This is a genomic window from Deinococcus sp. JMULE3, from assembly GCF_013337115.1.
Classification (GTDB): Bacteria; Deinococcota; Deinococci; order Deinococcales; family Deinococcaceae; genus Deinococcus.
This window is the reverse complement of the sequence record NZ_SGWE01000005.1, coordinates 80,001-310,686: the sequence shown is the minus strand read 5'-3', so window position 1 is coordinate 310,686 and position 230,686 is coordinate 80,001. Positions and strand designations below refer to the sequence as shown.

Annotated in this window: 184 protein-coding genes, 2 pseudogenes and 2 CRISPR repeat arrays (2 of these 188 only partly in view); of the genes and pseudogenes, 95 read left to right on the top strand and 91 right to left on the bottom strand. The window is 69.9% G+C overall.

The genetic code is table 11. The annotated features are described in order from the left end of the window. The 4 genes and pseudogenes from EXW95_RS20185 to EXW95_RS20170 all read right to left on the bottom strand — a co-directional run. Positions 1–1,037, bottom strand: partial view of a tubulin-like doman-containing protein gene (locus tag EXW95_RS20185; RefSeq protein WP_174369290.1) — the 5' end (the start) only. It extends 2,152 nt beyond the left edge of the window; 1,037 of the gene's 3,189 nt are visible here — the first part of the coding sequence; its start codon is at positions 1,035–1,037; the stop codon falls past the left edge of the window. Next, positions 1,034–2,209: a hypothetical protein gene (locus EXW95_RS20180; protein ID WP_174369289.1), complete on the bottom strand. Its 1,176-nt coding sequence runs from the start codon at positions 2,207–2,209 to the stop codon at positions 1,034–1,036. Before EXW95_RS20180 ends, EXW95_RS20185 begins: the two co-directional genes overlap by 4 nt. Before the next feature lie 353 nt (positions 2,210–2,562). Then, positions 2,563–3,207 carry a hypothetical protein gene (locus EXW95_RS20175; protein WP_174369288.1) on the bottom strand — a complete coding sequence of 215 codons (645 nt, stop codon included), beginning with the start codon at positions 3,205–3,207 and terminating at the stop codon, positions 2,563–2,565. Between the two features lie 432 nt (positions 3,208–3,639). Next, positions 3,640–4,376, bottom strand: a pseudogene (locus EXW95_RS20170) (transposase); the annotation flags it as partial. 116 nt (positions 4,377–4,492) lie between these two features. Between EXW95_RS20170 and EXW95_RS20165 the strand changes: the two are divergent. The 5 genes from EXW95_RS20165 to EXW95_RS20145 all read left to right on the top strand — a co-directional run bounded on the left by EXW95_RS20165 (position 4,493) and on the right by EXW95_RS20145 (position 10,451). Next, positions 4,493–5,494 (top strand): LacI family DNA-binding transcriptional regulator, encoded by a 1,002-nt coding sequence (locus tag EXW95_RS20165; protein ID WP_174369287.1) that lies wholly within the window; start codon positions 4,493–4,495, stop codon positions 5,492–5,494. Between the two features lie 100 nt (positions 5,495–5,594). Next, positions 5,595–6,521: a carbohydrate ABC transporter permease gene (locus EXW95_RS20160; RefSeq protein ID WP_174369286.1), complete on the top strand. Its 927-nt coding sequence runs from the start codon at positions 5,595–5,597 to the stop codon at positions 6,519–6,521. Positions 6,522–6,579: 58 nt separating this feature from the next. After that, positions 6,580–7,512: a carbohydrate ABC transporter permease gene (locus tag EXW95_RS20155; protein WP_174369285.1), complete on the top strand. Its 933-nt coding sequence runs from the start codon at positions 6,580–6,582 to the stop codon at positions 7,510–7,512. A 110-nt stretch (positions 7,513–7,622) separates the two neighbouring features. Then, a complete protein-coding gene (locus EXW95_RS20150; RefSeq protein WP_254606119.1) occupies positions 7,623–8,960 on the top strand; it encodes a sugar ABC transporter substrate-binding protein in 1,338 nt (445 codons plus the stop codon). Between the two features lie 153 nt (positions 8,961–9,113). After that, a complete protein-coding gene (locus EXW95_RS20145) occupies positions 9,114–10,451 on the top strand; it encodes an alpha-glucosidase/alpha-galactosidase (protein ID WP_174369284.1) in 1,338 nt (445 codons plus the stop codon). A 162-nt stretch (positions 10,452–10,613) separates the two neighbouring features. Here EXW95_RS20145 and EXW95_RS20140 read toward each other — a convergent pair whose 3' ends face one another. Together EXW95_RS20140 and EXW95_RS20135 are read right to left on the bottom strand one after the other, a co-directional pair. Further along, on the bottom strand, positions 10,614–12,491 hold the full coding sequence (locus EXW95_RS20140) for an AAA family ATPase (protein ID WP_174369283.1): 1,878 nt from the start codon (positions 12,489–12,491) through the stop codon (positions 10,614–10,616). Beyond that, positions 12,488–13,810 (bottom strand): hypothetical protein, encoded by a 1,323-nt coding sequence (locus tag EXW95_RS20135; protein WP_174369282.1) that lies wholly within the window; start codon positions 13,808–13,810, stop codon positions 12,488–12,490. Before EXW95_RS20135 ends, EXW95_RS20140 begins: the two co-directional genes overlap by 4 nt. 182 nt (positions 13,811–13,992) lie before the next feature. Between EXW95_RS20135 and EXW95_RS20130 the strand changes: the two genes are divergently transcribed. Continuing rightward, positions 13,993–14,604 (top strand): hypothetical protein, encoded by a 612-nt coding sequence (locus tag EXW95_RS20130; RefSeq protein ID WP_174369281.1) that lies wholly within the window; start codon positions 13,993–13,995, stop codon positions 14,602–14,604. Between the two features lie 491 nt (positions 14,605–15,095). Here the strand turns inward: EXW95_RS20130 and EXW95_RS20125 are convergent, their stop codons facing one another. The 4 genes from EXW95_RS20125 to EXW95_RS20110 form a co-directional block, all read right to left on the bottom strand. Then, positions 15,096–16,232, bottom strand: coding sequence for a VanW family protein (locus EXW95_RS20125; protein WP_174369280.1), 1,137 nt, complete (start codon positions 16,230–16,232; stop codon positions 15,096–15,098). A gap of 90 nt (positions 16,233–16,322) precedes the next feature. Then, positions 16,323–16,802: a fasciclin domain-containing protein gene (locus tag EXW95_RS20120; RefSeq protein ID WP_174369279.1), complete on the bottom strand. Its 480-nt coding sequence runs from the start codon at positions 16,800–16,802 to the stop codon at positions 16,323–16,325. 520 nt (positions 16,803–17,322) lie between these two features. Beyond that, positions 17,323–18,543: a VWA domain-containing protein gene (locus EXW95_RS20115; protein ID WP_174369278.1), complete on the bottom strand. Its 1,221-nt coding sequence runs from the start codon at positions 18,541–18,543 to the stop codon at positions 17,323–17,325. A 554-nt stretch (positions 18,544–19,097) separates the two neighbouring features. Further along, positions 19,098–19,838, bottom strand: coding sequence for a MerR family transcriptional regulator (locus tag EXW95_RS20110; RefSeq protein WP_174369277.1), 741 nt, complete (start codon positions 19,836–19,838; stop codon positions 19,098–19,100). A 152-nt stretch (positions 19,839–19,990) separates the two neighbouring features. Here EXW95_RS20110 and EXW95_RS20105 point away from each other — a divergent pair, with 152 nt between their 5' ends. The 10 genes from EXW95_RS20105 to EXW95_RS20060 all read left to right on the top strand — a co-directional run bounded on the left by EXW95_RS20105 (position 19,991) and on the right by EXW95_RS20060 (position 29,383). After that, the gene (locus EXW95_RS20105; RefSeq protein WP_174369276.1) at positions 19,991–21,004 is read left to right on the top strand and encodes a LacI family DNA-binding transcriptional regulator; all 1,014 of its coding nucleotides are present in this window, start codon (positions 19,991–19,993) and stop codon (positions 21,002–21,004) included. Between the two features lie 102 nt (positions 21,005–21,106). After that, positions 21,107–22,060, top strand: coding sequence for a sugar ABC transporter permease (locus EXW95_RS20100; protein ID WP_217449544.1), 954 nt, complete (start codon positions 21,107–21,109; stop codon positions 22,058–22,060). 76 nt (positions 22,061–22,136) lie between these two features. Further along, a complete protein-coding gene (locus EXW95_RS20095) occupies positions 22,137–22,991 on the top strand; it encodes a carbohydrate ABC transporter permease (protein ID WP_174369275.1) in 855 nt (284 codons plus the stop codon). A gap of 70 nt (positions 22,992–23,061) precedes the next feature. Beyond that, positions 23,062–24,606 carry an extracellular solute-binding protein gene (locus EXW95_RS20090; protein ID WP_174369274.1) on the top strand — a complete coding sequence of 515 codons (1,545 nt, stop codon included), beginning with the start codon at positions 23,062–23,064 and terminating at the stop codon, positions 24,604–24,606. Beyond that, positions 24,603–25,412 (top strand): 5-deoxy-glucuronate isomerase, encoded by an 810-nt coding sequence (gene iolB, locus EXW95_RS20085; RefSeq protein ID WP_174369273.1) that lies wholly within the window; start codon positions 24,603–24,605, stop codon positions 25,410–25,412. The genes EXW95_RS20090 and iolB overlap by 4 nt, the downstream gene beginning before the upstream one ends. Beyond that, positions 25,409–26,191, top strand: coding sequence for a 2-dehydro-3-deoxy-D-gluconate 5-dehydrogenase KduD (gene kduD, locus EXW95_RS20080; RefSeq protein WP_371810202.1), 783 nt, complete (start codon positions 25,409–25,411; stop codon positions 26,189–26,191). The genes iolB and kduD overlap by 4 nt, the downstream gene beginning before the upstream one ends. Beyond that, the gene (locus tag EXW95_RS20075) at positions 26,181–26,846 is read left to right on the top strand and encodes a bifunctional 4-hydroxy-2-oxoglutarate aldolase/2-dehydro-3-deoxy-phosphogluconate aldolase (RefSeq protein WP_254606118.1); all 666 of its coding nucleotides are present in this window, start codon (positions 26,181–26,183) and stop codon (positions 26,844–26,846) included. The genes kduD and EXW95_RS20075 overlap by 11 nt, the downstream gene beginning before the upstream one ends. Then, positions 26,843–27,823, top strand: coding sequence for a sugar kinase (locus tag EXW95_RS20070; RefSeq protein ID WP_371810201.1), 981 nt, complete (start codon positions 26,843–26,845; stop codon positions 27,821–27,823). Before EXW95_RS20075 ends, EXW95_RS20070 begins: the two co-directional genes overlap by 4 nt. After that, a complete protein-coding gene (locus EXW95_RS20065; RefSeq protein ID WP_174369271.1) occupies positions 27,820–28,167 on the top strand; it encodes a cupin domain-containing protein in 348 nt (115 codons plus the stop codon). Before EXW95_RS20070 ends, EXW95_RS20065 begins: the two co-directional genes overlap by 4 nt. A gap of 34 nt (positions 28,168–28,201) precedes the next feature. Further along, complete coding sequence (locus tag EXW95_RS20060; RefSeq protein ID WP_174369270.1) at positions 28,202–29,383, top strand: oligogalacturonate lyase family protein; 1,182 nt, start codon at positions 28,202–28,204, stop codon at positions 29,381–29,383. Positions 29,384–29,407: 24 nt separating this feature from the next. Here EXW95_RS20060 and EXW95_RS20055 read toward each other — a convergent pair whose 3' ends face one another. Both EXW95_RS20055 and EXW95_RS20050 read right to left on the bottom strand, forming a co-directional pair. After that, the gene (locus EXW95_RS20055; protein ID WP_174369269.1) at positions 29,408–29,671 is read right to left on the bottom strand and encodes a hypothetical protein; all 264 of its coding nucleotides are present in this window, start codon (positions 29,669–29,671) and stop codon (positions 29,408–29,410) included. Positions 29,672–29,894: 223 nt separating this feature from the next. Beyond that, positions 29,895–31,778: an alpha/beta fold hydrolase gene (locus EXW95_RS20050; RefSeq protein WP_174369268.1), complete on the bottom strand. Its 1,884-nt coding sequence runs from the start codon at positions 31,776–31,778 to the stop codon at positions 29,895–29,897. 233 nt (positions 31,779–32,011) lie between these two features. Between EXW95_RS20050 and EXW95_RS21475 the strand changes: the two genes are divergently transcribed. From EXW95_RS21475 to EXW95_RS19995, 11 genes are all read left to right on the top strand, one after another. Continuing rightward, entirely contained in the window at positions 32,012–33,259 is a 1,248-nt protein-coding gene (locus EXW95_RS21475; protein ID WP_371810200.1) for a sensor histidine kinase, read from the top strand. Continuing rightward, positions 33,256–33,969, top strand: coding sequence for a response regulator transcription factor (locus tag EXW95_RS20040; RefSeq protein ID WP_217449543.1), 714 nt, complete (start codon positions 33,256–33,258; stop codon positions 33,967–33,969). Before EXW95_RS21475 ends, EXW95_RS20040 begins: the two co-directional genes overlap by 4 nt. 74 nt (positions 33,970–34,043) lie before the next feature. Further along, the gene (locus EXW95_RS20035; protein WP_174369267.1) at positions 34,044–34,379 is read left to right on the top strand and encodes a chemotaxis protein CheW; all 336 of its coding nucleotides are present in this window, start codon (positions 34,044–34,046) and stop codon (positions 34,377–34,379) included. After that, positions 34,376–35,542, top strand: coding sequence for a CheR family methyltransferase (locus tag EXW95_RS20030; protein ID WP_174369266.1), 1,167 nt, complete (start codon positions 34,376–34,378; stop codon positions 35,540–35,542). Before EXW95_RS20035 ends, EXW95_RS20030 begins: the two co-directional genes overlap by 4 nt. Beyond that, positions 35,539–36,027, top strand: coding sequence for a chemotaxis protein CheW (locus tag EXW95_RS20025; protein WP_174369265.1), 489 nt, complete (start codon positions 35,539–35,541; stop codon positions 36,025–36,027). Before EXW95_RS20030 ends, EXW95_RS20025 begins: the two co-directional genes overlap by 4 nt. Positions 36,028–36,121: 94 nt before the next feature. After that, complete coding sequence (locus tag EXW95_RS20020; protein ID WP_174369264.1) at positions 36,122–37,921, top strand: methyl-accepting chemotaxis protein; 1,800 nt, start codon at positions 36,122–36,124, stop codon at positions 37,919–37,921. Next, on the top strand, positions 37,899–39,788 hold the full coding sequence (locus EXW95_RS20015; RefSeq protein WP_174369263.1) for a response regulator: 1,890 nt from the start codon (positions 37,899–37,901) through the stop codon (positions 39,786–39,788). Before EXW95_RS20020 ends, EXW95_RS20015 begins: the two co-directional genes overlap by 23 nt. A 67-nt stretch (positions 39,789–39,855) precedes the next feature. Continuing rightward, the gene (locus tag EXW95_RS21470; protein WP_174369262.1) at positions 39,856–40,668 is read left to right on the top strand and encodes a chemotaxis protein CheB; all 813 of its coding nucleotides are present in this window, start codon (positions 39,856–39,858) and stop codon (positions 40,666–40,668) included. Then, positions 40,665–41,546, top strand: coding sequence for an Hpt domain-containing protein (locus EXW95_RS20005; RefSeq protein ID WP_174369261.1), 882 nt, complete (start codon positions 40,665–40,667; stop codon positions 41,544–41,546). Before EXW95_RS21470 ends, EXW95_RS20005 begins: the two co-directional genes overlap by 4 nt. Further along, positions 41,543–42,463 (top strand): diguanylate cyclase, encoded by a 921-nt coding sequence (locus tag EXW95_RS20000; RefSeq protein WP_174369260.1) that lies wholly within the window; start codon positions 41,543–41,545, stop codon positions 42,461–42,463. The genes EXW95_RS20005 and EXW95_RS20000 overlap by 4 nt, the downstream gene beginning before the upstream one ends. Positions 42,464–42,550: 87 nt before the next feature. Next, positions 42,551–43,537, top strand: coding sequence for a hypothetical protein (locus tag EXW95_RS19995; RefSeq protein WP_174369259.1), 987 nt, complete (start codon positions 42,551–42,553; stop codon positions 43,535–43,537). A gap of 111 nt (positions 43,538–43,648) precedes the next feature. Here EXW95_RS19995 and EXW95_RS21465 read toward each other — a convergent pair whose 3' ends face one another. The 8 genes from EXW95_RS21465 to EXW95_RS19955 all read right to left on the bottom strand — a co-directional run bounded on the left by EXW95_RS21465 (position 43,649) and on the right by EXW95_RS19955 (position 53,211). Further along, entirely contained in the window at positions 43,649–44,845 is a 1,197-nt protein-coding gene (locus EXW95_RS21465) for a S41 family peptidase (protein ID WP_174369258.1), read from the bottom strand. 242 nt (positions 44,846–45,087) lie between these two features. Beyond that, the gene (locus EXW95_RS19985; protein WP_174369257.1) at positions 45,088–45,711 is read right to left on the bottom strand and encodes a hypothetical protein; all 624 of its coding nucleotides are present in this window, start codon (positions 45,709–45,711) and stop codon (positions 45,088–45,090) included. A gap of 289 nt (positions 45,712–46,000) precedes the next feature. Next, positions 46,001–46,612, bottom strand: coding sequence for a hypothetical protein (locus tag EXW95_RS19980; RefSeq protein ID WP_174369256.1), 612 nt, complete (start codon positions 46,610–46,612; stop codon positions 46,001–46,003). A gap of 22 nt (positions 46,613–46,634) precedes the next feature. After that, complete coding sequence (locus EXW95_RS19975; protein ID WP_174369255.1) at positions 46,635–48,206, bottom strand: hypothetical protein; 1,572 nt, start codon at positions 48,204–48,206, stop codon at positions 46,635–46,637. 873 nt (positions 48,207–49,079) lie between these two features. Next, positions 49,080–50,285, bottom strand: coding sequence for a hypothetical protein (locus EXW95_RS19970; protein WP_174369254.1), 1,206 nt, complete (start codon positions 50,283–50,285; stop codon positions 49,080–49,082). 43 nt (positions 50,286–50,328) lie between these two features. Beyond that, a complete protein-coding gene (locus EXW95_RS19965; protein WP_174369253.1) occupies positions 50,329–51,378 on the bottom strand; it encodes a radical SAM protein in 1,050 nt (349 codons plus the stop codon). A gap of 8 nt (positions 51,379–51,386) precedes the next feature. After that, entirely contained in the window at positions 51,387–51,701 is a 315-nt protein-coding gene (locus EXW95_RS19960) for a hypothetical protein (protein WP_174369252.1), read from the bottom strand. 94 nt (positions 51,702–51,795) lie between these two features. Further along, a complete protein-coding gene (locus EXW95_RS19955; protein ID WP_174369251.1) occupies positions 51,796–53,211 on the bottom strand; it encodes a heme peroxidase family protein in 1,416 nt (471 codons plus the stop codon). Between the two features lie 417 nt (positions 53,212–53,628). Here EXW95_RS19955 and EXW95_RS21460 point away from each other — a divergent pair, with 417 nt between their 5' ends. After that, the gene (locus EXW95_RS21460) at positions 53,629–55,524 is read left to right on the top strand and encodes a BTAD domain-containing putative transcriptional regulator (protein ID WP_174369250.1); all 1,896 of its coding nucleotides are present in this window, start codon (positions 53,629–53,631) and stop codon (positions 55,522–55,524) included. A 187-nt stretch (positions 55,525–55,711) separates the two neighbouring features. Further along, complete coding sequence (locus tag EXW95_RS19945; protein WP_174369249.1) at positions 55,712–57,892, top strand: DEAD/DEAH box helicase; 2,181 nt, start codon at positions 55,712–55,714, stop codon at positions 57,890–57,892. Between the two features lie 206 nt (positions 57,893–58,098). On the opposite strand, the gene cas6 is transcribed toward EXW95_RS19945, so the two are convergent. The 4 genes from cas6 to cas1 all read right to left on the bottom strand — a co-directional run bounded on the left by cas6 (position 58,099) and on the right by cas1 (position 61,513). Then, a complete protein-coding gene (cas6, locus tag EXW95_RS19940) occupies positions 58,099–58,905 on the bottom strand; it encodes a CRISPR system precrRNA processing endoribonuclease RAMP protein Cas6 (RefSeq protein WP_174369248.1) in 807 nt (268 codons plus the stop codon). Beyond that, complete coding sequence (locus EXW95_RS19935; protein WP_174369247.1) at positions 58,905–60,191, bottom strand: hypothetical protein; 1,287 nt, start codon at positions 60,189–60,191, stop codon at positions 58,905–58,907. The genes cas6 and EXW95_RS19935 overlap by 1 nt, the downstream gene beginning before the upstream one ends. Before the next feature lie 120 nt (positions 60,192–60,311). After that, positions 60,312–60,620 (bottom strand): CRISPR-associated endonuclease Cas2, encoded by a 309-nt coding sequence (gene cas2, locus EXW95_RS19930; RefSeq protein ID WP_174369246.1) that lies wholly within the window; start codon positions 60,618–60,620, stop codon positions 60,312–60,314. Continuing rightward, complete coding sequence (gene cas1, locus EXW95_RS19925) at positions 60,593–61,513, bottom strand: CRISPR-associated endonuclease Cas1 (RefSeq protein ID WP_174369245.1); 921 nt, start codon at positions 61,511–61,513, stop codon at positions 60,593–60,595. The genes cas2 and cas1 overlap by 28 nt, the downstream gene beginning before the upstream one ends. A gap of 44 nt (positions 61,514–61,557) precedes the next feature. Then, positions 61,558–62,314: a CRISPR direct-repeat array (repeat unit 35 nt; unit sequence GTTTCAATCCCTTATCAGGGAAGTGCTTCTGAGAC). A 263-nt stretch (positions 62,315–62,577) separates the two neighbouring features. Between cas1 and EXW95_RS21205 the strand changes: the two genes are divergently transcribed. Then, a complete protein-coding gene (locus EXW95_RS21205) occupies positions 62,578–64,299 on the top strand; it encodes a nuclease-related domain-containing DEAD/DEAH box helicase (protein WP_174369244.1) in 1,722 nt (573 codons plus the stop codon). Between the two features lie 57 nt (positions 64,300–64,356). On the opposite strand, the gene EXW95_RS19915 is transcribed toward EXW95_RS21205, so the two are convergent. The 12 genes from EXW95_RS19915 to EXW95_RS19860 all read right to left on the bottom strand — a co-directional run bounded on the left by EXW95_RS19915 (position 64,357) and on the right by EXW95_RS19860 (position 82,789). Next, a complete protein-coding gene (locus EXW95_RS19915; RefSeq protein ID WP_174369243.1) occupies positions 64,357–65,553 on the bottom strand; it encodes a hypothetical protein in 1,197 nt (398 codons plus the stop codon). Next, positions 65,554–66,891, bottom strand: a complete 1,338-nt coding sequence (csm5, locus tag EXW95_RS19910) for a type III-A CRISPR-associated RAMP protein Csm5 (RefSeq protein ID WP_174369242.1) — start codon at positions 66,889–66,891, stop codon at positions 65,554–65,556. It abuts the gene before it with no gap. Beyond that, entirely contained in the window at positions 66,888–67,985 is a 1,098-nt protein-coding gene (locus tag EXW95_RS21455) for a hypothetical protein (protein ID WP_174369241.1), read from the bottom strand. The genes csm5 and EXW95_RS21455 overlap by 4 nt, the downstream gene beginning before the upstream one ends. A gap of 8 nt (positions 67,986–67,993) precedes the next feature. Then, positions 67,994–68,839 carry a type III-A CRISPR-associated RAMP protein Csm3 gene (gene csm3, locus EXW95_RS19900; protein ID WP_174369240.1) on the bottom strand — a complete coding sequence of 282 codons (846 nt, stop codon included), beginning with the start codon at positions 68,837–68,839 and terminating at the stop codon, positions 67,994–67,996. Positions 68,840–68,841: 2 nt separating this feature from the next. Continuing rightward, a complete protein-coding gene (csm2, locus tag EXW95_RS19895; RefSeq protein ID WP_174369239.1) occupies positions 68,842–69,297 on the bottom strand; it encodes a type III-A CRISPR-associated protein Csm2 in 456 nt (151 codons plus the stop codon). A gap of 1 nt (position 69,298) precedes the next feature. Continuing rightward, the gene (locus tag EXW95_RS19890) at positions 69,299–71,329 is read right to left on the bottom strand and encodes a hypothetical protein (RefSeq protein WP_174369238.1); all 2,031 of its coding nucleotides are present in this window, start codon (positions 71,327–71,329) and stop codon (positions 69,299–69,301) included. 347 nt (positions 71,330–71,676) lie between these two features. Then, a CRISPR array of direct repeats spans positions 71,677–73,223; the repeat unit is 35 nt; unit sequence GTCTCAGAAGCACTTCCCTGGTAAGGGATTGAAAC. Positions 73,224–73,269: 46 nt separating this feature from the next. After that, positions 73,270–75,033 carry a Zn-binding domain-containing protein gene (locus EXW95_RS21450; RefSeq protein WP_174369237.1) on the bottom strand — a complete coding sequence of 588 codons (1,764 nt, stop codon included), beginning with the start codon at positions 75,031–75,033 and terminating at the stop codon, positions 73,270–73,272. Next, entirely contained in the window at positions 75,000–78,746 is a 3,747-nt protein-coding gene (locus EXW95_RS19880) for a DEAD/DEAH box helicase (protein WP_174369236.1), read from the bottom strand. The genes EXW95_RS21450 and EXW95_RS19880 overlap by 34 nt, the downstream gene beginning before the upstream one ends. Then, a complete protein-coding gene (locus tag EXW95_RS19875; protein ID WP_174369235.1) occupies positions 78,743–79,972 on the bottom strand; it encodes a hypothetical protein in 1,230 nt (409 codons plus the stop codon). Before EXW95_RS19875 ends, EXW95_RS19880 begins: the two co-directional genes overlap by 4 nt. Continuing rightward, entirely contained in the window at positions 79,969–81,639 is a 1,671-nt protein-coding gene (locus tag EXW95_RS19870) for a hypothetical protein (RefSeq protein WP_174369234.1), read from the bottom strand. Before EXW95_RS19870 ends, EXW95_RS19875 begins: the two co-directional genes overlap by 4 nt. A gap of 38 nt (positions 81,640–81,677) precedes the next feature. Next, positions 81,678–81,935 carry a hypothetical protein gene (locus EXW95_RS19865; RefSeq protein ID WP_174369233.1) on the bottom strand — a complete coding sequence of 86 codons (258 nt, stop codon included), beginning with the start codon at positions 81,933–81,935 and terminating at the stop codon, positions 81,678–81,680. Then, positions 81,932–82,789, bottom strand: a complete 858-nt coding sequence (locus tag EXW95_RS19860; RefSeq protein ID WP_371810199.1) for a hypothetical protein — start codon at positions 82,787–82,789, stop codon at positions 81,932–81,934. The genes EXW95_RS19865 and EXW95_RS19860 overlap by 4 nt, the downstream gene beginning before the upstream one ends. Before the next feature lie 85 nt (positions 82,790–82,874). Here EXW95_RS19860 and EXW95_RS19855 point away from each other — a divergent pair, with 85 nt between their 5' ends. After that, positions 82,875–84,026, top strand: a complete 1,152-nt coding sequence (locus tag EXW95_RS19855) for a hypothetical protein (protein ID WP_174369232.1) — start codon at positions 82,875–82,877, stop codon at positions 84,024–84,026. Positions 84,027–84,093: 67 nt separating this feature from the next. On the opposite strand, the gene EXW95_RS19850 is transcribed toward EXW95_RS19855, so the two are convergent. After that, on the bottom strand, positions 84,094–85,452 hold the full coding sequence (locus EXW95_RS19850) for a hypothetical protein (protein ID WP_174369231.1): 1,359 nt from the start codon (positions 85,450–85,452) through the stop codon (positions 84,094–84,096). 519 nt (positions 85,453–85,971) lie between these two features. Here EXW95_RS19850 and EXW95_RS19845 point away from each other — a divergent pair. Beyond that, entirely contained in the window at positions 85,972–89,619 is a 3,648-nt protein-coding gene (locus EXW95_RS19845; RefSeq protein ID WP_217449542.1) for a DUF4157 domain-containing protein, read from the top strand. A gap of 19 nt (positions 89,620–89,638) precedes the next feature. Further along, positions 89,639–90,169 (top strand): hypothetical protein, encoded by a 531-nt coding sequence (locus EXW95_RS19840; protein ID WP_174369230.1) that lies wholly within the window; start codon positions 89,639–89,641, stop codon positions 90,167–90,169. A gap of 231 nt (positions 90,170–90,400) precedes the next feature. On the opposite strand, the pseudogene EXW95_RS19835 reads toward EXW95_RS19840, so the two are convergent. Then, a pseudogene (locus EXW95_RS19835) lies at positions 90,401–90,634 on the bottom strand (transposase family protein); the annotation flags it as partial. A gap of 829 nt (positions 90,635–91,463) precedes the next feature. On the opposite strand from EXW95_RS19835, the gene EXW95_RS19830 reads away from it, so the two are divergent. The 3 genes from EXW95_RS19830 (at position 91,464) to EXW95_RS19820 (ending at position 97,707) form a co-directional block, all read left to right on the top strand. Further along, positions 91,464–94,211, top strand: a complete 2,748-nt coding sequence (locus EXW95_RS19830; protein WP_174369228.1) for an McrB family protein — start codon at positions 91,464–91,466, stop codon at positions 94,209–94,211. A 31-nt stretch (positions 94,212–94,242) separates the two neighbouring features. Then, positions 94,243–95,847, top strand: coding sequence for a DUF2357 domain-containing protein (locus EXW95_RS19825; protein ID WP_174369227.1), 1,605 nt, complete (start codon positions 94,243–94,245; stop codon positions 95,845–95,847). Positions 95,848–96,885: 1,038 nt separating this feature from the next. Continuing rightward, the gene (locus EXW95_RS19820) at positions 96,886–97,707 is read left to right on the top strand and encodes a hypothetical protein (protein WP_174369226.1); all 822 of its coding nucleotides are present in this window, start codon (positions 96,886–96,888) and stop codon (positions 97,705–97,707) included. Between the two features lie 143 nt (positions 97,708–97,850). Here the strand turns inward: EXW95_RS19820 and EXW95_RS19815 are convergent, their stop codons facing one another. Next, positions 97,851–99,266, bottom strand: a complete 1,416-nt coding sequence (locus EXW95_RS19815; RefSeq protein ID WP_174369225.1) for a replication initiator protein A — start codon at positions 99,264–99,266, stop codon at positions 97,851–97,853. Positions 99,267–100,329: 1,063 nt separating this feature from the next. Between EXW95_RS19815 and EXW95_RS19810 the strand changes: the two genes are divergently transcribed. Genes EXW95_RS19810 through EXW95_RS19795 form a run of 4 tightly spaced genes read left to right on the top strand, consistent with a single transcriptional unit; the run spans position 100,330 to position 102,579 of the window. Further along, the gene (locus EXW95_RS19810) at positions 100,330–101,202 is read left to right on the top strand and encodes a C2 family cysteine protease (protein WP_174369224.1); all 873 of its coding nucleotides are present in this window, start codon (positions 100,330–100,332) and stop codon (positions 101,200–101,202) included. Beyond that, positions 101,169–101,384 carry a hypothetical protein gene (locus EXW95_RS19805; protein ID WP_174369223.1) on the top strand — a complete coding sequence of 72 codons (216 nt, stop codon included), beginning with the start codon at positions 101,169–101,171 and terminating at the stop codon, positions 101,382–101,384. The genes EXW95_RS19810 and EXW95_RS19805 overlap by 34 nt, the downstream gene beginning before the upstream one ends. A gap of 50 nt (positions 101,385–101,434) precedes the next feature. Continuing rightward, complete coding sequence (locus tag EXW95_RS19800; RefSeq protein WP_174366294.1) at positions 101,435–101,704, top strand: transposase; 270 nt, start codon at positions 101,435–101,437, stop codon at positions 101,702–101,704. Next, the gene (locus tag EXW95_RS19795; RefSeq protein WP_174366293.1) at positions 101,701–102,579 is read left to right on the top strand and encodes an IS3 family transposase; all 879 of its coding nucleotides are present in this window, start codon (positions 101,701–101,703) and stop codon (positions 102,577–102,579) included. The genes EXW95_RS19800 and EXW95_RS19795 overlap by 4 nt, the downstream gene beginning before the upstream one ends. Positions 102,580–102,621: 42 nt before the next feature. Here the strand turns inward: EXW95_RS19795 and EXW95_RS19790 are convergent, their stop codons facing one another. The 4 genes from EXW95_RS19790 to EXW95_RS19775 all read right to left on the bottom strand — a co-directional run bounded on the left by EXW95_RS19790 (position 102,622) and on the right by EXW95_RS19775 (position 106,574). Continuing rightward, a complete protein-coding gene (locus EXW95_RS19790) occupies positions 102,622–103,623 on the bottom strand; it encodes a tetratricopeptide repeat protein (protein ID WP_174369222.1) in 1,002 nt (333 codons plus the stop codon). A 12-nt stretch (positions 103,624–103,635) separates the two neighbouring features. Then, positions 103,636–104,316, bottom strand: a complete 681-nt coding sequence (locus tag EXW95_RS19785) for a hypothetical protein (protein WP_174369221.1) — start codon at positions 104,314–104,316, stop codon at positions 103,636–103,638. Positions 104,317–104,703: 387 nt separating this feature from the next. Continuing rightward, positions 104,704–106,320 (bottom strand): ISL3 family transposase, encoded by a 1,617-nt coding sequence (locus tag EXW95_RS19780; RefSeq protein WP_174369220.1) that lies wholly within the window; start codon positions 106,318–106,320, stop codon positions 104,704–104,706. Then, positions 106,272–106,574 carry a hypothetical protein gene (locus EXW95_RS19775; protein WP_174369219.1) on the bottom strand — a complete coding sequence of 101 codons (303 nt, stop codon included), beginning with the start codon at positions 106,572–106,574 and terminating at the stop codon, positions 106,272–106,274. Before EXW95_RS19775 ends, EXW95_RS19780 begins: the two co-directional genes overlap by 49 nt. Positions 106,575–106,616: 42 nt before the next feature. Here EXW95_RS19775 and EXW95_RS20390 point away from each other — a divergent pair, with 42 nt between their 5' ends. Next, the gene (locus EXW95_RS20390; RefSeq protein WP_217449541.1) at positions 106,617–107,300 is read left to right on the top strand and encodes a hypothetical protein; all 684 of its coding nucleotides are present in this window, start codon (positions 106,617–106,619) and stop codon (positions 107,298–107,300) included. Between the two features lie 21 nt (positions 107,301–107,321). Here the strand turns inward: EXW95_RS20390 and EXW95_RS19765 are convergent, their stop codons facing one another. The 4 genes from EXW95_RS19765 to EXW95_RS19750 form a co-directional block, all read right to left on the bottom strand. Next, on the bottom strand, positions 107,322–108,167 hold the full coding sequence (locus EXW95_RS19765; RefSeq protein WP_174369218.1) for a transposase: 846 nt from the start codon (positions 108,165–108,167) through the stop codon (positions 107,322–107,324). Between the two features lie 119 nt (positions 108,168–108,286). After that, positions 108,287–109,393, bottom strand: a complete 1,107-nt coding sequence (locus EXW95_RS19760) for a hypothetical protein (protein WP_174369217.1) — start codon at positions 109,391–109,393, stop codon at positions 108,287–108,289. 18 nt (positions 109,394–109,411) lie between these two features. After that, a complete protein-coding gene (locus tag EXW95_RS19755) occupies positions 109,412–109,723 on the bottom strand; it encodes a hypothetical protein (protein ID WP_174369216.1) in 312 nt (103 codons plus the stop codon). Between the two features lie 432 nt (positions 109,724–110,155). Then, positions 110,156–110,479, bottom strand: coding sequence for a hypothetical protein (locus EXW95_RS19750; RefSeq protein WP_174369215.1), 324 nt, complete (start codon positions 110,477–110,479; stop codon positions 110,156–110,158). Positions 110,480–110,562: 83 nt separating this feature from the next. Between EXW95_RS19750 and EXW95_RS19745 the strand changes: the two genes are divergently transcribed. Then, positions 110,563–111,018 (top strand): hypothetical protein, encoded by a 456-nt coding sequence (locus EXW95_RS19745; RefSeq protein WP_174369214.1) that lies wholly within the window; start codon positions 110,563–110,565, stop codon positions 111,016–111,018. Between the two features lie 301 nt (positions 111,019–111,319). Here the strand turns inward: EXW95_RS19745 and EXW95_RS19740 are convergent, their stop codons facing one another. Together EXW95_RS19740 and EXW95_RS19735 are read right to left on the bottom strand one after the other, a co-directional pair. Continuing rightward, a complete protein-coding gene (locus EXW95_RS19740) occupies positions 111,320–116,314 on the bottom strand; it encodes a DUF5724 domain-containing protein (RefSeq protein WP_174369213.1) in 4,995 nt (1,664 codons plus the stop codon). Between the two features lie 2 nt (positions 116,315–116,316). Further along, complete coding sequence (locus EXW95_RS19735) at positions 116,317–116,721, bottom strand: hypothetical protein (protein WP_254606117.1); 405 nt, start codon at positions 116,719–116,721, stop codon at positions 116,317–116,319. Positions 116,722–116,911: 190 nt separating this feature from the next. Here EXW95_RS19735 and EXW95_RS19730 point away from each other — a divergent pair, with 190 nt between their 5' ends. Together EXW95_RS19730 and EXW95_RS19725 are read left to right on the top strand one after the other, a co-directional pair. Then, positions 116,912–117,940: a PHB depolymerase family esterase gene (locus tag EXW95_RS19730; RefSeq protein ID WP_174369212.1), complete on the top strand. Its 1,029-nt coding sequence runs from the start codon at positions 116,912–116,914 to the stop codon at positions 117,938–117,940. 36 nt (positions 117,941–117,976) lie between these two features. After that, entirely contained in the window at positions 117,977–118,867 is an 891-nt protein-coding gene (locus tag EXW95_RS19725) for a carbohydrate kinase family protein (protein WP_174369211.1), read from the top strand. A gap of 135 nt (positions 118,868–119,002) precedes the next feature. Here EXW95_RS19725 and EXW95_RS19720 read toward each other — a convergent pair whose 3' ends face one another. Then, positions 119,003–119,998 (bottom strand): LacI family DNA-binding transcriptional regulator, encoded by a 996-nt coding sequence (locus EXW95_RS19720; protein WP_174369210.1) that lies wholly within the window; start codon positions 119,996–119,998, stop codon positions 119,003–119,005. Between the two features lie 294 nt (positions 119,999–120,292). Between EXW95_RS19720 and EXW95_RS19715 the strand changes: the two genes are divergently transcribed. The 9 genes from EXW95_RS19715 to EXW95_RS19675 all read left to right on the top strand — a co-directional run bounded on the left by EXW95_RS19715 (position 120,293) and on the right by EXW95_RS19675 (position 129,547). Continuing rightward, positions 120,293–121,057, top strand: a complete 765-nt coding sequence (locus EXW95_RS19715; RefSeq protein WP_174369209.1) for an ATP-binding cassette domain-containing protein — start codon at positions 120,293–120,295, stop codon at positions 121,055–121,057. A gap of 69 nt (positions 121,058–121,126) precedes the next feature. After that, the gene (locus tag EXW95_RS19710; RefSeq protein WP_174369208.1) at positions 121,127–122,071 is read left to right on the top strand and encodes an ABC transporter permease; all 945 of its coding nucleotides are present in this window, start codon (positions 121,127–121,129) and stop codon (positions 122,069–122,071) included. A 72-nt stretch (positions 122,072–122,143) separates the two neighbouring features. Continuing rightward, positions 122,144–123,118 carry an ABC transporter substrate-binding protein gene (locus EXW95_RS19705; RefSeq protein WP_174369207.1) on the top strand — a complete coding sequence of 325 codons (975 nt, stop codon included), beginning with the start codon at positions 122,144–122,146 and terminating at the stop codon, positions 123,116–123,118. Positions 123,119–123,181: 63 nt separating this feature from the next. After that, positions 123,182–124,534, top strand: a complete 1,353-nt coding sequence (locus tag EXW95_RS19700) for a glycoside hydrolase family 125 protein (RefSeq protein WP_254606116.1) — start codon at positions 123,182–123,184, stop codon at positions 124,532–124,534. Beyond that, the gene (locus EXW95_RS19695; RefSeq protein WP_174369206.1) at positions 124,531–127,737 is read left to right on the top strand and encodes a glycoside hydrolase family 38 C-terminal domain-containing protein; all 3,207 of its coding nucleotides are present in this window, start codon (positions 124,531–124,533) and stop codon (positions 127,735–127,737) included. Before EXW95_RS19700 ends, EXW95_RS19695 begins: the two co-directional genes overlap by 4 nt. Continuing rightward, a complete protein-coding gene (locus EXW95_RS19690) occupies positions 127,734–128,393 on the top strand; it encodes an ROK family protein (protein WP_174369205.1) in 660 nt (219 codons plus the stop codon). The genes EXW95_RS19695 and EXW95_RS19690 overlap by 4 nt, the downstream gene beginning before the upstream one ends. Positions 128,394–128,456: 63 nt before the next feature. After that, positions 128,457–128,615, top strand: coding sequence for a hypothetical protein (locus EXW95_RS19685; RefSeq protein WP_174369204.1), 159 nt, complete (start codon positions 128,457–128,459; stop codon positions 128,613–128,615). A 150-nt stretch (positions 128,616–128,765) separates the two neighbouring features. After that, positions 128,766–128,990: a hypothetical protein gene (locus EXW95_RS19680; protein WP_174369203.1), complete on the top strand. Its 225-nt coding sequence runs from the start codon at positions 128,766–128,768 to the stop codon at positions 128,988–128,990. Positions 128,991–129,244: 254 nt separating this feature from the next. Beyond that, complete coding sequence (locus EXW95_RS19675) at positions 129,245–129,547, top strand: hypothetical protein (protein WP_174369202.1); 303 nt, start codon at positions 129,245–129,247, stop codon at positions 129,545–129,547. A gap of 299 nt (positions 129,548–129,846) precedes the next feature. On the opposite strand, the gene EXW95_RS19670 is transcribed toward EXW95_RS19675, so the two are convergent. From EXW95_RS19670 to EXW95_RS19640, 7 genes are all read right to left on the bottom strand, one after another. After that, complete coding sequence (locus EXW95_RS19670; RefSeq protein WP_254606170.1) at positions 129,847–130,074, bottom strand: hypothetical protein; 228 nt, start codon at positions 130,072–130,074, stop codon at positions 129,847–129,849. Between the two features lie 265 nt (positions 130,075–130,339). Beyond that, positions 130,340–131,107 carry a 2,3-dihydro-2,3-dihydroxybenzoate dehydrogenase gene (dhbA, locus tag EXW95_RS19665; protein ID WP_174369200.1) on the bottom strand — a complete coding sequence of 256 codons (768 nt, stop codon included), beginning with the start codon at positions 131,105–131,107 and terminating at the stop codon, positions 130,340–130,342. Further along, complete coding sequence (locus tag EXW95_RS20875) at positions 131,104–132,369, bottom strand: condensation domain-containing protein (RefSeq protein WP_174369199.1); 1,266 nt, start codon at positions 132,367–132,369, stop codon at positions 131,104–131,106. Before EXW95_RS20875 ends, dhbA begins: the two co-directional genes overlap by 4 nt. After that, positions 132,366–133,244, bottom strand: coding sequence for an isochorismatase family protein (locus EXW95_RS19655; protein WP_174369198.1), 879 nt, complete (start codon positions 133,242–133,244; stop codon positions 132,366–132,368). Before EXW95_RS19655 ends, EXW95_RS20875 begins: the two co-directional genes overlap by 4 nt. Next, a complete protein-coding gene (locus EXW95_RS19650) occupies positions 133,241–135,043 on the bottom strand; it encodes an AMP-binding protein (protein ID WP_174369197.1) in 1,803 nt (600 codons plus the stop codon). Before EXW95_RS19650 ends, EXW95_RS19655 begins: the two co-directional genes overlap by 4 nt. Continuing rightward, entirely contained in the window at positions 135,040–136,188 is a 1,149-nt protein-coding gene (locus tag EXW95_RS19645; protein ID WP_174369196.1) for an isochorismate synthase MenF, read from the bottom strand. The genes EXW95_RS19650 and EXW95_RS19645 overlap by 4 nt, the downstream gene beginning before the upstream one ends. Then, on the bottom strand, positions 136,185–136,814 hold the full coding sequence (locus EXW95_RS19640) for a hypothetical protein (RefSeq protein WP_174369195.1): 630 nt from the start codon (positions 136,812–136,814) through the stop codon (positions 136,185–136,187). Before EXW95_RS19640 ends, EXW95_RS19645 begins: the two co-directional genes overlap by 4 nt. Before the next feature lie 216 nt (positions 136,815–137,030). On the opposite strand from EXW95_RS19640, the gene EXW95_RS19635 reads away from it, so the two are divergent. From EXW95_RS19635 to EXW95_RS19615, 5 genes are all read left to right on the top strand, one after another. Further along, positions 137,031–137,336 carry a hypothetical protein gene (locus EXW95_RS19635; RefSeq protein WP_119672535.1) on the top strand — a complete coding sequence of 102 codons (306 nt, stop codon included), beginning with the start codon at positions 137,031–137,033 and terminating at the stop codon, positions 137,334–137,336. A 193-nt stretch (positions 137,337–137,529) separates the two neighbouring features. Next, the gene (locus EXW95_RS19630) at positions 137,530–138,477 is read left to right on the top strand and encodes an SIP domain-containing protein (RefSeq protein WP_174369194.1); all 948 of its coding nucleotides are present in this window, start codon (positions 137,530–137,532) and stop codon (positions 138,475–138,477) included. A 22-nt stretch (positions 138,478–138,499) separates the two neighbouring features. Then, a complete protein-coding gene (locus tag EXW95_RS19625; RefSeq protein ID WP_174369193.1) occupies positions 138,500–139,402 on the top strand; it encodes a hemin ABC transporter substrate-binding protein in 903 nt (300 codons plus the stop codon). Further along, the gene (locus EXW95_RS19620; protein WP_174369192.1) at positions 139,381–140,442 is read left to right on the top strand and encodes an iron ABC transporter permease; all 1,062 of its coding nucleotides are present in this window, start codon (positions 139,381–139,383) and stop codon (positions 140,440–140,442) included. Before EXW95_RS19625 ends, EXW95_RS19620 begins: the two co-directional genes overlap by 22 nt. Further along, on the top strand, positions 140,439–141,221 hold the full coding sequence (locus EXW95_RS19615) for a heme ABC transporter ATP-binding protein (RefSeq protein ID WP_371810198.1): 783 nt from the start codon (positions 140,439–140,441) through the stop codon (positions 141,219–141,221). Before EXW95_RS19620 ends, EXW95_RS19615 begins: the two co-directional genes overlap by 4 nt. A gap of 94 nt (positions 141,222–141,315) precedes the next feature. Here EXW95_RS19615 and EXW95_RS19610 read toward each other — a convergent pair whose 3' ends face one another. Further along, the gene (locus EXW95_RS19610; protein WP_174369191.1) at positions 141,316–142,764 is read right to left on the bottom strand and encodes an NAD-dependent succinate-semialdehyde dehydrogenase; all 1,449 of its coding nucleotides are present in this window, start codon (positions 142,762–142,764) and stop codon (positions 141,316–141,318) included. 853 nt (positions 142,765–143,617) lie between these two features. Here EXW95_RS19610 and EXW95_RS19605 point away from each other — a divergent pair. The 3 genes from EXW95_RS19605 to EXW95_RS19595 are packed head-to-tail and all read left to right on the top strand — an operon-like array spanning position 143,618 to position 145,937. After that, positions 143,618–143,917 carry a hypothetical protein gene (locus EXW95_RS19605; RefSeq protein WP_174369190.1) on the top strand — a complete coding sequence of 100 codons (300 nt, stop codon included), beginning with the start codon at positions 143,618–143,620 and terminating at the stop codon, positions 143,915–143,917. Between the two features lie 30 nt (positions 143,918–143,947). Beyond that, the gene (locus EXW95_RS19600) at positions 143,948–145,372 is read left to right on the top strand and encodes a replication initiator protein A (RefSeq protein WP_371810197.1); all 1,425 of its coding nucleotides are present in this window, start codon (positions 143,948–143,950) and stop codon (positions 145,370–145,372) included. Positions 145,373–145,430: 58 nt separating this feature from the next. Continuing rightward, positions 145,431–145,937: a hypothetical protein gene (locus EXW95_RS19595; protein WP_174369188.1), complete on the top strand. Its 507-nt coding sequence runs from the start codon at positions 145,431–145,433 to the stop codon at positions 145,935–145,937. A gap of 32 nt (positions 145,938–145,969) precedes the next feature. Here the strand turns inward: EXW95_RS19595 and EXW95_RS19590 are convergent, their stop codons facing one another. The 5 genes from EXW95_RS19590 to EXW95_RS19570 all read right to left on the bottom strand — a co-directional run bounded on the left by EXW95_RS19590 (position 145,970) and on the right by EXW95_RS19570 (position 149,995). Then, positions 145,970–146,701 (bottom strand): cytochrome c biogenesis CcdA family protein, encoded by a 732-nt coding sequence (locus tag EXW95_RS19590; protein ID WP_174369187.1) that lies wholly within the window; start codon positions 146,699–146,701, stop codon positions 145,970–145,972. A 3-nt stretch (positions 146,702–146,704) separates the two neighbouring features. Beyond that, complete coding sequence (locus EXW95_RS19585; protein ID WP_174369186.1) at positions 146,705–147,094, bottom strand: thioredoxin family protein; 390 nt, start codon at positions 147,092–147,094, stop codon at positions 146,705–146,707. Positions 147,095–147,240: 146 nt separating this feature from the next. Beyond that, on the bottom strand, positions 147,241–148,515 hold the full coding sequence (locus tag EXW95_RS19580; RefSeq protein ID WP_174369185.1) for a sodium:proton antiporter: 1,275 nt from the start codon (positions 148,513–148,515) through the stop codon (positions 147,241–147,243). Then, entirely contained in the window at positions 148,512–149,837 is a 1,326-nt protein-coding gene (locus EXW95_RS19575; RefSeq protein WP_174369184.1) for an SLC13 family permease, read from the bottom strand. Before EXW95_RS19575 ends, EXW95_RS19580 begins: the two co-directional genes overlap by 4 nt. Further along, a complete protein-coding gene (locus EXW95_RS19570; protein ID WP_174369183.1) occupies positions 149,837–149,995 on the bottom strand; it encodes a hypothetical protein in 159 nt (52 codons plus the stop codon). Before EXW95_RS19570 ends, EXW95_RS19575 begins: the two co-directional genes overlap by 1 nt. 434 nt (positions 149,996–150,429) lie before the next feature. On the opposite strand from EXW95_RS19570, the gene EXW95_RS19565 reads away from it, so the two are divergent. After that, positions 150,430–151,542, top strand: coding sequence for a hypothetical protein (locus EXW95_RS19565; RefSeq protein ID WP_174369182.1), 1,113 nt, complete (start codon positions 150,430–150,432; stop codon positions 151,540–151,542). Positions 151,543–151,577: 35 nt separating this feature from the next. On the opposite strand, the gene EXW95_RS19560 is transcribed toward EXW95_RS19565, so the two are convergent. Next, positions 151,578–152,867, bottom strand: coding sequence for a DUF2254 domain-containing protein (locus EXW95_RS19560; protein ID WP_174369181.1), 1,290 nt, complete (start codon positions 152,865–152,867; stop codon positions 151,578–151,580). Continuing rightward, entirely contained in the window at positions 152,864–153,805 is a 942-nt protein-coding gene (locus EXW95_RS19555) for a mechanosensitive ion channel family protein (protein WP_174369180.1), read from the bottom strand. The genes EXW95_RS19560 and EXW95_RS19555 overlap by 4 nt, the downstream gene beginning before the upstream one ends. Positions 153,806–153,940: 135 nt before the next feature. Between EXW95_RS19555 and EXW95_RS19550 the strand changes: the two genes are divergently transcribed. The 3 genes from EXW95_RS19550 to EXW95_RS19540 are packed head-to-tail and all read left to right on the top strand — an operon-like array spanning position 153,941 to position 156,494. Continuing rightward, a complete protein-coding gene (locus tag EXW95_RS19550) occupies positions 153,941–154,855 on the top strand; it encodes a metal ABC transporter substrate-binding protein (protein WP_174369179.1) in 915 nt (304 codons plus the stop codon). Beyond that, entirely contained in the window at positions 154,852–155,619 is a 768-nt protein-coding gene (locus tag EXW95_RS19545) for a metal ABC transporter ATP-binding protein (protein ID WP_174369178.1), read from the top strand. The genes EXW95_RS19550 and EXW95_RS19545 overlap by 4 nt, the downstream gene beginning before the upstream one ends. Continuing rightward, a complete protein-coding gene (locus EXW95_RS19540; RefSeq protein WP_174369177.1) occupies positions 155,619–156,494 on the top strand; it encodes a metal ABC transporter permease in 876 nt (291 codons plus the stop codon). Before EXW95_RS19545 ends, EXW95_RS19540 begins: the two co-directional genes overlap by 1 nt. Positions 156,495–156,850: 356 nt before the next feature. On the opposite strand, the gene EXW95_RS19535 is transcribed toward EXW95_RS19540, so the two are convergent. Further along, on the bottom strand, positions 156,851–157,372 hold the full coding sequence (locus tag EXW95_RS19535) for a hypothetical protein (protein ID WP_174369176.1): 522 nt from the start codon (positions 157,370–157,372) through the stop codon (positions 156,851–156,853). Positions 157,373–157,435: 63 nt separating this feature from the next. On the opposite strand from EXW95_RS19535, the gene EXW95_RS21445 reads away from it, so the two are divergent. Next, positions 157,436–158,137: a response regulator transcription factor gene (locus tag EXW95_RS21445; protein WP_174369175.1), complete on the top strand. Its 702-nt coding sequence runs from the start codon at positions 157,436–157,438 to the stop codon at positions 158,135–158,137. Here the strand turns inward: EXW95_RS21445 and EXW95_RS19525 are convergent. Continuing rightward, positions 158,039–159,346, bottom strand: a complete 1,308-nt coding sequence (locus tag EXW95_RS19525) for an RNA-guided endonuclease TnpB family protein (protein ID WP_174369174.1) — start codon at positions 159,344–159,346, stop codon at positions 158,039–158,041. The two genes, EXW95_RS21445 and EXW95_RS19525, sit on opposite strands and share 99 nt — an antisense overlap. A 103-nt stretch (positions 159,347–159,449) precedes the next feature. Here EXW95_RS19525 and EXW95_RS19520 point away from each other — a divergent pair, with 103 nt between their 5' ends. Then, positions 159,450–159,542: a winged helix-turn-helix domain-containing protein gene (locus EXW95_RS19520; RefSeq protein ID WP_174369173.1), complete on the top strand. Its 93-nt coding sequence runs from the start codon at positions 159,450–159,452 to the stop codon at positions 159,540–159,542. 22 nt (positions 159,543–159,564) lie between these two features. Continuing rightward, the gene (locus EXW95_RS19515; protein WP_174369172.1) at positions 159,565–161,031 is read left to right on the top strand and encodes a HAMP domain-containing sensor histidine kinase; all 1,467 of its coding nucleotides are present in this window, start codon (positions 159,565–159,567) and stop codon (positions 161,029–161,031) included. Between the two features lie 15 nt (positions 161,032–161,046). Here the strand turns inward: EXW95_RS19515 and nagA are convergent, their stop codons facing one another. Together nagA and EXW95_RS19505 are read right to left on the bottom strand one after the other, a co-directional pair. Then, positions 161,047–162,216, bottom strand: a complete 1,170-nt coding sequence (gene nagA / locus EXW95_RS19510; RefSeq protein ID WP_371810196.1) for an N-acetylglucosamine-6-phosphate deacetylase — start codon at positions 162,214–162,216, stop codon at positions 161,047–161,049. A 321-nt stretch (positions 162,217–162,537) separates the two neighbouring features. Then, the gene (locus tag EXW95_RS19505; RefSeq protein WP_254606115.1) at positions 162,538–164,643 is read right to left on the bottom strand and encodes a glycosyl hydrolase family 18 protein; all 2,106 of its coding nucleotides are present in this window, start codon (positions 164,641–164,643) and stop codon (positions 162,538–162,540) included. Positions 164,644–165,029: 386 nt separating this feature from the next. Between EXW95_RS19505 and EXW95_RS19500 the strand changes: the two genes are divergently transcribed. The 8 genes from EXW95_RS19500 (at position 165,030) to EXW95_RS20385 (ending at position 172,741) form a co-directional block, all read left to right on the top strand. Beyond that, positions 165,030–165,887, top strand: a complete 858-nt coding sequence (locus EXW95_RS19500) for a MurR/RpiR family transcriptional regulator (RefSeq protein WP_174369171.1) — start codon at positions 165,030–165,032, stop codon at positions 165,885–165,887. Between the two features lie 29 nt (positions 165,888–165,916). Then, positions 165,917–167,167, top strand: coding sequence for a sugar ABC transporter substrate-binding protein (locus EXW95_RS19495; RefSeq protein WP_174369170.1), 1,251 nt, complete (start codon positions 165,917–165,919; stop codon positions 167,165–167,167). A gap of 80 nt (positions 167,168–167,247) precedes the next feature. Continuing rightward, positions 167,248–168,147 (top strand): carbohydrate ABC transporter permease, encoded by a 900-nt coding sequence (locus EXW95_RS19490; protein WP_174369169.1) that lies wholly within the window; start codon positions 167,248–167,250, stop codon positions 168,145–168,147. A gap of 58 nt (positions 168,148–168,205) precedes the next feature. Continuing rightward, on the top strand, positions 168,206–169,021 hold the full coding sequence (locus tag EXW95_RS19485) for a carbohydrate ABC transporter permease (RefSeq protein ID WP_174369168.1): 816 nt from the start codon (positions 168,206–168,208) through the stop codon (positions 169,019–169,021). Further along, complete coding sequence (locus EXW95_RS19480; protein WP_254606114.1) at positions 169,018–170,052, top strand: SIS domain-containing protein; 1,035 nt, start codon at positions 169,018–169,020, stop codon at positions 170,050–170,052. The genes EXW95_RS19485 and EXW95_RS19480 overlap by 4 nt, the downstream gene beginning before the upstream one ends. After that, positions 170,049–171,512, top strand: coding sequence for a beta-N-acetylhexosaminidase (gene nagZ / locus EXW95_RS19475; protein WP_174369167.1), 1,464 nt, complete (start codon positions 170,049–170,051; stop codon positions 171,510–171,512). The genes EXW95_RS19480 and nagZ overlap by 4 nt, the downstream gene beginning before the upstream one ends. A 15-nt stretch (positions 171,513–171,527) precedes the next feature. Then, positions 171,528–171,998 carry a cellulase family glycosylhydrolase gene (locus tag EXW95_RS19470; RefSeq protein ID WP_174369317.1) on the top strand — a complete coding sequence of 157 codons (471 nt, stop codon included), beginning with the start codon at positions 171,528–171,530 and terminating at the stop codon, positions 171,996–171,998. 245 nt (positions 171,999–172,243) lie between these two features. After that, positions 172,244–172,741, top strand: coding sequence for a DNA-binding transcriptional regulator (locus EXW95_RS20385; protein ID WP_217449540.1), 498 nt, complete (start codon positions 172,244–172,246; stop codon positions 172,739–172,741). 175 nt (positions 172,742–172,916) lie between these two features. Here EXW95_RS20385 and EXW95_RS19460 read toward each other — a convergent pair whose 3' ends face one another. The 3 genes from EXW95_RS19460 to EXW95_RS19450 are packed head-to-tail and all read right to left on the bottom strand — an operon-like array spanning position 172,917 to position 177,366. Further along, entirely contained in the window at positions 172,917–173,762 is an 846-nt protein-coding gene (locus EXW95_RS19460; RefSeq protein ID WP_371810195.1) for an ROK family protein, read from the bottom strand. An 11-nt stretch (positions 173,763–173,773) separates the two neighbouring features. Beyond that, entirely contained in the window at positions 173,774–174,766 is a 993-nt protein-coding gene (locus EXW95_RS19455; protein ID WP_174369165.1) for a cellulase family glycosylhydrolase, read from the bottom strand. Beyond that, positions 174,763–177,366 carry a glycoside hydrolase family 2 protein gene (locus EXW95_RS19450; protein WP_174369164.1) on the bottom strand — a complete coding sequence of 868 codons (2,604 nt, stop codon included), beginning with the start codon at positions 177,364–177,366 and terminating at the stop codon, positions 174,763–174,765. The genes EXW95_RS19455 and EXW95_RS19450 overlap by 4 nt, the downstream gene beginning before the upstream one ends. A 193-nt stretch (positions 177,367–177,559) precedes the next feature. Here EXW95_RS19450 and EXW95_RS19445 point away from each other — a divergent pair, with 193 nt between their 5' ends. The 6 genes from EXW95_RS19445 to EXW95_RS19420 all read left to right on the top strand — a co-directional run bounded on the left by EXW95_RS19445 (position 177,560) and on the right by EXW95_RS19420 (position 185,255). Beyond that, a complete protein-coding gene (locus EXW95_RS19445; protein WP_174369163.1) occupies positions 177,560–178,558 on the top strand; it encodes a LacI family DNA-binding transcriptional regulator in 999 nt (332 codons plus the stop codon). Between the two features lie 197 nt (positions 178,559–178,755). Next, on the top strand, positions 178,756–179,985 hold the full coding sequence (locus EXW95_RS19440) for an extracellular solute-binding protein (RefSeq protein ID WP_174369162.1): 1,230 nt from the start codon (positions 178,756–178,758) through the stop codon (positions 179,983–179,985). A 55-nt stretch (positions 179,986–180,040) separates the two neighbouring features. After that, on the top strand, positions 180,041–181,000 hold the full coding sequence (locus EXW95_RS19435) for a carbohydrate ABC transporter permease (protein WP_174369161.1): 960 nt from the start codon (positions 180,041–180,043) through the stop codon (positions 180,998–181,000). A 159-nt stretch (positions 181,001–181,159) separates the two neighbouring features. Next, entirely contained in the window at positions 181,160–182,059 is a 900-nt protein-coding gene (locus EXW95_RS19430) for a carbohydrate ABC transporter permease (RefSeq protein ID WP_174369160.1), read from the top strand. After that, the gene (locus EXW95_RS19425; protein WP_174369159.1) at positions 182,059–183,849 is read left to right on the top strand and encodes a DUF5060 domain-containing protein; all 1,791 of its coding nucleotides are present in this window, start codon (positions 182,059–182,061) and stop codon (positions 183,847–183,849) included. The genes EXW95_RS19430 and EXW95_RS19425 overlap by 1 nt, the downstream gene beginning before the upstream one ends. Beyond that, positions 183,846–185,255, top strand: coding sequence for a sialate O-acetylesterase (locus EXW95_RS19420; RefSeq protein ID WP_174369158.1), 1,410 nt, complete (start codon positions 183,846–183,848; stop codon positions 185,253–185,255). The genes EXW95_RS19425 and EXW95_RS19420 overlap by 4 nt, the downstream gene beginning before the upstream one ends. Positions 185,256–185,581: 326 nt before the next feature. Here EXW95_RS19420 and EXW95_RS19415 read toward each other — a convergent pair whose 3' ends face one another. Continuing rightward, positions 185,582–186,403 carry an alpha/beta fold hydrolase gene (locus tag EXW95_RS19415; RefSeq protein ID WP_174369157.1) on the bottom strand — a complete coding sequence of 274 codons (822 nt, stop codon included), beginning with the start codon at positions 186,401–186,403 and terminating at the stop codon, positions 185,582–185,584. A gap of 251 nt (positions 186,404–186,654) precedes the next feature. On the opposite strand from EXW95_RS19415, the gene EXW95_RS19410 reads away from it, so the two are divergent. After that, on the top strand, positions 186,655–189,282 hold the full coding sequence (locus EXW95_RS19410; RefSeq protein WP_174369156.1) for an AAA family ATPase: 2,628 nt from the start codon (positions 186,655–186,657) through the stop codon (positions 189,280–189,282). Positions 189,283–189,726: 444 nt separating this feature from the next. Here EXW95_RS19410 and EXW95_RS19405 read toward each other — a convergent pair whose 3' ends face one another. The 6 genes from EXW95_RS19405 to EXW95_RS19380 form a co-directional block, all read right to left on the bottom strand. Further along, positions 189,727–192,567 carry an EAL domain-containing protein gene (locus EXW95_RS19405; RefSeq protein ID WP_174369155.1) on the bottom strand — a complete coding sequence of 947 codons (2,841 nt, stop codon included), beginning with the start codon at positions 192,565–192,567 and terminating at the stop codon, positions 189,727–189,729. 174 nt (positions 192,568–192,741) lie between these two features. Next, the gene (locus tag EXW95_RS19400) at positions 192,742–193,674 is read right to left on the bottom strand and encodes a ParB/RepB/Spo0J family partition protein (protein WP_174369154.1); all 933 of its coding nucleotides are present in this window, start codon (positions 193,672–193,674) and stop codon (positions 192,742–192,744) included. Further along, the gene (locus tag EXW95_RS19395; protein WP_174369153.1) at positions 193,671–194,441 is read right to left on the bottom strand and encodes a type II toxin-antitoxin system prevent-host-death family antitoxin; all 771 of its coding nucleotides are present in this window, start codon (positions 194,439–194,441) and stop codon (positions 193,671–193,673) included. Before EXW95_RS19395 ends, EXW95_RS19400 begins: the two co-directional genes overlap by 4 nt. Positions 194,442–195,012: 571 nt before the next feature. Next, a complete protein-coding gene (locus EXW95_RS19390; protein ID WP_174369152.1) occupies positions 195,013–197,136 on the bottom strand; it encodes a xanthine dehydrogenase family protein molybdopterin-binding subunit in 2,124 nt (707 codons plus the stop codon). After that, on the bottom strand, positions 197,133–198,149 hold the full coding sequence (locus tag EXW95_RS19385) for a xanthine dehydrogenase family protein subunit M (RefSeq protein ID WP_174369151.1): 1,017 nt from the start codon (positions 198,147–198,149) through the stop codon (positions 197,133–197,135). The genes EXW95_RS19390 and EXW95_RS19385 overlap by 4 nt, the downstream gene beginning before the upstream one ends. Then, positions 198,146–198,691 (bottom strand): 2Fe-2S iron-sulfur cluster-binding protein, encoded by a 546-nt coding sequence (locus EXW95_RS19380; protein ID WP_174369150.1) that lies wholly within the window; start codon positions 198,689–198,691, stop codon positions 198,146–198,148. The genes EXW95_RS19385 and EXW95_RS19380 overlap by 4 nt, the downstream gene beginning before the upstream one ends. A gap of 351 nt (positions 198,692–199,042) precedes the next feature. Between EXW95_RS19380 and EXW95_RS19375 the strand changes: the two genes are divergently transcribed. Further along, positions 199,043–201,574: an ExeM/NucH family extracellular endonuclease gene (locus EXW95_RS19375; RefSeq protein ID WP_174369149.1), complete on the top strand. Its 2,532-nt coding sequence runs from the start codon at positions 199,043–199,045 to the stop codon at positions 201,572–201,574. An 85-nt stretch (positions 201,575–201,659) separates the two neighbouring features. Here the strand turns inward: EXW95_RS19375 and EXW95_RS19370 are convergent, their stop codons facing one another. The 6 genes from EXW95_RS19370 to EXW95_RS19345 are packed head-to-tail and all read right to left on the bottom strand — an operon-like array spanning position 201,660 to position 207,360. Further along, a complete protein-coding gene (locus EXW95_RS19370) occupies positions 201,660–202,511 on the bottom strand; it encodes an ABC transporter ATP-binding protein (RefSeq protein WP_174369148.1) in 852 nt (283 codons plus the stop codon). Then, on the bottom strand, positions 202,508–203,521 hold the full coding sequence (locus tag EXW95_RS19365) for a FecCD family ABC transporter permease (RefSeq protein WP_371810194.1): 1,014 nt from the start codon (positions 203,519–203,521) through the stop codon (positions 202,508–202,510). Before EXW95_RS19365 ends, EXW95_RS19370 begins: the two co-directional genes overlap by 4 nt. After that, entirely contained in the window at positions 203,518–204,489 is a 972-nt protein-coding gene (locus tag EXW95_RS19360) for an ABC transporter substrate-binding protein (protein ID WP_174369147.1), read from the bottom strand. Before EXW95_RS19360 ends, EXW95_RS19365 begins: the two co-directional genes overlap by 4 nt. Positions 204,490–204,504: 15 nt before the next feature. Further along, a complete protein-coding gene (locus tag EXW95_RS19355) occupies positions 204,505–205,509 on the bottom strand; it encodes an iron ABC transporter permease (protein ID WP_174369071.1) in 1,005 nt (334 codons plus the stop codon). Further along, the gene (locus tag EXW95_RS19350) at positions 205,490–206,407 is read right to left on the bottom strand and encodes a sucrase ferredoxin (protein ID WP_174369146.1); all 918 of its coding nucleotides are present in this window, start codon (positions 206,405–206,407) and stop codon (positions 205,490–205,492) included. Before EXW95_RS19350 ends, EXW95_RS19355 begins: the two co-directional genes overlap by 20 nt. Beyond that, a complete protein-coding gene (locus tag EXW95_RS19345) occupies positions 206,404–207,360 on the bottom strand; it encodes an ABC transporter substrate-binding protein (RefSeq protein WP_174369145.1) in 957 nt (318 codons plus the stop codon). Before EXW95_RS19345 ends, EXW95_RS19350 begins: the two co-directional genes overlap by 4 nt. A 220-nt stretch (positions 207,361–207,580) precedes the next feature. On the opposite strand from EXW95_RS19345, the gene EXW95_RS19340 reads away from it, so the two are divergent. Further along, entirely contained in the window at positions 207,581–207,724 is a 144-nt protein-coding gene (locus EXW95_RS19340; protein ID WP_174369144.1) for a hypothetical protein, read from the top strand. Positions 207,725–207,994: 270 nt separating this feature from the next. Here the strand turns inward: EXW95_RS19340 and EXW95_RS19335 are convergent, their stop codons facing one another. The 5 genes from EXW95_RS19335 to EXW95_RS19315 all read right to left on the bottom strand — a co-directional run bounded on the left by EXW95_RS19335 (position 207,995) and on the right by EXW95_RS19315 (position 215,746). After that, on the bottom strand, positions 207,995–208,945 hold the full coding sequence (locus EXW95_RS19335) for a WYL domain-containing protein (protein WP_174369143.1): 951 nt from the start codon (positions 208,943–208,945) through the stop codon (positions 207,995–207,997). Between the two features lies 1 nt (position 208,946). After that, entirely contained in the window at positions 208,947–209,369 is a 423-nt protein-coding gene (locus tag EXW95_RS19330) for a hypothetical protein (protein WP_174369142.1), read from the bottom strand. Then, positions 209,366–212,614: a UvrD-helicase domain-containing protein gene (locus EXW95_RS19325; protein ID WP_174369141.1), complete on the bottom strand. Its 3,249-nt coding sequence runs from the start codon at positions 212,612–212,614 to the stop codon at positions 209,366–209,368. Before EXW95_RS19325 ends, EXW95_RS19330 begins: the two co-directional genes overlap by 4 nt. Continuing rightward, positions 212,611–215,301, bottom strand: coding sequence for a PD-(D/E)XK nuclease family protein (locus EXW95_RS21440; RefSeq protein ID WP_174369140.1), 2,691 nt, complete (start codon positions 215,299–215,301; stop codon positions 212,611–212,613). Before EXW95_RS21440 ends, EXW95_RS19325 begins: the two co-directional genes overlap by 4 nt. A gap of 184 nt (positions 215,302–215,485) precedes the next feature. Continuing rightward, entirely contained in the window at positions 215,486–215,746 is a 261-nt protein-coding gene (locus tag EXW95_RS19315) for a hypothetical protein (RefSeq protein WP_174369139.1), read from the bottom strand. Positions 215,747–216,017: 271 nt separating this feature from the next. Between EXW95_RS19315 and EXW95_RS19310 the strand changes: the two genes are divergently transcribed. After that, on the top strand, positions 216,018–218,696 hold the full coding sequence (locus EXW95_RS19310) for a DEAD/DEAH box helicase (RefSeq protein WP_174369138.1): 2,679 nt from the start codon (positions 216,018–216,020) through the stop codon (positions 218,694–218,696). A gap of 47 nt (positions 218,697–218,743) precedes the next feature. Here the strand turns inward: EXW95_RS19310 and EXW95_RS19305 are convergent, their stop codons facing one another. After that, entirely contained in the window at positions 218,744–223,885 is a 5,142-nt protein-coding gene (locus tag EXW95_RS19305) for an AAA domain-containing protein (protein ID WP_174369137.1), read from the bottom strand. 225 nt (positions 223,886–224,110) lie between these two features. Between EXW95_RS19305 and EXW95_RS19300 the strand changes: the two genes are divergently transcribed. The 9 genes from EXW95_RS19300 to EXW95_RS19260 all read left to right on the top strand — a co-directional run. Next, on the top strand, positions 224,111–225,118 hold the full coding sequence (locus EXW95_RS19300; protein WP_174369136.1) for a hypothetical protein: 1,008 nt from the start codon (positions 224,111–224,113) through the stop codon (positions 225,116–225,118). Between the two features lie 75 nt (positions 225,119–225,193). Then, complete coding sequence (locus EXW95_RS19295; RefSeq protein WP_174369135.1) at positions 225,194–225,568, top strand: hypothetical protein; 375 nt, start codon at positions 225,194–225,196, stop codon at positions 225,566–225,568. Between the two features lie 434 nt (positions 225,569–226,002). Next, positions 226,003–226,671 carry a hypothetical protein gene (locus EXW95_RS19290; RefSeq protein ID WP_174369134.1) on the top strand — a complete coding sequence of 223 codons (669 nt, stop codon included), beginning with the start codon at positions 226,003–226,005 and terminating at the stop codon, positions 226,669–226,671. Next, the gene (locus EXW95_RS19285; protein WP_174369133.1) at positions 226,631–227,392 is read left to right on the top strand and encodes a class I SAM-dependent methyltransferase; all 762 of its coding nucleotides are present in this window, start codon (positions 226,631–226,633) and stop codon (positions 227,390–227,392) included. Before EXW95_RS19290 ends, EXW95_RS19285 begins: the two co-directional genes overlap by 41 nt. Next, positions 227,389–227,961 carry an isoprenylcysteine carboxylmethyltransferase family protein gene (locus tag EXW95_RS19280; protein WP_174369132.1) on the top strand — a complete coding sequence of 191 codons (573 nt, stop codon included), beginning with the start codon at positions 227,389–227,391 and terminating at the stop codon, positions 227,959–227,961. Before EXW95_RS19285 ends, EXW95_RS19280 begins: the two co-directional genes overlap by 4 nt. Continuing rightward, positions 227,958–228,725 (top strand): iron-containing redox enzyme family protein, encoded by a 768-nt coding sequence (locus EXW95_RS19275; RefSeq protein ID WP_174369131.1) that lies wholly within the window; start codon positions 227,958–227,960, stop codon positions 228,723–228,725. Before EXW95_RS19280 ends, EXW95_RS19275 begins: the two co-directional genes overlap by 4 nt. Next, positions 228,712–229,353, top strand: a complete 642-nt coding sequence (locus tag EXW95_RS19270; protein WP_174369130.1) for a hypothetical protein — start codon at positions 228,712–228,714, stop codon at positions 229,351–229,353. The genes EXW95_RS19275 and EXW95_RS19270 overlap by 14 nt, the downstream gene beginning before the upstream one ends. After that, positions 229,353–229,832, top strand: coding sequence for a hypothetical protein (locus EXW95_RS19265; protein ID WP_174369129.1), 480 nt, complete (start codon positions 229,353–229,355; stop codon positions 229,830–229,832). The genes EXW95_RS19270 and EXW95_RS19265 overlap by 1 nt, the downstream gene beginning before the upstream one ends. Further along, positions 229,807–230,686: the 5' portion of a class I SAM-dependent methyltransferase gene (locus tag EXW95_RS19260; RefSeq protein WP_174369128.1), read on the top strand. The gene runs 32 nt beyond the window's last position; only the first 880 of its 912 coding nucleotides appear in the window; its start codon is at positions 229,807–229,809; its stop codon lies off the right edge, out of view. Before EXW95_RS19265 ends, EXW95_RS19260 begins: the two co-directional genes overlap by 26 nt.

Below are 230,686 nucleotides of genomic sequence, written 5' to 3'. Positions count from 1 at the left end.
TTCTTCGCGGCGGCCTCGGTGATCTGATCGGCGGGGAACTCCGCGACGGACAGGCCGAAGGTGCTGAAGACGTGCGCCTGGTGATCCCGGTCGGGCATGGGCGCGTCCACGGCGAGACTGAACGGATCGGCTTCCGGGGACACGACATTCATGTAGATCCGGTCGGCGATGAGTTCGTTGAGTTCCGTCTCCCCTGTCTTCGTGGGCGAGCTGGGTGCCACGAGGTATGGCAGGTCGTACGGCTGGGTGGTCATGTTCGCCACCGTGCCGTCCGCGTACGTGATGGGCGGCAGGGTGTCCGGCGTGCCCTGGTGGTAGTGGTTGAGTTCCACGAGGGCGGTGTAGGCGTTCTTCTTCAGACGCTCGGCGTTCGAGGCGATCGCGGAAGTGAGGTTCGGGTGCGGCAGGGAGAAGATGCCGATGATCTTCTCGGTTTCGCGCAGCGGCAGGGATTTGACGAAGTATCCGAAGTCCGGCAGGAGGCCGCTGCCCGTTCCGCCGCAGAGGGTCCCCACGATGAAGACGCGGATCTCGCCGCCCGCCGCGAACGTGATGGTGGGGTTCGAGCCGTCAGGCAGCGCGCCTCGCTGTTCCTGCGCTCCACTCGACTGCAGGTCACGCAGGTTGGTGATCCGGGATAGCAGCGCCCGGCGGATCGTCGTGTAGTTGGGATCCATCATGAAGGTCAGGCGTCCGACCATGCGGATGTTGCCGGCGCCCCCCTCGGTGTCCTTCAGGCGCCGGAGGGTGGTCATGTCCGCCCATTTCTCCAGGTGGATCTTCCGGTGCGCGCCGGGGTCGGAGAGGATCTGGCCGTACGTCTTGCCGTCGAGTGCGATCGGGAAGAAGTCGCCCCTGGGGCTCAGGATCGGCGCGGGTTCGTTGGTATTCGTCTCGATCGCCATGAACTGCACCCAGGGGGCGCGGTCGGCGGAGCCGTACTTCCAGGTGAGGCGGCGGATGAGGTTGTTGGCGACGCGGGTGCCGGTGCTGCCCAGGCCGATGACGAGGGTCTTGGTGACTTCGGTGTTGCTCATGGTTGCTCCTCTGGGCGCAGGGCCAGGGTCAGGGTGGTCTGGTAGGGACGGGGCGGCAGGTTGGGTTTGCTGGGGGCGCGGCCCTTGAGGTTCAGGGTGTACTCGGCGTCCCGGTCGGCGGGGATGGGGGCGGGCGCGTCGCCTTCGACGGTGACGTCGAGGTCCGGCGTGACCTTGAGTCCGGTGCCGGAACGGGAGACGGTGAGGAACTTGATGGCGGGAAGGCCCGCGCCGAGCGTGACGTACTGGGCGCTGCTGGGCGGGATGGGGTAGCCGGGGCCGACGACAGTGCAGATGACGTCGCCGTCCTTGCTGTCCTTGAGGGGGAAGGCGCGGCCCGCGACGTGCAGGGTGAGGGGGTCGCGCCGCGACGGGCGGGTCGTCGCGCCTTTTCCGCGCCGGGCCAGGATCAGGCCGGCGAGGGCGGCGGCCGCGGCGACGCCGAGGAGGATCGGCAGCCAGGGAATGCGCCGCGCCGGTTGAGGCGTGGGCGCGTCGGTCTGCTGGGTGAGGAGTTCAGTGCGGGGGCGGCTGAGCGCCGCGCCGCTGAACTCGCGCGGCGTGAGGATCACGGCGTCCAGGGTGCGGTTGCCTTCCCCGAACGGCAGGGAGAGGGTGGCGCCGGTGGTGTTGGTGCGCACGCGGGTCCAGCGGGTCAGGGCCGACACGTAGTCCGGGTCGTTTTCCCCGATCGTGCGTTCCCCGGCGCGACCGGCGGAACTGGCGGCGGTGTTGGTGAGCAGCACGAGGACCGTGTCCTTCTGCCCCTCGAAGCGCTGGGCCAGTTCGGTGATGACCGCCTCGGTGTCGTGGCCGCCTTCGCTGCCAGCCTGGGCGGTGCGGGGCCAGAGGTTCTGGAAGTTGGCGCGCAGGGCCGCGCGGTCGCGGGTGATCTTGAGTGGATTGAGGGACTCGCCCGCGTGCGGCCAGAGGCGCTGTTCCCAGGCGTAGGAGCTGAGCTGGTCGCCGTCCACGAGGTGCTGCTGGGCGAGGTCGGACGCGATGACGCGCGCGGCCTCGGCCATGCGGGGGTCACGGGCGAAGTGGCCGGTGCTGAAGGCGACGGCAAGGTGGATGTGCTGCCCGTCGAGGTTTCCACCTGCGGCGGAGACGGCCGTGTCGATCTCGCGGTAGAGACGTTCGGCCTGTTCGTTGAGGAGGGCGGCGTTCACGGTGGGTGTGGCGCCTTGCGCGGAACCGAGGAGGAGCAGAGGCGGAAGGAGGTATCTAGTATTCATCTCAGCGTGTCCTCATGAAGTGAGCCGGAGTGTGCTGCGCGCCATCATAGGCAGCTGTCCAGGTGCAGTCAGGCGCACATGTGGCACCGCAGGGGGGGCGATACCCCCACCCTGTCGAAAATGTCTCAATCGGTTCAGAAGGGGGAGGCCTCACAGCAGAATTCAGGAGTATCGAAGGGAGCTTTCAATACTCCTGAACGAGCAGAGCGAGCATCTGAAAAAGACAGCGGCTGGAAGTGGAATTGGAGGGCGTGGTTGTCGCCCCAGGGTGGAACTGGAAACCACTGTCAGCGGTCGTCGTGGTCCTGCCAGACCGGGTGGCGCCCGCCTGGCACCCTGGCCACGCCAGGGTCCTGCGCGGCGCACCGCGCCCTCATCACCGCCACGTACGGCACGCTCCGCTCACCGGTGATCGACATCAACATGGTCGACGCCTCCGAGAACCGGCCCAGAGAGCGGGTGAGTTCAGCACGGAACAGCTGATCGTTGACCGTGACAGGCGTGAAATCACTCAGTTCCTCGATCAGGGCGCGGTATCGGCCAGTCACCGGTGGCGCGCAGCTCCCAGGCGGCCGGTCACGGAAGGCGTCGTTATACCGCTGCCATGCCCAGACCTTCAGGTCGAATCCCCGAGCGTCGTCGGCCAGTCCGGCGTCGATCGCTCCCAGGTAGTCGTCGGCGTTGAGGCGGTGAACCTCGGGCGGGAAGGGGCGATCCGGGTCGAACGGGAGTTCGTCGGCGTCCTCCAGCCAGTAGTAGCCTCCGCAGGTAGAGCAGCGGGTGACCCAGGTGAAGATCGGGGTCATGGGGGCGAGGTTCACGCCGTCCGTCCATACCGTCACTCCGAAGGTGTTCCAGGACAGGAACAGGCGGTAATGGGCGGGGGCGGCGCAGTGCGTGCAGGCGATATAGACGGGCGGTCCGGGCAGCATGAGGTCCCTCCTGTACGGTTCACATGAACACAAGGGCACGTCAGGTAATGACGCACTTGACCGCTGGCCTGCGCGCCCGGTAGGGTTCGTCTTCCCGCGTCATCCCGCCGCCAGGCCACACCGCGCCGCCCCGTCCCGAGTGTTCTCGTCCGACCCGGAGGTCCCTGCCGGTGTCCACTGAACGCATGACGATCACCCACGCCCTGAGTGAAGAACTGTTGCGCGGTAACGAGGCGCGGCCTCAGAAGCGTCGTCCGAGTCGCCCAAAATTACCGCTTCCTTGACTGAGTACAATATTGGGCGGTTCTAGCTGTCATTGACGGCCTTTTCCTAAATTTGACCCACCACTACGCAACAGGTCTTGAGCACAAACTCCTCGAAAAACGCGCCAGCAAACTCATCGACGAGACTGATCTGTCAAGAGTGCAGTACTCAGATCCTGCACCTGGATAGATGGACTGAATAGCCGTGCTGGCGCAGCAATTCCTCGTGTCGCTGGACCTCGATCATCAGCCGCACAACGACCAGTGCAGGCAGTGCGATCTGCGCCGCCAGCCTGGCATCCTCTTCCAGCGTTTTTCCTCCTCCGGCGCACAGCACGGTCAGCGTGAACGCCGCACACACCAGGAACACCCAGCGATCCAGCCCCTGAGCGGTATGAAGAGCGAACTGGTTCAACCCGAACTGATGCTTGGATTCCTTGAAGAAGGATTCGATCGCCCACCGACGTTTTCCCTCTCTGGCGACACCGAGAAGAAGGTCCGGTCGCCCCGGTCAAATCGGGCCAACGTCACGACCTCCCACGGCCAGTTGTGGAGCGACAGCCAGCTGCCGTGCTCGCAGTCACTCACGGTCACTCGACCTGAGTGATCGGTGCGCCGATTCGACCGAACACCCACGACGAACTCGGACCCCTCATCCCGCACGCCCTGCAGGAACGTCGCGGACTCGAACCCGCTGTCCGCCAGCACGCACACGTCGAATCGCCGCCGGATCGGCTGTGGAACGGTGGCGAGGAGATCCAAGGCGAGCCACGCGCGATACCCGACCGGAAACTTGAGTGTGCCGTACACGACATACAGGACCACGAGGTGAATGCCGTGGACGCCGCCCTGCACGCGAACAGCGGGAAGCTTCTGGCCGGTCTTGGGGATGCTGGTGAGGTCGACTTTTCGGGGGGCAGATCAAATTGACAGGAGCGAAATCTTATGTTAGATTTTTTTAACGTTCAAATCAGTCGGGAGATCTGCTCCCGTCCATTCCTTTTACCTGCCGGAGAACCCCCATGTCCCAGGCCACCCTGAAAGACGTCGCTGCGCACGCCGGCGTATCTCACCAGACCGTCTCCAACGTCCTGAACGACCACCCGCACGTCAGGCCCGCCACCCGCCAGCGCGTCCTGAAGGCCGTGGCCGAACTGGACTACCACCCCAATGTGGCCGCCAAGGCGTTGCGGGAGGCGCGCATCACCGCGCTGTGCTGCGCCTTCTACAACCACGACGCCGACCAGATTGCCGACCCCTACCGCAACCTGATCCAGTCGTCCTTCGTGGCTGAGGCCGACCTGCGCGGCTACACCATGAACGTGGCCTTCCTGCTCGGAGAGCAGCCGGAGACCTTCGACCGGTTGCGCCAGCGCTTCCTGCAGCGCCAGATGGGCGGCTCGGTGATCGTGGGCCAGAACATGACGGCGCAGCAGTGGCGCACCACCCGCGAGTGGGGCATGAGCAGCGTCATGTTCGATCAGCATTTCGACGACACCCTCGTGAACACCGTGTTCGCCGACTACCGGGGCGGCATGCGTGAACTGGTCGCCCACCACGCCGCGCAGGGCCGCCGTGATCTGGCACTGATCATCCCACTGGCGGACCCCGGCAGTTCCGGCGTGGAACGCCACGAGCAGTTTCTGGCGTCCGTGCAGGAACTGGGCCTTCGGGGCCGCGTGGTGAACGGCGACTGGTCGTTCGACAGCGGCGAACGGGCCGCCCGCACGCTGCTTCAGGGTGACGCCCCGGACGCGATCCTGGCCGGAAACGACCGCATGGCGGCCGGGGCGCTGCTGGCCGCACATCAGCTGGGTATTGACGTGCCGGGTACGCTGGCGATCAGTGGCTTCGACGATTTCGAGTTCACGCTGTACACCACGCCCCGCCTGACCACGGTGCGCGTACCGCATGAGGCCATGGCGCGCGCCGCCGTGCAGGACCTGCTGAACCTGATCGAGACCGGTGAGGATCAGCCCGCCCGGTGCTTCCCGACCGAATTGGTCGTGCGGGACTCCAGCTGACACTCTCCCCGGACAGGACGTGTCTGCGCCTCCGTCCGCCCGGAACAGCACCGGGCTCCCTCCAGACCCGGCACCCGGACCCCCCACCACAGGAGAACGTATGACCACCGGTACCCATGAAGCTCCACACGCCGCTCAGGCTGCAGCCCGCCGTCACCGGAACCGCTCTCAGGCACTGGTGGGGTACCTGTTCATCCTGCCGGCCCTGATCGGGTTCGCCGTGTTCTACCTCTACCCGGCGCTACGCGGCCTGCAGATCAGTTTCACGGACTGGAACCTGCTGAGCGCCCCGAACAACGTGGGACTGGCGAACTACGATCAGGCCCTCCGTGACCCGCAGTTCTGGCGGTCGCTGGGCATCACCCTGAAGTACGTCGCGTGGAACATTCCGCTGCAGACGCTGCTGGCCATTGTGCTGGCCGTGGCGATGGACCGCCTGGTGAAAAGCATGTTCGTCAAGGGCCTGCTGATCGTGCCTTACCTGCTGTCGAACGTGCTGGTCGGCCTGATCTTCCTGTGGATGCTCGACCCGCTGCTGGGCATCGTGAATCAGTGGCTGGCGGCCACGCCGCTGGGCAAGCAGGCGTTCTTCACGGGGGCGGATCAGGCCATTCCGACAATTGCCATGGTGAACATCTGGAAGCACGTGGGGTTCAACGCGCTGCTGTTCTACGCGGGCTTGCAGGCCATTCCGCGCTCGGTGTACGAGGCCGCCGCGATCGACGGGGCCAGTGAGGGCCGCACGTTCTGGCGGATCACGCTGCCGCTGCTGCGCCCGGTGACGGTGTTCGTGCTGGTCACGTCGGTGATCGGGTCGTTCCAGATTTTCGATACGGTGGCCGTGACCACGCAGGGCGGCCCGGTCGATTCGACCAAGGTGCTGGTGTACTACATCTACCAGAACGCTTTTTCCTTCTTCAAGATGGGCTACGCGACCGCCATGAGCATGCTGCTGTTCGCGCTGCTGGTGTTCTTCACGCTGATGCAGATGCGCCTGCTGCGGGCCAACGAATCCGACCTGGACTGACCTGCGCCGCCCACCAGGCTGGCCGCGTCGACCGCCTCCCACGTCAAGGAGTTCTGAAATGACCACGGTTCCCCCCGCTTCCGCTTCCGCTCTTCCTGCTCCCGCGCGCCGCCGCACGCGGCTCACGCCGGGCCGCGCACTGGCCTGGGTGTCCCTGGCGGTCATGATCGTGATCTCCGTGTTCCCAATATTTATCGTTCTAAAAACGGCGCTGACCACCAATCAGGCCCTGTTCGGCGAGGCCAGCACGCTCTGGCCCGCCCAGCCCACCCTGATCAACTTCCAGCGCGTCCTGGGCCTGCTGAGCCCCGAAGCCGCGCAGGCCGCCGGCGGGTCCGGCAGCTCCATCAGCTTCGCGCGGGCCATGCAGAACAGCGCCGTCTTCACCTTCATCATCGTGATCGGCCAGACGTTCTTCTCGGCCATGGCCGCCTACGCCTTCGCCCGCCTGAAATTCCCCGGCCGGGACGCCATCTTCACCCTGTTCCTGATCGCGCTGATGATCCCAGCCATCGTGCTGTCCATCCCCAACTTCGTGACCATCAAGAACCTGGGCCTGCTGAACACCATGCCCGGCATGGTCGCGCCCTTCGTCCTGATGTCGCCGTTCGCCGTGTTCTTCCTGCGGCAGTTCTTCCTGTCCCTGCCCCGCGAGACCGAGGAAGCCGCCTACCTGGACGGCGCCGGCCCCCTCACCATCTTCTGGCGCATCACGCTCCCCATGAGCCAGGGACCGCTGATCACGCTGGGCATCCTGACCACCATCGGCATGTGGAACGAGTTCTTCTGGCCCTTCCTGATCGCCCGTGACGAGGCCGCGTACACGCTGCCGGTAGCGCTGCAGGTCTTCAAAACCCAGACGCCACAGGGCGCGCCCGACTGGACCGGACTGATGGCTGGAACCTTCGTCGCCATCATTCCCGTGTTCCTGCTGCTGATCGTACTGGGCCGCCGGGTCGTGGAATCGCTGGCCTTCAGCGGCGCCAAGTGACCATGCGCCGCCGCACCCGCGCTCCACCCGCTCCCTGCGGTCCCTTCCCGTAGCAGCCCCTTCCGGTAGCAGCCCTGTCCCGCCGCCCTCACTTTCCGCAGGAGACCACCATGAAGAACCTGAACAAGACGCTCAGCCTGACCGCCGCCCTGACCGTGATCGCCGGTCCCCTCGCCAGCAGCGCGCAGGCTGCCACCACCCTGCAGTACTGGCTGTGGGACAGCAACCAGCAGCCCGCCTACCAGCAGTGCGCCGCCGCCTTCACGAAAGCCAACCCGGACGTGAGCATCAAGATCAGCCAGAAAGGCTGGGACGACTACTGGCAGGCCATCACGACCGGCATGGTCTCCGGTACCGCGCCGGACGTGTTCACCAACCACCTCGCGTTCTACCCGCAGTTCGCCGCGAACAACCAACTCGTGGACCTCGCCCCGCTGATCGCGCGGGACAAGGTCGCCACCGACATCTACTACCCCGGCCTGAAAGACCTGTGGGGCCGCGGCGGCAAGCAGTACGGCCTGCCCAAGGACTTCGACACGGTCGCGATCTTCTACAACACCGACCTGCTGAAGAAAGCCGGCATGAAACCCAGTGACCTGAGCAACCTCACCTGGAACCCCAAAGACGGCGGCACCTACCAGAAAGCCATCGCGCGCCTGACGGTCGACCGGGACGGGAACAACGGCCTGTCAGGCAAGTTCAACCGCAAGGCCGTCACGCAGTACGGCTACCAGACGAACTACGACGCGAACTTCAACGGGCAGACCCAGTGGTCGTTCCTGGCGGCCACGCTCGGCTGGAGCGCCACCGCAGGCCCGTTCAGCAACTCGTACAACTACAGTGACCCCCGCTTCGCACAGACCATCCAGTGGCTGGCCGACCTGAACCTGAAGTACGGGTACATTCCCAGCTTCCAGGAAAGCGGCGCGGCCGGCACGTCCGGCGACACCCTGTTCCGCGCCGGGAAGGCCGCCATGGTCACCAACGGCTCGTGGATGATCGGCGACTACACCAGCAAACTGCCGTTCAAGGTCGGGATCGCACCCTTGCCCAAGGGACCCAACGGCAAACGCATGAGCATGTTCAACGGTCTGGCCGACTCGATCTGGGTAGGCAGCAAGAACCAGGACGCCGCGTGGAAATGGGTGAAGTTCCTGGGCAGCCGCTCCTGCCAGGACCTCGTGGGCCGCAGCGGCGTGGTCCTGCCCGCCATTCCCGCCTCGACGAACCTGGCCCTGGCCGCCTTCAAACAGCGCGGCGTGGACGTGTCGGTCTTCACCGCACAGGCGAAACTCAAGGGCGGCACCTTCTACTTCCCGATTTCCGATAAGGGCAGCGAGGTGAACTCGGTCATGAGCAGCGCCCTGCAGGGTGTCTTCGGCGGTAAAAGCAAGGCTGCGGACATCGTGAAAACAGCCAACGACAAGGTGAACAGCCTGCTGAAGTGATCCGCCCTGCAGGCCCATCCGTTCCAGCACGATATTGAACGTTCCAATACTGTGCCAGAGGCCCTTGGAACATCAGATCACGCACGGCGGCCAGAGCTCCCTGGCCGCCCACATCCAAGCCACCCATCCCCTTACCCACGCCCGAGGTCACCCATGAACGCACCCCGAATCGCCCTGATCGGCGCCGGCTCCACCGTCTTCGCCAAGAACCTGCTGGGCGACATCCTCAGCTTCCCGGAACTGGCCGGCGCGGACATCCGCCTGTTCGACATCAACCAGCCCCGCCTGGACGTGACCGAACAGGTCGCCCACCGCGTGGCCAGCGCCGTCGGCGCGCGCCCCACCGTGACGGCCACCACCGACCGCCACCGCGCGCTGGACGGCGCTGACTTCGTGATCAACATGATCCAGGTCGGCGGGTACGAACCCGCCACCGTCACCGACTTCGAGGTGCCCCGGCAGTACGGCCTGCAGCAGACCATCGCCGACACCCTGGGCATCGGCGGCATCATGCGCGGCATCCGAACAGTTCCCGTCCTGGCCGACATGAGCCGCGACATGGAACGCCTGTGCCCCGACACGCTGCACATGAACTACGTCAATCCCATGGCCATGAATGTCTGGGGACTGGCACGTCTGAGCCCCCGCATCCGTACGGTCGGCCTGTGCCACAGCGTGCAGCACACCGCATCGGAACTCGCAGACGACCTCGGCATTCCCGTCGAGGAGATCGACTACCTGTGCGCCGGCATCAACCACATGGCCTTCTACCTGAAATTCGAGCATCAGGGTCAGGACCTGTACCCGCGCCTGATGGAACTGGCCCGCACCGGCCAGGTGCCCCCCGCGAACCGCGTGCGTTACGAGATGCTGCGCCGCCTGGGGTACTTCGTGACCGAGAGTAGCGAACACTTCAGCGAGTACGTCCCGTACTTCATCAAGAACGGCCGCGACGACCTGATCGAGAAATTCAACGTGCCGCTCGACGAGTACCCGCGCCGCTGTGTCAGCCAGATCGGCGGCTGGGAGGACCTGCGCGTCAAACTTCAGGACCCCACCGAACCACTGGAAGTCAAACGCAGCGTCGAGTACGGTTCGCTGATCATCCACTCCATCGTGACCGGGCAACCACGCGTGGTGTACGGCAACGTCATGAACTCCCCCGCGACCGGCAGCGGCAAACTGATCAGCAACCTTCCCGACGAGTGCAGCGTGGAAGTCCCCTGTCTCGTGGACCGCCAGGGCATCCAGCCCACCCGCATCGGCCACATCCCGGCGCAACTGGCGGGTCTGATGCAGACGAACATCAACGTGCAGGCCCTGACCGTCGAGGCGCTCGTCACCGGCAACCGCGAGCACATCTACCACGCCGCCATGCTCGACCCGCACACCAGCGCCGAACTGGACCTCGACCAGATCTGGAACCTCGTGGACGACCTGCTGGAACGGCACGGCGACTTCATTCCGCAGGCACTCCAGGCCGCCGACTGAACCGGACGAGCGCCCGCCTCATCAGCAGATCGGGACCGCCGCCGTGAAGGCAGTTTCCGGGATGACTCCCGCCGCGCGTGAAAGGCCAGGCGGGCGTCATCCATCCAGCTGGCAGGGAGCAGACCAGGCCGGTGGTGGAGTTTCTGGCCCGCGACAGGCCGGTCAATCGAGCCAGGAGGCGCACCGCCTCAGAAGTGCGGCCGTGCGGGGCAGCGTCCCGGCGAGCGGCTCGGCCACCAGCTCGGCCTGCTCATTCGTGAGGTCGTCGAGTTGCCCGTCGAGCGCCGCGCTGATCGCGGAGTCGAGGTCCATCCGGGCATCCAGGTTGCCCAGAATGTCGCTCACGAGCGCCGTCCCGATCGGTTGATGGGCGCGCAGTCCGCCGGGCTGGCCGGGCCGACCGATGACCCGGTAGATGTGGTCGAGGGCGGCGGCGTAGGTGGGGAAGCGCCGCGTGAGGAACTCCGGTTCGTGCGTGGGTGCCCGGAGTGGCAGGAGCGTGAAGCGGCGGCGCAGGGCGGCACTCAGGCGGTGCAGGCGGTCCTGATCGGCGTCGTTCATGGTGCCCATCAGGATGAAATCGGCGGGCAGGTGCACGTCTGCTGGCGCCCCGTCGGCCTGGGTGACGAGCGGCAGATGTGAGCGGTAGGCAGGGTCGAGCAGCGTGAGCAGCTGACCGAACGCCTCGTCCTGCGGGGCGCGGTTGAATTCGTCGATGATCAGTGCGTGCGGGCGGCCCGCCGTGGCCATGGACTGGCGGTGCCGCTCCGCGGCGCGGGTCACCACGCCGGGCGTGAACGCGTAGCGCAGCGTGTCGCCCGGCTGGACGCGCAGACCGCCGAGGACGTCGCTGGCTGTCCAGCGGGCGTCGGCGGTGATCAGCGTGTAGTTGCCCGGGCCGCACAGGGCCTCGGCGAGGCAGGTGGCCAGGAGGGTCTTGCCCACCCCTGGGGGGCCGGTCAGCAGCAGGGGGCGGGCGCGTTCCAGGGTGCGCCGCGCGATGAGCAGGACGTCGGGATCCACGGCCACCCTGTCGGGCAGCGTCGCCCAGGGGTCCGGCGCCGGACGTGGCGGGTAGGCGGTGTCGGCCGCGGCGTCCGGCGTGAGGGGGGCCTGCGCTGGGACAGGGTCCAGGTCAGCCTGCTCGGCGGTGGGTTCAGGCGGGGCGGCCGCGGGTGGTTCGGGTGGCCGGGTGGGTGTCGGGGCCGCGGGGCTGGGAGCGGACGCGGGCGTGGTCTGGGTGGCCGGCCGTGCGGGCGCGGGCGGCTGCGTGATGCGCTTCAGGTCGTGCCCACTGGCGGCGCTGGGCGCCGCGGGCGGGCACCCGTCGATCACGCCGTACGGGCCTGGGGAGGGCACGCTCAGGGCGTACTGCGTGGCCGTCACGAGGTCGGACGCGGCCAGGGTCGGGGCGGGCGGGAGCCCTTCGGCGTAGGCGGCGCGGCGGGTGACGGTGACGTGTTCCGCGCCGGTCACCTCGAGGTCATGCACGGTCACGGCGCGGACGCGGTGCAGGCGGTGGTCCCGCAGGCGCGTCACGACCTCGGCGGTGATGGCCCGGACCGTTTCACCGCCTGGAATCACCCGGTACGCGCGGACGTCCGTGGCCTGCGGCGCGAACGCGAGACGCAGTTCCTGCCGGCACGCGGCCACGACGGCACGCGGAACGGCGGCGTAGAGCGGGAGGGGGTCACCGCTGAGGTCACTCAGGAGACTGACCTGCCGGAGTTTCACGTCTCCGCGGGGCGCTTCGGCGGTCAGGTCGCAGGCGAGCAGGTTGAGTTGCGCGGCGCGGCGCGCGGCGTCGTGCGTGGCCGCGTCGGGCCACGCGAAGTCCGGCTGGACCGTGAGGGTACGCTGGGCGCGGCCCGGTGTGGGCAGCGGGATCGGCGCGGCGTGGAGGTTCCCGTGGGCGTCGCGGGTCCAGTCGCCCGGGCCGCCCTGCGCGGCCCGCTCGAGGTCTTTGCGGGTGGGTTCCGGGAGGTGGGCGAGGGTGTCGGCCGGAATGCGGAACTGCGCGAACACGTGGGTCAGGGTCATGGGGTTCCTCGGAGGTGCTGCAGCAGGGTGGCGGCGAAGGCAGCCGGGGGCGTCAGTGGGTGGGCGTTGAGGCGCAGGAGGTGGGCGCGGCCGCCGGGCATGGCGGTCCGCTGGTCGGGCGCGCCGCGCGGGTCGGGCCAGGCGACGATGCCGAGCGCGGCGTGCGTGGCGCCCATGTAGGTGAGGAGTTGCGTGTTGAGTTCCCGCTGCTGTGGCGTCCCGAGGCGGGTCAGGTCGCGGTACTTGACGTCCAGCACGGCGGCGTGGTCACCGGTCTCGATCAGGAGGTCCGGCGTGAACTGCTGGTGTGCGGCGCCGACACCGCGAAAGCCGAGCTTCGGGTTGAGGGTGACCTGGACGTCAGGGCCGCGGAACACGCCGGTCCAGCGGCCCTGACTGTCGGCCGTGAAGGTGCCGTGGACGGCGCCGGTGGCGCGCAGGACCTGCACCTGCACCCAGCGTTCGTACAGGTCCGGCATGACGGTCGCGCCGGTCGGTCGACCCGTGGCGCGGCGGACCGTGGTGGTCAGCTGCTGCGCCGCCGCCTCCGCCGCCAGGGAGATGGCGTCCCGCGCGGTGCGGGTACGGGTGCGGGCAGGATCGTCTGGAATGCCCGCCAGGGCCCGGCGGGCGGCCGCCGTCACCGGGGCGTGACCGGCGCGCTGGGCCGCGCCGAGCAGGGCGGTCCACAGCGCCCGCAGGGCAGTGGCGCCCTGAGGCGGCGCGCCGGGCGTTAGGTCACGGGCGACGTGCTCGCCGGGCGCGCCGCGACCCCAGTGCTCGAAGGTCGCGGGCCAGTCGACGCGGTCCGGGACGGCCCCGCCGCGCACGACGCGCGCGCGGGACGTGCTGGAGGACCGGGGTTGCCGTGACCAGCGGCGCGTGAGCTGGGCGGCGTCCTGCGCGGCCCGTTCGAGTTCGGCGTGGCCAGGCAGGACACTCAGGCCCTCGGTGGAGACCTGCAGGGCCTGCGGGAACGTCAGGGTGTGGTCCAGGTCGCGCAGGTCGTCGGCCATGCGGGCCAGGGCCGCGAAGGCCCGGTCCGGGTCCGGGTGGAGTTTCCTGGGGTACGCGAAGGTGGTCGTGGTGTGCCCGGCGGCGTCCGTGAATTCCAGTCGGCCCACCCAGTCGTGCAGGTGCACGGCGAGGTGGTCGGTTGAGCCGTCCACGATGTGCGGCGTGTGGTTGACGTTCGCGGTGTAGGGGACCCGGACTCCGTTGACGCGCAGGTCCGTACCGGCGGGCACGTGAATGACGGTGCCTTCCGGCACGTCCCGGTCCACGGGATCCGGAGCGTTCAGGGAGGGGGCGGCCGTCATGTGCGCAGCGTAGCGGAGACGCGCGTCATCGGATGACGCGCTTGACAGCTGGCCCACGCGCCCGGTAGGGTTCGTCTTCCCGCGTCATCCCGCCGCCGTGCCACCTGTGCCACCTCACCGCGCCGCCCCGTCCCGAGTGTTCTCGTCCGACCCGGAGGTCCCTGCCTGTGTCCACTGAACGCATGACGATCACCCGCGCCCTGAGTGAGCTCAAACTCCTCGAGAAGCGCGCCAACAAACTCATCGACGAGACCACCTTCGTCACCTTCACCGTGGGCGGCGCCCCACCCCGCGAGGCCCGCAGTACCGCCGAGTTCACGGAGCGTGTCCTGGCGCGGCGTCAGAGTGTCGCCGACCTCCTGCGTCGCCGCTCGGCCATCAAGGCGGCCGTCGTCGCCAGCAACGCCCGCACCACCGTGGACGTCGCCGGTCAGATGTACACCGTCGCGGCCGCCATCGAACGCAAGGCCAGCGTCGCGTTCGATCAGCGCCTGATCGCGCGGCTGCGCAGCGACCTCGCGGGCGCGCAGCGGCAGGTCGAGCTCACGAACGAACGCGCCGAGGACCGCCTCGACCAGCAGGCGCAGGCGCTGCTCGGGAAGGAAGGCTCGCGCGGCGCGGAGTACGAGGCGCTGCACCGCTCGTTCATGGACCGCAACGCCGCGCGGCTACTCGATCCGCTGGACGCGCAGGCAGACATCGACCGGCTGTCGGATCAGGTAGACGCGTTCCTGGCGGAGGTGGATCAGGCGCTGAGTGTCAGCAACGCCGTGACGGTGATCGAGGTGCCCTGAGGGCCTGGGGCTGGCCGTTCGAACGCGCGCGTCGTGACCGCCCCGGCCACAGGGTCATGTGGCCACTTCCTGACTTCCGAAACTGGATGTCTCCTGCGCGGCCCCCCCGCGATTCTGCGGGGGACACGCCGCTGAAGGCTCAAGTCTGACGGTTCAGGTCGCAGGATTCACGTTCCTCAAGCCTCTTTCCCTGAACGCTCAACGTTCACCGCTTACGGCTCGATCAAATCCTGGACGCAGGGCACTCCCGGACCCGGTCACTCCGGCGCGCGGCCCCCAGGCTGAACGGTCAGCCCAGCAGACACCTCCCCCACCGTGACGGCTGGGGGAGGTGTCTGCTGTCATACGGGATTCAAGTGATTCCAGATCATTCGGAGTCGCCCGGTGGCCCCCTCACCCTTCCGTCGCTTCGCTCCTCCCTCCCTCTCCCACAGGGGGAGAGGGGGCAATGGAACGCGATCACGGTGCAAGCAAGTCAATTTAATCCCGTATCAGAGGCGGGGGTCTTGTGGTGGAACGGCGATCACGCCGCCCCAGGGGCGGTAGGCGCTGCGGAAGCGGTCTGTGCGGACGGTGCCGGAGGGGAACGTCACGGTCCGCTTCACTTCGGTCACGCCGCCTGTGGCGGGCATGTCGATGCGGCGCGTCTCGCCCGGGGCGAGGTCGGTCGCGCGGACGAATGCCGGGCCGGGCGGCACCTGAAGGCGCTTCAGTGGGCCGCCCTCGACGCGGACGGTGCGCCCGTCGGGTCGTCCGAACAGGTCGGCGTGCAGTGTCTGCCCGGACGTCCAGCGGAACTGCACGAGCAGCGGTCCGGCGGTGTCGTTGCGGACGCGCAGGTTCTTCGATCCGGCGTACACGGCCGCGTCGAGGCCGGGCTGGCCGTAGTAGGCGACCTGCACGGAATGCGCGTGCCGTTCGGGGATGGGCAGTCCGGCGCGCAGGGCCGCCCGGAAGAGGGTCGTGCTGACCTGGCAGATGCCGCCGCCGTCTTCCAGGCGCAGCGTGCCGCCCGCGAGGACGTAACCGGGGCGGAAGCCGCGCGTGGCACTGACCGGGCCGGTCAGGGCGTTGAAGTCGAGCGTCCCGCCGGGCGCGGTCCACGTGCCGTGCAGGCGGTCGGCCCCGACGCGGATGTTGTGCACGCGGAAGTCCGGGCTGCCCGCGAAGCTGGACTGGCCGCCGCCCAGGTGCGTGAGCCGCTGCCCGGCTGCCCAGCGGACGCTGCGGGTGGGGGCCGTGAGCTGCACGGGCAGGGCCGCCCGGCCCCCGGAGGTCAGTGCGGCGGTCAGGGCGGCCTGGGCGGCGGCGGGAGTGACGGTCCAGCCGGTGCGGGCGGCGCCCACCCAGCGGCCGGATTCGAGGCGGAACCGGATGTCCTGCGGCGCGCGGTTCACGGCGCGCGCGAGCTCGGCGCCGGCGCGGCGCAGTTCAGCGGTGCGCGCGGCGGCGGGTCGGCCGGGCAGGTCGTCCGGGAGGGTGACGGTGCGGGCGTGATGGTCGGTGACGCGCTGCACCTGCCCCTGAACGAGGCGCGGTTCGGGCACGCTCCAGCGGACCTGGACGGTCAGGGCGCCTGCGCTGGACACGGCGAGGAGGGGCAGCAGGGCCCAGATTCGGCAGTTCATGATCACTCCAGGGAACTGCCCCGACCTCGCCGGGTTCCGGGAGGGACGGGGCAGGGCGGCCTCAGGGGCGGGTCGCTGACCGGGGGGACGTCACTGGGGCATCAGGACGGTGTCGATCACGTGAATCACGCCGTTGCTGGCGCCGATGTCCGTGCGGGTGACCCGGGCGTCGTTGATCCGCACGCCGTTCGACGTGGAGATGGACACGGCGCTCCCCTCAGCGGTCGTGGCGCTGCTGAGCTTGGTCACCTGGGCGCTGGTGACGCGACCCGGTACGACGTGGTAGAGCAGCACGGCGCGCAGTTTCTCGCGGTCGTTCAGCAGGGCCTGCAGGTCCGCCTGGGGAATCTTGGCGAAGGCGGCGTTGGTCGGAGCGAACACCGTGTACGGCCCGGCGCCGTTCAGCGTGTCGACCAGTCCGGCGGCCTGCACGGCGCTGAGCAGCGTGCTGAAGTTGGGGTCGTTCGCGACGATCGCGGCGATCGTGCGGCCACCGGGCACCATGCTGCCCCCGCCTGCGAACACGGTCGTCGAACACATCAGGGCCGTCATGATCAGCGTACGCTTCATATTCATCCTCCGGTGCATCACAGTATTTGCTCGAACCGTTTTGATTCGAACCGGACATCAGATTAGAATTTGCGCGCTTCTCTTGGTCGTGCCCGGCGATACAGTTATTGTTTCCCCCAGTGAATCTTTGAGTGACCGCCTACTTTGATCAATTCTCACGCCTCACATCGTGAAGGCTCATCCTCTCATGATTCAGGTGCAGACGACGTCATGCACGCGCGGCTGCCCCCCGTGGCGCGTCCATGCGGAGCCACTGGTGTCGACGCGCCGCCCAGTCGGGTTCGGGCACCCCGCGACTCTTGGGTGCGGCGGGCCATCCTCTCGATGCCACTGTCCGGACGGAGGCGCGGCGCCGCGCCGAGAACGCCTGACACGGATTCCGTTTGTTTCGCCAACAATCCGGAACTTCACCGGATCGCCGGCTCCACGTCCGGAACCCGCATTCCTCTGTCTCGCACCGGTTTCCAGGAGGATGGAAGGGCCAACGACCCACGCCCTTCCATCCTCCTGAATGCTGCTGTCACTTGCTGCGGCGGGTGTTGTAGGACTGGCTGCGGGCGCGTTTCTGCGCGAGCTGGACGTTCTGCGCGAAGTCCTGGTCGAGGGAGGTCAGGGCGCCGATCTCGCCGTGCAGGCCCTGAATGCCGAGGGCATGCAGGCGGCGGACCTCGCGGCTGAGGCGTTCGCGGGATATCTCGGGTGCCCCGGCGGCGGCGTGCGCGACGGCTTCCTCGCGGGCGCGGGCGGCGCGCAGGCGTTCGGTCAGGAGGCGCACGTCGGGGTTCTCGGCGGGTTCGGGGGACCCGGCGGGCTGGACAGGGAGGTTCAGCTGGGCGCGCTGGACGTGCCGTTGCCCGCTGCGGTCGGTCCAGGCGAGGCGGATGCGGGTGATGCCGACGTCGCTCGCCTCGGGCTGGGCGGGGACGTGCACGGTGAAGATCAGGTCGGTGGGGCGGTCCTGGATGAGGTTGGGGAGTTTGGCGCGGCCGGTGTCGGTGCGGGGCAGGTCGTTCAGGAGTTCGTGGCGGCGGCTGCCGAGGGCGGGGTTGGGTTCGATGCCCAGGGAGACGGTGTGGCCGCTCGTGCGGCTGAGGCCCTGGAGTTCTTGCTCGAAGTAGCGGGGCAGGTCGGCCGGGTTCTCGATGTGTTCGAAGTTGCCGTCGCCGGCGTCGGCGACGGCCTGCATGAGGTGATCGTCGTAGTGTTCGCCCAGGCCGATGGTGCTGGTGCTGACGCCCAGGGCGGTGAGGCCGCGGACGTGGTTGGAGATGACGCTGGGGTTGGTTTCCCCGACGTTGGCGCCGCCGTCGCTCAGGAGCAGCACGCGGTTGAGGGCAGCCGGGTCGAGGTGCTGGGCGCAGAGGGTGGCCCCTTCGAGCCAGCCGGCGTGCAGGGCGGTCATGCCGCCGCAGGTGACGGTGTCGATCAGGGCGCTCAGGGCGTCCGGGTCGGTGGCGGGCTGCGGGGGGATGACGGTGGTGACGGTGTCGTCGAAGGTGACGAGGCTGACATGGTCGGTGGGGCGCAGCTGGCGCACGGCGGTCTGCGCGGCGAGGCGGGCCATGTGGAGGGGCTGGCCGCTCATGCTGCCGCTGCGGTCGAGGACCAAGGCGAGGTTGAGGCGTGGGGGCGTCTGGGTGCGGGCCGCCTGGGTGGGGGGCGTGAGGCGGGCGTGGATGACGAGTTCGGTGTCCTGTCCGGCGGTGAGGGTGGGGATCAGGGGGCGCAGTTCGATGTGCATGGGTGACCTCGTGGTGGGACGCGTGGGGGGTAGTGGTGGGTGGACGCTTCACTCTACATCAACAACTTCAGTTGTCAACAATTCAGAGTGTCAGCATGGATCGAGGAACGAGCGCGGCGAGATGCCAGCCCGGAACACCCCCAGCCTCACACGCACCCACGACAACCACTGACGCGGCACAGCGGGCCACACCGAATGATGTTCACGCGGCGGTTACGGCCGACCTGAGAGAACGCCCCGCAGGCCAGCCCCTGCCACGGGAGGACACCCTGACCAACCCGGCACGCCACCGACCCCCCCCGCACGGTGCGCCGCGCCACGCGCCTCACGCGGTACGTGCGGCTCGCGCTGCCCTGGGCGCGACCACCAGCCTGGCCGCCACACCACAGGACACCCTGGTGTACACCACCCGGATCGGTGCGACCCTCGACCCCGGCGCCACCTCCGACATGGCCTCGGGCAGCGCGGTCGAGAACATCGACGAGACCCTGGTCACCTACGACCGACGCCTCAATCGCACCGAACCCCCTCCCCCGTCCCGCTCGTCCCCTGGATCAGGTGCCCGAGTCCTCCAGCACGTCACGCACCCGGCGCAGCAGGTCCGCCCAGCGGGCCTCGCTGTGGGGCGCGCGGAAGTCGGCGGACACCTGCACCTCCAGGCCCGGCGCGACTTCCACGCGGCGCCACACCTGTCCCGGCCGCGTTGAGGCGTGATCGGACGCGCGTGGCAGGATGCCCCTCATACCCCACCGGGAGGGTGCCGGACTGGGCAGGGCCGGGCTGGGGAGGACCCGGCTGGGCGTCTCCGGCACGGCGCGCGCCAGCCGCTCGGCGGGGCGACGCAGGCCGTCCAGGTACGCGACGGCCGGGTTGGTCGGCAACTTCATGTTGCCCAGCAGCAGGAGCCCGGGGCTATCCGTCAGGGATGCATCGGATCGCTCGGGCGGGGCGGAGGGGTTCTCGCCGGTCACGCCGGTGAGCGCGAGGTCGGCGAGTTCTTCCTCGCTGCGGCCAAGCAGGGCGCCGACGAGCGCCTTGCCGCTCAGACCGTCGGCCATCAGGCGCCGCAGGGCGAGCAGGCCCAGCAGGTGCGCGCGGCCGTAGCGGGCCTCACGGCCCTCGCGGGTGGGGGCGGGCAGCAGGCCGACGGTCGTGTAGTGCCGTACCAGCCGTGGGTTCATCTCGTCTTTCAGGCGGGCGGCGCGGTCCCCGGGCAGCAGCTGTGCCAGCAGCCGGTTCGCTTCGCTGACCAGCGCGTCGATGCCGCCACTCCACCGCTCTTCTATTCCCAGCACCGCTTCAGGGTACCCCGGCAGCGGGTGGGGCGCTTCGCGGCCGGACCAGCGGGGGCCGGGTGGATTGACGGGGCCAGGCGGGAGGTGTACTGTCAGGGTAATCGTTAACCCACTCATCGGCGGGACAGCCGCGTCCCGCCCCAGGAGCCCCCATGTCCGCACCCGTCACCATCGCCGACGTGGCGCGCCTCGCCGGCGTGTCCACCGTCACGGTGTCCAAGACCCTGAACAACACCGGCCGCATCAGCGAGGAAACCCGCGCCCGCGTCCTGCGCGCCGCCCAGGACCTCGGCTACGTCGCCAACCCCGCCGCCCGGCGGCTGCGCGGCGCCCGCACCAACCTCGTCGGGATGGTCATCCCGGAACTCGTCAGCCCGTACTTCGCCGAGGTCGCCCGCGCCGCCGCCGAGGCCGCCAGCAGCGCCGGACTCGACCTGGGCGTCTTCACCACCAGCCGCGACCCCGTCCGTGAACGCGAACGTGTCGCGGCCCTCAGCGGCGGACTGGCCGACGGCCTGATCCTGGTCGTCCCGACCGACGATCCCACGCACCTCGCGGCGCTGGAACGCAGCCGCACCCCCATCGTGCTCATCAGCCACTTCGGGATTCCCACCGACCTCCCGAACGTCCGCGCCGACTCGTACCACGGCGCGCGCGCCGCCACCACGCACCTGCTCGACCTCGGGCACCGCCGCGTGGGCTTCATCGCGGGCGCCGCCGAGTCCAGTCAGGCCCACGAACGACTGCGCGCCTACCGCGACGCCATGGAGGAACGCGGCCTGCTCGACCCGGACCTGATCCGCCCCGGGAACTTCACGCAGCGGCGCGGCTTCGAGGCGGCCCGCGAACTGCTGGACCTGCCCAGTCCCCCCACCGCGATCTTCGCCGCGAGCGACGCGACCGCCTTCGGCGCGATGGACGCCGTCAAGGACCGCGGCCTGCGCGTCCCGGCCGACATCAGCGTGGTGGGCTTCGACGACATCGCCGCCGCCAGCCAGAGCCACCCGGCCCTGACCACCGTCCGCCACCCCATCCACGACATGAGCGACAGCGCCCTGCGCCTGCTCGCCGGCGCACTGGCGGGCGAAGCGGTGCGCGGCACGGTGCTCGACTACCCCAGCGAACTGGTCGTCCGGGAGACGACCGCCCCGCCCCGAAGTTCCTGACGCCCACCCGCCCCAGCCCGAACTCGCCCGCCTGAACCCAGACCGCCCCCGCCGGAGCCCACCGCGCCCCGGCGACGGTGACCCATGCCCGCAGGAGGCCCCATGACCGACGTGCTCCGCTCCAGTCCGACCGCCGCCCAGCGCGGCCCCCGCCAGCGCCTGCTGGCCCGCCTGTGGCGCCACCGGGGCCTGTACCTGATGCTGCTGCCGGGCCTGCTGTGGTTCGCGCTGTTCCGCTACTGGCCGCTGTGGAACGCGCAGATCGCCTTCAAGGACTTCCAGCCGGTACAGGGCGTCCTGCACAGCCCCTGGGTGGGCCTGAGCAACTTCACGCAGTTCTTCCAGTCGTACTACTTCACGCAGCTCATGACCAACACCCTGGTGATCAGCTTCGCGAAACTGCTGATCGGGCTGCCCCCGGCCATCATCCTGGCGCTCGCCATCCACGAGAGCAGCCGCAAGGGCCTGGCGCGCGTCACCCAGACCGTCACGTACCTCCCGCACTTCCTGTCGTGGGTGATCGTGTTCGGCATCCTGCTCGCCATGCTCTCGCCCGGCAGCGGCCTGGTCAACAAGGCCCTCGTCGCGGCCGGTGGCGACCCCGTGTCGTTCCTGACCGATCCCGGCGCGTTCCGCGCGGTCGTGATCTTCAGCGACATCTGGAAGGAGACCGGCTGGAGCGCGATCCTGTTCCTCGCCGCGCTGATCGGCATCAGCCCCTCGCTGTACGAGGCGGCCGAGGTGGACGGCGCCACCCGCTGGCAGCGCATCCGGCACATCTCGCTGCCCGGCATGCTCGACGTGATCGTCCTCGTGACCCTGCTGCGCCTGGGGCACATCCTGGACGCCGGGTTCTACCAGATCTACGTCCTGTACTCGCTGCCGGTGTACTCGGTCGCGGACGTGATCGACACCTGGGTGTACCGCCAGGGCATCCAGAACTTCCAGTTCTCCCTGGCGACCGCCGTGGGCCTGTTCAAGGGACTGATCGGCCTGCTGATGATCGTCGTCGCCAACCGCGTCGCCCGCCGCTTCGCCGGTCAGGGCCTGTACTAAACCTGCGCCGCGCCCGCACCCCACCTGAACCGCGCCTGCACCGCAACTGCACTGCACCTGACCGGAGGAGACCCGCATGACCCGAACCCGCCACGACCGCACCTTCGACCGGAGCGTGAACGCCTTCCTGATCGCCGTGCTGCTCATCACCCTGATCCCCCTGATCTACGTGCTGGCGGTGAGCATCACCCCGCTGGGCCGCACGCCGAGCCTGCTGCCGACCGCCGCGTCCCTGGCGGCCTACGCGGAACTCCTGAAACAACCCGCGCTGATCCGCGCGCTGGGCAACAGCGTCTTCCTGACCCTCAGCGGCGTGCTGATCAGCATGATCCTGACCGTCTGCACCGCGTACCCGCTGTCCCGCCCCGACCTGCCGGGCCGCAAGTTCCTGACCGGCGTGATCCTGTTCACGTTCCTGTTCAACGCCGGGCTGATCCCGCTGTACCTCGTGATCCGCGACCTGCACCTCCTGAACACGTACTGGGCGCTGCTGCTGCACGGCGCGGTCAGCGTGTACAACCTGCTCGTCATGAAGAACTTCTTCCAGAACCTCCCCGAGAGCCTGGAGGAAGCTGCGAAGATTGACGGCGCGACCGACCTGCAGGTCCTGTGGCACATCGTGCTGCCGCTGTCCAAACCGATCCTGCTGACCATCGGGCTGTTCTACGCCGTCACGCAGTGGAACTCCTTCTTCGAACCCGTGCTGTACCTGTCCGACGCGCGGATGATGCCGCTCCCGGTGGTGCTGCGCGACATCCTGACCGGCCTGAACTCCGCCGAGTACGTCGAGTCCGCCGCGACCACCACCGCCCCACCTGACGCCCTGAAGATGGCGGCCGTCGTCCTGACCACCATTCCCATGCTGCTCGTGTACCCGTGGATTCAGCGGTACTTCACGTCCGGCACGCTGTCCGGCGGCGTGAAGGGCTGAGCACCCCCGCAGCCCAGACCTGCATCGCCCACCCACCCAGACCGTCCACCCCCACACCGGAGGTTCCACCATGACGCACCCCCGCACCACCGCCCGCACCCTGGCCCTCGTGACGCTCAGCGCCCTGCTCGGCGCGCACGCGCAGAAAGCGACCGACCTGTCGGTGGCGCTGTACGCCGCGAACCCCGAGGCGCCCGCCCCCACCGCCGGGTGGGACACCGGCGAGGTCATCCGCGCCCGCACCGGCGTGAACCTCAAGTTCACCATGCTCCCCACCGGCGCGGACGGCGACAACAAACTCGGATCGCTGGCCGCCGCGAACGACCTGCCGGACCTGTTCGAGATCCGCAACCGCAACCTCTTCTACCAGCTGATCCGCCAGGGACAGGTCGCGCCCGTGTCCAGCCTGCTGGCCCAGATGCCGCAGCGCACCAAAGCCCGCTACGGGAACGCCATGCGCAACGGCCTGGTGAACGAGAACGGGCAGATGTACGGCCTGCAGGAACCCGCCACGCTCAGCCGCCAGTACGGGATCATGATCCGGCAGGACTGGCTGGAGAAACTGAACCTGAAAGCCCCCACCACCCTCGACGAGTTCCTGAACGTCGCCCGCGCCTTCACCGAACGCGACCCGGACGGCAACGGCCGCAAGGACACCTTCGGCTACTGCGGCGTGATCGACTTCGACACCGCGGGCATCCTGCCCGGCCTGGGCCTGGGCAATCACTTCCAGTGGGTGTACGGCGCGTACGGCGTGCCCGGCACCTGGAACTACCGCGCGGGCGCCGCGTTCGCCGCGAACGTCCGCAACCCCAACTACCGCAAGGCCACCGAGTACGTCCGCAGACTCGTGGACGCCAAGGTGATGGACCCCGACTGGGCCACCATGAAACGCAGCGACCTGCGCAACCGCTGGCAGCAGGGCAAGTGCGGCCTGTTCTTCGAGAGTGTCGGCGGTCTGATCGCCGGGTTCAAGAACTTCGAGGCGAACAACCCCAAGGGTGACCTGCGCTTCGTGCCCGTCCCGAAAGGCCCGGCCGGGAGCCGCTCCATGGGCACCTTCGCGAACGCCGGGACGCTGCTGGTCGTGTCGAAGAAAGCCATGGACGCCGGGAAAGGCCCCGCCATCGCGAAATTCCTGGAATGGGCGAACAGCGGCGAGGGGTACTACCAGCTGGCCTTCGGGAAGAAAGGCGCGGACTACACCCTGGTCGGTGGGATTCCGACCGTCACGACCACCAACGTGAACGGCCGCCTGACGAACACGCAGCTGCGCTTCCTGGCGCTGAACGGGCAGGCGGCGGAACTCAAGGGCCGCTACGGCACCCTGAAGTTCGGGGACGGCCGCTCCGTGAACGTCTACAACCTGCTGATGGACACGCGCCGCACGAACAACTGGATCGACCGCAGCGGCGACCTCGTCGTGCCCGCCGCGCCCAACCAGGCCGACATCGACCGCTACATTTCCGAATCGCTCGTGCAGTTCGTCCTCGGACAGCGGCCCCTGAACGACGACAGCTGGAAGGCCTTCACGGACGGCCTGAACGGCCTGAACTTCGCCGGGTACGAGAAGAACGCCTACGCGGCCCTGAAAGCCGGGGGGTTCGTCAAGTGAGCGCCACCAGCCCGCACTTCCACACCATCCCGTCGGCCCCTGGCCTGCAGCCCCTGCAGGACGACTCCTGCACGCTGCTGGACTTCGCTAAGCTCAACCTGACCGCCGGGCAGAGCGTCAGCGGCGAATCCGGCGACCGCGAGCACCTCCTCGTCGCCCTGAGCGGCCGCGCCCACGTGCAGGTCGGCGACCACACCTTCGACTCGGTCGGGGGGCGCGCCAGCGTCTTCACCGGCCTCCCGCACAGCGTCTACATCCCACGCGGGCACACCTGGACCGTCACCGCCCACACCGACTTCCAGGGCGCCCTGCCGTCCGCGCCCAGCGACCTCGACACCGCCCCCTACGAGATCCGCCCCGACCAGGTCAACACCGGCCAGTGGGGCACCCTCAACTACGCCCGGCAGTTCCGCGAGATTCTCGTCGCCCCGAACGGCCTGCCCGCCAGTCGCCTGATCGTCGGGGAGACCCTCACGCCCAGCGGCCACTGGAGCACCTACCCCCCCCACCGCCACGAGGAGAACGCGGGCAGCGAGAAGTTCCACGAGGAGATGTACTACTTCCGCGTGTCCAGCCCCGAAGGGTGGGGCCTGACCCGCCACTACTCCCCGGAACGCGGGTACGACGATACACACACCGTCCGTGACGACACGCTGCTGGCCATCCCGCACGGGTACCACACGTACGTCAGCGCCCCCGGCTACGCCGGGTACTACCTGTGGTTCCTCGCCGGGGACGGCCGCACGCAGGGCGTGAAACTCGACCCGGACGTCGGCTGGGTGCAGAAGACCGTGGGGATGCTGTGAGCACGGTGCCTATGAGCACCAACCCCTTCGACCTGAGTGGCCGCGTGGCGCTGGTGACGGGCGGCGGCGTGGGCATCGGGCAGGCGCTGGCCGTGGCGCTCGCGCAGGCCGGAGCGGACGTCGCCATCAACACCCACACCCACCACGACGGCACGACCGGCACGCAGGTCCAGGCCGCCGGGCGACGCTTCGCCGCGTTTCAGGCCGACCTCAGCACCCAGAGCAGCAGCGACCTGAACACCCTGCTGGACCGCGTGGAAACGCAACTCGGGCCGGTGGACATCCTGGTGAACAACGCCGGGATCATCCGCCGCGACGACGCCCGCACCTTCAGCGACACCGACTGGGACGACGTGATCGCCCTGAACCAGACCGCCGTGTGGCGCCTGTGCCGCGCCGCCGGGGCCCGCATGCTGGAACGCGGGCACGGGAAGATCATCAACGTCGCCTCACTGCTGGCCTTCCAGGGCGGCATCCGCGTCCCCGCGTACGCCGCGAGCAAGCACGCCGTGGCGGGCCTCACGAAGGCCCTCGCGAACGAGTGGGCCTCGGGCGGCGTGAACGTGAACGCCCTCGCACCCGGCTACATCGCGACCGACAATACGGCCGCGCTGCGCGCCGACCCGGACCGCAGCCGCGCCATCCTGGACCGCATTCCCGCCGGACGCTGGGGCCGCCCCGAGGACCTTGCGCAGCCCGCCGTGTTCCTCGCGTCGCCCGCCAGCGACTACGTGAACGGGCACGTGCTGGTCGTGGACGGAGGCTGGCTTGCCCGCTGACGCGACACGGCCCGCGCAGCCCGACACGCTGACGGAGACGCTGCGCGCGGCGGGCGTGGTGGGCGTGCTGCGCGCCCCAGATGCGGAGGCCGCGGTGCACGCGGCCCGCGCCGCCGCGCGCGGCGGCCTGCGCGTGCTGGAACTGACCTTCACGACGCCCGGCGTCACCGACGCCCTGCGCACCCTGCGGGCCGAGCTGAGCGGCGTGACCGTCGGCGTCGGCACGGTCCTGACCGCCGCGCAGGGCCGCGAGGCTGTTGACGCCGGAGCGGCGTTCCTCGTCAGTCCCCATCTGGACGACGACCTGTTGCGGGAGGCGCAGACCCTGGGCGTGCCGTACCTGCCGGGCGTGCTGACGCCCAGCGAGGCCGTGCGGGCCGGGCAACTGGGCGCACGGGTGCTGAAGGTGTTCCCGGCGGCCAGCGCGGGCGGTCCCGGCTTCATCCGCGACCTGCGCGGCCCGCTGCCGGACCTGCAGGTCATGGCGACGGGGGGCGTGCGCCCGCACGAGGTGCCCGCCTACCGCGACGCCGGGGCGCTCGCCGTGGGTCTGGGCGGGCACCTGTTCCCCGCCCGGGCCGTGCAGGACGGCAACTGGGACGCCGTGGAGGCCGCCACCCGCGCCGCCCTGCGCGAGGCAGGGCTGCCGCTGTGATTGGTGCTGCGACGGACACTGCGACCCACCCGGAACGGTCCCTGGACCTGATCGCACTCGGGGAGTGCATGGTCGAACTGCGCGCCGACGGCCCGCTTGGGGACGCCCCGCACCTGACCCGCGCCTGCGGCGGGGACACCCTCAACGCGCTGGTGAGTGCCGCCCGGCTCGGGAGCCGCTGTGGGTTCATCAGCCGCGTCGGGAACGACCCGTTCGGCCACGGACTGCGGCGCGCGTGGCAGGCCGAGGGGATCGACGTGACGCACGCGCCGCTGGTGGACGGCGAGAACGGCGTGTACTTCATCTCACTGCACGCGGACGGCGAGCGCGAGTTCACGTACCGCCGCGCGGACAGCGCCGCTACTCAGCTGAGCCCGGCGGACGTGGACGCCACGTACGTCGCCGCCAGCGGGACGCTGCTGCTGTCGGGGATCACGCAGGCGATCAGCGGTTCGGCGCAGGCTGCCACCCGGCACGCCGCGCAGCTTGCCCGCCAGTGCGGCACGCGCGTCGCGTTCGACCCGAACCACCGACCGCGCCTGTGGGCCGCGCGTGGGGGCCTGGACGCGGCCCGCGCCGCCCTGCACGAGGTGCTGCCCTGCGTGGACCTGCTGCTGCCGAGCTTCCCGGCGGACGCCGCACTGCTGGAGCACATCCCATCGGATGCGCCCGGCACCGCAAGGGCTTTTGCGGCGCTGGGCGTGACCGTGGCTCTCAAGGACGGCCCGCACGGCGCGTGGCTGTGCGAGCCCGGCGGCGAGCCCCTGCATGTGCCCGCCCCGCCCGTCGCGGACGTGCTGGATACCACGGGTGCCGGGGACGCCTGGAACGGCGCGTTCCTGCACGCCCTGACCCGCGCCCAGCCGCCAGAACAGGCCGCCCGCACGGCGCACGCCAGTGCCGCGCACGTCATCCGCCACCGGGGCGCCCTGCCGCCCCCCCTTCCTCTCACGCCCCGCCACCCGGAGACTGCATGACCGATACCGCCCCCACCCCGCCCGCCCTGACCCTGGGCGCCGACTGGTCCCCCGCCGAACCCGGCGTGACCCGCAAACTCGTCGCGCGCGGGCAGCAACTCATGGCCATGCAGGTCCGCTTCGAGCGCGGCGCGCGCGGGTACCGCCACGAGCACCCGCACGAGCAACTGACCCTGGTCCTGTCCGGCACCTTCGAGTTCGTGCTGGGCGACACCCGCCACACCCTGCGCGCCGGGGACAGCCTCAGCATTCCCGGCGGCGTGCCGCACGAGGCGCTCGCCGTCAGCGCCGGGGAACTGCTCGACATGTTCACCCCGGTCCGCGAGGACCTCGTCGGCCCCTGACCCCACCCCCCCACTCCTGCACCCGAGGCTTCCCGTGCCCAAAGGCCAGCTCCGCTTCCTGACGCCCCACACCTTCACCGACCCGGACACCGGCGCGGCCGTCACGCGCCTCACGCCGCCCGACGTCACCTGCCACCGCACGTACTTCTACCAGCGCTGCTTCACGCAGTCGGGCGACCGGCTGCTGTTCGGCGGCCTGTTCGACGGCGACTGGAACCTCTACCTGCTGGACCTGAGCAGCGGGGAGGCCCGGCAGCTGACCGAGGGCAGCGGCGACAACACCTTCGGCGCGTTCCTGAGCCCCGACGACCGCGCCGCGTACTACGTCAAGGGCGGGCGCGAACTGCGCCGCGTGCACCTGGACTCCCTGCGCGAGGACGTCGTGTACACCGTCCCGGACGGCCAGCGCGGCTACGGCACCTGGGTGGCGAACAGCGCGGGCACGCACATGGTCGGCATCGAGGTCGCCGAGGGGGACCTGCTGCCGCTCGACACCTGGGCAGGCTTCCGCGATACCTTCTTCCGGAACCCCCGCTGCCGCCTGATCGTCATCGACCTGCGCAGCGGGCACGCGCAGGTCATCCATCAGGAGGCCCGCTGGCTGGGTCACCCCATGTACCGGCCCGACCCACCCGGCGGCGGCCCGGCGGGCGGGCGCGCCCCCACCGTCGCGTACTGCCACGAGGGACCGCACGACCTCGTGCAGCGGCGCATGTGGCTGATCGACGAGGACGGGCGGAACCCGCGCGCCGTGCGCCCGCACGTACCCGGCGAGTCCTGCACGCACGAATTCTGGGTCCCCGACGGCTCCCGGCTGATCTACGTGCTGTACCGCGCCGGGCAGCGCGAGCGGCTGATCTGCGCCGCCGACCCCGACACCCTGACGAACGAGACGCTGATGCCCATGCCGCCCTGCTCGCACCTGATGAGCAACGCGGACGGCTCCCTGCTTGTCGGGGACGGCAGCGGCCCCCCCGAGGACGTCGCCGACGCGGCCGCGCACCAGTTCGACCCGGACCCGTTCCTGCACCTGTTCGACCTGCGCGCCCGCACCAGCCGTCCCCTGGCGGGCCACCACTCGTCGTGGCGGGTCCACCTGGGCAGCCGGCAGGTCACGCACCCCCACCCGTCCTTCACGCCGGACGAGCAGGCCGTGCTGTTTACCAGCGACATGCACGGCGAACCCGCGCTGTACCTCGCCCGCATCGGTCCCTGAACGCCGCGGGCGAGGTGGATCAGGTCAGTGCCGCGTCCGGTCCGCGTGCCGGTCCCGCAGCGCGCAGCCTTCGGCGGTCCACACGCCGAGCAGGGGCGTGCGGGCCGTTTCGGGCAGGTGCGGCAGCAGGTCGTGTTCGGTCAGGTGCAGCAGGTACGCCAGGGCGTCACGGGCGGCCTGCGGCCCCTGCGCGAGCGCCTCGGGCGTCACGGTGACCATCCCGGCCCGGCGGCGTCCGTACGTGACGCGGACGTGGAACGTCAGCCCCGGGGCGGGTTCGGTGGTCATGAAGCAGGTGAGCGTGCAGCCGGGCCGTGTGGGTCGCGGGGCGCGGCGCAGGCAGGTCCGCCCGAGCTGGAGGTGCTGTTCGGGGGACGGAAGCGGTGGGTGCGCGGGGACGGTCATGCGGGGCTCCAGGGGTCGTCGAGTGCCCCCCACCGTCGGGCAGGGGGCAGGAGGGACTCAGGGCTGGCGGGGCGTCAGGACAGGTTCGACAGGGCAGGTTCGGGGGTCAGCGGCAGTCGCGGACGTTCAGGCGGGCCTGGGCGGGGTCGGCGCTGCGGGTCAGGAACGCGCGGGTGTTGTCCGTGAGGATCTGCCGGGCGCCGAGGCTGGCGGCCTGCAGGTCCTGCTCGCGCAGCGCCAGGGCGCTGAGGTCCGGCTGGGCGACGCACAGCGCGCCGCGCTGCACCTTCAGGGTCTTGCCCGGGGCAGTCGGGACCGGGACGGTGCTGGCCTCGCCGGGCAGCGGCAGGGCCGCGCAGTCGCTCTTCTTCGCGGTGGGCAGGTTGCCGGTCAGGAAGTACTCGGTGATGGGCGTGTCCACGCAGGCGGTGCCGTAGGGGAACGCGGCGTGCTGCGGTTCGTCGTCGATGAAGATCATCTTCGCGCCGGGCGTGCTGTTCAGGGCATTCAGGGCGCCTTCCTGCGCGGTGGCGGGGTCGAGTTCGTTCTGGAGCATCAGCAGGGGCGGCATGTTCGCGGGAATGGCGGGCTGAGCGACGCTGGGGCCGCCCTTCCACTGGTAGCAGGCGTTGGCGACCGACGCCCCGCCGAGCAGCGGGTACGCCCGGGCTTCCTGCTCGTCGCGGGCGCGGACGGCCTTCAGGTCGGCACTCCAGGGCGTGTCGTTGCAGGTGACGGCGGTGAACACCGAGGAGGACGCGTCGAGTTCCACCGGGGCGGGGGCCGCGCCGCGCAGGTCCTCGCGCACCTGGATGAGGTTCAGGGCGACGCCGAGCGCTTCCTCGTTCCCGGCCTCGTCCGGCAGGTACGTCTGCTGCGCGGCGAGGGCGCTCAGCTCGTCCGGGCCTGCCTGCGGGTTGGCCTGGATCAGGGCGCTGACGGTCACGGCGGCGCGCAGGATCACGCCGATCAGGGGCAGGTCGTCGCGGCCGTACATGAACTGCGCGATGTACCGGCTGGTGATGGCGCGCAGGTCGGCGTCCAGGCCGTTCTGCGCGGCGTACACGGCCGCGCCGGACTGACCCAGCCCGAAGTACGCGTGCTGCCGCGCCAGGTACGGGGCGACCGAGTCGCGGAAGTCCCGTTCGAAGGCCATGGGCTGGTACCCGAAGGTCTCCTCGAAGGGCGCGTTGAAGGAGGTGTTCCCGTCGAGCAGCATGCGGCCGGTGTGCTGCGGGAACAGCTTGGCGTACCAGGAGCCGAGCCAGGTGCCGTAGGAGTACCCGATGTAGTTCAGTTTCTGGTCGCCCATCAGTTGCCGCGCGAGGTTCAGGTCGCGGGCGGTGGCGTCGGTGTTGATGAAGGGGGTCAGGGGGTTCTTCTGGCAGGCCAGCGCGACGAGTTTGCCCTCGCGGAGCATGGCCTGGACGTTCTTCTCGCTGCGGTCGGTGGCGGGGGGGCGGATGGGGTCGCTCAGTTCGTTCGTGCCGCAGTTCAGGCGGCTGCTGGCGCCCACGCCGCGCGGGGAGAAGCCGATCAGGTCGAACTGCTCGGTCATGGTCTTCAGGTTCGCGGCGGCCGGGGTCTTCACGCCGCCCCTGGACCACAGGTACCCGTAGATGGGCGCGAACGCCAGGCCGTCCCCGCCGGGACCGCCGGGGTTGAAGAAGATCGCGCCCTGGCGCTTGGCGCTGTCGGCGGCGGCGAAGCGGATCAGGGACACGCTGGCCTTCCCGGCGGCGGGGCGGTTCCAGTCCAGGGGGACGCTCAGGTCGGCGCAGCTCAGGCGCGCGCTGATCTGCGTGAACAGGCGGCTCTGGTCACTGCCGAGGATGGTGGGGTCGCACGCGGCCCAGGTCAGCGTCTGCCCGGTGAAGGGTTTCAGGGCGTCCGCTTCGGGGGTCTGGGGGGGCTTGCAGGCGACGAGGCTGGTGGTCAGGGCGAGCAGCGCGGCGGCGCCGGTGGCCGCGCGGGCGGGTCGGGTGGTCATGGGGGTCTCCTCGGAGTTGGGCTGGTGTGGGGGCAGTGGGCGGGCAGTGGGGGCGGTGTGCAGGCGCGGCGCCGTCCGGGACCGCGCTTCACATGTTCATCAGACTGTTCTCACGGTACGCAGCCATGCGGGCGGCTGGCATCCGCGTGAAGAGGTAGGGCGGGTATCACTTTCGACATACGCCCTGTGGCCCGCGCGCCCGCCCCGCCCTGGGCACTAGACTGCCCAGTCGTGTGCCGCTCCGCCCCTCACCGCCGATGCTGAGTGCGTTCCTGCGCCGCAGCGACGTGCGGGCGTTCCTGCGCCGCCCGCGCGTGACGCCCGTCGTGGTGTTCGCCGCTCTGGGCATCCTGACGACGTTCCTGCGCAGCCTCGTGATCAACCCCGGCGAGGACCCGACCCTGCCCCTCCAGAGTCCGGCCAGTGTGGCCGCGCGCGCGGCGCTGGCGGCGGCGTGGTTCGCCCTGACGCTGTGGGCGGTCCGGCCGGGCACGCGGGGCCGACTGGAGACGGCCGCGCTGTGGGCGGCGGCGGCCGCCGTGACCGTGCTGGTCGTGTGGGCGGACCGTCCGGCGGCCGCGCTGCTGGTCACGCCGGTCGTCGCGCGCTACTGGCTGAGCCTGAAGGGCACCCTGGCGCTGTTCGCGGCGCTGTTCGTGGCGAGCATCGTGATCTACCTGCTGATCCCGCCACTGGCGACGCTGGGCAGCCCCGAGGAGTGGCTGGGCCTGCTGGGCCTGGTCGTGCTGACGCTGACGCAGGGGGGCTTCACGTACGCCGCGTTCGAGTTCATGCTGCGCCACGAGGACCAGCAGGTCACGCTGCGCCGCGCGTACCGCGAGCTGCGCGGGCTGCGGGCGGTGGAACTCCAGCACGCGGCGCTGCAGGAACGCACGCACCTGTCGCGTGAACTGCACGACACGCTCGGCCATCAGCTGACCGCGCTGCGGCTCGAGGCGCAGCGCGTCCGGAAACTGCAGCAGCGCGACCCGCTCGACCCGCGCATCCAGGCGGCGCTGGACAACGTCATGGCGCGCAGCGGCGAGGCGCTCGGGGGCCTGCAGCAGGTCGTGTCCACCCTGAAACCCCCGGACCTGGACGGCTCGCTGGGCGAGGCGCTGCGCGACCTCACCCGCACCTGGCCCGGCGAGGCGCACCTGCGCACGGACGGCGTGCGCGGCGAGTGGCCCTCGGCGCACAACCTCACGGTGTACCGGGCGCTGCAGGAGGCCCTCACGAACGCGCACAAGCACGCTCCGGACTGCCCGGTCACGGCCCGGCTCACGCAGGGGGACCACATCGAACTGACCGTGAGCAACCCGCGCCTGCCGGGCCTGCCGCCCGGGCCGCCGTCAGGCCGCGCGGGGCTGAGTGGCCTGCGCGCCCGCGCGGAGGAACTCGGCGGGACGCTGCGCGTCCGGGACGGCGCGGACACCTTCGAACTGACCCTGACGCTCCCGCTGCCCGGTGACCCCGCGTGACGCCGCTGCGGGTGCTGATCGTGGACGACCAGCCGCTCGTGCGGCAGGGACTGGCGTCGCTGCTGGACCTCGAGGACGACGTGCAGGTGGTCGCGCAGGCCGAGCACGGCGCCCGCGCGCTGGAACTCGCGCAGGCGCTGAACCCGGACGTGATCCTGATGGACGTCCGCATGCCGGTCATGGACGGCGTGAGCGCCACCGCCGAACTGCGCCGCCGGGGCGGGCCGCCCGTGGTGCTGCTCACGACCTTCGAGGAGGTCGAGGACATGACCGGCGGCCTGAATGCCGGGGCGCGCGGGTACCTGTTCAAGAGCGCCGAGATCGAGGAGATCCTCAGCGCGCTGCAGCGCGTCCACCGGGGCGAGCAGGTCATCCACCCGCGCGTGGCGCAGCTGCTCGCGCAGCACCTCACGCGGACGCCGCCAGCGGCGCGGAGCTTCCATCCGCAGCGCAGCGGCGTGAGCAGTGAGACCGACGGGGGCCGGTTCAGCCGCCCGCGCGAGAGCGTGCTGACCGAGCGGGAGGTGCAGGTCGTGCGCGCCCTGGCCGCCGGGCACCCCAACAAGCGCATCGCCAGCCAGATGGGCATCAGCGAGGGCACCGTGAAGGTGCACGTCAGTAGCATCCTGGGGAAACTGAACGCCGGGAACCGCACCGAGGCGGTGCGCCGCGCCACCGACCTCGGCCTGCTCGGCGACGCGTTCCGCTGAGTACCGACCGGGAGGTCCGGGCGAATGGGAGGTTTTCGCGCGGCCCCACCCGGACGCGGGGGTAAGCTGGGCAGGTGACCACCGTGACCCCGGCGCCCCAGGCCCTGCTGCTGCGGGTCGGCGAGGCGCGGTTCCTGCTGCCGCTGGACCGGGTGGAGCGCCTGTACCCGATGGTGCACCTGCCACCCGGACCGCCGCGGGTGCACCTGCGCGGCGAGACGCTGCCGGTCCACGACCCGCGCGCCGCGTGGGGACAGCCGCCCGGCGTGCCGCACGCCTCTCAGCGGCTGGTGCTCGTGCGGTCCCCCGAGCGGGAGGCGTGGTGGGTGGACGAGGCCGGGCCGGTCGTGGACGTCACGCCTCACGGACCGGCGGTGCTGGACGGTCAGGTGGTGAGCGTCCTGTGGTGAAGTTCGACGAGCTGCTCGAACGCACGGCGGGCCTGCGCTGGAACGCGCCGCTGGAGCGGCTGGCCGGGACGCGCCTGCAGCGGCTGGCGGCGCCGCACGGGTCGCTGGCGGACCTGGCGCGGCTGGCGGAGGCCCGCGCGGACGTCGCGGCGGACGTCGCGGCGGCGTTCACGGTCGGCGAGACGTGGTTCCACCGCTTCGGGGAGCAGCTGGACGCCGCGGCGCTGGCCCTGCGCGCCCTGGACCGCCCGGCGCGCCTGTGGAGTGCCGGGTGTTCCACGGGCGAGGAGGCGTACGCGCTGCTCGGCGCGTGCCTGCGCGCCGGAGTGGACGCGCGGGTGCTCGGCACGGACCTGAACCCGGACTCGGTGGCGGCCGCGGCGGGGGGCGTGTACCCGCTGCGGGCGTTGCGGGACGCGCCGCCGGACCGGGTGTCGCGGGTGTTCACGCTGGACGGGCAGGCGAACGTCCGGCCGGAGGTGCGGGCGCGGGCGCAGTTCCGGGTGCAGAACCTGCTGCGGCCCGCACTGGACGCCGGGTTCGACGTGATCGCCTGCCGGAACGTGCTGATCTACTTCACGCCCGGCGCGGCGCAGCAGGTCTGCGAGCACCTGATCGCGGCCCTGGCCCCGGGGGGCCTGCTGCTGCTCGCGCCGAGCGACCCGCGCCCGCCGGTCACGGAGACCCTGGAGCAGGTGCGCGTGGGCGGGACGGTACTGCTGCGCCGCCCGGCGGACTGGCGGCCCGACGTGGTTGCCGGATCTGGCGCGGCCCGCCCGGCCCCCAGCGGCCCAGGTCCGGGGTCATCCGCGTGGACGCCGAACAGCGCACGCCAGACCACCGCTGGCCCGACCACCGCTGATCCGAACGCCGCTGGACCGGACACGGCACGCCGCACCGGGGCGCCCGGCGTCGCGACAGACCCCGGCGCACCGGATCTGGCGCGGGCGCGGCAGCGGGCGTTCGTGTCCCCGCACGACCCGGCGGCGCAGCTGGACCTCGCCGCGGCGTTCCTGCAGGCGCGGCAGGGCGCGCGGGCCGCCGCGACCCTGCGCGGCGCCGAGGCGCTCATCGCGGCGCGCGGGGACTCCTGGGAGGCGGCGCACCTGCGGGCGCGGGCCGCGCAGCTCCGCCACGCGCTCGGCGCGGACGGTGCTCAGTGAGCCGCCTGGAGGAGCGGGCCGCCACGCTCGCCACGCCGCTGCGCCCGCAACGGCCCGACGTGGACGCCGTGCTCGTCACGGTGCGCGGGGAGACGTTCGCCGCGCCGCTGCGGCAACTGCGGGCGGTCCTCCCGGCGGCCATCACGCCGCTCCCCCTGAGCGCTCCGCACGTCGCGGGCGTGCAGACGGTGCGGGGCAGTCTGGTGGGCGTGGTGCGGGCCGACGCGCTGCTGACCGGTCAGCCCGGCGGGGCGCCCGGCCCGCTCGCGCGGGTGCTGCTGGCCGCCACTCAGCCCGAACCGTGCGGCGTCCTGGTGGACGCCGTCGGGGACCTCGTGTGGGTGGGTGAGCCGGTCGCGCCCGCCACGTTCGGGACGCCCGGCGTGCGGGGCCGCACCGGGAGCGGCGTGGCCTGCCTGGACCTCGACGCACTCGTGCGGCACCTGCCGCCGGCGTGGCCCGCGCGGCCACCGGACTCCGGATGACGACCCCGTCTTCCCTGACCGCTGTGCCCAACCTGACCGCTGTGCCCATCCTGACCACCGTTCCTCTCTTGACCGTCTGCCCCCTGGAGTGCCCATGCCGATCCGCCTGAAACTCGCCGGTGTTCTCCTGCTGCTGCTGCTGCCCCTGCTGGTCACGGGCGTGATCTCCGTCCAGGCGCTCGACGCGGCCGCCAGGACGAGCGCCGACCTGAACCGCGGCCTGACGCAGGCCCGCACGCTGACCAACCTGCGGGCCGCCACGAACCGCGTGACGCTGCTGAGCGCCGAGGCGCTGCTCGTGCCCGGCGGCGCGTGGCTGGACGTGCAGGACGCCCGCAACGACGCCCTGCAGGAACTCGCGGCGCTGCCCGACAGCGCCCGCCTGACCGCCGTGCGGCAGGACTGGACGGCCTTCGACCGGGAACTGAGCCTGATCCTGGACACCTCGGCGCCGCGCGCCGCGACGCTGCGGCGCTTCGAGCGGAACTTCGAACCGGCCCGGCAGCAGTTCGGGCGGTCCGTGAACAGCTACCTCGACGCGCAGGAGGCCGCGCTGGGCGCCGAGCAGGTGGCCCTGGCGGCGGACCTGCGGCGCGCCCACACGACCGTCCTGCTGACCGGACTGGTCGGGGGTCTGCTGGCCGTGCTGGCCGCGTGGTGGATCGTGCGGCGGCTGGTGCACGCCGTCGAGACGGTGGAACGCTCGGTGGGTCGCCTCGCGGACGGGTACCTGGACGACGTGCCGGGCGGGGACAGCCGCGACGAGGTGGGCCGCATGCTGCGCGCCCTGGGGCGACTGGTGGCGCACGAGCGGCAACTGGTCGGGACCATGGACCTGCTCAGCCGGGGCGAGCCGCAACCGGACCTGCCCCTGCGGCACGACGGGGACACCCTGAGTCTCGCCGTGCAGAACCTCAACCGGCACGCGCAGGAGACGGCGTCCGCCGCGCTGGCCGTCGCGGGCGGCAACCTCGCGCAGGAGGTGCCGCTGCGCTCGGACCGCGACGCGCTGGGCGGGGCGCTGCGGGACATGATCGCGCAGCTGCGCGCCTTCGCGCTGCAGAGTCAGGACGCCAGCGCGCAGCTGAGCCTCGCCAGTCAGAGCCTCGTGGCGGCCACCGCGCAGCAGAGCACCAGCGTGCACCAGCAGTCCGCCGCGATCGCCGAGACGACCGCCGCCGTCGAGGAGGTCCGCACGACCAGCCGTCACGCCGTGGACCTCGCCGGGCGCGTGTCCCGGCAGGCGGACGCCGCGCGGGTCGTGGCCGAGCAGGGCGTGCAGGCCACCCGCGACGCCGGGCAGGGCATGCACGCCCTGCAGGGCCGCGTGGACGACATCGCGCAGAACATGCTGCACCTCTCGCGGCACTCGCGGCAGATCAGCGAGATCGTCGAGACGGTCAGTGAACTGGCCGACCAGTCGAACCTGCTCGCGCTGAACGCCGCCATCGAGGCCAACCGCGCCGGGGAGCACGGGCGGGGCTTCGCGGTGGTCGCGCAGGAGATCCGCACGCTGGCCGAGCAGTCCAAGGAGGCCGCCGGGCAGATCCGCCGCACGCTGGAGGACGCGCAGCACGCCACGAACGCCGCCGTGCTCGCCACCGAGGAGGGCAGCAAGCAGGCGCAGGTGGGCACGGCCCTGATCGACCGGGCCGGGCAGACCATCGGGGAGCTCGCGCGGGTGAACGACGACGCGGCCCGCATGGCCTCACAGATCGCCGAGGCGGTCGAGCAGCACGCGCTGAGCATGGAGCAGATCGCGGTCGCCATGAACGACATCAACGAGGCGACCGCGCAGCACCTGAACGTCACGCAGGACAACCAGCAGATCGCCCGGCGCCTGCAGGCCCTCGTGACCGACCTGAACGGGCATGCCGGACGCTACCGCACCTGACCTCGCCCGGGCGCTGCGCGACGAACTGCGCGCCGCGCAGCCGGACCTCGCGGCGGGGGGCGCGGCGGCGGCCCGCGCGCTGCACTCCCTGCACGCCGCCGCCGCGGTCGCCGGGGACGAGGCGCTGCGCGGCGCCCTGCGGACCGCGCAGGCCCTGCACGACACCGCGCCCGGCCCGGAGACGCTGCAGGCCGAGTTGCGGCGGCTGGGCCTGCTGCCCCCGGAGACGCAGCCTGCCGACACGCCCGGTCCACAGAAGTCCGATTCAGACACGCCCAAACCAGACAGTCCCAGTCCAGACAGTTCCAGTCCTGACGCCGCCCCTGGCCTGCACAGCCCGGACCCCCCGGCGACCGTGCGGGTGGACGTGCGCAAACTCGACGCGCTGCTGGCGCTGGCGGGGGAACTCACGAGCGCGCGGCTGCAGCTGAACGAACGGCTGGGCCGCGCCCGCAGCGGCGAGGGCGGCGCGTGGCGGGACGTGCGCGCGGCGCAGCAGACCCTGGCGACCCTGACCGACGACCTGGCGCGCGAGGTGCTCGCCGCGCGGCTCGAACCGGCGCGGCCGTTCCTGCAGTCCTTCGAGCGGGCCGCGCGCGACGCCGCCCGGCAGGCCGGGAAACGCGCGCGGCTGCACGTGGACGCGGCGGACGCGGAACTCGACCGGCACGCCATGGACCGCCTGCGCAGCCCGCTGCTGCACCTGATCCGCAACGCTGTCGATCACGGCATCGACCTGCCGGGCGCGCGCGCGGCGCGCGGCGTGGACGACACGGGCACCGTCACCCTGTCCGCGTACAGCGCCGCCGGGCAGGTCACCGTGACCGTCCACGACGACGGGCCCGGCGTGGACTACGCCGAGATCGCCCGCGCCGCGGGCCGCCCGTACGCGCGGGGCGACGCGGCGCTGGACGCCGAACTGACCGAGCTGCTGTTCACGCCGGGCTTCACGTCCCGGCAGGAGGTCACGGACCTGTCGGGGCGCGGCGTGGGGCTGGACGTGGTCCGCACGCAGGCGCGCGCGCTGGGCGGCGACGTCTCGCTGCGCAGCGGGCCGCGCGGCACGACCGTCACGGTGCAGTTTCCGCTGACGCTCGCCACGACCCGCGTGGCGGTGGTGCGCGCCTCCGGGCAGCTGCTGGGCGTCCCGGTGCGCTGGGTGGACCGCGCCGGGCGCGCCCAGGTGCACCCGCACGAGGGCCGCCCCGCCGTGCGGATCGGGGGGCGGGTCGTGCCCGCCGCGTCGCTGGCGGGCGCGCTGAACCTCGGGGCGTCACGGGACGGCGCGTACCTGCTCGTCCGGCAGGGCGAGGCGCACCTGGCGCTGCTGGTGGACGCCCTGGTGGGCGAGGAGGAACTCGTGATCAAGCCGCTGGCGTTCCCCCTGGCGGGCGCCCCGCACCTGGAGGGCGCCGCGCAGCTGCCCGACGGGCAGATCGTGCCGGTCCTGAACGTCCGCGCGCTGCGCCCGCCCGCCGTGAGCGCCGAGGCGGCCCCGCTGCGCGCCCCGCGGGTGCTGCTGGCCGAGGACACGGCGGTCACGCGGCAGCTGCTGCGCGGCATCCTGAGCGGCGCGGGCTTCGAGGTGACGGCCGTGGAGAACGGCGCGCTCGCGTGGGAGGCGGCGCTGCGCGGCGCGCCGGACCTGCTGCTGACCGACGTGGAGATGCCGCAGCTGGGCGGCCTGGACCTGACGCGGCAGGTGCGGGCGCATCCGCAGCTGCAGCACCTGCCGGTGGTGCTGCTCACGTCCCTGGCCCGCCCGGAGGACCGCGAGCAGGGCGCCGAGGCGGGCGCGGACGCGTACCTCGTCAAGGGTGAATTCGACGAGGCGGCGCTGCTCGCCACGCTGAGGCGGCTGCTGTGACGCTCGTGGCGCTGCTTGCCCCGGCGGACCTCGGGCTGGCGCGGGTCCTGCCGTCCCCGCGGCGGCTGTGCACGTCGCAGGCGGCGGCCCTGGCGGAACTGCGCCGCGCGCCGCCCGGCGCGACGCTGCTCGTCGTGAATCCCCCCCCGACCTGGACTGGGCGGCGCTGCGCGAGACGCTGCGGCCCCTGCGAACCCGCCTGATCGTCACCGGGGCGCGGCCCCCACCGCCGGGCGTGCGGTACGCGGCGACGCTGGAGGGCGCGCTGCCGCTGCTGCCGCCCCGCGCCGCGCTGCCCACGGCCCCCTCCGACGGACCGGCCCCGGCCGAGACGCCCGCCGTGACCCTGACGCTGATCGGCGCGAGTACCGGCGGGCCGCGCGTCCTGCAGGAACTGCTGAGCGGCTGGCAGCCGCGCGGGGCGGTCGTGATCGCGCAGCACCTCTCCGAGGGGTTCAGTGACAACCTCACGCAGTGGCTCGGGACGCTCACGCCGGCCCCGGTGCTGAGCCCCACGCCGGGCGAGACGCTGCGCCCCGGAACGATCACGGTCGTCTCGGGCACGCACGTCACGCTGCAGGGGGACACGCTGAGCCTGCAGCCGGGCCAGCCGGGCCGCGAGTACCTGCCGTCCATCGACCGACTGTTCCTCTCGGCGCTGTCCTGGCGCGGCGCGCTGAACGCCATGCTGCTCAGCGGCATGGGGGACGACGGGGCCGCCGGGCTGGCCGCGCTGCACGCCGCCGGGGCGCGCAGCGCCGTGCAGGACCCGGCCAGCGCCACCGTGCCGTCCATGCCCGCGCAGGCCCTGACGCGCGTGAATCCGGGCGTGCTGGCCGCCCCGCGCGGCCTGCGGGCCTTCCTGGAGCGGCACGCGTGACCGGCGACGCGCACGACTTCGTCCCGCTGTTCGCCGAGGAGGCCCGCGCGCAGCTCGACACGCTCGACGCGGCCCTGCACCACCTGGAGGACCACGCGGGCGAACCGGCACCCGGCAGCGGCGAGGGCGCGGCCATCCGCGCGGCGTTCCAGGCGGCGCATTCCATCAAGGGCGGCGCGGCCATGCTCGACCTGCGGGGCGTGCAGCTGCTCATGAGCGCGCTGGAGGACCTGCTCGCGCACCTGCGCGCGGGCCGCGCCGCGCCGCCCGGCTGGCTGAGCGCCGCCTTCCACGCCCGCGACCGCCTGATCCGGCAGCTTGAAGACCTCTCCCCCGGCGCGCCCGCCCACCCCGACGACGAAACGGCCGCGCAGGCGCTGCGGGACCTCCTCGGTGTCCCCGGCAGCCCGGCCCCACGGGGCGCCCAGCACCCGCAGGCCGGACACGGCGCCGCGCCGGACCAACCGGCCCGCAGCGCCGATCAGCCCAGCGCCGATCAGCCCAGCGCCGATCAGCCCAGCGCCGATCAGCCCAGCACGCCCGCCCCTGCCCCGCCACGCGCGGTCGTGATGGACGTCAGTGCCCTGAGCCGCGACGCCCTCGCCGCGCACCTGCGGCGCCTGGGGTACGACGTCCACACCCACGCGCAGGTCCCCGCACCCGTCCCGGCGACCCTGGTGCTGCTCTCGGCCACGTTCCTGAACGCCGCGCTGCGCGCCGGGTGGCCCCCCGGCACCCTGCACGTCCTCAGCGAGGACCCGGACGCCCGCGCCGACGCCCGCGCGCGGGGCCTGCACGCCAGCGGCCGCCCCACGCACGACGCCCCCACCTCCACCCTGCCCGGCCATTGGACGCCGACCCCCACGGACCCCCAATGAATATCCTCGTCATCGACGACAGCGCCCTGATCCGCGCGATCCTCACCCGCACCCTCTCCCCCATCGGCGCCGTGCACGCCCCCGGCGACCTGCAGGGCGCCCGCGACCTCCTGGGCTTCCGCAGCGGCGCGTGCGACATGGACGTCGTCCTGCTGGACCTGGAAATGCCGGAACTGGACGGCCTGAGCTTCCTGCGGGACCTGCGCGCCCAGCCGCACCTCGCGGACCTGAGCGTCATCATGGTCACCAGCACCCAGGAAACCGAACGGCTCGACGACGCGTTCGCGGCGGGCGCCAACGACTACGTCACCAAACCCGCCCACGACAACGTCCTGCGCGCCCGCACCCTGAACGCCGCCCGGCTGACCCGCGCGCTGCGCGCCGCGAAGGACCGCGAACGTGACCTCGCGGCCGCGAACGCCCAGCTCGCGCACCTGTCCCTGACCGACGCGCTGACCGGACTCGCCAACCGCCGCGCCTTCGACACGCAGTACGAGCAGGCACTCGCCCTCGCGCAGCGCAGCGCGCGGCCCACCACGCTGATCATGGCCGACATCGACCACTTCAAACGCTACAACGACGCCCTCGGACACCCCGCCGGGGACGAGTGCCTGCGCCGCGTGGCGGACGTCCTGCGCGCGAGCTGCCAGCGCCGCACCGACCTCGCCTCCCGCTACGGCGGCGAGGAATTCGCGCTGCTGCTCCTCGACACCGACCCGCGCGGCGCGCACGAGGTCGCCGGGCGCATCCACGCGGCCCTCGAGGCGGCCGCCATCCCCCACCCGGACCATCCGCTCGGGCGCGTCACGCTGAGCCTGGGCCTCGCCAGCACCGCCGCGCCGGACCTCAAGGACGCCGCCGACGAGGCCCTGTACCGCGCCAAGGCGCGGGGACGCAACCGCACCGAGGAATGGTGACGCGCCGGGCCGCAGAAGGCGACTGAACGCAGGCGGGACACGCGCAGATCGGCGCGCCCGGCACGCTCCCCCGTGCCATGCTCCGGCATGACCGACACCGAAGCGGCCTTCCTGCACCGCCTCGAACACGCCCCGCTGTCTACCGCACTCCATGCCCTACGCCGCGCCCCGCACCTGTCCCCGGCCGCCCTGAACGTCATCGCCCACCGCGCCGACCTGCTGCGGAGCGTGACACTCCCCTTTGAAACGTCCCTCCCCCTGGCCGACCTGTGGGACGAGGCGATCCGGCACGACCGCCGCCAGGAACAGGAACTCATCCTGCTGCTGCGCTTCACGCCGGAACTCGAGGTCCACTTCACGCCCCGCCAACTGGCCCGATATAGCTCGGACATTGAGCGCCTGATCGAACTGGCGGGCGACCCCGACCCCAAAGTCATCGAGGCGCTGTTCGAGCACGAGGCCCTGTTTCCCCGCGACCCGCACCACGGGTTCAGCGCACCCCCGTGGGCCGAGCCCGTCACGCCAGCCTGGAGCACACCAGCCTTCACGGTGCGGCCCACCCCGGAGCAGTGGCGGCGCCTCGCCGACCGGCTGCTCGACAACCCGGCCCTCGACTCCCTGAACCCGTCCCCGCTCCTGCGCTGGCTGTTCCTCTTGCCGGAGCCATACGATCCACGGGTGCTGCTCGAACGGCCCCACCTGCGTCTCGCCACCGCAGGACACTGGTGCACGCCCCCCGCCCTCCGCGGCGTGCTGTTCGACGAGGCGATGAGCACGCGGGACCTGAAGACACTCGAACGCCTGCTGTTCAGCCGACGCCTGCAGGCCGACCAGCAGGCCGCCGTCCTTGCCACGCTCCCCATCGAAATGCGAGCCCTGGTCCTCCAGTCCGGCGCCGCGACCCTCCCCCTGCTGGAGGAACTGGCCGACGACCCCGACCTCACCCGCGACCTGATCGACCCGGACGGGTCCGGCACCGTCAACTACCACGTGAATCAGGTGCGGTCCAGCGAGCGCCTGGAAGCCACGCTGCTCATCCGCTTCGGCCTTGAGATCTGCTGGGCTGTTTCCTGAGTGGCGCGGCAGTCCGCCCCGCCCCACGCTTCCACATGCCCGAGCCGTCTAGCGTCACGTGGCCGGGCGATCCAGAACTACATCTTCGTGACGTCTGAACCTGCTCGAAGCTTACTCGCCGGACTCGGCAGTCCCCCTGATGGAACCCGTATCTGCCGGGGTGGACTGGGACATGCGCCCGATTTCCTCCAGCGCCCGGCGCAGCACCGCATCGCCCGGCAGGTTCACCACGGTTCCCGCAGCGGGCCGCTGCCGATCATCACGCACGACGATGTCCGGTGTGACCCCCACACCCTGAATCTGTCCGCCGGGCGTGACCAGGAACGCGATGGGGAACGTCAGGTAACCCGTGTCCATCCCGTGGGATGTCGACGCCACGCCTTGTCCTGCCGTTCGCTCGCCGATCACTGTCATGCGGGCGTGTTGCAGGGCACTCGCGATCACTTCTGCACCGCCGCTCGTCTCGCGGTTCACGAGCACTATGACGCGTCCGGTGAAATCCCTGAAGTGCGGCTTTGCGCTGCCGTAGATTCGCGTGTCTCCACTCTTCCCTTTCAGGCTCACGATGTCACCCTGCGACAGGAACTGATCCGCGACGGCCACGGCAGTATTCAGCGTGCCGCCTGTGTTGCCGCGCAGGTCCAGGATCAGGGTGGCGATTCCGTCTTCCTGAAGGACCTGGATTGCTCTCGTCAGTTGATCCGTGACGTCGCTCAATCCAGTGAACAAGGTAGGCATCGCCAGATACGCCGTGTCGGTCGGCAGCCCCTCCCGGACAGTTAGCGTGGGGGTGATGGCCTGCCGGGTGACCCTGACGACCTGCCGCGTTTCACCCCGCCGAACGGTCAGGTCCACGAACTGATCCTCCAGAAGCGGCAGCAATGCCGCCGCCGCCTGCCGTGTGACCGACCGGACGTCATGGTCGCCGATCCCCTCAATGATGTCGCCCGGCTGCAATCCCTGGTACCACGCGGACGTAAACGGTGGAATGGCAGCAAGTTGGACGCCCTGCTGCGCCGCCCCGTCCTGCTCGAACTCCAGGCCGAAGGTCGTCCCCTTCTGAGGATTGGCCGACGGAACAAGCACATTGCGCGGAGAGAAGCGGACATCCGGACTGCCCAGCGCGCGAATCAGACCGTCGATTCCCTGCTCGGCACCCTGCCTGACCTTCTTCTCGTCAAACGGGTAGAGGTAGGGGAAATACTGAAGACTCTTGATGATGCGGTCCACCTGAAGCGGTTCGAGCGCTTCTGCTCGAACGGTCTGTGTACTGAGGAGGGTCGCCAGGAGCAGCAGGGTCCGTCGCACACCCGCAGTGTAGACCGCTGTGGATTCCGCGCGCCGCTCACCTGAGGGGGTACCCCACCAGTGTCGGTCTCGTGGAGACGATGGATTGCTGGGCGGACGAACGGACGTACTGCTCTCAGCAGGTTCGGAGGTCGTCAGAGACTCAGACACTGCCCGGCTTCCTTCACGCGGCACGGCAGGAAGCTCATTTTGCCGAAGTGTTGGGTGCTGCGCTGGCGCAGGAAACAGGGGCAGCGTCAGAACTACCTGTTGGTATTCAGCATTGCGTACTGATCTTTGTAAGTGAGTCTGTGATCACCGCGATCCATTTCATCCAAGAATATTTGCCTTGTTGACTTCCACAGATCGATGATTTCATCATGCGCACTCAGCATCTCCCCTTCGTGGCTCATCTTATCTATAATTTTATAGATTTTATGCATCCCAACGACTGGATAGCTTTTCGATTTTCCATTACTTAAGATCGCTCTTACCTTATCAATGGCAATACTTAACGATTTCAGAACGCGAAGTTTTTCATCACTCTCAAATGATCTACTTTTGCAAAAATAGATAGCTTCCTCAACCGAAACCAAGCAGTCCTTGTAAATATCACGCATCTCTTTGATAAATACCAGTCTTTGCTGAACCGCAAAAGCCAGAAACGCAGCTGGCAAAGCAGTCAAAATAGCTACGAAGTCTTTTATAAATTTTGCTTCTACGCTCCAATTATTAGAGTCGAAAGAATATCCGCACCATGCCACCACAAGCAACGCTATGTAATATACCGTTACTCCAGCAACCAAAAACAAGAATGTATTTCTAGTCATATTCCCTCCATATAATATTTTAGGGATTGAAGCTCTATTCTCGAGATAGACTTTCATTGATAGGTAGTCATCGTGCACTATTTCTATATATCCTTGGGGAATCGTATAGTGTACTCAAAGCGGAAAATTGTTAATAATGGCCAATTTACAACATAGCTCTAAAATAAATTTAATGGCGCGCAAATTACCCCCAAATCGCTGAGAGTATTTAATGAAAACCTGATTTTAATTCAATATACATGAACAAAGAGGTAAATAATGCAAAAGCTTCATATATTAAGATCAGTAGCTATCATAGTGCTTAATTCACATCTATAGAATGCCATTTTTCTAAAATGTTAATATATTAAATGCGATCACGAGAGCTAGATTCCACTTGCTCAGCCTCAGATAGCAAGCGAGGAAGAAAAACACGAGACCACACGTAGCCCATGGCAAAACCTATGCCAAAATATGCACCAATAAGACCTAGGGCCATGATTCCAAAGAAATCCCCACCCAAACTTGCTTCAAGTTTTCTCACAAGACTACTTATCACTACGACTATATCTTTCCAATTGATCAACGCTATGCCGACAATCATTTTTGTGAGCCAATCGGAAATTTCCTCTAAATTACTATTCCCGCCATAGGGTAGCATTGCGCGGACGCCATAGTTATCTTTTGAATTGACCAATGATGAATTACGCCTGTTATTCCTGGGAACTCCAAATATCAGACCCAGAAGTGCGCCCATGAATAGCGAAAAGAGACCCAAAAGACAGAACCCACCGATCCTAACCAAAGTATTAGGTATATCAAAAACGATTGATGGAGAGGTAGGTATAGAAATAAAAATAGTCAGCACAAACAATAATCCACCCATAACTTTTAGAAATTGATTAAAATTGCCCATAACCTCACGGTTACTACTCCTATGCCCAGATAATATTGGATCTTTCTCTGTAAAGTCTCGCACTTTCTGCCCGCCTTCTAAAAAATCACGCCAGAATGAAAGTCTGATCGTCAGGAAGTCGTATGAGCTTTACGTCAATGATTGTGGTCCTGTCGGAGCGAATGAATCGCTGTACCACATCAGGGGTGAGGCGCATGCGGAGGGGGACGTATAACACCCGCTGTGTCACCGGATCTACGACACTGATCTCAAGATCCAGTCCGCGCACCTGGGAAAGACGGTCCGTCCAAGCGCCGTCTTCAAAGCACTCGCACCGCAAATAGAACGTGTGAACACCTGGATTTCTTGAGTTCTGATGATGATCTTGAATCAGGTCATTCATCATGATCCGGGGGGTGTCGCCACCTCCCAACGAGTTGAAGAAGACATCACAGTGCTTCACGGGGCTTCCATTCTGATCACGCGCTCGCACAATCACCTGCGAGTGTGAGTCATACTGGGCAGACGGTCTAAAATTTATGTCGACCAAGCCGCCAAGCAAGCTTTGCAGCGCCGTAACAACTCCGTTGCCGTGCTCCACTCCGGAAGCCCTACGACGGGTCTCCAGCGTCGTCTTATCAAACTTGACCGCCACTGACTCATACGCTTGCGCATCTACGGGACAATTCAAAGCTGGAAGAACCAGATCTTTTAGAATGCTATCAATCACGGCCTGCCCACTGACAACCCCTGTCTCTTCACCACTGTGAGAGCAGTTGTAGACCACGGCGAATGGGACGCGAGGACGGCTTCGGGCTCCGGTTCCCATGCTTTGGGGTAGTAGACCACCAGCTTCCAATGGGCGATGGTCGGCCAGTGTCCGGTAATAAGGAGCGTCAAATCCATCAACCCCAAACTTGGCATTATCCCATTTCCCGGCATGAAAGCGCTTCGCATATTTTTGCGCTTCTCCCCATCGTATGTTCTGCAGTGGAATGTCAGGATTGCGCTCAATGCGAACGTAGTGATGGTTCAGGTTTGCAGAAGAAACTCGCACCACACCATCAGAGCCATCTTCCTTACCGTACCGAACAGGTGCGAAGACAGCAGGTCCAGAGACTTGAGATCCGATGATGCAAAATTCCATCACGCCGTAGCCGTGAAACATATCTTTCTTTGGCTCAAGAAAGGCAGCGTGTAGGTCGGCGGTCCACGTCGAACCAAACTCCAGACAGTCGAGGACCTGCAAACCACGCTGGGTTCCCATGGCCCAGCGGGCCCACCGTGCCATCTGAGACTTGCCTACATGCGCCCAGCCACTTCCCCATGCTGCGCCTGCCAGATGTATAATCCGGTCCACTGGACATTTCCCCGGCTCGCAGAATCGCCTGATCCAGTTACGGATAACTAGAGTGCCGGTACTATGAACAATCACATCGAAGCGGGTATCGAGTAAATTTTGAGGGTGATGATGGAGAGCACGGTCAAGAGCTAACGTGAGGTCTTCAAGGTCAAGACCGTCATCCAATGAGATCCAACGGCTGACGTTGACCATCGTTGGCGGCTTGCCCAGTTGAACAGCAATTCTTCCTGGCAGAGCGCCATAGATCATGGCAATCGATGCCGGATCCTGGAGACGACTTTCGGCGCTGAATCCATGGATGAACACCACAGGCATAAATCCTCCAGAAGGCAATCGAATCATCGGATTTGAGCAGGTGGTAAATGGCACAAGCTGCCCGCTCCTGCTTCACTCAGAGGTGTCGGTTGAGAAAAGAGAAGACGAGTTGGACAGCTTGCGCGCTCCTCTGCTCAGTCAGGGTGGCGTGACTCACGGGGCCTGATCCGCGGGGCAAGTGAATAACCTGTGCATGTGGGAAATCGGACCTCACCTGCTCCAAACGCTCCCTAGGGCAGATGACGTCGCGTGCGTACCTCAACCCGAGGATCGGGAGCGCCGAGCGATGCGCCTGAGCAGCCGCGACGTCCCGGACCGAGAGGCCATATGACCGGCGGGCGCGGCCGGTGAGGGCCAGTGGAATGGTCGGTTGACAGACGACCACCGCGCCCGCCTGCAGGGAGAGCATCATGACGAGAACGAATCCACCGGTCAGGCACATGCCGATCAGCCCAACTTTCCACTCCGGGTGCTGGGCCGCCACCCACTGGGTGACGTTCTTCAACCCACTCCGGGTGCTGGGCCGCCACCCACTGGGTGACGTTCTTCAACCAGTGGGTGACCGGGCTGGTCTGCGCTGTGGACAGCAGATGGAATTCCCGGCTGAGGCAGACGTGGGCAATGGCGCGCAGTTTCGGCGCCAGGCCGTCGGGTCGAGGGAAGTCGCCGAACAGGACTGGGAGGTACACGCGGAACCCTTCGTTCGCAAGATCGCGGGCCAGTCGTAAGGTCTCCGGGGTCACGCCCGTCATCTCGTGCACGAGGATCACGGGACGCCCGGTTCCGATGGCGTAGAGGTCGTATGTCTTGGGTCCGGGTGCGGGGGCCAGTGCGGTGAAGCCTTCGGGCAGTGCAGGCATGCGCCGCCTCCGTTCAGGTGACGCTGATGCCGCGCAGAACGGCGCGCACGACATCGAGTTGTTCCACGTCCCCGTGGTTGGGAATGACCGCGTCGGATTGAAGGTTGTAGATCTGCCCGCGGCTGAAGCTGAGTGGGGCATCAGCGTTCAGGACGACCGGCTGCGCGCCGGCATTCAGAGCTCCTCTGACACCAATGGCGCCGAAGCGGTTGGCATCGGTGAGGTTCCTGTCATGACCGGCAAACGTGGATGCGAGCGTGTACAGGATGCGGAGGGCGAGATCTTTCTTGGTGTGTGTGACCAGGATCGGTCCTGTGACCACGCGGTTCGTCACGACCGGTCGGAAGTAGCCTTGCGGCGCCTGGTCGGTCGCCATGCCAAATCCGAAATGGGAGAACGCTCCCTGGATGAGATGCAGGGACGCCAGGTTCAGCGGAGGATCACCGTCCGGACCCCGGGCCACCGAGACTGCCAGGCGGGCACCGAACGAATGCCCCAGCAGATGAACTTTCACGTTCGGCGCGGCTTTCTGAATATCCCGGACGAGGCCGCGGCCACCACTCTCACCGATGCGGCCGGCACGCTCCCGCATCTCGTAGTAGGAAGCCCAGACGACAATGTCCCGCCACAGCGATCCCAGGTCTGGCGCCTCGCCCCGCAGAGCAGTTCTGTCCAGATTCCGCTCTGGCAGGTCAGGGTCCTGCGCGAAGATCTCGCTTGCCGTGACGCGGTCGATCAGCCGCTTGACCTGTTCACGGTCCACCACCTGACCCGACTCGACTGCCCCGAGCAGTTCCGCGTCGTGTGGGAAGGCCTCCTGCGCGGCCACCCTGACGTCGTCCATGCTGGCACTGGCAGGTGACTGCAGGGACTCTGGAATGGACGGCCATACCAGGCCGATGACTGCGAATTGCCGCCCCTGCAGGTCCTGAGCGAGCGGTCCGTCCATCAGGGTGCGGGCATGACCCAGGTAGCGGCCGTAGCGGTCCTCGGCTGAGGACCGGGTGGCGTTCCAGCCGTGCACGAGAATGAGAACGTCTGACGGCCTGATGGCCGACAACTCGCTCATGGCCCGCCTGAGTTCGGCCGGATGGACGGGGGCGCCGTTGCGGTCGAGTTCAACCGTCGCGTATGGAAAACCGTGCAGGTGCGGCGCTGCGGGTGCGCTGGCAGTGGGTGCTGGCGCGGCTGAGGCGTGCGGTGACGGACGTGTGTTCATGGCTTCCCTCCTGTCGTCGGGTGTGACGTGCACCCCGCTGAGGTCAGGGTGCGCCTGGATGCGTGACCGCGCCGTGACCGGCCTGCGTTCCCAAGCGTCGCCTGGCTGCGTCCTGCGAGGCGGCGGCGCATTCCGCATACCAGTCGAGGACATCGAAACGCGATTGCAGCTGGCTGAACAGGTCGTCGATCAGAACGGAGAGCCGGGTCAGAACCGCAAGGTGAGGCCTGGCTATCGTCTCCAGGGAGCCTAGATCGAACTGCGTGTGGAAGTCGTACGTGAACGGTTTCAGGATGCCCTCCGCGGTCACGACGAGTGGATTCACGGCCGCGGAGAGCGGCGTGCCGTCCTCCCACCGGGCAAGCGCGTCGAAGGCGTCCCGCTGCGCGAGGAGCAGTTGCGCTGGAGCGAGGTCGCTGGTGATGGGGAGCGGCGCGTGCTCCTGCGCGAGGGCGAGCGTGGTCCAGAACAGCCGGGCCCGGTCAGCGGGCCAGCCGGTCCCGTCCGGCAGGTGCCGGGCGCGCCCTGCGGGCGCAACCGGCCGGACCTGCACGCCAGCGACACCCGCCTCCTGAAGTTCACCGACGAGGTCTGGCAGCTCCGGCAATGTGCCGGGCAGCAGGGACACCGCGGCCGCGGCCGGCAGGCCAGCGTCCGCGAGGCGCCGGACCGTATCGAGGGCCTGCCAGTACGTGCCGGTCCGGCCGCGGGTGGCGTCGTGCGTGGCCTGCAGGCCGTCGAAACTGACGGCCATGCCGTCGACCTGCGCGCGCACGCTCTGAACCCGCGCCCACGGCAACGTCCCGTTGGTGATGAGGGTCACCCGCAGGTCCGCCTCCCGCGCCGCCTGAATGAACTCCGGGAGTGACCGGTACAGGAGCGGCTCTCCCCCGGAGAGACTCAGACAGTCGTACCCGGCGGCCCGGATGTGTGGGAGCGCGCCGATCAGACGGGCGAGGTCGAGCGTTCCCGCAGTGGCCGGGCCCGACTCGGAGTAGCAGTGTCGGCAGCTGAGGTTGCAGCGCCGCGTGAGGTGCAGGTGGACGGTCCGGACGGGCAGGAAACCGGACGGGTCTGGCCGGGCGGCGGTCACGGCCGAGGTCAGCGGGTGAAGCTTGCGCCACGCCGGGCATCGAAACTGAGCCGGACGTGGAGACGCTCGGGTTCGATGATCCCGTACGGGAAGATCTCGACGTGCCGCAGGCCGGGACGGGTGAGGACCGTCTTCCAGTCGACGTCCGGCCGGGCGAGGTAATCCACGCAGATGCCCATAGAGCAGATGTCGAGTCGGCCGATACGCAGCCCCTCAACCTGCAGTCGTTTCGTCAGATCGGCAATCTGATGATCGTCGATCTCGAGGTTGGCCAGACGGCGGGACAGGTGCTCGCTGAGGTCTTTCGAAGTGGGTGCGCTCATGGGTGTTCCTCCCGGGATCACGTCCTCGGATGGACCGGACTCCTGTGCCCGTTCCATCCGGACGATGGCGAGTACGACGCAGATGGAGTCCGGCTCAGGCGTCCAGGGCAGGGGAGATCGCGGCAGTGACGGGGGGCTGGCCGGCGAACTGCAGAAGTTCGAGCAGGGTGAGGCTGCCGGCGGCACCGGGTACGATTCGTCCCCCACCACCGGGTGCGCCAGCATGCTCGGGTGTCCAGGTCGGGTCAACATGCAGGAAGGAATGGGGATCGTCGAGGGCCAGACCGACGAGGACCTCACCAACAATGCGGCCGCCGACCGCCCCCAGGTGCTGCCCGCCATGCTGCACTTCGGCCTCTTTTAGGACGTAGTACCACAGTGGCGCCTCGGGTCCAGCGACGGCGGGATCGAGACCCAGTTCCGCCTGCGTGAGTGGCGTGACACTCATGGCGCGGGCGACCGCCTGCCCAGACGGCAGTTCAAGGCGCCAGCCGCGCAGCAGGTTCAGGAACGCCAGGGAGTTCTGCCCACCAGGACCGGCCGGGATGGCAGCGAGGGCCGAGGTCAGCCGGGTGTCGATCTGAAGGCTCGCCTGCGTGAAGAAGTGAGGCCAGTCGATCGTCCACAGGCGCGGCAGGAACCGCCCCCCCCGGAGATCGTCCAGTGGGGCGGGCTGATCGCGTGGAGGCACGAAAATACGGACATTCTCTACGGTCTTATTCAGGTCGTACCGTTCACGGACCATGCTGTGGCCGAAGCGGTAGGCGGCCACCGAGAACTCCACTGGAATGAACGCCTCACTCTCCCATTTGAAGAAGGTCAGGGTGGGGGCGCCGCCCCGCGGGAGGATCTGCTCATGGGTGGACTGGCCGATGATGCGCGGCAGGAAGTCGTGCAGAACCACCCACTGGTAATGCCAGCGCAGCAGGGTCTGGGCGCGCTCGAAGGTGGCGCGGGGGGTTGGCCAGTTCTCGGTCTGCGCAATGTCGAGGAAGCGGTTGTGCAGGCGCAGGAACGTCAGGTGCAGCTGGGAGACGATGATGTTCTCGTCGTTGCGGGGATCGCCGATCAGGGCGAGCGCCTGGGCGTTGCGAGGCAGGTCGTGTTCATCTGTGTCCGCACTGTCGCCGCCCTGCGCGTCTGGTAGGTTGTCACGCTCGGTGGCTTTTCCCCGTCCGATCAGGAACTGCCCGAACGGTGCGGTACGGTCGTACAGGAACGGCGTGGACTCCGGTCCGAGCCCGTACAGGGAGTCCAGATCGAAGCGGGGCGTGCGGAAGTTGTGCAGTTGGTTGACGTCGTTCTGCCGCTGCAACTCCGAGAGCGGATCGAAGGTGATGTCGTGATCGACGAACTGACCGAGGTACGTGTAGGCAGCCGGAATGCTGGGATTTGTAGCGCCCACCTGGCTGGCATCGGAGATCATCAGGTTGGCAATCGCCTGGATGTTGGCCCGGCGCTCCACGTCAGTCTGCCCAGGCGGTATCCAGGGCGTCAGGTCGCGGAACATGCGGCCGAACGTTCCCATGGTGAGTTTCGAGCGGGGCGCCGTGACGGGCCTGAGCGTGCCACCGTGAGACGGTCGTGAATCAACTGGACGCTGCGCGGAGACGGGCGCCGGAGTGGGCGCCGCAGGTGCGTTCTCTGTGTTGGTCATGGGATCCCCCCGGGAGCATGCCTAGCCGCCGATGCCGCCCGAGCCGGTGGTCGGGTCTGCCAGGGCGAACTGTGAGAGCGTCAGCAGGGCTAGCGTGAGGTGGTACCGCCACGTACGATACAGGTGCATATCCTTTCCCCCTTATGCGGCGCGCCTGTTCCGGTCCGACCGGCCTGGAGCGTCACGCGCCGAGCGTAGTTGGGAGCCGCTTAGGCCCCGGAGGTGTGGATGACGGCGTCGCTTAGGAAGCCCTCGGGGCCGCCAGGGAGCGTGCTCGAAGCGCTTGTGCAGGGCGCGTTTGAGGAAGGCTGTCGGCGGCACGCAGCCCTGACCTCCCCGACCGCGGCCGATGACCTCTGGGCCGCGCAGTGCCTGGTGCAGCTGGGCCGCCGGGCGGAGGGGCTCGCGATCCTGCTGCGACTGCAGGCCGCCGGGTTGGGGGACGCCGCGCCCCTGGCCGCGGTGGTGTACCGGTTCGAAGGGGACCTCGAAGCGGCGCGCGACGTGCTCGCGGAAATGGACGCCTGGCAACTGACGGGATTCGGTGAGGCGCTCGCGTGGCGGGAGCGGGGCATGCTGGCTCTGACGGCCGCGCGGGTGGACGAGGCGCTCGTGTGGACGCGGCGGGCCTGGCGCCTGGCCGTCACAGACCCGACAGCGCAGTTGTTCCTGCCGGGATTTGCGGCGGCGCTGGCCATGGTGCTCGCCACGCTGGGGCAGGATCATGCGGCGGCAGAATATGCCGCGCAGGCTCTTCCGGTGGCGTCCAGCGCGCAGCGTGCGCCGCTGCTGTGGATCCTGTCCGCGTGTTACGCCCGTGCCGGCCGGTTCTCTGAGGCGCGGGAGGTGCTGGAGGACCTGAACGCAGTGGCCCTGGGGCCGCAGTCGGCGCCCCTGCGCGCGTACCACTGGGGTGTCCTGCACGGGGTGCAGGGAGACCACGCTGGCGCGGCCGCGGCGTTCGGGGAGGCGGCGGCACTGGCCCGGGAGAACGGGCAGGTGGAAACCGAGGGCTTCGCCGCCCTGCAGCTGGCCGCGCTGGACAGTACGGCCGGACGGACCGATCAGGGGCGGGTGCAGGTCGCGCGGGCGCGCAGCCGTGCCAGAGGGGTCCGCGCCGCGGCACTCTGCGACCTACAGGCCGCCGCGCTCGGCGTCAGGGGTGGGGAGTGCGGAAGCGTGAAGACGCTCCAGCGGGCCGTGGACCGGGTCGGGGCGTTGGGCCTGCGGCGCGACGAGGGGGAAGGGCAGGTGATGCTCGCGGACGCTTACCTGCGCGTGGACAATCTGGAGGCGGCGGAAGGGGCGCTGCGCCGGGCTGCGGAATGCCGGGCGGCGCTGGGCCGGAACGTCACGGTGGCCGCGCACATCGCGGACCGCCCGCGGGTGCGGGAGGTGATCGGCGCGCGGGTGGCCCGCGGCACCCTGGGGTTCCTGGAGGAGTTGTGGGCGGACCTGCAGTGCATTGAGCAGGCGCGGCCGGCGCCACTGGTGCTGATCACCCTCGGCGGGTATGGCCTGCAGCTGGGTGAGGTGCCTGTCCGGGTGAACGTGGGCCTGCGCCGCGCGCTGGAAGTCCTGGCGTACCTGCTGCTGCGGGGCGAGGCGACTCTCGAGGACCTGCAGACGCACGTGTTCGACGGCCGTTCACCGCAGGCGGCGCGGGATTACCTGCATGTGACCCGGCACGCTCTCACGCGCGCCGTACCAGGGCTCCACCTGCCGTTTGACCGGGGGCGGGCAGTTTACCGGGCTGACCTGCAGGGGCGCGCGCTGCGGTGGGATCTGACGGTGGTGCAGGAGGCGGCGCGGGACGGCACACCTCACGGCGTGAACCGGGCGCTGAGTGCGTACACGGGAGCGTTTCTGCCTCACTCGTCGTCAGCGTGGGCGGCAGAGGTCCGCGCAGACCTGGAGTGGCAACTCCTCACCACGGGGGAGCGGGTCGCGCGGGACTTGCTGCGCCGGCAGGCGGAGCCTGAGGCGGCAACGCTGCTCAGGCGGCTCCTTCAGCTGTGGCCCTCCGAAGTCGCGTTGCACGAGTTGCTCATCAGCGCCGTCCGGGTCTCGCAGGGCCGGGCACCCGCTGCACTGGAAGTCAGGAGGAGCCAGGACGTCCTGGCACGGGAACTCGGCGTTCAGGTGGCCCTGTCTGACGAGACGTAGAAGCAGTCACGTCAGGTCTGGCCACGGAATCGCACTGGACGTCGCGTTGTGCAGTGGTCCGCTTGAGTGGTAGGGAACCCGTCAGCCCCCAGCGGCCCTTGTGTTCACGGCGCAGGAGAAGTGGACAGGAGGTCGGCAACCGGGTGATGGGCGGCCTGCACGGACGACACCGGGCATACTGCGCTCAATGGCCGAATTTCTTCAGACGGAAGCCTTCAAGTTCGCGGGCGAACAGGGCGAACAGCGGGTCTTCGAGGCCGTCAAAGCCGCCTTCCAGGACCGTGAAGCCCTCGGCTGGTGGCGCTACCCCCTGGTCAGCGAGACGACCGTCCGCGAGCCGGACATCCTCGTCATCGACCCGGAGTTAGGCGTGATCGTCATCGAGGTCAAAAGCCTCCCGCTGAGTGACCTTGCGGGCGTCAGCGGCTACCGCTGGCAATTGAACCGACCGTACTTCGGGAAAACCGAGATCAATCCCTACGAGCAGGTAAAAGCCCAGTTGCAGGTCATCATGCGCACCCTGCGGGGCCGCCCCGGACTGGACCGCGTGCCCGGGCGGGTGATCGTGGCCACGCCGCTGATCACCCGCGACGAGTGGGACGACGCGCCCTTCAATACCCTGATCGGCGACACGCCCCTGCTGCACGGCGATCAGCTCACGCCTGCGCGCTTGATGAAGGCACTGGAACGCACGCCGCTCGTGGCGCAGGGCCAGCCGCTCGACGAGGCGCAGTGGGCGGCGTTGCAGCGGGCCTTCGGGACGAGCGGCAACATTCCGAAACCCAAGGAGGAGCCGGTCGTGACGGCGCCGCAGAGCCGCTCGGCGCTGGTGCAGGCCGTGCGGGCTGCCGAGCGCCCCCTGGATCTGCAGCAGGAACGCATCGCGAAGACCGTCCCGCCCGGTCCGCAGCGGATCCGCGGCCTGGCTGGGAGTGGCAAGACCGTCCTGCTGGCGCAGAAGGCCGCGAACATGCACCTCAAGCATCCCGACTGGGACATCGCGCTCGTGTTCTTCAGCCGGTCGCTCTACGACCAGATCACCGGGCAGGTCGACCACTGGCTGCGGCTGCATTCCGGCGGGGACACCCGGCTCGCAGACGCCAAGCACAAATTGCGGATCCTGCACGCCTGGGGCTCCCGGGACCAGCCCGGCTTTTACCGGGTGCTGGCCGACCACGCGGACATCCGGCCCCTCACGGTCGCGGAGACGCCGTACGGGCACCAGGCGGCCAAGAACCTCATCTACTGTGCGCATGACCTGCTGCACAAAGCCGAGGAGAGGCAGGCCAGCCTGGAGTTCTTCGACGCCATCCTGATCGACGAGGGGCAGGACCTCGTGACGGAAGCGCCGGAACTGCGGTATGCGGAGCGGCAGGCGTTCTACTGGCTCGCGCACCGCGCCCTGAGGCCCGTCCCGGCCGAACCCACCCTGTTCGACGTGGACGCGCCGGGGCCCGCCCTGAAGCGCCTGATCTGGGCGTACGACGAGGCGCAGAGCCTGGACAGCCTGATGATTCCGAACACGAGAACCCTGTTCGGAGATTCGGACGTGTTCGGGCCCGGCGCCACGTACAAGGGCGGCATCGGGAAGTCCGAGGTGATGCGAGTGTCGTACCGCACGCCCGGACCGATCCTGGTCGCGGCGCACGCGCTGGGTATGGGCCTGCTGCGCGCGGGCGGCATGCTCTCGGGCCCCACCCGGAAGGAAGACTGGGACCGCCTGGGGTACGACGTGCAGGGCCGCTTCAACAGCAAAGAACCCGTGACGCTGCACCGGCCCGCGGTGAACAGTCCGCATCCCCTGCAGGCCCTGACGGGCGAGCCGCTGGTGACGTTCGAGAGCCACGCGACCCGGGAGGCGGAGGTCGCGGCGCTGGTGCGGCACATTCAGCGGGACCTGCGGGAAGGACTGGCGCCGTCCCGCCAGATTCTGGTGGTCGCGGTGGGCCGCTGGGCGGTGGACGTGCAGGGCGCCGCCGCGGGCGCGCTGCGCCGCGCGGGCATCCCGTATTACGTGCCGGCGGCGAGCGGCACAAACCGGCAGGGGGACAACAAGGAACCCAACCGCTTCTGGCACGACGGAGCGGTCACGGTGACCACCGTGCACCGCGCCAAGGGGAACGAGGCGGACGTGGTATACGTGCTGGGGCTGGATCAGGTGGGCCTTGACGAGCAGGACCTCGCGGTGCGTAACCAGCTGTTCACGGCGATGAGCCGCAGTCGCGGGTGGCTGCACCTGTCGGGGGCGGGCATGGCCGGCACGCCGTTCGAGCAGGAAGTCCGTTCGGTACTGGCGTCGGGCGACACGCTGCGCTTCATGCCGCACGTGCCGCGGCGCCGCACGGACGACGAGGACCTGTACGCGTGAGCGGAGGTCGCGCCGGACTGCCCGGGCGTCGCCGGCTGACGCAAGCAGCCTCCGCGAGGACACGCCCATACGGACTGCGGGCGTTCCACCGCTGACACGCTGATCAGCGGAGCCACAGATCCACACTGGTCGCCAGTCCACCGCCACGTCGTGGCCGGTAACTGGAGACCAGCACGAGCCGTGCGCTGGCCTTCCGCACGGCTGCGTCAGTGGATAGGGCCGTCCTCCTGATCGGCGCGGCGTTCCTCCCAGCCCCACGCCTCCACATGCCCGAGTCCATACGTGGTCTTGTACCCCACCCCGGCGTAATTGGCGAACTCCGTCAGGAGCCGCACGAAGGTCGGCTCGGCGTCGCCGGGCCGGGCGATCTGGAACTGCACCTCCCCCACACTGCCCGTCATCGCGGCGCCCCGCGCGCCCTTGAAGTGTACGCTGCGGGGCCGCAGGCGGTACTCCCGCACGCGCACCGCGCGGCCCACCCAGTCGTTCAGCTCCGGACCGAACTGCAGGTCGCTGAAGGCCTCCCAGCGGCGCTGTAACCCGTAGTACACCGTCTTCGGGACGGGGAACGGCATGTCCATGTCGGTGGTGCGGAAGGTGACGGGCGTGAGGAACTCCAGGTGCAGGTTCCGGCCCCGCACGTCCGCCGCGTGCCGCGCGTACAGGTCGCCGTACGATTCCTGCGCCGCGATGCGGACCCCCTGCACGGCCGCTACGAGCGTGGAGTCCTCCGTGCCGTGCCAGCGCCCGGGGATCAGGGCCGACAGCAGCGGGGCGACCAGGGCGTCGTCGAGGATGCCCACCTGAAACACCACCTGGGCCGAGTCGCCCGCGTCCGTCCACTGCGTCTGCCCGATCCGGAACCCTTTGACCTCGGCCTCGTGGACGCGGGTGGACAGCGCCGGACTGACCCGTTCCAGTGCGCTGAACAGCAGGCCGTGCAGAGGGATGCCCAGCAGCCCGCCGGGGCGTGGGGACCGGACCTCGAGCGTCACTTCAAGCAGCGTGGGCATCAGCCCACCCAGCCCTGCAGTTCATCAACGAGCTGCTGTGTGGACGCGGCGGACACCACGCAGGCATCCGGCTGCTTCGCCCAGTCGCGGGCCCACGACTGCCGCCACGGGTACGCGAGGAGCAGGCTACGCACGACCGCGTCCACGTCGTTCAGGTCCACCTCGCCCGGCACCCGCCCCTGGTGGAGCACCAGGTTCCGCCACTCCCTCACCCGGCCCAGCGGGGAGGTCAGGTCACTCCCGTCGAACTGGTCCACACTGGACAGATTCAGGCTCGGCGCGCGGAGCACGCCCAGTTTCTCCTTGAGGTTCATGAACTTGATCCGCCCACGGGCGTTGATCAACTCTGGCGCAAGTTCACCCTTGAGTCTGGCGAACAGCCCCGCGGGGAGGTGCTGCTCGGTCAGTTCCTTCGGTCCGTCCGGCAGCCCGGCGCCCTCGGCGAGTTTCACGACCAGCAGTTCATGCAGGACCACCGCCCACACCAGGGCGTCCGCCACGCGCACCTGCGCCGCCGCGCGGTCGTAACGGCCCCAGGTGAGCCAGATCAGCGCCTCGGCTGGATCGCCCGCCGCGTCCGCAACGAAGGTCTGCAGGCCATCGAGGGCCGGAACGTGCACGGGCAGGTCACTGAGCACCTCACGCGCCGCCGCCACGTCCCGGGCGTCCAGCCACCACAGCGCGTCGGCCACGTCCGCCAGCGTCTGTACGCCAGCCTGCCGCTCCGGCAACTCCAGCGGCGCCCCCGCAAGGTCATGGAATGACTCGCGCGCCCCGGCGAAATCAAAGCGGCGCAGCGCCGCGAACGCCCCACCCAGACGCAGGGTTTCTTCCAGGAACGGCGTGGTCGCCTCCCGCCAGTGTGGGGCGCCCGGCGTGCGGTACTGCGGGCGGTCCACCTGAAACAGCCGCACGTCCCCGTCTCCGAACCAACCACTGCCGCGCAGCACCTTCAGCGCCTCAAGCATCTGCGGCGTGCCACTCGACGCGTTCACCCGCAAGGGGCCCGCGTGCCGGAAGCGGTCCAACGCCCGCGCAAACACCGGCAGCAGGTCCGGCGCGACGTTCGGCTGAACCCTCATTGGCACCGCCGTGATGCGCACGCCCGGCACCCGCTCCCGCACCGTTTCCTCCAGCGCGGCCCGCTGCGCGTCGTACCCGCCCGGCCACGCGGGGTTCTCCACGCCGGGCGTCCAGGCCAGCAGCACCTCCGACACCACCTCACCCGACGCGATCAAGGCGTCGAGCAGGTCCAGCGCCGGACCCGCCTCACCCCCGGGCGTCACGCGTGGATCCTGACTGCCCACCACCGAAAAGAACGTCACGCCACCCAAACCCGAATCTGTCATGTCGGCTCAGTATGGCCACCCATCCGGGGAAGCGGAAACGCACGTGCCGCACACCCATCAGAACGACGCGACGAGCGGCACCTCCAGCACAGGGGCGTCCCCCACCTGCCACCACGCGCCCGGCTGCACCGCCGCCAGCAGCAGGCGGTCCTCCAGCGGCTCCGACACCCGCTCCAGAGCCGCCCACAACCGCCCCAGTTCCAGACCCGAGGCGTTCAGCAGAAACACGCTGCGCTGCACCCGCACCCCGTACCGCATCAGGAGCCGCGTGAACTTCCGCCGCCGCCGGTCACACGGCGTATCGAACGCCGCCAGCACCTCCCGCCGCGCGCCATGCGTCACGCCCACACGGGCGGCTCCCAGCACGCACACCCCTCCCCACCCCACGCGCCCAGCACCGCCCGCACCTGCCGCTCCAGCGCCGCCCCCACCCCCCACTCCTGAATCCGCACGGCCAGCGCCCCCGCCAGGGCCGCGCAGCCCACCGTGCCCAGGCGCACCCCCTCCGGCCCGCCCTCGAACCCATCACGGCGCACCTGCCCGGACCGCAACGCCGACACCACCGTCAGGTCACACACCGGCCCCCGGAACGGCTCCATCACGTCCAACGCCAGCGCCGGTCGCCGCCCATGCGGAACGTGCAGCGTCCCCAACGCCGGATGCAACCCGCAGCGCGCCACCGCTACCCGCGCGTGCCCGAGCAGCACCATGTACGCGAACGACAACGCCGCATTCACCGCGTCCGGCGGCGGCCGGTACGCCCGCCCCGCAAATCCCCAGCCGGGCAGCGCCCCACCCAGCGCCGCGAAGTACTGCCGGGCGACCGAACCCTCCACGCCCCGCAGGGCGTCCTCATCCGCCGCGCCCTCCACGTCCGGCACGTCCAGCCGCCCCGGCACCCGCAGACGCCGCAACACCCACGCACAATTTGCCGCCTTTGCCCGCACGAGCGCCCGCACCGCCCGCAACCGCGCCTCCGGCGACGCCAGCACCTGAGCCCGCAGGGACTCCACCTGACCTTCCACGTTCCCCAGCACACTGAACGGCACCGCGCCCGCCCGAGACTGCACGTGCACCGGCACCCCACGTCCCACCAGATCCACGATCACCCCCGTGCTGATCCGCGCGTGCCCCACCACGATCAACTCGGTCACGTGCCCCAAAGGCACCGAGTGCTGACCCGCCTTCGTCTCTACGACCAGTTGCCCGCCACGCGCACTGATCGCCGCGCCCGGAGTCTGCACCAGAACGGATGTCATGCCCCCGTGTGACGGCAGGAGACGGAAAGCGGAAGTGAACGACTTCACCAATCCCTTATCAGGGAAGTGCTTCTGAGACTAACCGTCAATTTGACAGCATGTTCGCCTACCTGTGGTTTCAATCCCTTATCAGGGAGGTGCTTCTGAGACAAAAGACCTTTGTGGTTGGCATCCAGATCGAAGTTGTTTCAATCCCTTATCAGGGAAGTGCTTCTGAGACACGCGTGGCATATATCGCGCTTAAGTTGGAATCTAACGTTTCAATCCCTTATCAGGGAAGTGCTTCTGAGACAAGTTCACTTCGGCACAGTCCCTCGGCGGCAACCGCGAGTTTCAATCCCTTATCAGGGAAGTGCTTCCGAGACGGCTGGAATTGAAACACGACCCGAGGGGGAACGAGTTTCAATCCCTTATCAGGGAAGTACTTCTGAGACTCGGCCTCCTTCATGGCGAAGTGCGCCTCGATGGCCGCGTTTCAATCCCTTATCAGGGAAGTGCTTCTGAGACGCGACTTCCAGCGGGAGGCCGTCCGCACTGTAGCCATCCGTTTCAATCCCTTATCAGGGAAGTGCTTCTGAGACTGCCCGGAAACAGGGTGGCATCATGGTCAGCGCGGTCTACAAGTTTCAATCCCTTATCAGGGAAGTGCTTCTGAGACGACCTGCTGGAGCGCATTCGCCGGGCCCTGAACATGTTTCAATCCCTTATCAGGGAAGTGCTTCTGAGACAAATTCCCGATTCGGAAGTCTGGGAGACACGTACGGCGGTTTCAATCCCTTATCAGGGAAGTGCTTCTGAGACTCTACCTTCTGGCGAGCCCGTGCAGCACGGTCTTTTTAGCATGTGAACTGTAAGTGTGTCATGAGTATGCATTCATTTTTTGAAGATGAGAGCGAAAACGGCCTCTTTTCGCCATCCTGGTCGACTGTGGGACGTAGATGAAAATTTTTTGGCCGTGCATAGCGATTTCGTTGTCTCGGCAGCGAATTTCCTCTCTCATGTGCATAACCTTCATTTTCGTTCCGTCACCTTCCGGTCTGTGTTCCGCGCGGCCATAGGGGGGCATGGCGACCCTGATTCCCCCCTGGCCGGTTCTGAATGCCCTGCCGACCCCGCTGACACCGGGCGAGGCGCATCTGCTGGCGTTCCTGGAGCGGGATCTGGGGCCGGAGTGGGAGGTGTTCGCGCAGCCGTACCTGAATGGGACGCGGCCGGATGTGGTGGCGCTGCACCCGACGCGTGGGGCGTTGATCGTGGAGGTGAAGGACTGGTCGCTGGACTGCTACTCGTGGGGGGCGGGGGAGCGGTCGTGGCGGGTGCGGGGGTCGCATGGTGAGGGTGTGGTGGGCAGTCCGTTCGGGAAGGTGGAGTTCTACCGGGAGAACGTGCTGCGGTTTCTGGTGCCGGAGGTGGGGGCGCTGGTGCGGGAGCGGGGCTGGCGGGCGCTGGGGGTGGTGCGGGTCGGCGTGTACTTTCATGGGGCGTCGGCGGCGCAGGTGCGGCGGTTCACGGCGGGTCGGGTGCATGGGGCGGTGTGGCAGCTGGGGCGGGACAGTCTGGTGCAGGGTGCGGCGGAGCGCTGGGTGGGGCGCGGGGCGGAGGTGCCGACGAAGTTCGCGCCGCTGTTGCGGGCGTGGCTCTGTCCGCCGCGGCATGCGCTGGAGCAGCAGGCGCCGCTGAGGTTGTCCCGGGCGCAGGAGCGGCTGGCGGCGCCGGGGGCGGGGTTCGTGCGGGTGCGGGGTGTGGCGGGCAGTGGGAAGTCGCTGGTGCTGGCGGCCCGCGCGGCCCGTGTGGCGCTGGCGGGGGGAAAGGTGCTGGTCGTGAGTTTCAACATCACGTTGTGGCACCTGCTGCGGGATGGGGTGCGGCGCGCGGGTGGGGGCGGGGCGCTGGGGAATGTGACGTTCGGGCACCTGCATGGCGTGGCGGCCACGCTCGGGAATGAGGCGGGGTTGTCGTGGGCGGACTGCGGGGGGGATCCGGCTGTGCTGCTGCGCCGGGCGGCCGCGCGGCTGGGCGTGAAGTTCGACGCGGTGCTGGTGGATGAGGCGCAGGACCTGGAGGACGACTGGGGCGAGGCGCTGATGGACCTGGTTCGGGAGGGTGGGCAGTTCGTGGCGGCGTGCGACGACCTGCAGAACGTGTATGGGCGTGCGGGTGGGTGGCTGTCGGGCGCGCGGTTCGGGCGGTGCCGGGAGCTGCGGGGCAGCGTGCGCCTGCATGACGACGTGGTGCGCTGGGCGAATGCGTTCGTGCGGGCGTACCTGCCAGGGGTGGGTCTGCTGGCCGAGTCGGATCAGCCGATGCTGCCGCTGGGTGCGCCGCAGCTGCACTGGCGGAACGTGGACTCCCGTGCAGCGGCGCTGGAGGACATGGTGGAAGTCGCCCGATCGTTGCGGCACGGGGGGGCGCAGGCGACCGATATCGCGCTGCTCGTGCCCGATCACGCGTTCGGTCTGGAACTCGTCGCAGCGCTGGAGGCGCAGGGCCTGAACGTCAATCACGTGTTCACGGAGAATCAGGACGACAAGCGGCAGAAGTACGCCTTCTGGATGGGGGACGCCCGGCTGAAGGCGTGCACGGTGCATTCCTTCAAGGGATGGGAGGCGCGGCACGTGGTGGCGGTACTCGACACGGCGGGGCGTCTGTCGCAGCCGCAGGCGATGCTGGCGTACACGGCGATCACCCGCGCGCAGGGATCGCTGACAGTCCTGAATCTCAGCGAGCACTTCCGGGGGTTCCCCGAGCTGCTCGACCTGACGGGCGCGGAAGAGGGCGCGGCGTGAAGGCCGCCCGGCGCAGCGCATGCGTCCGGGCGGCTGCCCCTCACCTTCACAGGAGCTTCAACTGCTCAGCCAGCTGAAGATCACCTGCGCCAGCTCCCCATACCGCTGCGGAGCAAACGCGTTGTGGTGGGGCCGCCGGAGGAATGCGGCGAGTTCCTCGTCCTGGGTAGGGTACGCCCGGACCAACTGCGTCGCGGCCTCCTGAATGACGGGTAAGTCCTCCATCGCAACAGAGGTACCGGCATGGATGGCTCCGTTGCGAGCGGAGTACAGCCGCTTCGGGACGCCCGCCGCAGCGTCCAACTCCACAGGGAGAGGCACCCTGGCGCGCTGGAGCGCTCCCGCCATCCCCTCTGCCGTGCTGCGCGGTTCGACGCGGACGCCACTCGATCCGCACAGCGCCCTCAGTCCTTCTTCCAGCAGGGTCGCGTAGGCCAGCAGCGCCTCGCGGGGGGAGCGGACCTGCGTGGCATTCCACAGGTGCATCAACTGACCACCAGCCGCACCGTGCAGCTTCAGCGCCCGCAGAGCCTCGTCCTTCCAGGCGCTGAGGGCCTCCGGTGGACTCCACCGCACCAGGATCTCCCAGGCCCCCTGCCGGTCCCCCACCTGTTCGAGATGAAGCAGATCGAGCAGGTCACCGACCTGACCCGATTGATCATGCCGCAGCTCGGGCAACAGCAGCCGGGCCGCGCGGAACTCGCCCACCTGCACAGCGGTGCGCAGCGAGGCGAGCAGGGCCGCCTCGACCGCCAGCGGCACCTCCTCGCGCAGCGTGTCGCCCCGGTCCGGGCGGTACCAGCCACGCGTGCGCCCAAAGAACTCCGTGAACTGCGCAGCGGCCAGCACCTCGCGCATGGCGGGCGTCCCACTGGCCATCAGCAGGTGCGTCTGCACACCCTCCCCACCGGCTCGGAACGCCTGCACGTCCAGATCTGCCCGCAGGGCCCGTAGCAGCGCGCGCGCATCCGTCGGGTCGGCGTGCAGCTGGACGTGCTGCACGGGCAGGTCCGGCCACAAAGCCCGCAGTTCGGATTGAAGTTCCTCGCTGCGCAGGCCCTGCATGCCCAGCATGCCCTCATCCCGCCCGTCCGCGCGGTCACTGGCTCCCTCGACGGACAGCAGCAGCGCCCCGGTGACGTCCGCCCTCAGGTCCCGCCGAAGCAGCCTCGCGGCGGACAGGACCGGCCCGGGGGTTCCATCCGGCCGGTGGGGGTCCTGCTTCCCCACGAACGCCACGACGCGGTGCGCCACTCAGCCGCCCCGGACCTTGAGCGTCAGTTCCGTCCAGCCCAGGGGCCGTTCGGCCCGCATGTCCCGGGGCGTCCGCGCGTTGAAGTTGCCGGTGACCCGGCGGGATTTCGGGGACGGGAAGTCCGGCTCATGGTAGGCGCTGTTGGGGCGGCGCAGGCCCGTGTCGAGCACGCCTTTGAGCAGGGTGTCGTCCCGGCCCGGTTCGTCACCCAGGAACGCGAGGTCACTCGATTCGGGTGGCAGCGCGCCCAGGACACTGTGCGCGAGCAGACCGGTGCCCATGCCGAGCGGGAAGAGCCGAGGCGCGCCCTTTTCCTGAGTTTCGGCCATCACCCAGTCCAGGACGAGGCCACCCTCGCCCCAGAGCTGGATGCCGTCCTGACCCTGCCGGTCAAGGTCTCCCAGCATGTTGTAGTGCCGCTCTTCAGTGCCGTAGATGCGCTCTCCGTACCCGGCGAGCGCTTCCGTCCAGTCGGCCTGACGGGCCAGTGCCTGCGCGAGGTTCCGGGCGTCCGGGTCACTGACCTGCATGCGGCGCAGCAGGTCGAGATCTACAGTGACCGTGCCGGTATACGACGCGCCCACGTCGGGGTTCAGGCATTCCCACGCCTGCGCGCCGGCCCTCCCACCGTTGCTGGGTCGGGCGTGACTGCCCGCCTGATAGGACATGGACAGCACGGCGTACACCTTCGTGAGGTTCTGCGTGCGGTCGGGCAGCAAGTCGCTGACCTGCACGGCGCGGAACAGGTCCCGGTTCTGCGGTTGCATCCGGCCGCCCGCGCCCGAGAGGCCCTCGGCGATCTGCTTGCGGTCCATCATGGGGTCGTCGGCCCGGTCGCGGCCGCGCAGGTTGGCCTGCTGCACCTCGCCTCTGAACCGGTCGTAGGCACCCTTCTGCTGGGTCTGCCAGTCGAGCCACGCGGTGCGCAGCGCACCCTTCACGCTGCTGCCCGGAATGTACGGCAGGCCGTTCGCCTGCGCAGTAATGACCTTCAGGCCGCCGTTGCGGTCCGTGGCGCGCAGGAAGGGCAAGGCGCCCGGGTGGACGCTCATGCGGCGGGTGGCCATCGCGCCGGACTCGATGTCCCGCGCGATGGCGACCGGGTACGCGTCGCGTTCCATGAAGTCCTGAACTTTCGCGGCGATCTGGCCCTGGTCCCCGAAATGATCGAGCAGCCTCCCGGCCAGCCGCCGCGGTTGCAGCAGGGCCAGCTGGTCCTGGCGGCCCTCCTGGTAGAGGTGGTACGCGCCGCGCCCGACGAACTCGTTTCCGATGCCGATGTGGACCGGGGAGAGGGGCTTCACGCGGATCTCGAAACTGAGCATGTTGCGGTTCACGCGGCACCTCCGGAAACGGCGACGCTGACACACAGGCCGCTGCGCCACACCGGGTGCGGGTGGCCGGGGGGCGACACGTCAAGGACACGGCCATCCAGCGGGCCGGGCATCAGGCTGCCCTCGGCGAGCATCCACACGTCCTGTCGTTGCAGGGGCGTGCCGTCCAGGTACCCGTCCCGGCGACGCAGACCGTACCGGCTGGCCGGTGAAGCTTCGATGGCCTGCGCTTCCCCTTCGGTGGGGTGCGTGAGGCTCAACAGGACGTGCGGGCCACTGCCGTCGAGCCGGGCCGCGAGGGTGGCCGGGACCGGCTGCACGTCCAGCGTGAACTGCCCGCTGCCCTGGGTGCGCATTCCGCCCAGGCCGGTGTCGGCGAGCAGGCGCAGCGCCGCCAGCAGGCGGGCGCGCGGGGCGTCCCCGTCACTTTCGAGCAGGAATGCGAGGCGCGGCTGGGCGAGGGACTCGGTCATGAAGGTGTCGGTCGCCTGCGTCACGCGGTCCTGCGCGTTGCGCTGCCGGTCGGCGCGGCCAGCGCTGGCGCGGCCCCGCAGGTCGAACCACGCGTGCAGCCGCTCGGACGCCGACAGGTCAGCGATCGGCGCGCCGTAGCGTCCGGCGGCCCAGGTGTCCGGGTCGCCTTTCAGGACCCGGCGGGCGAGGCGGGCGAGGTCCTCCGCGCTGACGGCCAGGGGCGTCACGTCAGGGGTGACGGGCAGCAGCGCCCGCCGCTGCCACGCCTGGGCGGCCGCCAGGGCCTCCGGGCTCAGGGGCTGTCCGGCGGCCAGGGTCAGGAAGTCCCCCAGGCGCACGAACTCCAGGCCCTTGACGGCCTTCTTGTCCGCGCGCCCCGCAGCGGGGGACGCCGGGGCGGCCTCGGCGGTCACGCGGGGCTTGGGAAGGAGCCACTCGCCGTCCACGAACGGGAAGGCGCTGCTCACGCGGAAGGAACCCTGGGCGGGCAGCGGGTCACCCTGGAGCCGCACGTCCGCCGCGTACAGCGCGCCCCACAGCAGGTCGCTGGGCAGGTACCCGGCGCGCAGGTCCCGTCCACGCAGGGGCTGCGTGAACGTCAGGACGATCAGGTCGCGTCGCACGCAGCGCCTCAGCGGCTCAGGGGCTGCAGCAGCGGCCCCTTCAGCGCTTCCTTGAGGGCCTGCACCGACGCGTACTCCTGCGCCTCCACGGCCGTGTCCTCCAGGTACGCGCGGCGCGGCTTGACGGTCACGCGGATGGGCAGGCTGTCGATGGTGTCCATGGGGAGCTTCTGCGCCTGACCGAACTTCACGCGGCCGTACCCGCGGCTGCCGTTCCCACCGATGTAATCGTCCTCCAGCCATTCGAGCGCGGCGAGCACGAAACGCAGGTCGTCGCGGACCTGATCGAGGTTCTCGACGGTGTACGTCAGGCGGCTGACGAACACGCTCCCGGCGGGCACGCGTTCCAGGCTGCGGGGGTTGGCGGCGCTGGTGATGCGGTCGAGGAAGTTCTCGCTCTTGATCTCCGTGAACGGGAAGTCACCTTCGAGTTCGGAGAGCACCTCGGCGGTCTTGGGCGTGACCTGCGCGTCACTGACGGCGAGACGCGCCGGGTGGTTGGTGTCGGCCCCCGATTTCCCGGTCGTGCCGAACGTGCGGTCCACGGCGTGCTTCAGGGCCTCCTCACGGGTGTCGGCCTCGTGGCGGTACATGGTGCTGTGGCCGCGGTTGTACCACTTGCCCTGCTCGAGCGGCTGGCGTTTCTCCATACCTTCAAGGGCTTCCACGATGGACCGCAGTTTCCCCTTCAGGCTGCTGCCGGGCACGATGGGCAGGCGCGTGACGGCGTCACGGATGACGACCTTGTCGATCCCGCCGATGGCGAACCCGTCGTTCGCGTTGCCGATGTGCGTGCCGGTCAGGAGTTTGAAGGGCAGTTCGATGATGATCTTGCCGTGAAATTGACGTTCCATGTTCATTTGCCCCCGTGGAATTTGAAGTACGCCATGACCGCCTCACTGAACTTGCGCAGCACCTTGAAGTCCTCGAAGGTCTTCACGGCGCGCGTGACCTCGCCCATCAGGTCCGTGAGCTGACGGATGGCGTGTTCGCCGCTCTTGGCGCGCCCGGCGTTGTACACGAGGCTGATGTTCAGCAGTGCCGCCTCACGCTGCGCTGCGCGGTCCTGCATGTCGCGGGGGGGGGTGTCGGTGCCGCCGGCGTCCATGCCGAGGGTCCGGCCGCGGCGGATGCGGCTCACGCCGGCGGTCGTCTCGGACAGCAGCACGCGAATCTGACGGCTACTCACGCCGTCCCGCTGCAGGTCACGGCCGACCTGTTCGGCCAGTTCGATCAGGGGGTTGAAGTCCGCCAGTTCACTGAGGGTCTGCGCGTCGCCGCGGGCGGCCTTGAAGGTTTGCGTCCAGGTCATGTCAGTCCATCCTTTCGGTTGCGGTGGGCCGCGCGAGGTGCAGGAACCCCAGCACGTGCCCCAGGTGAGGCCAGGTGTCGCGGCGCAGCAGCGTCCGCTGCAGCGCCTGCCACTCGGTCGAGCGGCTGGCGGGCGGCGTGGCGCGGGCCAGCGCGTAGTGCAGCAGCGGCAGACGCCACGCGTCCCCATCCCGCTGGGCGAACGCCTGCAGTTTCCACAGGAACGCGCGCTTCACGTCCAGTTCCACGCCGTCCGGGCCGGTGGAATCCGCGCGGAGGGCCAGGAAGTCCCCGAGGAGGTCCAGGGTGCGGTTCAGGCCACCTGCCCCGTCGAGCGAGGCGAACACGTTCCAGCGGACCGCGGCGCGCGGGTCGTCCAGCGGGGCGTCCGCCGTGAGGAACGGCACGAACCCGTCCTTGACCACGCGTTCGCCGTCCCGCGCCTGCTTTGCCAGAGCCTCGGCCTGATGCGAGAGGTCCGCCATGCGGATCAGGGGGAACTTCGCCTTGGCGATGAACGCCCCGCCACTCAGGCCCAGGCGATCGTTCCCGCCCGTGAACGCCCGGTAGGCGCGGCGCAGGTCCACCGCGAAGGTCAGCACCTCGTTCCACGCGCCGACCACCACGGCGTCGTCCCCACCGCTGTAGATGATGTTCAGGTACCGCCCGTGCCCGGCGCGTTCACTGCGCGCCGCCTGCGGCAGACCCGGCAGCAGGGGGTCCCGCCCGGCGCACAGGGCGTTCACGTACCCCTGGAAGAACAGGCTCATCAGCCGCGAGAGGGTCGCGTGCCGCGCCGCCGAATGACCGGGAATCCCGCCCGCGAAGAACGAGCCCATGTTGTCCGCATCGCAGCGGTACAGCGCCAGCCGCGGCTGCCCCAGCGCCAGGTCCACGAGCTGCTCGTGCGACGCGACGCTGTCCGGCCCCTCGTCCTGATCCACCCCAGTGTTCCGCAGGGACGGGGGGACGTCCCGCACGCGGGTCACGTAGTTCCCCGTGAACATCGGGAACGCGCCCAGGTCCAGCAGGGAGTTCAGGGCCAGCCGCTCGGGCGGCAGCGCGTCCCCCGGCCGGGCCCGCAGCGGACGGTACGCGCGGTCCTGCACCGTCACCCACCCGCGCCCCTGCGCGTCGCCTGCCGGGCGCACCTCCACGTGCGTCGCACTGGGCAGCAGACCCCCGAACGCGATGAGGGCCGCGTCAAGCGCCTCCTCGGCCTCCACGCGCGGCACGGGCAAGGACACCCCACCGAACACCGACGCGAGGCGACCCTGCCGCCGCCGGGCCTTCTGCACACCCAGGAGCCGCGACAACTCCCGCTGGAACTCCCCTCCGGCCTCCACCTGCGCGCGCGGCACGCGCACCACCGCGACCGAGAACCCCAGCGTGCCCTGATGCGCGCCCCACAACCAGTCATCAAACCGCTGCGCGAACGCCGAGACCTCCGCCTCGAACCGCACCGGCAGGTACAGGCCGAAGCCACCCCCACCCACGTACGCCACGTGCACGCGCGACACGCCACACGCCGCCAGCAGCCCCCGCAACGCGTGAACAGCCAGCACCTCCAGGTAGAACGACCGCGCCCGGAGCGACTTCGACGCGTGCCGCGACTGCGCCCGGTAGATGAACTCCTGAATGCCACTGACATCCGCCCGCAGCACCAGCACCTCCTCTCCACACGCCGACAGCGCCGACCGGACGCGCGCCTGATCGAACCACGACACGCCCCCCACCTCAGCCCCCCGCTCGTCCAGCGCCGCCACGAACCCACCAAAGCGTTCCAGCAGCGTCACGGCCGCCTCCGGCGACGACGCCAGCGGCAACGCCGCCTCCAACGCCCCCGCCAGCGCCCCCGCGTCCCCCGGCCCGCCCGGCAGGTTCACCCGCAGCGGGTCCACCTCCGCCAGCGGGTACCGGGCGTCCGCCACGCGGTACACCCCCGAATCGCCCAGCCGCTGGAACAGCACATCCAGCCCCCGAGCCTGACCACCCCGCACATGCCGGAGCAGCGCCTGCAATTCCTGTTCCATCGTCCACCTTTTCCAGCACCGTTGAAGTAATGCCGCGAGTGTAGACGGCAGCCCCGCAGGCCACCGCCACATCTGCGGTATGGCCCCAACGGGGGGAAAGCGGAAACGGCCCAGGCCACCCGACGGAACGAAAATGAAGATTATACAGATGAGAGCGGAATACCTGCGCCCAGTGGTCATAATTCGTATGCAGCGCTTCCAGAATCTCATTTACGTCCCGCAGCCGACCAGGACAGGCAAAAAGACACGGCCGGACTCTCATGTTCGGAAAATGAATGCATACTCATGACGCGCTTACAGTTCACATGCTAAAAAGAACGTGCTGCACGGGCTCGCCCGAAGGTAGAGTCTCAGAAGCACTTCCCTGGTAAGGGATTGAAACGACCATATGCAGCCGTGGGGGTGGGCATCAGTTCGTCTCAGAAGCACTTCCCTGGTAAGGGATTGAAACGGCATATCACGGGCGGGCCGGGTGAAGTCATTGAGTCTCAGAAGCACTTCCCTGGTAAGGGATTGAAACTTGTGTGTGGCGGTGCGGGTGGCGTCCCCCCGTTCGGGTCTCAGAAGCACTTCCCTGGTAAGGGATTGAAACCGCCTACCTCCGATATCGAATGTGTACGTCATGATGATGTCTCAGAAGCACTTCCCTGGTAAGGGATTGAAACGACCGTGAGTGCATTCTTCCAAGTTCCACCGCGCGGTCTCAGAAGCACTTCCCTGGTAAGGGATTGAAACCAGATCAGAATAAGCCTTGAAGTGTTTAACCCATTTGTCTCAGAAGCACTTCCCTGGTAAGGGATTGAAACAGTCGTAGTCCGCCATGACCCGCTCGTACTTGCTGATGTTGTCTCAGAAGCACTTCCCTGGTAAGGGATTGAAACCTGTCCCGGAGGTAGGCGACGGCGTCCCTGCGCAGGGCCTGTCTCAGAAGCACTTCCCTGGTAAGGGATTGAAACACGGAAGGCGTACCACATACCATCCACATCCTTATGTCTCAGAAGCACTTCCCTGGTAAGGGATTGAAACCACGTGTACGCATGCACCCCGTCGAGCGGCAGCGCCTCGTCTCAGAAGCACTTCCCTGGTAAGGGATTGAAACGACTCCTCGGTGGGCCAGACGGCCATGTCGCCCTTGTCTCAGAAGCACTTCCCTGATAAGGGATTGAAACTTCCGGGCAGGGGTTCATGGCGAGAATGCTCAGGGCGTCTCAGAAGCACTTCCCTGATAAGGGATTGAAACGCGCTGCGTGCGAGGGTCAGCAGGTCATCCGGGAGTCTCAGAAGCACTTCCCTGATAAGGGATTGAAACACGATGTGGTGGGTGTGGGCGAGTAGGAAGATGGTGTCTCAGAAGCATTTCCCTGATAAGGGATTGAAACAAGCGTGTGTCGGGGTTGCTTAGCGCCTTGGTGAACGTCTCAGAAGCACTTCCCTGGTAAGGGATTGAAACTCGTTCAGACGGACGGCGCCCTGGTACCCGATGTTCGCGGTGAGGATGGTCTCAGCAGCACTTCCCTGATAAGGGATTGAAAATAGTACGTGTTGTCTCACTTCGTCTTAGGCGGACTGTCTCAGAAGCACTTCCCAGATAAGGGATTGAAACCGTCACGCGCAGCTCTGCCGTTTCCACTCCCATTTGTCTCAGAAGCACTTCCCTGATAAGCAATTGAACCAAGATATTGTAAGTCATGAGTTCACGTTTAGCGAAAATCTCAGAAGGGCCTCCTTGATAATGGATTGAAACTCGCCTAGTCTGAAAATCGCGTTAATTTCCGCTGTAAAGCGTGTTTCAGCAGCACCGCCCCGATAGGGGATTGAAACAAGCCCAACAGCGTTGAAAGGTAAATCGTGAAATAGGTGTCTTAGAAGCACTTCCCTGATAAGGAATTGAAAGCGCCCCCGCCTGTGCATTCGGCGGGGGCGCTTGTCGTTGTGCTGGGTTACAGGGCGTCGCTGGGGCGGCGGATCAGTCGCAGCGCGCTGACCTCCCGCACCTCGTGCGAGTTGGGGATCTGCGCGTGGATCGCCTGGAGGTGCGGGTGGTCAGGGGTCCAGAGGGGGTGCGTGACGATCAGGGTGCGGTCGCCCGTGCGGGTGCGGGTGGTGAACGTGGGGACGTGCGGGTGCAGTCCGGCGGGCGCGTAGCCCAGTTGCGTCAGGACGGCTGGGATGGGCGCGTGCGCGCCGGTCACGAGGGCCGCCCAGGGGTTCGGGTGGTCGCCGTGCGGGGTGTGCAGGTCCGGCGTGTGGGGGTCGCCGCTCAGGATGCGGGTCATGTCCAGCGCCAGTCGCCAGTCGAGCAGGGGATGGTAGGTGGTGTTGGCGTGGTCGCGCAGGCAGCGGGCGCAGCTGCTGTCGCAGTCCGGTGCGTGCCGGTGCCAGTACGGGGCGAGGTGCGCCTGGACGTGCGCCAGGGTCGCCTGGAACGGGCCGGGCTGGCCGAGGTGCGTGGCGTACCCCGCGCCGTTTTCCAGGCGGTCGCAGAGGAAGGCGTGGCCGGTGTCGTTGCCGGTGTGGGCGGGGCCGACGTACAGGCCCGCGTCGAGTTCGGTGGGTTCGATGTCCAGGTGCGCGGCGGCGGCGGCGCGCAGGGTGTACGCGAGGGTGTACCACGCGGCGCGGCCGTCCACGGTGCTCGTGGGTGCGTGGGTGTGCGCGGGCCAGGTGGTGGGGCGGATCAGGAGGGTGTCGGTGACGCGCCGGGAGAGCAGCGCGACGCGGCGGGCGCGGCTGCTGGTCTGCGCGGCGGGCGTGATGGCGGTGTCAGCGGCGTAGACGCCGTGGAGGGTCGGGTGGGGCGTGAAGGTGTACCCGCCGCGCCCCCCGGCGTCGTTGTGGGTGAGGAGTTCCTCGGTGCGGGCGGTCAGGGTGGCGTTGCGCGCCTGGGAGGTGGGGTCGGGGTCGCCGCGCACGGCGAGGGTGGGGCGGCTGCTGCGGCCCATGTACTCGATGTGCCCGTCGTAGTCGTCCCGGTCGCCGTCGGTGTAGAAGTGGCGGGGTTCGCGCGCGTCGAGCACGCGGACGGTGGCCTGGCCGCAGGTGGGGCAGGTGGCGTCGTGCTGGCCGGGACTGGCGGGTTCGGGCATGGGGTGGTGCACGGCGTGGCACGCGCCGCACAGGCCCAGCAGCAGCGGGTTGAGTTCGGCCAGGGGCGGGTGCAGGCCGGGGAGGGTCTGGTGGCCCCGGCTGGTGGGGCGCAGGTCGAGGACGCCGTGGACGGTGTGCACAAGTTTGTCCTTGACGACGGTGCCGCCCGGCGCGAAGGAGCTGATGGCGAGGTCGAGGTCCCGGTCGACGGTGTCGGGCTCGCGGGCGCTGCGGGTGAGCTGGCCGAGCGGGTCGAGGTACAGGTTGCGTACGCGGGTGGGGAAGCCGAACATCGGCAGCAGCGCGGCGCTGGCGAGGCGTTCACTGAGGTGCGCGTGGGTGTAGCGGGGGCTCAGGGCGACCTCGTCGATGCGCTCCAGCAGGGTGCCCAGGATGTCGTCGAGCACCGCCTGCGGGTTCTGGAGGCGGGTGTGCGCCGCGAGGGCCGCCGTCAGGGCGCGCAGTTCGGCGGGCGTGTCCGTCCGCGTCAGGTAGGCCTGCACGACGGGGCGGGTGCGGGGCCAGTCCTCGCTGAGGCCGAACTCCCCGTGGACGCTCTCGGTGCCGTCGCTGGGCAGGCCGCTCAGGGCGCGGCGCAGGATCTCCTTGACGAGCACGCGGCGGAAGATCGTGTCCCGCCCGGTGTCGAGGTACGGGGGTGGGGGGCGTCGCCGGTGATGCTCTCGGGGCGGGCGTAGTAGTACGCGTCGTGACTGCGGCCGCGGCAGAACGTCAGGGCGACGCTCAGGCCCGCGCCGCGTCGGCCCGCGCGGCCGACACGCTGCTGGTAGTTGAAACGCCGCGGCGGCATGTTGCTCATGGCGACGGCGAGCAGCGCGCCGATGTCCACCCCTGCCTCCATGGTGGTGGTGACGCTCAGGAGGTCCACGCCCTGCGCGCGGGGTTCCTCGCCGGGGAGGAACACGTCCTGGAAGTGCCGCTGCCGGGCGGGGCGGGCCTCGCTGCTCGTCTGCCCGGTGAGTTCCTGGGTGTTCAGGCGGTACGCGGCCCCGAAGTCCCGCGCGAGGTACGCGTAGTAGTCCCGCTCGGTGTCGCGCGCGCCGGGTTGCAGCCGGGCGACGCTGGTGTCCTTGCCCCGGGTGGTGGCGCAGGTGGCGCACAGGCCGCCGGCGGCGTGCTGGTAGTACGCGTCGCAGCGCACGCAGCGCCAGCCGTGGGCGCTGCCCGCGAGCAGTTCGAGCGTGCCGGGCCGGAGGTTCAGGCCGTACTCGCCGGGTTCGGCGTGGCCCGCCTGCACGAGCTGATCGGCCAGGACGTCCGGGTCGAGGTTCAGGGCGCGCAGGTACAGCGTGGCGGGTTGTGGCAGGCGGATATCATGGCCCGCCACGTGGCGTTGGCTGGCGGTGTGCCGGCGTTTGACGGCCAGCACGCGGGCCAGGGCGTTGGCGGCTTCCTGCACGTGGACGGGCGTGTGGGCGGGGAGGGGGACGTGCACGAGGCCCTGACCGACGCTCTCGAGGGTCCGCACGACGTGCGTGAAGAGGACCTCCATGATCTCGCCGAGCAGGAGTTCCCGCAGGCGCTCGTCGTGGCGGACGCTGGCCTGGTCGCGCTGGACGGTGACGCTCCGCTCGGCCCAGTGGAACGCGGCGTACCAGGGTTTGACGCCGTCATCGGTGCGGTAGTGCAGGGCCGCACGGGTGTTCCCGCCGGGGCACAGGCCCAGGGTCAGCAGGTGCGTGTACACCGCGTCGCGCAGCTGGCCCAGCGGCACGCGGGTGGGGTACTGGCGCAGCAGGGCGTCCACGTCGGCCTCGGTGCGCTCGTCGCCGAGGTTCATCAGCCACAGCGTCAGGGGCTGCAGCCGGGCGGCGTGCTGCCTCAGGCGGGCGCGGTCGGCCTCGGTGACCGGCTCGTCCAGCGCGGCCTGCAGGGCAGGGTTGACGCTCAGGAAACGGTCGCGGGCGCCGGGCAGCTGGTCGGCGAGGGCGCGGACGGCGCTGGCCAGCACGGCGGAGGCGTCGCCGAGCGCGCCGAGCAGCGCGACGCGCACCATGTCGCGGAAGTGGTCCCGTTCGAGGCCCGCGGCGAGGCGCGCGGCGTCCTGGCGGGAGTCGCTGAACACCACGAGTTTGCGCTGGTCGGCGGGCACTTCGCGCATCAGGGTGCTGGCCAGCACCTGCGTGGCCTTCTGGAAGCCGGTGCGGTGGGGGCGCAGCGGCGTGGGGAAGCGCTCGCGGCGGCGGAAGTCGGTGGTGCACGCCGGGCAGATCGGCGGCATGGCGGGCGCGCCGCCGGGGTTGCCGGCGCTCACGGTGTACGCCCAGACGGGCTGCATGCCGGGTTCGCGGGCCGCGCCGGGGGAGCGGGTCAGGGTGCCGGTGCGGCGGTGCAGGAACGCCCGCTGCCACGAGCAGTCGAGTTCGGGCGCGCCGGACCGGGATTTCCAGCTGTAACTGGGCGTCTCGGGCTGGGTGTCGTGGGACTCGACGGGCCACAGCACGGCGTACGTGCCGTGCGTGCGGTGGTCGCTGCTGTCGGGGACGTCCTCGAGGTCGCTGCGGTCGGCACTCAGGACTTCCGAGGAGCCCTGCGCCTTGCGCTGCGCGCCGTAGAAGGCCGCGCCGCACACGTCGCAGACGATCACGTCGAGGACGCGGCTGCCGCAGTCACAGGCGAGGCGGTGCTCGTCGTGCAGGCGCCCGATGGGCACGCCGTCCGGGCGGCCGGGCACGCAGGTGGGGTCGGTGCAGGCCCAGAGGTTCTGGACGTTCTGGAAGAACAGGTGCGCGCGCAGCGGCGCGAGCGGCCCGCCGTCCTCGCGCCGGGCAGCCGCGAGGGCCATCAGGGCGCCGCGCAGGGCCTCCTGGCCGTCGCTGTGGCCCGCGAACAGGCGCGCGCTGAGCTGGTCCGCGCGGGTGGCGCGCACCTGTCCCTGCTCGTCGGTGCACGCGGCGCGCAGCTCGGCCGGGAGGCCCACGCCGCTCAGGGCGGTCCCGAGGCGCGCCGCGGCGGGACGCCCGCCTGCGGGGGCCGCGCCGAGCGCATCAGCCAGGACTTCCAGGGGCCCGTCCGTGACGGGCTGCGGGGCGGGCGGCTGCACCGGGTCGGGCTGCACGGCCCGCGCGAAGGCGGCAAACGCGTCCGCGTGCCCGCCCACGCCCGCCTGTGGCGCGTCCGGGAGCGAGGCGAGCGTGCCGCTGATGAACGAGAACCGCTGCGGGTCCCGCCCGAAGAACTCGGTCAGGAAGGCCCGGCCGGCGGGGCCGTCGTCGAGGCTGGCGGTCGTGGCGGTGACGCGCAGTTGCGGACTGTCGGGCGTGAGGCCCAGGCGCCCCAGGAGCAGCCGCACGATGAACGACACCTCGGTGCCGGGCGTGCCGCGGTAGGCGTGCAGTTCGTCCACGACGAGGTGGAAGACGTGGTCGGGGCTCGACTGCAGCCACGCGCGGGTCGCGTCGAAGATCGGGGCTTCCACCTCGCGCATGAGCATGATGTTGAGCATGGAGTAGTTCGTGATCAGCAGGTCCGGCGGGGTGTCCTGCATATCCCAGCGGCTCCAGGCTTCCCCGCCGTCCAGGTTCGGGAAGTGCGCGCGGACGTCAGGGTCGAGCCCCGCCAGGGCCGCCGACTGGCGGTCGGTGTCCTGCAGGTGCTGACGCAGCCGCTTGAGGTTCCGTGCGTTACCGGGCGCGCCGGGTACGGGCGTCAGGCCGGTGTAGCGGCCGAAGGTGACGCGGTTCCCGCCGCGGGTGCGGTCCAGCCAGTCGGTCACGGCCGGGTCGTCCAGTACGGCCCGCAGGCGGCGGATCTGGTCCTCGACGAGGGCGTTGAGCGGGTACAGGATCAGGGCGCGCACCGCGGCGGGCCGCGTGACGTGCCCCCACTGCGCGCCGGGCGGGCGGGTGATCCCGGCGCGCCACCAGCGCCGCTCGCCGGGCGCGCGGACCGGGGTCCAGGTGGCGCTCTCGGCGGCGATCTGCGCGAGGAGGGGCAGCAGGAATGACTCGGTCTTCCCGGAGCCGGTACCGGTCGTGATGACCAGGTCGCGGCCCTCGGCCGCGCCGAGGCGCAGCGCGTCGAGCTGGTGGGCGTGCAGGGTGAGCGGCCCGGGCAGCAGCGGCGCGGCGAGGTGCGCGACGTCCCCCAGCGCGCCGGGCAGGGTCCGGGCGGCCTGCGCGAGGGTGAGGCCGCTGCTGGCGTACTGCGCGGCGGGTTCGATCAGGGGCGGCTGGGCGAGCAGGCCCGGGCGGGCCAGCAGGGCCTGCCGTTCCTGGCGCAGCGCGCGGTCGCGCAGCGGGAAGGCACTCTCGACGTACATGCCGTAGATCCGCTCCAGGCGGGCGTGCAGGCCGATGACGTCGTTCACGCCGGCCCCCGGGTGTCGAGCGCCACGTCGAAGAGGGACGCGAGGCGCGCCGCGACGCTCAGGGGCACGCCGGCGTACACCAGCCACCCGCCGCGATGTTCGGGCAGCTGGGCGCTGCACAGCACCAGCGCCCGCTCGTACACCTCGGGCAGGCGGCCCTCGAAGCGGACCGCGAGGGCCTGCGTGTCCGGGTCGTAGCGCCACGGGTCGAGCCAGCCGCCCAGGTGCCCGGCCAGGGCGCGCAGGGTCGTGAATTCCGCGCGGCGCCAGGTGCTCCCGAGGCGCAGGGCGTACTGCGCGCGGCCGTCCACGCGCCATTCGTACAGGCCGTCCCGGTCGGCGCGGGCGTCCGTGAACGCCCGCCCGTCGAAGCGCCGCAGGTCCAGCAGCGCCGCGTTGACGCTGCCGAGCTCCTCGAGCGTCGCGGCGAACGTGCGGGCGTCCGGGAGGGCCCGCGCGAGCGTCTCGCCCGGCGCGCGCAGCGTCACGTCGCCCTTGCCGGGCGCGGGGACCGTGAGGCGGTCCGGCGCGGCCGGGTGCGCCGCGCGGTGGCCGGGCGTGGCGGCGTCCCGCGCGCCGCTGCGCACCCACGCGCCGCCCACATCGAGCAGCGCCGGGGGCGTGACCGTCCAGCGGCCCCCGCGGTGCACTTCGAGGTGCCCGAGCAGGCGCAGGTGCCGCGTCAGGCGGTTGGCGAGCGTCGCGTCCGGCACGCCGAGCGCCGCGCACGCCGCACGCAGTGCGCCCCAGGAGCCGCTCCCGGCGGCGGACAGGAACCACAGCAGCCGCTCGGCGGCGCCCGCGGGGATCTCCGCGTCCACGGCGAGCACGCGGGCGTCCACCTCGAACGGATCCTCGAACGCCTCGCGGCGCACCGCGCGGTACGCCAGGCACTGCCCCAGCGCGCGGACCTGCACCTCACCCGACACCATGCCCTGAATGTCCGGCAGGCTGAACGCCTCCGGCAGCGGCTGCGTCAGGGACCGGCAGCCGGTGAGCAGGTCCTCGATCTCATCCGGGACGACGCCCCACTGCTCGGTCTCCAGCGTCAGGAAGAGCAGGAATTCCCCGCGGGGCGCCTGCCGCTCGACGCGCAGACTCACGACGACGTCCGCGAGCTGCGCGCGGTGGCGGCCCACCAGGCGCGCGATCTCCTCGACTGCCGCGGGCGCTTTCCCGTACGCGCGGTACGCCCGGTACCAGCGCACGCCAGTGCGGGCCGTCACGCCTGCACCTCCCACACGAACGGGCCGCACACCTGCGCGCCGCCCAGCGTCACGCCGCTCAGCTCCGGGGCGGGCGCGGCGCGCAGCGCCGTCCAGTCCAGCACGGTCAGGAGCCGCACAGACCGCACGCCACGCGACTCGGCCGTCACTTCGTACTCCCCGGCCGCGTCCAGCAGCCCGGTCAGCGGCTCGTTCGGCGTGACCGGCGCGGCGTAGACCTCCTGGCCGTCGCGGCAGACCGTCAGGTGCGCGTCGGTCCAGAAGGACGTGACTTCCACGTCCGGCGCGCCGCCCAGCAGGTACGCCCCGCCCCGCTGCGAGCGGACCCCGCCGTGCAGGCGCACGCTCACCCCGCCTGGCGGCCGCAGCGCGTCGTGCAGGGCGCGGGCCGCGCCCGCCGGGATCTCCGCCCAGTGATTGCCGGTCACGAGCACGTCCCGGACCTCCACCCAGCCGTCCCCGGCGGGCGTGGGCTCACCGGTCCAGGCGAGCAGCCCCTCGTCACGGAAGCGCCGCAGGTCGGGCAGCAGCGTGTCCCGCGTGAGCAGCAGGACGTGCTCGCCCAGGCCGGGCGTGCCCAGCGACGCGAACTGCCCGCGGAGGTCCGGATCCTCGCGCAGCAGCCAGAAGTCCCGGGCGGGCAGCACGAGCGCGTCCACGAAGGGACTGCCCGTCACCTCGAACCGCGCGCCAGTGTGCAGGTCCTGGGCACTCACGTCCCCCAGCGGCTGGTAGTACCCGGGCCGCTCGAGCTGCAGCGGCCAGTCCTGCCCGCCCAGCCGGGCGCGCATGTCCGTCAGGCGCACCCCGCGCGGCTGCTTCGGGAACAGGCGGTAGGTGACCTCCCCGCGCCAGTCCTCGTCGCGGTACAGGCCCGCCACGAGCTGCCGTGCCGACCAGGCTCCGCCGAGCCCGTCCCCGGTGCCCTCCCCGGCGCCGGAGGCGTGGAAGGCCTGCAGGGCGTCGAGCAGCGCGCCCTGGACGTCCTCGGCGGCGGCCCCGGTGCGCTGGAGGAGTTCCTGCAGTTTCCGGCTGGGTACCCCGTCGGCCCGCAGGCGCGACGCGAGCGTCTCCCCGTCCCAGCCCGCCGGGTAGCCGCGCTCCGCGAAGAGCCGCGTGAGCCGCTGCCGTTCCGCGCCGTTCAGGAGCGACTGGCTGATCGGGTAGGCGATGAACCGCAGCGCGCCCTCCCCGGCGCGGGCCGTGCTGTCATACCCGCGCCGGCGCAGGAAGCGTGCCCAGGCGCGCCACAGCGGCTCCTCCTCCCCGCTGGGCAGGCCCGGCGGGCGGCCCTGGGAGGCCAGCGGCACCCCGAGGACCTCCGCGAGCCGCTGGAAGTAGTTGCGTTCATGCACCACGCCCGCCGACGCCATGTGCGACGCCGCCAGGACGGTCGCGCCCAGGAACGCGGCGCTCAGGGGCCGCCCGCGGGGGTCGTTGCGCAGCGTCCAGGCGACCTCCACGCGGCCGCGCGGCGCGCAGCTCTCCTGCACGGCGGCGCGGAAGTCCCCCGCCCAGGTGGTTCCCGCGGCGGGCGCGCCCCAGCGCTGCACGCCGATGCGTTCCAGGGATTCGTCGCTCACTTCGAGGTACACGGTGCTGCCCAGCGGCGCGCCGTGCGTCACGTGTTCGATCAGGGCGGTGTTCCAGTCGTAGTACGAGGGCATACCCCCGTATGGCAGCCCGGCGCCCGGAGCGGAAACGCTCACCGGTCGGGCCATGGGGTCACCTCGTCCCAGTCGAGCAGGCGCGCCGGGCGGGGCACGCGCAGACGCGGCACGCCGGTGCCGTCACAGGTCAGGCAGTCGCCCCCGTCCCGGCCGCTGCCCCCGCAGTCCGGGCAGTCCCGCACGGGTGCGGCACGCGGCGCCGGGGCAGGGGTCCGGTCGGTCACCAGGGGCAGGGTCGCGGGCGGCGCTGGCCGGAAGACCGCGAGCAGGGCCGGCAGTCCGCGCCGCTTCACGCAGCCCCCGCCAGGCCGCGCAGGCGCTCGAGAAGAGTTTCCACGGCGCGGGCCCGGTTGCGGATGGTGCGGGTGGTGACGCCCTGCAGCGCGGCGGCGTCCTGCTGCCCGCGGCTGCGCCACGCGACGCGCGCGCCGTCCACACTGAACGACACGGGCGCGTCCTCGTGGAGCGCGTCGGCCGCCAGCCACACCCGCAGGTCCACCAGGGCCGGGTCCCCCGCGCAGTGGATGAACAGCGCCTCGAGCAGGTCGCCGGCGGAGTAGCGCTCGAAGCGCAGGGCCGGGTCGGCTTCCACGTCCGGCACGTCGAGCGCGGCCGGCTCGTCCTCCCCCACGGGAAGGGCGTCGGCACTCACCAGCGTGACGCTCGTGCGGGCGCCGCGGCGGTACCCGGCGCTGCGTTCCGCGAAGCGCCGCCCGTCGTTGTTGTACTCGAACAGGGCCTGCTGCCCCCACCAGCCGGCCAGCGGCGCGACGTCCGGGTTCCACTGCAGCAGGTCGCCGGTCCGCCGGAAGGCGGCGCGCAGGACGACTTCCGTGGCAACGTCAGCCGCGGCGGCGAAGAGCCGCTCGGTCACGCCGCTGCGGCGCAGGTGCGCCAGGAAGGAGCGGCGGGCATCCTGCACGAGGAGGTCGTCCTCGAGCAGGCCGGTGATGAACGCGGTGCGTTCGGGTTCGCCGCCCGTCACCCGGGCGGCCGCCTGACGGCGCTGATGCAGTTCCTGGTAGACGCGACTTTGCATCTCCGCGTCGGTCGCGGCGTCTGGATACAGGATGAGGGGCAGCGGCGCGCCGGGGCAATAGGCCAGACGGACAGGCTCGGGTCGGCGTGGTGGCGTGGTGTGGGGCACGTGAACTCCTCCGTGACCTGCACAGTGCCCGCGGGCCCTTCACCTCATCTGGAAAATTGTGAAACCACTCCACTACACTGCACGCGTGATCCTCGACCTCACGCCGCTCCCCGGCCTGGACGGCCTCCCGGCCACGGGCCCACTGCCGGGCGGGGTCTTCGCGGCCCTGCACGCCGCGAGCCGCCAGGGCGCCGCGCTGGGCCGCGCGGGCGCCCTGCTGACCCTCAGCCGCGCGCACCTGTCCCGCGGCGAGACGCCCCAGGCGCGCATCTGCGCGGACGAGGCCCTGCACCTGACGCGCACGCACCGCCTCGCGCGGCCCCTGCGTGCCCCGGCCCTCCTGACCGCCAGCGTCACGGCGCGCGTCAGCGGCGACCACGCGGCCGCCCTCGCCCTGGCCGACGCGGCCCTGCGCGTCCGCGCCGCGGACTGGCCCGTCCACGCGCACCTTGCCCGCGCCGCAACCCTGCGCCTGAGCGGTGAACCGTGGGGCGCGCTCAGTGCCGCGCACGCCGCGCAGGAAGACACCCGCACCGTGAGCGGCGAGGTCGCCGAGACCCTCACCTGGTTCGCGATCGACCCGGCCGGCACGCACGCGCGCGCCGCGCACCTCGCCGGCCGCCTGGATGGCCCCCTCCAGGCGCGCCTCGCCTGGCACCTCGCCGAGCACGCCCTCGCGCACGGCGCACAGCCCGAAGCCGAGGGCTGGCTGCGCCTCGCGGCAACCCAGCCCTTCGCGCGTGAAGAAGCGGCCCTGACCCCGCGCGCCGCGGCGCAGGCCAGCGTGACCCTCCCGTCAGCCGAAGGCGGCCGCGCCGTGCAGGTCCTCACCCTGACCCGCCAGGGCCTGCAGCGCGGAGCGACGTTCACGCCGGTGCCCGGAGACGGCCGGGCCCTGGCGCTGCTGACCTTCCTGATCCACACCGGCCCGGCCCACTGGGAACGCGCCGCCGACGCCGTACTCGGCGGAGGGGAGCGCGACGCGCTGTACGCGCAGGTCCGGCATCACCTCAGCAGCGTCCGGCACCTGCTGCGCCACCCGGGCGCCGTCACGTCCCGCCGCGGCCTGCTGTTCCTCGACCCGGCCCTCGACTGGCAGGCCGACGCGCTCGCCCCGGACGCCCGCAGCGCACGCCCCTGGCTCCCGCACGTGCCCGGCTGGTGGGCCGAGGACCGCCGCGCGCGCCTGCACGACGGCGAGGAACGCATCGCGCCGGGACACCGACCACCCGGCTGAGACCGCGCCCGTTGGCCCGTCCGCTCAGCCGTCACAGCACACCTGGTGCCATGGATCGCCCGCGCTTTCAGTGCCCCTGCCGGTCGAGCAGGTCCTGCACGCGGCCCGTCCACTCGCTGTACAGGCCCGGCAGGAATGCCCCCCGGGCCTGACCGTGCCCGGCCAGCACCTCGGCGACGTCCACTGTCACCTGCCAGCGCGGACTGAGCTGCACCTGCCGCTCCTGCACGGTCACGGCTTCTGGATCCCCCAACCAGCGGGTGATCCCGGCCACCGCCGCTCGCAGCCGCGACCGCCACTGGCCCGGAGGGACGCCCGGCAGGACGTCCGGGGCGAGCGTATCCATCGGCGCGCCCCCGTAGAGGGCCAGGTACGTCAGTAGCGCAAACGACCGCCCGCCCGAGACGGGCACCGGCGCGCCGTCCACGAGCAGTTCCGGCGCGCCGAGCGCCCGCAGGGCCGCCCGCCGCGGCTGCGCGAGCGGCTCCGCCGACGGCAGGGTCAGCCCCGCCTCCCGCCCCAGCGCGTACAGCTGGGGCAGGCTGGGCGCCTCGTCCCGCACCACAAACGGCTCATCGAGCGCCAGCACCGCCCGCAGGCGTGTCAGCGCCTCCGCCGACCGACCGGCGCGGCGCGCGTCGTCCGCGAGGTGCAGGTCCGCGCGCACCTGGTCGAGCGGCATCGCCTGGATGCGCAGGGCCGGGAGATCCACTGCCCGTCCCTGCAGCCGGTCGATCAGGCTCAACAGCAGCGCCTGACTGCCGCGGTCCACGCCCGGCGCTGACCGCGCGACCGCCTGCTCCTGCGCCGAGCGCGCGGCCGCGAGGTCACCCAGGTGCCGGTGGGCCAGGGACAGCGCCCGGTGTGGCAGGCGCGCGTGCCGATTGTCCGGCGGGCCGTCGAGCGCCCACGCCGCGCGGTCCAGCGCGGCCCCCACCTGACCGCTGAGCCGCTCCAGGGTGCTCAGGCCCGTCCGCGTCAGGACCCGCTCGCCCGCGTCCACGCCGGTCAGGCGCTCGGCGCCCTCCATGGCTTCGAACAGGCGCGCCCGGGCCGGGGCGAGATGCAGGCGGCTGAGGTGCTGCCAGCCGATGTTGTACGTCACCAGCGCCTGATGCGTCGCGTCGCCCCGCCCGTGCTGCCAGGCGCGCACATGCAGGTCATACGCCCGCGCGAACTGCCGCTCGTGCCCGTACAGCGCCGCGCGGTCCATCAGCATCCGCCCCAGGTTCGCGCCCGAAAGCAGCGGCTCGGCCCGCGCGAGGGCCGCGTGCGCCTCGGGGACGCGGCCCAGGTGATGCAGGGCCCAGCCGCGCAGCCACAGGTGCACGCCCCCGTCGTCCAGCTCGTCCAGGCGCGCCAGGGCCTCCGCGAACCGACCCTGGGCATTGAGGTGATGAATCTCGACATAGGCGGGCGCCGACACGTCCGCACTATGCCAGACGCCCGAGGTGGGTCAGACGCCCGTGGTGGCCACGGGCAGCGCAGTGGGCGCCGGCACCGGGCCGGTCCCCCCGCTTCCCTGCTCGGCGCGCGCCGCGCCCAGCAGGCACATCAACAGAACCAGGACACGCATGGGTCCTCCAGGCGGCCCGCCACCGTTCACGGCGCGCCGAAGGGTGCCCGGCAGCCGCGACGGCGCCAGGTGGAGGAATCGAGATCGTCGAACGGGATCCACCGGCATCAGCCCAGTGCGGCGCGGGGATCACCACGCACCCCGGGGGCGCGGCTCTTCCGTGTGGACGGTCACAGCGGGAAGCGGAACGGGCTGGTGGCCTACGCCAACTGGCTCAGCGCAGCGGGCCGTCAGCGGGCACGGACGGGCCTGCCGGGCAGCGCGTCACGGCGGTGGCGGTTCAGGCCGGTGACGCGCCCAGCGGGTCTGGTCACTTTGAGCTGACCGGGCGTCGACTTGGCCGTAGACTGCGAGTCCGGGAGGCCCGCCATGACGTTCGTCCACCGCCCCACCACCCGTAAACGTGCCCAGACGGTCGCGAAGCTGCCGCCCATCCCTACCTTGTCCCCGGCGGAGCAGCACTCAGAGGCCCGTCAGGCGCTGACCCAGCACACGGCGCGCCCGGTCGCGGCGCAGCGGCAGGCGGTGCAGGCACCGCTCAGGGCCGCCACACTCGACCGTCAGGAGGGCCAGCGGGTTCAGCGGGAACGTCAGGAGATTCAGGCGCAGCTAGAGGTCCTGCCCACAGGATCTGAACGGCCGCCTGCCCCGGCCGTCCATTCCGTCCCGGCGAAGCCTGCGACTCGGGACGAGTGGGTGACGGTGCTGCGGCACCGGGCCGGGGAGCTCGAGGGGCAGCGGCTCGACGCGCGGACGTTCGGGGCGTTCCAGACGCTGCAACGGCAGGTGACGCAGCAACTCGCACAGGGCTTCCGGGTCGACCGGGGCGACCCGAGTGCCCGCTATGCCAGCTACGGGGAGCAGCTCGCCACCCTGCAGCGCCACGCGCTCAGTGCCCCAGTCGCCCGCGTGGTGCTGGGACTGGTCCCACCTACCGAACGGCTCTCCCTCCAAAGGGCCACCGACGAGGCCCTGCAGCGTCTTCAGGCCCAGGAGACGGCGGCCCTGCACTTCGAGACGGCACAGAGTCTGCAGCGTCAACTGGCAGAACTCGACACGGAAGCCACGCAACCCCTGCTGGCCCGGATCCAGGCGAGAAGGGGAGGGGGTTCCCCCCTCCCGGAAGCCATCCGGCGGCAATTGGAACAGGGGCTGAACCATGACCTCAGCCGCGTGCGGATTCACGCCGACGCTGAAGCGGACACACTGGCGAAGGGCGTGAACGCGATCGCCTTCACGACGGGCGCGGACATCTTCTTCCGCGCGGGGCACTTCAACCCGAACACGCAGTCCGGACTCGAACTCCTGGCGCACGAGGTCACGCATACCGTGCAGCAGAGTCAGGGGCGCGTGGGGAGCGGCATCGACCCCGACGCTGGTCTGGAAAGTGAAGCCCGCGCCATGGGGGCGAAGCTCGCGCAGGTCATGCCCAGCCCGAAGAGCCTCATGCCCCCAGTCGCGCACCGCAGCGGACCGCACGCGCCGGGCGTGTACAGCCAGCAGGCAGCCCTGGGGCGCGTGCAGGCCGGAGCGGCGCGGCAACTGAGCCTCAAGCCACTGCTCGACCTGCAACCAGGAGGCTGGCAGCGCTCCACTGGTCACCTCGCCGTGCAGCGCTTTGACCTGAGCAGCCTCAACCCGGTCACCGCCGTTCAGAACGGAGCAGCCGCCATCGTCAACAAGGGCAAGGACCTGATCGCCAGTGGCCTGAGCCGCCTTCCCGGCTACCGCGAACTCTGCCTGGCCTTCGGTCGCGATCTCGTGACCGGCCAGACCATCAGCGGAAGCGCCGACAGCATCCTGACCGCCCTGACGAACTGGGTGCCCGGCCCCCTCAAGGACATCCTGCGCGCCCTGCGGGAAACCAGGGTGGTTGACAAGGCCTGGCAGTGGTTCCAGGGACAGTTGGGCAAGCTGAACCTCAGCGGCGTGCTGGGCGAGGTGGCCGGCGCCATCCAGGCGGCTGACCTCGGCAAAGCCAAGAGCGCGGTGACCTCCCGCATCAGCGGCGTGAAGTCTCTGATTCTGGGCTGCGCGGACCACATCGCCGGGATCGCCATGACGGCCCTCTCAGCCGGACTGGGGCCGCTGGGTAAGACGATCATGGCGGGCCTGCGCGGCGCCAAAGGCAGCGTGGTGCAGATTCTCAAGGACCCCGCCCGCTTCGCCCGCAACCTAGTCGAGGCGGTCAAGGGCGGATTCAAGCAGTTCTCCACGAACGCCCCCAAGCACCTGCAGCGCGGCGTGGGTCAGTGGCTCACCGGGAGTACCGGCATCAGCTTTCCCGCGAAGTTCGACCTGCAGGGCGTGTTCCTGACCGCCCTGAGCGTGATGGGCCTCACCTACCAGGCAATGCGCGGCAAGTTGGTCAAGGCGCTCGGGGCGGGCGGTGCCCAGAAGGTCAGTGCCGCTGAGCGCACCGTTGAGGTGCTGCAAAGCCTGAAGGGCGGCCTGGACAAGGCGCAGGAGATGAAAACCGAACAGGGCTCTACCGGTAAGGCCGTGCAGGACGGCATCAAGACGGAAGTCACGAACAGTCTGGTGCTGGCCGGGATTCAGAAGGTCGTGACCATGCTGGTCCCGGGTGGCGGCTTGATCAGCGCCATCATCGGGGCGTTCCAGACTGTGCAGGTGGTGGTGCAGCAGGCCGCGCAGATCGGGCAGGTGATCACCAGCGGCCTGAGCAGCGTGGCGGCGATCGCGGCCGGGAACATCAGCGGCGCAGTGGGGGCCATTGACCGCACGCTGGGCGGCATGATTCCGATTGCGCTGACCTGGCTCGGGAAAGTCGCGGGCCTGGGCAACTTCGGGACCAAGGTCAAGGCGGTCATTCAGAAGGTGCGCGGCCGGCTCGACCGGGTGGTGGACAAGATCGTGGCCAAGGTCAAGGGCCTGATCGAGAAGCTGACCGGCAAACGCCCTGGTGCAGCCGACACCAAGAAGGCGGACTCAAAGACCTCGGCCGGCGCCCGAACGCCTGTCGAGTTGACCCTCTCCTTCGCGGGGCACACCCTGTTCGTGAAACAGGCGGCCACTCCGGTGCTCGACATGGCGTCCAAGCGGGACACCCTCTCGTACAAGGTGGGCCGACACGGCAGAGTGATCAAGGGCCTCCAGAAGACCCTGCCGGCCGATTCAGACGGCTACCGCCTGCTCGACACGCAGTTCGGGGAACTGAGGGCAATCGGCACCGCCGACAAGCACCTCCGGAAGTTGCTGAAGCAGCCGGTGGACGCCGACTCGCAGGTCAGTCTGCGGATCACCCAGTCGTCCAGAACCCTGGTCTCGCAGATTCAGGGCTTCCTGAAACGGCACCAGCTGCCTGATATCGGTGACGGCCTCGAAGCGTGGCTCAAGGCCTTCAAGGAGAGCAAGGCCAAAGAACACGGCGAATTCGAACCGCAGAACCTCAAGCTGTCCACCGATGGTCAGAAGATCATCATTTCCTACACCACCAAGACCGGCAAGGGCTTCCAGACGAGCGTGGCCAGAAGCGGGCACACCACCAGCACCAAAGGCTTCAACCTCGCCCTGACATCGCTGGGCCGAGGCAGAACAGGTGATCCGAGCAACAAACTGAAAAACTACGACCATAACAGCGCGCACGTGCTTGCTAACTGGTTCGGCGGCAGCGGGTACAGAAGGAGCCTCAACTTGGTCACCACTAGCGACCACTTCAACAAGATCGTCATGGGAGAGCGGGAGAAGCAGATCGTCGAGTGGGTGAAGGCGAACAAGATCGTGCTCTTCGATCTGCAGGTCGACGTGGACTGGGGTCAGGTGTCCGAGGAGGCCGTGATCGTCAAGATCATCGATCAGATCAAAGGCCTGTACGGGCTGACGGGGGCGACCCTCATCAAGACTGAGCGCAGCCTCGCCAATCGCATTGCCCGCTTTAAACCGCTCCTCAAAGCCGTTGAGGACGTGGTCTACCGGGCCGGCGGCCAGGACACTGGTGGCGTGAGGAAGAACATGCGCCCCCTAAGCACCGGAGCGGATCAGTGGCTCAGAACCTGAGAACTGGGGAGAATAGGACATGGACAAGCGCACCGTAGAACAGGACGCCACCCGGTTTATCCAGAAGTTTCTGGACAAGGAGTTCGCCTGCTGGGAACTGGCCTACCGTGAACTCGACAGCGCGAAGTACGAGGCGGCTGTCGCGGCGTTCGTCCGCGAGTTCTTCGCCTTTGAGGCGGTACCGTCAATCACGCGACCGAGGAAGGTTTCGGCCGGCTGGCTGGAAGAGGCCAAGGAGTATCTGGCAGCTACCACCGAGCGCCCGCTCTTCAAGATTGAGCAGTACCTGGCAGGCGACGAGGCGGTCTACGCGGCGTACACCGGGTCGAACGACCTCGGTTCGGACTCGTACGCCGAGGTGTTTTTGTACAAGAACTTTGCGGGTCGGTACCGCATCTTCTCCGTCTATCACTCTGATCCCGATGGGGGCATAGAGCACTTTGACGGTGAGGAATTCTCCTTCAGCCGAGCCAAACTGGTCGCCATTGAGAAATTTCTCGCCCCCACCGACGAGGCAGACCTGCTTGATTACCAGCTTGAGCCGGTGTGAGAAGGCCCGCAGGACAGCATCGAACGCCGGAATGCGAGACTTGGACTAGCTAAAACAAGCTATTCAACTCCAGTCCCGCGCGTTGCAGCGGCCAAAAAGCCTCGTATTCTACGTTCTCGAAGGCGCCAAGGGGCGTGTGCAGGCGCAGATCTTTGGGAAGCGTACCGGGCGCTGCTGCGTGAAGCACAGGTGCTGATCGTGCGGGGCTTGAGATTAGACCTCCTGCGAAAGTCACGCCGTGCCAGCAATGGAGCGATTGCACACGGCCGCAATGAGATTGACCCGCAAGGAAAAGCGCCGCCGTCGGTGCCGGTACACGTCCTTCAGCACACGAAAGATCTTCAAGCGGCGAATGACGTGCTCAACCCGCAGGCGGGTTGACGCCAGCGCCCGGTTCTCCTGACGCTCTTCGGGAGTCAGCGGTCTGGTCCGCGACACCTTGTGCGGTGTGATCGAGTGGCCATGTTGGGCTGGCCCCAAAGTTTGGACAGTTTCGAGTAGAGACTCGGCTCAAGAGCAGGGTACAACATGGGCTCTTTCTGCTTACCCAGGGGACGGTCTGACGTCCACATTTGCGGTGCCCTGTCCGCAAAGGGGGGCGGCAGGCCGCCCCCTGGCCTGCTGAGCAAAATCGTCAGGGGTTCGGTAGCCCAGTGAGGAATGCGGTCTTTCGGCGTTGTAAAAGCCTCAGCCCCCCCGAACTGCGGGCCCACATCGCCGACGCCCACGGACGGGGGCGGGCGCTGTACGGCTGAGCGTGGTCAAGCGGGGCCTTACAGGGGTACCCGCCTCATCAGTCGTCTGGCAGATGACGAGGTCTTCTGCGCCACTTGTCCCGTTGCAGTCCCACGGCTATCGTCTGCTGCCCGCTGCTCCAGCACGTGCGTCACTGGTTGACGGTGCATTCCTTTCTAATGCAATCATGACACCGTCCTCTTCCACGCCCGCTTTGTTTTACCTCCGCGCGCAGGGCATACAGGCCACCGGGCAGCCCGTGAAGGGAGGCTTTCTGGTCTTGAAAGGCAGCCAGGCGCGCGCTGCGTCCGCCAGCACCCTCCGCCCTAAGCAGCAGGCACTGAAAGACCAACTGCTTGCTCAGGGCCAGCTGGTGGCAGCCGCCGTTACAGGCACGCTTGAATTTGCGGAAGACACGCTCTTCTCCATCGCGACCGACGCGACTGTCGTTATTCTGCATTCCTCGACGCCAGCGTCTTCCGGGTGGGTCCGCACGCTCTCAGACGGCCGCGAGGAGACGTACGGCGCTTGGCAGCAACGGCATGGACGGACAGGTTCATTGTCGCCGCACGCCAACAGCTCGAATGGTCCGATCCTGCATGCCGGACGTCTCGCCGCCACCGCCGTCTGGCTGAACACTCAGGAGCAGAATCTGGAACAGAACGAGCGGGCTTACAAGCTCAGCGGCGCGCGCGACAGCGAGGAACGTCTGCATGCCACCCTGAGCGGCGCGGGTCCCACCAAAGTCAACGTGCAACCCGGCAACAACCTGAACATGCTGAGCTGGCGCACGGCCGGCGGCCTGAACGCCCTCGTGAACCGTGGCCACGCGGCGTTCAGGGATGCCCTGGCCACCCTGCGGCGTGATCCGGTGAATCCGGACGACGTCAATGCGTTCTGGACCACCCTGACACCTCTGGCAGACACGCTGCCGGATGCAGACCGGAAGCCCATTTCCGGGCAAGGTACCCGGGCCAGCATCGCGAGTTACTTCCTGTTCCTCGCTCAGCCGGAACACCACCCTTTTTACCGCCCGACCTTCGGGGGTCAGGCTGTGGAGTGGCTGTACGGCGGCCAGCCCCTCGACCGCCAGTCCACGGGTCACCTCCTCCACGACTACGTGCGTCGATGCGCCACGCTGCTGCCCGCTTTCCAGGCGGCGGGCGTGCCACTGCGCGACATGCTCGATCTGCAGGGCGCCCTGTACCTGATCAGCAGTCAATACCCCGGCGGTCCCCGCAGCGCCGACGTGCAGCCGGCAGACCCGCTCCGCGCCGAATACGAGGCGTTCCGCGCCGATCCAGTTCAGGCGTTCCGGTGCGAAGTCCGCCTGACCCGGGCCGCGCAGGTCAGCGCGCGCCTGCGGGATGCGGACGCGGTAACGCTCACCGAGTTCAACCGGGACGTCTGGCAGTTCGAGTCGGATGCCACCCTGGACGGCGTCAGTGTCAGGGGAACGGTGTACTCGGATGTCCTCGGTGCGGACCGCGCCGCCGAGTTGACCGACGCGCTCCGGGAAGAACGACTGTCGCTCTGGGGAAACTACTGCTGGGGCAGCGCCACCACGGTTTACGGCGCGCAGCTCAACCTCAGCGACGACGAGAAGCAGCGTCTCGTCCGTCAGGCACTCCACATCCTCGGCAACGACGCGCTCTCCCCTCTCGAGAAAGTCCAGCAGATCGAGGCTGTGCCCGGCTTCGGCCCGAACAGCGCGACGGGGATGACCATGCTCGTCCATCCGGACGCCGTGGCGCTGAACAACCGCCCATCCCGCGACGCGCTGAAGGCCCTCGGGTATGACGTGTCCACACCGGCAGCGATGCAGGATTCAGCCGCGGCCCTGCTCGAGCGGGTCGGCGCGGACACCTTCCCGGAACTGGACTGGTTCCTGTACACCCGCGCCTCCCGCACCGGGCACTGGTGGGTGAATCAAGGCCGGACCTACGACGAAGAATGCGCTGGTGGGTACGTATGGGCCAGCCAGGAAACGAACCGAACCGTCCAGCATCACGAGAACGTCGCCCGCCTGAAACCCGGTGACCGGATCCTGCATTACGCCGGTCAGACCATCCGCGCGGTCAGCACCGTGAGCGCCCCACCTGTCGAAGTGAACGACGAACGTCAATCCGCCAGCATTCCTTCGAAGCGCTTCGGGTACCTCGCGACCACCGACTACCGACCACTGCCTCAACCGGTGCCGATCAGCAGTCTCGAGCCCGAATGGCGCACGGCTCAGCACGGCCCATTCGATAAGAACGGGACCGTCCAGCTCGGGTACCTGTTCGAGGTCAGCCCGGCCCTCTTCGACCGCGTCACGCGGACCCGGGACGGCTCAGACGCCGCCCAGCCGAGTCATGACGCCCCGTTTGAGCCGAGGTCGTTCGGTGAGATTCAGGCGGGCATCGAGCAGACCGGCCTGAAAATCGATCGGAGAACGCTGCGCCGCTACCACCTCGCCCTGCAGACCCGCGGGTTCGTTATCCTCTCCGGCGTCAGCGGCACCGGGAAGACGTGGCTGGCCGAGGCGTACGCCGAGGCGTCCGGCGCGAGGGTCGGCGTGTTCCCGGTCGCGCCGAACTGGACGAGCAACGAGGACCTGCTCGGGTTCTACAGCCCGCTCGACGGCGGCCACTACCACCACACCGCGTTCAGCCGGTTCCTGCTTGAAGCCGCCGAAGAATACCGCGCCGCCCGCGCGGGCGGCCGCCCGCCCCGCCCGTACCACCTCATCCTCGACGAGATGAATCTCGCGCGCGTCGAGTACTACTTCGCGCAGTTCCTCTCCCGGATGGAGTTCCGCGCCCGTCATCCGGACCGGGAAACCACGCTGACGCTCGGACCCGATCTGACCGTCGTCCTCGGACCGAACGTGACTGTGACCGGCACGGTGAACGTGGATGAAACCACCTATGACTTCGCCGACAAGGTCTACGACCGCGCGCAGCTGATCGAACTCAGCGTCAACCGGGACGACCTGGCCACCCACCTGACCGGCAATGCTCAGGCGGACCTGATCCTGTCCATCTGGGACGTCATCCACCCGGTCGCGCCGTTCGCGTTCCGGATCGTGGACGAGCTCACGGAGTACCAGGCGGCGGCGCGGCAGCTGGGCCTGGACCCGCTGGACGCCCTGGACGACGCCGTGCTGCAGAAGGTCCTGCCGAAACTCCGGGGGACGGACGCGAGGCTGCTCGGCACGCTGAGCGAGTTCCTGACCCTGGTGGAGGGAACGCTGCCGCTCAGCCACGCCAAGGCCGGCCGGATGCGCGACGAGGGCACACGACATGGTTTCATCAGCTTCCACTGACGCCACAGGCGAGCGCAACGGGGCGCTCGCCTTGAGATGGTTCACCACCGCCGGTCTCCCCGCCTCCGGCCCGGCGGAGTGGGACGCGGCGTACCTCACGCTGGACGCGCCCGGCTCATGGGAGGCCATGACCGTCACCCGCAACGGTCTCCCCTGCCCGGTCACGCTCAGGCGCCTGAACGGCCAGGTCCGCACCACCGTCGATTGGCCCCGGTCTGGCCCAGGCCACTACCGCCTCCACGTCACGGTCGAGGGGAGCCGGCACACCGCCACCGTGACGGTGCACGCCCGGAAACTTCCGCCGGGCGGATTCGACGCGATGCTCGATGACCTGCATGTGCACCTCCCGGCGGACGTGGCCATCAGCCTCAAACGCGCCGGCGGCCTCGCCGGTATCCAGCTCTCCGAGCTCAAGCCCGCCACCCTGCAGGAGGAACTGGCTCGCCTGAGACGGGCCGTCCACGGCACGCCCGACCGGCCGGGACTCGCCGCGCTCCTCCCCGTGATCGCCCGCTCACCGCACGAGATCCTGCAGTCCTCCGGCGTGATGGTCCGGCGTGAACTCCTGAAACGGCCCCGCCCCGCGGCACTCGTCCAGGCACTCAGCCGGTCCTCGGCTCACACCGGCGGGCATGCGCCGCGATTTCCTGACGAACGTGTCCAGCCGACCGTTGACGTGTACGAGAACCGCGTCGTCCGGGCCTGCGCCCACCTCGTCCTCCACCGGCTCCGCACTCTGGCACAGCTCGCCGCCCGCGACCCCCGTCTCGGCCCACCGGTGCATGACCTCCACGTCACGCTGAATTCGGCCCTCCGCGCCGCCTCGTTTCTCCGGGACGTCCGGGATCTGAGTGGCGCGCCCAGGCGGCTCACCATGGTGCTCCTGCGTAGGCCCGAGTACCGCGCCGCGCTGGAGATCCTGCTGGAACTCCAACGGTCCCTGCGCGTCACCCTCGACGACGACCGCCTGCTCGAACCCCTCGGCAACACGCCCAGCCTCTACCAGACCTGGGGCGCACTGCACGTGATCCGCGCCCTCACCGACACCTGCACCGAAGCGGGATTCACCCTCCGGAACGAGCGCATCGCCGTCCCCCATCCCGGCACGCTGCTGCTGCGCGTCCTCCCGGACGGCCAGCCAATCCTGACCTTTGAGCATCCCCGCACCGGCTGCACCGTCACCCTGGCCAGTGAGCGGACCTTCCGGCAAAGCGGCGCCGGATGGCAGTCCGTCAGCTTCTCACAGCGGCCAGACCTGGTCATCGAACTCCGCGGCCCGGGACGTCCGGATGAACTGTGGATCCTCGATCCGAAATACAAACTCGGCAGCGACGACGCCCCTCCTGAGTCGTCCGGGACGCCCCCCTCAGGCAACCCGAACAAGACCGACATCGACAAGATGCACTCGTACCGGGACGCCATCAGGGACCCGGCCGGTCGACGGGGCGTGACCCTGGCGGCGATCCTCTACCCCGGTCAGGACCACGCGTACGGGCCGAACATCCACGCCATTTCCGCGCGGCCCGGCGCGACCGACAGCCTGAACGCACGGCTGCGCCACCTGTTCGCGACTCACCTCGCCCTGCCGCCTTCACAGGCCGTGACCGGACACGACTCGGACGCCCCCGTCCCATGACGCCTGGCCGAGTCCCCCGATCACTGCGGCGGTGTCATCGGTTCCGGCTGCCGCGCGCCGGCACGCCGGTCAGGACGCTGAACGGCGAAGGGGCACACCCGCCCACAGATTCCCCGCACCGCAGTGAGTTCACGATGTTGCAGGCTGCCGCCGTCGTGACCCGTGACGTGGACCGGCTGACCACCATGACCGGTCACTCCGCCCGCACGTCCGGACGGAACGGCAGCGCCGGGCCAAGAGGCGAATTCAACCGCAACGACGCTCAGAGCGGCAGCGACGCGGGCGCCACCTGGCGGCGCCTCTGCAACGACACCCGTGAAACGACGGCGTCGCTGGACGTCGGTGCAGGTCACGGCCTCCCCACCCTGCTCCAGGCGCTGGCAGACCTGCAGGGCCCAGGTCCCGTCCGCAATGCCCCCGCGCGGAACGGCACGCAGGACCAGAACGGACGACCTGGTGTCTACACGACCATGTCGCTGCTCAGAACCGTGCGCTCGAGGCTGGACCCGGCGCCCGGCCAGGGTACCCTCAAGCGGGCCATGACCAACTCGTCACTCCTGTCTCCCTGGCAGACCGTAGAGTCCACCGTGGCGGACGACCTCCTGCTGGCACAGGCGACGCCGCACCTGCGGCGACAGGGGCAGCGCGCGCAGACCGCCGTGATCCTCCAGGGGCGCCTGAGCGCCCTCAGCCAGTTCATCACGGGTCGCCTCACACAGGAGCACCTGGACCATGGCCGTCCGTCCCTCCAGCATGCCGGTTATCAAGGCGATGGACACGCGCGTCGAGGCGCGATTCGCCCGACCGCACCTCTCCCTTCTCCTAACGGCCGTGTCCGAGAACCGCGACCGACTCACCAATCCTGGCCGCCTGCTCGATCCGTGGTGCGCCGCGCACCCGACAGCCGACGCGCTGTACCTGGCTGCCCGCTCTTCCGCTACGCCCCGGGCCTCGTGATGCCCAGACCCCTCGTTTCCCCTGGACGGTGCCATGCGACTTCCCCTCGTGCTGCTCTGCCTCCTCACGGCCTGCCGACCCATGTCTGACGCGGCCCCCGACGTGACCTTCCAGACGGTCCAATCTGCCCTGCTCGACGTACCGGACCTGTACTGGACACCCTGCCAGGGCGGCAGCAGCGACTACCGCTACGCCACCTGCTATGTCGACGACAGTCCCAATCTCACGGACCACTTCCGTCAGGTGGTCGCGCGACTCGAAGCGGCCGGGTTCAGCGCCGTGTCCACCGGCAACCCTGATACCGACCTGAGCGCGACCCTGCGGGCACGGGACGTCCCGGCCGAGCTGACCGTCACCTCCAACGGCCCCGCGGTTCGCCTGACGATGCAGCATCCCGAAACCGGTAAATTCGGCGCGAGTGGCACCGGTCTCGACGGCATGCGTCCGTACGTGCGGCAGACGGCGGACGGCTTCGCCCGGCAGATGCTGTACGCCCTGCTGATCAGCGGGGACCTGAGCCTGAGTGAGATCCAGCGGGCCATCCGACCCTGTGGCCAGCCGCAGCCGGGCCGCCTGTGCGCCCAGACGGGATGGACGGCCGCCGCGTTCCGCGCCGCGCTCGCTCTGGAGTACTTCGTGGGAGACGACGCGTACCTCGCGCGGCTCGACGCGCAGCCGACCTTCGTATATGCCGAGGAACCCCTGCTCGAACGCCGGGAGATCGAGCGGGCCGCCATCCGGGTCGACAAGCTCGCACAGGGCCGGTACCGGGTGCAGGATCAGGAGCGGTACCCGGACGTCCAGGCCGTTCTCACGTTCACGCCGGGCGCACCGGTGGACCTCCAGGTGGACGTGACCGACCGGGCTGGAGAGATCAACCGGACGTCCTCCCCCACGCGGTGATACGCAGGAGCATCACGCGTCCATAGCGCGGCCCATGATCCCCGTTGACGGGTGCTGGCCAGATCTTCGCGAGGTGCGACCGGAGACCAGTCGGGTTGACCACGGCGCCATCAGAGCGCCGACTGGACCGTCTCGGCCGCCTCTCAGCTCGCTTCGAGCTGGACGTGCTGGAGTGCGTCGAGCAGCCCGGTCACGAAGTCGTCAAGTTGCCCTTCCCGCTTGGCCCGCGTCGCTTCCCGCGTGACGCGGGCGTGATCCAGGCGGCCCAGGATCAGCGCGAGGCGCAGCAGCGCGTACTCGCTGACGGACATCCGCTCGCGCAGGAGGAACTGCACGGTTTTCATCGTGGCCTCGACGCGCTCCTCGAGGTTGCCGTCTTCGCTGGCCACTTCGTCCAGCGTCGGCATGTATGACGCCGGGGCAGGCGCCTGGCGCTGCGGCGCGACCTGCGGCACGTCGGTGTACTTGCCCTGATCGTCACGGACGACGTCCACGAGCAGCGCCGAGCGGTTCCGGGCTTTGTAGCCGCTGGCGATGAGCGCCTCGAACTTCTGCAGTCGGGCGCTCACGTGGGCCTCTCCAAAATCGGTCAGGAGTTTCTGCGCGACGGGCAGCGACACGCGGTAGGTTCGCAGCGCCTCGATCAGCGGCGAGGCCGGCTGCGTGTCCAGCGCGACGAACCGGTAGATGATCGTCTGGGCGCGGCCCCGCCCTTCGTAGGTGACGTCTTCGAGGTAGCCGCGCAGCATGAGTTCCTCATGCGCGCCCTGCAGCGTCGCGCGGATCTTGTTGCTCCGCCGGTCGACGATCTTGCAGGCTTCGGCCCACTCGATGATGTTGACACTGAGGGTCGGTTGCAGCGTGCCGGGCGTGACCGGATCGTACCGGCGCGCGTCGAGCAGGCGGTAGACCGCACGTGTCTGGGGCCGTTCGAGACTCGTCAGGAAATCCAGGTCCAGTGGCTTGGTGTACCGCGCGCGGATGGAGCGGACAATCGGTTCCGCGAGGCGGATCTTCAGGACGCTGCCGCTGGAGAGTTCGGTCGCCTCGTCGTCACTGGTGAATTCGAGTTCCGACAGGTAGTTGAACGTCGCGGTGGTCCAGTGGCCCCGGCCGTGGTCCCGCCAGGCTTCCGAAGCGGTGTAGGTGGTGGTGCGCAGGCGAAAGAGGGTCTGAAGCAGACTCTGGTAGTACCGCCCGGACGTGTCGAGCCCGGCGCGCCGCAGGATCTGGTACGCGGTGGTGCGCACGGTCCCGTCGTCGGGGCTTCCCGCCTCGGCGTACAGGTCGATGATGGCGGTGGCCACGTCGCCGTCCAGACCGTGAGGGACGCCGCCGTACTTCGCGACGGCGTCGCAGGTGAGCCGGGCGGGGCGTCCATCCACATGAAAGTCGACCGTCCAGCTGACGAACGACTCTGGGATGCGTTCCTGGACACTGATCAGGCCAAGGCGGGCCACGTTGGCTTCCTCGAAGCGGATCAGGTCCGAAGTTGGCCTGGGACTGACCTTCGCCGCGTTCTGGCGTTTGCCGTCTGCCGTTGTCGCTTTGCGTGCCACCCATCCTCCTGTCTTCTAAATGGTCATGATACCCGCTGACCCGGCGCGCCGTGATCCAGATTGAACGCCCCAGATTGAACGCCGGTGACGGCCGGTGAGTATCGGACTACTCAGGCGATTGCCCGGTCCGGGTGCCGTTCAGGCCCTATCGGACTACTCAGGCGATTGGTTCTCGCAGGGGTATCGGACGACTCAGGCGATTGAGTGGGTCGCGGCATGCTTTTCACCGTCCTGCAGGCTCTGGCTTCACTGCAGGTTGCTCAGCTTGAACGGTATCGGACTACTCAGGCGATTGGGGGACAAAACTATCGGACTACTCAGGCGATCAGAGTCTCTACATATCGGACAACTCAGGCGATACGCGAACAGGAGGTATCGGACAACTCAGGCGATTGGGGGGGCAGAAGTATCGGACTACTCAGGCGATATCTCGGCCGCACTATCGGACAACTCAGGCGATTGGGGGGCAAAACTATCGGACTACTCAGGCGATTGAGGGCTCAAACTATCGGACTACTCAGGCGATTTGCGCCCCTGAATGCCGTCCAGCACGCGAATGCAACCCGGCCCTGATGATGATCATTCAATCTTTTTAAAGATCTTTTTTCAAAAAGAACAATCAACAATCAGAGGATGGCCGCTCAACTTTCCGCAGCCCGCTTGGATTCTGCCCAGAGCTGCGTTGCCTCACCGTGAATGGCGGTGAGGAGAACCCCGTCCCCTCTCCCCTCCACAGGGGCGCACAGCTGGCCCGTAAAAGGCCGACCAACTGCAATCAGCGTCTGGACTCCGCAGACGCCCCGCGCGGCCCCTTGAACGGGCTGCCACGAGCACACGGGCGGTCGTGCCCTCCACCCGGTGGCGCAGTTGCTCAACCAGGACGGCGTTCCATTGACGAAGTGTTGCGTGATCGAGCCTCAACATGTACCCAAGAAACCTGAGGGGACAACGGGGCGATTCGGGCAGGGCCTGGGGCACTTGCGGCAACGGACGGCCCGCGCTCCTTCTAGGCTGATGGTCAGTTGCCGTCCAGGCTCATCCCTCGCTGCTCATGTGAAGGACTATGTTCGACCCGCAGACGAAAAGAACCACCTCGCCGTCCAAGACGACCACATCGCATAAGGCCGCCCCGCGCAAGACGCCAGTGCAGTCCGGTCCATCCACGACCGGCGCAGCCCGCCCCAGCCCGGTTCAGGCGCGTCAACAGGTGAAGACGGTCACCGTGCAGACCACCACGCCCGCTGCGGTCACGGTACGGTCCGCACCGCCGCAGCCGTCCGCCGCCCCGCGCAAGACGATGACACGGCCCGCACCTCACACACCTGGCGCAGCCCACCCCATACCGGCTCAGGCGCGGCGGCGTGAGCAGAAGCACACCACACCCGCTGACGTGCTCACGGATCTGAACACACTGTCCGCTCCGGATCACCTTGCACCCGAACGGGTCCAGCAGAGCCTGCAGACCAGCACGGCCACGCTGCAGTTCAGGAAGATCTCAGGCCGGCTGTACGTGAAAAAGCCCGGTGAGTCCTCGGGAATCACCCCGGGCGACATCATGCAAGGTTCGCTGGGCGACTGCTACCTGCTCGCCGGCATGGCGGCCGTCGCCAAAACCAACCCCGAGATGATCAAACAGATGATCACCCAGAACAAGGACGGCTCGATCACGGTCCGGTTCAGTTCCCAGAAGCCCGTGCTGGGGCAGGTCTACTCCAGCATGAATGCCGTGCCGCGCAAGGACCGGTTCGTCACCATCCAGAACAACTTCGCCTTCCCCAAGGGCAGTCCAGACCCGGTGGGGGCTGTCAAAGTCAATGACCTCTGGCCGCTCATCATCGAGAAGGCCTTCATCAAGGAGGTCGGTGGAGCGGACACGGCGGGGCAGGGGGCTTTTCCGCGAAAGTGCTGGAGAATTACTTCGGCATCGCGATGTTGACGCAGGAGGCTCTTCCTGAAGTGCCGCAGACGGAGATCCTCCAGTACCTTCGGGCGGCCGACGAGAAGCCCACCATTGCGAGTACGGGGACGTTGACCGAGAAGCAGAACGCAATCGCCTCGAAGTACAACAACATTGTCTCGGCGTGGTCTGCCCCCCGAAAACTGGACGGGATGAAGTAGAGAGTCAGGCTCGCCCCCCCGCCAGCCGTAGGCTGGGAAGCGAGGCCCCCATGAAAAACCGGCAGTTCAGCGAAGATCAGATCATCAAACTGCTCCAGGACGCCAAAAAGGGCGAGAAGTCAGTCGAGGACCTGTGCCGTGACTTCGGCTGCAGTCCGGCGTCCTTTTACGCCTGGAAGAAGAAATACGGCGATACGGCGCCCGACGAAGCCAAACGGCTTCGTCGTCTGGAGAAGGAGAACGCCCGCCTCCTGAAAATTGTTGGGCAGCAGCGCCTGGAAATCGATGCCATGAAGGACGTGATCCAGAAAAAGCGGTGACGCCCGCCGAGAGACGGGCGGCAGCGAGGCAACTCGTCGCCGCCCAGGTCAAGCCCGAACGGGCTTGCCTCCTGGTGGGCATTCCCAGATCCACCTGGTACTACCGTCCGAAGCCGCGTCACGATGGGGATCTCCGGCAGCACATTCGCGAACTGGCCCTTGTGCATCCTCGACGCGGGTACCGGTTCATTCACGCGCTGCTCGTCCAGGAGGGACATCGCATCAACCGGAAGAAGGTCCGGCGCATCTGGCGGGAAGAGCACCTGACGGTCAATACCAGATGCCGGAAGAAGATCCGCACGGGAGCGGGTGTTCCCATGCAGGCTGCGTACCCCGACCACGTGTGGACGTATGACTTCCTCTTCGATCAGACCCTGGAGGGGACGACATTGAAGATCCTGACGCTGACTGATGAGTTCACCCGTCAGTCCCTGGCGTTGCGGGTGGCGGAGTCCTTCACGTCCATGGACGTGAAGGACGTCCTGCACGAGGTCATTGCCAAGCGTGGCGCGCCAGGATTCATCCGCAGCGACAACGGCCCGGAGTTCATCGCCCGCGACCTGGGGATCTGGCTGGCGGTTCAGGACGTTGGCACTCGGTTCATTCAGCCAGGGAAACCGTGGCAGAACGGCTTCGCTGAGAGTTTCCACTCTCGGTTGCGGGAGGAATGTCTGAATCTGGAGGTGTTCTACTCGGCGCGGCACGCCGGTGTCGTCCTGGACAGCTATCGCAACTTTTACAACGCCAGAAGACCGCATTCCTCGCTGGGCTACCGAACCCCTGACGATTTTGCTCAGCAGGCCAGGGGGCGGCCTGCCGCCCCCCTTTGCGGACAGGGCACCGCAAATGTGGACGTCAGACCGTCCCCTGGGTAAGCAGAAAGAGCCCATGTTGTACCCTGCTCTTGAGCCGAGTCTCTACTCGAAACTGTCCAAACTTTGGGGCCAGCCCAGCAGGAAGGGCAGACGGTGATTGTGGGGGGTGGCCTCCGCTTCTCCCATGAGCGCGGCCCAGTCTGGGATGCCCCGGCCAGTTCGCTGCTGGAATCGAGCCAGCGCCGCGCGGGCGCCCCCATGATGTGACGCGTTCTGCACGGCCAGCGTGAACGCCTGCTCCGCCGCCTCCAGGTCCTCGTACCCCCACCAGAGGAGCTGCGCCAGGTCGATCATCGCCTCGGTGGTCGCAGGGTTGAGCGCCAGCGCCCGTTCCAGGAGGCGCTGCGCTTCCGGAACCTCCCCCCCATGCAGACGGGCGCGGGCCGCCCAGACGAGCGCCATAGGGACCTCTGGATTCAGAGCGAATGCCTGCTCCGCCGCCTCGAGCGCTGGCTCGAGGCGGAGCAAGCCCAAGTTGGCCTCCGCCAGCAGCAGCCAGGCCGCCTGCATGGTCGGCTTGCGGGCCACCACCGTCTCCAGAAGAGGCAGGGCCTGAGCGTACCGCCCCAAACCAATCAGAGCGCGCGCCAGACCCACCTGAAATTTCTGCGTGTCTGGCGCGGCGTCATGCAGGGCCTCCAGGATCGCCAGCGCACGGTCGGGATGGCCTTCGAGCGTCCAGGCGTACCCCAGCACAGTCAGGGCCTCCGGGTCACCCGGGTACAGCGTGGCCAGACGGTCGAACTGGGCCAACGCCCCGTAGACGTGGCCCCGCTCGGCCTGAATCAGACCCATCTGGTACAGGGCTTCATAGTCATCCGGCGCCAGCTCAAGGGCGCGGCGCAGGGTAAATTCCGCTTCGTCATAGCTGCGGTCCCGCAGCAGCGCTTTGCCCGCCCGGACGAGGAGAGGTACATGGTCCGGATACTCCTGAAGGCCAGCCATGACGGCGCCGCGAGCTTGGTCAAACTGCTGCTGCTGCCAGGCGGTGTGGAAGCGTTGAGTCCAGTCGTCAGGGGTCAGGGCAGGTGAGGATGCTGGCATGGGTGAAATCCTTTAGTCGTCGAAATCGGTTACGGCACTCGCTCGAGGAGGCGCAGGATTCTGCGGGTCAAGTGTGTGCGCCCGGGTGGTGATCCCCGAGGTAAACGGGGGGACGGACGGCGCCCGATTCGGGAAATTGTGGGACGACGTCACCAGCGTCTGCGTGCTTGACGGGCGTCGACTGTCCCGGCCTGATTTTGCCAGGAGTTCGTGAATGGCCGGCAAATGGGTCGAGAGATTGGCCATCATGAAATTGCTGGTGGCCGAGCACATGCCGCACATTTCCCGCTCGCTGTGAATATCTACGCGGAATTCCGTGATTCGAACGATGCCCAGGCTTGAAATGACGGCTGCGATTTCAGCCTGCCGGAAGCGCATCATCTGCCACAACACTTGTTCGGAGTGCTTATGCAGGGAATCCGTGTAGCCCTTGGCATTGATCGCGGGCGCCAGGTCCTGGTTGATAAAGCGCTTGAGCTCGTCCGCGTCAGCCACGGTGATGGTGGGCGCCACATCCAGCGTCACTTTGGGCAGGAGGTCATGCTGACTCAGGGGGCTCGAGTTGCCTGACCGGATCTCCCGCCCCTGAACGTCCACAATGGGCAACTTCAGCTGTTCCCGAACCACGAGACCCTGGCCGCTGGAGAAAATGGTGAGGGCATTGTCCCGGGTGACGTTGAAGTTGCGCCGCACCAGGGTTCCCCTGGCGGTATAGCCCGCCACAACGATGTGCCCAAGCGCGTAATTGCATTTTTTCAGGATGTCTTTGTAGGTGGTAGTTGGCTGGAACCATGCCCGACACCACTGAAATGGGAGCGTCCGGGGCCTATCCCCGGACGTGTCAAAAGAGCTCCCACTCGAGAGTTTCGTCTGTCAGAACCCCGCCTGTCCAGCCCAGCATCACGCGCAACACGGCACCATCAAGCTCCGCAGACGATACGGACCTCACCGTCGACGACTCCTCAAGTGCACCGTGTGCAGTGCGGAATTCAGTGAACTCAAAGGCACGCCCTACTGGAATGCCCGCTGCTGTCGTCGGCGGCCTAAAAATGGGTCTTCGCAGCTCTTGGTGAAGCGAACTCAGGCCAGGCCAGACCGATACACGACCCGCGCCCGCAGTAAGTCGAGCCTTGCCCGGCCGTACATGCTCCGCTTCACTGTCTTGAGCCGATTGACCTGTCCGTCTACTTGCCCGTTGCTGTAGGGCGTTTCCAACGCACGCTGGACAGCATCGTAGTCGCGGTCGATACCGACCGCGAACGTCTGCAGCTCCCGAACGCCACTCTCAGTCAGGGCAGTCAGCCATGCGCTCAGCGGTCTTGACTTCATCCCTCTGAACAGGTGCCAGCCTTCGATCAAGAGTCCCGTGACCTTGGCATCATCCGGATGTTCCGTCGCATGGCGTTCCAGGAGCGTCAGGAGTTGCGGCGTACGGATCAGCGTGGGGTTGAGCATGGCCCAGGACAACGTCCTGGGCGACGGGCACACCCAGGGCCGGACGGATGCAGGGTCGCTCAGTCGCAGCAGGCGACAGTACTCGCGAACAGCGGTGTAGCCACCGCCATAGCCCATCGCTCGCAACTGCGTGTACAGCGCAGTGGCCTGACGTGCGCCCGCTGCCCATTGCTGCTGGAGCCAGACGTGAAAGGGCGCGAGTTCACCTGGTCGGTGTCGAGGTCGCGCGTTGCCGGGATGACTGTCCAGGTGCAGGTATTTTCGGACGGTTCCAGGGGCAACGCCGACCTCACGAGCAACCTGCTTGACCGGCATGCCCTCCCTCAACTTGTTCTGAACCGCTGCGAACCGCTCCATCTGGCGCGCCGTCGGCGGCCCGACGTTGGAGGGGATCGGGTCACTGTGGGAGAGCGGCGATGCTGCAGGGTTTGGTCGGGGCGAGGCGGGGGCCGGTGAGCTCGGGAGGGTGCGAGCAATCGTACGGAAGGTCTCGTAGCGACGCAGCAGAAAGCGTTCCAGGGTTTCGCGGACGTTGTTGACGAGATGCCAGCGGTCCGCAACCTGAGCCGCCTGGGGCGCGCCGAGGGTGGCGGCCTCCTGGTACGTTGTGGAGCGGTCGCGCGTGATCAGTTCGATGTCTGGATGCTGCTTCAGCCAGTCGATCAGCGTCGCTGCATCTCGATCTGCGAGCAGATCGACGACCTGATGGCGTTCCAGATCGACGAGAATCGTGCCGTACCGTTGCCCTTTGCGCCAGGCCCAATCGTCGATGCCCAGGATGCGGATGGGCCGATCATGCTTCGGGATGACTGGACTGCGGAGGCGCGCCAGCAGCGTGTTGGCGCTGGCCCCGCTGCCGAGTTTCTTGAGGATACGGGCGGCGCTTTGCGCCCCAGCTTCCAGCGCCGTTAGGCGCTGCTGGTGTTCGAGGCGCCGAGTGATCCGTCTCCAGGGAGCCGTGACCCGCGGGAGTCGTTCGCAGAAGATGCGTTGTGGACACTCGAGCACATCGCATAAGAATTTCCGAACGGTCAGGTGCCACCGGACACGACGGTCCAGGAGGGGGACATCTTTGAGAACGCGGACGTAGTGACTGTGTCGGCGGCTGGACGGCCGCCCACACTGCGGACAGAGAGCCGAGCGCGCTCGGCTCTCGACGTTGAGCCAGACGACGTGAGGACTGGTCTGGGTACTCAGGAGGATGAGGTCGCCAGCACTCGGAAGGCAAACAGACACGTCCATTCCTGAGTATGGCCACCTGAGTTCGCTTCACCAAGAGCTGCGAAGACCCAATTTTTCGGCGCCGTTGACACTGCTCCCAGGACACCGTTGACTCCGTCGTCGAGCATGTCACCCACGGCAACAGCTTCGTCACCACGGGCCACCTGGTCGGCTGTCACCGCACCACGGTCGCGCGCATCGTCCGCGTTGCCGGAAGCCACGCGCGACACCTCCACGACCTGAATGCTCGTGACCTTCAGGTCACGAGCATTCAAGCGGACGAACGCTACGGATTCGTCGGGCGTAAGAAGGAGTCCGTGTGGGACGCGACTGTCATCGATCCGAGCAGCAAGTTCCTGATCCAGGGCGAGATCGGCGAGCGCACTGCGGCCCTGACCCAGTCGCTCCTCAAGCACGCCAGAGCACGCCTGACAGATCCGCATGGACTCGTGCTGTTCACCGATGGGTTTCTGTCGTACCAGACGTTGTTCCCTGAAGTGTTCGGCAGGCCGTATCGACCTGCGAGACAGGGATCGCGTGGTCGATTCCCGAAGACCGCCTACCGGATCCCGCGTTCAGCGGCCCATGTCCGGATCATCAAGGAGTATTCCGGGAAGCGCGTCGTGAACGTGCGCACCGAGATCGCGGCTGGCACTCAGGTTCGCGTGAACGAGGAGTTGCACCGGTTGGGTTACCACAAGCCCAACACCTCGGCTGTGGAGCGTCAGAATGCCACGGCACGGCGGATGAACCCGCACCTGGCGAGGAAAAGCCTCGCGTTCGCGAGGCTGCGGATTCACCGGGAGAGCCTGGCTCATCTGGTGCAGGGAATCTACAACTGGTGCCGAGTTCAACGAGGTTTGCGGAGCAAGCTCGACGTCCCAAAGGGACGTCAGCTGTATCTCCAGCGCACACCGGCCATGACCATCGGGCTGACCAATTACGTCTGGAAGGTGCGGGACTGGCTCTCACAGCCGCAGGGCGTCTCCTGTCGGGCATAGTTCCAGGCAACTACCAGGGAATCAGAATGCCCCGAAAAAAAGCCCCAGGTTGTGTGCCGCAACCTTCCGACACACATGCGCCCGGATGGAGCGCTCTGAATTCAGTTGCGGCAACATCAAGTGAAATGAACGATCCAGCCGAGAAAAAACAGTCTCGATGGTCTTCCGAACCCACCGCATCGCGCCCCACCAGGGGCGCGGTCGTTTGAAGTTCTTCTTCGGCTGCGCATACACGCCGCATCCCTGGTATCCCCGATCCCCAAGGACCAGTCTGGCTTCCTGAACTTCCAGGAGTGCTCGTGCCACCGGTGGGTCACCTTCTCGACCTGGCACAATGGCAAAGCGCACGAGCATGCCGTGATCGTCGATCACGGCATGCAGTTTGAAGCCGTAAAAGAACCCCGTTTTGCCGTATCCTCCCTGTCCACCACGGCCACTGGTGGCCGTGGTCATCGCTCTGGGCCGTTTGTGCCGCCCTCCGACACAACACACCAGCGGCTTACTGTCGATGACGTACACCGTGTCGTCGTCGAAGTGGGGCAGGCGCAACGCGAGATCCGCGTAGATCCGTTCGAGATTCTGTTGAATCCGCAGATACCGCGTGCGATCCGGAAGGACGGGAAAGAGGAAGCCATACGTGGCTCGCACCTGGGCGTACCACTGCTGTGCCGAGGGCTGTGCGAGCAAATCGCCGACGAGCGCAATGGTCATCAATTCAGCGTAGCTGCCCTTTTGGTGCGGCTCGTTCGGGAGCGTGAAAAGGCCGCTGCGTGCAGCGGCCTTGAGGTAATCGTCGACGTAGACGTAGATGATGATGAATAGGTCGATGACGGTATGCTGATGGAGCGGAAGTTCTTTGGTAGGCATACCGGAGCTTCCGCTTTCTCCTGTTCCGTCGCTACCCCCTAGCACCCGAGGTTGACACGTCACTTCAGAGGCAGGCTCCAGTTGCCTTCCACTCGGCGGCAGATACGCTGCACTCGAGTTCAGAGCCGCGCGGCAGTCCACTGCAGACTCTGCTGGACATCGTGCCAGTCCTGTCGCTCAGCCAGATGCATGGCCGCCTCCAGCGCAGGACGCAGGACGACACCCGCATGCTCTGCCGCCCAAAAGGTCCCAGCGACCAGAGCGTGGTAAGACCGCACGGCGTCGTTTCGATCCTCATCATAAAGCGCAGCGGCTTCAACATGCGCCAACCCGTCGTACCCGTCTCCAGCTTCCGCCTGTCGCTGGAGGAGATGCCGGGCGATGTCATCCTGCCAATAAGGATGCTCAGGCGCGATGAGGTGCTCGAATTCGAACCGGCCCACGGCGTCTTGAGGAACATTGACCAAAAAAGCTGGTGGCAATGGCTCGCAGTGACGCAGGCCAAATCCAGCCACCATGCAGCCATCAAACTGAGGAAGATGCTGCACCACATCAAAGGCCAGCAGGTCTTTGCGCGAGGCCGGCAGCGTGTCCAGATGCGGTAAGGCCAAACGCCGCGTGAGGGACGCCCAACTGTGCCAGGGGCCGAAATCCGGCAGCGGTCCTTCGAGAGGACCATGCTCCATCAGGCCGCTGAGGAAGTCGCGGAAGAGCACATGCTGAGGGTCAGGATCAATCTGCTTGAGGGCAGCTCCTTTTGCTTGATCGGTCAGCGTTTCGCCCTGCTCGTCCAGCGCCTCATATTCAGGCAGGACGCGATCACGCAAGTCTTCCAGTGTGGCCAGCACACGGTCATCGGTTCCAAACACCGTCTGCTGCAGGCTCAGGACATCATCATAATCAGCAGGCATCAGGCCGCCAAAGCCGTATACCCGGAGCAGGTAATTGCTGAGGAACGTTCGCCGTGAGGAGGCGTAAGTCATGCCACCGCGCGTCTCCAGGGTGGTCGCAACGACTGCCCAGTCCTGCGCTGGGCGGTCCGGTTGAATGCGCAGGGAGTAGACCAGCGGTTCCCCGAAGCGAACGACGCGCTTGCACAGGGGCACTTCGCTCCAGTGGGCCTGCCGGACATGCACCGCACATTCCTGCGGCGTCAAGGGCTGAAGTTTCAGGTTTCGCAGGGCATCAGCCTGGCCTTCCATGTTGCGTAACAGCTCTTCGATCATGCCGCCCCTCACACCTGTTCACGCGTACCAGGTCGTCCGCGCCGCGTTCTGGTCACCCAGCTCACGCAGCGCAGCGTCGATCCCGAAGTGCAGGGCTGCCTGATCCTGGGCCTGGAGGCGCTGCAGGGTGGCAGGTCGCTCCCCCTGACTGGTGTATCGGGCACTCGGGTCGCCCCGGTCGACCCGGAACCCCTGTGTGAGTTGCTGCGCGTCCTGCCGCTGCAGCGTCTGGAATGCCCCGAACGTCCGCACGTCGAGACACTGCCCCTCGATCTGCTCGGCCCGGCGCCACAGCACCGTCAACCACTCGTCTGGAGTTGCGGGCTTCACCGGACAGGACGGGCCACCGGGGCAGCTGGCGGCGCTGCGAGCAGACCTCCCAGCTGCGCCTGCACCGCCAACTGTTCCTGCTGGAGCCGTGCTGGACCTCTTCCCCGTCAAGCATGGTCGCCCTGAGCGGCGCCCGCCCCACCTGCCGCTGCGCCGTGACCGGACGCACCGTGTGCCGGGCCCTCCGATCGCTGCTTCTCCCCGCGGACGGGGCAGGGATCAGTGGCAACTTCGCGACCGTCTGGGCGCGCTTGCGGGTGGTGGGGCGGTGGACGAACGTCATGATGGGCCTCCCGGCCATGCAGTCTACGGGCAAGCCGACGTCCGGTCAGCTCAAAATGACCACACTCGGCAGACCCACTTCTACAGACCCGTCAGATGTCTCTCGCCTTTCCATGCCACTGAGACCCAGGACGGACTGGGGGGCTCCCTTCAGCGGGTCGGTGTCACCCGCGCCGCCCGCCGCCCCACACTGCCCCGCAGTCGCCGCGCCACCGCCTTCACGCACGCCCGGCACGTCAGAGGTCCCGTCACCTGCGCCGCCCCCGCGTACACCCGCGGTCCACGCCCGCACAGCGCCGCACCGTCCGACACCCGCACCAGATGCACTGCCCCACCCGGCGCCAACTGGAACGCGTACGGTTCCTTCAGCCGGTGCCGCGAGGCGATCTCCACGCACGCCGCCTCGAACGGCAGGTCCGCCAGGTCGCCATGCACCGGGGCCATGCGGGTCATGTGTGCCGGTCGCGTCGCCATGCCCCCGAGGGTAGCGTGATTTCCGGCCAACGCCCCGCGCGGTGGTGCTTGAAACTCAACGCCGTGCGCTTATCCTGCCGGGCATGACAGCCTCCCCTGCCCTGACGGTCCCGGACGACCTGCGCGACGACCTGACCCGCCACTTCCGTCTGGGTCGGCACTCCATTCACGGTCCTGCCCACTGGGAGCGGGTGCAGGCGCACGCCGAGCGCCTGGCCGCCGCGTCGGGCGGGGACGTGAGCGTCGCGCGGTACTTCGCGTGGTTCCATGACGCCGAACGGCACGACGAGTGGTACGACACCGGGCACGGCGAACGGGCCGCCACGCTCGTGCGGGCCTGGCGGGCACGCCTGCCGCTGACGGACGCGCAGGTGGACCTGCTCGCCCGCGCCTGCGCCCGCCACGAGCTCGGCGAGCTCAGCGCCGACCCCACCATCGGCGCGTGCTGGGACGCCGACCGCCTGGAACTGACCCGCGTGGGCATCCAACCCGACGCGCGGTACATGAGTACCGCCGCCGGAAGGGACGCCTGCGCGTAACCGCGACCGCGTGGGCACACGGGCAGGTGACCGGGCCGGTACGCTGCAGGCAGTCGCTCCTGAACTCGAAGCGGCCCTGCAGTTCGCAGTCACGCATCCCGAAGTGCTCGGAGCGGCGCCCAATCTCTGCCGGTTCGTCGACTGAGCCCCGACGGCTGCCAGCAACCCGTGTCCCCCTTGCGGCTCGAATGGATTCTGGGTCGCCGCACCATGCCGGAATCCCTGCCAGCACTGGTTCCGACCGGGAGTTTCCGGCAGCAGTTGAGGCGGGAGCATCACGCCCCGCCTCGTCCCTGTCGGGTTACCTGAGCTGTTCGAGGATGGTGGGGTCCTGGATCTGGCGGTCCTGGGCGAGCAGGAGGGCCTTGCTGATGACTTCCGCGGTCCGGGGGTCGGGGTCGGCGAAGGGCAGGAAGAGGCGGCCCTGGTGCCCGTTGTGGACGGGGATGATGCACAGGTACCCGCCGGGCTGGCGGTGGACGGTGCCGCTGCCGAGGTGCAGGGTGTAGCGGGCGTGGTGGCCTTCAATGAGGGCGTGGTCGTTCTGGATGCGGACGTTGGTGAGCTTGAGGAGGCGCAGGGTTTCACGCAGCAGGGCCGCTCGCATCTCGGTGGTGCTCTGGGTGGCTTCGGGGTCGACGCCGCCGACGTGGGCGACGGAGACGATCAGGTCGAGGTCGCGCAGCGTCTCGCTCAGGAGGCGGGGGGGCACCTCCAAAAGCGGCATGGGTTCGGTGGCGTCGCGGCGGATGAAGTACGCGGCGTTGACCGGCGTCCCCTCGACCTCGTTGGGGGTGCCGTATCCGACGGTGGTGTCGAGCCAGACGTTGATGCCTTCGGCGTGCCAGGTCTTGCGGACGCCTTCCTCGGGGACGGTGATCCAGCCGCGCGTTTTCAGCAGGGCGGCGGCCTTGCCGGGCTGGACGTGCTGGTCGGCGTGGCGGGTGACGCGCCGCGCGCCCTGTTCGGCGGCCGTGAGGGGGTAGTACTCGCGGAACACCTGCTTGAACGGCTGCGTGATCTGGCGGTCCATGACCTGCGCCTGGAAGGTGGGCCAGTGGCCGCTGGCGTACAGGTCGTGCGGGTGCGCGAGGCGCAGCGCGTGGTCGTCTATGGGCTGCGGCCCGTCGGGCGTGTCTAGGCTGTCGCCGGTCCACCAGCCGAGGTGCGTTTCGTTCAGCACCCACACGAGGCTGCGCAGCATGGGCGCGATGACCGGGTGGGCGGCGAGGTCCGTGAGTTCCTGCGGCTGGAGGTGGTCGCCGCGGATCATGGTGTCCTCCAGCGCGGCGCGCATGCGCTTCCTCGTGGCGCTCAGTTCCTTCACGGCGGCCTGGAGGGCCTGCACGTCCGGGCGTTTCTTCAGTGCGGGCGGCAGGGCCTTGAGAACCTTGTCGCCGCGGGTGACGGTCAGGCTGGCCTCGCCGTCCGGGCTGAGGTGAATGCCCACGCGGAGGTCGCCGTCTGTGACGGTCTGCGTCCAGTCGGGGGCGGTGCGGGCTTCCATGGCCCACATCAGGCGCTGCGGGTCGGCGTACCCGGCGCTGCGCGCGAGGTTGTGCAGGCCGATGTCCGCGGCGCGGCGTTCACTCGCCTGCCGCTGCGCACCGAACTGCCGCGCGCCCGCGCGGAAGTCGCTGATCAGGCGGTAGCGGCCCTCCAGTTCCCGCGCGGCCTTCCCCTTTGCGCGGGCGAGGGGCAGCAGGCCCAGGGCGCGCACGGCGTCCTGGTTGCGTTTCTCGGTGATGCGGTCGGTCAGGTCGCCCTCGTTCAGCTCGCCGAGAATGGCGCGGGCGTATGTCTCGGCGCGTTTGTGTCCGCCGCTTGAGGAGGCGTACTTGGCGGCGTCCAGCAGCGCGCTGAACCTCGCCCCGCCGAGTGCCTTGAAGGTCTGGCGGAACCACGCGACGTCCACGGCGCCCTCGGTCAGGTCGGCGGGGTTCAGGGGCGTGCGCTCGCCAATCTCGGCCTCCCAGGCGTCGCGGACGTCCTGCGGGACGCTCCAGTTGCTGTCGCGGGTGTGGGCGTGCAGCCAGTACACGCCGTCCTTCAGGCCGCGCCAGCCCAGCGCGCCGGCGACCAGCGGCGCCCACTGCGGCGCGAACATGGCGAGATCCAGCAGGCGGGCCTCCGGGAGGCCCAGCGCGGCAACCTGCGCGCGGAAGGTCTCGGGCGTGTCCGTTGGCAGGGGGAAGGCCACGCGGATCAGGTGGCTGAACGTCACGTCGCGGCTCTCGTTGTGGCCCTGGTAGCCGCGCTTCAGGGGATTCTTTCCCAGACCGGCCAGCAGGCGCAGGGTCAGGTCCGCGCCGTGAAGGCTGCTCAGGGCCAGGGCGGGCGCGGTGGCGGGGGTTTCCAGGTCACCGCGCGCCAGCTCGACCTCCAGCACCCGGTCTCGGACGCGGTTCACGGCGGCCTCCCAGTCCGGGTGGGTGGGCCACTCGGGTTTCAGGGTGCGGCGGGTGTAGGTGCTCAGGTCACCGAAATCGTGCCCGTAGTAGTGTCGGCCGCGTTCCGGGCGTGGGCCGATCAGCGTGTCCAGCAGGTCGTCGGTGGTCGCCCAGCCCTGCGCGTGGGCGTGCAGCAGCAGGGGCGTGTTCACCCGCTGGCGGGGCAGGTTCGGGTAGCCCGCGCCCCGGTGCAGGTGCAGGCTCCAGAAGCGCCGCTGCTGCTCCGGCGTCCAGGCTCGCCAATCACCCTGCGGCATGACGGGGTTCAGCAGGTCTCGGGGGTCCTCCTGCCACCAGGAACACAGCGGGTCGGTCTGCATCTGCACGTCGCGCGGCAGGTACGCCAGCGCGGTCTCCCAGGCGTCCAGGGCGAGGTCCGTGTCCAGGGGCGTGGCGTGCGCGCCATGCAGGGCGTCCACGATCACGCGCGCCAGGTCCGGGTGTTCCAGCCGCAGGGTGACCAGCGGTCCCAGCGTGCGGTGCAGGGTGCGGCGCAGCAGGTCCTGCCGGATCTCGGCGGCGCTGCGGGCGGCCTGATGCTCGGCGAGGTCGTCCTCGTCGGCGTCCGCGAGCAGGTCGTCGAGCCCTTCCTGATCGAGGCCCAGCAGGTCCAGCACGGCCGCGTCGAGTTCGGCAGCGTCGAGTTCGGCAGCGTCGAGTTCGGCAGCGTCGAGTTCGGCAGCGTCGAGTGCGGCAGTGTCGGGCGCGGCGGGCTGCGCGCCGTTGCCGTCCAGTTCGTCCTGAAGTTCCGCTTCGGTGGTCTGCGTGCGGTTCACGAAGTGGTTCAGCGCCCAGTGCAGCCGGGTCAGGTCGCCGTCCTGCGCGTCCTCCCTGCCCTGCCACCAGCCGGTCCAGACGTCCCACATGGGCATGGGCTGCCCGCTCCGGCCCGGGCGGAGCTGCCAGGGGCGCACGTTGCCCAGCAGTTGCGTCTCCTGGCCGTCCCAGCCGGGGCCGGTCAGCGGCGTCTCGCGGTGGGTGACGAGCAGGGCGTCGAGGTCGCGCAGCAGCGCCGCGCCACGCGCCACGTCCGCCGGGTAGTCGCGCTCCCTGGGCTGCGGGGCCTCGGGGCGGCTCAGGCGCGTGGGGTCGAACAGGCCCAGGCCGTCGGCGAGGGTCAGCTGCGCGGCGGGTTCGGTCAGGCGGGCCAGCAGGGTCGCCTCGGTGACGTTCTTCGCGCTGAACTCGGCGGGCGGCGTGCCCCCGGTCTCGATCAGGAGTTGCAGGCCCGCCTGCCGCTGCTCGGTGTTCGGGCCGCTCAGCAGGGCGGCGGCGCTGCGATGCGCCTGCCGGGCGTCGCTGGCGAGCAGGCGGATCAGGCCGCGGCGCAGGTCTGCACTCCTGCGTTTCAGGAGCGTGTGCACCACCTCGACCTCGGCGGGGTCGGGCGTGAAGTGGGCCATGACGGTCACGGCCTCCTGCGACACGCTGCTGTTGCGGTCCTGCAACAGCGTGAGCAGCAGCGCGCGGGTGGGCGCGTCCAGCGGGTGCGCCGCCGCGTGATCCTTCAGGCTGCGCAGCAGGGCGGTTTTGCCGTACGCGCTGAGTCCACTCAGGTGCGGGGTCAGGGCCGTGAAGGGCCGCTCGCCGCGCAGGGCGGGCAGGGCGTCCAGGGCGTCCGCGCGGGCGGGCACGTGGCCCAGCCAGGGGAACAGCAGCGGGTCGTGCCGGGCGCGGTCCGGGAGGCGCAGGGCGTACGCCTCGAACTCCTCGAAGGTGAAGAGGGGCTGGGGGCTGCCCCAGCGGCTCACGGTGCTTCCCGCGAACGCGGCCACGCGCAGGTCGGCGTCGGTCAGCAGGGTGCGGCGGTCGTCGTCGGTCAGCAGCTCGGCAGCGGTCAGGAACTGCGCGGCGGCCATGCGGCGGGCCGGGTCCGCGTCCGTCAGGACCGTGCGGGCCAGTTCGGCGGCCTGCACGGCGTCCCGCATGCCCAGCGTGAACAGCGCGAGGTACGCGTCCACCCCCTCGCCGCCCTGCACGGCGCGGCGCGCGGCCTCGGGTTCTTCCAGGAAGGTCAGCGCGCGGCTGAGGTGCGCCCGGACGACCTTCAGGTCGGTCACGTCGTAGTTCAGGCCGAACCACACGCACGCGGCGCGCAGCGTGGCGGCGAAGCGCAGCAGGTCCTCCTGCAGGATCAGGCGCAGGGTGCGGGTGAAGGCGTCCGCGCTGGCCTCATCGACGGTCTCGAGGATCACCTGCCGCAGGCCCTCCTGGCGCTGCGCGGCGAGCAGCAGGCCCTCGGCGAGCGTCCAGGCATCCTCTCTGGTGCTGCTCAGCAGGGCCAGCGGCACGTGGCGGCCCATGCGGGCGACCGGGTGCTGCGTGCCCGCCGTGTCGCGCAGAATCTGGTAGATCTCCTCGTCCCCGTCGCTGATCGCCTGCCCCAGCAGCAGGCCCAGACCCTGCGATTCCCAGGGGTTCAGCAGGCCCGCGTGCACCGCGAACCACGAGGCGGGCTGCGGGTAGTCGCGGGTGGTGTGCCACGCCTGCCACAGCCAGTGCGCGGCGTGCGCGGCAGCCAGCCGGTGGCCGGGGGCGCGGAAGGCGCGGCGGGCGTACCCCAGCGGGTACGGGTGGCGGATCAGCAGGGCGTCCAGCGTGCGGGCGGCCAGTGCGGGAAACTGCGGGAAGAACGCGGCAGCCAGGGCTTCGCGGTCGGCCAGGGTGCTGACGTGCAGGGCGTCCACGAGTTCGTCCTGAAGGCGCTGGCGTTCCTGATGGTCGCGGCCGCCCTTCACGTGCGCCCCGATCAGCGTGGCCCACGGGGCGGGCAGGGCCGCCACGCGCGTGTCGAAGCCGGGTTTCCAGGGCTGCTGGAAGGTCCGCAGGTGGTCCTGAACGTCCATGGTCAGCCGCCTGCCAGGGCGGTCAGGCGCAGCAGCAGCAGGGTGCTGTCCGGGCGCAGGGTGACGGGGGCCGACAGGTCGGTCAGCTGCTCGTCGTCGAGGAACACGTAGTACAGCCCGTCGCGGAAGGCGGTCAGGGCGGTGCGGGTGGCGTCCTCGGGCGTGACGGTCGCGGCGCGGTCCTGCGGGGCAACGGCCACGCGGCCGGTCAGGGCGGCGTCCTTCAGGTCGCGTTCGGTCAGGACGCGCAGGACGCCCACGCCCGCCTGCCGCTGGTCGTACGCGGCGAGTTCGTGTTCGACCAGCGCGGTCAGCAGCTGTTCGAGGGTGTGGGTGTCGCCGGTCAGGGGAATGGGGCGGCGTTCGAAGGGCGTGCGGCGGCCCAGGAGTTTCGTTTCGACGATCATGCGGGGTTGACCTCCCGTGGAATGGGGGCGGAGGGGAATGGTGCGGTTGTCACGTTCGACTCTATCCCGCCCGGCGCGTTATGTAAAGGGCGTAATTGATCGACGGGTTTTCACCCACTGTTCCCCCGTCGTGGCACCCCTCCCCTACCCTGAAACGGTCCCACAACCCAGCCCCACCGGAGGTCACCCCATGCGTCCAGCCCGCACCCCCGTCCGCCACCTGACCGGCCTGCTGCTTCCCGCCCTGCTCGCGGCCTGCGCGCCGCCCACCACACCCACCTGGGCCTCCCAGACCCCCGCTGGCCCGGCCCTGCACGCGCAGGCGACCGGCACTTGGGTCAGCGGCACGTACAGCAGCGCGTACGGCGCGCGCTTCTACCGCCTGTGGGTCCCCGCTGGATACGCCGGGACACCCCGCCCGCTGATGGTCATGCTGCACGGCTGCCTGCAGGACAGTTACGACTTCGCCGCCGGCACCCGCATGAACACCCTGGCCGACGCGCGGGGGTTCCTGGTGCTGTACCCCGAACAGGGCACCCTCTACAACAGCAGCGACTGCTGGAACTGGTTCAGCACCGCCAACCAGTACCGGGGCGCGGGCGAACCCGCCGTCATCGCCGGGATGATCGGCTGGGTGAAAAGCACCTACGCCGTGGACAGCGCCCGCGTGGCCATCGCGGGCCTGTCCGCCGGGGCGGCCATGGCGAACATCATGGGCTGCACGTACCCCGACCTGATCCGCGGCGTCGCCAGCGTGGCGGGCGTCATGTACCAGGGCGCAACCACCTCAGCAGGCGGCCTGAACGCCATGACCTACGGCAGCGTCTACGACCCCAACGGGCGCGGCGCCGCCTGCGCCACCGAGATGGGCAGCCGAGGCCGCGCCATGCCCACCCTGGTCTTCCAGGGCAGCGCCGACCCCACCGTGAACCCCGTGAACGCCACGCAGACCCTCACGCAGTGGGCGCAGGCGAACGACCTCGCCGACGGCACCGACAACGGCGACCCGGACGACACGCCCGACGCCACCGTGAGCGGCACCGCCTGCCGCGCCTACACCCGCTTCGACTACCGCACGGCAGGCGGCACCACGCGCCTGCAACGCTACTCGGTCACGGGCCTGGGACACGCCTGGCCCGGCGGGAGCAGCGCCGGGACGTACACCGACCCCTGCGCGCCCGACGCCAGCACCCTCATCCTGAACTTCTTCGGCTTCTGAACGACGTCAACCGGGCCGTGTGCTGAACTGTGCCGTATGACCTCGCCACTGCTGGTGTGCGGACACGCGAATGTCGAGACGGTGCTGCGTCTTGATGCCCCGGCGCTGGACCCGGCGGGGAGCGTGATCCCGGACGGGCTGAGCCTGAACGTGAGTGGTGTGGGCGTGAACCTGCTGCGGGGTCTCGTGGCGCTGGGCAGCGCGGCGCGGCTGCTGACGCGGCTGGGCGACGACGTGGCCGGGCGGACGGTCCGGGCCGAACTGCGCGCGCACGACCTGCGGGTGGTGCCCGCGCGGGCCACCGCGCAGACGCTCGCCGTGACGCGACCGGACGGCACGCACGTCTTTCACCGCGACCCGAAAGATCACGCGGACGCCCCCGCCCCACACGACGCGTTCCGGGCGGCACTGCCCGGGTGCCGCGCGGCGCTGATGACGAACATCGGCTGGACGCGCGACCTGCTGCCCGCGGCCCGCGCGGCGGGCGTGACGATCCTGACGGACGTGCAGGAACTGACCGCGCCGGATCACGCGTACGATCAGCCGTACCTGCGGGCGGCGGACGTGCTGCTGCTGAGCGCCGCGCGGCTGCCTGACCCGGCGGCGGCCCTGCGGGCGCTGGGGGCGCGGGCCCGCGCAGACGTGATCGTGGCCGGACTGGGCGGCGTCGGCGCGCTGCTGTGGACGCGGGACACGGACGAGATGCACCACCAGCCGACCTTCCCGGTCCCCGTGCGGCACGCGGGTGGTGCGGGGGACGCGCTGTCGGCGGCCTTCGCGCACTTCCTGTTCACGCGCGGCCTGCCCCCGCAGGAGGCGCTACGGCTGGCCTGCGCGGCCGCCGCGCTGAAGCTGCGCGGCGCGGGCAGTGGCGAGGGTCACGCCACGGAACCCGAGGTGCGGGCGCTGGCGGGTGGGCCGCCGTGATCAATTGGAGGACCCATCGACACGCCCCACGCGATGAACGGTCGGGAGAAACGGTGGCCCTCCCCCCGCCGGTCACGGGGGATGCGGGGCCGGTCGAGTGACAAAGGGCTTTGGACGTACAGGTCATCTCGGCAGCTATGGCTGCTCGCCGGGGACGCGCAGGGTGACGGGCTGGATGAGGCGCTGCGGGGGGCCGCCGTCGCCCTGGATGCGCTGCATGAGGCGCGTGGCGGCGGCGCGGCCGAGGTCCATGGCGTCGTAGGAGACGAGCGTCAGGGGGAGGTTGATGACGTCGGCGAATTCGAAGTCGTCGAAGCTGGCGACGGCCAGGGTGCGGCGGCGGGCGTGCAGGGCGCGGATGACGCCGGTGGCGATGCGGTTGTTCGTGGCGAAGATCGCGCTGGGCCGCTGGTCCTGGTTCAGGAGGTCGTGGGTGGCCTGTTCGGCGTGACGGGCGCCGTGGTGGCCGTGGATCATCAGGTTCGGCTGCGGCGTGAGGCCGGCGTCCCGGAGGGCGCCCAGGTACCCGGCGGTGCGTTCCTGTCCGGTGTACACGCGGGGGTTTCCGTCGATGATGGCGATGCGGGTGTGACCGTCCTCGATCAGGCGGGTGACGGCGCGGCGGGCGCCTTCGCGGTTGTCGAGCAGGACGGTGTCGAAGGGGTCGGGGTCGCTGACGGGTCGGTCGACGCTGACGAGGGGCACGCCGCGCAGCAGTTCGGGCGTGATGGTCCGGGCGGCGTCCAGGGTGGGCGCGACGATGAGTCCGGCGACGTTGTGCTGGAGGTAGGTTTCGATGAGCTGCCGTTCGCGGGCGGGTTGTTCCTCGCTGCTGGCGGTGAGGAGCAGGTGGCCGTGGCCGTGGGTGATCTCCTCGATGCCGCGGGCGATGGCGGAGTAGAAGGGGTTGCCGAGGTCGCCGCTGACGAGGCCGATCAGGGAGCTGCTCTGGCCGGGGCGGAGGCTGCGGGCCTGTTCGTTGCGGCGGAAGCCGAGTTCGTCGATGGTGGCCTGCACGCGCGCGCGGGTGTCGGGGTCGACGCGGGGTTCGTCGTTGACCACGCGGGAGACCGTCTTGATGCTGACGCCGGCGAGGCGGGCGACGTCCTGCATCGTGGGTCGGGCGTTCATGGGGGCAGTGTACCGCCGGGCGGGGGCAGGGGCGAGGCATTCGCCAGCACGTCATGTCAACGTTGTCTCAACCCGGTTCAATTTGCAGGATTTTTCAATTGTCTCAGGCGAACCGACTGACTGGATTCGGGCCCATTTGGGGGGGGCACGGGGGATGGCGCATTGACTTCCCTGCTTCGGCGGCCTACTGTCATGTCAACGTTGTCACACAGCCCGGATCCCGCCCAGGATCACCCCGTTCCGTCCCGGCCACCCCGCCGTGACGCCGTCCCCTGCACGCCCCCGGAGGAACTCATGTCGGCCCCACCCCTGCTGGAAACCCGAGGCATCACCAAACGCTACGGGCACGTCGAGGCGCTGCGCGGCGCCGACTTCACCGTCTACCCCGGCGAGGTCGTCGCCCTGCTCGGCGACAACGGCGCGGGCAAGAGCACCCTCGTCAAGGCCATCACCGGCACCATCCAGCCCGACGAGGGCGTGGTCCTCTTCGAAGGGCGGCCCGTCCAGATGACCTCGCCTCTCGACGCGCGGACCCTCGGCATCGAGACCGTCTTCCAGGACCTCGCCCTGGTGCCCGACATGGACCCCGCCGGGAACCTCTTCCTGGGCCGCGAGGTCCTGCGCCCCGGCCTGCTGGGCCGCCTGGGCATGCTCGACCGCCGCGCCATGCACGACCGCACCGTGGAGGCCTTCACCCGCCTGGGCGTGAACATCCAGGACGCGCAGGCCAAGGTCATCGGCATGTCCGGCGGGCAGCGCCAGGGCGTCGCCGTCGCCCGCGCCATGGTCTGGGCCAGCAAGATGGTCCTGATGGACGAACCCACCGCCGCCCTCGGCGTGGTGCAGTCCCGGCACGTCAACGACCTGATCCTGCGCGTCCGCGACCAGGGCGTGGCCGTCGTCCTCGTCAGCCACAACATGCAGCACGTCTTCGAGGTCGCCGACCGCATCGAAGTGCTGCGCCTGGGCAAACGGGTGGCCGCGCGCCGCAAGGCGGACACCAGCATCGAGGAAGTCGTGGCCGACATGACCGGCCTGAGCGTCACGGGAGCCGCATGACCACCACCCGCCCCACCCCGCCCGCCCCCCGCCCGGCTCGCGCTGCGCCGCGTTCTGGCCTCTCAGGCCATGCTCACCGCGGGCACGCTGCTGGTCGTCATGACGCTGTTCACCGTGCTGTTCCCCGGCAAGTTCGCGACCCTGTACAACCTCCAGACGCTGATGGTCGACTACTCCGGCATCGTCCTGCTCGGCGTGGGCCTGACCTTCATCATGACCAGCGCCCGCTTCGACCTGTCGGTCGGCGCCGTCCTGGTGTTCTCCTGCGTGCTCGGCACCAAGGCCATGGGCGCCCTGGGCGGCGCCAGCGGCGGCTGGGGCGTCGTCCTGATCGGACTGGCCGTGTGCCTCGGCACGGGCCTGCTCGCCGGACTCGTCAACGGCCTCCTGATCGTCAAGGCGCGCGTGCCCAGCATCATCGTCACGCTCGGCACCCTCAGTGTCGCGCAGGGCGCCGCGTACGTCCTCACCGGCGGCGTCGACCTGTACGCCGTGCCCAAGGTCATGCTCGACCACATCGGCCAGGGCAAGCTGCTCGGCCTGCCCATCCCCATCGTCGTGGCCGCCCTGGCCGTCGCCATCGGCTCGTTCGTCCTCTCGCAGACCCGCTTCGGCCAGTACACCTGCGCCACCGGCTCGAACGCCGAAGCGGCCCGCCGCGCCGGGATCAACATCGACCGCGTCGCCATCACCCTGTACCTCATCTCCGGCGCCGGGGCCGGCCTGGCGGGCTTCATGAGCCTCGCCCGCTACGGTTCGACCACCCTGGCCGCCCATCAGAACGACAACCTCACCGCGCTGCTCGGCGTGGTGCTGGGCGGCACCAGCCTCTTCGGCGGGACCGGCACGGTCGTCGGCACGGCGGTCGGCGTGTTCATCCCCGGCGTGCTCTCCAACGGCCTCGTGATGATGCAGGTCCTCCCGTACTGGCAGTACATCATCGTCGGCATCGTCCTGATCGCCGTGGTCTACATCGACCTCGTCAAACGCCGGGGCCGCACCGAAGGCGGCTGACGCCCCGGGTCCGAGGTTCACCCCCACCCCGATCCCCCCCCGGTCCCAGGGACCACCCACAAGGAGAGCACCATGCGCCACCTCAGCACCGCCGCCCCCCGTTCCATCGTCCTCGGTACCCTCCTGCTCCTCGGCGCCGCGCAGCCCGCGCAGGCCCAGGCGGCCCCCAAGAAGTACAAGATCGCGCTGATCCTGGGCACCACCACCGACAACTTCTACACCTCCATGCAGTGCGGGGCTATCGAGGCCGCCCGCCGCCTCGGGGACGTGGAACTGACCGTGCAGGGCGCGCCCCGCTGGGACGCTACCCTCCAGACGCCCGTGGTGAACGCCGTGACCGCCAGCGGCGCGCAGGCCATCGGCATCGCCGTGAACGACGGCCGCGCCCTGTTCGCGCCGCTCAAGGCCGCCCACGACAGGGGCATCAAGATCATCGGCGTGGACACCCGCCTCGCGGACTCCAGCTTCGTGACCAGCAATATCTCCTCGGACAACCGCGCCCTGGGCGCCGAGGCTGCCCGCACCCTCGCCAAACTCATGGGTGAGAAGGGCACCGCGCTGATCCCCCCCATCACGCCCGGCATCACCACCGTCGCCGACCGCATCCAGGGCTTCATCGACGAGATGAAGGCCAACCACAGGAACATCAGGATCGCGTACAAGGGCGTCAGCGAGGACGCCTCGGCGTTCAGCGCCGCGTTCGCCGCGAACCCCGACATCACCGGCATGTTCCTCATCGCCAACAACGAGGCACTTGTCGCCGCCGGCGCGATCCGCCAGCTGCCCGCCGCGCGCCGCGACAAGATCAGCGTGGTCAGCTTCGACGCCGCCCCGGCCCTCGTCGCGGCCCTGAAAAGCAACCAGATTCAGGCGATCGTGGCGCAGAAACCCGCCCAGATGGGCGCCCTGGCCGTCGAGACCGCCCGCAAGGCCCTGATGGGCCAGTCGGTCGCCCGGTCCATCCCCACCGGCGGGGTCGGCCTGACCCGCGCGAACATCGGCCTGCCCGCCTTCGCGCAGTACGTGTACAAGTCCAGCTGCAAATAAGTCCCCGCCCCGCAGGCCCCCACCAGTGATGGGGAGGCCTGCGGGTCTTCCCATGAGGCCCCCATGACCCACACCGTGACCGCCCCACCTGTCCATCAGGACCCCATGCCCGCGCCCCGCCAGCCTCTCACCGCGCCGCAGTCCGAGCTGATGGCGCAGGTTCAGGCCCGCCTGAGCAGCCGGGCGGACCTCGCGGCGCTGTTCACCCGCTGCTACCCGAACACCTGGCAGACGACCCTGCATGACCTGCCCGGCGGGCGGGTGTTCGTGCAGACCGGCGACATTCCCGCCATGTGGCTGCGGGACTCGGCGGCGCAGATGAGTCCGTACCTGCCGCTGTGCGCGTCGGACCCGGTCGTGCGGGCCGCGGTGGACGGCGTGATCCGGCAGCACGCGCACCTGCTGGGCGTGGACCCGTACGCGAACGCGTTCAACCGCGAGCCCGGCCACGAGTATCACTTCGACCGGCCCGCGCCGGGCCCGTGGGTGTGGGAGCGGAAGTTCGAGCTGGACTCGCTGTGCTTCCCGCTGTGGCTGGCGTGGCGGGCGTGGCAGGTGACGGGCGACGTGCCGCTGGACCTGCGCCCGACGGTGCGGACCGTGCTGGACGTGATGCACGCCGAGCAGGACCACGACGCGCGTTCGGCGTACACCTTCGAGCGACCTGCCGAGTACTGCGTGCTGCCCAGCGACACCCTGCCGCGCGGCGGGCGCGGCGCGGCGCACCGCCCGACCGGGATGGTCTGGAGCGGCTTCCGACCCAGTGACGACGCCTGCACGTACCCGTACCTGGTGCCCGCCAACGCGTTCGCCGTCACGGCGCTGGAGGGCGCCGCCGGTCTGGTGCGCGCCGTGTACGGCGACGAGGCGCTCGCGGGGCGCTGCGAGGCGACCGCCGGGCAGATCCGCCAGGGCATCGAGACGCACGGCACGGCCGAGCATCCCACCTTCGGGCGGGTGTACGCCTACGAGACCGACGGTCTGGGGAATCATCTGTTCATGGACGACGCGAACGTGCCCAGCCTGCTGTCGCTGCCGTACCTGGGGTACTGCGCGCCCACGGACCCCACGTACCTCAACACGCGGCGCCTGATCCTGAGCGGCGAGAACCCGCACTACCACGCGGGCGCCCGCGCCGCCGGAATCGGCAGTCCGCACACGCCGGGCCGCCGGGTGTGGCCGATCGCGCTGTGCATGCAGGCCCTGACCGCCGACCCGCTCACGCCGGACGGGCGCGCGGAGATCCGGTCGCTGCTGGACACGCTGACCGCCACGACCGCCGGGACGGACCTGATGCACGAAAGTTTCCACCCGGACGATCCCACCCAGTTCAGCCGCCCGTGGTTCGCGTGGGCGAACAGCCTGCTCGCCGAGACGATCCTGACGCACCTGGACGTCCTGACGGAGCGGGCGTGACCCTGACACGCTTCGAGCGGCGGTTGCGCGAACTCGACGCGCAGATCGCGCGGCTGGGCGCGTGGCGCGACGACGCCCTGCACCCCCTGCCCGACTGGACCTTCCAGGCGCCCGGCCAGTCGGCCGTGACCCTCGCGCCGGGTGAACCCTGGCCGGTGGGCGCGCGGGACCTGCGCGAGCAGCCCGTGGAGTTCCGCACCCGCTGGACGGTGCCCGCCGGGCTGAACGCACAGAGCGGCGAACTGGAGCTGGACGTGGGCGGCGAGGCGCTCGTCACCGCATCTCTGGACGGGCAGGTCGTCGCCAGTGGCGGCCTGAACCCGTACCACCGCCGCTTCCCGCTGGGGGTCCTCCGGGGCGGGGCGACGCTGGAGGTGCAGGTCACGGCGGTCCCGCGCGGCCTGTTCGGCTCGCCCACGCCCCGCCCGCATCTGGAGCGCGCGCGCGTGGGCGTGCCGCAGGTGCAGGTGACGGCGCTGCACGACGCGCTGGAGGTCACAGCCGCCGCGATCCGCACGCTGGGCCGCGAGGGCCTGGAGGGCGGCCGCGACGCGTCAGGCCACGAGAGCGGCAGTGAGGTCGCCGGGCACCTCCTGAACCTCGCCGAGGAGGTCCTGCGGGGCCTGGACTGGACGAGCAGCGCCGACGCGCACCTGTCGCGCCTGGGTGACCTGGGCGGCGGGGAGAGCTTCACGCAGGGCCTCTGGGCGCTGCCGGACACCCGCCCGGCGCGGGCGGCGCTGCCAGAAGGGCTCAGGGCCCGCACGTCCCGCGCGCACGGGCAGCTGCTCACGGGGCTGCAGGCCCTGCGGGCGCGCTTCCCGGCGCGTGGGGCGCTGGCGCTGACCGGGCACGCGCACCTGGACCTGGGCTGGCTGTGGCCGGTCCACGAGACGCGCAGGAAGGCGCGCCGGACGCTGCACACCGTGGCCGGCCTGATGGACCGCTTCCCGGACTTCACGTTCAACCAGTCGAGCGCGCAGCTGTTCGCGTGGCTGGAGCAGGACGACCCGGCACTGTTCGCCCGCGTGCAGGCCCACGTGGCCGGGGGACGACTGGAACCGGTGGGCGGCATGTGGGTCGAGCCGGACTGCCAGATGACCGGCGGGGAGTCGCTGGCGCGGCAGCTGCTGTACGGCCAGACGTACTTCCGCCGGGCGTTCGGGCGCACCTGTGAGGTCGCGTGGCTGCCCGACACCTTCGGCTTCACGCCCGCCCTGCCGCAGCTGCTGGCCCAGGCGGGCGTCACGGGGTTCTTCACGACGAAGCTCAACTGGAACGAGGAGACGCCCTTCCCGCACGACCTGTTCTGGTGGCAGGGTCTGGACGGCACGCGCGTCCTGGCCCACAGCCTGAACAACCCCGGCGGCAGCCGCCCCGGCCTGGGCGGGTACAACGGCGACGTGCGCCCCGGGGACCTGCTGGGCACCTGGGAGCGGTTCGGCGCGAAGACCAGCCGCGCCTGGGGGGACCGCGCGCCTGAGAGCCTGTTCACGTTCGGGTACGGCGACGGCGGCGGCGGGCCCAGCGAGGCGATGCTGCGCGCCTACGACACCCTGAAGGCCTTCCCGGCGCTGCCCGCGCTGCGCATGACCCGCGTGGACGACTACTACCGCGCGCTGCCCAGGGACGGCCTGCCGGTGTGGGCGGGTGAACTGTACCTGCAGCTGCACCGCGGGACGCTGACCTCGCAATCGGCGATCAAGCGGCTGAACCGGCAGGCCGAGCACCGCCTGCTGGAACTCGAGGCCGTGAGTGCGCTGCACCCGGCCTCCCCCACCACGCCGACTGAAACGGACGGCCTGTGGCAGACGACCCTCCTGAACCAGTTTCATGACATCCTGCCCGGCTCCAGCATTCACGAGGTGTACCGCGACGCCCTGCCGGAACTCGCGCACGTCACCTCGCGCGCCGCCGACCTGACCCGCGCGCACTGGGACGCGGCCGAGTCGACCTGGACGGTCTTCAACGCCGCCACCTGGGATCGCCCGCTCGCCGTGACCCTGCCCGGCGTGACCGGCGGCGTGAGCCTGGACGGCCAGCCGCTGGCGACCCAGGCGGTCGAGGGGGGCCTGCTCGTTCTCGCGCCGAACCTCACGGTGCCCGCGCTGGGTACGGCCGCGCTGACCGTCACGAAGGTGGCCGCCCCCGCACCGGAATGCCCGGTCACGGTCCGCGACGAGGGGGACCGCGTGATTCTCGAGCACGCCGGACTGCGCGCCGAGATCAGCAAGGGCGGCCGCGTGACGCGCCTGCTCGACCGCGCCACGGGCCGCGAGGCGCTGGGGCCCGCCGGGCACCGCCTCGTGGCGTACCCGGACCTGCCGTACGCCTGGGACGCCTGGGACGTCGCGCGGGACGTCGGCGAGGAGGGTCAGCAGCTGGACGGCCCCTGCACGCTGGAGGTCACCGAGACCGGACCGTGCCGCGCGGCCTTGCGGGTCACGCACCGCTGGCGGGACTCGGTTGTCACGCAGACCTTCAAACTCCAGGCGGGCGCGGCGCAGCTGGACGTGACGGTCACGCTGGACTGGCATGAGCGGCACACGCTGCTGCGCGCCGAGACGGACGTGGCGGTGCTGACGCACGAGGCCTGGGCGGAAACCGCGATGGGCGCCCAGCCGCGCCCCACCCACCGCAACCTGCCCGCCGACGCCGCGCAGTTCGAGGTGAGCGCGCACCGCTGGCTGGACCTCGGCGAACCCGGCTTCGGCCTGACCCTCCTGAACGACGGCCGCTACGGGCACAGCGTGCGCGGGCAGACCCTGGCCCTCAGCCTCGCGCGCGGCCCCATGTGGCCCGACCCGCAGGCGGACCTGGGCGCGCACGAGGTCCGCCTCGCCCTGCGCCCCCACGCGGGCGACTGGCGCGCCGCGCAGGCTCCCCGCGCGGGCTTCGAGCTGAACAGCCCCCTCCTGGCCCACCCGGGCACCCTGACCCTGGCGGCCCCGCCGCGCCTGAGCGGCCTGGACGTGATGCTCAGCAGCCTCAAACCCGCCCAGGACGGCCACGGTGTGATCCTGCGCGTGTATGAGGCGCACGGGGCGCGCGGCGTCCTGCGGCTCGACCCCGGCGCGCCTGGCAGCGCTCAGCGGGTCAACCTGCTCGAGGACCCCCTCGGCCCGGCGCAGCCCGGCCCGCTGGAGATGCCGGTCCGGCCCTTCGAGGTCCTGAGCGTCCGCCTGACGCGGGGGGGCGCTTGACGCGGCTCGCGCTGGGCCTGGACGTCGGAGGCAGTCACGTCACCGCGGGCCTCGTGGACGTCGACGCCCGCCATGTTCAGCGCACCGCCCGCCGGGACGTGCCGCACGGCGCGCCCATGGGGACCATCCTGCGTGCCTGGGTGGACGCCGCGCTGGAGGCCGCCGGACCCCAGGCCCCGCAGGTGACGCACCTGGGTCTGGCCGTCCCCGGCCCATTCGACGCGGCGACCGGCACGTCGCACATGTCCCACAAGTTCCCCGCGCTGCGCGGCGTGCCGCTCCGCCCGGCCCTGCGCGCCGCCCTCGCGGGCACGGTCGCCCCTGACCTGCCCATCCACTTCGGGAACGACGCGGACCTCTTCGCCCTGGGCGAGTGGTGGGGCAGCGCCGACCGGCCCGAGCGGCTGCTCGGCGTGACCCTGGGCACCGGACTCGGCTCGGGCTTCATCCTGCGCGGCCAGCCGCAGCACACCGGACCCGGCGTGCCCCCCGGCGGCGAACTGTGGAACGTGCCCGCCCCGGAAGGGCAGCTCGAAGACGCCCTGAGCGGCGCGGCCGTCACGCACCTGGGCGCGGCCCTGACCGGGCAGCAGGGCAGCGCCGCCGACTGGGCGCAGGCCGCCCGGCGCGGCCACACCGGCGCGCTGGCCGTGTAGGCCGAGTTCGGCCGCCGCGCCGGACAGCAGCTCCAGCCGTGGACGGACGCGTTCGGCGCGCAGGTGCTCGTCCTGGGCGGGAACGTCAGCCGGGCGGTCGACCTGTTCGCCCCCACCCTGGACGTCGGCGCCTGTCAGGTCCGGCGCAGCGCGCACCTCGAACTCGCCCCGATCCTCGGCGCGGCGGCCCTGCACCCCCACCCGTCGGCCCGGATCGCCTGACCACCCGCATCGGTCAGCGGCCCCCCGCGCCCGACCGGCGCCGCCCCGGTCGCCGTGGGGATCGGTCACGCACCGCAATTGCGGTGACGCCGCACCCGTATGCTGACCGGAGAACCGACAGGTTCGGGAAGGTCGTGCGGCAGGGGAACTATGGACAGTCTGGTATTTGCGATGGTGCGGCAGGTCGCGGCGAGCTGGTACGCGTTGGCGTTGATGCAGGGCTGCGGAGGGCAGCAGGCGACCGAGACAGGACTCATGCAGGCGTCCCTGTTCCTGAGTGACCTGGGCATCGTGGACGAATCCGCTCCTTACCTCGACGGCGCGCGTGACGCCATGCGCACCGCCGAGGGACTCGGGTTCGGCCGCGTGCATTAGAGCAGTTCTCCGAATGACAGCATCGAAAAGACAGACTTCCGATGCCTCCATTCTCCGTCCTGCTCGGTGAAATTCACTCGCTCTCCTGCGGAGATTTACAAGTCCGCTCGGTCATGAAGACCACCTCGTTATGACAGATGCTGTATAGCGTCGGCCAGACCGACCCATGTGGCCGACCCGGTGCGCCCTCGCCGCCCGGCGTGTAATCCGGCGGCGGTCCTATTTGCTCCTGGCCGGGTCTGGTAGCGTACCGGATGCTTGAACTCCAAGGAACGTACACGGCGCTGCCCAACAAGCGCCTCGTCATTCTCGCCGCGCCGGTCAAACCCGTCAGTGGCGTGTGGGCAGAGGACATCGCCGCGCTGACCGAAGCTTTCGAAACGCCGGGCGGGTGCGAGGTGCGCTTCCGCTCCCCGTTCGGATGGATGGAAGGGCTCCTGCAGGAACGCAACGCGCTGCGGGACCGCCGGCGGTCCTTCGAGGGCTACGTGTGGTTCCAGCGCGCAGCGCCGCAGGACAGCGCCGACGTGACCACGAAGGACGTGCCGTCCGCCTGAGCGGCGCCACCCGGCATCCTGGGTCGAGCGGCGTGCTCGGCGGTGTTCCCTTCGGTCCAGGGCCGTGCCTGTTCGACCTTCGGCACCACCGGTGCCCCCTGCCGGGTTCAGGGACTCGCCCGGCCCGGTCCAGCGGGACCGTGGGTGACCTTCCCCTCGTCCGATACGCACTTCGGTTGCGTCGACGGGTCGGCACACCACCGGACCCTGGTCACCTCCGGATCGTTCCCCGCGCCGCCCTGCAGCTCCGCTCGGATCGAACGTCGGTGCAGGCCGACCGGATCAACCGTCGCGGCCGGTCACAGCAGCCGGTAACGTCCGCGTGACACGCGTTCCAGATCCTGATGGTCGGCCTCGTTCGGCTTGCGCGCACTGGCGTTGCGGCACATCAGGGTGTTGATATGCAGGCGCACCTCGGCGTCGCTGTAGTGGCTGCCGTGGTCACGCATCCACTGCACGACGCCCTGCATGGAAAATGTTCCTTCCGGGTGTGCGCGGCTCAGTTCCCGAGCGGCGGTCAGAATCACTGAGCGGCACGTCATGCCGCAGTGTCGCAGGTTTCCTGATGCCAGACACGCCGCGGGGCCAGACGGGGAGGGATACGGACTCCGATTGAACGGCTTGTCGAGCAGGTTCCGGGGGCACCTCGGGGCCAACACCACGCCCCCGATTCCACGTCCAACCGCTGCGCGCCTCCCACGCAGCACCCGGTTCGCGGTGGGCACCGGAGGCCCCGCTCGGTAGCCGGGGGCCGGACGGTGCGCTGCAGCAGGGCCGGGCGTCCCGGCGGGTTCATGCGCCCAGGGTCGCGCCGCCGTCCACGGTGAGGTCCGCCAGGGTGATGTGCCGCGCCTCGTCCGACAGCAGGAACAGGACGGCGCCCGTGATGTCGGTGGGCTGCGCGATCCGCCCGAGCGGAATGCCAGTGCGGAATGATCCGGGGTCCCCTTCGATCACGCGGTGCTCGGCGCCGGGCGCGGTCCACAGCTGGCGCTGCATGGGCGTGTCGGTGCTGCCGGGCGAGACGAGGTTGCAGCGCACGCCGCTTCCGGCGAGTTCCAGGCCCAGCGTGCGGGTCAGGTGCGCGGCGGCGGCCTTGCTGGCCGCGTAGGCGCCCATCCCGGTCCGGGGAACGTGCGCGGCGTTCGAGCCGACCGTGACGACCGCTCCGCGTCCGCGCGCGCGCATGACCCGCGTGGCCGCGCGGGACACGAAGAACACGCCATTGGTGTTCACCGCGAACGTGGCGTGCCAGTCCTCGTCGCTCAGGTCCGTCAGCTCTCCGGGGCGCAGGACGCCCGCGACGTTCACGAGGTCCGTCAGGGGGCCCAGGGTGGCCTCGGCGTGCGCGACGGCCTGATCGGCGGCGCGCGGGTCGGTGACGTCCAGCGGGTACGGCACGACGCCGGGCTGCGCGGTCAGGTCGGGCGGGATGGGCTGGCGGTCCGTGGCGAGCACCCGCGCGCCCCGCGCGGCGAGCGCCGAGGCGACCGCCGCCCCGATGCCCTGCGCGGCGCCGGTGACGAGGGCGACCCGCGCTGTCCAGTCGGTGCCGCTCACGCACTCACCTCCCGCAGGGCCGGGGCGCGCAGCCCGGTGTGCAGACGCCGCAGCAGGTCGTCCAGCAGGGCTTCCAGGCTCTGCGGCGTGTGCAGCGCCGGGTGGCCGTCGGCCGTGACGGTCAGGTCGTCCCGCCAGCCGCTGAACGTGAACGCGAGGTCCTCGACCGGGCCGGACGCCGGCGTGTCGCGCGTGACCTCCAGGCCGGGGCCGAGGTCGAGCGGCGCGGCGAACGGGATGACGTTCACCTCCGGGCCGAACAGGCGCCGCCGGTCCAGGTCCGCCCAGAGGCGCTCCAGGCGGTAGGGCGCGGCGCCCTGCGCGTGCGTGCGGGCCGCCTGCGCGCGGCGGGTCAGGGTCGCCAGGTCGTCGCCCGGGTGCACCTCGATCCGCAGGGGCACGAGGTTCATGCGCATGCACGGGACGTGCGCGGCGGCGCTGCCCAGGCGCAGCATGACCGGCGCGGCGATCAGGACGGCCTGCTCGCCCGTGCGGGCGTGCCACTGCGCGGCGCACGCGGCGTTCAGCGCGTCGGGCCACGCGGCGCCCCACGCGGCGGTCACGGTCCGCAGGGCACGGACAAGGGCGGCCGGGACGGTCCGCTGCGCGCGGTGCCCGATCTGCAATCCCAGGTGCAGGAGGGGCGCCGCCTCGAACGGCAGGTCCGCGTACGCGGCGCGCAGCCGGGCGCCGTCCGCGCGTTGCTGCGCGCTGCCGTCGTACGCGCGGTCCTCCAGGGCGGGCGCGGCGAGCGGTCCGAACGGCGCGGGGGGCGCGTGCAGGCCGCCCAGCGCGCGGTGGTGCGCGGCGAGCTGCGTGAGGAGCTGCGTCACGCCGTACCCGTCGAGCGCGATGTGATGCGTGACGAACACCCAGCGCCAGTGGTCGTCCGCGAGGCGGTGCAGCGCGTGCCGGTACAGGTCCCCGGTGCGCAGGCCCAGCGGGCGGCGCGTGGCAGCCCGTTCGTGCGCGCGGGCCTGCGCCTCGGGGTCCGGGTGCGTGCGCCAGTCGAGCCGCCCGGGCGGGCGGGGCAGCTCGCCGGTGGGCAGCTGCGCGGGCTGGCCGTCCACCGACGCGTAGCGGACGTGCAGGGCCGCGACGTCCGCCAGGGCGCGGGTCAGGGCCACCTCGAACCGCGCCGGGTCGAGCGGGCCGCGCAGGTCGAGCGTCTCCACGACGTGGTTCAGGACGCTGCCGTCCGGGTCGTCCAGGTCCGTCCAGAGGCTGCGCTGCGCGAGCGTGACGGGCAGCGGCACCGTCACCGCGCTCCCGCCGCGCACAGCAGGTCCGTCAGGGCGTCCAGGGTGGGGCGCGCGGCGACGTCCGCGTACGTCACGCGCGACCCGGCGCACTGCCAGTCTTCCGTGAGCAGCATCAGCCGGATGGAATCCAGGCCCAGCAGCAGCAGGTCGTCGTCGCCGCGCAGGTCAGCTTCCGGTACGCCGAGTGCGGCGGCGATCTCGGCCCGGACGCGCGCGGGCGTCCACCCGTCCGCCGTTCCCTTCTCGCCGCGCAGGGCGAGGAGGGCGGCCGCGTGCGTGATCCCGGCGCAGCGGGCGGCGCCGTACTCCAGCGCGCGGCGGTGCTCGGCCTCGCTGAAGTCCGCCAGGGCGTCGGCGATCAGGAACGGCTGCACGTCCTGCATGAACGCGTCGGCGGCGCTGAGCAGGCAGCCGATGTTCGCGTACACGCCGCAGATGAGCAGCTGGTCGCGGCCCCATCCGCGCAGGTGCTCACGCAGCGGCGTCCGCTGGAAGGCGCTGTAGCGCCACTTCGTGAGGACCGTGTCGCCCGGCCGCGGCGCCACGAGCGGGTGGATGCGCGTGAGCGCCGGGTCGTCCGGCAGGCCCGGCCCCCAGAAGTCGGTCAGCAGCGCCCGGTCGGCGGGGTCCTGCGCGCCGGGCTGCGCGGTGTACACGACCGGGATGCCCAGCGCGCGGGCGTGCGCGGTGAGGTCCGCCACGGCGCGCAGCAGGTCCGGGATGGGCGGCTGCGCCGGGTCGTAGAAGTCCAGGAAGTACGCCTGGAGGTCGTGGACGAGCAGCGCGGCACGCGCCGGGTCGGGCGTCCAGGGCACGCGCTGCGCGGGGAGGGTGTCGGGGGTGGGCATGGGGTAGCTGGGCAGGCGGGGAATCATGTGGGGCTCCTGTCGGTGAGATCCTGGGCAGGGCTCAGGGCCGGCGTGGGGGCGTAGCGGGCGCGCAGGGCGGGCTTGTCGACCTTCCCGAACGGTGTGCGCGGCAGGGTGGGCAGCACCTCGACCCGGTCGGGCAGCTTGAACGCGGCGAAGCCCTGCTCGAGCAGGTGGCGGCGCAGGTCCAGCGTCAGGGCGCGGGCGTCGGGCAGGGACTGGCTGGCGGGCTGGTCGGGGTCCACGCGCGGCTGCACGACCGCGCAGGTCCGCTCGCCCAGCCACGGGTCCGGCAGGCCGATCAATGCCGCCTGGAACACGCGCGGGTGGCCCAGCAGCGCGTGTTCGATCTCCTCGGCGGCGATCTTCTCCCCACCGCGGTTGATCTGGTCCTTGTGGCGGCCCTGCACGATCAGGTGCCCGTCGGGGCGGCGCGTGACGATGTCCCCCGTGCGGTAGTACCCGTCCGGCGTGAACGCGCGGGCGTTGTGTTCCGGCGCGCGGAAGTACCCGCGGATGGTGTACGGGCCGCGCGTGAGTAGGTGGCCGGGCGTGCCGTCCGGGACGGGGCGGTCCTCGTCGTCCACGATCAGGATCTCGTCGTGCGGACTGATCGGGCGGCCCTGCGTGCCGTACGTGACGTCGTCACTGCTGCCGGGCCGGACGTAGTTCACGAGCCCCTCGGCCATGCCGAACACCTGCTGCAGCGCCGCGCCCAGCCGCTCCGGGACCTGCCGGGCGACGTCGGGGGCCAGCGGCGCGCCGCCCACCTGCACGACCCGCAGCGTGGACCCGGGCCGGGCGGGCGTGAACTGCGGGGCGCGCAGCCACAGCAGCAGCGCGCTAGGCACCAGCGCCACGTGCGTCACGCCGCAGCGCTCGATCAGGGCCGCGCACACGTCCGGGGCGGGGCCCGGCGCGGTGACGACCGTCCCCCCGGCGTGCAGCGTCCCGAACGCGCCGGGGGACGTGAGCGTGAAGTTGTGCGTGGCGGGCAGCGCCGCGAGGAACACCGTGTTCGGCGTCAGGCCGCACAGTTCGGCGCTGGCGCGGACAGAGTACAGGTAGTCGTCGTGCGTGCGCGGGATGAGTTTCGGCGTTCCAGTGCTTCCGCCGGACAGCTGGTACAGCGCCACTTCACCCGTCCCCTGACTGGACACACCCTGACTGGCCACGCCGGGCTGGGCCGCCGGTTCCCTCCAGGCTGCGGCGTCCGCCGGGATCAGTGGCGGGGCGGCGTCCGGGTCGCCCACGGTGAGGACCAGCGTGTCCGGATGCGCGGCCTGCACGGCGCTCGCGGCCCGCTGCGCGTCCGGGTGCCCGCCGGTGATCAGCGCGCGGGCGTGCGCCTGCGTGGCGAACGCCGTGAGTTCCGCCGCGCGGTGCGCCGCGAGCGCCAGGATGGGCCGCGCGCCCAGCCGCAGCAGGCCCAGCAGGACCTCGAACACGTCCGGGCTGTTGGGCAGGTGCAGGATCACGCGGTCCCCGGCGCGCAGGCCCCGCGCGGCGAGCGCGGCCGCGTACCCGCTCGCGGCGGCGTCCAGGTCCGCGTAGGTGCGGGTCACCCACGCGCCCGGCTGCCCGCCGGGGCCCAGGGCGTGGCCGACCAGGGCCGTGCGCGGCCCGAACTGTCCGGCCAGGGCGCGCAGCCACGCGCTGAACGGCTCGCCGCGCCAGTACCCGGCGGCGCGGTACGCGCGGGCCAGTCCGGGCGGCCACGGCGTGAAGTCAGCGTCCGGTGCACCGGCATCCGGAGCGTGACCGACCGGGACACGGGCGGCGACAGGGGTTTCCGGGACGGTCACAGCACCCCCTCCAGGTCCAGGGGCGAGACGCCCAGGGCGCGCAGCATCGTGCCGAACTTCGCGGCGGTCTCGGCGCGTTCCCGCGCGGGGTCGGATCCGGCGACGATCCCGGCCCCGGCGAACAGGCGGGCGTGCGGGCCGCGCAGCCGCGCGCAGCGGATCGTGACGGCCCACTCGCCGTCACCGCGCGCGTCGCACCAGCCGACCGCGCCCGCAAAGAACCCGCGCGGGCCTTCCAGCGTGCCGATCAGGTCACGGGCGGCGGTGGCGGGCACGCCGCACACGGCGGGCGTCGGGTGGACGGCGCTCACGAGGTCCAGGACGTGCGTGTCCGGGTCGCGCAGGGTCGCGTGGATGCTGGTGCCCAGGTGCCACAGGCCCGGCGTCTGCACGAGTCGCGGAGCGTCCGGCACGGTCAGCTCGCGGCACAGTGGCGCGAGGGTCTCCCGGATGGCGGCGATCATCAGCGCGTGCTCGTGGCGGTCCTTGGCGGAGTGCAGCAGGTCGTGCGCGCGCCGGAGGTCCTCGGCGGGGTCGGCGTGGCGGGCGCGGGTGCCGGCCAGGGGCCGCAGGCGCAGCTGCGCGCCGCGTTTGCTCAGCAGCCGTTCCGGGCTCGCGCCGACCAGCTGCGCGCCGTCTCCCAGTGGAACGCTGAACACGAAGGCGTCCGGGGCGCCTTGCGCGAGCCGGGCGGTGACGGCACGCGGGTCGGGTGCCGCGTGCAGGTGGAGGTCCAGGGTGCGGCCCAGCACGACCTTGTGCAGGTCGCCGCGCGCGATGGCGGCCGCCGCGTGCGCGACGTTCGCCTCGAACGCGTCCGGGGCGGGCCGTGACGCCGCGTGGAGGACCGTGGTGCCCATGGAGGCCGCTGTCGAGGGAGCGGCAGTCGAGGTAGGCGGTGTCGAGTGGGCCAGGTGGAAGGCCGCCGGGTCCTGGGGCGTGAAGCCGATGGCGCCCAGCAGGTGCGTGCCGTCCGGCGCGCCGCTCAGGGCGTGCCGGGCCTGGGCGGCGGTCAGGGGCGCGGCGTGCGGGTCGAGCAGGTGCAGGTGCCGGTCCAGGGCGCGCCACGCGGGGGCGTCGGTCGCGGCGTGAGGGATCGACTGTGTGGCTGGATTGGCGACGGGGGGGGCGGCGGTCTGGGTCATGGGGCCTCCGGGGGGGCGGGGAGCAGCGTGAGGGCGAGGAGGAAGCCGTGCGTGTGCACCCAGCGCACCTGAAGCGGGCCGGGCCAGCCCAGGACGTGCATCTCTGCCACGCCCTGCGGCGCGGCGGGCGGGGGCGGCACACGGAAGTGCGCGGGGTCGAGGGGGTCCGGGCGCAGCGGCCACAGGGCCTTGAAGGCGCTCTCGGTGAGGACGTGCCGCCAGAGTCGGGGGCCGGGTGCGGGTCCGGTGAGGGGTTCGAGGTCCAGGCCGACGCGCTGCGGCGCGCGTGCGGCGGCAGCGACGGTCAGGCCGCCGGCGTGACTGAGGCTGCCGTGGGTCCCGGCGGGCCAGTCGGGGGCGCCGCCGGGTGTGCGGGGCAGGGGGCGCAGGGCGTCCGGGTGGCCGAGGAGGTGCAGGGCGTGGGCGGCGCAGCGGCGTCCGGCGTGCCAGTCGTGGTGGCGGCGGGTGGGGGCGTGGGCGGGCAGCGGGAAGGGTGGGGGGAGGTCGGTGGGCTGACAGCTGAGGGCGATGGCGCTCGACACGGGCCAGCTGCTCAGGTGGCGGCGCAGGGCGTGCAGGGCCGCGTCGAGCTCGGCCGCGCTGGGATGGGCTGGATGGGAGGTCATGTCGGACCGGGTGTGACGCCGGTCCGGCTGAATCTGACAAATCCGAGTGGTTTAGTCAAGTAATTTCGGAGACCGGTCAGATTAACTTGACTAACCCAGTCGGATTAGTGCAGGATCGGCGCGTCGGATCCCCCGACCTCACCCGGATCACCCCCCGCAGACCCGCGCCCACCCGGCACCGGTCCACCCCCACCACACCCCGGAGGCCCCCCGCCCATGTGCCACGGCTTCACGCCCCTGCACGACCTCAGCACCCACCGCCGCGTCCTGCGCTGCACCTGCGGCAACCTGCACGTCATCTGGCACGACCTGAACTTCGCCCTGAACCACCAGGAATTCAGCGACCTGCAGGGCCTGCTGCGCCGCGACGACCCCCAGGCCACCCAGGCCGACTGGGCGCTGCACACCGGCACCCACGGCACCCGCCTGTGGTGCGGCGCGACCGGCGTGACCTTCACGCCCAGCGACTTCGGCGCGTTCCGCCACCTGATCCTGCACGCCCACCCCCGCACCCTCAACTGAACGCGGGCCGCCCCTGATACGGATTCCGTTTGTTCCGTTCCCAACCCGGGACAGCACCGGGTTGCCAACTCCACGTCCGGAGGGGCGTTTCTCTCCTTCTCGCATCCGCTCGGATTGAACGGCTTTACAAGCCACTCAATCGGAGTCCGCATGATTCGACCACCGGAGTCCACCCGACCCCACCCGGAGCCGCATGACGCAGACCGCCCCCGACCTCACCCACATCACCGACCACGTCAACGAGGACCACGCCCCGGAACTCCTGCAGGTGGCGCGCGCCTTCACGGACCTGCCCGCCCCACGCGCCGCGCAGATCCTGACCCTGGACCACACCGGCCTCACGCTGGAGGTCCTGACCGACCACGGCCCGCGCAGCGCCCGCCTGACCTTCCCCGACCCCAACCGCCCCCCGCACGTGAACCTGCGCGCCCTGGTCGCCGACGCCCAGACGCTCCTGAACGAACGTCCCGACCCGCGCACCACCACCTGGACCCTCCAAGGCGCCCGCGACCTCGGGCCCGGCCTGCGCCGCCTGACCTTCCACGCCGACCCGCACGCCCTGCAGGGCTGGCAGCCCGGCGACGCCGTGCGCGTCACGATCGGCGACACCACCCGCGTCTACACCATCCGCCGCGCCCACGACGGACTGGCCGACCTGGACGTCTACCTGCACGGCGGCCCGGCCACCGACGCGCCCGGCAGCACCTGGGCGCGCACCCTCCTGCCCGGAGCCACCGTCACGGTGGGCGCGCCGCGCCGCGAGACCCTCCCGGAATTCACCGGGCCCAGCCTGCTCCTCGGGGACGAGACGGCCCTGCCGACCATCGCGGCGCTGCTCGAACACTGGCCCGAAGGGCTCACGCCCGGCCCGCGCGTCCTGATCGAGACGGGCGACCCCGGCGACGCCCACGCCGCCCTGCGGGGCGTGTCGCTGCCGCCCGGCACGCACCTGAGCGTCGTGCCGCGCAGCGGCCCCAGCGGCGAGGCCCTGACCCGCGCCGCCCTCAGCCTCGACCTGGACCTGCGCGCCGTGTGGGGCGCGCTGGACGCCCCGCACGCCCTGGAACTGCGCCGCGCCCTGCGCGCCCAGCACGACCTGATCCCCACCCAGTGCCGCGTCAGCGGGTACTGGACCCCCTGACACCTACCCAAGGAGAACCCACATGCGACCCACCCACACCACCCTCACCCGCGCCGCCCTGACCCTCAGCCTGCTCCTGGCCGCCCCCGGCGCCCACGCGGCCACCGTCCGCGGCGCCGACGGCGTGAGCGTCAGCGTCAGCAACCCGCGCCGCGTCGTCGCGCTGAACGCCACCACCGTCGAACTCATCTACCGCCTGGGCAAGCAGGGCACCATCGTCGGCACCGACGTCACCGGCACGTACCCGCCCAACCGGATCCCCAGCGTCGGCCACTGGGCGCAGCTGCCCGCCGAGGGCATCATCGCGCTGAAACCCGACCTGGTGATCGGCACCGCCGACAACCTCGCCATGCCCGCCAACCAGAAGGTCACGCAGCAGCTGCGCGCCGCCGGCGTGAAGGTCCTCGTGCTGCCCGCCAGCGACACCGGCGGCCTGGACGGCGTCCGCACCCGCCTGAACATCCTGGCGGACGTGTACGGCGTGCCCGGCGCCGCGCAGGCCCTGAGCCGCTCGTTCGACACCACCCTGAAGGCCGCGCAGGCCAACCGCCCGAAGGTCACGCCGCGCGTGCTGTTCCTGTACGCCCACGGGCCCGGCGACGCCAGCATCTACGGCACCGACGGCGGCGCCAACGACCTGATCACCCTCGCCGGGGGCCGCAACGTCGCCCCGTTCCGCGACACCAGACCGCTGACCGCCGAGGCGCTCGTCGCGCTGAACCCCGACGCGATCATCCTGCTCGAACGCGGCCTGGACGCCCTGGGCGGCATCGAGGGCGCCCTGAAACTGCCGGGCGTCATGCAGACGAACGCCGGACGGCAGCGCCGCGTGTACGCCGTGGACAACTCCATCCGCTGGATCGGGCCGCGCCTGCCGGAATTCGCCCTGAAACTCGCCCGCCAGTGGAACGCCGACTTCCGCTGACCCGCCGGGGCCGCGCCGCCCGCCCCGGCGCGGCCCTCACCCTGACGGTCCTGACCGGCCTGCTGGCGGGCGCGGTGATCCTCGCGGTCGGCCGCGGCGCCCTGCCCATCAGCCCCGCGCAGGTCCTGAGCATCCTCCTCGCCCCGCTGGGCGCCGCGCCGCTCGCCCCGTTCGACGAGCAGCAGGCGGCCGTGCTGTGGATCATCCGCCTGCCGCGCGTCCTGCTGGGCGCCCTGGTCGGCGCGGGGCTGGCCGTGGCGGGCGCGGCGCTGCAGGGTCTGTTCCGCAACCCGCTGGCCGACCCGGGTCTGATGGGCATCACCAGCGGCGCCGCGCTGGCCGCCGCGCTGAGCGTCGTGCTGGGCCTCAACGTCCTGGGAAGCTACTCCCTGCCCGCCGCGGCCTTCGCCGGGTCGCTGATCGCCACGGCGCTCGTGTCGCTGCTCGCGCAGGACCGGGGGCGCGTGAACGTCACCACCATGCTCCTCGCGGGCATCGCCATCAACGCCCTGTGCGGCGCCGGGACGGGCCTGATGACGTTCCTGGCCACCGACGAGCAGCTGCGCACCCTCACCTTCTGGAACCTCGGGTCGCTGGGCGGCGCCACCTGGCCGACCGTCCTGAGCGCCCTGCCGCTGATCCTGCTGGGCACCGTGGGTCTGCCGCTGACCGCCCGCGCCCTGAACGCCCTGACGCTCGGCGAGCACGGCGCGGCGCACCTGGGCGTCCCCGTCACCCGCGTGAAGTGGCTGATCATCAGCCTGGTCGCGCTGAGCGTCGGCGCGGGCGTCGCCGTGGCGGGCAGCATCGGCTTCATCGGCCTGGTCGTGCCGCACCTGTTGCGGCTCCTGACCGGCCCGAACCACGCGACGCTGCTGCCCGCCTCCGCGCTGCTCGGCGCGACCCTGCTGATCCTCGCGGACCTCCTGGCCCGCACCGTCGCCGCGCCCGCCGAGGTGCCCATCGGGATCCTCACGGCGCTGCTCGGCGCGCCGTTCTTCCTGTACCTGCTGCGCCAGCGCCGCGCGGAGGGCGCGTGACCCCGCACGAATCCCTGATCGAGGTGACGGCCCTGACGCACACCGTGCAGGGACGGCAGCTGCTGCGGGACGTGCACCTGACCCTGCGGCGCGGCGAACTGCTCGCCGTGCTGGGCCGCAACGGCGCGGGCAAGAGCACCCTGCTGCGCCACCTGACCGGCGAACTCGGCCGGCGCGGCGTGACCGTCCTGGGCGGCCCCGCCCACCGCCCCGGCACCGACCTGGCCCGCCACCGCGCCGCGCTGCCGCAGCACACGCCCGCCCCGTTCGCGTTCAGCGTGCTGGACATCGTCCTGCTGGGCCGCATCCCGCACGGCCCGCGCGACACGCCCCACGACCGCGACGTCGCCCGCGCCTGCCTGGACCGCGTGGGCCTGCGCGGCGCGGAAGGGCGCGACATCCAGACGCTCAGCGGCGGTGAGCAGCAGCGCGTGCACCTCGCCCGGACGCTGGCGCAGCTGCACGGCACGCCCGGCGACCGGGTCCTGCTGCTCGACGAGCCCACCGCCAGCCTCGACCTCGCCCACCAGCACGCCACGCTGCGCCTCGCCCGCGACCTGGGTGCGGAAGGCGTCGGCGTGCTGGCCGTCCTGCACGACCTGAACCTCGCCGCGCAGTACGCCGACCGGGTGCTGCTGCTCGCGGATGGTCAGGTGCTGACCTGCGCCCCGCCCGAGGCCGCGCTGACCAGCGGGCACATCCGCGCCGCGTACGGGCACGACGTGCTCGTCACCCGCCACCCCTGCCTGAACTGCCCACTGATCGTCAGCGCGGGATAGCAGGCGCGGCAGCGGAGGGGCCGACGGGTCGATCCCCCCGGATACAGTCAGGGGCGCGGCGGCAGGGCTTCCGCTGCGCCCCTGCCCCCTGTGGTCAGAGACCCAGGCTGATGTACTTCGTTTCGAGGTACTCGTCGAGGCCCCAGTGGCCGCCCTCGCGGCCCACGCCGCTGTTCTTCATGCCGCCGAAGGGCATCTGGGGGGCGGCGGCGCTGGGCCCGCCGTCGTTGATGCCGACGATGCCGTACTCGAGCGCCTCGGCGACGCGGAACGCACGGGACAGGTCGCGGGTGTAGGCGTACGCGGCGAGACCGTACTCGCTGGCGTTCGCCAGCGCGAGGGCTTCCTCCTCGGTGTCGAACACGACGACCGGGGCGACGGGTCCGAAGGTCTCCTCGCGCAGGATCAGGCTGTCCGGGTGCACGTCGGTCAGGACGGTCGGGTGGAAGTACAGGCCTTCCTTGTGGGTGCCGCCGACGGTGGCTTTCGCGCCGCGGGCGAGGGCATCCTCGACCTGCGCGCGGACCTTGTCCAGTCCGGCCTGCTCGACGACGGGGCCGACCCCGGTGCCGTCCTGCAAGGGGTCACCGAGGACGAGGTCGCCGGTCAGGCGCGTGAGGATCGCGGTGAATTCGGCGGCGACGGACCGCTGCACGTACACGCGGTTGGTGCTGATGCAGGTCTGCCCGGCGTTGCGGAACTTGCTGGCCATGACTTCCCGCGCGGCGCGCTCCAGGTCGGCGTCCTCGAACACCAGGAAGGGCGCGTGCCCGCCGAGCTCCAGGCTGACGCGCTTGATGGTCTTGGCGGCCTGCCCGTACAGCAGTCGGCCCACGGCGGTGGACCCGGTGAAGGTCAGTTTGCGGACCCGCTCGTCCTCCATGAAGGGCGCGCTGAAGGCCGGCGCGTCGTTGGTGGGCAGCACCTGCAGGGTGTTGGCGGGGCCGCCGGCCTGCAGCCACAGTTCGGCGAGGTACAGCGCGGTCATGGGGCTCTGCTCGGCGGGTTTGAGGATCATCACGCATCCGGCGGCCAGGGCGGGCGCGGCCTTGCGGGTGATCATGCCCGCCGGGAAGTTCCACGGCGTGACGGCGTACACGATGCCGACCGGTTCGCTGCTGGTGAAGCCGCGCTTGTGGTCGCATCGGCTGGGCACGCGCTCCCCGCCGATGCGGCCCGCCTCCTCGGCGCACCATTCGATGAAGCTCGCGGCGTAGTGGACCTCGCCGCGCGTCTCGGTGATGGGTTTGCCCATCTCAAGGGTCATGAGGCGCGCGAGGTGCTCCTTGTGTTCGAACATCAGGTCGTGCCACCGGCGCAGGATCTGCCCGCGCTTGTACGGGTTGACCCTGCGCCACTCCTTCAGGGCGAGTTCGGCGGCGTCGATGGCACGCCGGGCGTCCTCGGCGGTGCAGTCGGCGACCGAACCGATGGGCTGCAGGGTGCCAGGGTGGATGACCTCGAAACTGCGGGGAGTGGTGTGCCACGCGCCGTCGAAGTACGCCTCGCTGCGGGTGACGCTGTCGTTGCTGATGGTGGTCATGGGGCCTCTCTTTCGGGGGCGTCCGCGGGGACGCCGCCTCGGACCGGGATGTCCGGCCAGGAATGGGGGTCGGTGTCGAAGAGGTTACCGCCGATGACCGTGAGATCGGCGTGCCTTCCGGGTTCGAGTGTCCCGCGGTCCGGATCGCCGTGCGCCTCGTGCGCCAGTTCGTACAGCTCGTCGGTGTCGAAGCGCAGCCGCGCCGAGTGGTGCTGTTCGGGCAGCGGGGAGGTGGCGGCCCCGCCGTCGGGGCGGCAGATGAACAGAGAGGTTCCCGCGGATGGACAGGCGGCCCGCGAGGCTCCATTCCTCGAACTGCGCCTGGGTGGGTTACCTGGGTGGGTTAGGGCATCGCGCCCTCCACCAGGCCGTACGCCGTCGCGGTCAGGTGGCCGCGCGGGAGGTCGATCTCCCTGCCGGGGGCGGGGGCGTGTCTGGGCCGATCCGGGGCGAGTCCGTCGAGCGGGTCGCGGGTGAGGGCCGCGACCCGCCTCGCCTCGTTCCAGCCTCACGAGTTCAGGGCTGTCGTCACGCATGCTCAAACACCCGTGCAGCGCGGCCTGCACGTCCTCCACGGATCATGAGAGGCGTGGTCGCGCGAAGGCCCGATTTACTCGGCAGGTTCGTCCACACCCCATACCGATTTACTCGGCAGGTTCACGGCCACGAACGGAGAAAATTCGCTCTGGGAGGGTTATTTTCGAGGTATTCAATTCTGCCGAGTAAATCGGGTTGTCCTGCACCCGGAGTCCCGATTTACTCGGTAGGTTCACCTGAGTTTTCCACAGGCAGGCCCGATTTACTCGGCAGGTTGGCTGAATGCTCGACCCGATTTACTCGGCAGGTTGCCTCCGTGAAAGCCCGATTTACTCGGCAGGTTCTGCTGCTGCCACTCCCGATTTACTCGGCAGGTCCGACCGATTTCGACCCGATTTACTCGGCAGGTTTCCCGATTTACTCGGCAGGTTCGGCGGAGTTTTCCACAGGTTTTACCCGATTTACTCGGCAGGTTGTCTGGAAAAACGCCGTCCAGCACGCGAGCAGCCCGGCCCGCTTGTTGTTGTTGATCAACATTTTTTTTACTTCTTTAAAAACAAAACAACAAAGGGGCACGCGCCGCGCCTTTGCTACAGTGATGCCCAGAGGACCCTGACCGATGCCACGCCCCCGCAGGAAAGCGACCGTGCCGCCCCAGCGACCCGGCGAGATCGAACGCTTCGACGAGGCCAACTCCGCCCGTCTGGGGTTGATCTGCGTGCAGGAACGCATCCCCAGCGATTACACCCGCTGGGATCAGGAATGGACCGTCGACGGGCGCGCCGCGCGCCTCACCTGCATCTCCCCCAGCGAGTACGGCGGCGTCCCCCACGGGCTCGATGGGGACTTCGCCACGACCCTGAACCTGATGTTCCTCGAACAGGGCGCCCCAGAGAGCGGGGAGATCAACGCCACCGCGTACCAGCTGCTCAACCGCTCCGGCTTCCCGGACAGCGGCCAGTACTACCAGGCGCTGCAGGAGTCCCTCGACCGGCTCAAGGGCGCCACGTACACCGCCAGTGAATCCTGGCGCGACAAGCGGCACGACCGCTGGACCACCGTGAAGTTCAACATCATCGAGCAGATCGACGCGGACACCGAGGCGGGACTCGCGTACGGGTCCGGCACGCTCCTGAAGGTCCGGCTGGCCCGGCCGGTCGTGCAGAGCCTGCGCGCGCAGTACGTCAAACCGCTCGACATGACGTTCGTGCAGAGCCTCAACCGGGCCCTGACCCGCAGCCTATACCGGATTCTCGACGCGCGCCGGTACGATCCGGTGCATCTCGCCGATCCGGCGCCGCTGCTGCGGATTCCGCTGCAGCAGTGGGCGCGCGAGTGCAAACTGCTCGAGACGATGCCGGCGCGCATCAAGCGGAACCTCGACGGCGCGCACCAGGAACTCATCGAGCGGGGGTACCTGCGGGCCGTGACCTACGAGGGCACGCGGGCCAGCACCGTGATCGTGTACGAGTTCGGGGACGTCGCGCCCTCACCCGCCCCGGAACCGAGCCTGCAGGTGATCGCGGATTCCCCGCTGGTCGAGGCGCTGTGCCGCGAGGGGGTCGTGCCGCCGGTGGCGCGCAAGCTCGCGCAGCAGTACGGGGACCTGCACGTCACCACGCGGCTCGAACGCTTTCACGCGCTGCTGCGTGAGGGCTACGCGCCGAAGAAACGCTCGGCGCTGCTGGTGGACGTCATCAAGGACGAGGAGGGGAAATACGACGCGGTACCCGCCCCGGCCCTGGCACCCGCAGGCGTGGATGCCCCGTCCCGGCCCGTAAAGGCCCCCAGGAGGCCCGACGAGACCCCGGAGGCACCCGAGTCCCACACCGACCGTCTGCAGGCCGAATTCCGGGCGCTGCCGCGCGAGGAGCAGGCCGCGCGTGCCCTGACCCAGGTGCGGATGTTCGTCGGGCGGGAACTGCGCGACAGTCACCTGCGGGCGCTGCACGCCGCGATGCTCACGGGTGAGGCCGACCCGCACATCGTGCAGCGCGAGGTGGTCCGCGCCGCCAGTGAGCTGCGCCTCCCGGAATTCGCGCAGCAGCTGCGCGACACGTACGCCGGATGAGTGCCGTGCACACAGTCCCCCGCGCGGGCTGGCGTGGCCTCGACGCTATCCTGCACGCATGCGAACCCGCCTCAGCCTGACCCTCACCCTGCTGTCCTGCGCGTCACTGTCCGGCGCGTCAGCGGTCACGCCACCCGTCACGCCCATCCTGCAACCTGGTCAGGCGTGGGTCATGCAGGCCGGCACGCCGCTGCCCGGCTGGCCGGCCGGCGGCGTGGTCATTCCCCTCGGCGCGTCCCGCAAGGTCGGCGCGGGCAGCGTGAAGTTCACGGTGCCCCCCCGCACCGACGGCGCCGCGACCGTGACCGACGACCTGTTCTACGATCCGCTCGACAGCGACCCGGAATTCATCGTCGGCACGCGCCTCACCGTGCGGCCCGGCGCGGCGCCCGTGAGCGTCAGTTGCATGGTCCGCACGCCCCACGCCCTGGTGGGGCGGCCGCAACAGGGCCTGCTGATCAGGGGCGACCTGTTCTCCCGCGAGGTGGTCAGCAGCGTGCTGGCGTACCTGCAGTCGGGCCTGCAGGCCGGTCAGCCGACCTGCACCCTGACCCGCACGCGCTGAAGCGCATGCACTGAAGCGCTTCGGGCCTGGCCTCAGGGCAGCTGTTCCAGTTGCCGCTGCACGGCGTCCGTCTCCTCGAGGAAGGTCAGGCGGTCCAGGCCCGGCAGACGCTCGACGAGCAGGGTCTGCACCTGCCGGTCCACGCCGAAGGCCATGCCCACGGCGAACACGACCAGCACCGCACCGAACACCTGTTGCAGCTGCCCCAGGCGGCCCATCAGTGCGGGCCGGTGAAGCAGTCGGCGACCGCCGAGCATGACGGCCAGCATGGGCGCGGCCACGCCCAGCGCGTACGCCAGCGTCGCGGCGAACGCGAAGCCCGTCACCTGACCGCTCAGGGCGAGGGTGGTGACGCTCGCCAGGATCGGGCCGACGCACGGGGTCCACACGACCCCCAGGGTCACGCCGACGAGCACGCCGCCCAGGAATCCGTCGCGGTCACCGGGGCGGCGCTGCGGCAGTGCGCGGCTCATGGCCAGCTCGAAGCGGTGCTGCAGCGCCGGGACGGCCAGGGTCAGACCGAAGCCCAGCAGCAGCGCCACCGCTGCGTAGCGGATCAGGTCGGGGCTGAGGTTCAGGGCGCCCACCACGCTGGCCAGGAACAGCGTGAGCAGCACGAACGAGCCGATGAACCCGGCGATGATGCCCAGCGGTCGCCCGCGCCCGCCGACCGTACCGGACAGCAGGACCGGCAGCACCGGCAGCACGCAGGGCGACAGGACGGTCAGCACGCCCCCCAGGAAGGCCACGAGCAGCAGCAGCACGCCTTACTTCCGGGTGTTCGCGAGAATCTGGTCGAGTTTGCCGCCCGCCCACTTCTTCAGGGCCTTCCCGTCCCGGTCGACCAGCACAAAGGTGTGCTGGTACGTGATGCCGTACTGCTTTTTCAGCGCGCCTTCCTTGTCGTAGTCGGTCTTGAAGATGGTCACGCCGGCAGGGACGCGCGCGAGGTTGCGGGTAATGTCCGCGTCGGCGGCGCGGCAGTTCGGGCACCACGACGCGGCGAAGAACAGGACGCGCTGCGTGCCCTTCGCGGCGTCGAAGGCGGCCTTCGTGTACGGCTGGTAGCGGGTCGCGGCCGGGGTCGCCTGGGTGGCGGCGGCGGCGGTCAGGGTGGCGAAGAGGGCGGCGCTGAGCAGGGTGGTCTTTCGGTTCATGGTGAGCCTCCACTGCCGGTACGGACGAAGGGGTCGTCCGGGTTCAATCGGGTGGGTCTGAGGCCGGTGGGCGAGTCCAGTGGGCGAATTTAGCGAGAGAATGGCGGCGCGGACCGTGCCCGCGCCGCCACCGGGAACCGGTCGCGCTACGCCTCGGCGCCTCCTGCGTCCTGATGTTCCCGCGCGGCCTGATGCGCCAGGCGCCCGACGGTCAGGCCCTGCACGACGATGCTGAACACCACGACCACGTACGTCATCACCAGGAACAGGTCCCGCGCCGGTCCCGCCGGGACGGTGAAGGCCAGCGCCACACTGATCGCGCCGCGCAGCCCGCCCCAGACCATCAGGCGGCGCGTGACGGGTGGGAAGTCCGTGCCGCGCCGCAGCAGCAGGTACGGTCCCTGCACGCTCAGCACGCGGGCAAGCAGCACGAGCGGGATGGCGAGCAGGCCCGCCAGCAGGGCCTGACCGCTGAAGGTCACGGCCACGATCTCCAGCGCCAGCAGCGCGAACAGGGCGATGTTCAGCACCTCGTCGAGCAGGTGCCAGACACTCTCGAACTTCTCCCGGCTGGACAGCGCCGCCGGGCGCCGCTCCGTCAGGGAGCCCACCAGCAGGCCCGCCGCGACGGCCGCGAGCGGCGCCGAGACGTGCAGGTGTGCCGCAACGGCGGTGGCGACGAGCACCAGTCCCAGCGTGATGAGCACCTCGGTCACGAAGTCGTTCACGGCGCGCAGCGCCAGGTACCCCAGCAGGCCCAGCAGGCCGCCCAGCAGCAGGCCCCCGGCGGCTTCCTGCAGGAAGAACAGCGTGACGCCCCACCAGCCGGGCGCGGCGTGCTCACCGTGCCCGCTGGCTGAGAGTGCCGCCAGGACCGCGAAGGCCACGACGCCCACCCCGTCGTTGAAGAGGCTCTCGCCCGCCACGAGCGTCTCGATGCGTTTGGGCACCCGCGCCTGCTTGAGCATGCCCAGCACCGCGACCGGGTCAGTCGGGCTGATCAGCGCGCCGAACAGCAGGCACAGCACCAGCGGCACGGACAGACCCAGCGCGCCCAGCAGCGCGAACGTGCCCAGGCCCACCAGCGCGATGGACAGCGCCGTGCTGATCAGCGCGAACGTCAGCACCGGGCCGCGTAGCGCCCACAGCGCGTGGGAGTTCACGCCCAGCGCCCCGGCGAACAGCAGGAACGACAGCACGCCCTGAAAGACGAAATCGTCGAACTGCACACTCCGGACCGCGTCCACGGTCGCCAGGGCCGCCGGGACGCCCGCGCGGGCCAGCAGCAGCATCAGCAGACTGACCAAGAGCCCCCCGACCGTCACGCCGATACTGGCCGGCAACTTCAGGAACCGGGCGTTCAGGAACGCCAGGGTGGCCGTCAGGGCCACGAGCACCGCACTCAGGTCCAGCAGGTTCACATGACCCCCAACCGGTGCGCGCCGTAGAACAGCCCCACCGCCAGCAGGACCGTGATCACCGTGATGGGCGTCGCGTACCGCATGAATCCCCCGAAGCTGATCGGGTGCCCCTCACGGGCGGCGATGTCCGCCACGACGATGTTCGCCGACGCGCCGATCAACGTGAGGTTCCCGCCCAGGCACGCCCCGAGGCTCAGCGCCCACCACAGCGGATCGATCCCGGCGCCCAGCGTGCCCTGCAACTCACGCAGGACGCTGGCCATGCTGATCGTGAACGGGATGTTGTCCACGAACCCGCTGATCAGCGCGCTGCCCAGCCCGATCAGGAGGATGCCGGTCCCGACGTCCCCACCCATCGCGGCCGTCAGGGCCGTCGCGGCCTGCTCGAACACGCCCGCGTGCTCCAGCGCGCCGACCACCACGAACAGCCCCATGAAGAACAGCAGCGTCGCCCACTCCACCTGCTCGAACAGTGCCACCGGGTCGAGGTCCGCGATCAGGAGCAGGAACGTGCTCGTCGTCAGGGCGATCAGGCCCGCCTCCAGGCCCAGCGGGTGCCCCACCATGAACAGCAGCAGCGTCACCGCGAACACCGCGAGGGCCTGCGTCATCAGCCGCCGGTTCACGACCGGCGTGGGCGCGTCCTGCAGGGCCGCCTGCAGCCGGTCACCGGCCGCGAAGCCGCTCAGGTCACCGCGCCGGGTCATCAGGAGCTGCATCAGGGCGATCCCCGCGACGCACGCCACCGCCGCGAACGGCGCGACGTTCACCAGGAAATCACCGAAGCCCTTTCCGGCCACCGACCCGATGATGATGTTCGGCGGGTCCCCGACCAGCGTGGCGGTGCCGCCCGTGTTGCTCGCGAGGATGATCGCGATCAGGAACGGCACCGGCCGCAGGCCCAGGCGCGTGACGACCGTGACGACCACCGGCGCCATGAACAGCACGGTGGTCACGTTGTCCAGGAAAGCGCTGAACAGAGCCGTCAGGCCGCTGAAGATCCACAGGACCCGCACCGGTTCCCCCCGCGTGAGCAGCAGCGCCCGCCGCGCCACGAGATCGAAAAACCCGCTGCGGCTGAGCACGTTGACGATGTTCATCATCCCGAACAGCAGGAACAGCGTGTTGAAATCGATCGCACCCCACGCCTGATCCGGCGCGAGCAGCCCCAGCAGCATGACCGCGCAGGCGCCCAGCAGGGCCGCCACAGTCCGGTGAACGTACTTCTCCGCGAGAATCAGGACGTACGTCGCGATGAACAGACCAATGGCCAGCGGCGCCTGCCACCCGGCAGGCAGGTGGAAGAGGGTCTCCCCGTGCATCACTGCCCCCGCAGCAGCAGGCCCGCCGCGAGGGCCAGGGCACCCACCGCCGCCAGCAGGCCGAACAGCGTCAGCAGCAGGTGTCTCAGGGCCCGGCCGACCGGCCCGTGCGTCTCGTCAAGGTGTCTGTCCGTCTGACTTGTCTGGGTCTGATTCATCTATCTCCTTCGTCACGGCGCGGCAGTGCACGGCGGCAGCACACGAGGGAGACCGCGCGCAGTCTCCCCCAGTTCGGTGTATGGCCACCGGCACCCACAATCACTGTGACTTCTCCACGCGCAGTGTAGCGGCCAGAGGCGCCACCTATCCGCGCACGTAGCTGTCGGCACAATGCACGTTCCGTCCTGTGAAATGGAATCAGCGTGTTAGCATTTTCGCATATCACAGGCGATCAATGTCCGTTTTCGCATATCGGGAACAGGTTTCGCTGCGGGGATGGGTGTGAGATATCGCGCTCGCACCCTGATCGGCCATCCTGCGCCAGCTTTCGGGTGTAGGTCGTGACGTGAGCGGGGTCATTCCCACCTATCATCGACCGGTACCGTTGGCGTATTGACGTTTTTTGGCTGAATTCCTCCGCTTTTGAGGTGAGATGAACGAAGTAGATGTCATAAAATGTATATATGATGCGACCAAATCTGGAATAATCGAAGAATTTGATCGAAATGACATATATCTGGATTACCACCCCAGTCTGTCATCCTTGTTTGCTGGGCGAAGTGTGCAACGATTCAGCCTTCCACTTTCAGGGTTCACAGTGCATCCCGATATCGTCGGCCGGATGCCGGACGGGGATTCGCTCTATGCGATTGAAGCAAAGGGATTTCGGGATTCCCTGAAAGGGATTGCCCAGGCTGAGATCTATCAATTCGGGTTCCATGCCTCCTATTTTGCCCTTCCTGCTGAAGGATTGTCTCCGGTTATTGTGGATCTGGCGAAGAGAAAGAATGTTGGGTTGATCATCGCTGATCAGGACTGTGAAATTGTTCATAACCCGGTATTGACGAGTCCTCAGAAATACCTCTCAGACAAACTGAGAAGGCAGTTTGACGCGGCTATATCTTCAAGTTCGGCTGTTGGATTTTTGTACAATCTACCAACCCACTATCTATTCTGGACGGCAGTCATGGAGAATAACTGCGCCTATACTAAGAACGAGATGAAATCGATGTATGTCGATTTTGGTGCAGAGAAAGGGAAATTTGTGGGGGCTGCCTCCGGCGCGGTCAGGCTTGGATTGATCCACAGAAATGGCAATACGTACAGGTTGACCGAGATGGGCCACTCTGTCCATATGTCGCTGGGCCTGACGCTCCAGCAATGGCGCGAATTACATGAAGGCGTCAAAAAGGATCTTCTTGTCAACGTCTCGCCGCAGGTGGCCGGAACTCTGCGCATGCTGATGCTGTTTGACGAAAAGCTGAACCTTATCATCAATGGAATCAAGCGGCTTGATGCTGGAATTTCGGTGGAATATCTCGATATCGTCCGGCAGTGCGATGCGCTTGATCATGATACGGCACTGGTCTATTTTTTCGTCCCTCATTCAGCACAGGATATTTTTAAGCGAGGATACGAAATCGACTGGAGCAGGGTCGATAACTCTCATTTAAGACCTTCGGTTAATTATCAGACAAAGAGCTTATTGCAACATGCTGGATTTATACGCAGATCGAATCTAAATAGCTCGATCTGGAGCATATAAAACCCCCAAACCTTTAATCGACAGCGACGCTCGTATTAATCTTCCCGCCTTCGTGTTGCATGGGTGTCCTGCAGGGCGCGGTACCGCGTTTCGAGTTCGCGGAGGTCCCCAGTGTTGTGGGTGTCGCGGCGGGCGTCCTCGATGAGCAGTTCGGCGTGTCGGTGCAGTTCGCGGTGTCGTGCGGGGTCGCTTTCGCCTTCGGTCACGATGCGCAGGACGTCGAGGAGGCGCAGGGTCACGGCGGGGCTGCCGCTGCCGTACTGCCGGATCATGTGGAACATGCTGTCGAGCAGGCCGGCGTAGGTGGTGACGGGGTACACGAGGCGCAACTGGTGGTCGCGGTATTCCACGCCGGGCGGCCAGGTGCGGCCCTGCAGGCGGCACAGGGCGTCCCCGAAGCGGTCGATCACGTCGATGGCGGTCACGGGATCGTTCGTGCCGGGGCTCAGGGCGCGGGCGGCGACCTCGGCCAGCTGCCGGACGGTGAATTCCAGGTCCTGTCCGCCCACCCGCCGGGGTCCCAGGGTCAGGGCCGCAAGTACGTTCTGCGGGAGGTGCGGCACGCCCACCGCGACCGGCGTATTGGGGAACACGTAATCGCCGGGGCGCACCAGGATCCGCAGGGCGACCCCTTCTCGTTCGGCGGCGGTGAGCAGGGCGCCGGTGTCGAGCAGTTGCAGGTAGCCGCTGTCCGCTGAGCGTTGCACCTCTCCCCCATCCCAGAACGCCTCGGGCGGCGCGGCGGCCGGGGGCTGGGTGGGCGCGTCGTGGGTGGCGCGGTCCAGGGCGCGTCGCAGGTCGTCGCGCAGGAGGTTCACGACGGCCGTCATGTTGATGCCGCGCGTGACGTGCGCGAGGAAGTACACGAGGGCGCCCACGCAGGCCAGCGCGAGCAGCATGGCGAGCGTGACGTTGTAGTGCGGCACGAACGCGGTGTCCTCGCCGCCCCTGACGCTGCGCAGGCTGAAGAGGGTGAAGGCGAAGGTGGCGATGAAGGTCCCCAGGACCGCCTGGTTGCCCCGGTCGCGCGTGAAGTTGTCGAGCAGTCGGGGTCCCATGCTGCCCGCCGCGTAGGACAGGGCGGCGATGGTGATGGAGAAGACCGTTCCGGCCACGCCGATGGCGCTGCTCGCCACGGCGGACAGCAGGCTGCGTGCGCCGCTCTCCCCGCCGGAGTACGCCCAGGTGAGGCCGTCCGGGACGCCGTACTGCTCCTCGAGTTGAATGCCGCCCCAGGCGAGGAGCAGGGCCAGCGCCGTCATGACGGCCGGGAGGAACCAGAACTGCCCGGTCCATTCCCGCAGGCGCAGCCAGGTGCCTTTCATGGGGTCTCTGGCGGGGTCGCGGCGCGTGGTCTGGCGTTGTCGTTGCGGGCGGGCCAGCCCTCGCGCTGGCGGGTGCGGTCGCCGTCGGTGTCCTCGGTCTGGTCGTGGAACAGCACCTGCTGGGTGGGGAGGGGCAGGTCGATCCCGGCGGCGATCAGGGCCGGTTTCAGGGCTTCCAGGACGTGGTCCTGCGCCTCGACGGCCTCGCGGCGGATGGGCGGGTCGATCCAGAAGCGCACGTCGAGGTTCACGCTGAAGTCCGCGAGTTCCCGCACGAGGACGGTCGGGGCCGGGTCGCGGCGGATGTCCTCAATGCCGTCCAGCGTGTCCAGGATGATGCGTTTGGCCTGCGCGATGTCGTCGCCGTACCCGATGCCGACGGTGACGGACAGGCGGCGCCGGTCGTAGGCGGTGTTCACGATCACGCGGTTGGTGTACAGCTCGCTGTTCGGGATGACGACCCGGCGGTTGTCGTAGGTGCGCAGCAGGGTCGCGCGGACCTGGATGTCCTCCACGGTGCCCTCGTGGTCACCGCTGACGATCTGGTCGCCGATACGGAAGGGCCGCGTGATCAGGATCAGCAGGCCGGCCAGCAGGTTCTGGAAGATGTCCTTGAACGCGAAGCCGATGGCGACGCCGCTGACGCCCAGCGCGCCGAACAGCGACGCGGCCGTCAGGGTCGGGAAGATCACGGTCAGGCCGACCAGGGCGCCCAGCGTGAGGATCACCCAGGCGGCCAGTCGGCCGAACACGCGGGCGATCCCGGCGGGTTGTCCGGCCCGCGCGGCCAGGGCCTGCACCGAGCGCCGCGCGAGCCCGGAGATGAACCAGAACAGCGCGAACAGCACGAGGCCCAGGGCGACGTTCGGCAGGCTGGCCAGCAGGCTCTGCGTGAGGGTCTGGAATCGGGTCAGGATCGGTTCGAGTTGCCACGCCATTGCCTGCACTGTATGGACGGTGGCGTGGGCGCTCGTGTGGGGAGGCTGTCGGGTTTCTGCATGTTCGGAGGGGGAGGGACGGCGCAGCACCCCCGAGGCAGTTGACCTAAAAAATATTTTAGGTAAGACTAAATCATGATTCGACCTCTGCTCCCCGCCGCCCTGCTGTGCGTGGCCGGTCTCCTGAGCGGCTGCCGCGCCGACCCGCCCCGCCAGAGCGCGGACACGACCGGACGGCCCACCGTCCTGACCACCTTCACGATCCTGGCCGACATGACCCGCGCCGTCGCCGGGGACCGCGCCGAGGTCGTGTCCATCACGAAACCCGGCGCGGAGATCCACGGCTACCAGCCCACCCCCAGCGACCTGATCCGCGCGCAGGACGCCGACCTGATCCTCAACAACGGCCTGAACCTCGAACGCTGGTTCACCCGCTTCACGCGCGACATCGACGCGCCCACCGTCACCCTCACCGACGGCGTCCAGCCCGTGGACATCGCTGCGGACGCGTACGCGGGCAAACCCAACCCGCACGCCTGGATGTCCCCGAAAAACGCCCTGATCTACGTCGAGAACATCCGCCGCGCCCTGAGCGACCTCGACCCGGCCGGGGCCGACACCTACCGCGCGAACGCCGACGCGTACGCGCAGCAGATCCGCGAGGTCGACCAGCAGCTCGCCACGCAACTGGGCCAGCTGCCCCCCGAACGGCGCGCGCTGGTCACCTGCGAGGGCGCGTTCAGCTACCTCGCCCGCGACTACGGCCTGAAGGAACTGTACCTCTGGCCCGTCAACGCCGAGGAAGGCCAGGGCACGCCGAGGCAGATCCGCGCCGTGATCGACGCCGTGCGCGCCCAGGGCGTCCCCGCCGTGTTCTGCGAGAGCACCGTCTCCGACAAGGGCATGCGGCAGGTCGCCCGCGAATCCGGCGCGCGCTACGCCGGGGCGCTGCACGTCGACTCCCTCTCCGACGAGGTGCCCACCTATCTGGACCTGCTGCGTCGCGACGCCGACACCATCCTCGCGGGCCTGACCGGCGGCCAGCCGTGAACGCCCCCGCGCTGGACGTGCAGGACGTCAGCGTCGCGTACGGCGGCGGCCGCCTCGCGCTGCGCCGCGCCACCCTGAGCCTGCAACCCGGCCGCATCTGCGGACTGGTCGGCATGAACGGCGCCGGGAAGAGCACGCTGTTCAAGACCATCATGGGCTTCCTGCCCCCGCTGTCCGGTCAGGTGCAGGTATTCGGGCACGCGGTCCGGCACGCGCAGAAGGCCGGGTGGATCGCGTACGTCCCGCAGGCCGAGGCGGTCGACTGGGACTTCCCCGTCAGCGTGCGCGACGTGGTCACCATGGGCCGCCAGGGCCGCATGGGCCTCCTGCGCCGCCCCTCGGCGGCTGACAGGGCCGCCGTGCAGGACGCCCTGGACCGCGTCGCCATGACCGACTTCGCCGAGCGGCAGATCGGGGAACTGTCCGGCGGGCAGCGCAAACGCGCGTTCCTGGCCCGCGCGCTGGCGCAGGACGCCCGGCTGCTGCTGCTCGACGAACCCTTCGGCGGCGTGGACGTCGGCACCAGCGAGGCCATCACCACCCTGCTCAGCGACCTCGCGGGCGGGGGCCGCAGCGTCCTCGTCAGCACCCACGACCTCGGCACGCTGGAGACCTTCTGCGACGACGTCGCCCTGATCGCCGACCGCACCGTCCTGACGGTCGGACCCACCGCGCAGGTCCTCACGGCCCCGAACCTCGCCCTGACCTTCGGGGGCCGCTCGCCGCTGCACGACCCCGCCCGCATTCCCCAGGAGGTCCGCTGATGGACGCCGTGCTCCCCGCCCTGCTCGCGCCACTCGGGTACGACTTCATGCTGCGCGCCCTGCTCGTCTCCGCGCTCGTCGGCGCCGTGTGCGCGGTCCTGTCGTGCTTCATCACCCTCAAGGGCTGGTCCCTGATGGGCGACGCCGTATCGCACGCCGTGCTCCCCGGCGTGGTCCTCGCGTACCTGCTGAACCTGCCGTTCGTCGTGGGTGCCTTCGTGTTCGGGCTGCTCAGCGTCGGCGCGATCGGCTTCATCCAGTCCCGCTCCCGCGTCAAGGAGGACACCGTGATCGGCGTGGTGTTCACCGCGCTGTTCTCCCTGGGCCTCGTGATGATCTCCCGCGTGTCCAGCGACGTGCACCTCTCGCACATCCTGTTCGGGGACGTGCTCGGCATCAGCGACGCCGACCTGTGGCAGACCGTCATCGCGGGCGCCGTCGCCCTGGGCGCCATCCTGATCCTGCGGCGCGACCTGCTGCTGTACGTGTTCGACGCCACGCACGCCCGCTCCATCGGCCTGAACACGGGCCTGCTGTACGGCGCGCTGCTGGTCATCCTGGCCCTGACCATCGTCAGCGCCCTGCAGACCGTCGGCGTGATCCTGGTCGTCGCGATGCTCATCACGCCCGGCGCGACCGCGTACCTGCTCACCGACCGTTTCAGCCGCATGATGATCCTGGCCGTCACGGCCGGCGTGCTGTCCAGCCTGATCGGCACGTACGCCAGCTACTTCCTGGACGGCGCGACCGGCGCCTGCATCGTGCTGACGCAGAGCGTCCTGTTCGGCCTGGCGTTCCTGTTCGCCCCGAAACACGGCCAGCTGGCCCGCCGCCGCCAGCAGCAGCGCGAACGGCAGGCCGAACTGCAGGGCTGAAGCAGGCGCCCTGACGCGGGCGTTCGCGGACCTGGAACGCCCCGCACCAGGGCGAGTGACCGCTGCCCCGCAGGACGCTGGAACACCTGCACAGCAGAACAAGGAGGCGACGGGAATCCATGTTCCCGTCGCCTCCTTGTTCATTCGCACGGCTCCACGCCGCGTCATACGGGATTCAAGTGATTCCAGATCATCCGGAGTCGCCCGGTGGCCCCCTCACCCTTCCGTCGCTTCGCTCCACTGCTCCGCAGCTCTGCGAGTCCCTCCCTCTCTGCTCCGCAGCTCTCCGAGTCCCACAGGGGGAGAGGGGACAACGGAAGGCAATCACGTTGGAAGCAAGTCAATTTCATCCCGTATCAGGGGGCGCGCAGCATCACCGACGCGTCCAGGGTGGCCTGCACGGCCCTCAGGACCGGAATGGCCGATCCGAGCGGCTGGAACTCCTGCCCCGTCCACGCCAGATCCGACGCCGGGATTCTCATGCCCGGCCGCCGGGCCGCTGCGCGCGGCAGGGCACCCACCTCGTACGCCACGATCCGCTCGGTCATCGGGTCGAGAAACGCGTCGAGCACGAACAGGGTGCCCGCCCCGTCCGGCAGGCGCACCGTGAGCGTATCCACGGGCCGCCGGGCCACGCTGCCCAGACCGTGCCACAGGTGACTCAGGGGAATCCCGGCGCGGACGTGCAGGGCCTGCCGGGTCAGCCCGTCGGTGTCCGCCCACCAGACGTTCAGGGTGCGTTCACCGCTGAGGACCGTGAAGCCCCGCACGCGGCGCGCGGCGTGATCGTACACGAGGCCGCCCAGGGTGCCGATCTGCTCGGCACCCTGCCAGACGGGCAGGCCCCGCAGGGCCGTGGCGCGAAGTGAATCGTTCATGAGGCGCAGCGTACGCGCCGAAACTGGAGGGCAGCTGAAGACCCCCCCCGCTACACTGCGGGCGTGAGCAGACCGAACATCCTCGTGATAGAGGACGATCCCGGCATCCGGCGCCTGCTGCAGCGAGGACTGACCTTCGAGGGCTTCGACGTCGGCGTCGCCGAGGACGGCCCGGCCGGCCTGGACGCCGCCCTGACCGGCGCGCCCGACCTGATCCTGCTGGACGTCATGCTGCCCGGACTGTCCGGCCTGAACGTCGTCCGCGCCCTGCGTGAACAGGGCCGCGACACGCCGGTCATCCTGCTGACGGCCCGCACGTACCCCGAACATCAGATCGACGGGTTCAGCGCCGGCGCGGACGACTACGTCACCAAACCCTTCCCGATGGACGTCCTGACTGCGCGGGTCCGCGCGCACCTGCGCCGCCGCGCGCAGGACACCCCACAGTCGCTCAGCGTGGCCGACGTGACCCTCTACCCCACCCAGCACCGCGTGACGCGCGGAGGGGCCGACGTGACCCTCACCGCGCAGGAATTCCGGGTGCTGCAGGTGTTCATGACCTCCCCCGGACATGTGCTGTCCAAGTCGGTGCTGCTGGACCGGGCGTGGGGAGACACGTTCCTGGGTGACCCCAGCACCGTCGAGACGTACGTCATGACCCCACGCCTAAAGGCGGGGGCTTGTGTCTGGACTCCACCGCAACTCGGCGTACCTCGAAAGGCGAGCCGCTTTGGTTTCAGCGTCCGACACATCAGGGGCGCATGACAACCGCCCCGTGCTCATCCAGTCCTGCCGGACAAGCAATGCCCTGAGTCCCACATTCCTGGCCCCCACCAGATCCGCGTGCAACTGGTACCCGCACCCTTCACAGACGAACACCAACCCCTTCCGTGGGCGGTTGTCGCGGCTGCAATGCCCACACTTCGGGCAGGTCTGCGAGGTGTAGTGCGCGTCCACCTTCACCACCGTACTGCCCAGGAGCGGCGCCTTGTACGCCAGGAACCCCAGCAACTCGGCGTAACTCCACCTCGCACGGCGACGATTGGCCTTACGGGTCTTTTCGGAACTGGTGGAGCGCGAGCGTCTTTCGGTACGGTCACGAACTCCGGTCAGTTCCTCGACACCGATCAAGGCATGGGGGTAGGTCTTGAGAATTGCAGAAGCGAGAGAAGAGTTGACGTCAGCAATGAACCGTCTTTCCCTTCCCGACAGCGCCACCAGACGGCGGACTGCGGAACGGGTGCCTTTCTGCTGAAGCGACTTGCGGGCCTTCTGGAAACGCTCCGCCATGCGGAGCGTTTCCTTCCCCGACTTGAAGAACGCTTTCCCTGAGAGATTCGATGCGACCGCGAAATACCGCATCCCCACGTCCACGCCCACCACCTGCTGGTGTGTCACGGGTTCAGGGTCTGGAAGTTCGATCTCCAACGCGACGAGCAGGAAATACTGCTGCTTCCGCTTGTCATACCAGAGTTGTGCGGCGCCGATCTGGGCACCATCAGCGATCCAGTCCAGATGCTTCCGGTAGCCCTCGTAAGGCAGCACCAGACGGCCCGCCAGCGTGGAAATGCTGACCTGCTGGCCGGTCTTGAAGGAGTAGTCACGCCCGTACTGGTAGGACAGCGTACGGCTCACGAACTTCGGTGCGTGGTCAAGTCCCTTGTACCGGCGGGCTTTGGGGTTCGCTGCCCGCTTTGCGGCGGCCTGTTTGACGCGGGTCCAGAGGGTCTTGTAGACGGCTGCGACCTTCCGGGGGACCGAGCAGGCCATCTGAGCACCGAGCCCGAAGCGTTCTCGGAGGGTAGCGTAGACCTCTTTCTGAATCATGGCGGCGTTGGAGGTTTTGTTCATCTCGAACGCCTGGTGTGAGGTGTAGTTCAGCGCGTCCCGGTAGGCCAGCGTCACCGCGTCCAGGGCAGCTTTTTGCTCCCTGGTGTGGTGCAGCTTCAGCTTGGCGGTCAGCGTAGCTTTCACGTAAAAAGACTAGACCATTCTGGTATGAACAGCAAGGCCGCCTATGGGCGGCACTCCGGTTCCTCCCCATGCCTAAAGGCAGGGGCTTCCCCGGAGCTTCTCGGTGAAGGTCCTGCGGCAGAAACTCGAGCAGTCCGGCGGCGAGCGGCTGATCCACACCGTCCGCGGGGCCGGGTACGTGCTGCGCGCCCCGTGAAGGCCGCCTGCGGGGACCGCGCGTGAAGCTGCGCCTGCGCCTCACCCTGGCCTACGGCGCGCTGTTCGCGGCCGTCCTGACGGTCCTGAGCGTCACCGGGTACGTGGCGCTGATCCGCGAGCAGTTCCTGACGCTCGACCGGGTGCTCGTCACGACCGCCCGACTGGTCGAATCCGGCATTCTCCGCTCGGGCCGGTCGTACGCGCTGGACGCCGACACCGCCCCGCCCAGCCGCGACGGGATCGTGATCGTGCTGCGCAGCTACGCGCCGGACGGCACGCTCGCGCAGCGTTCACCGAACGATCCGGGCCTGCCGGTCACGCCACCCTGGGCGCCGCTGCTCACCCCGGCCAGGGCCGCGTTCTGGGACGCCGTTCCCCTGCCCGACTGGTTCGCCCCGCGCGAGATCGAGGGGGACCGCCAGGCCTTCGGGACCCTGGGCGCCGGTGGGGAACGCTGGCGACGGTACGTCGTGCAGCTCCGGCGCGGAGACCGGACCGCCGGGTACGTGGAGGCCCTGACCCCGCTGGCGCGGGCGGACGACACGGCCCGCGCCGCGACCCGCCTCCTGCTGATCGTGCTGACCTGCACGGTCACCGGCGTCCTGGGCGTCACCTGGGTGGTGGCCGGGGCGGTCCTGCGGCCCGTGACGGCGCTGACCCGCGCCGCGCGGGCTGTGGCCGGCAGCCGCGACCTCACGCAGCGCGTGCAGCCCGGCCCGCCGGACGAACTGGGCCAGCTCAGCGTCACGTTCAACGACATGCTCGGCCGCCTGCAGCGCGCCTGGGCGTCCCAGCAGCGGTTCGTGGAGGACGCCAGTCACGAACTGCGCGCGCCGATGACTGTCCTGCGCGGCAACCTCGACCTGCTGCGCCAGTACCCGCAGATGGACCCCGACGAGCGCGCCGAGGTGATCGCCGACATGGACCGCGAGACGTGGCGGCTGACCCGGATGATCGAGGACCTGCTGCTGCTCGCCCAGCGGGAACAGGACGCGCCCCTCCCGCAGCGGGGCGTGTCCCTGCGCGGGGTCGCGCAGGCCGCCGTGCAGGACGCGCAGAAACTGAGCCCGTCGCACGACCTGATCCTGCACCTCGACCCGCCGGATGACCCGCTGACCGTGCCGGGTCACCGCGATCAGCTGCAGCAACTCCTGCTGATCCTGCTCGACAACGCCGTCAAGTACAGCCCCGGGGGCACGCGTGTCACCCTGCGCGCTCAGGCCCTGAGGGACGCGGTGCAGGTCGACGTCGAGGACCAGGGCGGCGGCGTCGCCCCCGCAGACCTGCCCTATATCTTCGACCGATTCTACCGCGCCGACCCCGCCCGGCAGCGGCGTGGCGGCACCGGCCTGGGTCTCGCGATCGCGCAGTTGATCGCCAGTCGGCACGGCGCCGCGCTGTTCGTCCACCGGACCGGCGTGGACGGCACCGTGTTCCGCGTGACCTTCCCCCTCGGGACATGGTCACCGCCGGACCCGGAGGCGTGACGTGACGGGGTCCAGTCAGACCCGCCCCTCGACGCTCCCTTCAGCCGCTCCGGACGTGATCCGCTGCCCGGCGACCCAGACGTCCTGCACCCGCAGCGTGTCGTCGAGGACGGTCAGGTCGGCCCGCAGCCCGACGCGCAGTTCGCCCCGGTCACGCAGGCCGACCGAGCGGGCCGGGGTCAGGCTCGCCATCCGGCTCGCCTCGTGCAGGGGCACCCCGGCGGCCACGGCGCGGCGAAGCGCCTCGTCCATGGTCAGGACGCTGCCCGCCAGCGTGCCGTCAGGCAGCGTGGCGCGCGAGCCGCGCACGGTGACCGCCTGACCGCCGAGTTCGCTGTGCCCGTCCCCGAGTCCGGTGGCACGCATGGCGTCCGTGATCAGCATCACGCGTTCCGGCGCGGCGGCGCGCGCCAGTCGGAACGCCGCGTCGTGAACGTGGACGCCGTCCAGGATGATTTCCAGCGTCGCCAGCGGGTCACTCATGAGGGCGCCGGCCGGGCCGGGCGACCGGCCCTCGACGCCCCCCATCGCGTTGAACAGGTGCGTGGCGGCGCCCTGCCCGCCACTGGCATGCACGACGGTCAGGAATGCCAGGACCGTGTCCGCATCGGCGCGGGTGTGACCCACGCCGACCCGCACACCGGCCCGTGCCAGGCGCGCGGCGGCCGCCGTGGCGCCGGTGAGTTCCGGCGCGATCGTCACGGCACGCACGACGCCCAGCTTCAGGATCTCGTCCAGGCGTTCAGGTGTGGGGTCGAGCGTGAAGGGCGGCTGCGCCCCGAGACGCTGCGGACTGATGAACGGGCCTTCGAGGTGCGCGCCGGGCATGTCGGCCCCGCCGGGAACCGGGTGGCGCGTGACGTCCGCCACGGCCTGCAGGGCGCTCAGGACCGTATCCCAGGGGTTCGTGATGGTCGTGGGGAGCAGCGTGGTCGTGCCGTGCCTCGCGTGCAGCCGGGCCATCCGGGCCAGGCCGCCGGGGCCGTCCATGGTGTCCCCGCCGCCACCGCCGTGGACGTGCGTGTCCACGAAGCCCGGCAGGATCAGCGTGTCCTCCCTGATGCCGGGGTCCATGGTGATCTCCGCGATCTTGCCGTCGTGCACGGTGAGCTGGCCGGGGGTCAGGCCCTGCGGGAGCAGCAGTTGCCCGCGCAGGACCACGGGATCAGTCGCGATGGTCGTCACGCCAGAGTCTTAGCATGTTCGTCTCCTGGGTGTTCTGGGGATTCAGCAGGTGCTGTGCGTATCCGCAGAGGCCGGTGAACGGACCGCGCCGGTCAACCGAGGTTCCTCGACGGGGGGAGGAGGTTCTGCTGAACCCTGCCCGGCTGCCGTGTGTTCCGCCTTCGACCCGCAACCGGCGACTCACGGCCGCTCAGGTGGAACGGCGGTGCAGACCGTTCCCCCCGAGGCCGTGTCATGTCGTCTCTGTGAACCGAGCGAGGCCAGTTCCTGCGGAAGGCCGTGGTGGTCCGTGCCGTCAGGACCTGGCTCGACGGGCGGGGGCTATTTCAGTCCGTTGGCGACGGCCTTCGCCAGGGTGCCGTTGGCATCGTCCCCGTCGAGGGACCAGGCCATCGCGCCGCCCAGGCCCCTGCTCTTGACGTACGCCATCTTCGCGGCGATGACCTGCTCGTCGTCGTAACTCCAGAAGTTCGTGCCGTCGTACTTCCACATCTGCCCGGTGGTGGCGTTGCGGAACACGGTGCCCGGGGCGTTCTTCAGCACCTTGTAGTCCTCGATGCCCGCCTCGTATGTGCCGCGCGCCGGGCCGGTGGCACCCTGATACAGGCCGTTGTTCGTGCCGGGCACGCCGGTCCAGCCGCGCCCGTAGAAGGGCACGCCGATCACGATCTTGCTGGCGGGCATGCCGGCGTTCAGGAAGGCGTTCACGGCCGTGTCCACCGAGTAGGTCTTGGCGGGGCCGCTGCCGGGGCCATTGGGGTCGGTGTACAGGTTGCTGTGGAAGTTGGTGGGGCCAGTGGCGTCCCACGCGCCGCGGAAGTCGTAGGTCATGATGTTGATCCAGTCGACGGCGGCCCTGTATCCGGCGGGGTCCTGGTTGGCGATCTTGTCGGGGCCGCCGGGCGCGGCAATGGTCAGCAGCAGTCCGGGGCGCACCGCGTCGAGCTGACGGCGGAATTCCTGCAGCAGCAACGTGAAGTTCTGCCGGTCGGCGGCACTGACGGTGTTGTAGGCGAGTCCGCCGCCGCCGGGGTATTCCCAGTCGATGTCGATGCCGTCGAACACGCCGGCGGCGGACCCCGGGCCGGCCGAGGCGTCGGGTGTGGCGGGGAGGTTCCCCTTGATGTACAGGTCGATGCAGGAACTGACCAGCGCCCTGCGGGACGCGTCGGTGCTGGCGGCGGCGCTGAAGTGGCGGCTCCAGGTCCAGCCGCCCAGGGAGATCAGGGTCTTCAGGCCCGGGTGTTTGGCCTTGAGTTTTTTCAGCTGGTTGAAGTTGCCCTTGATGGGCTGGTTCCACACGTCGGCGACGCCATCGACGCTGCTGGCGGCGTCGAAGCTCTTGCCGTAGTCGGCGTAGGCGTCGCCGCCGTCGCCACTGCCGCTCTCGGCGCGGGTGACCATGTCGCACTTGTACGTGCCGCCCGCGTTGTACACGTTGCCGAAGGCGTAATTGATGTGTGTGAGGGTGGCGGCCGTGCCGCTGGTGTCGATGTTCTTCACCTGGTAGTTGCGGCCGTAGATGCCCCACTGCGCGAAGTACGCCACGCGCTTGAAGCCGCTGCCGGGGGGCGGAGTGGTGCCGATGTTCACGGTCACGGAGGCGGCGGCGCTGACCCGGCTGTTCCCGGCGGCGTCGAAGGCCCTGGCGGTGTAGCTGCGCGTGCCGTTCTGGGCGCTGGTGACGGCCTCAGTGGCGCTGTAGGGCGCGGCAGTGTCGGTGGCGAGCAGGGTGGCGCCCTGGTAGAACTCGACCCTGGTCACGCCGACGTTGTCGCTGGCGGTGGCGCTGAGGGTCACGTTCCCGGCGGCGGTGACGGTGGTGGGGCTGGCCGTGACGCTCACGGTGGGCGCGGTCGTGTCGCCAGTGCCCGCGATGTTCACGGTGACACTGGCGGCGGCGCTGACCCGGCTGTTCCCTGCGGCGTCGAATGCCCTGGCGGTGTAACTGTGGGTGCCGTTGTTCGCGGCGGTCAGCGAGACGGCCTGCGTGTAGGGGGAGGTGGTGTCGGTGCCGATCATGGTCGCGCCGTCGTAGAACTCGACTCTGGTCACGCCGACGTTGTCGCTGGCGGTCGCGGTCAGGGTGATGGTCGAGGCGGTCGTGACGGTGCCCGCACTGCTGTTGACGCTGACCGTAGGGGCGGTGGTGTCGCCGCCGCTGCAGGTGCCGCCGCCCGTCCACAGGCTGGGTGTGTCTTTCGGGTTCCAGTTCGTGCCGACGTAGGCGGTGTGGGTCTGGATGGCGGTGTAGGTGAGGCCCTGGTAGGTCACGACCTGCCCGGCGGTGTAGGTGGGGCCCTCGGTCCAGGCGGTGCAGGTGGCCTGGGCGTGGAGGCCGGGGTTGACCTGCGGGGATTCGCCGCAGGCGCCGAGGGCCAGGGTCAGGGCGAACAGGGCGGAGACGGACAGGGCAGTCTTGGGCATACCTCACCTCGTGTGGGGGGCGTGGAGGGCGAACGGTGGGTTGCAGGAACGTCTGCATCATGAACATCGATTTTCAATCTGTCAATAAGCGAAGGAATTTTTTTTCAAGTTTGCCGGATCAAGGTGGTGTCTGGACGCCATTTGTGACTCGCAGGGCGACCTTGATGCCGGATGAGCCTTCCGTCATGAAACATTTTCGGCGTGTTTCAGGATGATTCACCCCTGATATCCGCGCCCTGTCCGGCGTGGCAGGCGGGTCAAAGCGGTATCGCTGGAGCGTGGGCGGCAGAACCGATGAAAATAATGATCGCAGAAAACGGCAGCTTGACAAAAATAATTTTCAGGATTTAGTGTGGGTGCATCACCACGGACCCATCAGGAGTCGCATGAGTCAGACCACCACGCGCCCGGCCCAGACGCCGGGAGCCATCAGCCGCATCCGCCTGCACGCCCACAGCCTCTCCCCCTCCCTGAGACAGGTCGCCGATCACGTCCTGCGCGACGCCGACACCGTCATCCACCAGACCATCACCGAACTCGCCACCAGCGCCGGTGTCGGCGAGGCCACCATCACCCGGCTGTGCCGCAAACTGGACTTCGCGGGTTTCCACGCCTTCAAGATCGCCCTGGCCGCCGATGTCGCGGGCCGCGACACCAGCAGTGAACGACCCACCGACCTCGGCGGACACACCGCCCGGCTCGTCAAGCAGGCCAAACTGACCCTGGAAGACACCGGTCGCCTGCTGGCCCCCGACGCCATCGAGGCCGTCGCCGAGCAGCTGTCCCGCGCCCCGCGCGTCGACCTGACCGGGCAGGGCAACAGCGGCATGATCGCGCAGCTGTTCGCGCACCGCCTGCTGCGGCTGGGCATCACCGCGCAGGCCTTCACCGACCCGCACGTCGCGGCCGTGAGTATCTCCACCCTGCCCCGCGGCGGCGTCGTCATCGGCCTCACGAGTTCCGGCAGCACCATCGACACCGTGCAGCACCTGCGCCTCGCGCAGAGCCACGGGCACTACACGGTCGCCATCACGCACCGCGCCTCCTCCCCCATCACCCGCTACGCCAGCCGCGTGCTGTTCACCTCCCGGCAGGAAGACCCCCTGACCGACGCCGTCATGGACACCCTGATCAGCCAGACGCTGGTGCTGGAACTGCTGTACACCGCCCTGCTCGCCCGCCGCCCCGAGGCCGCCGCCATGCTGCGCGTCACGGCCGAAAGTGTGGTCGAGAAGAAGTACTGACCCTGTCCCGCCCCCACAAGGAGAGCCCCATGAAACGTAGCGTGAAAGCCCTGACCCTCGGCCTCGCCCTCGTCGCCTCGACTGCCAGCGCGCAGACCACCGTCACCTTCTGGACGTGGTACCTCAGCCCGAAATTCGACGGGTACATCAAGGACACCATCAGCGCGTTCGAGAAGGCCAACCCCGGCATCAAGGTGCAGTGGTTCGACAAGCAGGACTCGATGGTGCAGGACTTCATCGCCAGCGTGAACCTCGGCTCGGCCCCCGACGTCGTGAACCTGAACATCGACGAGACGCAGAAGGCCGCGCAGAACGGCTTCCTGACCGCCGTGAACACCCTGACCAGCCCCGCCACGCTGCGCAGCACCTTCTACCCTCAGAGCCTGAGCAACTTCACGTCCGCTGGGAACACCTACGCCTACCCCTGGTACGGCTGGCTGAACGAGGGCGTCCTGCTGTACAACCCCGACCTGTTCAAGAAGGCCGGGCTGACCCGCGCCCCCCGCACCGCCAGCGAGATGCTCAGCTACGCCAAGACCATCAAGGACAAGACCGGCGCGTACGCCTGGGTGCCCGCCCTGAAAGACCCCAACACCGCGTCCTTCCTGGGGTACTTCTACGCCGAGGGGCTCCCCGTCACCGACGGCAACGGCAGGGCGGCCTTCAACACCCCCGCGCACGCCAGCCTGCTCGCGCAGTACGTGACGCTCTACCGCGGCGGCTACGTCCCCGAGGACGCCGTGCGCCGCGAGGCCTTCCAGCTCGCCACCGAACTGTACGCGCAAAACCGCGTCGCCATGATCATCGGCGGCCCGCAGGCCCTGACGCGCATCAAGGACACCAACCCCGCCCTGTACGCCAGGACGGTCGTCACGCAGGCCCCGCTCGGCAAGGCCGGCGTGCAGACCGGCGGCAGCATGGGCCTCGTGATTCCCAAGGCCAGCAAGAACCCGCAGGCCGCCGCGAAACTCGCCGCGTTCTTCACGAACAACGCCAACCAGCTGGCCTTCGCCCGGGTCGTGCCCGTGGTGCCCACCACCAAAGGCGCGCAGACCAGCACGCAGTTCAAGACCAGCGGCAGCGACCCCGTCGCCCGCGCCACCGCGCTCGTGGGCGCCTCGGGCCGCCTGATCAACCCCGGCTACCGCGCGCCGGGCAACAGCGACGACCTGTACAAGAACTTCAACGACAACATCGAGGCGGCGCTGCTGGGCAAGAAGACCGCGCAGCAGGCCCTGGCGGACGCCGCCACGTACTGGAACGCCAACCTGAAGAAGTAAAACCTGATCCGGGTGGCCCGCCCGCGACCGTGGGCCGGCCACCCGCACCCCTGTCCGCCGCGCGCAAAGGATGGCTCCCCATGCAAGTTCACTGGCGTCAGTCGCTGATGTCCTACACGTTCCTGGCCCCGGCGCTGATCCTGCTGGCGGTGTTCACCTTCTACCCGCTGCTGTACGGCGCGTACCTGGGTTTCACCGAGTACAACGGCGCGCGCTTCGCCAACCACCTGCCACCGCAGTGGGTGGGCCTGAGAAACTTCGAGACCGTGCTCGGTGACCCGCTGTTCCGCACGGCGCTGGGGAACAGCGTGAAGTACCTGCTGGTCGTGCCCGCCCTGCAGGTGGCGTCCCTGGCAGTCGCGGTCCTCGTGGCGAAGAACATTCCGGGCATCGCGCTGTTCCGCGCGGCGTACTACGTGCCCGTGATCACCAGCGTGTCCCTGGCCGCCGTGATGTGGGAATGGGTGTTCAACCGCGAGGGCACCCTGAACTGGCTGCTCCGGGCGCTGCACCTGACCACGCCCGAGGCGGCGTTCGGCTGGCTGAACAATGAGCAGTGGGCCTTCTGGGCGGTCATGCTGGTCACGTTCTGGCGCGGCTTCGGATACTACATGGTGCTGTACCTCGCGGGCCTCCAGGCCATTCCCGAGGAACTGGAGGAAGCGGCGATCCTCGACGGCGCCAGCGCCTGGCAGCGCTTCTGGCGGGTGACGGTGCCGCTGATGCGGCCGACCATCCTGCTGTGCTCACTGCTCTCGACCATCGCCGCGTTGCGCGTGCTCGAAGAGGTGCTGGTCCTCACGAACGGCGGACCGCTGAACAGCACGTACACCGCGCTGATGTACGTGTACGCCAAGGCCTTCCAGGGCTTCGACTTCGACTACGGCCTGGCCAGCGCCGCCGGTCTGGTCGTGGCACTCGTGGCGCTGCTGCTCTCGGCGCTGAATTTCCGCTTCTTCCACCGCGAGGAGCAGGCGTGAGCGCGCGCGCCGCCCCCCCCCCGCCCAGGCCGCCCGCCCGGTCTCCTGGCGGCGGCCCATGAACACGGCGCTGCGCTACCTGTTGCTGGGCGTCATCCTGATCTTTGCGGTGTTCCCGTTCGTGTGGACCCTGGCGATCGCCCTGACGGACAAGACCGCCGGGAGCAGCATCTACGCCTTCCCGCAGAGCCTGCTGCCCCGCCGCGTCACGCTGCACAACTTCGTGGACGTGTACCGCACCTTCAGCCTCGGCAAGTACCTGTGGAATTCGGTGGTCATCACGGGACTGACCGTGGCGGGCACCCTGACCGTCTCCGCGCTGGCCGCCTACCCGCTGGCCCGCTTCCGCTTCCCGGGGCGGGAACTGATCTTCGGCGTGATCGTCCTGACCCTGGTCCTCCCGAGTGAAACGACCTTCATCGTGAACACCCTGACCCTGAAGAACCTGGGTCTGCTGGGCACGCACGCCGGCGTGGTGATGCCCACCATCGCGGGCGCGTTCGGGATCTTCCTGATGCGCCAGGCGTTCCTGGCCGTCCCGGCGGCGCTGCTGGAAGCCGCCCGTCTGGACGGGGCCAGCGAACTGACAATCCTGACACGCATCATGCTGCCCCTGACACGCCCGAGTCTCGCGGCGCTGGGCATCTTCACGACCGTCACCACCTGGAACGCGTACTTCTGGCCGATGCTGGTGCTCAGTGGCGCGCCCGACAAGGCCCCGCTGGCCGTCGCCGTACTGAAACTCAAGGGGCAGTTCAACTACGACCCGTTTAACATCGCCGCCGGGGCGATCATCATGATGCTGCCCGTCCTGCTGGTGTTCCTCGCGGCGCAGCGGCTGTTCCTGCGCGGCATGGAAGGAGCCGTGAAATGAACGAACCCCTGATGCTGACCGAGGCCCGCGAGGCCCCGCAGGTCGCCGCCCGGCAGCAGGGCAGCGCCGCGCTGGACGCCGCCGCGCGCGCCATCCGCGCCTTCGCGCCCAGCTACGTGGTCACGCTGGCGCGCGGCTCGTCCGATCACGCCGCCACCACCCTGAAGTACGCCCTGGAAACCCAGGTGCGCCTGCCGGTCATGAGCGCCGCGCCCAGCGTCAGCGGCGTGTACGGCGCGGACCTCGACCTGCGTGGGGCCCTGGTGCTGGCGATCAGCCAGTCCGGCGGCAGCCCGGACCTGACCGAGACCCTGACCCGCGCCCGCGCTGCCGGGGCACTCACCTGCGCCCTGGTGAACGTGGAGGGCAGTCCGCTGGCGCAGGCGGCCGATCTGGTCGTGCCCCTGCAGGCCGGAGAGGAACGCGCCGTGGCCGCCACGAAGAGCTACCTCGCGGCCCTCGTGATGGGCGCCAGGCTGGTCCAGGCCTGGCATCCCGACCCGGCGCTGGCACGCGCCCTCGACGCCCTGCCCGGCGTTCTGGATTCCACGCTGCGCAGCGAGGCGCGCGCCCGCGACCTCGCCGCGCAACTGGCCCGCGACGTCCCTCACCGCCTGCTGGTCCTCGGGCGCGGCCTGCATGCGGGCGTGGCCGCCGAGGTCGCCCTGAAGTTCCAGGAGACGGCGGGACTGGCCGCCCTGCCCTTCTCGACGGCGGAGTTCGCGCACGGCCCGGCGCGACTGGCCGACCCGCTGACCCCGGCGCTGTTCTTCCAGGCGCGCGACGCCACCGCGCCGTTCACGGCCGACACGCTGCGCGTCCTGGGCAGGTACGGGACGCCGGTCACCTTGATCGGCGCCGCCACCCCGGACCGGAACGCCGACCTGCCCACGCCCGACAGCGGACATCCGCTGACCGACCCGGCGGTCTCGGCGCTGGCCGCGCAACTGCTGACCGCGCACCTGGCCGTTCAGCGCGGCGAGAATCCGGACGCCCCCCCACGACTGAGCAAGGTGACCCGCACCCTATGACCGCGCCGGAAGCCACGCTGATCATCGATCTGGGCGGCCCCGACCTGACCCCGCAGGACGCCCGCTGGTTGCGGACTCATCCGGTGGGGGGCGTGTGCCTGTTCACGCGGAACATCACCACCCCGGAACGCACCGCGCGCCTGATCGCCGACATCCGCGACGCGCTGGGCCGCGACGTCCTGATCGCCACGGATCAGGAGGGCGGCGCGGTGCTCCGGCGCCTGGACGTTCCACCTCCCCCGACCCCACAGGCGCTGGCTGAACTGGACGAGGCAGCGGCGTACCGCGCCGGGCAGATCGCCGCGCGCGGCCTGCTGGACCTGGGCATCAACTGGAATTTCGCGCCCAGCCTGGACGTGAACGTCGATCCGCTGAACCCCGTCATCGGCGAGCGGTCCTTCGGGGCCGATCCGCACCTCGTCGCCCGTCTGGGCGTGGCCTGGGCGCAGGGCAGCGAGGCGGCGGGCGTCCTGAGCGCCGTGAAACACTACCCCGGACACGGCGACACCCGCGTGGACAGCCACGAGGACCTGCCGGTGGTCAACAAGAGCCGGGCACAGCTGGAAACCGCGGAGTGGATTCCGTTCCGCGCGGCCGCGCGCGCCGGGCTGGGCAGCGTCATGACCGCGCACATCCTGTACCCGCAGCTGGACCCCGCGCGGCCCGCGACCCTCTCCCCCACCCTGCTGTCCGGCGTGCTGCGCGGCGAGTGGGGGTACGGGGGCGTGATCGTCACCGACGCGATGGACATGGGTGCCATCGCGCGGCGCTGGCCGCAGGGTCGCGCGGCGGGACTGGCGCTGGCCGCCGGTGCAGACGCGGTACTGGTGTGCGGACACGGCGACCGTGCCGTGACCGACGCGCACGTCCTGGCCCTGCGCGAAGCGGCGGCCAGCGGCGTGCTGGACGAGGCACGCGTTGACGAGGCCGCGAACCGACTCGACCGGGCCACCCTGCGTTTTCCCGGCCAGCCCCGTGCCTACTCCGTGCAGGCGCAGCGTGAGGATCAGGGCGCGCTTCTGGACTGGGCACGCGCGGCAGTGCGCTGGTCGGGTACACCCCCGCGACTTCCCAGAGATGAACCGCTCCTGCTGTTCGTTCCTTCAGTCACGCCGCTGGGGGGACCGTATGGCGACCACCTGACGCCCGCTCAGCTGAACGACGCGCTGCGGCCACACTTCCCACACCTGCGCACCGTGGATCTCCTGGACGCCGAAGCGACCGAGGAGGCGTCGCGTGACCTGCCACGGGCTCCAGCACTGCTGGTCAGCGCCGGACGCTGGGGCGTGACCGGGGAGGCTCGCCGCCTGGCGTCGGGGCTCCGGGGACGCGCGCTTCATCTGTGTCTCTGGAACGCGGACGACGCAGGGGATCTTCCCTTGCCCGCCCTGATCACCCACGGTTTCCGCCCGCCGAATCTCCGTGCGCTTGTCGAGGCACTCGCCGAATGTTCGGGCTGAGCGGCGTTCCAGGGCATCAACTTCCCGTATGCCTGGTACACGGACAAGTGGTCGGCCGCTATGGGTCCGATGAAAGCCAGGAACGCCAACAGCGTCCGCATGGTGCTCTCTACCGGGTGCCGCTGGACGAAAACCGAATACAACGTGATCAACGACATGATCAGCGCGGCCCGCACGAACAAACTCGTCCTCGTGCTGGAAGTGCACGACACCACCGGGTACGGCGAGCAGGCCGGTGCGTGCACGCTCGCCCACGCCGCGAACTACTGCGTGGGCATGAAAAACAGCCTCGTCGGGAACGAGAAGCACGTCATCATCAATATCGGCAACGAATCGTACGGGAACTTGAACACCCCCGTGGGCGTCTTCACGGCCGACCCTCTGCGCAGCCGCCATCCGAACATGGAGCGGACCGCACCTCGCGGCTGCCGGGTGTCGCGAAGGCGTCGTGCCGCGTGGAGTGGGCGGACGACCTCGTCCCGCTGAGCGGTTCGGCCGGACCGGCCAGGATGCTGAGGCGCCTGTCGTGGGACACCGTGGAGGTGGCTTGCCGTTCGATCATCCGTGACGCTGTCAGATTCAGCGTGGGGCAAATCGCACAGCCCAGTAAGCTGTGGGCGTGAGTGACACCGCAGAGCAACGGCCCGTGAGAGAGCGCCGCCAGGCACCGGGACTGCCGGAGGTGGCCGCGTCGACCTGGAGCGCCGCTGATCCAGGGGAGGGGAGCGTGCATGGCGAATAAGCCCACCCGTCCCCTCGCCTACCGGGTCGGACAGTTGCTCGCCATCGCGGAGATCGGCGCGGGGCGTGAGGACGACCCCCTCCTGACGCAGCGGGCGTTCAGTCAGCCCGACACGCTGTCGGCCGGGTTCGCCCGTGACGTCCCGGCGTGGCCCGGTTCCCTTCAGCGCCGCTGGCAGGCGGTCATGAGCACCATGGAGGGCGTGCCGTCCGGCGCGGTGGACGCCGCAGGCGAGACGCACGTCCGCGTCGGGCGCTGGCATGAGCGCACGCAGATCCACCGCGCAGCCCGCGTCCAGGAGGCCCGTCAGCAGCTCGGTCTGAGCCAGGCCGAGTGGGCGCAGGTCCTCGGTGTGAGCGTGAAGACCGTGCAGGCGTGGGAGCAGGGGGTCAACAACGTCCCGGAGGAGATCGAGGAGCACGCCCGCCTCGTCCGGGAGCGCGCCGTCGCTTCCCCCTCGCGCCGCCCTGACGCGCCCCGGACCTGAGCGCCCGGGCGCGGCAGGTCATACGGACTCGGATTGAATGGCTGACAAAGCCGCTGGGTCCGAGCGGACTCGCAGAGCTGCGCAGCAGAGCGAGCAGGAGCGAAACGGGCTGCCGGGCGTGGGGTTGGCAACCCGGTGCTGTCCCGGGTGGTTAACGAAACAAACGGGATCCGTGTCAGGCCCCGCCGTCCAGCAGTGCGGCGCCCAGCAGCGCGGCCTGCTCGAAGTGGCGGCTCTGTGCGGCGTGCACGCCACCCCCCAGGGCGCCCTGGAGGGCCGGGCCGAAGTGGGGGAAGGCGCGGCGGACGTTCCCGCCCAGCACGAGCCGCTGCGCGCCGAACGCGGCGGCCCAGGGCATGAGGAGTCCGGCCAGGTCGGCGCCGAAGGCCTGCCAGACCGGCGCGGCGCGGGTCGGGTCGAGCGCGGCGAGGTCGCGGGCGCTCAGGGGAGTGCCCAGGATCTGCCGGGCGAGGCGGGTGACGGCCGCGCCGCTGGCGTGGGTTTCGGCGACGCCGTCCCGGTAGGGCGTGGACCACAGTTCACCGCCGGGGGGGACGCCGGCGCCGCGGGTGATGATCTGCCCGGCGCGCACGAAGCCGCTGCCGAGACCGGTCCCGAGGGTCACGCCGATCGTGTCGCGCTGCGCGCCGGCCCCCGCCCACCACTCCCCGAGCGTGAACAGATCGGCGTCGTTCCCGAAGTGGATGGGGACGCCCTCGGCGGGCGTGCCGCGCAGGTGGCCACGCAGGACGTCACGCAGCGGTACGCCCCGCAGGGCCGCGAACTTGTGGGTCATGTGGGACGTGCCGCCCGCGGTGTCGAAGGGGCCGGGGACCGCCAGACCCAGGTGCGTGACGGGCGAGTGCGTCACCTGCCGGATGACGTGTGTCCAGGCGGCGAGCAGGTCGGGCAGGGGGGCGGTGTGGGGCACGTCGAGCCGGGCGATGTCCCCGGTGACGCGGCGCGCCCGCCGGTCGATGAGGGCGGCGGTGACGTGACTGCCGCCGATGTCGAGCGTCACGGCGCACGCGCTCATCCGGCGCGGGCGCCCTTGAGCAGCTCCAGCAGGGCCACGTCCACGTCGTACCCGCCTTGCCGTTCGAAGTGCGCGCCGGGCCGCCCGTGCCCGACGATGCCGAACGGTCCCTGGAATTCCCACAGGGCGTACCCCCACCCGAACTCGTGGTACAGGCCGAGCAGGTCGCCGAACCAGCGCCGGGCGTCCGCGTCTGGCGTGTCGCGGTAGCACCCGAATTCGCCGATGTGGACGGGCGTCCCGGTCGCCTGCACCTCGCGCCACGGGGCGTAGAAGTCGCGCAGGGTCTCCTGCGTCCAGGTGAGCCCGCTGTAGCGGGTGCCGGGGTAGTGGGGGTCGCCCGCGCGCCAGCCGTCCCACCAGTCCGCGCCCCAGTGGGAGACGCTCATGGGCTGGTACCCGCGCCCGCTGTGCGTGACGCCCAGGTCCGCGAGTTCCGGCAGGGCAAGGTGCCCGCCGCCCAGTCCGTCGATCACGACGGCCCGTCCGGGGTCGGCGGCGCGGATGGTGGCGACCGCGCGGCGCATCAGGTGGGCGTGACCGTCTCGCGTCAGGCCGTACTGGCCGGGGTCCGGGGGTTCGTTCAGCAGGTCGAAACTCAGGTCGCGGCCCGGCACGCCGGCGTAGCGGACCGCGAGGGTCTGCCAGAGGCCCAGGAAGCCCTGCTGGGCGATGTCGTCCGTCCAGAGGTTGTGGATTTCGAGGTCGTTGCGGTTGATGCAGTAGCCGGGCGCGCGGTGCAGGTTGAGGCTCAGGTGCAGGCCCCGCTCCTGGCAGGCGCGCAGGTACCCGTCGAGGTGTTCGAACACCCGCTCGTCGGGATGCGCGTAGTCGTGGTCCGTCGTCCAGAAGCGGTAGTCGGTGGGCACGCGCACGAAGTTGAAGCCGTGCCGCGCCATGAAGTCCAGTGCGCGCAGGTCCGGCGCGGCGGGCGCCCGCCCGGGTTCCCAGGCGACCATCCACTGGACGTTGAAGCCGTAGTGGGTCACGGGGCACCCTGATCGCTGCCGGTGGCGATCACCAGGACGGGCGGAGCGTTCAGGGGCGTGTGGGCGGGTCGGTGCGGGGGCGCGTCGTGCCGGGGGGGCAGGTCCTGCGCCTGGACCGCGCCGCTGCTGACGGCCCGCACGGTGATGCTGGCAGCAGCGATGTCCGCCGGGAGGGGCAGGGTGACGGTCTCGCCGGGCAGCAGGTCCAGGTGGTTGTCGCGCGGGGCGTGGGGACCGGCGTCGATCCAGACGCCCCGCGCGGGCCGCTCGGCGCGCAGGGTCAGGGTGTCGCCGGTGACGGTGGCGGTGAGGTGCGGGTCGGGCAGGTCGTGGTACTTGAGCGGTTCGGGCCACAGCGCGGCGCGGCTGCGTTCCTGTCCGTCCACGAGCAGGCGCAGGAACGCCACGCTCCCGCCGGGCAGCTTGAGGTCAGCCAGATGGGGGTCAGTCAGGTCGAGGGGCGTGACGGCGTTCGCGGCGGCCGTCACGGGCCACGCGTGCGTCAGGAGGCGCTCGCCACTCAGGGTCAGGACGTCGAGGTGCACCTGGGCGGGCTGGTCTGCGCCCAGGCTGCTGGCGATCCAGGCGCTGAGGCGCTCGTCGTCGCGCCGGGCCTGCACGGCCAGGGGCGCGAGCTCACGGCGGATGGCGTGGTAGGCGGGTTTGGGCAGACCGCCCGAGTCGATGACCGACCAGCTGGTCACGGGCCAGCAGTCGTTCAGTTGCCACACGAGCGCGCCGGACACCGCGCGCGCGCCCGCGTGGCCCCAGCGGCCGCGGAAGGCGCGGTAGGCGCTGGTCATCGCGTCGGCCTGCACGGCGCGCGTGGCGTACACGTACTCCGCGAAGTCGCGGGGCGGCGCGAAGGTGTCGCTCAGGTACGCGGCGAGGCGGCGGGCACCGTCGGGGCGGCCCTGCGGGTCGGCCGCCCGGTTGTGGTGTTCCATCACGCGTGAGGCGGCGTGGCGGTCCTCGGGGCGGGTGAAGCGCTCGATCACGTGCAGGCTGGGCGGGGCCTGCAGCCCGAACTCGCTCACGAAGCGGCCCTCGTAGCGGCCGTAGTCGCGGTGGGGGGCCATGACGCCGTGCCAGATCTCCCAGGTGTGCCGGTCCCCGACCGTCTGGTCGTGCGAGGCGGCGCCGCCCGACGGACTGCCCGGCCAGTACGGCACGTCGGGATTGAGGCTCCGCACGACGTCCGGCAGCAGACGCTCGTAGATGGCCAGCGCGTCGAAGCGGGCGGGGTCGCCGCCGGGGCCGCTCGCGCCGACGGACTCGGCGACCTGGTAGTCCTCGTTGTTCCCGCACCACAGCGCGAGGCTGGCGTGGTGCCGCAGGCGCCGCACGGCGGCCTGCGCCTCGGCCTGCACGCTCGTCAGGAAGTCCGGGTGGGCGGGGTACATCCCGCAGGCGAACAGGAAGTCCTGCCAGACGAGCAGGCCCAGTTCGTCGCAGGTGTCGTAGAAGGCGTCGTGCTCGTAGATCCCGCCGCCCCACACGCGGATCATGACCATGTTCGCGTCGGCGGCCTGCTGCAACCGGTGGCGGTACTGCTCGGGCGTCACGCGGTCGAGCAGCAGGTCCTCGGGAATCCAGTTCGCGCCCCCGGCGAAGATGGGCACGCCGTTCACGACGAAGGTGAAGGACGTGCCCGGTTCGCCCGCCACGGGGTCCTGCCGCACCTCGACCGTGCGGGCGCCCAGGCGGCGCGTGAGGGTGTCCAGGGTCACGCCTTCGCGGTCCAGCGTGACGTGCAGGGTATACAGCGGTTGCGGGCCGTACCCGCGCGGCCACCACAGCTGCGGGTCCGGGACGTGCAGGCGCGCCTGGAGGGGTTCGCCATGCGCGTCAAGCGTGGTGCGCGCGACCTCCGCGCCGTCCGGGCCGTGCAGGGTGACGCGCAGCAGGTCGCCGGGCCGGGTGGTGCCGCCCAGCGTGGCGCTCAGGTCCAGCCAGGTGCCGTCCGGGCCGACGGTCAGGGGCGCGTGCAGGTCGTCGATGCGGGCGTGGTAGGCGTGCAGCGTGACGTCCTTCCACGGTCCGGCGGTCAGGATCACCGGGCCCCAGTCCCAGCCGTAGTGGTACTGGGCCTTGCGGACGTACACGCGGCTGGGGTCGCCGTTCCAGACGGCACGCGTCCCGTGCGTGGCTTCCAGCGCGCGGCCGTGCGGCAGGACCGGCTCGAAGTGCAGGGTCAGGGTGTTCTCGCCCGCGTGCAGGTGCGCCCTGACGTCCAGGCGGTGAGGGACGAACATGTTGTCGCTGCGCAGCACGGCGGCGCCGTTCAGGTGGACGGTGCAGAGGGTGTCCAGGCCGTCCAGGCACAGGTCCAGGTGGGGAGACTGCAACTGCTCCGGCGTGACGGTGAAGGTCGTGCGGTACGTCCAGGCGGTCTGGCCGACCCACTGGACGTCAAGTTCGTTGAGTCCGTCGAAGGGGTCGGGGATCAGGCCGTGGCGCAGCAGGTCGCCGTGGACGGTGCCGGGGACGGTGGCCTCGAGCCAGTCGCGGGCGCGGCTGTGGGGGTCAGGGGCGTGCGGGGCGCGCAGGGTCCAGCCGGTGAGGGGCGTGCGCTGCGTGAGGGCGTGGGGCTGGGTCATCGGGACTCCTGCGGGCGGGGGAGAAGGGAGGGACGGGCACGGATTGGCCGCGCCGGGAATATGTTTAGTAAACTTTACCGAGAGCGTAGCACCTGCTCCGGAAGCTGTCAAAACACGATGAACGGCGCGTCCATCCGCGCTGCGCCCGTCGCGGTCGAGGTCCGCAGGTGGGCGCAGCGGTATAGTCGGCAGCGTGCCCAGAGCCGAGCGTTTAGCGTCCACTCCCACCATCCGTGATATCGCGGCCCGCGCCGAGGTCTCGGTGGGGACCGTCTCCCGCGCCCTGAAGGGCCAGCCGGGCCTCACCGAATCCACCCGGGTGCGGGTGCTGCAGGTCGCGCAGGCGATGGGCTACGACCTGGGCAAACTGCGGCCCGTCAAGGCGCGCCGCATCGGGTTCCTGCTGCACGAGTCCCACAGCAACCTCGCCAGCAACCCCTTCTACTTCCCCGTCCTGCACGGCGTGGAGGTCGCCTGCCGCAACTCGGCGGTGGCCTTCACGTACTCGCAGGTGGGCGCATCAGGCGTGGCGGAACTCATCGACCGGCTCGAGGTGGACGGACTGGTCTGCGCCGGGTACTGGGAAAGCGGCGTGCTGGCCGAGATCGTCCGGGCCGGGAAGCCGGTGGTGCTGGTCGATCACGCCGCGCCGGGCCTGCCGAGCGTGAACACCGACAACGTCTCCGGCGCGTACCAGGCGACGCAGCACCTGATCGCCACGGGCCGCGCGCGGGTGGCGATGCTGACCGGTCAGGCCGAGCACCACAGCATCCGGCAGCGGGTCGAGGGGTACCGGCAGGCGCTGGCCGACGCCGGGCGCGCGCAGGACGACCTGATCGTGCACCGACTCGTGGACAGCGACGAGGGCGACCAGCAGGCGGCGGCGGCGCTGCTGTCGCTGTCGCCGCGTCCGGACGCCGTGTTCGCGTACAACGACCGCGCGGCGCTGGCGGTCATCCAGGAGTGCGCGCGGCGCGGCCTGCGGGTGCCGGAGGACGTCGCGGTGGTGGGCTTCGACGACATCACGGCGGCCAGTTACAGCCAGCCGGGCCTGACGACCGTCGCCGTGGACAAGGAGGGGCTGGGGCGCGAGGGCGTCCGGTTGCTGCTGCACCCGCGCCCCAGCGAGCGCGCGCAGGTGGTCGTGCCGGTGCGGCTGGTGATCCGTGGCAGTTCCCGCGCGGCGCGCTGAACCTGGGGCGCGCTGAACCGGGGGCGTGCTGAACTGGGGGCGTGTGGCGGCGCCGCAGCTGACCGGCGGTTGACACCCCCAGGCGGCACAGGTACACTCCAAACGTTTAGTAAACACATTCGGTTCTCTGGAACCAACTGTCGGACCCCACCGGGGCCCGCCGACCTCGCCGCTTCCCACCGACCCCAGGAGGACGTATGCGCACACCGTTTGCTGCCCTGACCCTGAGCGCCCTGCTCGCCGCCACCCCCGCCAGCGCCGAAAAACTCACCATCTGGGTCGTCGGGGACGAAACCACCCCCAAGATCCTGCAACCCGCCGTCGACCTGTACAAAAAGGACCACCCGAACGTCACCTTCGAGGTCCGCGCCGTGCCCGGCGACCAGGCCTTCACCAAGTACCTCGCCGCGCTCGCCAGCCGCAGCGGCCCCGACATCATCACGGGCTACCTCTCCTACGGCATCGAGATCGGCAAGAAGGGCGGCCTGCTCAACCTGCAGGAGAAATACCCCGCGCTCGTCAGCTCGGTCCGCAAGACCGCCAACAAGGGCATCCTCGACTCCATCACCTCCGTGGACGGCAACGTCTACGCCCTGCCCTACGACCTGACCGTGCAGCTCATGTACTACCGCAAGGACCTCGTCAAGACCCCGCCCCGCACCTGGGCCGAACTGACCGCCACCCTCGACAAACTCCGGGCCAGCGGCAACAAGGGCCTCGTGCAGCAGTGGGGCAACGCCGGCTGGGTCGGCTTCTTCCCGTACCTCAAACAGGCCGGCGGGAACCTGTACGACGCCAGGTGCACCCAGGCGACCATCAACAGCGCCGCCGGCGTCACCGCCCTGACCTACTACGCGCAGCTGTACACCAAGTACAAGGGCCCCACCGACGGCTGGCCCGACATGGAACAGGGCCTCGAGAACGGCGACTACGCCCTGGGCATGACCGGCAACTGGTCCATGCAGAGCATCCGCACCGGCCGCCCCAAACTGGCCGGCAAGTGGGGCATCACCATGCTCCCCAAAGGCCCCTCCGGGAAGAGCACCGCCTTCGAGGGCGGCAGCCTGATCGGCATCATGAGCTACACCAGGGTCCCCGACCTCGCCGCCGACTTCATCAAGCAGCTGTACTCCACCCGCACCACCGTCGCCATGATCAAGGGCGCCAACGAACTCGGCACGCTCTGGCTGCCCGCCGGACGGCAGGACCTCGTCACGCAGGTGAACCTCCCCGCCGACCAGAAAGCCATCCTGATGCGCCAGCTGAGCGACTCCGACGGTCCGCCCAACTGCCCCGGCTGGGAGCAGAGCGGCGACGCCGTGCAGAAAGCCGTGCAGCAGGTCGTCTTCAACGGCGCCAGTCCCAAAGCGGCCCTCGACGACGCCGCGAAGACCATGAACGCCAACCTCAGCAAGTACGGCAAGTAAACCGCGGCCAGGGCGCCGTGACACTCACGGCGCCCGCACCCGCACCGGGGTTCCCATGACCAATCACGCGCCCGCCAGAGTCCAGAACGCCGCGCCGCCCGCCCCGTACCGCCGCGCCCACCCGGCGCGGCGCTTTCTCACGCAGCACGCCCCGGCCCTGGGCCTCACCCTGCCCTTTCTGATCCTGTTCGCGCTGTTCGGCATCTGGCCGGTCCTGCGCTCGCTGTACCTCAGCTTCACCGACTACGACGCCATCAGCACCCCCACCCTGATCGGCACCGCCAACTACCGCACCCTGCTGGCCGATCCGCGCTTCGTCAAGGCCCTGACGAACACGGCCACGTACATGGTCGGCACGTCCCTGCTGAGCACCACGCTGGGCCTGCTGCTGGCCCTGGTATTCGGCGGACAGCGCCTGAGCGATCAGATCATGCGCGCCTGCTTCTTCCTGCCGTCCGTGGCGGGCGGCGTGGGCCTGATCAGCGTGTTCAAGTGGCTGTTCAGCAGCGAGGACTTCGGCCTGATCAACACCCTGCGCCAGTGGCTGAGCCTCGACCCCGTGCGCTTCCTGGGCTCCCCCATGTACGCCGTGCCGATCCTGATCGCGCTGGGCGTCTGGGGCCTGATGGGCTACAACATGATCCTGTTCGTCGCGGGCCTGCGCTCCATTCCCGGCGACATCTACGAGGCGGCCGCCATCGACGGCGCCAACCCCACGCAGCGCTTCTGGCGGATCACGCTGCCGCTGCTGCGCCCCACCCTGCTGTTCGTGCTGGTCACCAGCATGATCGGCGCGTTCCAGGAGTTCTTCTCGTTCTACTTCCTGTTCAGCGACACCTCGAACGTGGGCGGCATCCTCGACAGCGGCCTGTCGCTCGTCGTGTACCTGTACGACCTGGGCTTCCGGCACCTGCAGATGGGCATGGCCTCGGCCCTCGCCTGGATCCTGTTCCTGATGCTGTTCGCCCTGACCCTGCTGAACCTGAAACTCGGCCGCATCAACGACATCGACTGATACGGACTCCGATTGAATGGCTTACAAAGCCGTTCAATCCGAGCGAAGCGAGTAGGAGCAAAACGGGTTCCGGACGTGGAGTGAACAGATCGGTGGTGTTCCGATCTGTTCACGAAACAAACGGAATCCGTATGAACGCCACCCCCCAAAGGAGACCCCATGGTCGGTGAACGCCAACACCCCCTGCTGAGCACCCTGCTGCGCCTGCCGTTCTACCTGCTGGCCGTCAGCGTCATGATCCCGTACTACTGGATGGCCACGAACGCCTTCAAGACCATCCCCGAGATCGTGCGCAACCCGCCCACGTGGTGGGTGCATACCTTCACGCTGGACAACTTCTACAACCCCGGCGCCGCGCCCGGCGCGCCGAAGGACAGCGCGGAATTCCTGGGCGTCTTCCAGATCTTCGCGAACTCCGGCTTCGGGCAGTTCTACCTCAACAGCGTGCTCATCACGCTCGTCACGGTCGTGGGCAGTCTGCTGCTCGCGTCGCTCGTCGCGTACGTGCTCGTCAAGCGGCCGTTCCCCGGTTCGGGCGTGCTGTTCGCGCTGCTGCTGGGCAGCATGATGATTCCCTGGGAGGTCACGATCATCCCGAACTTCCTGACCGTCCGGGACCTCGGGTGGATCAACTCGTACCAGGCGCTGATCCTGCCGGGTCTCGCCAAGGCGTTCGCGGTGTTCTTCTTCCGGCAGGCGATCCTGGCCATTCCGGACGACCTCGTGGACGCCGCCCGCATCGACGGCGCCGGGGAGCTGCGCATCTGGTGGAGCGTCGTGCTGCCCATGCTGCGTCCCGCGCTGGCCGCCATCGCCATTCCCGTGATGCTGGGCGAGTGGAACAACTACCTGTGGCCGCTGCTGGTCATCAACGACGACGCGCACCAGACGCTGCCGCTGGCGCTCGGGAAACTCGCCGGGAACCTCACGTACGACCCGCGCGGCGCCGGTCCCATGATGGCCGCGTCGTTCCTGGTGTCCCTGCCGATGGTGATCGTGTTCCTGCTGTTCCAGCGGCAGTTCGTGCAGGGCCTCTCCAGCGGCGCGACGAAAGGCTGATGCGCCGCGTTCCCCCGACCCCGGCCCGGCTACTGACCGCCGCGCTGCTCGTGGCTCTGGGCAGCGCGCCTACCTCCGCGCAGGGCAGCGTGCCGCCGACGCTCCCCCCGCACGTCCAGGCGCAGGCGTTCACGACCGTGGCCCTGAGCGGCGTGCCCGCCAGCGCCGGGCAGTTCGGGATGCTCGACCTGCGCGTCACGACCGACGGCCGCGCCGTGAACCCCTACGACCCGGCCCAGGCGGACCTGACCCTGGAGGTCACCACGCCCGCCGGGCGGACCCTGAGCGTGCCCGCCTTCTGGATGGTCGACTACGCCCCGGACGGCACGCCCACCGACGAGGGCGGCTGGCACGCACGCTTCACGCCCGAGGAGACCGGCACGTACACCCTGCGGGTCCGCAGCGGCGCGGCGCAGGGCGAGCCGCAGCGGGTGCAGGTCACCGCGAGTGACGCGCCCGGCTTCATCCGCACGTCTGCCACGCACCCGCGCACCTTCGAGGACCACGGGGGCCGCCCCTTCGTGCCCATCGGCCCGAACGTCGCCTGGAGTACCGGGGACGTCCTGGCCGACTACGAACGCTGGTTCGACCGGCTCGCCGCGAGCGGCGGCACCTACGCCCGCATCTGGATGGCGTCCTGGGCGTTCGGGATCGAGTGGCGCGACACCGGCCTGGGCGACTACGCGGCCCGGCAGCGGCAGGCGTGGCTGCTCGACGAGGTGCTGCAACTGGCGCAGGCGCGCGGCATCCGCGTGCAGCTGTGCCTGATCAACCACGGGGCGTTCAGCGAGACCACCAACGCCGAGTGGCGGGACAACCCGTTCAACGCCGCGAACGGCGGCCCGCTCGCCACGCCCGGCGCGTTCGTGACCGACGAGCGCGCCCGCACGCTGTTCCGGGCGCGCGTGCGGTACCTCGCGGCGCGCTACGCGGCGTACACCAGCCTGTTCGCGTGGGAATGGTGGAACGAGGTGAACTTCACCCCGATCAGCGAAGGCGACCTGCGCCCCTGGATGACCGAGATGAGCGCCGAACTGCGCCGCTTTGACCCGTACGGGCACCCGATCAGTTCCAGCTTCAGCGGCGGCGGCGAGTCGCGACTGTGGCGGGACGCGAGCGTGGACTTCGCGCAGGCGCACCTGTACACCACGCGGGACCTGCCGCTCGAACTGCTGTCCCTCGCCCGGCAGTTCCAGGAGTCCGCGCCGGACAAGCCCGCGCTGCTGGCCGAACTCGGGTACGCCGCCGCCGGGGACGGCGACCCGGTGCTGGAACGCATCCATTTCCACGTGGGCCTGTGGGCGCCCCTCTTCTACGGCTTCGCGGGGCCCGGCGCGTACTGGTGGTGGGACTCGCTGATCGACCCGCAGAACCTCTGGGCCGAGTACGCGCCCCTCGCGGCGTTCCTGAAAGGCGCGCCGCTGGCATCGGTGCGGCCCGTGACCGCGCAGAGCAGCGGCCTGGACGTCACCGCCCGCGTCCTGCGGTCCGGCACGCAGGCCATGGCGTGGCTCGTCAGTGACCGCTACTCCGCCAGCGGCGTGGGCCGCGCGCAGACCGAGGCGCTGCTGGACGGCACGTACCGCGAGGGCGCCCCGCCCACCTTTCCCGACCGGCAGACCACCCTGACGATCCGTGGCCTGCGCGACGGGCCGTACTCGGCGCGCTGGTTCGACCCGCAGACCGGCGCGTGGCTCGCCGCGCAGCCCGTCACCGTCAGCGGCGGCACCCTCACGCTGCCCACGCCCACCTTCACGCGGGACCTCGCGCTGCGGGTGGACCCCCGGTGACCGGCCCGACCCTGCGCTTCGGGGACGCCTTCACGTCCCACATGGTCCTCCAGCGGGACGTGCCCGTCCCGGTGCAGGGCGACGGCCCGCCCGGTGAGGAGGTGCGCGTCACCTTCGCCGGTCAGGCGGTCACGGCCCGCGTGACCGGGCAGGGACGCTGGACGGCGACCCTCGCGCCACTGGCGGCCAGCGCGCACGCGCAAACGCTCACCGCCCGCACCGCCACGCAGCGGGCGCAGTGCCGGGACGTGCTCGTCGGGGACGTGTGGCTGTGCGCCGGGCAGTCGAACATGGAACTCGGCGTCACCATGGCCGACCACCCGGACCGCGCCCTGGCCCTGGCGGACCAGCCGCTGCTGCGCCTGCTGCTGATCCATAAGTCGTCCGCGCCCACCCCGCAGGTGCACTTCCCACCGGCGGCCGGGCAGCCGCGCTGGACGGTCTGCACGCCCCGCACCGCGCGGCGCGGCGGGTGGGGCGGCTTCTCGGTGGTCGCGCTTCACTTCGGCGCGCGGCTCGTGGCGGACCTCGGCGTGCCGGTCGGCCTGATCCAGGCGGCATACGGGGGCAGCCGGATCGCGCCGTTCATTCCGCTGTGGGCGCAGCGCGGCCACCCGGCCCTGGACGCGGACGCCGCCGAGATCCGCGCCGCCGACCACGCCGCCCGCAGTGGCCCGCACCCGTTCACGCCGTATCAGGCGTGGAACACCCTGAAGCCCGGCACCGCCTGGAACGCCATGATCGCGCCGCTCACCCCGCTGCCCCTGCGCGGCGCCCTGTGGTACCAGGGGGAATCCGACGTCGGGGACGCCGGGCCGTACGCGGCGCGCCTGCGGGCCCTCATGGTGGCGCTGCGCCGCGCCAGCGGTCAGCCGCACCTGCCCGTGTACGCCGCGCAGCTCGCCCCGTACCGCTACGCGTCAGACGACGACCTGCTTGCCTTGTGGGCCGCGCAGCAGACCGCCACGCGCGGCCCCCACAGCGGACTGGCCTGCACCGCCGACCTGGGCGACCTGAACGACATCCACCCCCTGCGCAAGGCCGAGGTCGGACGGCGCCTCGCCAGCCTGGCCCTGCACCGCACGTACGGCCGGGCCGACGTGCCCGGCAGCGGCCCCGACCTGCGCGCCGTGACCTTCGGACCGGGCCGCGCCACGCTGACCTTCCGCACGCACATGGACTCGGCGCTGCGCACCCTGGACGGCGGCGCCCCGCGCGGCTTCGCGCTCGCCGGACCCGACGGGCAGTTCGCCCCGGCCGTCGTCCGACTGCGCGGCGTGCGGGCGCACCTGCACAGCTCGGACGTACCGGCCCCCACGCAGGTCCGCCACGCCTGGCAGGTGGGCGCCGAACCGAACCTCACCGACGCCGGGCAACTGCCCGCCACGCCGTTCCTGCGGCGCTGACCGGCGGCCCCCTCCCCCTTCACGTGTGGGAGAGGGACAACGGCATGCGATCACGCTGGACGCAACTGGACGCAGGTCGGCGGTTCGGTGCGCCCTCCACCCGGAAGGTCACCGCGTGAGCAACGCCACGCCCGGAAGCCGCTGTGCATGTCTGCGGCGCTGCCCGACGGGTCGCTGCCCGAGTACCGCTCATACGGATTCCGTTTGTTTCGCCAACAATCCGGAACTTCACCGGATCGCCGGCCCCATGTCCGGAACCCGTTTCTCTCCTGCTCGCATCCGCTCGGATTGAACGGGCTGTACAGCCCATTCAATCCGAGTCCGTATCAGCCCTGCAGGAAGCTGAGCAGGTCCGCGTTCAGGCGGTCCTTGTGCGTGGTGGCCAGTCCGTGTGGGGCGCCCTCGTACACCTTCAGGACCGAGCCGCGCACGAGTTCAGCCGCGCGCGCCGCCGTCGCCTGGAGCGGCACGATCTGATCGTCATCCCCGTGCACGATCAGCGTGGGGACATCGAACGCCTGCAGGTCTGCCGTCTGATCCGTCTCGGAGAACGCCGTGACGCAATCGAACAGGGACGCGAGGCTGGCCTGCATCCCACCCAGCCAGAAGGTGTCCAGCTGCCCCTGACTGACCGTCGCCCCGGACCGGTTGGCGCCGTAGAACGCAGGGGCGAACTCCCGGAAGTACTGCGAGCGGTCGCGCTGCACGCCCTGGCGGATCCCGTCGATGACGTCGCGGGGGACTCCGTGCGGGTTGTGGTCGTCCTGCATCAGGAGCGGCGTGACCGCCCCGACGAGCACGATCTGCCGCACGCGCGAGGTGCCGTACCGCGCGACGTACCGCGCCACCTCTCCCCCACCGGTCGAGTGGCCCACCAGGGTCACGTCACGCAGGTTCAGGTGCTCGATCACCGCCGAGAGGTCATCGGCGAAGGTGTCCATGGTCTGCCCGCCCCACGGCTGACTGCTGCGCCCGTGTCCGCGGCGGTCGTGCGCGACCACGCGGTACCCGTGCCGGGCGAGGAACATCATCTGGTCTTCCCAGGCGTCGGCGTTCAGTGGCCAGCCGTGGCTGAACACCACGGGGCGGCCCTGACCCCAGTCCTTGTAGTACAGCTCGGTGCCATCGGTGGTGGTGACGTAGCCCATGTCTCTCCCCTGCACGCCCGTGGCGTGCTCCGCGCAGCGCCCCCTCCCGGACCGTCCGGGCAACCGGGCACTGACGGGAGCATGGTGCGCGGCGGGGCGTGTCCACGGCGTCACCGGGAGCGTCACCGGCGCCGTCACCAGGGTGGTCAGCAGCGGCGAGACCGGGCAGGACGGGGTCTGGGAGGATGGCCTGCGGGTTCCGGTCCGGTCTGCGGCAGGCTGGAGGTCGGCGCTCGACATACACTGGCCGCATGCAGTTGAAGGTGCTCGGTCAGCTGGCGCTCACGGGCGCGGTGTTCACCCGGCCCAAACCGCTGCTGCTGCTCGCGTACCTGGCTCTGGAGGGACCCACCACGCGCGAGCGGCTCGTGGAAGTGTTCTTCGGCGGGGAACGGAGCGGCGCTGCCCGGCTGCGCACGACCCTCAACCGCCTGCGTGAGGTCTCCCCCGACCTGATCGTCGTGCAGGGCACGCGGGTATCGACTGCGGTCCCCTGCGACGCCGTCCGTTTCGCTGCCACTCTCCGGGACGGTGACCTGCAGGCGGCCGCGGACCTGTACGGAGGGTCGTTCGTGACGGGCGTGGCCCTGAGCGGCTGGACGCCGGACCTCGAGGACTGGGTCGAGCGCACCCGGCAGGACCTCGCCGGGCAGCAGCGGCGAGCGCTGACGGACCTGGCACGCCTGCGCGCGCGAGGCGCCGATCATGCTGGGGCGGCCGAACTTGCCCGGCGCGCCAGATCGCTGCCGGACGCCCCTGAACCCGGCGACGAAGCGCAGGTCCTGGACCGGCTGCTCGGTGCGGGGACGCAACGGGCCCGCGGCGTGCCCGGTGACGACCGCGCCGGGCGGCATGCGGAACTGCCGTTCGTGGGTCGTGACGGGGAGCGCGCGGCGCTGCGGCGCACCCTGGCGCAGCCAGACGCGCAGCTCGTGGTGATCGTCGGCCCGGGCGGCATCGGCAAGAGCCGTCTGGCCCGCGAGGTCGCCCGCGAGATCGACCGGGAGGTGCGGATCATTCCGGTCGAGGCGCAGCCTGATCCGGTGCATCTGCCGCTGGCAGTCGCTCACGCCCTCGGACGGCCCCAGCCTGCTGGTGACGACGTGACCGGCGCGCTGCAGGTCCTGCTGGGTCACCAGCCCACGCTGCTCCTGATCGACAGTGCCGAGCAACTGCCGGCGCGCCTGACCTGGCTGCCGCCGCTGCTGCGGGCCTGCCCGGCCCTGAAGGTTCTGCTGACCTCGCGTGAACGCGTGCCGTTGGACGCGGCCTGGACGTTGTTCCTGGGCGGATTGACCCTGCCGCCCGAGCGGGCCACCCCGGACCGGATCCGGCAGTCGGACGCGGCGCAGCTGTTCGTCTCACTTCTCCAGCGTCAGCGGCTGGACGTCAGGGTCGGGCCAGGCGACTGGCCGGTCGTCGCGCGGATCTGCGAGCGGCTCGGGGGGTCACCGCTGGCGCTGCACCTCGCGGCCGCATGGGGGCGCGTGTGGTCGCTGCCCCGCATCGAGCAGACCCTGTCCCGCAGCCTGGACGTGCTGGAAGACGCCGGGCGCGGCGAGCGGCACGCCAGCATGCGGCGCGTGGTCGGGGACAGCTGGGCGCGGCTCTCGCCCGCCGATCAGCTGTCCCTGGCGAAGCTGAGTGTCTTCGAGGGCAGCGCCGACCCGGACGCGGCGCGGGCCCTCACCGGCCTGGACTGGACCGGCGTGACCCGCCTGATCGACGCGTCCATGCTGGCCTGCACGTCTGAGGGGCGCTACCACATGCACCCGCTGATCCGGGAATTCGCCGCCGAGCACCTCTCGGCAGCCGACCTGGCGCTGGCCGAGGGTCAGCGCCGGGAGCTGACCCTCGGCGCCGCCCGGCAGATCGGCTCGGCGCTGCGGGCCCTGCAGGACGAGAGTGCCTGGGTGAGTCGCGCCTTCCAGGAACTGCCCAACCTGCGCCGCTCAGTGGCCGAATGGCTGAATCTGGGTGACCTCGAGTCCGCAGCGCTCGCCCTGAACGACCTGCGGCCGTTCTACGCCCGCGGTCCCGCCCTGCGGGAGTTTCACGGCTGGTACCGCCTGGTCCTGCGCCGCGCTGACGCACTGCCGCCCGACCTCCGGGCGAAGACGCTCCTGTGCGCCGGGCAGATCGCCATGGACCTCGGACTGGCGACACAGGCGGACGAGGATCTTGCCGCGGCCCTGCAGGTGTCGGCAGCACTCGGGCATACCTCTCCCCTGCTGCACCTCCTGGCCGGACTCAACCACGCGGCGCAGGACCGCGCCGACGCGGCCGTCACGCAGTTCGAGGCGGCTCACCAGGGTTTCCTGGACGCAGGAGCGTGGAACGGAGTCGCCAGCAGCCTCAACGGGCTCGGGTCGGCCCGGCGGCGCCTGGGTGACCACAGCGGCGCCCTGCGGGCCTTTGAGGCGGCGCTGCAGGCGAAGCGCCGAGCAGGCGGCGACGAGGAGAGCGCCCTGCTGAACCTCGCCTCGGCGCATCACGACCTCGGGCGTCCCGACCGGGCCGCGCCCCTGTACGTTCAGGCGCTACAGGGGCTGAGTGACCGGCAGTTCCTCAACCACATCCCGGCGGCCCTGGCGGCCCTGGCGCGGCTCGTCCTTGATCTGGGGCAACCGGTGCTCGCCGCTCAACTGCTGTCTGCCGCGAGCGCGCACGACAGCCACGTCGAGAGCGCGCCCCTGCCCGCCGAGGAGGAGTGGCGTGCAGACCTGCTCCGCCGCACGCTCAACCTGCTGGACGCCGGTGAGCCAGAAGTGGCAGAACAGGCCTGGCAGACAGGACGCGCGTGGAGCCCGCAGGAGGCCCTCGCCGAGGTGCAGCGCGCCCTGCGCGGCATGCCAGGCCTCCGGGGCGCACCGGTCTGATGAGGTGCCGGTTCCATGCCGCCCTGAATATCAATATTCGGCTGTCTGAAGCCCCCTTCGCCCTCCTCGCGCATCCGGCTGCTGTCGTCGTCGTCCGCAGATCACAGCGCGGATCTGCGAACTTCACGCCCAGAATCCATGCTGCTCCGGCGCGCATCGAGGGCGCTCGCCAGACCCGGAAAAACGACATTTTGTGGTTCCGACTAACTATGACGCTGCCGCCCCTGCGTCCTGAATATCAATATTCAAGGTGGTGCCGAGCTGATGGTGTACTGGTATCACCCTGTGTGTATGGACGCGACGTAACGAGGTGTCCGGCAGGGCAGACGTGCGGTGGATTCTGGACACCATAAGGATTCCAGTTGGCCGCTGAAGAGAACAGCGGGAGGATGTCGAGCGGGCATGCCCTTGCCCCCAGGGTGGAACTGGCAACCGCTGTGAATATCAATATTCAGGCGGTCGAAGCGGCGTGTGCAGGGCGGGTGCCGGTTGCGCCAGCCGGGCACGCAGATCTGCGGGGCTCATGGGTGGGGCAAACAGAAAGCCTTGCATGGTCTCGCATCCGATGTCCAGCAGGTGGCGCCGCTCGGCATCCGTCTCGACGCCCTCGGCGGTCAGGTTCAGATTCAGTGCGCGTGCCAGGCTGACGATGCCGCGCAGCAGGGCGTCGCTGCGTGCGTCGTTCATGGCGCCGCTCACGAAGGCGCGGTCGATCTTCAGGATATCCAGCGGCAGGGCGTGCAGGTAACTGAGGCTGGAGTAGCCTGTACCGAAGTCGTCGATGGCCGTGTGCACGCCCAGGTCCCGCAGGTCCGTGAGCACCGCCTTCACCCGCCCGACCTCGTGCATCAGGACGCTCTCGGTCACCTCGAGTTCCAGCAGGTGCGGCGGAAATCCGGTCCGGTCCAGTGCCTCCCGCACGGTGGCCACAAAATCCGGATCACGGAACTGCACGGGTGAGACATTAACGGCCACCTGCAGCGGGTGACCTGCCTCCAGCCACTGCTGGCCCTGTTGGCACGCGGTCGTCAGCACCCACCTGCCCAGCGGCTTCATCTGCCCGAGTTCCTCCACGACGTGAATGAACCGGTTGGGTGCGACGGGTTGCCCGTCCGGAGACCACCGCAGCAGCGCCTCGACCCCGGTGATCTGGCCTGTGCGCCCGTCGACTTTGGGCTGGTAGGCCAGGTCGAACTGCTGGCGATCCACGGCGAGTTGCAGGGCCTGGACGAGGCGGTGCTTCTCGATTTCCTCCCGTTCCTGACTCGCGTCGAAGTAGCATACGCGGTTGCGTCCCGACGCCTTGGCGCGGTACATGGCGAGGTCGGCGCGTTTCATCAGCTCCTCGCCGGTCTGCCCGTCGTGGGGGTAGATGACCGCGCCGATGCTGGCACTGACGCGCACCTCGTGGTCGCCGACCGTGAAGGGGTCGCGCAGCCGGGCGAGCAGTTTGTCTGTGGCGCGTTCAGCCTGGGCGCGGGTGATCGGTGCAGGCAGCAGCAGGACAAACTCGTCACCGCCGACGCGGCTGAGGGTGTCCGAACTGCGCAGGTGGCTCCGGAGGCGCCCGGCGACCTGACGCAGCAGGTCGTCACCGACCGCGTGCCCGAGGGTGTCGTTCACGGTCTTGAAGCCGTCGAGGTCCAGGAACGCCACGACGAACGTCGAGTCCTGCCGCCCACTGAGTTCCGTCATGTACTGCAGTCGGGCCTGGAGCAGGGTGCGGTTGGGCAGGTCGGTAAGCGCGTCGTGCTGCGCGAGATAGGTCATGTGATCGGACAGCGCGCGTTTCTCAGTCACGTCGTGGAAGACGATCACGCCGCCGAGATGCTGGCCCTGCTCGGTCGTGATCGGCGCTGCGGAATCTTCCACACGGTACGTCCGGCCGTCACGGCTGGTCAGGAGGGCGCCCGGTGCCATGCCCTGTGGTCGATGCTCGGTCAGGGCGATCCGCAGGGGATTGGGCAGTGGTTGCCCGCTGGCCTCGTCGGTGAGTGGCATCACTGTCTCGACCGGCTGTCCCATCGCCTCCTCAAGGGTCCAGCCGGTCATGCGCTGCGCGACTGTATTCATCGAGGTCACCCGTCCGTGAGGGTCGGTGGTGACGACACTGTCACCGATTGATTTCAACGTCACCCGGGCAAGTTCCTTCTGCTCGAACAGGGCCCGTTCGGTCTCGCGCAGATCGGTGATGTCCACGCCCAGCGCGAAGACGCCCAGGACCTCCCCGTCCTGCCGGTCCGGAATGAGATGAAGTCGGGCCTGCCGAGTGCCCTTGCGGGTGTTGACCTGAAGTTCACAGCGTTGCTCCTCGCCGTTCAGGGCGCGCCTCACCGTGTCCAGGGGAAACGGGTGTACGGGTGTCTCCGGCCCGTGTCCGTCCGGTTCGGACCAGGTCAGGAGCGTGCGGTTGGCGAAGCGGGGCTCCAGGTTGCAGTCCCAGTACCCGATCATGGCGGGCAGGTGGTCAAGCAGAACCTGCAGATCCTGCTGTGCCCGGACGCGACCGTCGACGTCGCCCAGTGTGCCGGTCAGGCGTGTGGCGTGGCCCGCGTCGTTTCGCCGGGTGACACGCCCGCGCAGGGACACCCAGCGCCAGCGTCGGTCCGGTTGACGCTGGCGACAGGTGACGTCGATCCGTGCCTGCTCACCGCGCAGGTGGGATCGCAGTGCCGTGAGGATCAGGTGACGGTCCGCCGGGTGCACCAGCCGCAGCCACGCCCGTGCGGAGATCGTCTCGGCACGGGCGGTCAGTCCGGTCAGGTTCAGCAGCGTCGTGGAGACCGTCACGTCCGGGCGGGGCAGTTCCCAGTCCCAGATGCCGTCCTGGGTGGCGTCCAGCGCCAGGCGGAGGCGGTCGGTGAGGGCGCGCTCGTGGTCGAGCCGGTCGGTGGCATCCTGGATCTGCGCGATGTAGAAGGCGGGGACCCCACTGTCCTCGACGACCATGGCGACGTCCAGTTGCGCCCACACGAGGTGGCCGTCGCGGTGCCGGTACCTTTTCACCATGGTGTAGTGGTCACGCTCACCGCGGCTCAGTTCCCGCAGCAGGGTCAGGTCTGCTTCCAGGTCGTCCGGGTGCGTGATCTCCTGAAAGGTGAGTTGTTTGAGCGTCTCGGCCTCGTAACCCAGGATGTTGCTCATTGCGGGGTTCACCGTGATGAACTGGCCTTCCGTGGACACCAGCGCCTTCCCGATCGGCGAATGCTGGAAGACCGCCTCCAGCATCTGCGAGCGGTGCCTGGCGTACGGTGTCCCGGGCGGCAGGAAGGGAGCTGAGTCCATACGGCATGGTACCCGCCGGGCGCCGTGCATTCTGCTCACGGCGGGCATGAGCGGCTGTTCTGAAGGGTCAGTGAACGCCGCGTCATCTGCGCGGACGAGGGACGGTGGACGCTGTGTGCGGGCCGCCCCGGATGGAGACGCACGGCATGGACGTCTCCGGCTGAATATCAATATTCAGGAATCGGAGGCGTCCACGCCGCGTGTGTGGGATGAGTTCAGCAGGTCCTGCAGGGCGCGCATCAGCCGCTCGGCCTCGGTGCGCCGGTCGGGCGTCAGGTCGGCCAGGCGGCGCGGCGTGAGCTGCCGTTTCAGCGCGGCCAGCGTGTCCGGCGAGACCGTGGCCGCAGGAGTGGGGGAGAGCAGGGCGCGGATCTGCCGCTGGAGTTCAGTCTGGGTCCAGCCGTGCGTGAGGGTGTTGCCGACCAGCGCATCCTGATGCGCGGCCGGTGCCCGGGCGATCAGCAGGGCCTTGCTGTAGGCCAGCGTTCCGTCCTCGACGGCGCGGCGGATTCCGTCAGGCAGATTCAGGACCGGCAGCCCGTTGACCACGAATGACCGCCACTGTTCCCCGCCCAGTTGCCCGAACAGTTGCTCCAGGGCCAGGACGTCCGCCGCGTGCTCGTCCGGCTGGGCGCGCAGGCGTTTCAGGTATGTCGGCACCTCCGGGGGCGTGATGCTGAACAGTTCAGCCACCAGGTGCACCTTCGCGCGGACCTCCTCGAAGCGGTTGAGGTCATGCCGTTGCAGGTTTTCCAGTGCCGCCACCACGGGCAGATCGGCGTCCGCGACGGCCTTCACCATGGCCGGGATGGACGTCAGCCCGGCCAGTTGCGCCGCCCGGAAGCGCCGCTCGCCGAACACGATCTGGAACCGCGTCCCAACGGGCCGGACCAGGATCGGTTGCAGCACGCCCTGCGCAGCGACGCTGCGGGCCAGGTCCTGCAGGGCGACCTCATCGAAATGCCGCCGGGGCTGATCGGGGTTCGCATCGATATGCGCCACTGGAATCAGACCGGGCGTGGCGGCCGGCGTGGGCGCCGCGTAGTCCCGCGCCCGGTCCAGCACGGCGGTCATGCGGTCACTGCTCTTGCGGGCGAACTTGTTCATGCGCCCTCCATCACGCTCAGGAGTTCCTGCCACAGGGTGCGGAACTGCTCGAGGTCACTCGGCGCGGTGCCGAAGCCCCGTTCGTACGAGGCGAGCGACCGGATGACCGTCTCGAAACGTGGATGGCGGTCCAGGGCGGCGTTCGCATCGTGCGCCATGGCCTTCCGGGCATCGAAGCGGTTGAGGACGATCGCGTAGTTGAAGTTCGGGAGGGCCGCCTCGAGATCGGCGAGCAGTTCCAGCGTGGTGCCGAGGCGATCCAGATCCATCGCGGTGGGCAGCACCGGCACCAGGACGACGTCAGCGACCGTCGCGGCGCTCTTGAGGATCTCGCGGTTGTTGGGGGGCGTGTCGATGATCACGACCGTGCCGTCGCGGGCGAGTTCCCGGGCCTGCCGCATGAGGCTGTTGCGGTCGGCCGCCACGACCCGGAACGGCAGGGTGATGCCGTCGGCCTGAGCGTGCTGCTGCCAGCGCAGCGCACTGACCTCCTCGTCGGCGTCCAGCACCACGACCCGCTCGCCACTCGCTGAGATCGCTGCCGCGAGGTGCATCGTGATGGTCGTCTTGCCCACACCGCCCTTGAGGGAATTCAGGGCCAGGATGCGCGGCGCCTTCGTGGGACCGGTGACCGTGCCGGGCACGATGGTGGCGAGCGCCTCGCCATGCCGCGTGACCGTCACCGGGCGGCCCGTCTCCTTCACTTCCCGCAGGACATCCGGCAGGTCTTCACGCAGGGACCGCACACCGACACTCTTGTTGGCCATGACAGAAGTGTACACATGTGTACACAACGGGTCCAGCCCCCACGCCCAGTCGGCTCCGACACCAGAGTCAGTCTGTCTACGCTTAGTCGAGATGCGACTGGTCCGGACAGACGAGGTGGTCGTGAACAGGCGCACCGTGTTCACCGGCTTTGCTCCCCCAGTCGGCCAGTGTGCGCTTGTCGATCGTGAAGGCCATGACCCCCACTGGAATGGGGCATCCGAAGGTCAAGAGGGTCAGGACCAGTTGGACGATGTTGGGATCAGTCCTGAGTCGAGAGAGCGGTGTGCCACCCGTCGCTGTGAACGTCGCGTGGCAGTGATGACAGCGGGAGCGGGCACCCTGGTCGGCGAGGGGCAACAGGGCATGGGGGCGTCTCTCCAGCGGGTCGGGAGGAGGGAGTCGGCTGCAGGCCACGCCCACTTCCCGACCCGCTGTTGATCACTCCACGCGATCCAGTGGTCCTCCCCAGTCTCTGATCCCCGAATATTGATATTCGGCGGGCACCATCCCGCCTTCAAGTCCGCCCTGCCCGGCGCCTGCCTCATGTGCGCCTCCCGCGCTGGCGTTCATTCAGGGCGTGCGGCTGACCGGGTCGGCGTCCGCCGTGAGCAGCCTGTCGGGCGTGAACGGCAGGGCGCGCAGGCGCTTGCCGGTGGCGTTGTAGATGGCGTTGCCGATGGCGGCCGGGACGCCCACGATGCCGATCTCCCCGATGCCCCTGGCGCCGGTCGGTCCGAACGCGAAATCGGGATGTTCGATCCAGCGGGCCTGGATGTCCGGGACGTCGGCGTGCGCGGCGATGTGGTAGCCCGCCAGGTCACGGTTCACGACGTGCCCGTAGCGCGGGTCGAGGTAACTCTCCTCGTGTAGCGCCGCGGAGAGGCCCATGGTCATCCCGCCGATGAACTGCGAGGTGGCGGTGCGGGGGTTGATGATGCGGCCCGGGTCGTACACGCCCAGCAGGCGGGTCACGCGGACCTCACCGGTGACGCGGCTGACCCTGACTTCCGCGAAGTGCGCGCCGAACGCGTGCCGGCTGTACTTCCGGAAGTCCTTAGGGCGCACACCCCGGGCCTGCACGCGCGCCCCTTCCGGCGGGGTCGGGCCGTACTTGCGGGTGAACTGCGCCGCGGCGGCCATGATGGAACTGCCCCAGGTGTAGGTGCCCATGCTGCCCCCGGCGCCCATGGCGAGCGGCAGGTCACTGCGGCCGATCTCGAGGTGGATGCGGTCCACGCTGACCTGCAGCGCGTCCGCGGCAATCTGCACGAGGATCGTCCAGGCGCCGGTGCCGATGTCACTGGCCTGCAACTGCACGTGATAACGACCCTGCCGGTAGTGCACGGCGGCCCAGGTGGAGAGCAGGTGCTGGTCCGGGTAGGTGGACGCCGCGACGCCCATCCCGTAGTGCCACTCGCCGCGGCGCCGGGTGGCGGGCGGCTGGCGCTGGTCCCAGCCGAACAGCCGGGCGCCCTCGGTCAGGCACTGCGTCAGGTGCCGGCCGCTCCACGGGTGGCCCGTCTCGGGATCCCGCGCGGGTTCGTTGCGCCGGCGCAGCTCGATGGGGTCGAGGTCCAGCTTGACGGCGAGTTCGTCCATGGCGGTTTCCAGCGCGAACATGCCCGTGAATTCGCCCGGGGCGCGCATGAACATGCTGGCCGGGATGTCCAGCGGGACCGCGCGGTGGGTCGTGCTCCGGTTGGGCGCGGCGTACATGATGCGCGACGCGGTGGCGGTCTGCTCGACGAATTCCTTCCAGCGGGCGGTGGGCGCGACGGCGTCGTGGGTCAGCGCGGTGAGTCGCCCGTCCGCACTGGCCGCGAGGCGCACCCGCTGGTGACTTTCGGGCCGGTAGCCGGTGGTGTCGAACATCTGCTGGCGGGTCATGGCGTACTTGACGGGCCGTCCGGGCAGGGTCTTCGCGGCGAGTGCCGTGAGGATCAGGTGCGAGTGCGGCATGCCCTTCGTGCCGAACGACCCGCCCACGTACGGCGTGTGGATGAGCATCTGGCCGGGCAGCAGGCCCAGCATGGGCGCCAGGAACATCAGGTGGAAGACCGGGCCCTGGTTCGCGTCGTACAGGGTCAGGCGCCGGGCGGTGACGTTCAGCGGGTGCTCGGCGTGCCAGATGGCCGTGACGGGATGCGGTTCGATCGGGTTGTGATGCTCGGTGGGGGTCGTGTACGTCCGGTCGACCGTGACCGGCGCGTGAGCCAGGGCGGCGTCCACGTCACCCTCGTGCGTGTCGGTCTTCTTGAAGGCGTTGACGCGCCGGGGTCGGTACGTCTGCGGGTGATCCGGCCGGAAGTGGGCGTCGAAGGGCGCCTCGTCGTAGGTGACGGTGACGAGCGACGCGGCGTGCCGGGCGATCTCGGGCGTGTCGGCGACGACCGCGCCGATGAACTGCCCCCAGTACAGGACGTCCGGGGACTGCAGGATGTACAGTTCCGGGTCGGCCTTCACGAGCAGGTTCGGGGCGTTCTCGTGCGTCAGGACCAGCTGCACGCCGGGCAGCGCCTCGGCCGCGCGGGCGTCGATGGACCGGACGCGGCCGCGGGGGACGGTGGACGTCAGGGGATACAGGTGGAGCGGCGCGTCGGTGGGTTGCTCGTAGGCGTACGGGGCGGTGCCCGTGACTTTCAGGGGTCCGTCGACGCGGACGCGGTCCTGGCCGATGTGCCGTTCTGCGTTCACCCTTCGCCTCCCTGCTCGGCGCGGCGCCGGGCGGTCGTGCCGTCGCGGAGTTCTTCCAGCACGGCGACGACGGTATTGCGGATCAGTGGGAGTTTGTAGGCGTTGTGAGGTCCGGTCCGGGCGGGCGCGAGTTCCGCGGTGATCGCCGCAGTGAACGCGTCCGCCGTGGCGGGCTGGCCGAGCAGGGCCGCCTCCGCCACGGCGGCGCGCCAGGGTCGGTGGGCGGCGCCGCCCAGCGCGATGCGGACGTCGGCGACCTGCCCACTTTCGACCCGGAGGGCCGCCGCGACCGAGACGAGTGCGAACGCGTAGGAGGCCCGCTCGCGGACCTTGCGGTACGCCGAGTGCTGCGCCAGGGGCAGTGGGGGCAACTCCACCGCGACGATCAATTCCGCGGGCCGTAGGGTGGTATCGAGCTGCGGGTGATCGCCGGGCAGGCGGTGGAACTCCGCGAAGGGAATCCGGCGCGGTCCGGACGGCCCCTCGACGAGGACCTCGGCGTCCACCGCTGCCAGGGGCACGCACAGGTCCGACGGGTGCACGGCCACGCAGGCTTCGGAGGTGCCCAGCACCGCGTTGTACCGCCCGAAGCCGTCCTGCGCGGCGCAGCCGGAGCCGGGCTCGCGTTTGTTGCAGGGCGTGGTCAGGTCCTGGAAATACACGCAGCGGGTCCGCTGGAGCAGGTTGCCGCCCGTGGTGGCCATGTTGCGGATCTGCCCGGACGCCCCCGACAGGAGCGCCTCGGCCACGAACAGGTAGCGCTGGCGGATCAGCGGATGCGCCGCCAGGTCGCTGTTGCGCACGAGCGCCCCGATCCGCAGGCCCCCTCCCTCGGTCGCGGTGATCCGGGTGAGGTCGAGGCGGCGGATGTCCACCAGCGTGTCCACCTGACGGATGCCCAGCCGCAGGTGATCGACCAGGTTGGTCCCGCCCGCCAGGAACGCGCCGCCTGGGCCGATCAGGCTCAGGGCTTCAGGGACCGTCTGCGCGCGCCCGAAGGTGAAGGGCTTCACCGGTGCTCTCCGGGCCGCGGTTCGGCGGGATCGAGGTCGGCGTGCTGGGCGTCCCGGATCGCCGCGACGATATGGACGTACGCGCCGCAGCGGCACAGGTTGCCACTCATCCGCTCGCGGATCTCCGCGTCCGACAGATGCGGCGTGGCCTGAATGTCCGGCGTGACGTGACTGGGCATGCCCCGGCGGAACTCCCGCAGCATCCCCACCGCCGAGCAGACCTGCCCCGGCGTGCAGTACCCGCACTGCAGGCCGTCATGGTCGAGGAACGCCTGCTGCAGCGGGTGGAGGTCCGCGGGCGTGCCGAGCCCCTCGGCCGTCACGACCTGCGCGCCGTCGTAGGACGCCGCCAGTCCCAGGCACGACAGGATGCGCTCGCCGTCCACGAGGACGGTGCAGGCGCCGCACTGCCCGTGATCGCAGCCCTTCTTGACCGACGTCACGCCGAGGTGGTCGCGCAGGGCGTCCAGGACGGACGTGCGCGGATCGAGGTCGAGGTGGTGATCGTGACCGTTGACCGTGAGGTGCAGGGGGATACGCATGGGAACTCCGAAAAAAGTGGCCGGGCCGACCGGCATGAACGGGAGGAGACGGGACTCCAGCATAGAGCAGGGCGGCGCAAACCTTGAGCGTCCGGTGTCGGCATTCGCCGTTCTGATCGTTCAATTCACCCCGCGCGCATGCCGGGCTGACCCGGTTGGACTTCGTGTGGTCCAGACGCTGCCCTGGCCGCCGTGGGGCGCGCACCCGCGCAGGTCGCCGGACGCGGCGGGTGGTCGGTGCAGGTTCACGCGATGCACGGTCGCGCGACGTGATAACCAGCTGACGTGTTTCATCCACGATTCATGCAGTAGACTTTTGTGCATTCTCAATTCACAACCCCAGGAGCACCAATGAACAAGATCATGACGTGCAGCGCTGCGCTGCTGGCCCTGACCTCCCTGCTTGCCGCCTGCACCCCCACGCCCACCCCTCCCACCTACGCCTGCCCCGCCGGGACCACCGTCACCACCATCGGTACCGTGCAGGGCGCCGCCGACGCCAGCCCGCTGGCCGGACAGGTCGTCACGGTGCGCGGCGTCGTGACCCTGGACGCCCAGGCGGGCCTGAGCGGCTTCTACCTGCAGGACGTCGCGCCCGACGGCAAGGCCGACACCAGCGACGGCATCTTCGTGTACACCGCCACCACCCCCCGCACCGTCAAGGCGGGCGAGGTCGTGGAAGTCACCGGGACCGTCAAGGAATTCAGCGGCCTGACCGAGATCGACACGGTCACCACCCTGACCTCCTGCGGGACGACCAGCCTCCCGGCCCCGGCGGCCGTGACGCTGCCCGCCGCGTCCGCCACCGCGCTGGAGGCGACCGAGGGCATGCTGATCACCATCAAGCAGTCCCTGACCGTCACCGACACCTTCACCCTGGGCCGCTTCGGTGAACTGGGCCTGTCCAGCGGCGGGAGACTGTTCAACCCCACGAACGGGCAGGGGGGCAGCGCCGCCGAGAACAAGCTGCGGACCATCCGCCTGGACGACCTGAGCAGCAAGCAGAACCCGGCCACGGTGCCCTACCTCACCAGCGCGGACGCGCAGACCGCCACCCGCCGCGCCGGTGACACCGTCAGCGGCCTCGAAGGCGTCCTGCACTACGCCAACGGCAACTACAAGGTCCAGCCCACCAAGGCGCCCACCTTCACGGCCAGCAACCCCCGCACGGCCGCGCCCAAAGACGTGGGCGGCACCATCAAGGTCGCGGGCGCCAACGTCCTGAACTACTTCACCACCCTCGGCAGCGCCGGGCGCGGCGCGAGCAACGCCACCGAGTTCACCCGTCAGAAGGCCAAGATCGTCGCGGAACTGCGCGCCCTGAACGCCGACGTCATCACGCTGATGGAAGTCGAGAACAACGGCGAGACGGCCCTGAACGACCTCGTCGCCGCCCTGAACACCGCCAGTGGCCGCACCGAGTACGCCAGCGTGCAGACCGGCACCGTCGGCACCGACGCCATCCGCGTCGCCATCATCTACCGCCCCGACCGCGTCGAGACGATCGGCGCCCCGCAGATCGACACCGCCAGCGTGTACAGCCGCCCGCCCGTCGCGCAGATCTTCCGCGACCGCGCAGGCAAGGGCATCTTCACGGTCATGGCCAACCACTTCAAGAGCAAGGGCAGCTGCCCCACCAGCGGCGACACCGACCAGGGCCAGGGCTGCTGGAACCTGCTGCGCGTCGATCAGGCCAAAGCCGTGCTGGCCTTCGCCGACCGCCTGAAACTCAGCGACCCGGACGTGCTGATCATGGGTGACCTGAACGCCTACGGCGCCGAGGACCCCATCAAGACCATCGAGGCCGCAGGCTTCGAGAGCCTGAACAAACGCATTCCCGCCGCGGACCGCTACAGCTACCAGTTCAACGGCGAATTCGGCTACCTCGACCACGCACTGTCCAGTAGCGCCCTGGCGGCGCAGGTCACGGGCATCACCGAGTGGCACATCAACAGTGACGAGCCGGTCTTCCTCGATTACAACATCGAGTTCAAGAACCACCCCGAATGCACCAGCGCCACCTGCACCACCCCGGACCTGTACACGCCCACCCCGTTCCGCAGCAGCGACCATGACCCCGTGCTGGTCGGCCTGAACCTGAAGGCCGACGGCGACCCGGTCCTTCCCCTGACTGTGCAGGCCAGCGGGGACGCCAGCGTCACCGCCGGGCAGGCGTACGCCCTGACGTACACCACGGGCGGCGCGCCGGACAGTGTCAGCGTCACCTGGGGCGACGGCAGCAGCGACTCCCTGAACGTCGCGGGCGGTGTCGCCACGCACACCTACGCGGCCGCCGGGACGTTCACGGTGACCGTCACGGCCACCCGCGGCGCCACCACCACCGCCGCCACCAAGACCGTGACCGTGCAGAGCGTCGTGGAGACCGGCAGCGTGTACTTCAGCGAGTACGTCGAGGGGGCCAGCAACAACAAGGCCATCGAGATCTACAACGGCAAGAACGTGCCCATCGCCGCAGGTACCCTCACGGTGAACCTGTACAACAACGGGTCGACCACGCCTAATGCCAGTAACGTGTTCACGCTCGCCGAGACCATCGCGCCGGGCGCGACGTACGTCCTCGTCAACCCCAACGCCGTCGCGGCGCTCAAGGCCTACGCGAACGCGGAGAGCACCGTCACGAACTTCAACGGGGACGACGCGCTGGAACTCATCCTGAACGGCCAGCGGGTCGACGTGATCGGCCAGATCGGCTTCGATCCCGGCAGCGAGTGGGGCACGGGTCTGACCTCCACGGCCGACAACACCATCCGCCGCAAGGCCGCGGTGACCGCGGGCGACGCCAACGGCACCGACGCCTTCGACCCCGCGGCCGAGTGGGACGGCTTCGCGACCGACACCTTCGACGGGCTCGGCGTGCGCTGACCTGCAGGGCAGGGGGGGCGTGGTCGGCAGTTCGCGGCCACGCCTTCCCTTTTTCAGCCTGGGAGTGTACCGGGTACCGTGGCGTTCAGCGGGTCAGGGCGTAGGGGATGACGTGGGGCCGCCCGGTGTCCGGGTCGGGCAGCAGGTGGGCCTTGAGGCCGAACACGTCGCGCAGCAGGTCGTGGGTGAGCACGTCCCCGGCCGGGCCGTGGGCGTACACGGCGCCGCCGCTCATGGCGATCAGGCGGTCGCTGTAGCGCGCGGCCTGGTTGAGGTCGTGGAGGACCATCACGACCGTCTTGCCCTGCTCGCGGTTCAGGCGCCGGGCGAGGTGCAGGACCTCCAGCTGGTGCGCGGGGTCGAGGTACGTGGTGGGTTCGTCCAGCAGCAGGATGTCGGTCTGCTGCGCGAGGCTCATGGCAATCCAGGCCCGCTGCCGCTGCCCGCCGCTGAGGGCGTCGAGGGGGCGGGCGGCGAACACGCGCATGCCGGTCTGGTCGAGTGCCCACTGCACGGCGTCGCGGTCCTCGGCGCGGCGGACGGGGAAGCGGCCCTGGTGCGGGTGACGCCCGAACCACACGAGGTCCTCCACGCTCAGCCCCTCGGGGGCCGCGGGGCCCTGCGGGAGAATGGCGAGGCGCCGGGCGATCTCGCGGCTGGGCAGGGCGTGCAGCGCCTGGCCGTACAGTTCGATGTGCCCCGCCCCGCTGGGCAGCAGCCGCGCCAGCGCGCGCAGCAGGGTGCTCTTGCCGCAGCCGTTCGGCCCGATGATCGAGGTGACCTGCCCTCCCGCGACCGCGAGGTCGAGGCCGGGGATGATCACGTTCTGGCCGTAGGCGAGTTTCAGCGCGTGGGTGCTCAGCGGCTCCGGGGTGCGGGTGGCCGGGGCGGAGGTGGCCGGGGTGGGGGTGGCCCGTTCGGGATTGGTGGGGGTCATGCGGACTTCCTCAGCAGGTACAGGAAATAGGGGGCGCCGACCAGGGTAGTGAAGATCCCGGCGGGCACCTCCAGGGGGGGCAGCAGCGCGCGGCCCAGCGTGTCGGCGGCCAGCACGAGCAGCGCGCCCAGCAGCATACTGACCGGCAGCGTGCGGGCGTGCCGGGCGCCGACGAGCAGCCGCGCGAGGTGCGGGGCGAGCAGGCCCACGAAGCCCAGGATGCCCGCGCCCGTCACGGCCGCGCCCGCCAGCGCCACGCCGACCGCCAGGGCCAGCAGGCGCGCCGGGTTCACGCGCGTGCCGAGCGCGGTGGCGACGTCCTCCCCGAGGTTCAGGACGTCCAGCGTGCGGCTCAGGAGCAGCGCGCCGGGCAGCAGGATCAGCGCCCAGGGCAGCACGCGCGTCAGGCGGGTCACGTCCGCGCCGTAGACCGTGCCGGTCAGGAAGCTCAGGGCGCTGCCCAGCCCGTCCGGGGCGCGCACGAGCACGAGCTGCTGCGCGGCGCCCAGCGCGGACGCGACCGCCACGCCGATCAGCGCGAGCCGCACCGGGTGCAGCGCCCCGCCCCGCTCCCGCGCGAGCAGCAGCACCAGCCCGAAGCCGCCCCACGCGCCTGCCAGCGCCGCCCAGGGCAGCCCCCCGGCGGGCGCGGCGGGCCACGCGAGCAGGAACACCGTGGCGGCCAGTCCCGCCCCGGCGCCCACGCCGATCAGGTCCGGCGAGGCCAGCGGGTTGCGGATCACGCCCTGCATGATCGTGCCGCTCGCGGCGAACATCGCGCCGCACAGCAGCGCCACCCCGATCCGCGGGGCGCGCAGGTCCAGTACGAGCTGCCGGGTCAGGGCGTCCCCGCCGCCGGTCAGGGCGGCCAGCACGTCCCGCGCGGGCGTCGGCACTGCGCCCAGTCCCAGCGCCAGCACCGCCAGCGCCGCGCACAGGGTCAGCAGGGCCGCGCCGACGAGCAGGGCGCGGCGGGCGGTGAAGCGGGCAGAGGTGATCGCAGCGGTCACGGCTGGTACTTGAAGGATGTGCCGGGCGCGGCGTCCTGCAGGAAGCGGCTCTCGATGGTCTGGGCGACCATCAGTTTCAGGGCGGTCGGGCCGCGCCCGCGCGTCCAGTCGTCCCGGTTGAACTCGTACACCCGGCCGCGCTTCACGGCGGGCAGTTTCTGCCACAGCGGGTTTTTCGCCCACGCGGCGGTGACCGGCGTCTCGTCCGGCGCGGTGAACAGAATGAGCGTCTGCGGTTGCAGCGCCACGAGGCCCTCCAGGCTCAGTTCGTACTGCGTCTGGCCGTCCTTGACGGGCAGCTGATTCCTGCGCCCGACCGCTTCGAGGAAGCTGCCCGCGAAGCTCCCGGCGGTGTGCGCCGTGAAGGAGGTCGGCGTGACCACGCCCGCCACGAACGCCGGGGCGCCCTTCTTCGTGAAGGCGCGCGCCTTGGCGATCAGGCTCTTCTGGTCGGCCAGCAGCTGTTTCGCGGCGGCCTCGCGGCCCACCAGTCGGCCGATCAGCAGCGTCTGCTCGTTCAGCTGATCCAGGTCCGCGCGGCGGCTGGGGAACACGGCGGTCGGGGCGACGCGGCCCAGGGCGGGCACAGTGTCCTTGTGGACGAGGCTGTCGGCGAGGATGAGGTCCGGGCGCAGCGCGGCGATCCCTTCGAGGCTGGGCTGCGCGCGGCTGCCGGTCGTGACGACGCCGCCCACGCGGGGCCGCAGGTAGGGGGGCGCGCCCCGGTCGCCGCCCTGCGTGCCGAGCGCCGCGCCGACGGGTTTCACGCCCAGCGCGAGCAGGGTGTCCACGAAGGAGTATTCCAGCGCCACGACCCGTTTGGCGGGGGCGGGCAGGGTCACGGTGCCGCGGTCGTGCTGCACGGTGACAGGGGCTGCCAGGGCGGGCGCGGCGAGCAGGGTGGCGAGGGTCAGGGTGGTCCGGGTCAGGGGAGCCAGGGTCTTGTTGTTCAGGGTTCGGTGGTTCATGGAATGGCTCCGGTGTCAGCGGCGCCCGATGCGCCGGGCGAGCAGGATGAAAAAGGGTGAACCGGCCGCGGCGACCAGGATGCCGACCGGGGTCTCGGCGGGCCGGTCGATCACGCGGGCGGCCACGTCGGCCAGCGGCAGGAACGCCGCGCCCAGCAGCGCGGCCAGCGGCAGCGAGACGCGGTGGTCCGCGCCGCCCAGCGCGCGCGCGGCGTGCGGGATGATCAGGCCCACGAAGCCCACCGGGCCGACCACGCTGACCGATCCGGCGGCCAGCAGGACGCCCAGAGCGGTGATGACGGTGCGGTCGCGTTCGGTGCGGGCGCCGAGGCTGCGGGCGACGTCCTCACCCAGGGTCAGGACGTTCACGCGCGGCGCGAGAATGAGCGCGCCGATCAGACCCGCGAGCAGCCACGGCGCGACCTGTCCCAGCTGCGCCCAGGTGCGGCCCGCCAGTGAGCCGGACAGGGCGAACAGCGCGCCCTGCGCGCGGTCCTCGAACAGCAGTTGCAGCGCGCGGGTCGCGGCGCCCGCCAGGGACGCCACCGCCACGCCCGCCAGCGCCAGCCGCAGCGGCGTCACGCCGACCGTGCGGGCCGCGCCGTAGGCCGCCAGGGCCGCGAGGCCCCCGCCCAGGAACGCCGCCGGGACGAACGCGGCCGCCGGGGCTGCGGGCAGGAACACCACCAGGATCAGGATGGCCAGGGCGCCCCCGGCCTCCACGCCCAGGATGCCCGGGTCGGCCAGCGGGTTGCGGGTGACGCCCTGCAGCAGCAGGCCCGAGACGGCCAGCGCCGCCCCGGCGATCAGGGCGATCAGGGTGCGGGGCAGCCGCAGGGTGTGGATCACGAGGCTGCTCACGCTGTCGTCCGGGTGCACGAGCAGCCGCGCGGTCTCGGCCAGGGGAATGTCGGCAGCGCCCAGCGCCAGGGACAGCAGGCCCGCGAGCAGCGCGGCGAGCAGTGCGCCGGTGAACGTCAGCCACCGGGGAGGGGAGAGGTCACGGCCCCGCGACCTCACCCAGGTGGTACTGCCGCACCGGCGCGCGGTCCGGTGTGTGACTCGATCCGGGGAGCAGGAGCGGCTCGGCGTCGGTGACGGCGGCGCGGTACGTCCGCGTCTGGCCATTGACCGTGGCGGTCAGCGTGACGAGGTCGCCGTCCACCTCGGCGTCGCGCTGGGCGTTCAGCCAGTCCCACCCGTGCCGGATCAGCAGCGCCCGGTCGAGCACCTGCGCGCGCGCACTCAGGCCCGCGAAGCCGCGCAGGTGCCCGGCGACCTCGGCGGGACTCACCTCGCGCCGCGCGACCTGCACGGCCAGCGCGGGTGTCAGGTGCGCCCACAGCAGGCCCGAGGGCAGCTCCACGGCCGTCGCGGCGAAGCGGTGTCCGCCGAAATGCCCGGTGCGCCACGCCCGTTCACCCGCAGACCTCAGCGCCGCGTGGACGGGCACGCCGTAGCGGCCGCAGGCGGCGTCCACGGTGCCGTGCGTGCAGACGTGCAGGTCCGCGCCCCGATCCGGTGCCGGGACGGCCTCCCAGTCGCTCAGCCGCGCCGGTTCGATCAGGGTGTCGTGCAGCCCGCGCGCCCACTCGCTCTGCGGCAGGTCGGCGGCGTAGTCCTGCCTGCGGTACCCGCCGGGGCCGCGCACGTAATGCCGCACGCGCAGCGGCGCGCCGGGGGCCAGTGGCGCGCTCATGAGCAGCCCGAAGCCCGCGCCGCTCGACTCGACCTTCCCCCGCAGCGCGGCGAAGACTGCCGACTGCGCGGGCGTCCAGGTGTCCACGCTGCGCAGCTGCGCCCAGACGGGCACGTCCAGTTCCAGCACCGTCACCTCCGCCCAGTGGGGCGCGGTGCCGATGGGGTCCTCGCCCGCCGCGCGGGACTCGTCGGCGCAGAGGGTCAGGCGGGCGGTCACTTCACCTTGTCCAGGATGAGTTTCGTCAGGGCGGGGCTGTCGCGCAGCGACACCAGCGGTCCGGCCCAGGGGCTGTTCGCCTCCTGGGTGTACACGACGGTCTGGCCTTTCAGGCGCTGCCCGACGGCGCTCTGCAGGAAGTCCTGCGCGCCGTTGTACTGCCCGCCGGGCGGGAAGACGATGACCAGCGTGTCCCTGCTCAGGGACAGCAGCGCCTCGTCGCTGACCACGCCGCCGACGCCCAGCACGTTCGCGTCGCCTTTCAGGCCGTCCCTGAAGCCCAGGGCGCGCACGTCGTCGATCAGGCGGGTCTTGGTGTACAGGTACGTGCCGCCGCCCTTGAAGGGCGAGACGACCACGGCCTTCGGGTACTTCCGGAACACCCCGGCGGCCTGCAGGGCGCGCGCGCCGGCGCGGTTGGTGTCGGCGACCTGCTTGATGAGCTTCTCGGCCTGTTCCTGCTTCCCGAACACGCGGGCGAGGTCGCGCAGGCCCTTCTTCCAGTAGCCGCTGCCCTGTTCGCTGTAGCCGACGGTGGGCGCGATGCGGCTCAGTTGCGTGTAGTTGCCGTTGCCAGCCCAGGTGGCGCGGACGATCAGGTCGGGTTTCAGCTTCAGGATCGTTTCGAGGTTCGGCTGCGTCCAGTTGCCGACGAAGGTGGCGCCGCTCAGGTCGCCGCGCGCGAGGAAGGTGCCCCGGATGCGTTCGGGTCTGATCTTCCCGTCGGCCGTGAGGTCGGCGGGGCCGAGCATGGCGCTGCCGACGCCCACGAGGCGGTTGCTGACGCCCAGCGCGTAGATCCAGCCGAGGGCTTCCTCGTCCAGCGCGACGATGCGGGTGGGGTTGAGCGGGACGGTGGCAGTGCCCTCGTCGTGCTTGAGGGTGAGGGTGGCGGGGGCGGCCAGGGCGGCGCTGCCCAGGACCAGGGTGGTCAGGAGGGTCCGGCGGAACATGCGGCTCACCCTAGTTAATCCGAGCGGAATAGTCAAGTTTCAAGGTGTTGCCCGACCGCCCAGTGGCCCGCACGCGCAGAACAACCGTGACATCGGTCGCCCACCATCCTGCAAACCACCAGTGGAATCCATCTCCTTGAACGCTGGGCAACGGCATGACCGGACGAGCCAGTCGAACGACCGTGCGGCGCCGAGTACGCAGGCAGCGCCACATGAGGTCTTGCGGGGCCGGCGCGACCCGGCGCAGCTGCTCACGGAAGCGCACCTCCGCCTGGCGCGGATCGAAGCGCAGCAGTTCGTGGATGACCTCAAGGCGCACCTCCAGCAGGCGGCCAGCGCGCCTCCGCTCCACGAGCTGACCTGATACGGATTCCGTTTATTTCGTTAACAGATCGGAACACCACCGATCTGTTAACTCCACGTCCGGAACCCGTTTTGCTCCTACTCGCTCCGCTCGGATTGAACGGCTTTATAAGCCATTCAATCGGAGTCCGTATGAGACAGACCTGTGGTGTTTGACCTGCGGGGCAGGACGGGGCGAGCGCTGCGGGGCGACGACCCGAGGAGTGCCCGGTGAGGAGGCTGAGCAGCGTACCGGGTCGTCGCGTGGCACTGTCCTGGAGCTGCGGGCCGCTCAGCCGTACAGCGCGCGGCCCCGCCCGTGGGCGTCGGCGATGTGGGCGCGCAGTTCGGGCGGGCTGAGCACCTCGACCTCCCCGCCCCAGCCGAGAATCCACGGCACGAGTTCCTTCCAGCCGCCCACCGTGAGGCACACGCGGGTGTGACCGCTCGCAAGCGGCTGGCAGTCCGCGGTCGGTCCGAGCGGCACCTCGCGCACCCGGTCGCGGACCGCTGGGCTGAAGAACAGTTCCACGCGGACCGGGTCGCCGGTCATGATGCCCCACGCGCCGGCAAGGTACTCCATCGGGTGGAACGCTTCGGGAATGGGCGCCGCGTCGTCCAGCAGGGTCACGTCACGCATGCGGGCGAGCCGGAACACGAAGGGCCGGTCGCCGCCCTTGAGGCGGTTGACGCCGATGGCGTACGCCTGACGGTTCTGGGGGTTGAGCTCGATGAAGTAGATGACGAGCTCGACCTGTGATTCCCTGGTCAGGGAGTGATACTTGAACCGTAGGACCCGGCCCTCCAGCCAGGCGCGGGCGACGAGTTCGAAGGTGCGGCTGGCCGTGGTGTCGCTCGTGTCCTTGCGCTGCTGGTACGCCTCGTTCGCCTGGGCGGCCACCCGGCGGGCGGTGGTGGGCAGCTGCGCGGTGAGTTTCTCCAGGGCGCTGAGGTAGTGCTGGTTGTAGTCGGCGGCGTGGTGGTAGAGCATCCGCGCGGCGGAGTACACCGCGAGCGCCTCGACCGCGTTGAGGGTGGTCGCCCGGGCGGGGCGGCGGTACCTGCCGTTGTCGAGCCGCTCGACCTTGCCGTCCAGGCACAGGGTTTCAAGGTCACGCTGCACGCTGCGCAGCTTGTTCGCCGGGAGGCCCAGGCGGCTGGTGAGGTCGCGGGCGCTGCACTCGGCGTGCCCGAGGAGGTCCAGCGTGGCGAGCATCCGCTCGGTCTTCGTGGCGGGGGTCACGTCAGTTCTCCAGTTGCGCGTGCATCTGCTCGCGGAAGGTGCGGACCAGGGCCTGCAGGCCGCTCAGGTTGCGCAGCAGCACGCCGCGCCAGTCGTCCGCGCCGGGCAGGTAGGCCTGCACGGAGGCGTTCACGTCGTCGTCCAGCACGGTGATCTGCCCGATCCGGATGCGCTGGTGGGCCTGCGCGGCGGCCTCGTGGGCGCGGGCGCGTTCGGCGGGATCTTCCAGCGGCCAGAAGCGGAAGAAGTACAGGGCGAAGTACGTGGAGTCCGCCTCGGACGTCATCAGGTAGTACGTGCCGCCCTCGAACTTGAACAGCACGTCCCCCTGCTCGTCCAGGTGGGGCCGGAAGCCCTCCTCGGCCAGGAAGTCCAGCACGTCGGTGGCGTAGCGGGTGGGTGCGTTCAGTGTCGGTTCGGTCATGGGGTCTCCTGGGCAGCGTCGCAGACGCCGCGGAATGAGCAGTACCGGCAGGCGGCGGAGGGCGTCGGTGGGAAGTCCGTGTCCTTCATGCGGCTGACGGCGTCCTGCACGAGGCTCAGGCCGCGCTGAAGGTCCGTTTCCTCGAACACGTGCAGGTGGTCGCGGCGCAGGTACGCCAGGGCGGCGCGGGTCGCGCCGAGGTGATGGGCGTACAGGGCCAGTTGCGGCAGGTGATGTTCGGGCTGAACGTGACGGTCGGTCTTGTAGTCGAGGACCAGCTTCCCGTCCGGGTCGAAGGCGTCCACGATGCCCTCGAAGGTGACGCCGCCGACGTCCACCTGGATGGGCCGCTCGCGCTGGTAGGGTCGTCCCCTCACCTCGGCGTACACGTCACCCTGGAAGTTCTGCACGAGGGTCGTCACGGTCTGCAGGTCGGGCGGGGCGAAGTACCCCAGGTGCGCGCGCATCTCGGTGTCGGTCCAGCCGTGCTCGAGCGCGCGGTGCACGGCGTCTCCGATCTGCCGCCCGGCGAGACGCCCTTCGGGGTTGGTGGCTTCCGCGTCGTGCCGGGCGCTCCACAGCGTGACCAGCGGCGCGCGGCCCTCGACGTGCCGGTACGCGAAGGCCCTCGGGCAGCTCAGGAACGTGCCCAGGCTGGTGACGGGCAGCGTGCCGGGCAGCACCACGCCCGGGCCGGATCGGACGTCCAGCCGTGGTCGCCCGCCCGACGTCTGCAGGGTCAGTGGGACCGGGGCGGGCACGTCCGCCGGGGACAGGTAGGTGCGGGCCACGCCCGCGTCGGGCAGGTGGCCCAGGAAGGCCTCGAGGCGTTTCAGGTCCGCCGGGCCGGTGCCGCCCGGCACGCTGAGGATCAGCAGGTCCGCGGCGCGCGTGAAGGCCACGTACGCGACCCGTTCCGATTCACTGGTGTCCCGTTCCTTCTGCGCGGCTTCCAGGGCCGTCCACTCGGGCGGGTCCTCCTCGAGGCGGGGCAGGCGCAGCGCCACGCCGAGCTGCGCGTCGAAACGCACCGCGCCGGCCGGCCCGCCGCCCTGGCGCAGCGCGTCGGCGACGATCACCACCGGGAATTCCAGGCCCTTGCTGCCGTGGATGGTCATCAGCTGCGCGGCGTCCGGGTGCGGACTGACCGCCTCGGGCGCCTGCGCCTCCAGCCGCTCGAGGTGGGCGAGGTGATCGGCGGCGCTCACCACGTCCCGCAGGCCCTCCTGCGCCCACTGGCGCAGCAGGCCCTGGAAGAGCCGCAGGTTCGCCACGCGGCGCGGCCCGTCCGGCAGGGCGGCGTGCACGAGCAGCGCGCCCGTGCGGCGGTCCGCTTCGGCCAGCAGTTGCGACGCGCTGAGGGTCACCGACGCCTCCCGCAGCGCGCGGATCAGGGTCACGGCGCCCTGCACGTCCGGGTCGGCGCTGCGCTGCGCGGCGTCCCAGAAGCACTCGCCGCTCACGTGAGCCTCCCCGATCGTGAGGAGCTGCGCGTCGGTGAGGTGCACGTGCGGGCCGCGCAGCACCGCCGCGAGGTGCACGTCGGCGGTCGGGTCGGCCACGGCGCGCAGCAGGCTCACGGCGTCCATCACCTCGGGCCGGTCGTACAGGCCCCGCCCGCCGTGCACCACGTACGGCAGCCCCGCGCGGGACAGGGCCTCCTCGTACGCGCCGAGGTTGGTGCGCGCCCGGAACAGCACGGCGATATCGGACAGCCGCAGCGGCCGCGTCTGCCGCGTCTCGCGGTCGTAGACCGGCGTGCCCCCGAGCAGCAGCGCCTGAATGCGGCCCGCGATCAGGTCCGCCTCCGCGCTGCGCAGCGCCCCCGCGCCGTCCCCGAGCAGGGCGTGCACCTCCACGCCCGGCGCGTCCTCCCCGGCCGGGTGCGCCACGCGGTGCGCGTCGAGGGGTTCGAAGGTCGCCGCGGTGGGCCGCAACGGGCCCGGGCCGCGCATCAGGCTCGCGAAGTACGCGTTCACGGCCGTGACCAGTCCCCCGTGCGTGCGGAAGGACGTGCCCATGCGGATCACCTCCCCGCCCCGCTCCAGCACGGCCTTGCGCGCTTCGCGGAACACGCCGACGTCCGCGCGGCGAAACGCGTAGATGCTCTGCTTCTCGTCCCCGACGACCGTCAGCGTCACGCCGTCCGCCAGGGCCCGCAGGATCCGCCACTGCACCGGGTTGGTGTCCTGCGCCTCGTCGATCAGCAGGTGCGACCAGCGCGCCCGGTAGTACGCCCGCACCTCCGGGACGGCCAGCGCGCGGTCCGCGCAGACCTCCAGGTCCGCGAAGGTCGCGACCTCCTGCTCCCCCTTGAGCTGCGCGAAGCGGGTCACCACATGCGTGAAGATCGTCCGCAGGGCCAGCACCGCACGGTCGTGCGCGCGGGAGGCGTCGGTGGCCTCCCCGAGCAGGTCATCGCGCGCCGCGAGCCCCTGCAGGGTCTTCAGGGCCGCGAAGACCGCCTTCTTCTCCGCCGCGTCCCAGCCCCGGCCGACGTTGCCCTTCACGCCCGCCAGGGCCACGCGCAGGTCCCGCAGTCCCTCACCCAGCAGGGGCGGCCCTGCCCGCAGCGCCGCCTGACGGGCGTCTTCCAGCACGTCCCCGGCCGGAACGCCCCGCACCGCGTCGAGCGCCGCGCAGGCCGCGTCCCATTCGGGCTGCGCGGCCACCCACGCGCGCCGGGCGCGGTCCCCGGCCTCCAGGGTCGCCTCGCGGGCCGCGACGTCCAGCGCGGCAGCGGCCGAGGTGGGATCGTCCAGCAGCGCGCGGATCACGTCCCCCCGGATGCGGCCGGGCAGTTCGAGAAGCACCTCCACCGGCAGTTCGGCCAGCACCGGCGCGAGGTGCTCCTCGAGCCACCCGGCGGCCTCCGTATCGTCGAGCACCGCGAAGTTCAGGCCGGCCCCGCTCTCGACCGGATGCTCGCGCGCCACCCGGCCGCACAGCCCGTGAATGGTGCTCACCTGCATCAGCGGCAGCGCGGCCTGCGCCGCGGCCCAGCGGGCCGGGTCGGCCTGCGCGCGGCCCTCCACGTACGTGGCGATCCGCTCGCGCAGTTCCGCGGCGGCCGCCTCGGTGAACGTCACGGCCGCGATCTGCCCGGGCGTGACCCCCCCGTCGAGCAGGTGCACCACGCGCTCGGCCAGCACGCGGGTCTTCCCACTGCCCGCCCCGGCCGAGATGGCGACCGAATGCGGCGCCGTGATGGCCCGCTGCTGGGCTTTCGTGAATGTCCCGCTCATGCCTGACCCTCCTCATGCCGGGCGCTCCGGTGCCTGCAGACCGGCAGGAACGTGCAGTACGTGCAGGCCTGCCGCGCCTGATCCGGACCCGGCGCGACGTTCCCCGCCGCGAGGTGACCCCCGAGGTCCGTGAGGAACGCCGTGACGTCCTGCTGGTGCTGCGCCCAGGTGTACGTCCTCCTCCCACCCTCGGCCGCCGGGCCCGCCCTGCCGATCACCTCGGCCCGCTCGATGCTGAAGTACCGGCCGTTCACCGCCGACAGCGCCGCCATGTACAGCGGCAACTGGATCTCCAGGTTCAGCTTCCCGCTGTGCACCACCTGACTGACGTACGTGCCGGTCTTGTAATCCGTGACGGTCAGGCCGTCCGGCGTCCGGTCCACCCGGTCGAGGATGCCCGTCAGTGCATAGGTGTGCTCACCCGCGGTGAGGGTGAAGTCCCGCCGCTCCTCGAGGGCCACGGGCGTCCAACCGGGCGGCACGAACGCCGGGCTGCGCACCGCCCGCGTCACGGTGCGGCGCAGCTCCTCGACCTGCACCGGCCACAGCGGACCGGGACGCAGGGCGCCGCTGCGCCGCAACTCCGTGACCTTGCGGTCCAGCGCGGCGTGCGCGCGCGCCGCGCGTCCCTCCGCGTCGCCCGCCGCCCCCTCACCCTGCAGCGCGCCGTCCAGCGCCGCGTGCAGCAGCAGCCCCGTCACCCGGCGGTCCTCCACCCGGTCCGGATCGAGCGGCTCCTCCAGATGCAGCAGCCGCCCCGCGAACCACTGGAAGCGGCACGCCCCGGCCGCGTGCAGCTGCGACGGACTCCAGCGGCGCGCCGCGACCGGCAGGCTGCGCTCCAGCTGCCCGGCGTGCGGACCGGGGCGGCCCGCGTCCCGGTCCACCTCCACCGCCACCCGGCCCTCCAGCGCCGCCGGGACCTGCCCGTCCAGGGCCAGCAGCAGCGCCCGCTCCTCATCCGACCCGAGCGGCAACGGCGCCGCGCCCACGCCCGAATCACCGAAGCGCAGCCAGAACGGACTCGGCCGCAGCGCCCGGCCGTCCACGCCCCGCAGCGGACGGCTCAGCACCACCTCCAGCCCCGCGCCGCCCACCGCGCCCAGGAACAGCGCCTCCTCCACACTCGCCAGACTCGACGCGTCCGGCACGGTCACGCCAGCCGAGTGCCACCGCGCCCGCACCACGCTGTCGATCAGCGGGTGATCACCCGCGGGCCGCGGAAAGATCGAGTCGGCCAGCCCCAGCACCCAGACGTGATCGAACGTCCGACCCAGCGCGGCCAGCGGGTTGGCGACCCGCACGCCACTGCGGCCCAGCAGGACGGGCACGGTCGTGGACCGCAGCACGTGCGCCACCAGGCCCAGCAGCTCCTCCCGGTGGCACGGCGCGTCCCGCCGCGCCTCGCTGTCCAGGCGGTCCATGAGCAGGCCCAGCGCCACGTTCAGCGCGGCGTCCTGCCTGCAGCGCGCAGCGATCCCCAGGTCGACCACCAGCCGCTCGAGCACCTGCAGTCCGGCCCGCCAGGTCGTCTCGGCCGGGACCTCCAGCCACGCCAGTTCCGGCGCCCAGGCCGCCACACCGGCCGGGCAGTGCGGTTGCAGCGCCCGCGCCCGCCTCAGCGCGTCGAAACCCGGACTCACCAGCGGGTGCGTGAACAGCCGCCGCGCCGCCCCGTAGCGCCACTCACGGGCGTGCGCGTCCACCCAGGCCTGCACCACGCCGCCCAGCGGCGTGCTCAGCAGCGGCTGCTGCGCGCCGCTCACCAGCGGCAGGTCATACTCACGCGCCACGTCCGCCAGCGTGCCCAGATACGTGGCCTCGTGACGGACGATCACCGCCAGCCGCTCCGGCCGGGAACCTGTGTCCAGCCACGCCCGCACCTGCCGCAGACACGAGCGGACCTCCGCGTCGACGTCCCCGTGTTCCTCCCGGCGCAGCCCGCCGGACGCCGCGCCCCGCTGCAGGTACCCGGCCACGACCTGATCACCGGTGGTCCCAGCCTGTCCATCCACGTCCGTGCGCGTGAAGCCCAGCGCGCACAGCGCCGCAGCGGACTCCTGCGTGCGGCGCCCCGCACCAGGCGCCTCGCTGGCCGGGAGGGTCAGCAGCGAACCCGGTCCCAGCAGCCGGTCCATCAGGGCCAGCTGCGCCGCGTCGAAGTACGCGAAGCCGTGCACCACCGACCGCCGCGCGGGCAGCCGGTCCAGGCGCGCGGCGAAGTACTCCGCGCCTGCCACGTCGTACACCCGCAGCTCCTGGCAGCGCGTCACCACCGCCCCGAACGCGCCCGCCACGTCCCGCTCCCGCGCGCTGCCCGCTGCCGCCCGCACCGCGCCCGGCTCGAGGTTCGCGCGCAGCAACTCCCCGATCAGCCCAGAGAGCCGCGCCAGGGTACCCGGCCGGGCCGCGATGGACCCCAGGTACTCAAGCGACAGGTCGCCGAGCGCCTCCCGGTAGAACGCCTCCCGCGCGCCGGGCCGCAGGGGCTGCCAGCCGGCCTGGTGCAGCGCGTCCCGCGCGACCTGCGTCAGGGTCCGCGCCGCGCCCGCGTTTCTCAGCGCGCCCCGGACGTCCCGGCCCGCCTGCACGTTCGGCACGATCAGCGCCATGTCCGGTGAGAAGCGCGCCGAGACGGCCCGGAGCAGGACACTGGGAAACGGGTGTTGCAGCAGCGTGCGGGTCACGCCGACACCCTAGCGGCCACGCGGCACTCACGTACCCGCAGATGACGCGTCATACGGACTCCGGTTGAAAGGTTTGCAAAAACTTTCAACCCGAGCAGAGCGAGCAGGAGCGAAACGGGTTCCGGGCGTGGAGTTGGCAACCCGGTGTGGTTCCGGGTGGTGAACGAAACAGACGGAATCCGTATCATGCCACGCACCACAGGTCGTCCACCGGCTCGGCCGGCGTGTACGTCGGGCGGAACACCGTCACGAGCACGCCGCTGTGCACCAGGAACCGCATCTCCCCCAGGGCGTACAGACGCGCCTTTCCGGCGCAGACCCGCAGAAATCGCGCCCGGCGCAGCAGCCGCGCGAGACGCCGGGCCGCCGCGGGCCACGCGAGGTTCCCGGCGAAGCGTTCCTGAAAGCGGCTGATGGCGTGTCCGGTCAGGTGAATGTCGGTCATGGTGGTTCCTCCTGCCGGTCAGTGTTCCCGGTCGCCGCGTCATCCAGTGACGCGCGGCGCGGCGGGTGGCCCGCGTCGCCAGGTGACGCGCCGTGCCCGCACGCTGAGGGCGTCTCACGCGGACTCCGGTTGGTGTGCAGACACCGTCAACCCGAGCGGACTCGCAGAGTTGCGCCGCAGCGCGATCAGGAGAGAAACGCGCCTCCGGGCGTGAATGGCTGTCAACGCAACAAACGAAGTCCGGATCAGCGCCCCCGCAGGAGGTTCACCCATGACCACCATCACCCTGACCACCCCCGACACCCCCGCGCCCGCCCACTGGCACGACACCCACGTGCTCGCCCTGCCACAGCGCGAGGCCCGCACCGTGCCCCTGCACACCCTGCCCAGCGGCGCCGCCGTCCAGCGGTACCTGCGCCTCACCCACCCCGGCGGCATCTACACCCACCAGGCCGACGCGGCCGCCAGCGCCGCCCGCTTCGAGGATTTCGCCGTGACGACCGGCACCGCCAGCGGGAAAACCCTGTGCTTCCACCTCGCGGCCCTCGAAGCGCTGAGTACCCTCCCCGAGACCAAAGTGATCGTGCTGTACCCGCAAAAAGCCCTCGGCGCTGAGCAGGAGGGACGCTGGAGAGAGACCCTGCAGGCCGCCGGCATCGACGCCCGCGTCGGCCGCATCGACGGGAGCGTCCCCGTGAGCATGCGCGCCCAGATCCTCGACACCTGCCGCGTGGTGATCCTCACGCCGGACGTCATGCACGCCTGGCTGCTCGGTAACCTCGCCGTCAGGGCCGTGCGTGACTTCATCCGCGCGACCCGTCTGATGATCATCGACGAGGTGCACACCTTCACCGGCGTGTTCGGCAGCAACGCCGCGTTCCTCTTCCGCCGCTTCGAGCACGCCCTGAAGACCATGACCCGCAAGCGGCTGCAGTACGTCTGCGCGTCCGCCACCATCCAGGACGCCGCCACGCACCTCACCCAGCTCACGGGGCGGCCCTTCACCCTGATCGGCCCGGACCGCGACGGCTCGCCCCGCCACCCGGTGCACCTGCACTTCCTGCGCCCCACCGACCCGGCCCGCGACCTGCTGAGCAGCGCCGCCGCGCTGCTCGCGGATCTCGGCGCGAATGGCGAGCGCTTCATCTGCTTCAGCGACTCCCGCAAGCAGACCGAGAATCTCGCCAGCATCCTGGCCCGCAGGGGGGACAGCAGGGAAGAGGCCGAGGACACCAGCGCCGACCATCCACTCGACCACTCCCCCCTGGCCGGCCTGCGGGTCCTGCCGTACCGCAGCGGCTACGAGGCCCGCGACCGCGCCGAGATCCAGGCCCGCCTCGCCAGCGGGGACATGGACGGCATCGTCGCCACCAGCGCCCTCGAACTCGGCATGGACATCCCGCACCTCGACGCGGTCGTGCTGCTCGGCGTGCCTACCTCCAGCACCTCCTTCTACCAGCGGATCGGCCGGGTCGGGCGGCGCCGCGCCGGGCGCGTCCTGATCCTCGACACGGGCTCCGCCAGCGACGCGCTGCTCTTCGCGAACCCTGGGCAGGTGCTCACCCGGCCGCTGGCCGACGGGGCGCTGTACCTCGAAAACCAGAACATCCAGTGCATTCACGCGGCGTGCCTCGCGCGGGCCGGTGGGGAACACGACGCCGTGATGACCGCCCTGGGCCGTGACACCGACGCCGACCTGCAGACACCCGTCGCGTGGCCCGAGGGCTTCCTCGACCTGATCGAGCGGGAACGCACCGGCACGCTCCCGGCGTCCCTACACGCCCTGCGCGCCCAGGGCGGCGACCGGCCCAACCTGGCCTTCCCGCTGCGGGACGTGGAAACGAGCTACAGGGTCGAGGTGCGCCAGGGCAACAGTCCGCAGGACCTCGGCACGCTCTCCTACGGACAGGTCATGCGCGAGGCGTACCCGGGCGCGGTGTATCTGCACGCCACCCGCGCGTACCGCGTGACCCGCATCAACCCCCTGTCCCGCACCGTGCACGTCCGCCCGGAGAAGCACTTCTCCACCCGCCCCAGCTGCCTGCCCACCCTGGCCTTCCCGAACCTCGACGCCGGGAGCGTCCACCAGGCCGCGCGGCACGCCCTGCTTCACGCCGTGGACTGCGACCTGATGATCTCCGAGAACGTCACCGGCTTCGAGGAGCGGCGCGGCCCGAACACCTTCCAGACCATCTACCCCCTCGACGCGCACCAGACCGGCATCTCCTACCAGCAGGCGCGCTTCTCCCGGAACATGTACACGACCGGCATCGTCCTCCACCACCCGGACCTGCAGGGCGACGCGCCCCGCGGGCAGCTCGCGGAGCTGATCCTCGACGCGTTCCGCCTGACCGTCCCCTTCGAAAGCCGCGACATCGGCGTCACGACGGACAAACTTCGCGTGGAGCGGCCCGGCCTGCCCAAGGGCGACCAGGTGATCGTCATCTACGACCAGACGTACGGCAGCCTGCGCCTGTCGAGCCGCCTGCTCGGTGACGGCATTCTCGCGCGCGTCCTGCAGACCGCCGTCACCCTGGCCGAACACGACCTGACCGCCGGTCCAGTGGACGGGAACCTCCATCTGGTGCGCGGCACGCTACAGCGCCTCGCGCACGACGCCGCCCAGCCCGCCCAGACGCCCGCCTGGGCCGCCGCGACGCCGCCTCCCACCGACGGCGAACGGGTACGCGTTCTGATGGAAGGCACCAAGGGCATCTGCCTGCTGCACGACCACCGCGAGATGCAGATCACGCAGGTGTACTACAGCCCCCGCGCCGGACTGCAGTACAAGGGCCGCCTGAGCACCGACAACGCCTGGGACACCCACCTCACCGTCGTGCCCGTCGGCGGCGTTCAGGCCATCCCCGGCGTCAGCGCGCTCGGCTGGTACGACCTCGACCTGGGGGAGGTTGTGGAGGGAGAAACCGTGCCAGGTCAGACCGTGCCGTAGGCGCCGGGCCGGGAGGGGGCGATCACGCCACCCTCCCACGGTCCGTCTCAGGCCTGCGTGGCAGCGCGCTGACTGGCCTGCAGTCTCTGCCATGCGTGCCCGAGGGCCAGGCGGGCATTCTCGGTGAGGTACTTGAAGCCGTAGGCGCGCAGCACCAGCCGGTAGAGTGCTTCCCGCTCGCCGTACCCGAGGTTCGGTTCGCGGTCCACGAACTGCTGCATGAGCGCCTGCAGTTCAGACGGTGGAATGTCCGCCAGTTTGCGCGGACCGACCGCGCGCAGCCGCACGGCCGGGCTTCCGGGCGTGCGGACGATCTCGTCCAGGAACCCGACCGTGCCGTGTTCACGTTCCAGGATGAGCGCACCGTCTTTCAACGCGCGGCTCATGGCCTTGTTCAGCAGACTCTTGCCGACCGGAAGGGTGATGTTCGCCGCCTGGCAGTACAGTTGGTACGCGCGGCGGCACGCCATGGGCCCTTCGGCCGCGATGATCTCCCCCAGGCCCTCGATGACCGGCGCGAACGAATCGACGCTGCGCGGGTCCGGCAGGGGACGGCTGGCCCACAGGGCGTACGGTTCGAGCAGCGCGGCGCCGGAACCGGGCGCCCGTCCGTCCACTTCAGCGGTGGGGGCCGCGTCGATCACCTCGCTGGCCGTCTGCTCGATCGGTTCGTGCGCGGCACTCTCGGCCCGCTCGGCCGCCTCGGGTGACACCTCAGAGGTTTGTGCGTCCAGCAGAGCGCCGCTGAGTTCCGCTGGGGCTTCGGGTGAGGGCCCGTCATTCCGGGGGTCACCTTCCGGGTAGACGCCCCGGCGGTCCAGTGTCGTCCAGAGGTCTGCGAGTGCGGCGTCCGGGTCGCGGGTGAAGGTGCTGCCCCGCACCCGCCAGAACTCCATACCGGCCCGTTCGAGCGTCTGCTGCCGGGCGAGGTCCGCGCGGTACCGCTCCGGGCCGTGCCAGTGGTCCCCGTCGCACTCCACCGCGAGGCGACCCCGCAGGCCCTCCACGACGAGGTCGATGCGGTAGCCGTTCAGTTCGCACTGCGGGATGACGCGGTAGCCCCGGTCGACGAGTTGCAGGTACACGTCCACCTCGAGCCACGAGTCGAACGGGGCGGGTGCCCGCGTCTGCCCGCGCCCGGCGCGGCCGGCGAGGTCGCGCAGGTCGAGGATCTCCTGCCGGGGCAACGGACGCCACCCGGCCAGATCGGGACGCTGCACGTGGCGGATCAGGCTGGCGCGCAGGTCCTCCGGGCCGAGGTCGTCGGGCGTGACGCTGTGGAACAGCCACAGCTGATCACGGGCGCGGCTGACCGCGACGTTGTAGCGCGGCTGGAAGATCCGGTCGTCCAGCGCCACCGTTTTTTTCTTGCTGCCGCTGGGGCTGGCGACCATGCTCAGGAAGATCACGTCCCGCTCGTCCCCCTGGAAGGAGTACGCGTTCCCGCAGATGATCCGCCGGGCGCTGATCTCGGTCTCACTCAGTTCCCGCTGCAGCAGGGCGTTGATGACCTCCGCCTGCCGGTCCCCCAGGAGACTGATCACACCCATGGTCTTGCCCCGGTAGGCCGGATTGGCGACGCAGGCCTTGATCTGATCCACGATCGCGCGGGCCTCGGCCTGGTTGACCTTGTGTGTGGTCCCCGTGGTCGTGGCGTCCCGGACGTACTGGGCGATCAGGGGTTGCAGGCGGTCCGCGCCGAACTGCCGCAGCGCGATCAGCGGCTCGGTGTACGACAGGTCGCTGCTGAACTTGATGATCTCCGGCATGCAGCGGAAGTGTTCACGCAGGGCCAGCACGCCAGGGTACGTGTACTTCGCGAAGTCGTACAGGCTCGACTGCGGCGTGCCGATCACGTGCGTGGCCGGGAAGTCATGCAGGTACTTCTGCACGAGCAACTCCGTCTGCTCGGCAGAGATCCCCACGCCGTCGGGAGAGATCTGCTTGTCGTCCCCGACGACGATCAGCTTCTTCGCGATGTACGTCAGAAACAGGGACTCCGGACCGGACTGGGACGCCTCATCGATGATGACCACGTCGAACATGCCCTGCGCGGGCGTGAAGCTCTCCGCCACGAGGTGCAGCGGCATGATCCACGCAGGGATACTGTCGCGCGCCTGCGTCAGGGACCGCCGGGCGACCGCCATGAACTTCCCGGCGTGTTTCCCGGTGCCCTTCCCGACCTTCTTCACGGCCTGCTGCCACGCCACGAGGTTCGCCTGTTGCCCCTGCGTGAGTCGGTCAAGGGTGTTGCGCCACGCCTTGACCGCCGCGAGGTGCCCGAGCGTCTCACGCTGCTGCCCGCGGACGTCCCGCAGCGCCGCGCGCACCTCCTGTTCCGCCTCGGGGCGGGTGACGTCCCGGAGCTGCGCGTCCGCGTGTGCCCAGCGCCACGCGGCCTGCAGGTGCGTCAGCCGCGCCTGCCAGTCCGGGGCGTCCACGTTCTCCAGCAGGGCCGCTGCGAGCAGAGGCGCGCCCTGCTGGAGGCGCGAGAGCAGCGCCGACTGATCGTGGAGCGCCGCGGCGCGCCGGTCGAGTTCAGTCACGCGGAGGGACGCCGACCCGTACGCCACCGCGTCGCGCGCCTGCAGGCTCCTGATGAGGTCCTGCACGACCGGGTGGGCGCTCCCGGCTGCATGCAGGCCTTCAAGGTAGGGCAGGGTTCTCTCGAGGGCCTCGCGGCTCACCTGCGCGGCATGCTCCGCGTCCGCGGCGCGCAGGGCAGTGACCAGTGCGTCCAGTTCACTCTCGTTCCACCACTGCGGTTCGCCGAGGCCAGCGACGCTGCCGAGGGCCTGGCGGGCCCGGTCGAGGGCGTCCTGAATGCTGCTCAGGCCGCTCAGCAGGCTCAACTGTTCGGCCAGTTCCGCCAGTTGCAGGCGGCGGGGGCCATCCGTACTGACGCCCTGTGCCGCCCAGAGGTCCTTGAGTTCCGTCCACTGCTTTTCCAGGTGCAGCAGCCTCAGCAGGTCCTGAAGGGCGCCGCTGTTGTCCGCCGCGCGGCCCCCCACCGTCAGGGCGTCTTTGAAGTACATCCGGTCCCGCACCGCAGCGGGCGGCCCGAACAACCCCTTCCACTTCCCGCCGGCCTGAAGGTGCTTGATCACCTCGCGCGCGTCGGCCTCCAGCTGCTCTAGGGCGCGCCCACCATGCCCGGCGATGACGTTGGCGTCCATCCACTCCGCGTCCTTCTGGAGGCCCGGCAGCAGGTCCTGCGTGCGGGTCGTGAGGTCCTGCCAGCGGGCCCACTGGCCCTTGAGCAGGGCGTCCACCGCGCGGGGCAGCCATGCCGACGGGCGGCGCCGCGCGGTGATCACCTGCGTCTGCAGGTCCTGCAGGGCGCGCAGCAGCGCCTCACGGCGCGGCGCGGAGGCCTCGGCGAGCGGCGTGAATGCCTGCGACTCCCGACCGTCGCGGCGTGATTCGGCGAAGGTCAGCGCCTGCACTTCCGCGCGGGCGAAGTGCACGAAGTCCTCGGTCGTCGGCAGGCGGTCCAGGGACGGGCGGCTCAGCCGCAGACTGCGCGCCTCCTCCTCACGGACGTCCCGCAAGCGGTCCAGGAGCCGCGCCGCCTCCTCATCGGACAGCGGCGCCGCCGGACCGGTCGGGTTGACCTCCAGCACCCACTCGAACCGGGGTTCGTGCGCGCGGAGCTGCTCACCGATCTGCTGCGGCGTACCCCGGTAGCCGTGCAGGTCCAGCGAACCCGTTTCACTCAGCCGTAGCGCCTCGAGACGGTCCAGCAGGTCCGTCTCCCGCTGACGGAACTGTCCGAGCCGCTGCTCGAGGTCCTGCTCCTGCCTCAGTTCAGCCGCCGCGTCACGGTGATCCTTGCGGCGGATCACCTCCCCGACGGAACTCTCCAGCATGGCCCGCGCGTCACTGTCGCCCCGCAGGTGCGTCACGCACAGCGCCGCCAGTTCCGGCGGGAACTTGTCCCGCAGGACCTTCAGGGCGCGCTCGGTGTGACTGGTGACCAGCACCCGCTGGTTCGTCGCGAGCAGGTGACTGACGAGGTTCACGATCGTGTGCGACTTGCCCGTTCCAGGCGGCCCCTGCACGAGCACCCCCCGCGCCCGGCCGATCCGGTCGATGATGCTCCGCTGCGCGTCGTTCGACGGCAGCGGGAAGTAGATCGTGCGCGGCCCACCCGCGTGGGTCTCCAGGCGCGGCACGAGGTCGTGTTCACCCATGAAGCGCTGCGCGGCGTCCGGCACCTCCCCCCGCTGCAACTGCTCGAGCACACTGTCATACGTGGCTGCCAGCGTCCGCTCGCCACGCCGACGCAGGATCAGCGCGGGCGCCCAGTGCACCACGGGATTGACCGTGGCGCCCGTGGGGGGCCGGAGGTCAGGGACGAACAGGCCCTCGCCGGACGCGGAGTTCGCCCAGGCATTCAGGGCCGCCGGAACGCCATGCGGATCCCACACGTCCTCCTGGTACTCCCCGAGAATCGCCTCGGCGTCACTGGCCCGCACGCGATGCTGCGGGTCGAGCATGTCCTGTTCCAGCAGCGCCCGCGCGCCGTCCACGGACGGCACCACCGACAGCACGCCCCGCGCGGCGTCGAACTGCAGGTGGACCTGCGCGCTGATCAGGTGCCGGTCCACCGCGTACTCCCCGTCCGGTCGCCAGCGCAGCGCCCCGAACCCCAGCCGCAGCTCGTACCGTTCCCCTTCCGCCTGCAGCTTCTGATGCAGGTCGAACAACTCCACGTACCGGTCCTGCACGCCCAGCGCGCGGCGCTCCCCGGCCGCCCACTCGCGCCACTGCCGCTCGAACGCCTCCCAGGCCGCCAGGACGTCCGGGTGCTCGTCGAGGAACAGCGTGGTGCGGATGACCTGCGGCTGCAGGTCGTCGTCCAGGATGGTCTCCTCGATCACCCGCTGCGCCTGGACAGTCGGCGGGACGTCCACCTTGCGCAGGTCACCGGTCACCCAGTCCGCCAGCAGGGCCGGGAGTGTGGGGACAGCCTGGCGCGCGGGGCGGCGGATGCTCAGCCACGTCTCACCGATCTGATCAGGTGCGGCGTGAATGGGATTGAAGATCTCGGGTTCATCCGGCAGGCTGTGCAGCCACACCAGCGTGGCGTCGTCGTTCGTGCGCTGCGGCTTGAACTTCAACTGCGTGAATTCTTTGAGGTACTGGTAGAACCGCTGCGTGCGGTCCAGGTGGGCGGCGTCCATCATGTGATCCCTCGGGCAGGCGTGAAGCGTGGTGTGAAACTGGAGGTGGCAGCGGCGTGGGTGCGCTGCGGTGGCTCAGAGTGTCGCACGGTGCGCGTGTCCAGGCGCACGAAAACGCCGCACCCCCACCGGGCGGCGTCACGACCGGACGCCCCATGAAGCGACGCTCAAGTCCCCCTCCGGTCACCTTCGCTTGAGTCGCCCCGTGCCGTCCCGTATCAGAGACGTATGCGCCGCCTCCTGACTGCCCTGCTCGCCCTGAGCTTCACGGCTGCCCACGCGATCGACCGGGTGCCCGGCACGAACACGTACTACTCCGCCCGCACCGACCCGATCACCGACGTGAACACCAGCTTCATCCTCATTCCTGAAGTGAACGACCAGACCGACCAGACGTCATACACCATCCGCTGCTCGAACCGTGACCAGGCGGAACTCTGGTCGTACCTGAGTGCCAAGCACGCCCTGCTGGCCGACACGGAACTCGAGTACGCCACGAAGCCGGTCGTGACCATCCGCCTGGGCAGCGATGCGCCGGTCGTGCTACGCGATCAGGACGTCAGCATCGTCTCGAACGCCAGTGACGACACGGACAGCGCCGCCATCGGCTTCACCACCGGACCCACCCGGCAGATCGTCGCGGGCCTCGCGGCCGGGAAGCGCCTCGTGGTCCGCATCAACCGCGCCAGCGGCGGACAGGCCCTCACGTACACCTTCCCCGCCACGGGCGTCGGGACCGCCTGGGCGACCATCGGCGCGTGCGGGACCGTGCGGGCGGGCAGCGCCGGGCCAGCGCCCGTAACGATCACGCCCGCACCTGGCGCGGCCGCACCGAAGTTCACCCGCTGGTACTTCACGACCTGCACGGACGCCACGAGCGGCGCGGTCCGCGCGGGACTGATCGCGGGCCGCGCGCACCTGTGCGACCTCGTGATCGACACTGTTCCCAACGGCGCGCAGCCCGTCCGGGCGGAGTTCCGGTACGAACTGGAGTACCGCGAGGCGGGCCGCACCGGGAAACTCATGCTCGACAGCGTCGACCGCTGGCCAGCGACCGGCACGAGCGGCGCACGGTACCGGCAGAGCGGCACGCAGCTGATCTTCACGCTGCCCCTGAACGTCCGCGCGCGGCCCGAGCGGGTGTACACCAGCATCAACGTGACCGCCACGGTGTACTTCAATAACGGCACCAGCAAGCGTGTGTACGAGCCCCTCCCCGTCCGCCCCGCCAACTGAAGCGGCATGGACAGGTTACCGGCCGTGGCGCTGGCTGTTCTCCTCGTGGCAGGCTGCTCTCCGAAGGCGCCCCGTATGACGACAGCGCAACTCGTCGAACACATGCAAGACCTGGCTACCAAGAGCCTGTCCCTGACGCCTATCGCGTGCGTCGAGGAGGACCAACGCCGCCGACCTGAAGTGCGGTGCTACACCTCGACCACGTCCGCCCAGGAGTTCGCCGAGCAGGTCGGTGAACTGGAACGTTTGCGCAACACGACCGGCTGGCGTGACGACTACGGCGTCCTCAACGCCAGCCTGCGGTATGGGCAGAACCCGCAGGGGATCGTGGTGGCCTTCGAGCGACCCAACGGATCATGGCAGGTGTTCCCCAGCACCAGGCCGCTGGCCCAGGCGCAGGCAAAGGGGGCCAGGGGGTACGTGACCATCATCGTGAACGAGCCCGACTGAATCCGGATGGTGCGCGCGGCGGCCGTTTCGGCTGTGACCAGTGAGAACAGTTGACTGCAGGCGTGCAGCACGTCGCCCGGTTTCCCGACCGTACCCGTGACGCGCCGCGCGGGGGTCTGGCCTGCCTGAGGAACTCAATGCAGGCTGATGTCCCCTTTGCAAGGGCGCTGCCCGGATGATGGCTCCTCCTTTTTCAGGAGGTGGAGTTCTCCGCATTCGTGCAACCCCCAACACCGCACGCGCAGCCGTGTTGGGGAGCCTGCTCGTCGGTCACGGTGCGGTCACGGCGCCGTTGAGAAGGTATTCACGGGTCGCGACCCTCCCCTGGAGGAACCCATGAATGAGCTGCTCTTCGTCACGCCGGTCCTGGATCAGAGGGCCTTCCTGGCCCTGTTCTGGTTCCGTTGGATGTTCCGGGACTGGTCGGAGCCGCTATGAGTCTGCCCGGTCACCAGTTTTCCCTGTCGAGGGTCCGGACGTCCGGCGAGTGGGATATCGTCGCCCGGATGCGGTACCGCGCGTACCGATCGGTTCAGGCCATTCCCGAGAAGGCCGACGCGCGTTTCACGGACGCCTTCGACGAGCAGCCTCAGGCCATGACGGTCCTTGCTCATCTGGGCGAGGTGCCCGTGGCGTCCACCCGCACCCTCTGCGCGCGAGGTGATCTTGGCGGCCTGACCAGCTCAGTGGCGTTCCACGACGTCATGCGGACGATTCCTGCCGACGCCGTGGTCGTGGAGGCCAACCGGTTCGTCGCCGATCCGGTGCAGGCGCATCTGGGCGGTGGTGCGGTGTGGGCGCTGTTCCGGGCTCATCTGCTCCGGTGTGCGGCCGTGAAGGCCGACTTCTTCGTGGCGGGCGTCCGCGCCGAACACGTGGCACTGTACCGCCGTCTCATGCATCTCGAGGTGGTCAGTGAGGCCAGGATCTTTCCCGGCCTCCGGACCCCGATGGTGCTGATGGTGGGCGACTGCCGCCGTGACCTCGAACGGATCTTCCTCGAGCGGCCCCACCTGCGCCCCGCACAGGTTGAGGCCGAACGGCTGTTCGGGGAGGTGAGCCGTGTTTACCCTGACCACCAGTACGCGCGTCCGGGCCTCTGAAGTGCCTGTGGACTGGGACGCCTACGCGCGGGAGTACGATCATCTGCTGCTGCAGAACCCGGCGTACCTGGATGTCCTGTCCCTCTTCGCGTCGGCGTTGAAGCAGTACCCGCCCCCTCGCGGCGCGGTCGCTCTGGATATCGGCTCCGGCACGGGGAACCTCGCGGCGGTCCTCTCACACGTCCGCCCGGACCTGCACTGGTCCCTGCTGGATCCCTCCGCGGCGATGCAGCGTGCCGCCGTCCGCAAACTGAGGGGCCGGGCCGTGACGGCCCTCCTGGCTCCGGCAGACGATGTCGATCTGACGGCCATCCGCCCGCATCTGATTACGCTGATGCATAGCCTGTACACCCTGCCCGACCCCCTGGGCACGCTGCGCCGCTGCGCGCATGCGCTCGAGCCAGGCGGCTTGCTGATCCTGTGCGACATCGGTCGGCCTCTGGACGTCACGCGTTGGGCGGCGTACCTGGCCCGAACGAGCGTGACGCGTCAGGGTGTGCGCGCCACGGTGCGGTTGCTGCGCTCAACGGGGCAGGTCCGCGCACAGAACCACGCCATTCGCGCCGCGCAGCGGGCCGGTCGCTACTGGCTGCACAACCCGGCGGAACTCCGTGCGGCGGTGGAAGCGGCGGGCCTCACCGTGCACGAGCAGCGCCTCGCGTACCGCGGGGACAGCGATTTCCTGATCGCCTCTCGACCTGGCGGGGCGGGTAGGCCATGACGTGGGGCACATTGAACCTTCTGGCGTTCGTCGCCTGCTTCGGCGCGTTTACGTGGGCGATGCAGGGCGGCCTGTTCCGTACCACTGACCAGGCGCCGCCTGGTCTGACCCTCATCCGTGTCCTGGGTGCACTCAGCATGGCCGCGCAGTTCCTGACCCTCCTCCTGGCCCGTCAGGCGAACGATCTGCGAGCCGGGGCAGGCTTCGTCCTGTACGTGGGCGCCCTGGCATTGTTCGCGTGGGCCGCGCGAACCATCTGGCAACGGCGGCTCACGCTCGCGTTCGCCGACGACGAACCCGCTCACCTTGAAACGCGTGGCCCGTACCGGTGGATCCGGCATCCGTTCTATACGGCCTACGTGCTGGGCTGGCTGGCTGGTGTTCTGGCCACCGGACACCTGGCGCTGCTGACGACAGTGCTGATCATGGGCACCCTGTATGTCCGCGCCGCCCGGCAGGAAGAACTCAAGTTCGCCCGTAGCGCCCTGAGCGGCGCGTACACCTCGTACCGGCAGCGCACCGGCATGTTCATCCCGAACCTCTGGTCGCGCACAGGAGACACCCCATGAACGAACGAGCCCTGACCGACCTCGGTGTCGATCCCGCCACACTTACCGCTGAGGACGTCATGGTGCGCCTTGACGCGCGGGTCGAGCAGCTTGTCCGCGACCTGCAGGCCCGGCCCTTCTTTCAGGAGGTGATGAGTGGCCACCTGTCCCAGCCTGTCCTGCGCAGGGTGCTGCAGGAGGTGTACCTGGACATCGCGCTGTATCAGGAGCACATCATCGAGGCGTCCATCGCCCTGATCGGTCAGATGCCCCGAAGTCTCGACGTGCGCCTGATCGAAGACCTCCTGCATCACCAGGCGGAGGAGTTCGATCACGGGGAGATGGCGGTGCGCGACTACGTCGGCCTGGGCGGGCACGAGGCGACTGCGCGTGGCCGACGGATGACCCCGGCTGCGTTCGGCATCGCTGCGCTGCGCCGCATGATGGTGCATACGCGTGACTGGCCGGCGTGGCTCGGGAGCCTGTACGTCGTGGAGTGCAGCACCCCGATCCTGACCGCTTTCGTGAAGGATCACTTCCGGGGGCAGGGTGTTCCCGGACGCGGTCTGGAATTCATTGATCATCACGCCACTGCCGACCTGGAGCATGCGGCGCTGCTCCGGAACGTCCTGCTGGAGATCGCGCAGGCTGTCCCAGACGCGCGGGAGGGAATGCTGTACGGCCCGGAGTACTACCTGCAGCTGTACCCCGCCGCGTCCTGGGAGGCGGCGTACCGGCGGGCGCTGCAGGGCACGCCGGAGGTGAGTGCCGGTGAACCTGCGTGACCTGCCCCTGCTGGGCCAGGGCCTCCTGGCGCAGGGCGACGACTGGCAGGTGCATCTGGTCCGCCCGGGTGACCCTCTGTTCACCGCCGTTCTGGTCGGTCGGCAGGCAGTCAGTTGCGGCCCGGTCACGGACGCCATAGACGGCCACTCCACCCACTACGCGCTCATGCAGGGCGGGACCTTGCAGGTGTGGTTCCGGGTGACGCGCGCCCATCAGGGTTCCCTCGACTGTGAGGGGGCCTACCCCCCAGAGCTCGTTGAGGCGTTCCGGCCGGTTCTGGCGTCCACCAGTCGCCTGGGCCGCCCACCTGGACCGGGCCGCAATCACCTGGTCATCCTCGCCATGCGGTGCGGGTGGGCCCACCAGTTGAATCAGGGCGCCGAGGTTGATCTGATCAATGCCCGGGCCTCACTCGCACCCCTCTACACGCGCCTGCAGTACCCGGCGTTGCCCGGCTGGTCGTTCACACATCCGCGAACTGGCGCCACGCACGACGTGCGCGCCCTCGCACCCGCCTGCGACATCCGCGGTAGTTGGGGCGACGTGTTCGCCGACCTTCCGGTCGCGCGGGCCGCGCCACACCGGGCGCGCCTCACTGCGGCCGGACGGCTGGTCGGTGCGCGGTGATGTCGCGGGCCCTGCTGCTCTTCAGTTCCGCGCGGGGCCAGACCCGCCGGGTGTGCCGCCTCCTCGCGGCACCACACGCCGCCCTCGACCTGATGGAACTCACGCCCGACCCGCCCCGGTGCGGCGGGGGGCATGACGTGGTGATTTTCGCCTCCCCGACGTACGGGCAGGGCGAGTTGCATCACGTCTGGACGGCCCACCTCCCGCAGCTCATCCAGGTGTTCGGTGCGGCTCATCCCGCCCAGGGGGGGCTGCTGGTCCTGGGTGACCGGCGCTATCACGCCCGCACGTTTGCCGGTGCCGTGAACGCGTTCCACCGTCACCTGTGCGGCACGCCGCTCGCCCAGCTGCTCGACCGCGTCTGCGTCCTTGATCCACGCCAGAACCCCGCGTGGCAGCAGCACGCGTCCACATGGCTGGACGCGATTCTTCAGGAGGGTTCAGGAGGACCTTATGACGACGCTGAGTACCACCATTGAGCTCGCAGATGAAGTGCTCGCGCTGTTCGAGTCGCAGAGGGACTGGGAGGCCGCCCAGCGACTCTGGCCGGCTCTGCGCACCTGGCGTCTGGCTGACCCGCTCGGCTGGCCCGACCGCATCGCTGAGCTGCGGGGTCATCCCGTGTTCGCGCACCTGCACACCTGCCCGTTCACGCACCGGGCGTTCCATAAACCGCGCGGGTACGCCGGGGACGCCGTGATGCTCGATCACATGTACGGCCTGACCCTCACCTTCCCGCATCCGGCCTCGCCCGGCGGGCGCCTGTATGCGTACACGACGAACAGCCCCGCCGCGCATGCCGTCCGGGAGCGACGCGCGCGCCTCGCCGACCTGATCGACCGGGCCGCAGCGAGACGGCCGGATGCCCGCATCGTGGCTCTCGCCGCCGGACACGGCCGGGAACTGGGCCAATCGGGTGCGGTCCGTCGGGGGACGCCGATCACGTTCGTGGCGGTCGATCAGGACCGGGAGAGCCTCAATGAGCTGCGGCGCAGCTACCCGGACGTGCAAACCGAAGTGGTCACCGGGAACATCCGGGACGTGATCACTGGTGACCTCACGTTCGACGCGGACGTGGTGTACGCGGCGGGGCTGTTCGACTACCTGCCGGATTCGGCCGCGCGGCGCCTCACGTCCCGGATGGCGCGGATGCTCCGCCCAGGCGGGGAGATGCTGATCGCGAACTTCGTGCCGGACTGCCCCGACATCGGGTTTATGGAGGCCTGCATGGACTGGCACCTGATCACCCGCACGCAGGAGCAGGTGCACGACCTGTTCGCAGACGTGCCGTATCCGGAGCAGGTCGTCACGGCGCTGGATGACTACGGCACCA

Excerpts from the sequence above, each read along its gene's own strand:
- EXW95_RS20175 (WP_174369288.1), bottom strand. The coding sequence starts at position 3,207 with ATGCTGCCCGGACCGCCCGTCTATATCGCCTGCACGCACTGCGCCGCC.
- EXW95_RS20165 (WP_174369287.1), top strand. The coding sequence starts at position 4,493 with ATGTCCCAGGCCACCCTGAAAGACGTCGCTGCGCACGCCGGCGTATCT.
- EXW95_RS20160 (WP_174369286.1), top strand. The coding sequence starts at position 5,595 with ATGACCACCGGTACCCATGAAGCTCCACACGCCGCTCAGGCTGCAGCC.
- EXW95_RS20155 (WP_174369285.1), top strand. The coding sequence starts at position 6,580 with ATGACCACGGTTCCCCCCGCTTCCGCTTCCGCTCTTCCTGCTCCCGCG.
- EXW95_RS20150 (WP_254606119.1), top strand. The coding sequence starts at position 7,623 with ATGAAGAACCTGAACAAGACGCTCAGCCTGACCGCCGCCCTGACCGTG.
- EXW95_RS20145 (WP_174369284.1), top strand. The coding sequence starts at position 9,114 with ATGAACGCACCCCGAATCGCCCTGATCGGCGCCGGCTCCACCGTCTTC.
- EXW95_RS20140 (WP_174369283.1), bottom strand. The coding sequence starts at position 12,491 with ATGACCCTGACCCACGTGTTCGCGCAGTTCCGCATTCCGGCCGACACC.
- EXW95_RS20135 (WP_174369282.1), bottom strand. The coding sequence starts at position 13,810 with ATGACGGCCGCCCCCTCCCTGAACGCTCCGGATCCCGTGGACCGGGAC.
- EXW95_RS20130 (WP_174369281.1), top strand. The coding sequence starts at position 13,993 with ATGACGATCACCCGCGCCCTGAGTGAGCTCAAACTCCTCGAGAAGCGC.
- EXW95_RS20125 (WP_174369280.1), bottom strand. The coding sequence starts at position 16,232 with ATGAACTGCCGAATCTGGGCCCTGCTGCCCCTCCTCGCCGTGTCCAGC.
- EXW95_RS20120 (WP_174369279.1), bottom strand. The coding sequence starts at position 16,802 with ATGAAGCGTACGCTGATCATGACGGCCCTGATGTGTTCGACGACCGTG.
- EXW95_RS20115 (WP_174369278.1), bottom strand. The coding sequence starts at position 18,543 with ATGCACATCGAACTGCGCCCCCTGATCCCCACCCTCACCGCCGGACAG.
- EXW95_RS20105 (WP_174369276.1), top strand. The coding sequence starts at position 19,991 with ATGTCCGCACCCGTCACCATCGCCGACGTGGCGCGCCTCGCCGGCGTG.
- EXW95_RS20100 (WP_217449544.1), top strand. The coding sequence starts at position 21,107 with ATGACCGACGTGCTCCGCTCCAGTCCGACCGCCGCCCAGCGCGGCCCC.
- EXW95_RS20095 (WP_174369275.1), top strand. The coding sequence starts at position 22,137 with ATGACCCGAACCCGCCACGACCGCACCTTCGACCGGAGCGTGAACGCC.
- EXW95_RS20090 (WP_174369274.1), top strand. The coding sequence starts at position 23,062 with ATGACGCACCCCCGCACCACCGCCCGCACCCTGGCCCTCGTGACGCTC.
- EXW95_RS20065 (WP_174369271.1), top strand. The coding sequence starts at position 27,820 with ATGACCGATACCGCCCCCACCCCGCCCGCCCTGACCCTGGGCGCCGAC.
- EXW95_RS20055 (WP_174369269.1), bottom strand. The coding sequence starts at position 29,671 with ATGACCACCGAACCCGCCCCGGGGCTGACGTTCCACGTCCGCGTCACG.
- EXW95_RS20050 (WP_174369268.1), bottom strand. The coding sequence starts at position 31,778 with ATGACCACCCGACCCGCCCGCGCGGCCACCGGCGCCGCCGCGCTGCTC.
- EXW95_RS20020 (WP_174369264.1), top strand. The coding sequence starts at position 36,122 with ATGCCGATCCGCCTGAAACTCGCCGGTGTTCTCCTGCTGCTGCTGCTG.
- EXW95_RS20015 (WP_174369263.1), top strand. The coding sequence starts at position 37,899 with ATGCCGGACGCTACCGCACCTGACCTCGCCCGGGCGCTGCGCGACGAA.
- EXW95_RS20000 (WP_174369260.1), top strand. The coding sequence starts at position 41,543 with ATGAATATCCTCGTCATCGACGACAGCGCCCTGATCCGCGCGATCCTC.
- EXW95_RS19995 (WP_174369259.1), top strand. The coding sequence starts at position 42,551 with ATGACCGACACCGAAGCGGCCTTCCTGCACCGCCTCGAACACGCCCCG.
- EXW95_RS19985 (WP_174369257.1), bottom strand. The coding sequence starts at position 45,711 with ATGAAAGTCTATCTCGAGAATAGAGCTTCAATCCCTAAAATATTATAT.
- EXW95_RS19975 (WP_174369255.1), bottom strand. The coding sequence starts at position 48,206 with ATGCCTGTGGTGTTCATCCATGGATTCAGCGCCGAAAGTCGTCTCCAG.
- EXW95_RS19970 (WP_174369254.1), bottom strand. The coding sequence starts at position 50,285 with ATGAACACACGTCCGTCACCGCACGCCTCAGCCGCGCCAGCACCCACT.
- EXW95_RS19960 (WP_174369252.1), bottom strand. The coding sequence starts at position 51,701 with ATGAGCGCACCCACTTCGAAAGACCTCAGCGAGCACCTGTCCCGCCGT.
- EXW95_RS19955 (WP_174369251.1), bottom strand. The coding sequence starts at position 53,211 with ATGTTCCGCGACCTGACGCCCTGGATACCGCCTGGGCAGACTGACGTG.
- EXW95_RS19945 (WP_174369249.1), top strand. The coding sequence starts at position 55,712 with ATGGCCGAATTTCTTCAGACGGAAGCCTTCAAGTTCGCGGGCGAACAG.
- cas6 (WP_174369248.1), bottom strand. The coding sequence starts at position 58,905 with ATGCCCACGCTGCTTGAAGTGACGCTCGAGGTCCGGTCCCCACGCCCC.
- cas1 (WP_174369245.1), bottom strand. The coding sequence starts at position 61,513 with ATGACATCCGTTCTGGTGCAGACTCCGGGCGCGGCGATCAGTGCGCGT.
- EXW95_RS21205 (WP_174369244.1), top strand. The coding sequence starts at position 62,578 with ATGGCGACCCTGATTCCCCCCTGGCCGGTTCTGAATGCCCTGCCGACC.
- csm3 (WP_174369240.1), bottom strand. The coding sequence starts at position 68,839 with ATGGAACGTCAATTTCACGGCAAGATCATCATCGAACTGCCCTTCAAA.
- csm2 (WP_174369239.1), bottom strand. The coding sequence starts at position 69,297 with ATGACCTGGACGCAAACCTTCAAGGCCGCCCGCGGCGACGCGCAGACC.
- EXW95_RS19890 (WP_174369238.1), bottom strand. The coding sequence starts at position 71,329 with ATGGAACAGGAATTGCAGGCGCTGCTCCGGCATGTGCGGGGTGGTCAG.
- EXW95_RS19870 (WP_174369234.1), bottom strand. The coding sequence starts at position 81,639 with ATGCCCTCGTACTACGACTGGAACACCGCCCTGATCGAACACGTGACG.
- EXW95_RS19845 (WP_217449542.1), top strand. The coding sequence starts at position 85,972 with ATGACGTTCGTCCACCGCCCCACCACCCGTAAACGTGCCCAGACGGTC.
- EXW95_RS19840 (WP_174369230.1), top strand. The coding sequence starts at position 89,639 with ATGGACAAGCGCACCGTAGAACAGGACGCCACCCGGTTTATCCAGAAG.
- EXW95_RS19820 (WP_174369226.1), top strand. The coding sequence starts at position 96,886 with ATGTCTGACGCGGCCCCCGACGTGACCTTCCAGACGGTCCAATCTGCC.
- EXW95_RS19810 (WP_174369224.1), top strand. The coding sequence starts at position 100,330 with ATGTTCGACCCGCAGACGAAAAGAACCACCTCGCCGTCCAAGACGACC.
- EXW95_RS19800 (WP_174366294.1), top strand. The coding sequence starts at position 101,435 with ATGAAAAACCGGCAGTTCAGCGAAGATCAGATCATCAAACTGCTCCAG.
- EXW95_RS19790 (WP_174369222.1), bottom strand. The coding sequence starts at position 103,623 with ATGCCAGCATCCTCACCTGCCCTGACCCCTGACGACTGGACTCAACGC.
- EXW95_RS19780 (WP_174369220.1), bottom strand. The coding sequence starts at position 106,320 with ATGGACGTGTCTGTTTGCCTTCCGAGTGCTGGCGACCTCATCCTCCTG.
- EXW95_RS19765 (WP_174369218.1), bottom strand. The coding sequence starts at position 108,167 with ATGCCTACCAAAGAACTTCCGCTCCATCAGCATACCGTCATCGACCTA.
- EXW95_RS19760 (WP_174369217.1), bottom strand. The coding sequence starts at position 109,393 with ATGATCGAAGAGCTGTTACGCAACATGGAAGGCCAGGCTGATGCCCTG.
- EXW95_RS19750 (WP_174369215.1), bottom strand. The coding sequence starts at position 110,479 with ATGGCGACGCGACCGGCACACATGACCCGCATGGCCCCGGTGCATGGC.
- EXW95_RS19745 (WP_174369214.1), top strand. The coding sequence starts at position 110,563 with ATGACAGCCTCCCCTGCCCTGACGGTCCCGGACGACCTGCGCGACGAC.
- EXW95_RS19740 (WP_174369213.1), bottom strand. The coding sequence starts at position 116,314 with ATGGACGTTCAGGACCACCTGCGGACCTTCCAGCAGCCCTGGAAACCC.
- EXW95_RS19735 (WP_254606117.1), bottom strand. The coding sequence starts at position 116,721 with ATGATCGTCGAAACGAAACTCCTGGGCCGCCGCACGCCCTTCGAACGC.
- EXW95_RS19730 (WP_174369212.1), top strand. The coding sequence starts at position 116,912 with ATGCGTCCAGCCCGCACCCCCGTCCGCCACCTGACCGGCCTGCTGCTT.
- EXW95_RS19725 (WP_174369211.1), top strand. The coding sequence starts at position 117,977 with ATGACCTCGCCACTGCTGGTGTGCGGACACGCGAATGTCGAGACGGTG.
- EXW95_RS19720 (WP_174369210.1), bottom strand. The coding sequence starts at position 119,998 with ATGAACGCCCGACCCACGATGCAGGACGTCGCCCGCCTCGCCGGCGTC.
- EXW95_RS19715 (WP_174369209.1), top strand. The coding sequence starts at position 120,293 with ATGTCGGCCCCACCCCTGCTGGAAACCCGAGGCATCACCAAACGCTAC.
- EXW95_RS19710 (WP_174369208.1), top strand. The coding sequence starts at position 121,127 with ATGCTCACCGCGGGCACGCTGCTGGTCGTCATGACGCTGTTCACCGTG.
- EXW95_RS19705 (WP_174369207.1), top strand. The coding sequence starts at position 122,144 with ATGCGCCACCTCAGCACCGCCGCCCCCCGTTCCATCGTCCTCGGTACC.
- EXW95_RS19700 (WP_254606116.1), top strand. The coding sequence starts at position 123,182 with ATGACCCACACCGTGACCGCCCCACCTGTCCATCAGGACCCCATGCCC.
- EXW95_RS19680 (WP_174369203.1), top strand. The coding sequence starts at position 128,766 with ATGGACAGTCTGGTATTTGCGATGGTGCGGCAGGTCGCGGCGAGCTGG.
- EXW95_RS19675 (WP_174369202.1), top strand. The coding sequence starts at position 129,245 with ATGCTTGAACTCCAAGGAACGTACACGGCGCTGCCCAACAAGCGCCTC.
- EXW95_RS19655 (WP_174369198.1), bottom strand. The coding sequence starts at position 133,244 with ATGATTCCCCGCCTGCCCAGCTACCCCATGCCCACCCCCGACACCCTC.
- EXW95_RS19645 (WP_174369196.1), bottom strand. The coding sequence starts at position 136,188 with ATGACCCAGACCGCCGCCCCCCCCGTCGCCAATCCAGCCACACAGTCG.
- EXW95_RS19640 (WP_174369195.1), bottom strand. The coding sequence starts at position 136,814 with ATGACCTCCCATCCAGCCCATCCCAGCGCGGCCGAGCTCGACGCGGCC.
- EXW95_RS19635 (WP_119672535.1), top strand. The coding sequence starts at position 137,031 with ATGTGCCACGGCTTCACGCCCCTGCACGACCTCAGCACCCACCGCCGC.
- EXW95_RS19630 (WP_174369194.1), top strand. The coding sequence starts at position 137,530 with ATGACGCAGACCGCCCCCGACCTCACCCACATCACCGACCACGTCAAC.
- EXW95_RS19625 (WP_174369193.1), top strand. The coding sequence starts at position 138,500 with ATGCGACCCACCCACACCACCCTCACCCGCGCCGCCCTGACCCTCAGC.
- EXW95_RS19610 (WP_174369191.1), bottom strand. The coding sequence starts at position 142,764 with ATGACCACCATCAGCAACGACAGCGTCACCCGCAGCGAGGCGTACTTC.
- EXW95_RS19595 (WP_174369188.1), top strand. The coding sequence starts at position 145,431 with ATGCGAACCCGCCTCAGCCTGACCCTCACCCTGCTGTCCTGCGCGTCA.
- EXW95_RS19585 (WP_174369186.1), bottom strand. The coding sequence starts at position 147,094 with ATGAACCGAAAGACCACCCTGCTCAGCGCCGCCCTCTTCGCCACCCTG.
- EXW95_RS19575 (WP_174369184.1), bottom strand. The coding sequence starts at position 149,837 with ATGCACGGGGAGACCCTCTTCCACCTGCCTGCCGGGTGGCAGGCGCCG.
- EXW95_RS19570 (WP_174369183.1), bottom strand. The coding sequence starts at position 149,995 with ATGAATCAGACCCAGACAAGTCAGACGGACAGACACCTTGACGAGACG.
- EXW95_RS19565 (WP_174369182.1), top strand. The coding sequence starts at position 150,430 with ATGAACGAAGTAGATGTCATAAAATGTATATATGATGCGACCAAATCT.
- EXW95_RS19560 (WP_174369181.1), bottom strand. The coding sequence starts at position 152,867 with ATGAAAGGCACCTGGCTGCGCCTGCGGGAATGGACCGGGCAGTTCTGG.
- EXW95_RS19555 (WP_174369180.1), bottom strand. The coding sequence starts at position 153,805 with ATGGCGTGGCAACTCGAACCGATCCTGACCCGATTCCAGACCCTCACG.
- EXW95_RS19550 (WP_174369179.1), top strand. The coding sequence starts at position 153,941 with ATGATTCGACCTCTGCTCCCCGCCGCCCTGCTGTGCGTGGCCGGTCTC.
- EXW95_RS19540 (WP_174369177.1), top strand. The coding sequence starts at position 155,619 with ATGGACGCCGTGCTCCCCGCCCTGCTCGCGCCACTCGGGTACGACTTC.
- EXW95_RS19535 (WP_174369176.1), bottom strand. The coding sequence starts at position 157,372 with ATGAACGATTCACTTCGCGCCACGGCCCTGCGGGGCCTGCCCGTCTGG.
- EXW95_RS19505 (WP_254606115.1), bottom strand. The coding sequence starts at position 164,643 with ATGCCCAAGACTGCCCTGTCCGTCTCCGCCCTGTTCGCCCTGACCCTG.
- EXW95_RS19500 (WP_174369171.1), top strand. The coding sequence starts at position 165,030 with ATGAGTCAGACCACCACGCGCCCGGCCCAGACGCCGGGAGCCATCAGC.
- EXW95_RS19495 (WP_174369170.1), top strand. The coding sequence starts at position 165,917 with ATGAAACGTAGCGTGAAAGCCCTGACCCTCGGCCTCGCCCTCGTCGCC.
- EXW95_RS19490 (WP_174369169.1), top strand. The coding sequence starts at position 167,248 with ATGCAAGTTCACTGGCGTCAGTCGCTGATGTCCTACACGTTCCTGGCC.
- EXW95_RS19485 (WP_174369168.1), top strand. The coding sequence starts at position 168,206 with ATGAACACGGCGCTGCGCTACCTGTTGCTGGGCGTCATCCTGATCTTT.
- EXW95_RS19480 (WP_254606114.1), top strand. The coding sequence starts at position 169,018 with ATGAACGAACCCCTGATGCTGACCGAGGCCCGCGAGGCCCCGCAGGTC.
- nagZ (WP_174369167.1), top strand. The coding sequence starts at position 170,049 with ATGACCGCGCCGGAAGCCACGCTGATCATCGATCTGGGCGGCCCCGAC.
- EXW95_RS20385 (WP_217449540.1), top strand. The coding sequence starts at position 172,244 with ATGGCGAATAAGCCCACCCGTCCCCTCGCCTACCGGGTCGGACAGTTG.
- EXW95_RS19450 (WP_174369164.1), bottom strand. The coding sequence starts at position 177,366 with ATGACCCAGCCCCACGCCCTCACGCAGCGCACGCCCCTCACCGGCTGG.
- EXW95_RS19440 (WP_174369162.1), top strand. The coding sequence starts at position 178,756 with ATGCGCACACCGTTTGCTGCCCTGACCCTGAGCGCCCTGCTCGCCGCC.
- EXW95_RS19435 (WP_174369161.1), top strand. The coding sequence starts at position 180,041 with ATGACCAATCACGCGCCCGCCAGAGTCCAGAACGCCGCGCCGCCCGCC.
- EXW95_RS19430 (WP_174369160.1), top strand. The coding sequence starts at position 181,160 with ATGGTCGGTGAACGCCAACACCCCCTGCTGAGCACCCTGCTGCGCCTG.
- EXW95_RS19425 (WP_174369159.1), top strand. The coding sequence starts at position 182,059 with ATGCGCCGCGTTCCCCCGACCCCGGCCCGGCTACTGACCGCCGCGCTG.
- EXW95_RS19415 (WP_174369157.1), bottom strand. The coding sequence starts at position 186,403 with ATGGGCTACGTCACCACCACCGATGGCACCGAGCTGTACTACAAGGAC.
- EXW95_RS19410 (WP_174369156.1), top strand. The coding sequence starts at position 186,655 with ATGCAGTTGAAGGTGCTCGGTCAGCTGGCGCTCACGGGCGCGGTGTTC.
- EXW95_RS19405 (WP_174369155.1), bottom strand. The coding sequence starts at position 192,567 with ATGGACTCAGCTCCCTTCCTGCCGCCCGGGACACCGTACGCCAGGCAC.
- EXW95_RS19400 (WP_174369154.1), bottom strand. The coding sequence starts at position 193,674 with ATGAACAAGTTCGCCCGCAAGAGCAGTGACCGCATGACCGCCGTGCTG.
- EXW95_RS19395 (WP_174369153.1), bottom strand. The coding sequence starts at position 194,441 with ATGGCCAACAAGAGTGTCGGTGTGCGGTCCCTGCGTGAAGACCTGCCG.
- EXW95_RS19380 (WP_174369150.1), bottom strand. The coding sequence starts at position 198,691 with ATGCGTATCCCCCTGCACCTCACGGTCAACGGTCACGATCACCACCTC.
- EXW95_RS19375 (WP_174369149.1), top strand. The coding sequence starts at position 199,043 with ATGAACAAGATCATGACGTGCAGCGCTGCGCTGCTGGCCCTGACCTCC.
- EXW95_RS19370 (WP_174369148.1), bottom strand. The coding sequence starts at position 202,511 with ATGACCCCCACCAATCCCGAACGGGCCACCCCCACCCCGGCCACCTCC.
- EXW95_RS19360 (WP_174369147.1), bottom strand. The coding sequence starts at position 204,489 with ATGAACCACCGAACCCTGAACAACAAGACCCTGGCTCCCCTGACCCGG.
- EXW95_RS19345 (WP_174369145.1), bottom strand. The coding sequence starts at position 207,360 with ATGTTCCGCCGGACCCTCCTGACCACCCTGGTCCTGGGCAGCGCCGCC.
- EXW95_RS19330 (WP_174369142.1), bottom strand. The coding sequence starts at position 209,369 with ATGACCGAACCGACACTGAACGCACCCACCCGCTACGCCACCGACGTG.
- EXW95_RS19325 (WP_174369141.1), bottom strand. The coding sequence starts at position 212,614 with ATGAGCGGGACATTCACGAAAGCCCAGCAGCGGGCCATCACGGCGCCG.
- EXW95_RS19315 (WP_174369139.1), bottom strand. The coding sequence starts at position 215,746 with ATGACCGACATTCACCTGACCGGACACGCCATCAGCCGCTTTCAGGAA.
- EXW95_RS19310 (WP_174369138.1), top strand. The coding sequence starts at position 216,018 with ATGACCACCATCACCCTGACCACCCCCGACACCCCCGCGCCCGCCCAC.
- EXW95_RS19305 (WP_174369137.1), bottom strand. The coding sequence starts at position 223,885 with ATGATGGACGCCGCCCACCTGGACCGCACGCAGCGGTTCTACCAGTAC.
- EXW95_RS19300 (WP_174369136.1), top strand. The coding sequence starts at position 224,111 with ATGCGCCGCCTCCTGACTGCCCTGCTCGCCCTGAGCTTCACGGCTGCC.
- EXW95_RS19295 (WP_174369135.1), top strand. The coding sequence starts at position 225,194 with ATGACGACAGCGCAACTCGTCGAACACATGCAAGACCTGGCTACCAAG.
- EXW95_RS19290 (WP_174369134.1), top strand. The coding sequence starts at position 226,003 with ATGAGTCTGCCCGGTCACCAGTTTTCCCTGTCGAGGGTCCGGACGTCC.
- EXW95_RS19280 (WP_174369132.1), top strand. The coding sequence starts at position 227,389 with ATGACGTGGGGCACATTGAACCTTCTGGCGTTCGTCGCCTGCTTCGGC.
- EXW95_RS19275 (WP_174369131.1), top strand. The coding sequence starts at position 227,958 with ATGAACGAACGAGCCCTGACCGACCTCGGTGTCGATCCCGCCACACTT.
- EXW95_RS19265 (WP_174369129.1), top strand. The coding sequence starts at position 229,353 with ATGTCGCGGGCCCTGCTGCTCTTCAGTTCCGCGCGGGGCCAGACCCGC.